Below are 230,686 nucleotides of genomic sequence, written 5' to 3'. Positions count from 1 at the left end.
GCGGCCGGCTGGGCGTTCGGCTCGTTCACCGCGGGCCTGGTGGGCGTGCTGCTCGCGCCGTTCCTCCTGCTCGACCCGTACGGGCTGCCGCTGCTCGTGATGGAGACCATGGCCGTCGCCGTCGCCGCCCGGCTGCGCAGCCTCCCGGTGGCCGTCGTGACTGGGCTCGCCCTCGGCGTCGCCCAGAGCGAACTCACCCGGCTGCGCCCGCCCGGCCGGATGCTGCCGCTCGCCGAGGCCCTGCAGGCCGACCTGTTCACCGTCGCGCTCCTGGTGGCCGCCCTGCTGCCGTGGCGCGGCGCGGTCGACGACACCGGGCTCGCGCTGTCGACCCCCGCCGCCCGCCCCGGCCCGGCGGCCGGAGCCGCCCGGGCCGCGTGCGCCCTGCTCCTGCTGCTGCCGCTGGGTTTCCGCAGCGACGACCTGCGGCACGCGGTGGCGGTGCCCGCGCTGGCCCTGGTGCTGCTGTCGGTCGTCGTGGTCACCGGGTACGGCGGGCAGGTCTCGCTCGGCCAGGCCGGCTACGCGGGTCTCGGCGCGCTCGGCACCGCGCTGCTGATGTCGGGCCGGGTGCCCGGGGTGGGGCCGCTCCCCGCGGCGGCCGCCCTGCCGCTCGCGGTGGTCGCGGTGGTGCCGCTCGGCCTGCTCACCGGGTGGCCCGCGATCCGGCGCCGCGGTCTCGCCCTGGCCCTGGTCACGTTCGCGGTCGGCACCGCGCTCAGCCGGCTGGTCTTCGACCAGCCGTACGCCACCGCGGGGATCGCCGTCGACCGGCCGCGGTTCCTGGCGGGCGACGCCGCCTTCTACACCGCCGAGCTCGTCCTGCTCGGGGCCGCCCTGCTGCTGGTGCGGGCCCTGCACCGAGGGCGGACCGGCCGGGCGCTCACCGCGATGCGCGACCACCAGGCGGGCGCGTCCGCCGCGGGCGTCGACGTGCCCCGGCTCAAGCTGCTCGTCTTCATGGCCGGCGCCGGGCTGGCCGCGCTCGGCGGCGGCCTCGCGGCGCTCGGCGGGCGGGCGTTCTCCGCGGCGGCGTTCGACCCGGTGCAGAGCCTGCTGTGGTTCGCGACGGTGGTCGTGGCGGGCGCGGACAGCGCGGTCGGCGCCGTCCTGGCGGCGGCCCTGCTGACCGGGCTGGACGCCGGTTCGGCACCCGGCACCGCGGCCGTGGTGGTCGGGGTGCTCGCCGCGGCCGTCGGCCGGATGCCCGGCGGCCTCGCGGGCGTCCTGCGGCGCACGGCCGCCCGCCCGCCCGCCGCGCCGTCCCGGCTGACCCCGCTCGGGGAGCGGGCGCGTGCCCGCCTCCGCGACCGTCCGCCGGAGCGTCCCCGGTGAGCGCCGCGCCGGAGGCGGGCCTGGCCGCGCGCGGCCTCGTCCGGCGGTTCGGCGGCATCAGCGCGGTCGACGGCGTCGACCTCGACGTGCCGCCGGGCCGCATCACGGCGCTGGTCGGCCCGAACGGCGCCGGCAAGAGCACCCTCTTCGACTGCCTCGCCGGCGCCGTCCGCCCCGACGCGGGCCGGGTGCTGCTGGCCGGACGCGACGTCACCCGCCTGCCCGACCACGCCCGGGCCCGCCTCGGCCTCGCCCGGACGTTCCAGCGGATCGCCGTCTTCCCCGGCCTGACGGTCGGTGAGAACGTCCTGCTCGGCGCCGAGCAGCGCACCGGCGGCACCGCCCGCGGCCTCCTGGGGCTGCCCGTCCCCGGCGGACCGGAGGCCCGTGCGGCCACCGACCGGGCACTGCGCCTGCTCGGCCTGCACGCCCTCCGGGACGACCCCGTCGACCGGCTGCCCACCGGCACCCTCCGCCTGCTGGAACTCGCCCGCGCCTTCGCGGCCACCCCCACCGTGCTGCTGCTCGACGAACCCGGGGCCGGACTCGACCCGGCGCAGGCCGACCGGCTCGCCGCCGCGCTGCGCGCGCTCGCCGCCGAGGGCCTGGCCCTGCTGCTCGTCGAGCACGACGTGCGGTTCGTCGCCGGGCTCGCCGACACCGCGTACGTCATGGCGGCCGGCCGGATGCTGGCGACCGGGCCCGCCGCCGAGGTGCTGGCCGGCCCCGGGGCGGCCCGTGCCCGGGGCGGGCCGTGACCGTCGAGGCCGAGCTGCGCGCCGTCCGCGTCCGGTACGGGCTGGTCGAGGCCCTGCACGGGGTCGACCTGGCGTTCCCGGCCGGGCGGGTCACCGTGCTGCTCGGCCGCAACGGCGCCGGCCGCAGCACGGTGCTGCGGGCGCTGGCGGGCGCGGTCCGGCCGGCCTCCGGGGCGGTCCTGTGGGGCGGTCGCGAGGTCACCGCGGTGCCTGCGCACCTGCGGGCCCGGGCCGGCCTCGCCCTCGTTCCCGCCGAGCGCGCGGTCTTCGGCGCGCTGACCGTCGCCGAGCACCTCGGCGCCGGGGCCGGGGCCGGGGAGGCGACCGGCCTGTTCCCCGAGCTCCTCCCGCTGCTCCGCCGCCGGGCCGGCACCCTCTCCGGCGGCGAGCAGCAGATGACGGCGCTCGGCCGGGCACTGGCCGCCCGGCCCCGTCTGCTGCTGCTCGACGAGCCGGACCGCGGGCTCGCCCCGGCGGTGGCCGCCCGGCTGCACGGCCGGCTGCTGGCCGCGGCGGCCCTCGGCGGGACGGTCGTCGTGGCCGCCCCGGCGCTGCCCGCCGGTCTCGCCGGGGCCGGGGTGGTGCACGTCCTGCACCGCGGCCGGGTGGTCTTCAGCGGTGAGCCGGGCGAGCTCCGCGCCGGGGCGCCCCTGCCGTGACCCGGCGGGCGGTGCCCCGGCGCGGCGGCCGCTACGCCGTGGCGCGGGCGGCGGTGCTCCTGACCAGGGCGATGCCGAGGCCGGCCACGCCGAGTGCCATCACCAGCAGCCCCGGGGGGAAGGTCACCGCGGGCAGCACGCCGCGCAGCGCGACGGGCGCGGCCCCGAGCACGTAGGCGGCGACGGCCGTCCGGGGCACGGTGCGGGCCTGCCACAGCGCGGCGCCGAAGAGCAGCACCCCGGTGAGGAAGACGACGGACGAGGCCGTGAACACCCGGCCGGTCAGGCCGTCCACCAGACCGGTGATCTGGTCGCCGGTCAGCTCGGGGAAGACGAGGTTCAGGATGTACTCGACGCCGAGCAGGCCCGCCAGGCCGAGGAAGTTGAGCGCGTAGCCGACGGTGGCGAGGGCGCCGCCGCGCTCGCGGACGGCCAGGAAGAGGCCGGTGACGAGGAACAGCCCGAAGCCCTCCGCCAGGGGTGCGAGCACGTGGGTGAAGGCCAGGTCGTCGGGGATCAGCCCGCCGCGGCGGGCGGCGTTGAGCAGCAGGATCGCGGCGGACGTCAGGCCGGCCCAGCCGGCGGGCCGGTCGAGGGCGAGCGGGCGCGTGGTCATGGTGCGTGCCTCCGGGGTGGTGGGGGGAGCAGTGGATAACGCTTGTCATAACGTAGGTTCGGCAGGGGGCCCGTAGCCGGGCCCGCCGGGGTCCGTCATCGTTCGGTAAGACCCGGCACAGGGGGCGGCAGGATGTTCGGCAGGGCTCGGCAGGACGTGGAAGGGACGGTCACCGCCGTGGTGGAGGGCGAGGAGCTGAGGGACCGGTTCGTCGGGGCCGCGCTGAGGGTGGTGGCGGAACACGGGCCGGCCGGTCTGACGGTCCGCCGGGTCGCCGAGGAGGCCGGGTCGTCCACGATGGGCGTCTACAGCCGGTTCGGCAGCCGTACCGGCATGCTCGAAGCCCTGTACGAGCGGGCGTTCGCGATGCTCCGCGACGCCTTCGCGCGGGTGCCCGTCACCGGTGACGCCGCCGCCGACGTCCGGGCGCTGGCCCTGGCGTACCGCGCGTTCGCGCTGGAGAGCCCGGCCCGGTACGCGTTCATGTTCGAGCGGGCGGTGCCGGGGTTCGACCCGGGCCCGCGGCTGCGGACGGAGGCGCTCGGGTCGACGTTCGGGGTGCTGGCCGCCGCGGTCGGCCGGGCGGCCGCCCCGCAGGCGGCCGCGCACGACGCGTACCTCGTCTGGGCGGTCCTGCACGGCACGGTCGGCATCGAGCTCGCCCACCGGGAGCGCACCGACCTGCCCGGCTGGTCCGCCGCCGCGGACCGGGAGGGCGTCTACCTCGACGGCCTGGCCGCGCTCTGGCGCGGCCTCGGGCTCGACGGCCCCTGACCGGCCCTGCGTCAGCCCTGCGGCGCCGCCCGGTCGCCAAGCCGCCGGTTGCGGGCCGCCCGCGCCGCGAGCCGCTGCTCGACCGGTACGGCGGCCAGCGCGCCCAGCGCCAGCGCGACCGCCTGCCCGACCCGGGCGCCGAACGGCGCGGGCTCGTCGGCGGCGTCCGGCAGCTCGGCGACCACCTCGTCGACGAGGCCGACCGCCGCCAGGTCGTACGCGCCGATGCCCTGGGTGCGGGCGAGTTCGGCGGCGTGCCCGCCGTCGCGGTGGACGATCGCCGAGGCGCCCTCGGGGGGCAGCGGGGCGAGCCAGGCGTGCTCGGCGGCGACGACCCGGTCCGCGGGCAGCAGGGCGAGCGCGCCGCCGCCGGAGCCCTGGCCGAGCAGCACGGCGAGCACGGGGGTGCGCAGCGCGGTGAGCGTGTGGAGGCAGTGGGCGATCTCCACGGCGATGCCGTCGAGTTCGGCCTGCACGGAGAGTTCGGCGCCGGCGGTGTCGACGACGGTGACCAGCGGCAGTCCGAGCTGCTGGGCGAGCCGGGCGGTGCGGCGTACGGCGCGCAGGTCGGCGGCGGTGAACGGCCGGTCGGCGCCCGCGGGGGCCCGCTGCTGGCCGACGAGCACGGCGGGCTGCCCGCCGAAGACGGCCAGGGCGCGGACGAGGGCGCCCTCGTGGCCGCCGGGTGCGCCGAGCAGCACGGCCTCGTCGGCGCCGGCGTCGAGCAGTTCGCGGGTGCCGGGCCGGTCGGTCCGGCGGGTGCGGCGCACGGAGTCCCAGGCGTCCCGGGTGCTGCCGGCGGGCCGCCCGGGCGGCGGCTCGGGCTGCCGTACGGGCTGCCGGGCGCCGAGCACGGCGAGCACGCGCCGCACGGTGCCGCGGAGGTCCTCGGGCGGCACCACGGCGTCGACGAGGCCGCGGGCGGCCAGGGTCTCGGCCCGCTGCACGCCGGGCGGCAGCCGGACGCCGCGCAGCTCCTCGTAGACCCGGGGGCCGAGGAAGCCGAGCCGGGCGCCGGGCTCGGCGAGCACGACGTGGCCGAGCGTGCCCCAGGAGGCGAACACCCCGCCCATGGTGGGGTTGCGCAGGTAGGTGAGGTACGGGAGCCCGGCGGACTGGTGGGCCTGGACGGCGGCGGTGACGCGCACCATGCAGAGGAACGCGGCGGAGCCCTCCTGCATCCGGGTGCCGCCGGAGACCGGCAGGGCCAGCACGGGGAGGCCCTCGGCGGTGGCGCGTTCCACCGCGCGGGTGATGCGTTCGGCGGTGGCGACGCCGATCGAGCCGCCGAGGAAGCCGAACTCGGAGGCGATCAGGGCGACGGGCCGGCCGTCGACGAGCCCGAGGCCGGTGGTGACGGCCTCGTCGAGGCCGGTGGCCTCCGCGGCGCGGGCCAGCGAGGCCGCGTACGCCGGGTCGGCGCCCGGGTGGGTGACGGGGTCGTCCCAGCAGGTGAAGCTGCCGTCGTCGACGACCAGGCCGATCAGCCGCCCGGCCGTCGGGCCGCGTTCCCCGCCCATGCGCACCCCCGCGGTCCGTGGGGTGCTGCACCGGCACCCGCCCGGGCCCAGGGTACGGGCCCGCGGGCGGCCCGGAGGTGGCGCCCCGCGGATGCGGCACGGGCGGCGGCCCCGGGTGTCCCGGTGGCCGCCGCCCGTGCCGGGCGGTGCCGGATCAGAAGTTGATCATGTGTCCGGCCAGGCCGTGCACGGCCTCCTTGACCGCCTCGCCGAGCGTCGGGTGGGCGTGCACGTTGCGGGCGACCTCGTGCACGGTGAGGTCCCACTGCTGGGCCAGGGTCAGCTCCGGCAGCAGCTCGGTGACCTCGGGGCCGATCAGGTGCGCGCCGAGCAGCTCGCCGTGCTTCTGATCGCTGATCAGCTTGACGAAGCCCGCCGGGTCGCCGAGGCCGTGCGCCTTGCCGTTGGCGGTGAAGGGGAACTTCACGACCTTCACGTCGTAGCCCTGCTCCCGGGCCTGCGCCTCCGTCCAGCCGAAGCTCGCGATCTGCGGCTGGCAGTAGGTGGCCCGCGGGATCATCACGAAGTCGAGCTCCATGGTCTCCGCGCCCGCGATGGTCTCCGCGGCGATGACGCCCATCGACTCGGCGGCGTGCGCGAGCATCAGCTTGGCCGTGACGTCGCCGATCGCGTAGATGTGCGGCACGTTGGTGCGGCCGCGGCCGTCCACGTCGATCGCACCGCGCTCGGTGAGCTTCACGCCGGTGCTCTCCAGGCCGTAGCCCCGGGTGCGCGGGGCGAAGCCGATGGCCTGGAGCACCTTGTCGGCCTCCAGCACCTTCTGCTCGCCCTTCTGCGTGACGGTCACCCGCACCTTGGCGTTCGGGTCGGAGTCGTCGATCGCGTCGACCCGCGTCGACGTCAGCACCTCGATGCCGAGCCGCTTGTAACGCTTGGCCAGCTCCGCGGAGACGTCGGCGTCCTCCAGCGGCACCATCCGGTCGAGGAACTCGACGACGGTCACCTGCACGCCGTAGTTGTGCAGCACGTACGCGAACTCGACGCCGATCGCCCCGGCGCCCGCGATGATGATGCTCCCCGGCAGCGTGTCGGTGAGGATCTGCTCCTCGTACGTCACGACGCGCTCGCTCAGCGCGGTGCCGGGCAGCAGCCGGGTGGTCGCGCCGGCCGCGATGACGCAGTGGTCGAACGTCACCGTCTCCGTGCCGCCCGCACTCAGCGTGACCTGCAGGGTGTGGTCGTCGACGAAGGCGCCCCAGCCGTCGTACTCGGTGATGCCGTTCTTCTTCGTCAGGTAGTGGATGCCGGCCACCCGCCCGTCCGCGACCTTGCGGCTGCGCAGGTACGCCTCGCGGTAGTCGAAGCGGACGGTGCCCTCCACCGTGATGCCGAAGGTCTTCGCCTCCTTGGTGAAGATGTGCGCCAGCTCGGCGTTCCGCAGCAGGGCCTTCGACGGGATGCACCCGACGTTCAGGCAGACCCCGCCCCAGTACTTGGTCTCGATGACCGCCGTGCGAAGCCCGAGCTGTGCGGAGCGGACCGCGGCGGTGTACCCGCCCGGGCCCGCACCCAGGACCACGACGTCGAAGTGTGAGCTCATGAGCCACACGATAGACCTCGCGGGCTCCCGGCGGGCGGGCCGCCGGGAGCCCGCTCGACCCGTCACCGTCCGCGCGCCGGTGGCATGCTGGGAGAGGCCGTGCCCCCGCCGGGAGCCGGGGTGCGAGCCGCCGCCGGAGCAGCCGAGGGCCCGCAAGGGGGTGCCCGATGAGCCCGTCCGCGAAGATCGCCGCACTGCCCTGCGGCAGACGTGCCAAGTGGTTCGTGCTGGCTTTCTGGCTGGTGCTCCTCGTGGTCGCCGTGCCGCTGGCGGGCAAGCTCGCCGACGTCGAGGACAACGAGGCGTCCAGCTGGCTGCCCGGCAACGCCGAGTCGACCCAGGTGCTGGAGGCGCAGCGCGGCTTCTTCCCCGTCGACACCGCCCAGGCCGTCGTCGTGTACGAGCGCGACGGCGGCATCACCGCGGCCGACAGGGCCGTGGCGGTGCGGGACGCCGCCGCGTTCGCGGACGCCCCGCACGTCGCCGGCGTGGTGGTCGGCCCGCAGGTGTCCGCCGACGGCGAGGCCATGCAGACCATCGTGCCGGTCGACATCGGCACGGGCGGCTGGGAGGACCTCCAGCCCGCCGTCGACTCGCTCCGCGCCACCGCGTCGGACGGCAGCCTCGGCATGGCCACGTACGTCACCGGTCCGGCCGGTATCGGCGCCGACCAGGCGGAGGCGTTCGCGGGCATCGACGGCACCCTGCTGATCGCCACCGTGATGGTGGTCATCGTGCTGCTGCTGCTCACCTACCGCAGCCCGGTGCTGTGGCTGCTGCCGCTGTTCTCGGCCGGCGCCGCGCTGATGGTCGCCGAGGCGGTCATCTACCTGCTCGCCAGGTACGCCGGGCTGACCGTCAACGCCCAGAGCGCGGGCATCCTGATCGTGCTGGTCCTGGGGGCGGGCACGGACTACGCCCTGCTGATCACCGCGCGTTACCGGGAGGAGCTGCGCAACCACCGCGACCGCCACGAGGCGATGGCGTTCGCCCTGCACCGGGCCGGTCCGGCGATCCTGGCGAGCTCGGCCACGGTGGTCGCGTCGATGCTGTGCCTGCTGCTCGCCGAGATGAACTCCACCCGCGGCCTGGGCCCGGTCTGCGCGATCGGCGTGCTGGTGGCGCTGGCGGCCATGCTCACCCTGCTGCCGGCGATCCTGGTGATCGTGGGCCGCTGGGTCTTCTGGCCGGTCCGGCCCGCGTACGGCACGCCGGAGCCGACCCGCAGCGGCCGCTGGGCGCACGTCGGCGGCTGGATCGGCCGGCGGCCGCGCAAGGTGTGGACCGGTACCGCCCTGGCGCTCGCCGTGTGCAGCCTCGGCCTGATCTCGCTCAACGCCACCGGCCTCACCGCCGCTGGGACGTTCACCGGCAAGCCCGACTCCGTCACCGGCCAGCAGGTGCTGGCCGCGCACTTCCCGGGCGGCACCGGGTCGCCGCTGACGGTCGTGTCGAACGCCGACGGCGCCGAGCGCGTCCGGGTGACGACGGCCGCCACCCAGGGGGTCGCGGGCGCGACGGACGTCGTCGTCAAGAACGGCGAGGCGATCTTCCAGGCGACCCTGGCCGATCCGCCGGACAGCGACGCCGCGAAGGCCACCGTCGACCGGGTCCGCGACGCCGTGCACGCGATCCCGGGCGCCGACGCCCAGGTGGGCGGCAACACCGCCGTCCAGCTCGACGCCGGGCGGGCCGCGGCCCACGACAACAAGGTGATCATCCCGGTGGTGCTCGTCGTGGTGATGCTGATCCTCGCCGCCCTGCTGCGGGCGGTGGTCGCGCCGCTCGTGCTGATCGGCACGGTGGTGCTCTCGTTCACGGCGGCCCTCGGTGTCAGCGCCTTCGTCTTCGCGCACGTCTTCCACTTCGAGGGGCAGGACCAGGCCTTCCCGCTGTTCGTGTTCGTCTTCCTGGTCGCGCTCGGCATCGACTACAACATCTTCCTGATGACGCGCGTCCGGGAGGAGTCCGCGCACCGCGGCACCCGGGAGGGCGCCGTCGCCGGACTCGCCGCGACCGGCGGCGTCATCACCTCCGCGGGCCTGATCCTCGCCTCCACCTTCGCCGTGCTCGGCACCCTGCCCGTCGTGGGATTCGCCGAGATCGGCTTCGCGGTCGCCCTCGGCGTCCTCCTGGACACCCTGGTCGTGCGGTCGGTGCTGGTCACCGCGCTCACCATCGACCTCGACCGCCACATGTGGTGGCCCTCCCGCCTGGGCACCCGTGCGGCCGCCGGCGAGCACCGGACGCAGGCCGCGCCACAGGCCCCCGGGCCGTAGCCGCCGCACCCGGCACGGCGGCGTGCCCGGGCCTCCCTCGCCCGGGCACGCCGCCGTTCGGTCCCGGCCGGCCGGCCGGCCGTCAGTCCAGGCAGAGCACCGATCGCAGCACGGCCTCCAGCACGGCCTCCGGCTCGCCGACGGACTCCGCCGACCGCCAGGCGACGAACCCGTCCGGCCGCACCAGCACCGCGCCCTCCGCGCCGATGCCGTACGCCTCGGCGAAGTCCGGGCCCGGCTCCGGTCCCTGCTCCAACTCCAGCCCGGGGCCGACCCGGTGGACGGTCAGCGGCACGCCCAGGCGCTTGCCGACCCGCTCGCCGGCCTCCCGCCAGGCCCGCCCGTCCGACCCGGCCAGCAGCACCGGCACGGTCTCGAACAGGTCGAGCGAGGACAGCGCCACCCCGGCCCGCCGGAGCCGCACGTGCGGGGCGCGCCCGCCGGGGGAGCCGTCCGCCGCGAACGTGTCCGGCACCGCCGGGCCGTCCGCGTCGGCACCCACCACCGCACCCAGCGGGTAGCGGTAACCGAGCGCCACGGCAAGGACGTTGCTCTGCCGCCCAGTGCCCGGCGTCACCTCGTAGCCCGGGTGCCGGTGCTCCGCGGACCGCGCCGTGGCCCGCGCGCTCGTCGACTCGGCGACCGGCCGCCGCTCACGCCCGTACGACTCCAGCAGGCTGGCCCCGGCCCAGCCGCCGAGCACGGCGGCCAGCTTCCACGCCAGGTTGTGCGCGTCCTGGATGCCCGTGTTGGAGCCGAACGCCCCGGTCGGGGACATCTCGTGCGCCGAGTCGCCGGCCAGGAACACCCGTCCGGCGGAGTACCGCTCGGCCACCCGCTGCGCCGCGTGCCACGGCGCCCGGCCGGTGATCTCCACCTCCAGGTCGGGCACCCCGGCCGCGGCCCGGATGTGCGCGATGCACCGCTCGTCCGTGAACTCTTCCAGCGCCTCGCCGTTCTCCGGGTGCCACGGCGCGTGGAACACCCACTGCTCCTGGTTGTCGACCGGCAGCAGCGCCCCGGCGCCCGCCGGGTCGGTCAGGTAGCAGGCGATGAAGCGCCGGTCGCCGACCACGTCGGCCAGCCGCTTCGCCCGGAAGGTGATGCTCACGTTGTGGAACAGGTCGCCCGGCCCGGTCTGCCCGATGCCGAGCCGCTCCCGGACGGGGCTGCGCGGCCCGTCCGCCGCCACCAGGTACGACGCCCGGACGGTCTCCTCCGCACCGGTCTCCCTGCTGCGGAGCAGCGCCGTCACCCCGTCGGCGTCCTGCTCGAACGACACCAGCTCGGTGCCGAACCGGATGTCCCCGGACAGGCGGCGGGCGTGCTCCAGCAGCACCGGCTCCAGGTCGTTCTGGCTGCACAGGCACCAGCCGGACGGGCTGAACCGCTTGAGGGCTCCGCCCGGGTCGATCTCCCGGAAGAGCCACTCCTGCTCGGCCCCGGTCAGCGTGTCGGCCTGCAGGATGCCGTGGTTCTCCGCCAGGACGGAGGCGGCCTGCCGGATCGCGGACTCCACGCCCGCGACCCGGAAGAGTTCCATCGTCCGGACGTTGTTGCCGCGTCCACGGGGGTGGTGCGAGGTACCGGCGTGCTTCTCCACCAGCAGGTGGGGCACCCCCAGCCGGCCCAGGAAGAGGGAAGTGGACAGCCCCACCAGGGAGCCGCCCACGATCAGGACGGGCAGCCGGCCGTCGGCGGTTGGTTTCATCGTCACTCCAGTCATGAGAAGGGCCCGCCCCCAGCGTCGCGGGACTCCTCCGTGTCCGCCCTGCCGACTGCGCCCATGGACCTGTCATTTCGCCCGGATGGGTTCCTGCTCTCGCACGATCCGTCACGGACGGCCACGATCGACCTCAGATCGCGTGACCGGCCCCGGTCAGGACCCGCCGCCACCAGCAGCGGGTCGTCCGCGAACCTCTGCCACCCGGGCCGCCTGCCACGGCGCCGCCGGTCGCCCCGCCCTTCCCAGCCCTGCTGCCGGCCCGCGGTGCGCCGGTCCTGCCCGCCTCCGTCTCGAGAAGAACGAGTGATGATGACGACCACCCTCACGGAAGCCGTAACCGACCCCCACCACGCCGCGATCACCGCGCCCCGGCTGCGCGTCGTCCTGATGTGCGACGTCATGGCCGGCGAGCAGGAGCGCTTCCTGCGCGCCTACGAGCAGCTGCGCCACCAGGTCGCCGCGGTGCCCGGCCACGTCAGCGACCAGCTCTGCCAGTCGATCGAGGACCCGTCCCGCTGGCTCATCACCAGCGAGTGGGAGAGCGCCCAGCCCTTCCTGTCCTGGGTGGACAGCGAGGAGCACCGGGAGATGGTGAAGCCGCTGCACGGGTGCGTCCGCGACACCCGCTCGCTGCGCTTCAGCATCATGCGGGAGACCGCCGGCGACTACGTCTACGACGGGCCCGAGCCGGTCGTCGACGGCATCGTCCGGCACGCCCTGACCTTCACCGTCAAGCCCGGCAGCGAGCCCGAGGTCGAGCGGATCCTCGCCGGCTACGCCTCGCCGCGGGCCCGGGTCGACGACCACACCCGGCTCTGCCGCACCTCGCTCTTCCTGCACGGCAACCGCGTGGTGCGGGCCGTCGAGGTCTCCGGCGACCTCGGCGCGGCCCTCCGCCACGTCGCCATGCAGCCCGAGGTGCGCGCCGTCGAGCAGGCGATCAACCCGTACCTGGAGGAGGCCCGCGACCTGGACGACCCGGAGTCGGCCCGCGGCTTCTTCATGCGCGCGGCGCTGCCGGCCGTGCACCGTGTCGCCTCCGCCGACGCGCCGGCCGCGCCGGTGTCCCGGTACGCGGTGCACTACCCGGTCCGGCCCGGACAGGGCGACCCGGTCGTCGGCCTGCTGGCCCGTCAGGACCGCCAGGCCGTCGAGGAGGGCACGCCGCTGGTCTCCAGCACGATCTTCCACCGCGGCGACGTGGTCGTCCGCCTGATCGACCTGGCCGGCCGCGCCGAGGCCGACCCGGCGCTCGCCGCCGGTGCCTCCGGACACCCCGCCGCCGAGGCCCTGGGCAAGCTGCTGGACCTCGACGAGCACCACGACCTGCGGACCGCGACCGGCGTCGCCCGCTTCCTCGCCGACCACACGATGCAGCTGGTCACCGACCGCGCGGCCGCCGACGCCTGAGCACCCGGCCCGAGGGCGTCGAACCCGACGGCCCTTCCCCGAACCGCCCTTGGAGGCATCAACCATGACCACGGATTTCCCACGCATCGTGCGCGTCGACGAGGCACCGCCGAACACCCGCCGCGGCGGCGATCTGCGCACCCTCCTCAGTCCGGCGACGGTGGGTGCCACCAGCGGCTTCATGGGGCTGGCGATCGTGCAGCCGGGTGACCGCATCGCGGAGCACTACCACCCGTACTCCGAGGAGTTCGTCTTCGTGGTCTGCGGCGAGCTGGAGGTCGACCTCGACGGGGTGCCGCTGCGGCTCGCCCCCGAGCAGGGGCTGATGATCCCGCTCAACGTCCGCCACCGGTTCCGCAACGTCGGCAGCACCGAGGCGCGGATGGTCTTCCACCTAGGCCCGCTCGCGCCGCGGCCCGAGATCGGCCACGTCGACACCGAGGACACCCCCTGGCCGGCCCCGCCGGAACCGGCCGAGGCGGTCTCGTGACCCGGCGGGTGGTGGTCACCGGGCTCGGCGTCGTCGCGCCCGGCGGAGTGGGCGTCCCCGCGTTCTGGGACCTCCTCACCGCAGGGCGTACCGCGACCCGCGGCATCACCTTCTTCGACCCGTCGGGCTTCCGCTCCCGCATCGCCGGGGAGTGCGACTTCGACCCGTACGCGGCGGGTCTCGACGCCTCGGAGATCGCCCGCTCCGACCGGTACGTGCAGTTCGCGCTGGCCGCGGCCGCCGAGGCGTGCCGCGACGCCGGGCTCGACATGGCCGCCGAGGACCCGTGGCGGGTCGGCGTCTCGCTCGGCACCGCGGTCGGCGGCACCACCCGGCTGGAGCACGACTACGTCGGAGTCAGCGCCCGCGGCGGGCGCTGGGACGTCGACCACCGGGCCGCCGAACCGCACCTGCACCGCGCGTTCACCCCCGCCACGCTCGCCTCCGCGGTCGCCGAGCAGGCCGGCGCGTACGGGCCGGTGCAGACGGTCTCCACCGGCTGCACCTCGGGCCTCGACGCCGTCGGCTACGCCCTGCAGGCCGTCGAGGACGGGCGGGTGGACGTCTGCATCGCGGGCGCCTCGGACTCGCCGATCTCCCCGATCACCGTCGCCTGCTTCGACGCGATCAAGGCGACCTCCGAGCGCAACGACGACCCGGAGCACGCCTCCCGGCCGTTCGACGCCACCCGGGACGGCTTCGTGCTCGGCGAGGGCGGCGCCGTCCTGCTGCTGGAGGAGTACGAGCACGCGCGGCGGCGCGGCGCCCGGATCCACTGCGAGATCGGCGGATTCGCCACCTTCGGCAACGCATACCACATGACCGGCCTCACCCAGGAGGGCCGGGAGATGTCGGCGGCGATCGACAGCGCCCTGGAGCACGCCGGGGTCAACGCCTCCGACCTCGACTACGTCAACGCGCACGGCTCCGGGACCAAGCAGAACGACCGGCACGAGACCGCCGCCGTCAAGCGTTCGCTCGGCGCCCACGCCTACCGGACGCCGATGAGCTCCATCAAGTCGATGGTCGGCCACTCGCTCGGTGCCATCGGTGCCATCGAGCTCGTCGCCTGCGCGCTGGCGCTGGCGAACGGGGTGGTGCCGCCGACCGCCAACTACGAGACCCCGGACCCGGAGTGCGACCTGGACTACGTGCCCAGGACCGCGCGCGAGCTGCCCCTGCGGCACGTGCTCTCCGTCGGGAGCGGCTTCGGCGGCTTCCAGTCCGCGGTCGTCCTCAGCAGAGAGGGGGCACGGACATGACCAGTGCCCGAGGCAACCGGCGGACGGTGGTGACCGGCATCGGGGTGGTCGCACCCAACGGCGTCGGCGCCGACGACTTCTGGAAGGCCACCCGGGAAGGCGCCGCCGTTCTGGGCCCGGTCACCCGCGAGGGCTGCGAGCAGCTGCCGCTGCGGGTCGCCGGCGAGGTCACCGGGTTCGACGCGGACGCCGCCGTCGAGGGCCGCTTCCTCGTCCAGACCGACCGCTTCACCCACTACGCGATGGCCGCCGCCGACCTCGCCCTGGAGGACGCGCGCCTGCACCCGGACGAGAACGCGCCGTTCGCCACCGGCGTGGTGACCGCGGCCGGTTCGGGCGGCGGCGAGTTCGGCCAGCGCGAGCTGCAGAACCTGTGGGGCCAGGGTCCCCGGTTCGTCGGCCCGTACCAGTCGATCGCGTGGTTCTACGCCGCCAGCACCGGACAGATCTCCATCCGCGGCGGATTCAAGGGGCCCTGCGCCGTCGTGGCCAGCGACGAGGCCGGCGGCCTCGACGCCCTGGCGCACGCGGCCCGGAGCATAGCGCGCGGCGCCGACGCGATCGTCGTCGGCGGCGCGGAGGCACCGCTCGCCCCGTACTCGATGGTCTGCCAGCTCGGCTACCCCGAGCTCAGCCTCGTCGAGGACCCGGCGCGGGCCTACCTGCCGTTCACCGCACAGGCGAGCGGTTTCGTCCCCGCCGAGGGCGGCGCGATGTTCGTCCTGGAGGACGAGACGGTGGCCCGCCGGCGAGGCGCCCGGATCCGGGCCGAACTCGCCGGACACGCCGCCACCTTCACCGGCGCGTCCCGCTGGGAGGAGTCCCGCGAGGGCCTCGCCCGCGCCATCCGCTCCGCCCTCGAACAGGCGCGCTGCGCGCCCGACGAGATCGACGTCGTCTTCGCCGACGCCCTCGGCGTGCCGGAGGCCGACCGCGCCGAGGCGCTCGCCATCGCCGACGCGCTCGGCGACCACGCCTGCCGGGTGCCGGTGACGGCGCCCAAGACCGGCATCGGCCGCGCCTACTGCGGCGCCCCGCTGCTGGACACCGCCGCGGCCGTGCTGGCGATGGAGCAGGGATTCGTCCCTCCCACGCCGAACGTCACCGACGTCGTGCACGACCTCGACCTGGTCTGCGGCTACGGCCGCACCGCGGAACTGCGCACCGCCCTGGTGCTCAGCCGCGGGCTGATGGGATCCAACGCCGCCCTGGTGCTGCGCGCCGGCGCCGGCGGGCCGTCCTGACCGGCCGCCCCCTCCCGAACCTAGGAGTACCCCCCATGACCCACGTCCTCACCTACGGCGAACTGGCGGTGCTGATCAAGGCCCGCGCCGGCATCACCGTCGACCAGCCGGACCTGGAGCGCCCCGGCGCGACCTTCGAGGAGTTCGGCGTCGACTCGCTCGCGCTGCTCGGCATCGTCGGCGAGCTGGAGAACCGGCACGCCTCGCCGGTGAGCCCCGGCGCCGAGATGTCCAAGACCCCGCAGGACTTCCTCGACGCCGTCAACGCGTCCGCGACGACGGGAGCCTGACACCATGCCCGGTCACACGGACAACGAGATCCTCATCAACGCGCCCGTCGAGCTCGTCTGGGACATCACCAACGACCTGGAGAACTGGCCCGGCCTCTTCAGCGAGTACGCCTCCGTCGAGGTGATCGACCGGGAGGGCCCGAAGACGACCTTCCGGCTCACCATGCACCCCGACGAGAACGGCACCGTCTGGAGCTGGGTCTCCGAGCGGGAGACCGACCGGCACGGACTGACGGTCAAGGCCCGGCGCGTCGAGCCCGGACCGTTCGAGTTCATGAACATCCGCTGGGAGTACGCCGAGCAGCCCCAGGGCACGCTGATGCGCTGGATCCAGGACTTCGCCATGAAGCCCACCGCGCCGGTCGACGACCACGGCATGACCAACCACATCAACCGCAACTCCCGGATCCAGATGGAGCTCATCCGGGAGAAGGTCGAGATGCAGGCGGGGCGGGGGTGAGCACCGTGTACCGATCGCTCATCGTCGCGCGGATGCGCCCCGGCGCGGACCGGGACATCGCGGGCATCTTCGCCGACTCCGACTGCGGTGAGCTGCCGGGTCTGATCGGCGTGACCGGACGCAGCCTCTTCCAGTTCGGCGACCTCTACATGCACCTGATCGAGGCCGACCGGCCGCCCGGCCCGGCCGTCGCCGAGCACGTGCGCCACCCGGAGTTCCGCCAGGTGAGCCAGCGGCTCACGGCGCACGTCCAGGCGTACGACCCGGAGACCTGGCGGGAGCCGGCCGACGCCATGGCACGCGAGTTCTACCGCTGGGAGCGGCCCGTCGGCTGATGCCGCAGGACCGCCCAGGGCGCCGGCCGGGATCCACCGGGCCGGCGCCCTGGCGCGTGCCCGGCGGCGGGCGCGCAGCCGACGGGCGGTGGGCGGTGGGCGGGGCGGTGGTTGCGCAGGCCGGCGGCCGGCGCGCACGGCGGGGTAGTGGAGCGGGACCGGTGGAACGCCCGTGGCCCGCCGGCAGGCTGCCGGCGGGCCACGGGCGTCACGGACGGGGCGTCAGCCCTCGACGGTGCTCTCGAAGGCGTGCAGGTAGGGGTTGACCGGGCGGACCTCGTCGACGTGCAGGCCGGCCTTGCTCATCAGCCCGAGCATGCTCTCCCGGGAGTGCTTGGCCCCGCCGACGTTCAGGAGCAGCAGCAGGTCCATCGCGGTGGTGAAGCGCATCGAGGGGCTGTCGTCGACGAGGTTCTCGACCACCACGACGCGGGCGCCGGGCCGGGCCGAGGCGACGATGTTGGCCAGGGTGCGCCGGGTGGACTCGTCGTCCCACTCCAGGATGTTCTTGATCAGGTAGAGGTCGGCCTCCACCGGGATGGACACCCGGCAGTCGCCCGGCACCAGACGGGCCCGGTCGGCGAGCGAACCGCCGGGACGCAGCCGCGGGTCGGCGTCCGCGACGACCTGCGGCAGGTCCAGCAGCGTGCCGTGCAGGCCGGGGTGCTTCTCCAGGAGCCCGGCCAGGGCCAGGCCCTGCCCGCCGCCGATGTCGACCACGCTGGAGACGCCGGTGAGGTCGAGGAAGGCCACCAGGTCGGCGGCCGACTGGCGGCTGGAGCTGCTCATCGCCTTGTCGAAGACCTTCGCGGACTCGCCCGCGTCGTCGTGCAGGTACTCGAAGAACTCCTTGCCGTACAGCTCCGGGAAGATGTTGCGGCCGGTGCGCACCGCCTCGTCGAGGCGGGGCCACACCTGCCACGTCCACGGCTCGGTGCACCAGAGGGCGATGTGGCGGAGGCTGTTGGGGGCGTCCTCGCGCAGCATCCGGGACATGTCGGTGTGGGCGAAGCGGTCGTCGTCCGCCTCGGTGAAGATGCCGTAGCTGGTGAGGGCCCGCAGCAGGCGGCGGAGCGGCTTGGGCTCGACCCCGACGGCGGAGGCGAGGTCGCGGACGGACGCGGGGGACTCGCCGAGGGCGTCGGCGACGCCGATCGACGCCGCGGCCCGGATGGCCGCGGCGCACGCGGCGCCGAAGACGAGCTCGCGCATCCGCATCGCGGCGGGCGGGGAGGTGGCGGGGGCGCCGGTGGCGGGAGGAGCGGTGGCCGTGGCGGACATCGGGCCGCCTTTCGTGGACGGGGGCGGGGTGCCCGGTGGGGAGGGGGGAGTACGGGGTGGTGCCGTGGTGCGGGCGGGCGGGGTCAGCAGTGACCGGCCGGCTCGGAGACCCCGCAGTAGTTGCCGGTGAAGGTGTTGCCGGTGCCCGTGTCGCGGTCGGCGAGGTCGGCGGGGCCGTTCGACGACAGGACGTTGCGGGTCACGGTGATCCGGTTGTTGGGGGTGCCGACCACGCTGCTGAAGAGGACGATGCCGCCGGACATCGGCGAGGCGCCCTTGTTGTCCTGCACCTGGTTGTCCGTCACGAGGGAGTCCTCGGCGCCGGTGAAGAGGATGCCCGTGCCCTGGATGAAGGCGAGGCGCGGGTTGGGCGGGCAGTACTTGTTGTTCTCCACCACCCGGTTGCGGCTCACCGTCAGCGCGCCCGCCTTGGGCACGCCCTCGTCGCCGACGACGAAGACGCCGCCGCAGTTGCCGGTGATGTCGTTGGCGTCGACGGTGAGCGTCCGGGCACGGCGGACGATCACGCCGATCCGGTTGCCGGACAGGTGGTTGGCGCGGATCACGGTGCCCTGGGTGTCGATCGCGCCGCCCTCGTTGGCGACCGAGTTGGCCAGGAAGATGCCGGCCTGGACGTTGTCGGTCGCGCTGTTGCCGGTGAGGCGGGCGCGGACGGACTTCTCCTGGCTGATGCCCTGCTGGCCGTTGCGGTGGGCGCCCACGCCGGTGACCCGGAGGCCGTCGGTGTCCGAGGCGTCGAGGCCGTTCTTCGTGAAGCCGGTGACCGTCAGCGAGGACACCTGCACGCCGGTGAGCGGCTGCGCGTCGGTGCCGTGCACGCAGATGCCGTGGCCGGCGGTGGCGCACGCGTTGCCGGTCTGGGCGGGGTCGGGGGTGAGGACGGTGGCCGGGCCGACACCGCGCAGCCGGATGTCGGAGCGCGAGATCAGCACGCTCTCGCGGTACGTGCCCGCCACCAGCTGGACGGTGTCGCCGGGGGCGGCCGCGTCCACGGCGGCCTGGATGGACCCGCCGGGGTCGACGAGGTGGACGGTGGCGGCGTGGGCGGGCGGCGCGGCCGCGAGGGCGACCAGGGCGGCGAGGCCGCCCGCGAGGTAGTGGGTCCGTCGCATGGGCATGGAACAGGAGCCTGCTTTCGGGGTGCGGGGTCGGGAAGGGCCGGGGCCGGGGCGGGCCGGGTGCGGCCCGGTACGGCGGGGGAGCGCCGGGACGGGCCCCCGGACCGGCGGGACCGGCGCGCAGGCCGGCGGGTGCGGTGCCGGGGAGGGGTCTCCGTGGCGGGCCGTCATATCCCGCGTGGCGCGGTGGTCCGGCCTGGTGCCACGCGCTCGGCCGGGCGGGCGGACTCGGTCATGGGCTCCTCCGTCGTCGGCGCGCGGGCGCGTGGATCACCTCAGCGTCACCCGGGGGCGGTGGCGCCGCAGCGGCGGAGGGCCGACCGGGGGACGCCGGCGGCGCGGCCGGGCGACAGGCCGTCAGCGGACGGGCCGTCAGGCCGGGCGGACGGACCCCTGCGGGAGCGGGCCGCCCACGGAGTGCGCCGGGTCGGCCGGCCGGTGCGGGCGGGCGGTGCGGGCGGGCGGCGGCCCGCAGCGGGGCCGGCTGGGATAAGATGGGGCAATTGCGTACAATCGCCTGATGTCACTACCGAAAGCCGAGCTGCACCTTCACATCGAAGGCACCCTGGAGCCGGAGCTGGCCTTCCGGCTGGCCGAGCGCAACGGCGTCGCCCTGCCCTTCGCGAGCGTCGAGGAGCTCCGGGCCGCCTACCGCTTCGACGACCTCCAGTCCTTCCTCGACCTGTACTACCGGCTGACGGACGTCCTCCGCACCGAGCAGGACTTCACCGACCTCGCCGAGGCCTACCTCGTGCGGGCCCGCGAGCAGGGCGTCCGGCACGCGGAGATCTTCTTCGACCCGCAGGCCCACACCGGCCGCGGCATCCCGTTCGACACCGTGATCACCGGACTCGACACGGCCCTGCGGCGCAGCGAGGAACGGCACGGCATCACCACCCGGCTGATCCTCAGCTTCCTGCGCGACCTCCCCGTCGAGGAGGCCCTCGCCACGCTGGAGGAGGCCAAACCCCACCTCGACAGCATCACCGCCGTCGGCCTGGACTCCGCCGAGGTCGGCCACCCGCCCGCCGCGTTCGCCGCCGTCTACGAGCGCGCCCGCGAACTCGGCCTGCGGGCCGTCGCCCACGCCGGCGAGGAGGGCCCCGCCGCGTACGTCCGGGAGGCCCTCGACGTGCTGCACGTCGAGCGGATCGACCACGGCATCCGCTCCCTGGAGGACCCGGAGCTCGTCGAGCGGCTCGTGCGCGAGCGGATCCCGCTCACCGTGTGCCCGTTCTCCAACGTCCGGCTGCGCTGCGTCGACACCCTGGCCGACCACCCGCTGCGCCGGATGCTCGACGCCGGCCTGGTCGTCACCGTCAACTCCGACGACCCCGCCTACTTCGGCGGCTACGTCGGCCAGAACCTCACCGACACCGCCGCCGCGCTCGGCCTCACCGAGGACGACCAGCGGACCCTCGCACGGAACTCCTTCGAGGCGTCGTTCCTGGACGCGCCCACCCGGGACCGCTACCTCGCCGAGGTCGACGCCCACCGGTTCTGAGCCGCAGCCCGCCCCGCGCCCCGCGCCCCCGCACCGCTCCGGCGGCACGGGGGCGCGGCGGCACTCAGACGCGCACCGCGCCGACCCGCCCGGACACCGCGGCGAGCAGCTCCAGAGCCGGCCCGAGGTCCGGCTCCGCCGCCACCGCACGCCGCAGCAGCACCAGCGCCGACGCGTCGTCGCCCGCCAGCACCAGGGCCAGCGCCTCGTTGTACTCGATCCGCCCGGCGTACCGCAGCCGCACCAGCGCGGCCAGGTCCTCCCGGCAGGAGGGACAGCGCAGGCTCTCCGGATCCGCCGGCACCGCGCACTGCGGGCACGGCACCTCGATCGGCGGCACCGCCGTCACCGGGGGTCCACCTCCTCCGGACGCACCGGACCGGCCTGCTCCGGCACCGTCTCGCTGCCCATCTCCCGCTGCGCCTGCGCGTACAGGGTCAGCAGCGCCGAGTTGTGCCGGTTGGCGGCCTCCATGTTGGCCGACTCCACGGCGGACTCCAGGCCGCGCAGCTCCGCCATGATCCGCTGCGACAGCGCCGCGGACACCATGTTCTGGTTCACGTAGATGTTGCACATCGTCAGCATCTGGAACGTGTGGCCCAGGGAGTCGCACAGCTCGTCCGCACGGGCGGCCGCCGCCGTCGCGCCCTCCCAGTCCGCCGCCTCGCGGCGCTGCCGCAGCTCGGCCGCCACCCCGTGCAGACGCGCCAGGTCGCTGCGGTCCAGGTGCTTCTCGCAGTACAGGATGAACAGCCCCAGGTACGCCTCCGTGCTGCGCACCCAGCGCTGCGCGTTGAGCAGCATCTCCGCCCGCTCCAGCGCCGCGTCGACCGACTCGCCCCGGGTCTGGCCGGCCGCCATGTCGTCCAGCGCGTCCATCAGCTGCTGCGTCTCGCGCATCTCCGCCGCCGTCAGCTCGGAGCCCCAGCGGTCGGTGAAGCTCTCGATCTTGCGCTGCTGCTCCTCGACCTGCACCTTCAGCTCCGGGTCGAGGGTCGCCCGCTCCAGCTTCACCGTGCGCTCGCCGCCGCCCTGGATCCGCACCGACAGGGTGATGGTGCGGTCGCGGTCCAGGCCGAACGAGACGTCCACCGGGATCCGGCCGCCGAGCCCGGTCGGCAGCCGCAGCGTCAGGTGGCCGATCAGCTCGTTCTGCTGGGCGATCTCGTGCTCGCCCTCGTAGACGGCGACCTCCAGCCGCTGGCGGCCGTTGCCGGAGACCACGAACTCCCGGCTGACCGGGGCACTCGTCGGATACCCCGTGTTCTTGGGGATGATCACGGCCAGCCGGCCGTCGTTGAGCTCGATGCCCAGGTCCTTCGGCGTGATGTCGAAGGGGTTCGTCACCTGCATCAGCTGGCCGCAGGACGGGCAGACCTCCGTGCCGGGCGGGTTCACCGTGCTGCAGCCGGCGCAGCGCAGACCGACGTCCTCGGCCGCCGTGGAACGCGGCGCGGCCTCCGCCGCACCGGCCGCGGCGAGGGACTCCCCGCAGAGGCTGCAGGCGGTCGCGCCCGGCGCCGCCGGGGTGCCGCAGCGCGCGCAGTCGCGGGTCTGCGCCACGGCGGGCGCGGGCACGGACGCGCCCGCGGCGGCCCCGGACGCCTCGATCGACTGCCCGCACTTGGGGCAGGACCCCGCGGCCGGATCCACCGGCAGGTGGCAGCCCGTGCACGAGACCCGGGCACCGCCCAGCAGGGACGCCGCACACGACCCGCACGAGGACGCCCCGAGCTCCGCGGGCGTCCGGCAGTCGGGGCACTCCACCTCGGAGACCAGCGCCGACTGCACCGCCGCGCCCAGCGCGACGCACTGCATCGGGTTGACGCCGCGCCGGATCCGCTTGGGACCGAACACCTCGCCCAGCCGCCGCGCCACCAGCGGGATCGCCGTGGAGCCGCCGACCAGCAGCACCTCGTCGATGTCGCCGACCGTCAGGTTGGCCTGCATGATCGCCTTGTGCGTCAGCTCGATGGTGCGCTCGATCCGGGCCTCGACCAGCTCCTCGAAGCGGGGCCGCTCGAAGACCGTCTCCAGCACCAGCGCCCCCGCGCCGAGGCCCGCCAGGACGACGTCCGACGCCTCCTGGTTGGACAGCTCGATCTTGACCACCTCGGCGGCCGAGGCGATCCGCGGACGGTCCCGGCGGTCGGGCCGGTAGTCGGAGCCGTACTCGTCGCGGATGTCGTCCAGCAGCGCCGTCGTGATGGCGCGGTCGAAGTCGTCGCCGCCCAGCAGGTTGTCGCCCTCGATGCCCAGCACCGACACCGAGCCCGGCACCAGCAGCAGGATGGAGATGTCGAAGGTGCCGCCACCCAGGTCGTAGACGAGCACGGTGCGCCCGTCGTCGCCCGCGTCGGCGGTCATCCCGTACGCCAGGGCGGCCGCCGTCGGCTCGTTGATGACCCGCAGCACGTGCAGGCCGGCCATCCGGCCCGCCTCCTGCGTCGCGGCGACCTGCCGCTCGCCGAAGTACGCGGGCACGGTGATCACGGCCCGGTGGAACGGCTCGCCCAGGCGCTGCTCGGCGTCCTCCTTGAGGCGGTGCAGGATGATCGCGGAGATTTCGATCGGCGTGTAGGAGCGCCCGTCGAACCAGACGTTGACGTCGCCGTCGGTGCCCGCGGTGACCTTGTAGTCCAGCTCGTCGAGCGCGGCCTGCACCTGCGGGTCGCGGAACTTGCGGCCCATGAAGCGCTTGACCGAGCGGATCACGTTCTCGCCGTCCAGGGCCAGGCGGCCGCGGGCGGACGAACCGACCAGCAGCTCCCCGCGGCGGCCGCGGCCGACCACGGACGGCGTGCCCTCCTGGTTCTGCCGGTTGAAGACGATCTCCGGCTCGCCCCGCCGCAGGTGGGCCACCACCGAGTTGGTGGTGCCCAGATCGATACCGAGAGTGCGGTACATGTCGTTCCCCTCTGTTTCCTAGCTCTTGCGTCGCCTGCGTCGGGTGCTCCGGGCGGGGCCGCCCTTCCGGGGCCGGGCCGGGACGGCGGCCTCCGGGGCCGCGGCCTCCGGGACGGCGGGGTCCGCGGCCGGCGCGTCCGGTGCCGGGGCGGCCGGGGGCCGTGCGGGTACGGAAAGCCCCTCCGGCACCGCGGGGTCGGCCGCCAGGTCGGTGCGCGGGTCGGTGCGCGGGTCGACGCGGGGGTCGGCGGGCGGGTCCGCGGCGGGCGGCGTGGCGACCACGACCTGGGCGCGGCGGAGCACCTCGTCGTTCCAGAAGAAGCCGGTCACCACGCTCTGCACGACCGTCTCCGGCTCCAGCCCGGCCCTCACCTCGGTGCCGACGATCTCGGACAGCACCGGGTCGGCCGGCAGCCCGTCCAGCCGCATCGGCCGGACCCCGGCCTTGGCGAGCTTGCCCAGCAGCCGGCGGCGGGTCGCCTCGATGCCCGAACTCCGGCCCAGCCGCACGAGGTCCGGGTCGAGGCCCAGCGCCGCGAGCGCGTCGTCGACGTCGACGAGCAGGCCCAGCAGGTCGCGCTGCCCGGACCTCGCGGCGCGCGCCTCCTCGTCCCGCAGCCGCTGCAGCAGCGACGCACGGAACAGCAGCTGGCTGAACGCCTGCGCGAGGTCGACGTCGAGGGCCCGCTGCGGCACCTCCAGCGGTGCCGCCCGCTCCGGCGGCGGCCCGGCGGTCTCCTGCGTCGTCATACGGTCACTCCGGGATCTCGATCGGCGGCAGCACCGACAGGTCGGCGGCGAAACGCACCGGGACGGGGGGTTCGGGGGCGGCGGCGATCGGGGCGGGCTCGGTGAAGTCCGCCTCCAGGTCGCCGCGCCGCAGCACCAGCAGGTCCGCCGGGGCCGGCGGCGGCCGCTCGCCGCCCAGCAGCGGCTCGGCCAGCGCCGGTGCGAGCAGGTCGGCCGCGCCGTCCACCGGGTCGGGCGGCAGCAACTGCTGGACGTCGACCTCCAGCCGGCGCTCCGGGCTGCGCAGCAGCGCCGCGGACTCCTGGATCTGCTGGCGGCTGAAACGGCCGAGCCGCATCGCCTGGCCCACGGCGAGGTTGATCTCGCGGACACCCGCGGTCGGCGGAAGTCCCAGCACCTCGTACGGCGACGGATCGTGCAGCGGCACGGCGGTGGTCCCCTCTCCTGCGGGCGGCTCCGGTGCCCCGCCGCGGATACCGCGAGGGGTACGGGTCGGGTCGGCGGTGGTGGTGCGGCGGTGTCCGGGCCGGCCGGCTCAGCGGAGGCTGTCGATCCGCCGCTTGAGCTGCCGCAGGTCCTGGTCGGACGGGCTGTGCGCGACGGCCTTCGCGACGAGCGACCGCGCCTCCCGCAGCTGGCGGGCGTTCGCCCGGCGGACGGCGTGGGCGCCGTAGACGACGCCCAGCTCGCGGCGGACGGTCGCGGTCGCCTCCGCGGAGCCCGCCATCGTCAGCGCCTGCTCCAGCAGCGAGGCCGCGTCGACGAACCGGTCGGCCTCGTAGTCGTCCGCCGCCTCGCTGCGCCACACGTTGACCATGAGCGTCCGCAGCTCGTCGGAGTCGTGGTACGTCTGCGCGGTGCGCAGCAGCGCGGCCCGCTCGCGGAACGGGCGGTCCTGGTACTCGGCCATCATGTGGTTGGCCACCACCACCGAGACGCGGCGCGGGGCCTCCGCCGCGGCGTCGCCGCCGTCCCAGTCGGCGTCGGACCGCAGGGCGGTCGCCATCAGGTCGACGGCCTCCGCGCGGCGGTCGGCCAGCGCGGCGGCCAGCGACCGGAGCTGCAGGCTGTAGGTGAGGCCCGCCCGGTACTCGGGGTCGTCGCCGAGCGTGGCGAGCTCCGCCCACAGGTCCGCCGCCTCCGCGAGGTCGCCGTCGAGCGCGGTGACCTCGTTGGCCCGGTTGCGCAGGGCCGCCTCCAGGAAGTGGCGGGCCGTCGGGTCGTCCGGGGCCAGGGCCATGGCCTTGCGCAGCAGCACGAGCGCCTCGGCGTAGTCCTGGCTCTCGTTGTTGATCTTCCGCGCCAGCTGCGCGTACGCCGCCCCGAGGTTGTCGCGCACCTCGGCGTGGTCGGGCGCCAGCGCGTGGGCCTCCTCCAGGATCTCCTTCGCCCCCGACTGGTCGTCGTCGCTCTGCTTGAGCAGGGCACGGGCCGCGCGCAGGCCGGCGTCGGCCGCCGTCGCCGTCAGCTCGGCGGGGAGCGGCCCGCCCGGCAGCGTCCGCGCCCGGGTCAGGGTGGCCAGCGCCGCGCGCCACTCCTGCTGGCGGTGGTGCTCGGCGGCCTGACCGAGGAGGGCCTCGCGCAGCAGGGCCTGCCGGGTGTCGTCGGGATCCCGCGGGGGTATCGCGTCCAGCGCGGCGACCGCCGCGCCGGGGCGCCCCTGGAGCAGGAGGTAGCGCTGCGGCCCGAGGTCGTCGAACAGCCCGAGCGCCTGCGTCAGCGGGTGCACACCGAACGGGCCGGGCTTCCGCCACGGACGGACGGCGTACTCGAACTCGCCCGCCCAGGCGGTGCCGCCGGCGCCGTCGGCGTGCTCGCGCAGGAGCCGGTCCAGGGCGGGGCCGAGGACGAGCCGGCGGCTGCCGCCGTCGGGCCGGGCGACGCGCAGCTCGTCCTGGGCGAACGCCTCGGCGCTGCGGACCTCCATGCCCAGCCGGACGGTCCACGCGTCGGCGTCGTCACCGCTGCGCCCCTGCTCCTGGTCGAGGGCGCGGAGGTCGCCGCGGAGCCGGTCGGTGAGGGCGGCGCGGGCGGCGCTGACGCGCTGCGGCTCGGCGTCCCGGCCGGTGACCCCGGCGGTGGCGTCCCAGACCTCCGGCAGGTGGAGGGAGGCGACGAGGCAGGCGACGGCCCACGCCCAGACCCGCTCCGGGTCGGGTGCCTGCGCGGGACGGTCCGCCGGCTCGCCGTCCGGCTCCGGTGCGGCCGCGGTCGCGGTGCGCTGGGCCGGCACGGTGGCGGCGAGGCGGTAGCTGACGAGGCCGAGGGCGTGCAGCAGCCGCGGGTGCGCCGGGTCGCGGAGCAGCAGGGCGCGGTAGGCGTCCCAGGCTTCCCGGTGGCGGCCCTCGGCGGCGTGGCGCCGGGCCTCGTGCTCGGCGAGGGTGCCGAGGGCGGCCGTCGCGGGGGCGTGGTCGGGCGTCAGCTTGACGGCCTCCCGCAGGTCGCCGACGGCGTCGGACGGCCGGTCGGCGAGCAGCGCGGCCGCGGCCCGGCGGACGAGTACCGCGCTGCGGGCGCGGCTTGCCGCGACGGGCATCGCGTCCAGGGCGGCGTCGAGGTCGCCCCGCTCCGCGCGCAGCAGGGCGAGGTCGCGGCGGACGCCGGTGCCGGCCGGGCCGTCGCCGAGGACCGCAGCCCAGGCGGCAAGGGTGCGTTCGCCCTCCTCCGGCAGCCCGGTGCGGAGGGCGCAGTCGAGGACGGCGGCGAGCGCCGGACCTGCGCAGTGCCCGCAGCGGGACGTGCGGGCGTCCTCGGGCCGGTGCAGGTGGTCGGCGCAGCCCTCGCGGCCGCAGCCGCCGCAGGTGTCGGTGGCGGCCGCCGTGCAGCCGGCGGTGCCTCCGGCCGCACAGGGGGCGGCCTCCGCGGGAGCGGTGCCGGGCACCGGGTTGTCGAGGAAGCGCCGGTACCAGTCCAGGGCGGCGGGGCCGTTGCCGGCGCGTTCGGCGAGCAGGGCCCGCAGCCGGGCCGTGCCGGGGTCGCCCTCGGGGTCGGGTTCGACCGGCGCCAGCAGGGCGACGGCCCGCACCGGGCGACCTGTCAGCAGGGCGGCCGCGGCGCGGTGGTGGAGCTCGCGCGGCCCGTCGGCCGGCCCGAGGAGGGCGTCGACGTCCCGGGCCGAGCCGCCGGCGAGGGCGAGGGCGGCCCGCAGGCGGCCCTCCCGGGCGGCGGTGCCGGGGCCGTCCGGGGCGGGCAGCGAGTCGGCCAGGGCGAGCGCGGTGGCGGCGGCAGCCCGGGCGTCGGGGTCGTCGCGCCGGGTGAGCAGCAGGTGGGCGGCCTCCCGCAGGGCGGCCTCGCGCAGCGCCGGGTGGTGGGCCGGACCGTCCGGGGCGTCGGCGGCGGCCTGCTCCCAGTGCGCGCGGGCGGCGGCCGGGTCGGCCGTGAGGAGGCGGCGGGCGAGCAGGTCGTGCTGGGTGGCGATCCGGTCGAGCAGGTCGGGGCCGCGCAGCGGCTCCCACCGGGCGAGGGCGCCGGCGGGGTCGCCGGCGCGCGCCCGGGCGAGCCCGAGGTGGAAGGCGGCGCTGCGGCCCCACGGGCTGTCCGCCCCGGCCTGGGCGGCGAGCAGCGGCTCGGCCTCCCCGGGCTGCCCGGCGGCGAGCAGGGCGGCGCCGAGCCGTACCTGTGCGGGCTGCCAGCCGGGCCGTGCGGCAAGGGCGGCGCGGTAGTCGGCGGCGGCCTCCGCGGGCCGTCCGGCGCGCTCGTGCAGCAGGGCGAGGCCCAGGCGGGCGGGGGCGGAGGCGGGGTCGGCGGCGAGGGCCGCGGTGAAGTGGGTGCGGGCCTCGTCGTCCGCGCCGGCGAGCAGGGCGAGCCGGCCGAGGGCGTACGGCGGGCGGGCGTCGGCGGGGGCCTCGGCGGCGGCGGCGCGCAGGTCGGCGTCGGCGGCCTCGGGCCGGCCGAGGCGCTGCCGGGCGAGGCCGCGGAAGAGCAGCGACTCGGCGCGCAGGGCCGGCCCGCGGGACCACGGGGACGGCTCGCCGGGGCCGCGGCGCAGCGCCTCGTCGAACGCGGCGACCGCCTCGTCGTGCCGGCCGGCGGTGCTGAGCCGGGCGCCCCTGCGGAACCACAGCTCGCCGCTGCCGTGCGGGGCGGCGGTCAGGAGCACGGCCTCGGCCTCCGCGGCGCGGCCCGTGTCGTGGAGCAGCGCGGCGCGGGCCAGGACGGGCCAGTCCTGGCCGGGCAGGGCGGCGAGGGCGGCCGCGGTGGCGGTGTCGCGTTCGGCAGGGGTGCCCTCGCGGCAGCGGCGCTGGAGCCAGTCGAGGAGGCGGGTGGCGCTGTCGGAGCCGCCGCCGGGCGTGCGGGCGTGGCGGAGGAGGGCGAGGACGGGGGCGAGTTCGGTGCCCCCGGCCTGGACGGCCTCGTCGGCGAGCTGTGCCAGGCACCACGGGGGCAGCTGCCGGTCGGGTTCGGCGAGCAGCGGGAAGGCTTCGCGGTAGAGGGGGAGGGAGGCCGCCGGGTCGCCGCCGGCGGCGGTGGCCCCGGCCTGGCCGAGCAGGGCGAGGCCGCGCTGGGGCCGCAGTGCGGGGGGTGCGAGGGCGAGCCGTTCGACGAGCCGGGCGTACCGGCGGCGGGCCTGCTCGTGGCGTCCGGCGGCGGTGCGGGCGGCGGCCCTGGCGAGTGCGGCGTCGGCGGCGGCCCGGTCGAGGGCGCGTCCGCGGCGGGCGAGCGCGATGCCGCCGAGTACGGCGAGTGCCGCCAGTGCGATCAGCAGCAGCGTGAGCAGCGCCATGCAGTGTCCCCCCTGCGGTGCGTGTGGAACGGTACGTGCAACAGATCTTCGTAGTGGCTGGTTTGACGTACCGTCAACCTGTTTCCAGGTTTTGTCAGGATAGGGGCTTCCTGGTCTTCGGTGCAGGAAAGGGCACTATCGTGGGGGCGGGGAGGCCGAGGCCGGCCGGCGTCAGGCGGGGGTGGAGTGGCAGAGTCACGCTGGGTGCCGGGGCTCCGGTTCGGTCCGGAGTTCGACCCCGAACAGTACGAGTTGCTGGAGTTCCACCACCGGGGCGGCGAGGCCGAGGTGTGGCGTGCCGAGCGCACGGGCCGCAGCGGCGTCAAGGAGCTCGTCGCCGCGAAGATCATGCTGGAGCGCGACCCGTCCGAGGTCCGGCGCTGGCTCGGCCGCTGGGACGACGTCTCGCACAACGCGCACCGCCTCGGGGTGACCGACCTGGTCGTGCCGAGCTTCCTGCTGGGGCCCTCCCCGCACCGGCCCGGCCGCCCGCCCGGCGACGCCCTGCTGGGCTACCAGATCTCGCCGTGGGTCGAGGGCGTGCCGCTGCACCGGTGGGCGCGGGCCAACCGGGGCGGCCTGCCCGCCGTCGCCGACGTGCTCGTGCGGCTGTGCCGGATCGTCGACGACCTCCACCGCAAGCGCTGGGTGCACCGGGACATCTCGCCCGCCAACGTGCTGGTCGACGCGGAGGGCCGGGTCAAGCTGATCGACCTCACCTTCCTGGCCCCGCTCGACCAGACGCTGACGGTCGCCGTGTTCACCCCGGGCCACGTGCCGCCGGAGGCCGAGCAGGTGGGCGGCTTCCCGACGACGGCGAAGGACCTCTTCGCGGTGGGCACGCTCGCCCGGAGCCTGCTGCTGCCGGAGCACGGCCGGCTCGACCAGCGCACCGCCGCCGAACAGGCCCGCCGTGACCTGGTCGCCGCCGGTTTCACGGAGGAGCTGGGGCTCTGGGCGGGCGAGCCGCTCCACCACGACCCGGACCGCCGCCCGGCGCCGCTCGGCCCGTGGGCGGCCCGCGGCAGCGAACTTCTGCGCGCCCACCGGAAGCTGCCGCGCACCTCCTGCCTGGCGGTGCTCACCGACACCGCGGGCCGTCCGCTGGTGGTGTCGGGCGGCGCGGACGGGGTGGCGTTCACCGGGCCGGGCCGGGTCGTGCAGGACCTGCCGGCGGGCCAGGGCCCGCAGGCCGTCCGCGAGGTGGTGGCGGGCCGGGCGGGCCGCCCGGCGGAGCTCGCGGCCTTCGCCGAGGACCGCGGCGGGGCGCTGTGGGTGGGCAACCGCTCCGGCTGGTGGGAGGTCGCGCGCGGGGTCGGCGGTGTCGCCGGCGGGGTCAACGGCTCGGGCGAGCTGGTGGTGTGGACGGCCCGGGCCGGTGTGCTGCACTCGTTCCGCTGGGCACCGGGGCTCACCCTCACCGGGCAGGAGCTGCCGAACTGCCCGGCCGACCGGGTGCTCGCCGCCGTCGAGGAGCGTGCCGGACTCTGGACGGTCCTCGTCGAGCAGCAGGACCGGCTGCAGTCCTGGCGGGTCGGGGCGGACGTCCGTCCGGAGCGGTTCGGGCCGCGAGGGCCGGCCCGGGGTGCGGCGATCGCCCGCTCCTCGTCCGGGCCGCAGGCCGTCGCGCTGGGCCCGGACGGCGCGGTGCGCCTGTACGTGCTCGGCGGCGGTGCCGCGCCCGGCGGGGGCGGCGAGATCGGCGAGGCCGAGTCGGCGCTCGGGGTGGCGATGGCCGGGCACCGCGGCGGTCCGACGATCGCGCTGGCGGGCCCGGACGGCGTACGCCTGCGGCTGCCCGCGGCCGGCGGCGCCCGGCGGGCCCGCTGGTGGCGGCCGACGCTGCGGCCGGCCACGAAGGTCGCGCTGTCGGTGGGGGAGGACTGGCGGCTGTGCCTGGCCGCCGTGGTGGAGGACGAACTCCAGTGCTGGCAGGAGGACGCCGCCTACCGCTGGCAGCCCGTCGTCCTCGACCCGGGCGCCGTCGAACCCTGACCGGCCGGGGCGCCGCCCCCCGGCCGCCGTTCAGATCCCGGGCAGCGGCGGCAGCGCGGGCTCGTGGAGCCACGCCGTGAACAGCCCGTCGAGCGGCCGGTCCGTGTAGCGGGCCGCGTGCGCCACGAAGTCCGCCGTGGTGGCGCAGCCGTGCCGGCGGACGGCCGTCCAGCCGCGCACCAGCCGGAAGAAGGCGTCGTCGCCCACCGCGAGGCGCAGCGCGTGCACGGTCAGCCCGCCGCGCTCGTACACCCGGTCGTCGAACATCAGCCGCCGGCCCGGGTCTCCCAGCCGCAGGTCCTCCGGCAGCGCGGCCACCACCGCGTACGCCGCGGCGGCGCGCCGCTGGGCGGACGGACCGCCGGACCGCTCCGACCACAGCCACTCCGCGTACTTCGCGAAGCCCTCGTTGAGCCAGATGTGGCGCCAGTCCGCGACGGTGACGCTGTTGCCGAACCACTGGTGGGCCAGCTCGTGCGCGACCAGGCGCTCCGAGCCGCGGGCGCCGTCCAGGTGGTTGGTGCCGAACGTGGCGAGGCCCTGCGCCTCCACCGGCACGTCCAGCTCCTCGTCCGTGACGACCACCGTGTACTCGCCGAACGGGTACGGGCCGAACAGCTCCTCGAACAGCCGCATCATCTCCGGCTGCCGTCCGAAGTCGTGCTCGAAGGCGGGCATCAGCCGGGTCGGCAGCCAGGCGCGCTGCGGCACCGCCCCCGGCTTGCCGTCGACCAGCAGCACCTCGCGGTACGCGCCGATCGACAGCCCGACCAGGTAGCTCGCGGTGGGGGACGCCTGCTCGTACACCCAGGTCGTGCTGGACGACCGCGTCGTGCGGGTCAGCAGCCGTCCGCCCAGCACCACCGCGTACGCCGACGGCGTCGTCACCGACACCAGGTAGCCCGCCTTGTCCGAGGGCCGGTCGTTGCACGGGAACCACGACGGCGCGCCGACCGGCTGGCTGGCCACCAGCGCCCCGTCCTCCAGCTCCTCCCAGCCGAGGCCGCCCCACGGGCTGCGCACCGGCTTCGGGTTGCCCGACCAGTGCACCTCGACGGTGAACGCCGCCCCGGCCGCCGGCGGCCGCGCCGGCCGGACCCGCAGCCGCCCGGCCCGGTGCGTGTAGTGCGCGACCCGGCCGTCCACCAGCACCCGGCCGATCTTGAAGTCGGCGAGGTCCAGGACGAACTCGCGCAGCTGCGTCCCGCCCGCTATCGCGAGGATCCGCGCGCTGCCCGCCAGCCGGTTCGGCGCCGGCCGGTAGTCGAGGTTCAGCTCGTACCGGTGCACCCGGTAGCGGACGTCCCCGTGGTCGGGGAAGTACGGATCCGTCGCAACGGCCTGCTTGGGGCTCACCGGGGAGGTCACTCTCTGCGCGCGCTCGGGGACGGGGGCCGGTGCCAGGCCTCGATCGGGTTGCCCAGCCAGCGGGTGTCGTCGGGTACGGTCTCCGCGCGCATCACCAGCGAGGCCGGGCCCAGCGTGGATCGGGCGCCGACCGTGCTGCCGGGCAGCACGATTCCGCCGGGGCCCAGCGTGGCGCCCTCTCGGAGGACCACAGTATCGAGTCGCATGATCCGGTCGTGGAAGAGGTGGGTCTGCAGCACGCAGCCGCGGTTGACCGTCGCACCGTCGCCGAGCGTGACCAGGTCGGCCTCCGGCAGCCAGTAGCTCTCGCACCACACGCCCCGGCCGACCGTCGCCCCCTGCGCGCGCAGCCACAGGTTGAGCAGCGGGGTGCCGGGCACCGCGCCGACCAGCCACGGCACCGCCAGCACCTCGACGAAGGTGTCCGCCAGCTCGTTGCGCCACACGAAGCCGCTCCACAGCGGATGCTCCACCGCCCGGTACCGGCCCACCAGCAGCCACTTCGCGGCCACCGCGACCACGCACGCCGCGAGGCCGGCGGCCAGCAGCACCGCACCCGACAGCAGCGGCGAGCCCAGCGCGCACAGCGCCGCCGCGGTCAGGACGCCCAGCGCGGCGGACGCGAACACCGGCAGCAGGCGGCCCAGCTCGACGAGCCCGCGCGCCCACAGCAGCCGGGCCGGCGGGTCGTACGTCAGGCTCAGGTCGGCGGTGTCCGCCGCGCGCGGCAGCCGCACCGGCGGCATGCCCAGGTAGGAGCTGCCGCGCTTCGCCTTCTTCGGCGCGGCCGACAGCACGCCCACCAGGCCCCGGTCGGGCACCGACCGGCCCAGCGCCGTCATGCCCGAGTTGCCGAGGAACGCCTGCCGGCCGATCTCCGCCCGCCCGACCCGCACCCAGCCGCCGCCCAGCTCGTACGGGGCGATGAGGGTGTCGTCGGCGAGGAACGCGCCCTCGCCGACCGTCGTCAGGCTCGGCAGCGCCAGCACCGTCGACACCTCCGCCCGCCGGCCGACCCGCATGCCCAGCGCACGCAGCCAGACCGGGGTGATCAGGCCCGCGTAGAGCGGGAAGAGCGTCTCCCGGGCCAGGTCCATCAGCTGGCTGACCGTCCACGCCTGCCAGCCCACCCGGCCGTGCAGCGGGTGGTAGCCGGTGTGCAGGCCGATGCTCAGCACCCGCACCGACACCAGCACCAGCACCGCGTACGTCAGCCCGTACGCCAGCGTCGCCGGGACGACCGCCACGAGCGCGCCGCGCAGTGCCGCCGCCAGGCCGTCCCCGGGGTGCACGAACCGGCCCGCGACCAGCAGCGCGGGCAGCAGCGACGCGAGGGGCAGCAGCCCCAGGCCGGCGCCCGTCAGGCCGTACACCGCCGCCCAGCGGGCGGTGCGCCGCGGCCGCTGCTTCGGCCAGCCGCGTTCGGCCTTGCCCAGCTTCACGGCCGGTGCGCCCGCCCAGCGCTGGCCGGTCGGCACCTGACCGGTGACACCCGACCCGGGCGCCACCTCGGCCCGCTTGCCGACCCGCGCACCGGGGAAGAGCGTCGACCGGGTGCCGATCACCGCACCCGAACCGACCCGCACCGGGCCGATCTCCAACCGGTCGCCGTCCAGCCAGTAGCCGGACAGGTCGACCTCGTTCTCGACCGCGCAGCCCTTGCCGAGCCGCAGCATGCCCGTCACCGGCGGCAGCGCGTGCAGGTCGACGTCCGGCCCGACCCGCGCGCCGAGCGCCCGGGCGTACCGGACCAGCCACGCCCCGGACAGCGCGGTCGCCCCGCTCGCCTCCGCCAGCCGCTCCGCCGCCCACAGCCGAAGGTGCACGCTGCCGCCGCGCGGATGGCTGCCCGGCGCGACACCGCGCAGCAGCAGCCGCGCACCGCCCGCCGCGACGGCCAGCCGCCCCGGCGGGCTGAACAGCAGCAGCGCACCCGCGCCGACCGCCCACCACGAGGCCGTCGGCGCCCACGGATAGTCGCCCGCCCACGCCAGCGCGTTGCCGAACGCCAGCAGCGCCACCCACCAGCGCAGGCCCACCAGCGTGAACAGCGTCAGCAGCGCGGCCAGCTGCACCAGACCCGCCCGCCGCGGCGTCGGGGCGATCGTCCGGGCCGCGTCGTCGGACCGCACGGAGCGCTCCAGCAGCCGGGCCAGCGCGCGCACCGTCGGCTGCTGGTAGACGTCGATCACGGACGCCGACGGGTAACGCGCCCGCAGCAGGGTCGTCAGCTGCGCGGCCGCGAGGCTGCCGCCGCCGACCGCGAAGAAGTCGTCGTCGGCGCTGCGCACCGGCACCCCGAGGATCTCGGCCCACTGCTCGGCCAGCCACGCCTCGGTGCCGTACAGCTCCTCGGCCGGCCCGCCGTCCACCGCGCCCGGCAGCGGCCAGGGCAGGGCGTCCCGGTCGACCTTGCCCGAGGTGCGGGTCGGCAGCTCGTCGACCGGTGCCAGCATCGGCACCAGGGCGGCCGGGAGCTCGGCGCGCAGCCGCTCGACGGCCGCGTCGCGGTCGAAGCCCTCCTGCACGACGAGGTAGCCGACCAGCAGCTGGTTGCCGCTGCGCGCGGTGCGCACCGCGGCGGCCGCGCCGGCCACCTTCGGCAGCGCCTGCAGGGCCGCATCGACCTCGCCGAGCTCGATCCGCCGGCCGCCGAGCTTGATCTGCTCGTCGCCGCGGCCGAGGAAGACCAGCCCCGCCGGTTCGGCGCGCACCAGGTCGCCGCTCCGGTAGGCCCGCTCCCAGCCGAGCGAGGGCAGCGGAGCGTACTTCTCGGCGTCCTTCGCCGCGTCCAGATAGCGGGCCAGGCCGACGCCGCCGATCACCAGCTGACCGCTCGCGCCCATCGGCACCGGCCGGTCCGCGTCGTCGACGACGGCGAGCTCCCAGCCGTCCAGCGGCAGACCGATCCGCACCGGGCCCTCGCCCGTCAGCAGCGCGCCGCAGGCCACCACGGTCGCCTCGGTCGGCCCGTACGTGTTCCACACCTCGCGGCCCTCGGTGACGAGCCGCTCCACGAGCTCGGGCGGGCACGCCTCGCCGCCGAAGATCAGCAGCCGCACCTCGTTCAGGGCCTCGGCCGGCCACAGCGCGGCGAGCGTCGGAACGGTCGAGATCACCGTGATCTCCTGCTCGGCGAGCCAGGGGCCGAGGTCGGCGCCGCTGCGCACCTGGGCGCGGGGCACCGGCACGAGGCAGGCGCCGTACCGCCAGGCCAGCCACATCTCCTCGCAGGAGGCGTCGAACGCCACGGACAGGCCAGCCATCACCCGGTCGCCGGGGCCGACCGGCTCGTCCTGGAGGAACATCGCGGCCTCGGCGTCGACGAACGCCGCCGCGTTGCGGTGGGTCACCGCGACGCCCTTGGGGCGGCCGGTGGAGCCGGAGGTGAAGATGATCCACGCGTCGTGCTCCGGCCCGGGCCGCCCGGCCGGGGCGCCGCCCGGGTGCTGCACGGTGATCCGGTGGCCGGCGGTCAGCACCGCCGCGACCCCGGCCTCGCCGAAGACGAGCTCGGCGCGCTCGTCCGGGTCCTCGGCGTCCACCGGGACGTACGCGGCGCCGACCGCGAGGACGGCGAGCACGGCGACGTACAGGTCGTTGGTGCCGGACGGCACCCGGACGCCCACCCGGTCGCCGAGGCCCACGCCCGCGGCGGCCAGCCGCGAGCGCAGCCGCTCGACCTCGGCGGCCAGGGCGGCGTAGGTGAGGACGGCGCGGCCGTCGTCGAGGGCGGGCTCGTGCGGGTGCGCCGCGGTCGTCGCGGCCAGCACGTCGACCAGGGTGCGGGCCGCCGGGGCGGCCCGCCCGGCGAACAGTGCGGGAGGGGCGTCGTCGGGCCGGACGCCCTCGGGGGGCGCACCGTCGGTGATCGTGACAGCCATACCGTCCTCGTCCTCGGGGCCCGCGTCGGCGGTGCCGCCGGATCGGCGGACCGCCCTGCCGTACACCGGCGTGGTGTCCGGGAGCGGCGGATCCCGGGGTGGCCGGGTTCGTGCACCGGCACCGCTCGGATCTGGGGCAAACCGGACAACTCGGTCGATACTACCGAGGCGGTGCGGGCAGGTGTGGCGCCCCGGTGTCGCGCTGTCACCCGGCGTGCCCGCGGAGTCGCCCTGGAGGGTGCCGCGCAGGAACGCAAAAATGCGAGCCATGGATCCCATGACTCGCATTTCAGGCTGGTGTCCGAGGGGGGACTTGAACCCCCACGCCCGATAAAGGGCACTAGCACCTCAAGCTAGCGCGTCTGCCATTCCGCCACCCGGACCGGGTGTCGTCCCCGCGGCTGCTCGCCGCGTTGACGTGCCCAACTGTAGCAAAGATCGGCTTGTGGTCCCAAAACCGCTCCCGGGGGCGTCGCCCGGCCCGCATCCGGACCCGGATGCCCTTGGGGCCCGGCCGGATGCTGGGGGAGGATGGGCGGACGGTGCCCGCGGTGCCCCGGCGTGTGGCCGGGGGCGGCGTCGAGGGTGCGTCGGGCGGGCCGGAGACGAGGAGTGGCCGTGAGTGAGTCCAGGGCGGAGCGGGCGACAGCGCCGCGTGTGACGGCCGAGTCGGAGGTCGCCGACATCTGCCGCGACCTGATTCGGATCGACACCAGCAACTACGGCGACGGCTCGGGGCCCGGTGAGAGGAAGGCCGCGGAGTACGTGGCCGAGCAGCTCGCCGAGTTCGGCGTCGAGCCGCAGATCTACGAGTCGGCCAAGGGGCGGGCCTCCACCGTGGTCCGGATCGAGGGCGAGGACCGCTCCCGGCCCGGCCTGCTGATCCACGGCCACACCGACGTGGTGCCGGCCAACGCCGCGGACTGGACCCACGACCCGTTCTCCGGCGAGATCGCGGACGGCTGCGTGTGGGGCCGCGGGGCCGTCGACATGAAGGACATGGACGCGATGACCCTCGCGGTCGTCCGCGACCGCCTGCGGACCGGCCGCAAGCCCCCGCGCGACCTCGTGCTCGCCTTCGTCGCCGACGAGGAGGCCGGCGGCACCTACGGCGCCCGGTACCTCGTCGACAAGCACCCCGAGCTGTTCGAGGGCGTCACCGAGGGCATCGGCGAGGTCGGCGGCTTCTCCTTCACCGTCAACGACCAGGTGCGGCTGTACCTCGTGGAGACGGCGGAGAAGGGCATGCACTGGATGCGGCTCACCGTCGAGGGCCGGGCCGGGCACGGCTCGATGACGAACGACGACAACGCCATCACCGAGCTGTGCGAGGCGGTGGCCCGGCTCGGCCGGCACCGGTTCCCGCTGCGGATCACCAAGACCGTCCGGGCCTTCCTCGACGAGCTCTCCGACGCGCTCGGCGTCGAGCTCGACCCGGAGAACATGGACGAGACGCTGCGGGTGCTCGGCGGCATCGCCAAGATGATCGGCACCACCCTGCGCAACACCGCGCAGCCGACCATGCTCGGCGCCGGCTACAAGGTCAACGTCATCCCCGGCCAGGCCACCGCGCACGTCGACGGCCGCTTCCTGCCGGGCTACGAGGAGGAGTTCCTCGCCGAGCTCGACTCGGTGCTCGGCCCGCGCGTGAAGCGCGAGAGCCTGCACTCGGACAAGGCCATCGAGACCGGCTTCGACGGCGCCCTCGTGGAGGCCATGCAGACCGCGCTGCGCGCCGAGGACCCGATCGCGCGCGCCGTGCCGTACTGCCTCTCGGGCGGCACCGACGCCAAGTCGTTCCAGGACCTCGGCATCCGCTGCTTCGGCTTCGCGCCGCTGAAGCTGCCGCCGGAGCTGGACTTCGCGGGGATGTTCCACGGCGTGGACGAGCGGGTGCCGGTGGACGGGCTCACGTTCGGCGTGCGCGTGCTGGACCGCTTCCTCGACGCCTGCTGAGGGGGCGCCCGCCGCGCCTCCGCCCGCCGCGTCGGACGGCCCGCCCGGGAGTGCCCGGGGCGGGCCGTCGGCGTTTCCGGGCGGCCCGCTCCCACGGGTGCCGGCCGCAGCCCCGCCGCATTGTCCGAGGGAATGATTGTGGGATTCCGTTTCCGGGGGCTGAAGAAACGGTTTTTCGCCTAAATCCATGGTCGATCATGCGTTCTTGTCCTCACCTCTGCGAGTGAATGCCGGGGCCGTCGCGTACCCCGTTCGCCGCAGTGTCGTTCACCCATGTGCAGCCCGGGGGAACGGGCTGCGAATCGACCAGGAGGACTCATGAAGGTCAAGAAGATCGCCGCTGTCGCCGCCGCCACCGGTGGGCTCGTGCTCGCGGGCGCCGGTGCCGCCGCGGCCCACGGCGGCGCCACCGCCCACGGTGCCGCGGTGGGCTCCCCGGGCGTGCTGTCCGGCAACCTGATCCAGGTGCCCGTGCACGTGCCGGTCAACGTCTGCGGCAACACCGTCAGCGTGATCGGTCTGCTCAACCCGGCGTTCGGCAACTCCTGCGCGAACGTCTGAGCGGCGCCGGGGGGCTGACCGAGGTCCTCTGACACGTGCCCCCGGGCGGCGACCTGCGCCCGGGGGCACGCGTGTGCCGCACACCCGTTCCGGTCATGTCGCCGGCTTTCGGGTGACCGCTCACCCGATCGGATGAAGGTCCTGCATCCGGCTCAACCTTGCGGGCCGCCGCTCGTTGGATGCGGTACGGGCCAAGCTCCCGACATGAATTCCGACCATCAGATGAATCAGGGGAGTCAATTGCGACAGGTCGCCAAGAGGGGAATCCTCACCGCCGTCGCCACCGGCAGTGTCCTGGCCTCCACCGGGGGATTCGCGTACGCCGCCGGCAGTGAGGCCCAGGGTGTCGCGGCGAACTCGCCCGGCGTCGGCTCGGGCAACTCGGTGCAGGCCCCGGTGGACATCCCCGTCAACGCCTGCGGGAACACCGTGAACGTGATCGGGCTGCTCAACCCCGCGTACGGCAACCAGTGCGGCAACGCGTCCACCGGGCACGGGCCGGTCCGCGGCGGAGCCGCCGGCCACTCCGACGGCAGCCACTCCGACGGCGGCCACGCGGGTGGCAGCCAGTCCCGCCCCGTCGTGGACAGCAGCACCGCGGGCGGCGCCACGGCCGGCGGCGGCAGCCACGGCTCGCCCGGCGTCGTCTCGGGCAACACCGTCAGCGTGCCGGTCAGCGCCCCCGTCAACGCCTGCGGCAACACCGTCGACGTGGTCGGCCTCGGCAACCCGGCGTTCGGCAACCAGTGCGGCAGCCACAGCCACCCCGCGCCGCCGGCCCCGCCGGAGGAGGAGTGCGACGAGCCGCCGCACACGCCTCCGCCGACCACCGGGGGCGAGCACCTGCCGCCGTCCAACGGCACCCCGCGATCCGGTGACGACGTCGAGCAGACGGTCGTGACCACGCCGGTCGCGGCACCTGACCACCTGGCGTCGACCGGCGCCTCCGGCCTCGGCCTGATCGGTCCGGCCGGCGCCGCGCTGCTCATCGGCGGCGGCGTGCTCTACCGCCGCTCGCGCGCCGGAGCCCGCTGACACGGCACCGCGCTCGCCCGGCCGCGCCCGGGGCCCCTCGCGGCGTATCGCCCGGGGACGGCCCCGGGCTCTGCGCTGCCGCCCCGGGACTCAGCCCGTCACCAGCTGCGCGTCTGCCGGATGATGCGGCGGCGCAGCCGCACGGTGCGGCTGCCGTCGGGGAAGAGCTTCAGGCGGTCCAGCTCCCAGTGGCCGTACTCGGCGTGCTCGGTGAGCAGCTGCCTGGCCGCGTTGCGGGTCGTGCCGCGCGGAAGGCGCAGCGACTGGTACTCGTACTCGGGTTGCCGGACCAGCTTGGGTGGGGTCAAGTTCTCCTCCTGCCTCGTGCCAATCGCCTCGACGCAAGCCTACGGCCTGCCGCCGACGCCGGACCCGGACTGCCCGCCGCCACCGGCCGCCACGCCCGGGAGCGCCGTACCGGCGGCCTGACGTGCGGTCAGGCCCGCTCTCCGGAGTGGATACCCCCACACGGTTCCGTCGATGCGGGAATCGGCCTTTCCGGGTCTCCGGACGTCGGAACAGAAGCACGCGGAACGGACATCGCGGCGGAAGTTGTCGCGAAATCGCGGGCGTAGGTGACAACCCCTGTGCGTGTCGTCACCTGGTGGGGATAGCGTCTGCACCATGTCTGATGCCGCGCAGCTCACCATCAACGAGGTACGGGCCGCCGCCGAGGCGGTCAAGGCCGCCATCGACCGCCACCTGGAGGCCGTGGCCGGCACCTCCGAGGAGGGTGATCCTGCCGTGGTCGCCGCCTACGAGGAGCTGGCGGCGGCTGCGATCACCTACGACCAGTTGCTCTACGAGGTCTACGACGAGGTGACCCCGTTCGAGGTGCCCGGCGACGGGAGCGACGGCGGCTACGAGGGCCCCGACCAGCCGGAGGCGATCAGCGTGCTGATCCGCCGCGACTACCTGGTGGCGGACCCGAAGCGGCTGCGCGCCCAGGCCGAGCGGCTGGACTCGACCCTCACCCCGGGCGGCGGCTCGGCGAGCGGTGTGAACGCGGCCATCGGCGTGGTCTTCGGCGAGTACGAGCCCGACGAGATCGCGGCCCGCTGCGAGGAGTTCGGCCTGGAGGAGGGCGACTCGACCCTGTGGGTGTCGGCCACCGAGCCGTCCGACCCGGGGGAGTGGCTCCCGGAGCCGTTCGACTCGGCCGACCCGCAGCTGCTGATCTGCCGGTTCGACGTCAGCGAGGTCTACGACGAGGACCCGGACGCCTTCGATCCGGAGCACTGAGCACGCGCACGGCGGGGCCGCCGGGACATCGTCCCGGCGGCCCCGCCGCGCGTCCGGCCGCGGCCGGTCCGCTCACTCCCCGCCGGTGTGCTCCGCGAGGATCGCCCGCAGGCGGGTCGTCCGGGGTGCGCCGGGCCGCTCGGCGACCGCCTGGGCCAGCAGCGGACCCGCCGGGTGCACCACGGAGAGGTGCCGCTCCGCCCGCCCGAACGCCGTGTACGCCCACTGCCGGGTGAGCAGGGCGCCCGCGTCGCCCGGGACGACCGCGACGACACCCGGCCACCTCCGCCCGACCGCCTGGTGCGCGGTGAGCGCCCAGCCGTGCCGCAGGCGGTCGACCTGCGCGGGGGAGAGCGTGAGCCGGGTGCCGTCGGCGAGCTCCAGGTGCAGCCCGGCGGCGTCGCCGTCCAGCACCCGGCCGGGCAGGGTGGTGCCCGGGGCGGGCGACCAGGCGACCCGGTCGCCCGGGTCGAAGCCGCCGAACGTGCCGGGCCCGGGGTTGAGCCGGGCCTTGGCGGCGGCGTTCAGTGCGCGGGTGCCGGCACTGCCCGCGTGGCCCGCGGTGAGCAGCACGACCTGCTCGGCGGGGATGCCGAGCGCCCGGGGGATGGAGTCGGCGATCAGCTGGACGGCCCGGTGCACGGCCTCGCCGGCGTCCTGGACGGCCAGCACCACGACCTCCTTCTCCGGGGCCTCGACGGGCTGCAGCTCGCCGATCGAGATGCCGGAGACGAGCTCGCCGACGGGGCCGGTGTCGGGCGTGCGGGACGCCACGACGGGGCAGAACCTCGCGGCGGCCAGATCGGCGAGGAAGCGTCCGGGACCGGCCGACCAGAGCTGGGCCGGGTCGCCGCTGAGGACGAGGCGGGTGCCGTCGGCCAGCGCCTCCAGCAGGGTGGCGGCGAGTTCGACGTCGAGCAGCTGGGCGTCCGGGACGACGAGCAGGTCGAGGCCGAGGGTGCCGTCCACGGCGCGGGCCGGGCCGTCCGCGGCGCCGCCGAGGAGCCCGGCGAGGGTGGTGACCCGGGCGGCCGCGGGGGAGCCGTCGAGCAGGGCGCCGAGGGCGGCGCTGCCGTGGTCCGTCCAGGTCGCCGCCCAGGCCTGCAGGCCGAGGCCGTCGGCGGCCGCGAGCAGGGCGGCGAGCTCCGCGCGGGAGGCCTCGCCGCCGGTGTGGACGACCAGGGCGTCGTCGGCCACCGCGCGGATCAGCGCGGCCGCGGAGGAGGAGGGCGCGGCAGCGGCGGCGGCCTCCCAGGCGGCGGGGCCGGGCCGGACCGGGACGTGCTCGGCCCCGTCCTGCGCGTCGGCGCCGGGCTCCGCGTCCTCGGTGTCCGCGTCCTCGGTGTCCGTGCCGGAGTCGGCGTCGCCGTCCTGCCCGGTCTCCGCGTCGGCCGGTGCGTCGGCCGGTGCGTCGGTGCCGGGCACGAGGGTGGACCGCAGCCGGACGAGTCCCTCGCCGAGGCTCTCCTCGGCGAGGGCGAGCCGCTCCAGCGCCAGCAGGGTGCGGGTGGGGGGCTCCTCGTCCTCGTCGGTCGGGCGGTGCCCGGGCAGCTCCTCCTGGAAGGCCATCACCCGGCCGTCCACCACTGCCTCCTGCAGGGCGGTCGCGGCGTCCGGCACCCGGTGGGCCTCCAGGCCTGCCGCGACCTCGCCGATCTCCTGCGCGGAGTGGCCGCGCAGCACCGCCTGTTCCAGCAGCCACGGCACCAGGGCGCCCGCGCGGCGCGGGTCCGACGGGTCGGCGGTGGCGCCGAGGAGGCCGCGGGCGAACCCGTCGGCCTGGTCGGGACGGACCCCGGGCAGGCCGAGGACGGCCCACGGGTCCTCGCGCAGCACCGCGCCCGCGCTCTCGCCGAGGGCGGCCACGGCCGGCCCGGCGAGCCCGGTGGGGGCGCCGCCGTCGGCCAGCACCTCGGCGGCGGCCGCGAGCGCGGCCCGGTGCTGCTCGTCCGTGCGCGGCCCGGGGGCGGCGGCGGGTTCGGGGCCGGGCCCGGACGACGCCCCCGCCGCGCGGATCGCCTCGGCGAGCGCGGCGACCGCCTCGGCCTGTCGCTCCGGGGCCGGCTGCTCCGCTTGCGTCATCGATGTCTCCTCGCGGCCGACGGTGTCACAGCTCCGTCCAGCCCTGGTCCGGGTAGCGGTGCACCGGCGCCGAGACGTCGTCGAGCGCACCGCGGATCTCACCCGGAAGCGTAAGGGCCTCCACCGACAGGGCTGCCTGCAGCTGGGCCGAGGTGCGGGCGCCGACCAGGGCGCTCGCCACGCCGGGCCGGTCGCGGACCCAGGCGAGGGCGACCTTCAGCGGACTCGTGGCGAGCCCGTCGGCGGCGGTGGCGAGCGCGTCGACGATCCGGCGCGAGCGTTCTCCGAGGTACGGCTGCACGGTGCCGGCGTGGTGGGAGGAGGCCCCGCGCGACTCGGGCGGCACCCCGTGCCGGTACTTGCCGGTGAGCACGCCCCGGCCGAGCGGCGAGGAGGCGAGCATGCCGACGCCGGCGTCCAGGGCGGCGGGCAGCACCTCGCGCTCCAGGCCGCGCTGGAGCAGGGAGTACTCGAGCTGCGCGGCGGCGGGCGGCACCCGGGCGGGGTGGCCGTGCTGCCAGGCGGCGGCCTTGGCGAGCTGCCAGCCGCTGAAGTCGCAGACGCCGGTGTAGCGGGCGCGGCCGGAGGCGACGGCGATGTCGAGGGCGTGCAGGGTCTCGTCGAGCGGGGTGGCCGGGTCGTGGCCGTCGACCTGCCAGAGGTCGACGTGGTCGGTGTTGAGCCGGCGCAGCGAGGCGTCCAGTGCGGTGAGGAGATGGCCGCGGGAGGCGTCGTGGCGGCGGCCGGGTCCGGGGCGGGCGCCGGCCTTGGTCGCGATGACCAGGTCGGAGCGCGGCACGAGGCCGTCGGTGAGCCGGGAGAGGAGGTACTCGGCGCCGCCGTCGGCGTAGGCGTCGGAGGTGTCCACGAGGGTGCCGCCGGCGTCGACGAAGGCCTTGAGCTGCTCGGCGGCCTCCTGCTCGTCGGTGTCGAGGCCCCAGGTCAGGGTGCCGAGGCCGATCCGGCTCACCGTGAGGCCCGTCCTGCCGAGGTGACGCTGCTTCATGGGGGTGCCCCTTCGTCGACGGGCTGGTACGGCAGGGTGGGGGCGGAGCCCACGAGCGCAGAGCGTAGCGGCCGCGACACGCCGAGTGGCGAAGACCCGCGCGTCCGGGTGACGCAGCCCACAGCTACCCGCCGGTAGCCCGAGGTCGGGCGGCGCGGCTACCCTCGCGGTAGGACCGACCGGAAGGCGTGGGCAGCGCAATGCGACTTGGCATCAACCTGGGGTACTGGGGACTCGGCATGGACGCCGACAACATCGCCGTCGCGCAGGAGGCGGACCGCCTCGGCTACGCGGTCTGCTGGGCCGCGGAGGCGTACGGCTCCGACGCCGCGACCGTGCTCAGCTTCGTCGCGGCGAAGACCGAGCGGATCGACGTGGGCTCGGCGATCTTCCAGATCCCGGCCCGCACGCCGGCCATGACGGCGATGACCGCGGCCACCCTGGACACCCTCTCCGGCGGCCGCTTCCGGCTCGGCCTCGGCGTGTCCGGCCCGCAGGTCTCCGAGGGCTGGTACGGCGTGAAGTTCGACAAGCCGCTGGCCCGCACCCGCGAGTACGTGGAGATCATCCGCAAGGCGATGGCCCGCGAGCGGCTGGTGCACGAGGGCGCCCACTGGACGCTGCCGCTGCCGGGAGGCCCGGGCAAGCCGCTCAAGCTGACCGTGCACCCGGTGCGCGAGCACATCCCGCTCTACATCGCGGCGATCGGCCCGAAGAACCTGGAGCAGACCGGCGAGATCGCCGACGGCTGGCTCGGCATCTTCTTCGCGCCCGAGCACGCCGCCCTCTCCCTCGACCCGCTGAAGGCCGGCCGCGCCACGGCCGGGCTGACCCTGGACGGCTTCGACCTCTGCCCGACCGTCACCATCGCGGTCGACGAGGACGTCCGGGCCGCCGCCGACGTGCAGCGCGACTACGCCGCCCTCTACATCGGCGGCATGGGCAGCAAGGACAAGAACTTCTACAACCAGCTGACCCGCCGTATGGGCTTCGAGCAGGCCGCGGACGAGATCCAGCAGCGCTACCTCGCCGGAGACAAGGCCGGCGCGGCCGCCGCCGTCCCGCACGAGCTGATCGACGCCACCTCGCTGATCGGCACCACCGAGCGGATCGCCGACCGGATGCAGGCCTACGCCGAGGCGGGCGTCACCACGCTCACCCTGGCCCCGGCCGGCTTCACCCTGGACGAGCGGATCACCGCGCTGCGCACCGGCGCCGAGGCGCTGGAGCGGGCCGGCCTGGCCTGACGGGAGCCCCGGGGCCCGTCCCCGGCCGCCGCGCACGCCGCGGAGGCCGGGGACGGAGGCGGCGGCTTCAGAGCCAGCCGGCCCGCTTGAACGACCGGTAGAGCACCGCGCAGGCCAGCGCCATCAGCCCCACCGCCGCCGGGTAGCCCCAGGGCTGCCGCAGCTCCGGCATGTGCTCGAAGTTCATCCCGTAGATGCCGGCGATCATGGTCGGCACGGCCGCCAGCGCCGCCCAGGCGGAGATCTTCCGCATGTCGTTGTTCTGCTGCACGCTGACCTGCGCGAGGTTGGCCGCCAGGATGTCGGTGAGCAGCCGGTCGAGCGCGTCTATCTGCTCGTTGACCCGGGTCAGGTGGTCCAGCACGTCCCGCAGGTAGGCCTGCAGGTCCTCCGGCACGAACGGCAGCCCGCCGCGCACCAGCCGGGCGGCGGGCTCCTGGAGCGGCGCGACCGCCCGCCGGAACGCCACCGCCTGCCGCTTGAACGAGTAGATCCGCTCGGCGACGCCCCGGGTGCGGCCGGGCGCGAAGACCTCGGCCTCCAGCTCGTCCAGATCGCCCTGGACGGTGGTGACGAGGTCGACGTAGTCGTCGACGACCCGGTCGCAGACCCCGTACAGCACGGCGGCCGGGCCCAGGGCCAGGATCTCGGGGCGCCCCTCCAGGTCCTTGCGCAGCGTGCCCAGCGGGCTGATCGCGCCGTGGCGGACGGTGATCACGAAGGCGTCGCCGACGAACATCAGCACCTCGCCGGTGACGACCGGCACGTCCGGCCGCTCGTAGGCCAGGGTCTTGACGACGGCGAAGACCGAATCAGGGTAGACCTCCAGCTTGGGGCGCTGGTGGGCGGCCGTCAGGGCGTCCTCGACGGCCAGCGGGTGCAGGTCGAACTCTGCGGCCACCAGGTCGAGTTCCTCGACGGACGGGTCGTGCAGCCCGATCCACAGGAAGCCGTCCCCGGCGGCCCGCACGGCCTCCAGCGCGTCCGAGAAGTCCTCGGGGCCCTCCACCCGGTGGCCGTCCCGGTAGGTGGCGCAGTCGACGATCATGCCGGGTATTCTCCCGTGCCGACGCCCCGCCGGTCATCACATCCCGTCACATCTGCGGAAATCACACGCGACGCACACCACCCGGCCCCGACCGCACGAAGTCCCGCCCCGCCGCCGGCACCCCGGGCCCCGGCCCGCACCCGTACCCGCCCCACCGCGCACCCGCCCCCGGGTGCAGGCCGTAGGCTGGTCCGCATGCCCACGCTGCTGCTCGTACGCCACGGCCGCTCCACCGCCAACACCGCCGGTGTGCTGGCCGGGTGGACACCCGGCGTGGACCTCGACGACACCGGCCGCGAGCAGGCCGCCGCCCTGGTCGGACGGCTCTCCGGGGTGCCGCTGGCCCAGGTCGTCAGCAGCCCGCTGGAGCGCTGCCGGCAGACGCTCGCCCCGCTGCTCGCCGCCCGTCCGGAACTCGGCGGCCCCGCCGTCGACGAGCGGTTCGGCGAATGCCGCTACGGCGACTGGACCGGCCGGCCGCTGCGCGAGCTCGCCGAGGAACCGCTCTGGCGCGTCGTGCAGGACCACGCCTCCGCCGCCGCCTTCCCGGGCGGCGAGTCGCTGCGCGAACTCTCCCACCGCACGGTCGACGCCGCCCGCGAGTGGAACGACAAGGTCGCCGCCGAGCACGGCGACGACGCGGTCTGGGCCGCCTGCACCCACGGCGACGTCGTCAAGGCGATCGTCGCCGACGCGCTCGGCCTGCACCTCGACCACTTCCAGCGGATCTCCGTCGAGCCCTGCTCGGTCACCGCGATCCGCTACACCCCCCACCGCCCCTTCCTGCTGCGCCTCGGCGACACCGGCAGCCTCGGCTCGCTCGCCCCCCGGCCGGAGCGGCCGCAGGTGCCCGGCGGCGACGCCGTGGTCGGCGGAGCCGCTTGAGCAGACCGGCCGCAGCATCCCCACGGCCCACGCCGTAGGGTGGCCGATGAGCCCCGTCCGAACCCCGATCCGGAGCGAGAGAGTGCCCCGTCAGGTCTTCTTCTACGACCAGCCCGAGCGGTTCGTGGCCGGCACCGTCGGCCAGCCCGGTTCCCGCGCGTTCTACCTGCAGGCCAGCGCCCGGGGCCGGATCACCAGCGTGCTGCTGGAAAAGGCCCAGGTGGCCGCGCTCGCCGAGCGGGTCGAGGAGGTGCTCGACGAGGCGCTGCGGCGCAGCGGCGGCTCCACCGCGATCCCGGCGGTCGCCCCCACCGAACTCCTCGACAGCGCCCCGCTCGACGTGCCGCTGGAGGAGGAGTTCCGGGTCGGCACGATGGCGCTCGCCTGGGACAGCGCCGACGAGCGCCTCGTCGTCGAGGCCCAGGCCGTCGTCGAGGACGCCGAGGACGCGGAGACGGTCCTCTTCGAGGACGACGACGAGAACGGCCCCGACATGCTGCGGGTCCGGCTCACCGGCGCGATGGCCCGGGTGTTCGCCCGGCGCGCCCTCGACCTGGTGGCCGCCGGCCGCCGGCCCTGCCCGTTCTGCAACCTCCCGCTCGACCCGGAGGGTCACCTGTGCCCGCGCGCGAACGGCTACCGGCGCTGAACGACGCCGAGCAGCCCCAGGACCCGGAGACGCCGGCCCCCCGGTCCCCGGAGCAAGGGCCGGAGCAGTCGCCCGAGCGCGAGCCCGAGCCCGGTCTCCCCGGCACCGACCCGGCCACCGGCGCCGCGCTCGCCGCCGACCTGCCCGCCGCCCTCGCCCTGCTGCGCGAGGGCCGGCTGGCCGTCCACGGCCGGCTCACCGACGCCTCCAACGCCGTCCTCTACTGCACGGTCGCCCTGGACGGCGTCACGGCCCCCTGCGTCTACAAGCCGGTCGCCGGCGAACGCCCGCTCTGGGACTTCCCCGACGGCACCCTCGCCGGCCGCGAGGCCGCCGCGTACGAGGTCTCCGCCGCCACCGGCTGGGCGCTGGTGCCGCCCACCGTGCTGCGCGACGGGCCGCACGGCCCCGGCATGGTGCAGCTGTGGGTCGAGCCCGACCCGGACGCCCCCGAACTCCTCGACCTGCAGGACCCGGACGCCCCGGCCCCCGGCTGGCTGCCGATCGTCCGCGCCGAGATCGAGGACGGGCGGACGGCGCTGCTGGTGCACCGCGACGACGACCGGCTGCGCCGGCTCGCGGTGCTCGACGCGGTGCTCAACAACGCCGACCGCAAGGGCGGCCACTGGATACCGGCCGCCGACGGCCGGATCTACGGCATCGACCACGGCGTGACCTTCAACACCGACGGCAAGCTGCGCACCCTGCTCTGGGGCTGGGCCGGGCAGCCGCTGACCGCCGAGGCCCGCGAGGTGCTCGGCCGGCTCGCCGCCGACCTCGACGGGCCGCTCGGCGGCCGCCTCGCCCCGCACCTCACCCCCGCCGAACTCGACGCGGCCCGCCACCGGACCGCCGCCCTGCTGCGCACCGGGAGCCATCCGCTGCCGTCGGCGCAGTGGCCTTCTATTCCCTGGCCGCCGCTCTGATACCGATCCGAAACCGGCGGCGGACGTAATCCGGCCGATCCCGCCGACTGGTTGGTCTTTCAAATGATCGCAAGGTTAGAGTCGGAGCCATGCATGCCTGGCCCGCCTCCGAGGTTCCCGCCCTGCCTGGTCAGGGGCTTCCCCTTCGAATCCACGACACCGCCACGAGCAGTGTCCGGGAGGTCGTGCCCCAGGGCCCGACCGCCCGTCTCTACGTCTGCGGCATCACCCCGTACGACGCGACCCACCTGGGCCACGCCGCCACCTACACCACCTTCGACCTGGTGCAGCGGGTCTGGAAGGACGCCGGTCACGACGTCCTGTACGTGCAGAACGTCACCGACGTCGACGACCCGCTCCTGGAGCGCGCCGTCGCCACCGGTCAGGACTGGACCGAGCTCGCCGAGCGCGAGACCGCCCTCTTCCGCGAGGACATGACCGCCCTGCGGATGCTCCCGCCGGCGCACTACATCGGCGCCGTCGAGTCCATCCCGTGGATCGTCCCGCTGGTCAAGAAGCTGCTGGCGAGCGGCGCCGCGTACGAGCTGGACGGCGACGTCTACTTCTCGGTCGACGCCGACCCGCGCTTCGGCGGGGTCAGCGGCCTCGACCGCGAGGCGATGCTGCCGGTCTTCGCCGAGCGGGGCGGCGACCCGCAGCGCCCCGGCAAGAAGAACCCGCTGGACGCCCTGCTGTGGCTCTCCGCCCGCCCCGGCGAGCCCGCCTGGGACACCGAGCTCGGGCACGGCCGCCCCGGCTGGCACATCGAGTGCGTGGCGATCGCCCTGGAGTTCCTCGGCATGTCGTTCGACATCCAGGGCGGCGGCAGCGACCTCTCCTTCCCGCACCACGAGATGGGTGCGGCGCACGCGCAGGTCGCCACCGGCGAGCACCCGTTCGCCCACGCCTACGTCCACGCGGGCATGGTCGCGCTGGACGGCCACAAGATGTCGAAGTCCCGCGGCAACCTCGTCTTCGTCTCGAAGCTCCGCCGCGAGGGCGTCGACCCGGCGGCGATCCGCCTCGCGCTGCTCGCGCACCACTACCGCAGCGACTGGGAGTGGACGGAGGACGACCTCACCCGGGCCCAGGAGCGCCTCGCCCGCTGGCGGGCCGCCGTCTCCCGGCCGGACGGCCCGGACGCGGCCGGCCTGCTCGCGGAGGTGCGCACCGCCCTCGCCGACGACCTGGACGCCCCGGCCGCCCTCGCGGCCGTCGACCGCTGGGCCGAGAGCCAGGCCGCGACCGGCGGCGAGGACATCGGCGCCCCCGGGCTGGTGTCGCGCACCGTGGACGCGCTGCTCGGCGTGGCGCTCTGACGACGCACCCCGGACACGCCGCAGGGGCCACCGACCGGTGGCCCCTGCGGCGTTCCACGTCCTACTCGTCGTCCTTCGGCGCCCGGTCCTCCGGCGCCCCGTCGGGACCGGTCGGTGCGTCCGTCCCGTCGGGCCCGGCCCCGGGCTCCGGCTCCGGTGCGTCCGGCTCCTCGGCGGCGGCCTCCGGGACGGCCTCCGGGGCGGCCGCCGGGGCCTCCGGCCCGTCGGTCCTGGGCTCCGGGGGAGCCTCCGTCGGGCGCTCCGCGACCGCGTGCCCGGCCACCGGCTTCTCCCCGGTCGGCCCGAGGTTGTCCCGGCGCCGCAGGTAGCGCTCGAACTCCCGGGCGATGGCGTCGCCGGACGCCTCCGGCAGCTCCGCGGTGTCCTGCGCCTCCTCCAACTGCTGCACGTACTCCGCCACCTCGCTGTCCTCCGCGGCGAGCTGGTCGACACCGAGCTGCCAGGCCCGGGAGTCGTCGGCGAGCTCGCCCGGCGGGATCCGCAGGTCGAGCAGGTCCTCCAGCTTGTTGATCAGCGCCAGCGTGGCCTTCGGGTTGGGCGGCTGCGCCACGTAGTGCGGCACCGCCGCCCAGAGCGTCACGGCCGGCACCCCGGCGTGCGCGCAGGCCTCCTGCAGCACACCGACGATCCCGGTCGGGCCCTCGTACTTGCTCTCCTCCAGGTCGAGGGAGCGGGCGAGCGCCGCGTCCGAGGTGACGCCGCTGACCGGCACCGGCCTGCTGTGCGGGGTGTCGCCGAGCAGCGCCCCGAGGATCACGACCAGCTCGACGCCCAGCTCGTGCGCGAAGCCGAGCAGCTCGTTGCAGTACGAGCGCCAGCGCATGCTGGGCTCGATGCCGCGGACGACCACCAGGTCGCGGATCTTCGGCTCGTTGACCCGCACCACCGACAGCCGGGTGGTGGGCCAGGTGATCCGGCGTACGCCGCCGTCCAGCCAGATCGTCGGACGGTTCACCTGGAAGTCGTAGTAGTCCTCGGCGTCCAGCGCGGCGAACACCTTGCCGCCCCAGGTCTCGTCGAGGTGCGCGACCGCGGCCGAGGCGGCGTCGCCGGCGTCGTTCCAGCCCTCGAAGGCGCAGATCATCACCGGGTCGATCAACTCGGGAACGTCTTCCAGCTCGATCACCCAGCGTCTCCCTCCGTCGGCCGGTGCCGCCCCCCTCCCGGCCCGCGGACCGGTGGCCGGCAGTCGGCCGGTCGAACCTCGCGTGGAACGCCGCGTTCCACGGTCCCTACCTGCCCAGCCTACGGGCTTTGATACCTGCCCAGGCCGGAGTGGGCAGCCTATCCGAGCACGGCGTCCGACACGCTCGGCAGGTAGCCGCCGGACTGCCCGGACGCCTTCGGGTGGTACGACTCCCACAACGGCAGCGTGATCGGGTGGATCCACTCGTCCGGGCCGCCGCGGCAGGCGCCGTGGCCCGTGAACCCGGCGCGGACGTCGGCGAAGCGGAACCCCTGCTTCTCCGACTGACGCCCGATCAGTTCGTCCAGCCGGTCGGTCAGCGTGTTGAAGCGCGACCGCCGCGCCGCCGTCCCGATGACGCAGGTGCTCCCGGTGCCCAGCAGGTGCGGGTAGCCGGTCACCACCACCCGGGCCGCGGGGGCCCGTGCGTCGAGCGCGCGGTAGAGGGTGTCGAGCCGGCCGGGCAGCTCCTCGGCGAGCCGCCGCTCCGACTCGTCGAGTGCCGCGTCGCACCGGGCGTCGGTGGTGAGCGGCTGGAGGCAGGCGACGGCCGCGTCCGCGAAGGCGAGGTCGTTGCCGCCGACGGTGAGGGTGACGAGGGTGGCGTCCGTCGGCACCCGGGGGACCTGGTCGCGCAGCACGTCGGCGGTGAGCGCGCCGCTGCACGCGGCGAAGAGGAAGTCCGCCGGGCCGTGCCCGTCGCGCCAGAGCGCGGGGTAGGCGCCGGCGGAGCGGTGGCACGCGCCGCTCGCCGGGTCGTAGCCACCCGCGCCGACCCCGGCGGCGAAGGAGTCGCCGAGCGCGGCGTAGCGGGCGGCGGGTGCCGCCGAGGCGGGGGCGGCGGACAGCATCAGGGGGACGGCGGTGAGGGCGGCGAGCAGCTTGGGACGCACGGTTCCTCCAGGAACGCACGGGCATGGTCGTCACGCACAGTAGCGCTACGGGTGCGTAACGCAAGCACCGTCCACTCTGCAAATCAGCGCAAGCGGTTTGCGTTTCTTGCCGTACACTCACGGCCATGACACGACGACTTGCCGAAGTGGCCAAGAAGGTCGGGGTGAGCGAGGCCACCGTCAGCCGAGTGCTGAACGAGAAGCCCGGCGTCTCCGAGGCGACCCGGGCGGCGGTGCTCACCGCGCTCGACGTGCTCGGGTACGAGCGCCCGACCCAGCTGCGGGGCGAGCGGGCCCGGCTGGTCGGACTCGTGCTCCCCGAGCTGCAGAACCCGATCTTCCCGGCGTTCGCCGAGGTGGTCAGCGGCGCCCTGGCCGGCCAGGGGTTCACCCCCGTGCTCTGCACCCAGACCGCCGGCGGCGTCTCCGAGGCCGACTACGTCGACCTCCTGCTGGAGCAGCACGTCTCCGGCATCGTCTTCTTCGGCGGCCTGTACGCGCAGGGCGACGCCCCGCACGAGCACTACGACCGGCTGGCCGACCGCAGCCTGCCGACGGTGCTGCTCAACGCCGCCATCGACGACCTCGACTTCCCCCGGGTGTCGTGCGACGACGCCGTCGCCGTGGAGCAGGCCGTGGGCCACCTGCGGCAGTTGGGGCACAGCAAGATCGGCCTGGTGGTCGGTCCGGTCGACCACGTGCCGTCGCAGCGCAAGCTGGCCGCGGCCCGTGCGGCGCTGGCCAGGGTCGGTGCGGAGCTGCCGGACATCCACGTCGAGCGGGCGCTGTTCAGCCTGGAGGGCGGGCAGGCGGCGACGACCAGGCTGCTGCGCCAGGGGGTCACCGGGATCGTCTGCGCGAGCGACCCGCTGGCGCTGGGCGCGGTGCGCGCCGTCCGCCGCGCGGGACTCTCCGTGCCCGACGACGTGTCGGTGATCGGCTACGACGACTCGTCGTTCATGATGTGCACCGACCCGCCGCTGACCACGGTGCGCCAGCCGATCGAGGCCATGGGGCGCGCGGCCGTGGAGCTGCTGGTGGGGGAGATCGCCGGGGTGAAGGTGACCCACGACGAGCTGCTCTTCGAGCCGGAGCTGGTGGTGCGGGGTTCGACCGCGCCGATGCGGCCGCGCGGCTGACGGCGGGCCGTACGCGGGGCTGCCGCGGATCGGCCGAGGGCTGATCGCAGCCGGTCAGGGCTTCCTGACGGACAGACAGACGCAGGGCGGGCACTCCGGTGCCCGCCCTTTTTTCGTGTGCACTCGGTCGGTGCGATCCGTTGACATGCCTGTAGCACCTCTGTAACTCTTGGCTGCCATCGCGCAAAACAGCTACAGACGAACGTCATTTTCTTGATTCCTTCTGCAACTTCCCCCACGAAGGCAGGAACCCCCATGGGAATCTCGTGCTGCTCGTCCTCGGCTCCCGATGCGACCGCCACCGCGGTCCGCCCGGCGCCGGCCACCCGGACCCGGACCACCGGGCCCCGCCCCACCGTCACCGCCCGGCCCGTCGGCCGGTGCGCCGGACTCCACCACCACGTCCGGTAGCTGACGCCCCGCCACAGGTTTCGGGCCGCCCCACTCGGACGGCGGTCCGATCCGGGGCCTGCGCCCCGGTGCACCCGCGAGGGTGCCGCGCGGCGGAGCCGGGGGCCGCCACGCCGCGCACCATCACGAACCGCAGAGACAGAGGGACACAATGAGATCGAAGCGCACACTGCCGCGGCTCGGCGCCGCGACGGTCGCGACCGGCCTGCTGATGATGGTGATAGGTCCGGTCGTCCCGGCCCACGCCGCCGGCGGACCGAACCTCGCGGCCGGCAAGACCGTCACCGCCAGCAGCTCCACCGGCGAGCGCGTCGTGGCCAACGTCAACGACGGCAGCCAGGACAGCTACTGGGAGTCCAGCAACAACGCCCTGCCGCAGTGGGTCCAGGTCGACCTCGGCAGCGCCACCGCCATCGACCAGGTCGTGCTGAAGCTCCCCGCCGGCTGGGGCTCCCGCAACGAGACCCTGACGCTGCAGGGCTCCACCGACGGCTCGAACTTCTCCACCATCCTGGGCTCCGCCCTGTACGCGTTCGACCCGGGTGCGGGCAACACCGCCCGGCTCAACTTCGGTGCCACCACCACGCGTTTCGTCCGCGTCAACGTCAGCGCCAACACCGGCTGGCCGGCCGCGCAGTTCTCCGAACTGGAGGTGTACGGCGCCACCAGCGCGTCCGGCAACCTCGTCCGCTCGGCGACCTCCAGCAGCGCCGTCGCGCCGTACGCGGCCGGCAACGCCGCCGACGGCAACACCGGCACCTACTGGGAGAGCAACAGCAGCTCCTTCCCCCAGTGGTTCCAGGCCGACCTCGGCTCCGCCGTGCCGGTCAACAAGGTCGTGCTGCGGCTGCCGGCCGCCTGGGAGAGCCGCAGCGAGACGCTGAAGCTCCAGGGCTCCACCGACGGCACCAACTTCACCGACCTGGTGGCCTCCGCCGCGTACGCCTTCAACCCGGCGACCGGCAACACCGTCACCATCAACGTCAGCACCGCCACCACCCGGTACGTGCGGGCGACCTTCACCGCGAACAGCCAGTGGCCCGCGGCGCAGCTGTCCGAGTTCGAGGTGTACGGCCCGAGCTCCGGCGACACCCAGGCGCCCACCGCGCCCGGCGGCCTGGCCTTCACGCAGCCCGGCTCCGGCCAGATCAAGCTGACCTGGAACGCCGCCACCGACAACACCGGCGTCACCGGTTACGACGTGTACGCCAACGGCTCGCTGCTGACCAGCGTCGCGGGGAACGTCCTCACCTACACCGACACCCGTGCGGACAGCGCCACGGTCTCGTACTACGTGAAGGCCAAGGACGCCGCCGGCAACCAGTCGGCCGCCAGCGGCACCGTCACCCGCACCGGCGCCACCGGCGACACCCAGGCGCCCAGCGCGCCCGCCAGCCTGGCGTTCACCCAGCCGGCCTCCGGGCAGATCAAGCTGACCTGGGGCGCGTCGACCGACAACACCGGCGTCACCGGTTACGACGTGTACGCCAACGGCTCGCTGCGCGCGAGCGTCGGCGGCGGTGTGCTGACCTACACCGACAGCCAGCCCGACAGCGCCACGGTCTCGTACTACGTGAAGGCCAAGGACGCCGCCGGCAACCAGTCGGACACCAGCAACACCGTGATCCGCACCGGCCAGACCGGCGGCACCGGCACCAACCTGGCCGCCGGCAAGCCGATCACCGCCAACTCCTCGGTGTTCACCTTCGTCGCGGCCAACGCCAACGACAACGACACGGCCACCTACTGGGAGGGCGCGGGCGGCAGCTACCCGAACACCCTCACCGTGGCGCTCGGCTCCAACGCCGACACCAGCTCGGTGGTCGTGAAGCTCAACCCGGCCTCCGCCTGGGGCGCCCGCACCCAGACCATCGAGGTGCTGGGCCGCGAGCAGAGCAGCTCCTCCTTCACCAGCCTGTCCGCCGCGAAGGCGTACGCCTTCGACCCGGCCTCGGGCAACACGGTGACCATCCCGGTCTCCGGCCGGGCCGCCGACGTCCAGCTGAAGATCACCTCCAACACCGGCTCCTCCGCGGGTCAGGTCGCCGAGTTCCAGGTCGTCGGCACCCCGGCGCCCAACCCGGACCTGCTGGTCACCGCGACGTCCGTCAGCCCGGCCAACCCGGTCGAGACCGACGCCCTCACCCTCGCCACCACGGTGAAGAACCAGGGCACCTCGGCCTCCGCCGCCACCTCGGTGAACCTCTACCTCGGTTCGACCAAGGTCGGCACCGCCCAGGTCGGCGCCCTCGCGGCCGGTGCCTCCAGCACCGTCAACGTGAGCGTCCCCGCGCAGAACGCGGGCAGCTACCAGCTCATCGCGAAGGTCGACGAGTCCAACGCGGTCATCGAGCAGGACGAGACCAACAACACCTACACGGCCGCCGCCAACCTGGTCGTGGCGCAGGTCGCGAGCTCCGACCTGGTGGCCTCCCCGGTCTCCTGGTCGCCCTCCAACCCGGCCGCGGGCAACGCCGTGAACTTCACGGTCGCCATCAAGAACCAGGGCACCTCGGCCGCCGCCTCCGGCAGCCACGGCGTCACCCTGACCGTCGCGGACGCCACCGGCGCCGTGGTCAGGACGCTGACCGGTTCCTACAGCGGTGCCATCGCGCCGGGAGCCACCACCTCCCCGGTGTCGCTGGGCAGTTGGACGGCCGTCAACGGCAAGTACACGGTGAAGACGGTCATCGCGACCGACGGCAACGAGCTGCCGGTCAAGCAGGCCAACAACACCACCAGCCAGGGCCTCTACATCGGCCGCGGCGCGAACATGCCGTTCGACATCTACGAGGCCGAGGACGGCGTCCTGGCGGGCGGCGCGGCCGTGGCCGGTCCGAACCGCACGATCGGCGACGTCGCCGGCGAGGCGTCCGGCCGCAAGGCCGTGACGCTCAACTCGACCGGTTCCTCCGTCGAGTTCACCACCAAGGCGCCGACCAACACCCTGGTCACCCGGTTCTCCATCCCGGATGCGGCGGGTGGCGACGGCATCAACTCGACGCTGAACGTCTACGTCGACGGCACCTTCCTGAAGGCCGTCGACCTGACCTCCAAGTACTCCTGGCTGTACGGCAGCGAGACGGCTCCGGGCAACGGCCCGAGCGCCGGCGGCCCGCGTCACATCTACGACGAGGCCAACATGCTGCTCGGCACCACCGTGCCGGCCGGTCACAAGATCAAGCTGCAGAAGGACGCGGCGAACGGCACCAACTACGCCATCGACTTCGTGAGCCTGGAGCAGGCGACCCAGGTCGCCAACCCGGACCCGGCGAAGTACGCGGTGCCGACCGGCTTCACCCACCAGGACGTGCAGAACGCCCTGGACAAGGTGCGGATGGACACCACCGGCACGCTGGTCGGCGTCTACCTGCCCGCCGGTGACTACCAGACCTCGAACAAGTTCCAGGTCTACGGCAAGGCGATCAAGGTCGTCGGCGCGGGCCCGTGGTTCACCCGCTTCTACGCCCCGACCGACCAGAGCAACACCGACGTGGGCTTCCGGGCGCAGAACACCGCGAACGGCTCGACCTTCTCGGGCTTCGCGTACTTCGGCAACTACACCTCGCGCATCGACGGTCCGGGCAAGGTGTTCGACTTCGCCAGCGTCTCGGACATCACGATCGACAACATCTGGACCGAGCACATGATCTGCATGTACTGGGGTGCCAACACCGACAACATGAAGATCACGAACTCCCGGATCCGCGACACCTTCGCCGACGGCATCAACATGACCAACGGCTCCACCGACAACCTGGTCTCCAACAACGAGGCCCGCGCCACCGGTGACGACTCCTTCGCGCTGTTCTCCGCCATCGACGCCGGCGGCGCCGACGAGAAGAACAACGTCTTCGAGAACCTCACCACCATCCTGACCTGGCGTGCGGCGGGCATCGCGGTGTACGGCGGCTACGCCAACACGTTCCGCAACATCTACATCGCGGACACCCTCTGCTACTCCGGCATCACCATCTCGTCGCTGGACTTCGGCTACGCGATGAACGGCTTCGGCGCCTCGCCGACGACCGACCTGCAGAACATCTCGATCGTGCGGTCCGGCGGCCACTTCTGGGGCTCGCAGGTCTTCCCGGCGATCTGGGTCTTCTCGGCCTCCAAGGTCTTCCAGGGCATCCGCGTGAGCGACGTCGACATCGTCGACCCGACCTACAGCGGCATCATGTTCCAGACCGGCTACACCGGCGGCCAGCCGCTGTTCCCGGTGAAGGACACCGTCTTCACCAACGTCTCGATCACCGGCGCCAAGAAGAGCGGCGACGCCTTCGACGCCAAGTCCGGCTACGGCGTCTGGGCCAACGAGATGCCCGAGGCGGGCCAGGGCCCGGCGGTGGGTGAGGTCGTCTTCAACCACCTGACGACGAGCGGCAACTTCAAGGACATCCAGAACACGACGTCCACGTTCAAGATCACCGTCAACCCGTAACGATTGCGCAAACGAAGCAGGGCGGGCGCCCCATGGCCCGCCCTGCTTCGGCGTTCCCGGGGGCGCTTGCGGCGGTCCGGAAGGGCCGGCCGGGGGCGCCCGGGGCGGGCCGGAGTCGTTCGGGACACGGTCAGGACACGGTCGGGCCACGGCCCCGCCCACAGGCCCCGGAGTCCCAACGGGCCTGCGGAGGCCGGTTGCAGGCCCCGTCGGCCGGGGCGGGCCGGATCGGTCCGGGGCGGGGTCGCGGGGCGCTCCAGGGGGCCTCTGCGGGCCCGTCCGCAGGCCAGGGCGGGAGAGTCGGCCGTCGGCGGGCGCCACGGAAGTCGCAAGGTCTACGTCAGGTTTTTGCGAAATCTCGTCGACATCTTGTGGACATCTGTCGGGACTGGTTAAGTAGTCGACACCAGCCGGCGCTGCCGCAAGCAGCGTCCGTGGCTCGGCCTTGCACGCTTCCCCGCCCCCGGACATCTCCCGGGGACGGCCCCCCACCGGAATTCCACGGGCACCCCCGCGCCCCGGCGCAGCCCACCGTGCTTGAAAGGGTCCATCCGCATGAACAGAGACCGGCTCGTCCGCAGAACCGTCGCCTTCGCCGCCGCTGCGGGCCTTGCGCTCACCGCGGCCGCCTGCTCCTCCTCGGGCAGCGGCGACTCGGGCACCTCCGGCGACTCCGGCAAGCCGGCGGCCAGCGCGACGCTCGACCCGAACACCAAGGTCACCATCAGCATCGACTGCCAGCCGCCGACCACCAAGCCCGCCGAGCGCAAGGAGTGGGCGGAGGACGTCGCGGCGTTCAACAAGCTCTACCCGAACGTCACGATCAACTCCAAGGACGCCTCGCCCTGCGAGGAGCCGGCCTCCTTCACCGCCCAGCTCAAGGGCAAGACCCAGCCGGACGTCTTCTACACCTACTTCACCGACCGCGAGCAGGTCCTCGACGCGGACGCGGCCGAGGACATCACGGCCTACGTCAACGACCAGTCGGTGCCGGCCCTCAAGGACATCGACCCCTCGGTCATGTCCACCCTGAAGTCGGAGGGCAAGCTGTACGGCCTGCCCACCACCAACTACAAGATGGGCCTGCTCTACAACCGCGCCCTCTTCAAGCAGGCCGGCCTCGACCCCGAGAAGCCGCCGACGACGTGGGCCGAGATCCGCGAGGCGGGCAAGAAGATCGCCGCGCTCGGCAACGGCGTCAACGGCTACGGCGACTACAGCGCCACCAACCAGGGCGGCTGGCACTACACCGCCGAGCTGTACGGCCTCGGCGGCTCGATGACCACCGAGGACGGCAAGAAGGCCGCCTTCAACACCCCCGAGGGCAAGCAGGTCCTGCAGAACCTGTACGACATGCGCTGGACCGACAAGACCATGGGCGAGACCCAGAGCCTCAAGTGGCCCGACCTCATGACCCAGATGTCGACCAACAAGCTCGGCATGTACATCGGCGCGCCGGACGACATCACGTACATGGTCCAGACCCTCAAGGGCAAGTACGAGGACTACGGCATGGGCCCGATGCCGGGCGGCAAGTCGGCCCTGCTCGGCGGCGCCGACTACATGTTCAAGAAGGGGTCCACCCCGGACCAGATCAAGGCCGGCATCGCCTGGGTCAACTTCAAGTTCCTGACCATGGGCAAGGGCCAGTTCGACTACGCCCGCACCAAGACCGACGGCCTGCCCGTGGGTCTGCCCCAGCCCTTCTTCTTCGGCGGATCCACGCTGGAGGAGGACAACAAGCTGAAGGCCGCGAGCGCCACCGTCCCGGTCGCCAACTACGCGCCCTACCTGGCCGTCCAGGTGCCCGGCAAGACCGAGCCCGCCAACGCCCAGCAGATCTACAAGGTCCTGGACAACGCCGTCTCGGCCGTCCTGACCGACAAGAACGCCAACGTCGACAAGCTGCTCTCGGACGCCGAGAGCCAGGTCAACCAGGTTCTGGCGAACCTCCAGTAACGGCTCGCGGGGGCCGGCCGGCGGGCCGGCCCCCGCGTCGCCCTGGCCAGACCAGCCCGACCGACCAGGAGTACATTCCATGGCAGCGATCAGCGTCTCCGCCCGGCGGAAGACCGAGCCAACGGCACCGGACACCGCGCCCGCGGGCCGCGCCGCCTTCCGTCAGCGCCTCCGCCGGAATCTCACCGGCCACGGCTTCCTCATCGGGGCACTGCTCTGCTTCGCCTACTTCTCGTGGTACCCGATGGTCCGCGAAGTCATCATGAGCTTCCAGAAGACCAAGCGCGGCAAGACCACGTGGGTCGGCATGGAGAACCTGGACCGCATCTTCCAGGACCCGGACTTCTGGCACGCCTGGCGCAACACCCTGCTCTTCACCCTGCTGGCGCTCGTCCTCGGCTTCGCCGTCCCCTTCGTGGTGGCCGTGCTGCTGAACGAGCTCCGGCACGCCAAGTCGTACCTGCGCATCCTGGTGTACCTGCCGGTGATGCTCCCGCCGGTCGCCTCGGTACTCCTCTTCAAGTACTTCTACGACCCCGGCTACGGCCTCTTCAACGCCATCCTGAGGACGCTGCACCTGCCGACCTCGGCCTGGCTCAACTCGCCGGACACCTCGATGATCTCCGTGGTCATCGCGGCGACCTGGATGAACATGGGCGGCGCGACCCTGATCTACCTGGCCGCGCTGCAGGGCATCCCCGGCGAGCTGTACGAGGCCGCGGAGCTCGACGGGGCCGGCCTGCTGCGCCGGATCTGGCACGTCACCATCCCGCAGACCCGGCTGATCCTGTCGCTGCTCCTGCTGCTCCAGGTCGTCGCGACCATGCAGGTCTTCGTCGAGCCCTACCTGCTGACCGGCGGCAACGGCCCGCAGAACTCGACGCTGACCGTCGTCAACCTCATCTACCAGTACGCCTTCAGCTTCAACAACTACGGCAGCGCCTCGGCGCTCGGCCTGGTCATGCTGCTCGTACTCGCCGGCTTCTCCGCGCTGTACGTGCGCCTGAGCCGCACCACCGACTAGGACGGGAGCCCCGCCATGGCAGACACCTCGACCCGTACCCTGATCTCCGAGACGCAGCTGAACCGCCCGCTGGGCCGGGCGATCTACTGGACCGTCCTCGTCCTGGTGGTCATCGGCTTCACGCTGGTCTTCCTCGGCCCGCTGTACTGGCTGGTCACCGGTGGACTCAAGTCCACCCAGGAGGTCATCCAGAACCCGCCGACCTTCTTCCCGAAGCAGATCCACACCGACACGTACAGTGAGGCGTGGTCCAAGCTCAACATGGGTCGGCTGCTCTTCAACACGCTGTACTACGCGTTCGGGGCGCTGGCCTTCCAACTGGTCTTCGACGTCGCCGCGGCGTACTCGCTGTCGAAGCTGCGACCGGTGCTGGGCAACGTCATCCTCGGCATGATGCTGGCCACGCTGATGATCCCGTCCGCGGTGCTGGTCGTGCCGCAGTACCTGACCGTGCTCGACCTGCCGCTGGTGCACGTCAACCTGATCAACACCCCGTGGGCGATCTGGCTGCCCACCGTGGCCAACGCCTTCAACATCTTCCTGCTGAAGCGCTTCTTCGACTCCATCCCGGAGGAGCTGATGGCCGCGGCCGCCATCGACGGTGCGTCGCCGCTGCGGGCGCTGTGGTCGATCGTGCTGCCGATGTCCCGGCCGATCCTCGGCGTGGTCTCCATCTTCGCCGTCGTGAACGTCTGGAAGGACTTCCTGTGGCCGCTGCTCGTGCAGCCGGACCCGAGGAACCAGCCGCTCAACATCGGCATCAACTCGCTCTCCATCGGTGTCCCGCAGAACGTCGTGATCGCCGCCCTGGCGATCGCCTCGGTGCCGACGGTCGTGTTCTTCCTGATCTTCCAGCGCAACATCATGGCCGGCCTGACTTCAGGCGGGCTCAAGGGCTGAGGCCCGGTCATTTCGCGAAAGGACTACCCACCGTGGTACTGCAGCCCGACCGCCCGGACTGGTGGCGAGACGCGGCGATCTACCAGGTCTACCCGCGGAGTTTCGCCGACGGCAACGGCGACGGCACCGGAGATCTGGCGGGCATCCGCGCCCGGCTCCCGTACCTCGCCGAACTCGGCTTCGACGCCGTGTGGTTCAACCCCTGGTACCCGTCCCCGCTCAAGGACGGCGGCTACGACGTGGCCGACTACCGTTCGATCGACCCGGTCTTCGGCACGCTGGAGGAGGCCGAGAAGCTGATCGCCGAGGCGCTCGACCTCGGCATCCGCACCGTCGTCGACATCGTGCCGAACCACGTGTCGAACGAGCACCCGTGGTTCCGCGCCGCCCTGGCGGCGCCGGTCGGCAGCCCCGAGCGCGAGCTGTTCCACTTCGCCGAGGGGCGCGGCGAGAACGGCGAACTCCCGCCCAACAACTGGACGTCGGAGTTCGGCGGCTGCCCCTGGACGCGCATCGCGGACGGGCAGTGGTACCTCCACCTCTTCGCCACCGAGCAGCCCGACCTCAACTGGGCGCACCCGCTGGTCCGCCAGGAGCACGAGGAGATCCTCCGCTTCTGGTTCGACCGCGGCGCGGCCGGCGTCCGGATCGACTCGGCCGGTCTGCTGACCAAGGAGCCGGGCCTGCCCAGCTTCGAACTCGGCGTGGACACCCACCCGTTCGTCGACCGCGACGACCTGCACGAGATCTACCGGTCCTGGCGCGCCATCGCCGACTCGTACGAGCAGCCGCGCGTGCTGATCGGCGAGATCTGGGTGCCGGACACCGAGCGGTTCGCCCGTTACCTGCGCCCGGACGAGCTGCACACCGCGTTCAACTTCGACTTCCTGGCCCGCCCCTGGGCGGCCGCCGAGCTGCGCGCCTCCATCGACGGCACGCTCGCCGCGCACGCCCCGGTCGGCGCCCCCGCCACCTGGGTGCTGTGCAACCACGACGTGACCCGCACGGTGACCCGGTACGGCCGCACGGACACCCGGTTCCAGTTCTCCGCCAAGGCGTTCGGCACGCCGACCGACCGCGCGCTCGGCGTCCGCCGCGCCCGCGCCGCGGCCCTGCTGTCGCTGGCCCTGCCGGGGTCGCTGTACATGTACCAGGGCGAGGAGCTCGGACTGCCGGAGGTCGAGGACCTGCCGCTGAGCACCCTGCAGGACCCGATGCACTTCCGCTCCGGCGGCACCGACCCGGGCCGTGACGGCTGCCGGGTGCCGATCCCGTGGTCCGGCGAGGCGCCGCCGTACGGCTTCGCGCCGGAGGGCGTCGAGCCGTGGCTGCCGCAGCCCGCGGACTGGGCCGCGCTCACGGTGGCGGCGCAGACCGGCGACCCCGACTCGATGCTGGAGCTCTACCGGGAGGCGCTGCGCATCCGTCGGGAGCGGATCGGCGGGGAGTTCGGCTGGCTGCCGGCCGACCCGGAGGTGCTGTCGTTCCGGCGTGCCGACGGCTTCGGCTGCCTGGTCAACCTCGGTGCGGAGCCGGTGGCGCTGCCCGGGGGTGCCGCGCTGCTGCTGGCGAGCGGTCCGCTGGCGGAGGGCGGGGCCCTGCCCTCCGACACGGCCGTCTGGTTCGAGATCCTGGACACTCGTCTATGATGACTGGACAGGTGTCCAGAAAGTAGGAGTGGTCATGCAGACGGCGGCGAGCGTCCTGGTGGGTCTGGTGGCGGCCCTGCACGCGTACATCCTGGTGCTGGAGATGTTCCTCTGGGAGCGCTCCCCCGGCCGGAAGCTCTCCGGCTTCGACGCCGGGCTCGCGCGCACGACCGCGCCGCTCGCCGCCAACCAGGGCCTCTACAACGGGTTCCTCGCGGCCGGCCTGGTCTGGGGCCTCGTCGCCGCGGACCCGGTCGGCCACGACGCGCAGGTCTTCTTCCTCTGCTGCGTCGTCGTCGCCGGCGTCTACGGCGCCGCCACGGCCAACCGCCGCATCCTGGTCGCGCAGGCGCTGCCCGGGGCGGTCGCCCTCGCCGCCGTACTGGCCGCCGGATGAGCGATCCGCGCTCCGAGCGCACCCGGGGCGCCCTGCGGGCGGCACTCCTCGCCGAGTGCGCGGAGCGGCCGCTCGCCGAGGTCAGCGTCTCCGCCGTGGTCCGCCGCGCCGGACTCGGCCGGGCCACCTTCTACCTCCACTACGTGGACCTGCGGGCGCTCGCCGTCGACGCCTGCGGCGAGGTGGCCGACCGCGCGGTGGACGCCCTCCACGCCTGGCAGGGGCCCGTCGACCCGGCCGCCCCGCCGCCCGCGCTCGGTGCGTTCCTGACGGACAGCGCCGACCGGGCCGCGCTCCACCGGGCGCTCCTCACCCCGGGCGGCGGCGGCCCGCTCGGCGACCTGCTGCACGAACGCCTGCGGGCCCGCAGCCGCGCCGAACGCGAACGGGCCGGCGCCCCGCACGCCGACACCGTGGCCTCCGCGGTCGCGGCGGCCTTCACCGGCCTCTTCGCCGACTGGCTGCACGGCCTGATCGACACCGACGCGGAGACCCTCGCCGCCCGCACGTGGCGCCTGCTGATCGCCCTGCACCGGGCGCCGCTCGACGCCCCGCCCGCCCCCGCGGACCCGCACGAGGCGTGACCCGCGTCCGGCCCGGCGGCGTGCTCACCGGCCCGCCGCCGCGGCACCGCCCGCGCACCAGCCGCTCCGGTAGGCCTCCCAGTCGGCGGGTGTCGCGGTGAAGTCGACGTACAGGGCGAGCCCGAAGGTCCGCCGGTCGTTGCGGCCGAGCGCCAGCCGGGCGCCCCGGACGGCCGCCGCCACCGTCTCCGCCGAGCCGCGGTGGCTGTAGTCGTCCTCCCAGTACGCGGGCAGTCCCATCAGCAGGTCGACGTCCGCGGGGGTGGCCTCCAGGGCGAGCGAGGTCTGCTGGGCGACGTACCCGCCGTACAGCGACTCCAGCTGCATCGAGGTGTCGTACGACATCACCGCCACCTGGTCGACCCGCCGGGCGACCTGCCCGAAGTACGCCTGCGACCACCACTTGCCGTGCCGGGTGAGCGCGAGGCCGACCCGGTGCAGGCCCGGCAGCGGGTCGATCTGCGGGGCGGCCACCGAGAACGGCACCTGCCGGGCGGTGGTCACCGCGTGCACGTCGTCGAGCAGGGCGAGGAAGCCCCCGGAGCCGGAGTGCACGGGCTCCATGTCGAAGTGCACCCCGTCGAAACCCTGGTCGAGCACCTGTCGGGCGGAGGCCGTGACGCGGTCGCGCACGTCGGCGCGGTCGAGGTGCAGGCCGTCCTTCTCCGGGGCGACGACGTCGCCGAGCCAGGCCTGCACGCGGACGCCGGGCAGCAGCCGGTGCACGTCCCGCACCAGCCCCGCGGCCCGCGGGGATCGGTCGGCGCGCAGCGAGCCGTCGTGCTCCAGCGGCCCGGCGTGCACGTAGAGGTCGTGGATGCCGGTGCCGGCCAGCCGCGCGGCGAGCGCGGTCAGGTCGGCCCCGGTCCGGCGGCCGTCGACCCAGGCGTGGCCCATCCAGAGGGCGTCCCGGCCGCGGGTCCTGGCCTCGGCGGACGGTTCGCCTGCGTACTGGAGGCGCAGCGCGGCGGCCGCCGCGGCCACCGGAAGGAGTAGCAGGCCCAGGGCCATGCAGAAGCCGACCGCCACCCGCCGCCGCCACGTCCACCTGCGCCACCGCGCCCGCGGCCCGCCCGGTTCAGCCCCGGTTCTCCGACGCACGACACCCCTTCCGTCCGGTCCGTTCGTGTGGTGAGGACGCCCAGGATGCGAAACGGGTTCCGTCGCCGGGCAGGTGTCCGGATACGCTGGCGGCGTGCGTCCCCGTTCACGGAGGGGACGCATAGCCGACAGCCGTCGCACCCAGGGAGTCGCCCCATGGCCACCGTCGTTCCCCCGTCCGCCGCAGTCTCCGTCCAGCAGGCGCGTGCGAACGCCCTGCGCGAAGCCCTCGCCACCCGGGTCGTGGTGGCGGACGGCGCGATGGGCACCATGCTGCAGGCGCAGGACCCGACCATGGAGGACTTCCAGCAGCTGGAGGGCTGCAACGAGATCCTCAACGTCACCCGCCCCGACATCGTGCGCTCGGTGCACGAGGCGTACTTCGGCGTCGGCGTCGACTGCGTGGAGACCAACACCTTCGGCGCGAACCACTCGGCGCTCGGCGAGTACGACATCCCGGAACGCGTCTTCGAGCTCTCCGAGGCCGGTGCCCGGATCGCCCGCGAGGTCGCCGACGCCCACGACGACGGCCGCACCCGCTGGGTGCTCGGTTCGATCGGTCCCGGCACCAAGCTGCCGACGCTCGGTCACGCCCCGTACGAGCTGCTGCGCGACGGCTTCGAGCGGAACGCGGCCGGCCTGATCGCCGGCGGTGCGGACGCCCTGCTGGTGGAGACCAGCCAGGACCTCCTGCAGACCAAGGCCGCGATCCTCGGCTCCAAGCGGGCGCTGGCCGCGGCCGGGCTCGACCTGCCGGTGCTGGTGCAGGTGACCGTCGAGACCACCGGCACCATGCTGCTCGGATCGGAGATCGGCGCGGCGCTGACCGCGCTGGAGCCGCTGGGCGTCGACTACATCGGCCTCAACTGCGCGACCGGCCCCGCCGAGATGAGCGAGCATCTGCGCTACCTGGCGAAGAACGCCCGGATCGGCCTGTCCTGCATGCCGAACGCGGGCCTGCCGGTGCTCGGCAAGGACGGCGCGCACTACCCGCTGAGCCCGCAGGAGCTGGCGGACGCCCACGACGTCTTCACCCGCGACTACGGCCTGTCGCTGGTCGGCGGGTGCTGCGGCACCACCCCCGAGCACCTGCGCCAGGTCGTCGAGCGGGTCCAGGGCCGGCCGGTCACGCCGCGCGACCCGCGCCCGGAGGCGGCCGCCGCCTCGCTCTACCAGTCGGTGCCGTTCCGGCAGGACCTCTCCTACCTGGCGATCGGCGAGCGCACCAACGCCAACGGCTCGAAGAAGTTCCGCGACGCCATGCTGGCCGAGGACTGGCAGGCCTGTGTCGAGATCGCCCGCGACCAGATCCGCGACGGCTCGCACCTGCTCGACCTGTGCGTCGACTACGTCGGCCGGGACGGCGTCGCCGACATGAAGGAGATCGCCGGCCGGCTGGCGACCGCCTCCACCCTGCCGATCGTGCTGGACTCCACCGAGCCGCAGGTGCTGCTGGCCGGCCTGGAGGCGCTCGGCGGCCGCGCGGTGCTCAACTCCGTGAACTACGAGGACGGCGACGGCCCGGACACCCGCTTCGGCCGGATCGCCTCGCTGGCCCGGGAACACGGCGCCGGCCTGATCGCGCTGACCATCGACGAGGAGGGCCAGGCCCGCACCGCGGAGACGAAGGTCGCGATCGCCGAGCGCCTCATCGCGCAGCTCACCACCGAGTACGGCATCGACGAGGGCTCGATCCTGGTCGACTGCCTGGCCTTCACCCTGGGCACCGGTCAGGAGGAGTCCCGCCGCGACGGCATCGAGACGATCGAGGCGATCCGCGAGCTGAAGCGGCGTCACCCGGACGTCCAGACCACGCTGGGCCTGTCCAACATCTCCTTCGGCCTCAGCCCGGCCGCCCGCGTCGTGATCAACTCGGTCTTCCTGCACGAGTGCGTCGAGGCGGGCCTGGACTCGGCCATCGTGCACGCCTCCAAGATCCTCCCGATCGCGCGCATCCCGGAGGAGCAGCGCGACGTCGCGCTCGACCTGGTCTACGACCGCCGCCGCGAGGCGGTCGGCGACGAGCCCGCCTACGACCCGCTGCAGAAGCTGCTGCAGCTCTTCGAGGGCGTCTCGATGGCCTCCACCGCCGCGTCGAAGGCGGAGGAGCTGGCGGCCCTCCCGCTCGACGAGCGCCTGCAGCGCCGGATCATCGACGGCGAGCGCAACGGCCTGGAGGCCGACCTCGACGAGGCGCTGACCGGGCGCCCGGCGCTGGAGATCGTCAACGGCACGCTGCTGGCGGGCATGAAGGTGGTCGGCGAGCTGTTCGGCTCGGGCCAGATGCAGCTGCCGTTCGTGCTGCAGTCCGCCGAGGTCATGAAGACCGCGGTGGCGCACCTGGAGCCGCACATGGAGAAGTCCGACGACGAGGGCAAGGGCACGATCGTGCTCGCCACCGTCAAGGGCGACGTCCACGACATCGGCAAGAACCTCGTCGACATCATCCTCTCCAACAACGGCTACACCGTCGTCAACCTCGGCATCAAGCAGCCGGTCTCGGCGATCCTCGACGCCGCCCAGGAGCACAAGGCCGACGTCATCGGCATGTCGGGCCTGCTGGTCAAGTCCACGGTGATCATGAAGGAGAACCTGGAGGAGCTGAACCAGCGCGGCCTGGCCGCCGACTACCCGGTCATCCTCGGCGGCGCCGCGCTCACCCGCGCCTACGTCGAGCAGGACCTCCACGAGGTCTACCGGGGCGAGGTCCGCTACGCCCGGGACGCCTTCGAGGGCCTGCGGCTGATGGACGCCCTCGTCGCGGTGAAGCGCGGCGTGCCCGGCGCGGCCCTGCCGGAGCTGCGCCAGCGCCGGCACGCCCGGGTGCAGGTGGAGGAGCCGGAGGAGGAGGTCAACCTCGGCCAGATCCGCTCCGACGTGGCCGTCGACAACCGGGTGCCCGCACCGCCGTTCTGGGGCGACCGGATCGTCAAGGGCATCCCGTTCGCCGACTACGCCTCCTGGCTCGACGAGGACGCGCTCTTCAAGGGCCAGTGGGGCCTGAAGGCCGCCCGCAACGGCGACGGCCCCTCGTACGAGGAGCTGGTGGAGACCGAGGGCCGGCCGCGGCTGCGCATGTGGCTGGACCGCCTGCAGACCGAGGGCTGGCTGGAGCCCGCCGTGATCTACGGCTACTACCCGGCCAACTCCAAGGGCGACGACCTGGTCGTCTTCCACGAGGACGGCTCCGAGCGGACCCGCTTCACCTTCCCCCGGCAGCGCCGCGGTCGCCGCCTCTGCCTGGCGGACTTCTTCCGCCCGGAGGACTCCGGTCAGCGCGACGTGCTGGGCCTGCAGGTCGTCACCATGGGCAACCGGGTGTCGGAGGCGGCCAACGAGCTGTTCGCCGGCAACGCCTACCGCGACTACCTGGAGCTGCACGGCCTGTCGGTGCAGCTCGCCGAGGCGCTCGCCGAGTTCTGGCACGCCCGGGTCCGCTTCGAGCTGGGCTTCGGCGACGAGGACCCGCAGGACGTCCGCGACATGTTCGCCCTGAAGTACCGCGGCGCCCGCTTCTCGCTGGGCTACGGCGCCTGCCCGGAGCTGGAGGACCGCGCCAAGATCGCCGACCTGCTGAAGCCGGAGCGGATCGGCGTGGTGCTCTCCGAGGAGTTCCAGCTGCACCCGGAGCAGTCCACCGACGCGATCGTCATCCACCACCCCGAGGCGAAGTACTTCAACGCGAGGTAACGCCACGGATGCGTTCCGTTCTGCGCGGAAACGGTCGCCGGGCGTATCCTGAATGATCCTGAACGGGCCGGTCCGCTCACCAGCGGGCCGGCCTGTGCCATCCCCGGATCCGTCCGGGCGCGCCCCGGCGTGCACCACCCAGGCGAAGGGATCTTCCATGACGACCATCTCGACCCTCACCGAAAGCCTCGACGGCACCGGCGGCGGCCTGCAGGCCGTCCTGCTCGACATGGACGGCACGCTGGTCGACACCGAGGACTTCTGGTGGCAGGCCGAGGCGTCGCTCTTCGCGGAGCTCGGGCACGTGCTGGACGAGGCCGACCGCGCCCACGTGGTCGGCGGCCCGATGACCCGCGTGATCGACTACCTGCTGTCGCGCACCGCGGTGACGCTCTCCCCGGCCGAACTCACCGTGCTGATCAACCAGCGCTTCGTCGACCTGCTGGCCGGCGGCGTGCCCCTGATGCCCGGCGCCGAACGGCTGCTCAACACGCTGAACGCGCACGGCGTGCCCGCCGCCCTGGTGTCGGCCTCGCACCGGCACATCATCGACATCGTGCTCGGCAGCCTCGGCGCCCACCACTTCGCCTTCTCGGTGGCCGGCGACGAGGTGCCCCGCACCAAGCCGCACCCGGACCCGTACCTGGCGGCCGCGGCCCGGCTCGGTGCCGACCCGGCGCGGTGCGTGGTGATCGAGGACGCGCCGACCGGGGTGCGGGCCGCGGAGGCGGCCGGATGCCCGGTCATCGCGGTGCCCTCGGTCGCCGCGATCGAGCCCGCGCCGGGGCGCCTGGTGGTGCCCTCGCTGGAACTCGTCGACCTGGAGCTCCTCCTCTCGGCGGTCGCCGCCCGGGTGTGAGATCGGTCTCCTTCCGGACGTACCGTGCTTTCGCGCCGCTGCCTCCCGGCAACGGTGCGTACAGGGTGCACCGGAGAAATCGGACATCGCATCACAGATCGTCGGGTTGCGGGACTCGGCGGTCGACGGCGGCCATAACGGCCGCCCGTCCGGGTGGGGGCGACGCGTGTTCGATATGGCACGCTACATCCGGTCAGTCCCCGCATACGGGGTCGAACGGACCGTCACCGACCGCGCCCCCCACCCCGGACGCACCCCACGTGACGGTTCCTCCCGGCGCCTCCCCACAAGCCCGGCCGCACGGAGAAGGAATCAAACCCGCATGTCATCCGCCAACCGCCTGGCCGTGCTGGGCTGTGCCGTCGTCGTGGCCACCGCCGCTTCCGGCTGCGCCTCCGCGACCAAGGCCGTCACCGGCAAGGACTCGCCGTCGGTGATCACCATGGGCACCACCAACGTGACCAGCGTGCTCGACCCGGCCGGCGCCTACGACGCGGGTTCCTGGCTGGTGCTGAACAACACCTTCCAGTCGCTGCTGAGCTTCCCGCCCGGCGCGACCGTGCCGCAGCCGGACGCCGCGCAGTCCTGCGGGTTCACCGGTGCCGACGCCACGACGTACGAGTGCACCGTGCGCAGCGGCCTGAAGTTCTCCAACGGCCACCCGCTGACCGCCGAGGACGTCGTCTTCTCCGTGCAGCGCATGCTGAAGATCAACGACCCGAGCGGCCCTGCCTCGCTGCTCTCGACGATCAAGTCGGTCGGGTCCGCGGACGGCGGCAAGGTGGTCTTCCACCTGAACACCCCGGACGCGGTGCTCCCGGCGAAGCTCGCCTCGGCGGCCGGCTCCATCGTCGACCACCAGGTCTTCCCGGCGGACGGCCTGCTCGCCAACGACAAGCTGGTCGGCTCCGGCCCGTACAAGATCGACTCGATCGACACGATGAGCGACGGCGAGGCGCCCGCGAAGGTCCGCCTCTCCGCGAACAGCGAGTACCGGGGCGAGAACAAGCCGCAGAACGGATCGTTCGCGCTGCGCTACTTCAACACCCCGGACGAGCTCAAGTCCGCCCTCGAACAGGGCGACGTCGACCTCGCGGACAACAGCATGGAGCCCGCCGCCGCGGCCCGGATCAAGGACGACCAGATCGCCGGCAAGGGCGACCTCAAGGTCGCCGAGGGCGAGAGCGCCGAGACCCGCTTCCTCGTCCTCAACACCAAGGACCCGGTCGCCGGCAACCCCGCCGTCCGCCAGGCCGCCGCCCAGCTCCTCGACCGCAAGGCACTCGCCCACACGGTCTACGCGGGCACCGTCCAGCCGCTGTACTCGCTCGTGCCCGCCGGCATCACCGGCCACAACACGGCCTTCTTCGACCGCTACGGCGACCCGAGCACCGAGAAGGCCAGGAGGATCCTCTCCGCGGCCAAGGTCCAGACCCCGGTCAAGCTGACCCTCACCTGGTCGCGCGCCCGTGCCGGCGTCGCCGAGATGAACCAGTTCAAGAAGGACCTGGAGGCCGGCGGCCTCTTCCAGATCACCGTGAAGCAGGAGCCGGACTGGAAGAAGTACCAGGCCGGCTGGAAGGCCGGGATCTACCAGGGCTACACCGTCGGCTGGACCCCCGACTACGTCGACCCCGACGACTTCGTCACCCCGATCGTGGTCGACGGCGGCGCCTTCCACAACGGCTGGGACGACCAGCGCGTCAGCACCAGGCTCGTGCCCGCCAGCATCAAGCTGACCGACCGCACCGCCGGCGGCGCCTACGGCCAGATCCAGAACATCGTCGCGGAGGCCGCCCCGGTCATCCCGCTGTTCCAGGCCAAGTCGTTCTACGTCTCGCGCAACGACATCACCGGCGTCGACGCGACCGTCGACACCACCGGCGTCTTCCGCCTCTGGCTGATCGGCCGCACCGAGAACGTCGGCTGACCGACCGTACGCCGACGGCCCGCCCCCTCCGCGAGGAGGAGGCGGGCCGTCGGCCTGTCCGGGGCCGCCGTCAGAGCGCGCCGGGACGCACCAGGCCGGACTCGTACGCGTACACCGCGGCCTGCACCCGGTCACGCAGGCGCAGCTTCGTCAGCACGTGGCCGACGTGGGTCTTCACCGTCGTCTCGCTGACGAACAGCTCGGCGGCGATCTCCGCGTTCGACAGCCCCCGGGCGACCAGCCGCAGCACCTCCACCTCGCGCTCGGTCAGCGCGCCCAGCGCCTGCGGCGGCGCCTCCTCGCCGGACGGCAGCCGGGTGGCGTACATGTCGAGCAGGCGGCGCGTCACCGACGGCGCCAGCATCGCCGCGCCGTCCGCGACCACCCGGATCGCCTGCACGAGCTCCTCGGCCGGCACGTCCTTCAGCAGGAAGCCGCTCGCCCCGGCGCGCAGCGCCTCGACCACGTACTCGTCGAGGTCGAACGTCGTCAGCACCAGCACCTTCGCCGGGCCGTCGCGGCCGGGCCCGGAGATCCGCCGGGTCGCCTCCACGCCGTCCATCCGCGGCATCCGGATGTCCATCAGCACCACGTCCGGCTGGAGCGCCCGCACCTGCTCCAGCGCCTGCTGGCCGTCCCCGGCCTCGCCGACCACCACCAGGTCGGGCTCGGCCTCCAGGATCATCCGGAAACCGGTGCGCAGCAGCGGCTGGTCGTCCACCAGCAGCACTCTGATCGTCACCTACGACTCCTCGCTCACCATGGGATCCCCCGGGGGATCGTCGTCGGGCCGTCGCGCCGCGGGCAGCGGCAGCGGGTACGGCGGGGGAGTGCCGCCGAACTCCGGGCAGCGGGCCTTGTGGTCGCACCAGTCGCAGAGCCGGTTGCGGGTGGCGGGGAACTCCCCGGTCTCCACCGCCCGCGAGATGGTCTCCCACAGCGCGTGCAGCTTGCGCTCCACCGCGAGCAGGTCGGTCTCGTCCGGGTCGTACGTGACCACGTCGCCGCCCCCGCCGAGGTAGACCAGCTGCAGGCGCCTGGGGATCACGCCCTTCCAGCGCCACACCACCAGGGCGTAGAACTTCATCTGGAACATCGCCTTGCCCTCGAAGTCCCGCGAGGGCGCCCGGCCGGTCTTGTAGTCGACCAGCCGCACCTCGCCGCTCGGGGCGACGTCGACGCGGTCGATGTAGCCGCGCAGCAGGAGCCCGGACCCCAGCGCCGTCTCCACGTACAGCTCGCGCTCGGCGGGGTGCAGGCGGGTCGGGTCCTCCAGGCGGAACCAGCGGTCCACCAGCTTCTCCGCGTCGCCCAGCCAGCCCGCGAGGGCGGTGCCGTCCGGGTCGTCCGGGAAGAGCTCCGCCAGCTCGGGCCGCTCGCCCAGCAGCCGCTCCCACTGGGGGCGCAGCAGCGAGCGGGCCAGGTCGGCGGTCCGCTCGGCCGGCGGGTGGTCGAACAGCCGCTCCAGCACGGCGTGCACCACCGTGCCGCGGGTCGCGGCCGGGCTCGGCGGTTCGGGCAGGCGGTCGATCACCCGCAGCCGGTACAGCAGGGGGCAGGTCATGAAGTCGCCGGCGCGCGAGGGCGAGAGTCCCGTCGGCGGGGCCGCCGGCCGGGCCGTCGGGCCGGTGTCCGTCTGGTGCATGCCCCCGACCCTATTGCCCTCCGCTCACATCCCGCTGTCGGCCCACTGACACCGCGACCGCTGCGCGGGTCACAACCGGGGTATGACCCCCTACGAGCGCCGCCCCCCGAGGGGCGCGCGCGGGATCCGGACGGAGATCACGTAGCGTGGGCGCCACGGCGCGGGCCGGTACGACGGGGACGAGAGCGAAGGGGACGCGGTGAGCGACACCAGGGGGCAGCGGACCTCCGAGCAGCCGCCGGCCGGCCGGGCCGGCGACCCGCAGCCGCGCGGCGGAATCATGGTGGGCCGCCCCTTCGGCGTCCCGGTGTACGTCACGCCGTCCTGGTTCGTCATCGCCGCCCTCATCACCTGGATCTTCGGCGGACGCCTCACCGAGGTGCTGCCCGACCTCGGCGGCACCCGCTACCTCGTCTCCTTCTCGTTCGCCGTCGCCTTCTACGCCTCCGTGCTCGTCCACGAGCTGGCGCACACCGTGATCGCCCTGCGCTACCGGCTCGGCGTGCGCAGCATCCAGCTGCAGTTCTTCGGCGGCGTCTCCGAGATCGAGAAGGAGGCCGAGACCCCGGCCCGGGAGTTCTGGCTCGCCTTCGTCGGACCGCTGCTCTCCCTCGTCCTCGGCGGCGTGTTCTACCTCGCGACGAACGCCGTCGAGCTCGACACCGTGCCCGGCGTGCTCCTCGCCGGCCTCATGGTGAGCAACCTCGTCGTCGCCGCCTTCAACCTGCTGCCCGGCCTCCCGCTGGACGGCGGCCGCATGCTGCGCGCCGTCGTGTGGGGCGCCACCGGCCGCCCGATGGCCGGCACCGTCGCCGCCGCCTGGGTCGGCCGCGGCCTCGCCCTCGCCGTGCTCATCGGCCTGCCGCTCGTCAGCGCCGCCCAGACCCCGCAGCAGTCCACCGGCGACAGCCTCGTCGACGGCGTGCTCGCGGCCATCCTTGCGATCATCATCTGGAACGGCGCCACCGGGGCCGTCCGCAACGCCCGCCTGCGCGAGGTCCTGCCCGGGCTCGACCTGCGCGAACTCGCCCGCCGCTCCGTCGACGTCACCGCCGACACCCCGCTCGGCGAGGCGCTGCGCCGCGCCCACGAGGCCCGGGCCGGCGCGATCGTCGTCGTCGACGGACGCGGCGAGCCCTCCGCCCTGGTCACCGAGGCCGCCGTCGCGAAGGTGCCCGAGCACCGCCGCCCCTGGATCGCCGTCGGCGCCGTCGCCCGCGACCTCGAACCCGGCCTGCGCCTCGACCTCGCGCTCACCGGCGAGGACCTCCTCACCGCCCTGCGCCGCACCCCGGCCGCCGAGTACCTGGTCGTCCGCCCGGACGGCAGCCCGTACGGCGTGCTCGCCCTCGCCGACCTCGAACGCCGCCTGGCCCGCGCGCTCGGCGGCCGCTGAACCGCTCCGCCGCCGCGGCCCGCCGAAACGATCTGCCGCCCGGCCGCCCGGCCCGCGCCGGGCCGCTGGTCGGGGGAGCGCCGCCGTTCCCTTAGGATTGGCCGCATGTCCGAACCGACCGGTGCCACCCGCCGACGCGGGCCCTTCCAGGTCGGGGACCAGGTACAGCTGACCGACCCCAAGGGCCGCCACTACACGTTCACGCTCCAGGCCGGGAACCAGTTCCACACCCACAAGGGTGCGTTCCCGCACGACGAGCTGATCGGCGCCCCCGAGGGCACGGTCGTACGCACGACGGGCAACGTCCCGTACCTCGCGCTGCGCCCCCTGCTCCCCGACTACGTCCTCTCCATGCCCCGCGGCGCGGCGGTGATCTACCCCAAGGACGCGGGTCAGATCCTGGCGATGGCCGACATCTTCGCGGGCGCGCGCGTCGTCGAGGCCGGCGTCGGCTCCGGCGCGCTCTCCACGTACCTGCTGCGCGCCGTCGGGGACACCGGCATGCTCGCCTCGTACGAGCGCCGCGAGGACTTCGCCGAGATCGCCAGGAACAACGTCGAGCGGTACTTCGGCGGCCCCCACCCGGCGTGGAAGCTCACCATCGGCGACCTGCAGGACAACCTCGTCGAGAACGACGTCGACCGCGTCATCCTCGACATGCTCGCCCCCTGGGAGTGCCTGGACGTCGCCTCCAAGGCGCTCGTCCCCGGCGGCCTCATCTGCTGCTACGTCGCCACCACCACGCAGATGTCGAAGACCGTCGAGGCGCTGCGCGAGCACGGCACCTACACCGAGCCGCAGGCCTGGGAGACCATGGTCCGCACCTGGCACCTGGAGGGGCTGGCCGTCCGCCCGGACCACCGGATGATCGGCCACACCGGCTTCCTCCTCACCGCCCGCCGCCTCGCCGACGGCGTCGAGCCCCCGCTGCGCCGCCGCCGCCCCGCCAAGGGCGCCTACGGCGAGGAGTACGACAACGGCAGCCCCGAGCCCTCGCTGGCCGAGCGCGCCGCCGTCCGCCGGGCCACCCGCGAGACCGCCGCCACGGACGGCGTCGAGCTGCCCTGACGCCGAGACGGCCCGTCCTCCGGGGGGCGGCGCAACCGGCCCCCGACCGGCTGCGCCGCCCCCCGCCGCATGCCCGTGACGGGCTGTCGGGGCCGATGCCCGGACGCCCCGGGCGGTGTGGGACGATGCTCGCTCACAACAGCCGCCGTGCCCGCCGGGGCACCCTCGTGGTGGAGAGGACTGCCTGGTGGAAGCAGCGGTCGAGGCGGAGAACCCCGTGACGGCGGACGGTGCCCGTACGGCACCCGGCCACGCCCGGAGCGGGATCGGACACTGGGCCCTGGTGGCGGCGGGCTGCGCCGCGGTCGTCGCCGGCGCACTGGCGGCCTCCCCGGCCGAGGGCACCCCCGCCGCGGCCCGCCCGACGGCGAAGGCTGCGCCGCCCGCGGCGGCCCCCGATCCGGCGAAGGCCGAACTTCCCCTTGACTGCGGGCCGTTCCCGGTGGCGGTCGTGCTGAAGGTGAGCGCCGATCTCGGTGACGGTTCGCCCAGCACCGTGGTCGCCGCGCACTGCGCCGCGGACAACGGCACCCCGCCGGACGGCGTCTTCGTGCTCACGGCCGGCCCCGGCGGCCGTCCGGAGGTCGCCGCGACCCTGCTGGATCCGGCCGCCGACAACCTGACCGTCACCGCCCTGACGGTGCGCAGCGACGGCGAGATCCGCGCCCGCGCCCGGGGCTACTCCTCGCCCGACGTGCCGCGGTGCTGCCCGGACCGCTCCCTCGCGATCGCCTGGAAGCGGAACGCGGGCCACTGGGTGCGGGCCGAGAGCGCCGCACCGGCCGGTCAGGTCTGACCCCGGCGGACGCGCAGGACCCGCCGGGCCGGGCCGGCCGGGCGGTCAGTCCGCGTCGGGGCCGTAGACCTCGACGCGGTCGGCGACCCGGCGCACGTGGATGCAGTCGCCCGGGCACTCCTTCGCGGAGTCCACGACGTCCTGAAGCAGCGTCAGGGGCACCGGCGCGGTCTGGCCGGGCTGCTGGCGCAACTCGTCGTCGTCGCCCTTGACGTAGGCGAGGCCGTCGATGTCGAGCTCGAAGACCTCCGGCGCGTACTGGACGCAGATGCCGTCGCCCGTGCACAGGTCCTGATCGATCCAGACTTCGAGCTCTTCGCCGGTCGCGGACATGTCCCCTGCCGTTTCTGTACCGGAATGCCCCGCTTCGTGTGGCATTTCCACTCCTCCTGCAGTGCCGACCTTACCCCTGCCCTGCTTTGAACCGTTGAGCGGTGGGCACATCCACTACCAGAGGGGAAGCAACGCAAGGGCGAAGATCGGACACGCCCGATCCATCTTTCTGATCTAGGGGTTTACAGACCCCTGGCTCCAGGTAGGTTTGGGTCGTCCAGCTCCCCCAGGAGGAGGTGAGGACCGTGGCAGCCAACGATGACGACTACAACCGCAGCGCCGGCCGGCCCGCTCGTGGTTCCGACGAGGCCGCGCAGGTCTCGTACCTCGAGCAGGAGATCGCCGCCCTGCGTCGTAAGCTCGCCGACTCGCCGCGCCACTCGAGAATCCTCGAGGAGCGCATCGTCGAGCTCCAGACCAACATGGCCGGAGTTTCCGCCCAGAACGAGCGGCTCGCCGCCACGCTCCGTGAGGCCCGCGACCAGATCGTGGCCCTCAAGGAGGAGGTGGACCGCCTCGCCCAGCCCCCCGCCGGATTCGGCACCTTCCTCAGCGCCAACGAGGACGGCACCGCGGACATCTTCACGGGTGGCCGCAAGCTGCGCGTCAACGTCAGCCCGAGCATCGAGCTGGAGGAGCTGCGCCGCGGCCAGGAGGTCATGCTCAACGAGGCGCTCAACATCGTGGACGCGATGGCCTTCGAGAGCATCGGCGACATCGTCACCCTCAAGGAGGTCCTCGAGGACGGCGAACGCGCCCTGGTGATCGGCCACACCGACGAGGAACGCGTGGTCCGGCTTGCCGAGCCGCTGCGCGACCTCACCCTGCGCTCCGGCGACGCCCTCCTTCTGGAGCCCCGCTCCGGATACGTCTACGAGGTCGTCCCCAAGTCCGAGGTCGAGGAACTGGTCCTCGAAGAGGTCCCGGACATCGACTACCGGCAGATCGGCGGCCTCGCCGGCCAGATCGAGCAGATCCGCGACGCGGTCGAGCTGCCGTACCTGCACGCCGACCTCTTCAAGGAGTACGAGCTCCGTCCGCCCAAGGGCGTCCTGCTCTACGGCCCTCCCGGCTGCGGCAAGACGCTCATCGCCAAGGCGGTCGCGAACTCGCTGGCCAAGAAGGTCGCCGAGGTGACCGGCCGGCCGCAGGGCAAGAGCTACTTCCTCAACATCAAGGGCCCGGAGCTCCTCAACAAGTACGTCGGCGAGACCGAGCGGCAGATCCGCCTGGTCTTCCAGCGTGCCCGGGAGAAGGCCAGCGAGGGCACGCCCGTCATCGTCTTCTTCGACGAGATGGAGTCGCTCTTCCGCACCCGTGGGTCCGGTGTCAGCTCGGACGTGGAGAACACCATCGTCCCGCAGCTGCTCGCCGAGATCGACGGCGTGGAGGGCCTGGAGAACGTCATCGTCATCGGCGCCTCCAACCGCGAGGACATGATCGACCCGGCGATCCTGCGGCCCGGCCGCCTGGACGTCAAGATCAAGATCGAGCGGCCGGACGCCGAGGCGGCGAAGGACATCTTCTCCAAGTACCTCAAGGACTCGCTGCCCTTCCACCCGGACGACGTCAAGGAGCACGACGGCTCGCTGGTCTCCACCGTGGCCGGGATGATCCAGGCGGTGGTCGAGCGGATGTACTCGGAGACCGAGGACAACCGCTTCCTGGAGGTCACCTACGCCAACGGTGACAAGGAGGTCCTGTACTTCAAGGACTTCAACTCCGGCGCCATGATCCAGAACATCGTCGACCGCGCCAAGAAGATGGCCATCAAGGACTTCCTCGACCACGGCCAGCGCGGCCTGCGCGTCTCCCACCTGCTCGCCGCCTGCGTGGACGAGTTCAAGGAGAACGAGGACCTGCCCAACACCACCAACCCGGACGACTGGGCCCGGATCTCGGGCAAGAAGGGCGAGCGGATCGTCTTCATCCGCACCCTGGTCACCGGCAAGCAGGGCGCGGAGTCCGGCCGCTCCATCGACACCGTCGCCAACACGGGGCAGTACCTGTAACGACGCCGAACCCCTCCGTCCGGCTGCGGTGCCACCCGCCCCGCAGCCGGACGGCGCGTCTCCGCAGGATCACCAAGGGCAAGGAGGGCCGCATGACCGTACGCCGCGTGATGGGCATCGAGACCGAGTACGGGATCTCCGTGCCCGGCCACCCCAACGCCAACGCCATGCTCACCTCGTCCCAGATCGTCAACGCGTACGCCGCGGCGATGCACCGGGCCCGCCGGGCCCGCTGGGACTTCGAGGAGGAGAACCCGCTGCGCGACGCCCGCGGCTTCGACCTCGCACGCGAGGTGGCGGACTCCAGCCAGCTGACCGACGAGGACATCGGCCTCGCCAACATCATCCTCACCAACGGTGCCCGGTTCTACGTGGACCACGCCCACCCCGAGTACAGCTCGCCCGAGGTCACCAACCCGCGCGACGCCGTGCTCTGGGACAAGGCGGGCGAGCGGATCATGGCCGAGGCGGCCGCCCGCGCCCTGGAACTGCCCAACGGGCAGACGATCCACCTGTACAAGAACAACACCGACAACAAGGGCGCCTCCTACGGCACCCACGAGAACTACCTGATGAAGCGGGCGACGCCGTTCGCCGACATCGTCCGCCACCTCACCCCGTTCTTCGTCTCCCGCCAGGTCGTGACCGGTGCCGGCCGGGTCGGCCTCGGACAGGAGGGCTCCGCCGACGGCTTCCAGCTCAGCCAGCGCGCGGACTACTTCGAGGTCGAGGTGGGCCTGGAGACCACCCTCAAGCGCCCGATCATCAACACCCGCGACGAACCGCACGCCGATGCGGAGAAGTACCGCCGGCTGCACGTGATCATCGGCGACGCCAACCTCTCCGAGATCTCCACCTACCTCAAGCTCGGCACCACCTCGCTGGTGCTGGCCATGATCGAGGACGGCTTCATCGCCGTCGACCTCGCCGTCGACCAGCCGGTGCGCACCCTGCACCGGGTCTCCCACGACCCGGGGCTCGACCAGCTGATCACGCTGCGCAGCGGGCGCAAGCTCACCGCGGTGCAGTTGCAGATGGAGTACTGCGAGCTGGCGAGCAAGTACGTCGAGGACCGCTACGGCCAGGACGCCGACGACCAGACCCGCGACGTGCTGGCCCGCTGGGAGGACGTCCTGGGCCGGCTGGAGCGCGACCCGATGAGCCTGTCGAGGCAGCTCGACTGGGTCGCGAAGAAGGAGCTCCTGGAGGGCTACCGCCAGCGCGACGGCCTGGACTGGGACAACCCCCGGCTGCACCTCGTCGACCTGCAGTACAGCGACGTGCGGCCCGACAAGGGCCTCTACAACCGCCTGGTCGCCCGCGGCCGCTTCGAGCGGCTGCTGACCGAGGAGGAGGTGCTGCGGGCCGTCGGCAAGCCGCCGGAGGACACCCGCGCCTACTTCCGCGGGCGCTGCCTGGAGCAGTACGCCGACCACGTCGCCGCGGCCTCCTGGGACTCGGTCATCTTCGACCTGCCCGGGCGGGACTCGCTGCAGCGCGTGCCCACCATGGAGCCGCTGCGCGGCACCCGTGAGCACGTCGAGAGCCTGCTCGACCGGTGCCGCACGGCCGAAGAACTGGTTCGTGTACTGTCCGGAGGGTAACTCTTCGATCACCGGGGGTGAATCCCGTCGTGAAGGGGAATCATTCCGGGGAGCGCCGGACGTTGAAGCAGAACCGGGCGCGAATGTCGTACCCGGCGGATAGGGTCTGACCACACAGAGCGAGCGGGGTGAGGGAAATGGCTAGCAAGGACACCGGCGGCGGCCAGCAGCGGGCGAACCGCTCCTCGGAGGAGGTCGAGGAGCAGTCCGTAGAGACGCAGGCCTCCGACGAGCTGAAGGAACGCCAGGAAAAGCTCAGCGACGACGTCGACGCCGTGCTCGACGAAATCGACGAGGTCCTCGAGTCGAATGCCGAGGATTTCGTCCGCGGTTTCGTGCAGAAGGGCGGCGAGTAGGAGGGGGTATTCCCCTTTCCCGAATCGCTTCCGCAGTGTCGCGCTGCAGGTGTGCACCCGCACGCCTGCAGCGCGCTCTGCTCCCACGGCAGCCCTCGGCGGCGGCTCCCGGCGGCATCCGTACGGCTTCGCCGATCCTGTGGATCACGGGCGGCCGACGCGGGTAGGGTCCGGGCATCAGGTGCTTGATCGTCAACCTGGAAGGAATCGTGTGGAAGCCAACACTGGTGGCACCGGGCGTCTACCGGCTGCCTTCCTGACCCCCGGGTCGTCGTCGTTCCTCGAGTTCCTGGGCCGGCACTCGCCCGAGCTGCTGCCCGGCAACCGCACCCTCCCCGAGGGGCTCGCCGTCGAGGCACCGCACGGCACCACCATCGTCTCGGCGGTCTTCGAAGGCGGTGTCGTCATCGCCGGCGACCGCCGCGCGACGATGGGCAACGTCATCGCCCAGCGCGACATCGAGAAGGTCTTCCCGGCCGACGAGTACAGCGCCGTCGGCATCGCCGGCACCGCGGGCCTCGCCGTCGAGATGGTCCGGCTGTTCCAGCTGGAGCTGGAGCACTACGAGAAGATCGAGGGCGCCGTCCTCTCCCTGGAGGGCAAGGCCAACCGGCTCACGACCATGATCCGGTCGAACCTCGCGATGGCCATGCAGGGCCTCGCCGTCGTGCCGATCTTCGCCGGCTACGACCTGAACCTCGGCCGCGGCCGGATCTTCACCTACGACGTCACCGGCGGCCGCTCCGAGGAGCGCGGCTTCGCCGCCACCGGCTCCGGCTCGGTCTTCGCCCGCGGCTCGCTCAAGAAGCTCTACCGCGAGGGCCTCGGCGGCGAACAGGCCGCCACCCTCGCGGTCCAGGCGCTCTACGACGCCGCGGACGACGACTCCGCCACCGGCGGCCCCGACCTCGCGCGCGGCATCTACCCCATCGTCTCGCTCATCACCGAGGACGGCTTCCGCCGGCTCACCGACGGCGAGGTGGCCGAGATCGCGGCCTCCATCACCGCCGGCCGCCGCGAGCACCCCAACGGGCCGCAGGCCCCGCTCCTCTAGTCCGCCACACTCCCAGGAAGAAGGGGAAGACCGCCGGTGTCCACACCGTTCTACGTCTCGCCTCAGCAGGCCATGGCGGACCGCGCGGAGTACGCCCGCAAGGGCATCGCCCGCGGCCGAAGCGTGGTCGTGCTCACCTACGCCGACGGCGTCGTCTTCGTCGCGGAGAACACCTCCCGGGCGCTGCACAAGGTCTCCGAGATCTACGACAAGATCGCGTTCGCCGCGGTCGGGCGCTACAACGAGTTCGAGAACCTCCGCATCGGCGGCGTGCGCTACGCCGACCTGCGCGGGTACTCCTACGACCGGGCCGACGTCACCGCCCGCGGCCTCGCCAACGTCTACGCGCAGACCCTCGGCACCATCTTCTCCTCCGTCGGCGAGAAGCCGTACGAGGTCGAGCTGGTCGTCGCCGAGGTCGGCCGCGGCGTCGACGACGACCAGATCTACCGGCTCACCCCGGACGGCTCCGTCGTCGACGAGAAGAACTACGTCGTCGTCGGCGGCAACTCCGACTCCATCGGCAACTACATCGGCCAGCACCACCAGGCCGGCATGGCCCTCACCGAGGCCCTCCGGGTGGCCGTGGACGGCCTCGCCCGCGACCCCAACGGCGGCAGCCCGCGCACGCTGACGCCGGAGCAGCTGGAGGTCGCCGTGCTGGACCGCGAGCGCGTCCAGCAGCGCAAGTTCAAGCGCATCCTGGGCGGCCAGCTCGGCCGCCTCCTCGGCGGCGACGCGTCCGCCGCGGACGAGGAGGACGAGCCGTCCGCCGCGCACAAGGACGGGCCGTCCACGGGCGGGGCGCCGGCCGACGAGTGACCCGGCCGCGTGAATCCCGTACGGCGCAGGAACCGCGCCGTGCGGGATTCACGTGCGCCTGCCGGGATATGAGGCGGTGGCATGGTCGGATTGCCGAGGACCGTTGCCCGGAACCGTCGGCAGGGCCGTTGGTCCTTTCGGCTGGGCCGAAGGGGTTTCGGAATGCTCCCGGAAGAGAAAAGATGCCTCATGGACCGCCGAATTTTCGGGCTGGAGAACGAGTACGGTGTCACGTGTACGTTTCGGGGACAACGGCGTCTGTCTCCGGACGAGGTGGCCAGGTACCTCTTCCGCCGCGTAGTTTCCTGGGGCCGCAGCAGCAATGTGTTCCTGCGCAACGGTGCACGCCTGTATCTCGACGTGGGCTCGCACCCCGAGTACGCCACTCCGGAGTGCGACGACGTCACCGAACTGGTGACGCACGACAAGGCCGGTGAGCGCATCCTGGAGGGCCTGCTCGTGGACGCCGAACGGCGCCTCCACGAGGAGGGCATCGCCGGGGACGTCTACCTCTTCAAGAACAACACCGACTCGGCCGGCAACTCCTACGGCTGCCACGAGAACTACCTCGTGGCCCGGCACGGGGAGTTCTCCCGGCTCGCCGACGTGCTCATCCCGTTCCTGGTCACCCGCCAGCTGATCTGCGGCGCCGGCAAGGTGCTGCAGACGCCTCGGGGCGCGGTCTACTGCGTCAGCCAGCGGGCCGAGCACATCTGGGAGGGCGTCAGCTCGGCGACCACCCGATCCCGTCCCATCATCAACACCCGCGACGAGCCGCACGCCGACGCCGAGCGGTTCCGCCGCCTCCACGTCATCGTCGGCGACTCCAACATGTCGGAGACCACCACCCTGCTCAAGGTCGGCGCCACCGACCTCGTGCTGCGCCTCATCGAGGCGGGCGTGGTGATGCGCGACCTCACCCTGGAGAACCCGATCCGGGCGATCCGCGAGGTCAGCCACGACCTGACCGGCACCCACCAGGTGCGGCTCGCCAACGGCCGCGAGGCCAGCGCGCTGGACATCCAGGAGGAGTACTTCACCAAGGCGCTGGAGTTCGCGGACCGCAAGGGCCTCAACACCGGCACCATCGCCCGTGTGCTCGAACTCTGGGGGCGCACCCTGGAGGCCGTCCGCACCGAGGACCTCGACCGCGTCTCGACCGAGATCGACTGGATCATGAAGTACCGGTTGATCGAGCAGTACCGCGAGAAGCACCAGATGACGATGTCGAACCCGCGGGTCGCCCAGATCGACCTCGCGTACCACGACATCCACCGCCGCCGCGGCCTGTTCTACCTGCTCCAGAACAAGGGGCGGGCCGCACGGGTCACCACCGACCTCAAGACCTTCGAAGCCAAGTCGGTGCCCCCGCAGACCACCCGGGCCCGGCTGCGCGGCGACTTCATCCGCCGGGCGCAGGAGCAGCGGCGCGACTTCACGGTCGACTGGGTGCACCTGAAGCTCAACGACCAGGCACAGCGCACCGTGCTGTGCAAGGACCCCTTCCGCTCGGTCGACGAGCGGGTGGAGAAGCTCATCGCCGGCATGTGACGGCGGCGCGGGGGCGGTGCCCGGACGGTCCGTCCGGGCACCGCCCTTTTGCCTTGCGTGAGCCTCCCCGGCGGGGGCGGACCCGGGCCATACGCTGGCGGCCATGCGTCGATTCGCCGGACTGCCGGCCGTGCCCCTAGCCGCCCTGCTCGTCGTGGTGCTGTCCGGCTGCAGCAGCGGCTCGTCCGGCTCCGCCGGCGGCTCGCCCTCGGCTTCCGCGTCCGCGACGGCGGTGCCGAGCCCGGTCGAGTCGGCCGACCCGATGCCCAAGGTCTCCGGGGAGGTCGGCTCGAAGGCCGTCATCGAGATCCCGGCGGAGAAGCCCGGCGGCGAGTTCGTCGTCGCCACCGTCCACGAGGGCGACGGGGCCACCGTCGCCAAGGGCGACTGGGTGACCGTCAACTACACCGCCAAGGACTGGACGACCGGCAAGGACGTCTCCAGCTCCTACGACTCCGGCGGCAAGCCCCAGCTCTACCAGGCCGGCAGCGGGCAGCTGGTGCCCGCCTTCGACCAGTCGGTCGTCGGCAAGAAGGCCGGCAGCCGGCTGCTCGTCGTGGCGCCGCCCGCGGCCGGTTTCGGCACCGCCGGCAACACCTCCGCCGGGGTCGGCTCGCAGGACACCGTGGTCTTCGTGCTGGACATCGTGGACGTCGTCCCGCCGGACTCGACGGTCTCCGGCGACGTCACCGCGCCGCCCGCCACGGCGCCCCAGGTGAAGGACAACGGCAAGCAGGCGCCGACGATCACCATCCCCGCCGGCCAGGCCCCGCCGACCGAGCTGCAGACCTACGTGCTGATCAAGGGCGACGGCAAGGAGGTGCAGTCCGGCCAGCAGCTGCTGGTGCAGTACACGGGCGTGCTGTGGTCCGACGGCAAGCAGTTCGACTCCTCCTTCGAGCACGGCGGCGCGCAGGCCCTGCAGGTCGGCACGGGCAGCCTCATCAAGGGCTGGGACCAGGGGCTCGTCGGCCAGACCGTCGGCAGCCGGGTCATGCTCGTGGTGCCGCCCGCCCTCGGCTACGGCAACCAGTCCAGCGGGCCGGTGCCCGCCGACGCCACCCTGGTGTTCGTGATCGACATCCTGGAGGCGGTCTGACGCCGCCCTCCCGGCGGACGGATCGTGCACCGGAGGGCCCGTCCTCATCCGGACCTGACATACTGCTGCCGTTTTCCGCACTGTGGCAGGCGGGGTCAGGTCCGGCGAGGGCATGGCACGGCGAGATGGATGGGGAGTCATGACTGAGAAAGCGTCGAGCCCGGGCGAGACCGGTACCGCCGCGGGCGACCCGGCGGCCGCACGGCCCGGCGGCCCGCTGCCCGGCGACGGCGAGTCGATCGTCGTCCCGCCCGCGATCCTGAAGCAGCAGGCCGGCTGGGGCCAGACCCCGGCCCGGCCCGCCGGGACCCCGGAGGACGACGAGCCGCAGGTCTTCGCGTCGACCGTGCGCCGCAAGGACCTCTCGGAGGCCGGCTACGACGAGGACCCGCCCGGCGTGGGCCGCCTCGGCGTCATCCTGGGCACCGTGCTGGCCGTCCTCATCGTCGGCAGCGGCATCACGCTGTACATGGTGAACAAGGACGACTCGCCGTCCGCCGCGGCCACCCCGGACTCCGTCGCGAGCGCCTCGCCGACGCCCACCGAGGCGCCGGTCCCGGCGATCAAGGACAGCGCCAAGGTGCTGCCGACGGTCGCCGGCGACTTCGGCACCAAGGCAACGATCACCCTGCCCAAGGAGGCCGCCGACGGCACCTTCGTGGTGAAGGAGATCAAGGCCGGCGACGGCGTCAAGGTCGAGAAGAACACCTGGGTCACCGCGGACTTCTCCGCCAAGAACTGGGGCACCGGCAAGGACCTGGAGGACTCGTACGCCTCCGGCAAGCCGCAGCTCTTCCAGGCCGGCCTGGGCAAGCTCATCCCGGCCCTCGACCAGGCCGTGGCCGGCCACAAGGCGGGCAGCCGCCTGCTGGTCGTCGCGCCGCCCGCCGCCGCGTTCGGCTCCGCCGGCAACACCGGGATGGGCGTCGGCCCGAAGGACACCCTGGTGTTCGTCATCGACGTCCGCGGCGCCACCGCCCCCGACGCGGTGGTCAGCGGCACCGTCACCCCGCCGCCGGCCGACATGCCGAAGGTCACCGACAACGGCAAGAAGCCGGCGACCATCACGCCCGTCAAGGGCGCGGCCGACCCGACCGAGCTGAAGTCGCACGTCCTCATCCAGGGCAAGGGCCGCAAGATCGAGTCCGGCGAGAAGGTCCTCGTCCAGTACACCGGCGCGCTGTACAAGGACGGCAAGAAGTTCGACTCCTCGCTCGACCGCGGCCAGGCCTTCTCCTTCGTCACCGGTGGCGGCGGCGTCATCGAGGGCTGGGACAAGGGCGTCACCGGCCAGACCATCGGCAGCCGGATCGAGCTCGTCATCCCCGCGTCGCTGGGCTACAAGGACCAGGCGCAGGGCGACATCCCCGCCAATTCGACACTCGTCTTCGTGATCGACATCCTGGATGCCGGCATCGGGTCCCAGGACTAGGTGCCGGCAGGCCGCCCGGCCCGGACGACACGTCGTTCCGGGCCGGATGGCCGTGACGGGAGGCGGAGCGCCGTACGGTGGACCGCAGGGGTGCCCCGCCGCCCCGTCGTGTCCGTACCGACGAACGAGATGAGTCTGTTGTGAGCCTTACCAAGCCGGAGATCGAATTCCCGGGCGGCGAGCCGCCGGTGGAGCTGCAGATCCGCGACATCGTGGTCGGCGACGGTGCCGAGGCCAAGGCCGGCGCGACCGTCCAGGTCCACTACGTGGGTGTCACCTTCGCGTCCGGCGAGGAGTTCGACGCCTCGTGGAACCGCGGCAGCACCTTCAGCTTCCCGCTCGGCGCCGGCCGAGTCATCAAGGGCTGGGACCAGGGTGTCCAGGGCATGAAGGTCGGCGGCCGCCGCGAGCTGGTCATCCCGCCGCACCTGGCCTACGGCAACCAGTCGCCGAGCCCGCTGATCCCCGCCGGCTCGACCCTGATCTTCGTGGTCGACCTGCTCGGCGTCTGACACCGCCGCACGCCGGGCCGCACCCCTCCGCGGGGTGCGGCCCGGCGCCGTTTCCGGCCCTGCCCGCCGCCGAACCCGGACTCGGCTTTCGCCGCGCGTGTCCGGACCGGTACGGTCGGGTCCGCCGGATCACGAAAGCGCCGGTCACCACGGACAGGAAGGCCAGCGATGGCGATCGCCAAGGCGGAGCGCTTGATGAACCTCGCGCTCTGTCTGATGAACACCAGACGGCCGCTCTCCAAGAAGGAGCTGCGCGAATCCGTCGAGGCCTACCGCGAGGCCTGGCAGCAGGGCAGCGAGGACGCGTTCAACCGCATGTTCGAGCGCGACAAGGACGACCTCCGCGAGCTCGGCCTCGTCATCGACGTCGACGAGAACGCGATCGACGGCGAGATCGGCTACCTCGCCCGCCGCGACCGCAACCGCCTGCCGGAGATCGCCCTCGACGCCGAGGAGGCCGCCGCCCTCACCCTGGTCGCCCGGGTGTGGCAGCAGGCCAAGATGTCGGGCGCCGCCAGCGGGGCCCTGCAGAAGCTCCGCGCGGCCGGCGTGCCCTTCGCCGAGGACGCCGAGCACAGCGCCCTCCAGCCCCGCATCCCGGCCCGCGAGGCCGCCTTCGAGCCGCTCCTCGTCGCCGCCCGCGACCGGCGCCCCGTCACCTTCGACTACCGCAAGGCCGGGGCCGCAGGCCCCGAGCAGCGCTCCGTCGAGCCGTGGGCCCTGGAGTGCTGGCGCGGCCACTGGTACCTCGCCGGCTTCGACCGCGACCGCGGCAGCGCCCGCGTCTTCCGCCTCAGCCGGATCACCGGCAAGGTGCGCTCCCGCGCGGGCGGCTTCACCGGCGACATCCCCGAGCACGTCGACGTCCGGGCCACCGTCGCCCGCTTCGCCGGCGAGGGCGCCACCACCACCGCCACCGTCCGGCTGCGCCGCGGCGCGGCCTTCCCGCTCCGCGCCAAGGCCGTCGCCAGCAGCCGCGTCGACGAGCAGTGGGACGAACTCGAGATCCCGTACGGCAACGGGCTCGGCGCCGACCTCGCCGAGTTCGGGCCCGACGTCGTCGTCCTCGGACCGGACGACCTGCGGGCGGACGTCATCGACCGGCTCCGCGCGGTGGCCGGACTCAACGAGGTGGGGGCATGAGCAACGCGATCGACCAGACCCGGCGGATGCTCTCGCTGGTCACCTACCTCCGCGAGCGGCCCGGCGCCGAGGTCGCCGAGGTGGCCCGCGCCTTCGGCATCACCGAGCGCGAACTCATCGGCGACCTCAACGTGCTGCCGATGTGCGGCACCAGCTTCCGCGGCGGCGACCTCCTCGACATCGACACCGACGGCGACCGCATCTGGTGGCACAACGTCGACGACGTCGCCCAGCCGCTGCGCCTCGCCGCCGACGAGGCCACCGCCCTGCTCGTCGCCGCCCGCGCCGTCGCCGGCCTGCCCGGCCTGCGCCGCCGCGACCGCGAGGCCCTGACCCGCGCCGTCACCAAGATCGAGGACGCCGCGGGGGAGAGCGCCGAGTCGAGCGCCCGCATCGGCGTCACCTTCGAGGCCGAGGGCCAGGTCTTCGCCGACATCGACCGCGCGCTCACCGAGGGCCGCCGCCTCTGGCTGCGCTACTGGTCGCACGGGCGCGGCGGCATGACCGAGCGCGAGGTCGACCCGATCCGCCTCGTCGCCGAGGGCCACACCTACCTCGAAGGCTGGTGCCGCACCTCCGAGGACCGCCGGATCTTCCGCCTCGACCGGGTCGCCGAACTCCGCGTGCTCGACGAGCCCGCCGACCCGCCCCGGCTGGAGCCCCGCGACCTCTCCGCCGGCCTCGTCAACCCGGCCGCGGACGACCCCGAGGTCGTCGTCGAGGTCGGCCCCGGCGGACGCTGGGTCGCCGAGTACTACACCCACGACAAGGCCGAGGAACTGCCCGACGGCGGACTGCGCATCACCCTGCGCAGCGCGGACCCGTCCGGACTGCGCCCGCTCGCCCTGCGGCTCGGCCGCGACGGCCGGATCGTCTCCCCGCCCGACCTCGCCGGCCAGGCCCGCGAGGCCGCCCTCGCCGCCCTCGGCGGCTACCCGGACGGGCGGTCCTGACCGGTGGCGCACGGCACCAGGTTCCAGGTCTACTGCTCGCAGTGCCGGGAGAAGGTCGAGGTCCCGGCGGAGGACTTCCGGCTGGCCCTCGGCCCCACCCCGGAACGCACCTTCTACGGCTTCGTCTGTCCCGAGTGCGGCGCCTCCGTGCGCAAGCCTGCCGGGGAGAAGATCGTCCAGGCGATGACCGCCGCCGGGGTCAGCACCATGCGGCTGCTGCCGGTGGAGGGCTGACCGCGGCGGGCACGGCCGGCGCGCGGACTCCGGCCGGGTAGGGTCGGCCCATGTCGTGGACCCTCACCGCCGCCGTCCTGCTGGCCACCGCCGGCCTGCTCGTCCTGGGCGTCCTCGCCTGCCGGCTCTGGGCGGACGTGCGGACGCTCGCCCGCGAGGTCGACACCGCCTCCCGCGCCCTGGCGTCGGCGGCCGGGCACCTCCCGCGCCGCTGAGCCGCCGGGTACCCTCGTGACAGGCCCCGCGGTACGGCCGGGGCCCTACCCGGACGGCGGTTGCCGGGGCGTGACGGGCAGCGGCTACCATCGCCCGGAACGGGGCCGACCGGCCCCGCGGAGGAAGGTGGTCGCAGATGCGCATCTCGCCGACGGCGATCCTGGTGGTCGTGGTCCTCGCGGTGCTGCTCTTCGGGGCGAAGCGGCTGCCCGACGCCGCGCGGGCGCTCGGCCGGACCCTGCGCATCCTGCGCAGCGAGGCCAGGGCACTGCGGACGGACGGCACGGACGGCACGGGCGCCCCGCAGGCCCGCCCGGAGGCGGCACCCGCCGCCAGGACGATCAAGGCGGCACCCGGAGCCGGCTCCGCCCGGCCGGTCGCCACCGCAGACCACGGCACGGCCCCGAAGGGCTGAGCCGGCACAGGCCACCGGGGGTCCGCCGACCGGCGGGCTCCGTCGTACGAGTTGAGGACCGGGCTTGAGCAAGTCTTCCAAGGCGCCGAAGCCGCCCAAGGACCCCGAGGGCCGGATGGCGCTCGCCGACCACCTGCGCGAGCTCCGCAACCGCGTGGTCTGGTCGGTCCTGGCCATTGTGGTCACCACGATCGCCGCGGCGTTCTTCCACCGGGAACTCACCGACTTCCTGCTCGACCCGCTGCCCGCCTGCGGCGGCGACGGCCTGAACCCCAAGGGCGAGCGCTGCGCGCTGGTCTCCACGATCGGCCTGCTCACGCCGTTCACCCTGGCGCTCAAGGTCAGCCTCACCGCCGGCGTTGTCGCCGCGCTGCCGGTCTGGCTCTACCAGCTGTGGTCGTTCGTCTCGCCCGGCCTGCACAGGCACGAGCGGAAGTACACGCTGGGCTTCCTCGCCGCGGGCATCCCGCTCTTCCTGGCGGGCGCGGCCCTGGCCTACCTGATCCTCCCGGCTACCGCCGAGATGCTGATCTCCTTCACCCCGACCGGCGCCGTGCCGATCATGCCCGCCGAGGACTACCTCGACGTCGTGACCCGGATGGTGCTGGTCTTCGGCTGCGCCTTCGAACTGCCGCTGTTCCTGGTGATGCTCAACTTCATCGGCGTGCTCAGCGGCAAGCGGCTGCTGGGCTGGTGGCGCGCCATGGTCATGGGCATCACCGTCTTCGCCGCGTTCGCCACCCCCAGCGCCGACCCGCTCAGCATGCTGGCCCTGGCCGCGCCGATCTGGGCGCTCTATTTCCTCGCCGCCGGCATCGCGATCATGAACGACCGCCGCCGGGCCCGCCGCAACCCCGACGCCGGCCTCGACGACGAGGAGGCCTCGCACGTCGACCTCACCGTCGAGGGGGTCGCGGGGGCGGAGGCCGTCGAGGCGTCCGCCGCGCCGGAGGCGCCCGCCCCGGTGCCCGCCGCCCGCCGCGAGCAGATGGACGACATCACCTGACCCGCGCCCCCTCCGTACGCCGGAGCCCCGGCCCGCCGCATTCGGCAGGCCGGGGCTCCGGCGCGTCACGGGCCCGGGCCGGGTCAGGGCCGGGGTGCCGCAGGGCTCAGGACGGCCCGGTGGCGCCGCCCGCCCGCTGCGCCAGGTGGGCCGCCCAGCCGCCCGCCGCGGTGATGTCCTCCGCACCGTCCAGGGCGGCCGGTTCGCACAGGAAGCCGGGCACCAGCCGGCCGTCGGACAGCTCGACGCTGCCGAGCGCCATCGGCCGGGGCAGGCCCGCCAGCAGGGTGCCGAGGCCGGCCGCGGGCAGCTCCCACAGCTCGCCGCGGACCGTCCGCCCGCCCTCGGCGGTGCGGACCAGCCCGGGCTTCGGCGGCACGGTGCCGAGGGCGTGGAGACGGTAGGCCTCGGCCGTGCCGACCTCGGCCAGGAACCGGCCGCCGAGCGCGGTCAGCTGCCCGTTCAGCGGCTGCCCGGTGAGGTGGGCGCCGAAGACGGCCAGCGGTACGGGCCGGTCGGCGAGCAGCCGGGCGACGGCCCCGAGGCGCTCCTCGGTGTGCGCGGGGCCGACCAGCATCACGCCGAAGGGCAGCCCGGCGACCGTGCCCGCGGGCACCGCGAGGGCGCACAGGCCGAGCAGGTTCGCCGAGTTGGTGAACCGGCCGAGCCGGGTGTTGACGCCCACCGGGTCGGCGGCGACCTCGGCGAGCGTGGGGTGGGCGGTGGTGGTGGGCAGCAGCAGGGCGTCCGCGTCGCCGAGGGCGGCCGTCGCCCGCTCGCGCAGCCGGGCCAGCTCGGCGAGGTCGTCGTACAGCCGGTGCGCGGGCACGTCGCGCGCGGCCGTGACGATGCCGCGCACCACCGGGTCGAGGCCCGGGCCGCCCTTGTCGACGAACGCGCCGACGGCCGCGTACCGCTCGGCGACGAACGCCCCCGCATACAGCATCGCCGCCGCCGCGTCGAAGGGCGCGAGGTCGACGGGGCGCAGCTCCGCCCCGGCGGCGGCGAGCCGGTCCGCGGCCGCCTCGTACGCCTCCGCCCAGCCCGCGGCGAGCTCCCCGAGCGCGCCGGGGGCCGGTACGGCGATCCGCCACGGGCCCGGGGCCCGGGCCGGTACGACGGCCGGGTCGGCGAGCAGCCGGAACGCGTCCTCGGCCTCGCCGACCGTGCGGGCGAGGACGGAGACGCAGTCGAGGCTGCGGCAGGCCGGCACGACGCCGTCGGCCGGCACCCGGCCGGGGGCGCCCTTGAGGCCCACGATGCCGTTCAGCGCGGCCGGCACCCGGCCGGAGCCCGCGGTGTCCGTGCCGAGCGCCAGGTCGGCCAGGCCGAGGGCGACCGCGACCGCCGAGCCGGAGCTCGATCCGCCGGAGATCCGGGCCGGGTCGGCCGAGCCGCGCACCGCGCCGTACGGGCTGCGGGTGCCGACCAGGCCGGTCGCGAACTGGTCGAGGTTGGTGGTGCCGAGGACCACCGTGCCGGCCGCCCGCAGGCGGGCGACGGCGGGGGCGTCGTGCTCCGGGAGGTACGCGTAGTCGGGGCAGCCGGCCGTGGTGGGGAGGCCGGCGACGTCGATGTTCCCCTTCACGGCGGTGACGGTGCCCGCCAGCGGCAGGTGCTCGCCCGCGGCGGTGCGGGCGTCGACCAGCGCGGCCTCCGCCTCCGCCTCCGCCTGCGGCCGCAGGTCGATCCACACCTCGGGGCGGTCGACGGCGGCGATCCGCGCGTACGCCCGGCGGACGCGGTCGACGGCGCTCACGCGATCGCCCCCAGCACCACGAGCGGGCTGCCCGCCTGCACCTGGTCGCCGGGGCCGACGAGCAGCTCGGCCACCACGCCGTCGCGGTCGGCCGTGACGGGTGACTCCATCTTCATCGCCTCCAGTGCCATCAACTGCTGTCCCTTGCCGACGCGTTCGCCGGGTGCGACGTCGACCTTCCACACGCAGGCGGTGAACTCGGCCTCCACGACCGCACCACCCGGCGGGGCCGTCACGGTGCGCGGTGCGACCGGCGCCGTGCCCGCGGCCAGCTCGGCGCGGTCGAACTCGCCCGCCTCCTCCCAAGCCTGGCGCTCGGCGGCGAACGCCGCCGCCTGGACGGCCCGGAACTCCTCGATCGGCCCGGCCTCGTCCGCGAGGAAGCGCAGGTGGTCGGCGAGCGCGAACTCGCCCTCCTCGATCCGGGGGTGGAACCGCCCGGCGGCCATGTCGGCCCGCAGTTCGAGGAGTTCCTCCGCACCCACCGGGTACCACTTGATCCGGTCGAAGAAGCGCAGCAGCCACGGCGCGCCCGGCTCGAACGGGCCGCGCTGCTGCCAGCCCGACCACATCTGCACGGTGCGGCCGACGAACTGGTAGCCGCCCGGGCCCTCCATGCCGTACACGCAGAGGTACGCGCCGCCGATGCCGACCGAGTTCTCGGCCGTCCAGGTGCGGGCCGGGTTGTACTTGGTGGTGACCAGCCGGTGCCGCGGGTCGAGCGGTGTGGCGACCGGCGCGCCCAGGTAGACGTCGCCCAGGCCGAGCACGAGGTACTCGGCGTCGAAGACCGTGCGGTACACGTCGTCGACCGAGGCCAGGCCGTTGATCCGGCGGATGAACTCGATGTTCCACGGGCACCACGGCGCGTCGTCCCGCACGCCCGCGATGTACCGCTCGATCGCCTCGCGGGTCGCCGGGTCGTCCCAGGAGAGCGGCAGGTGCACGGTGCGGCTGGGCACCGCCAGCCGGTCGGTGGCGGGCAGCGCCCGCTCGATCTCCTGCACCAGGGCGAGGAGTTCGCCGACCGGCAGGAGGTCCGGGTCGACGTGCACCTGCAGCGAGCGGATGCCCGGGGTCAGGTCGGTGACGCCCGCGGGCCGCTCGGCGGCGAGCCGTTCGGCGAGCGCGTGGACCCGCATCCGCAGGGCCAGGTCGAGCTGCATCGGCCCGTACTCGACGAGCAGGTTGTCGTCGCCGCTGCGCCGGTAGGTGACGCTCGGCCGGTCCGCGGTCGCCGGGAGCGCGGCCAGGATGCCGCCGTCGAGCACCGCCGGGCGCGAGGGGATCGGCACCGCGGTGGGGCTGCGGCGCAGGTCGGCGGCGGCCTGCTCGGTGACCGGCACGAACCGGACGCGGTCGCCGGGGCGCAGCTGCCCGAGCTTCCAGCGCTGCCCGGTGACGACGGTGGCGGGGCAGACGAAGCCGCCGAGCGAGGGGCCGTCCGGGCCGAGCAGCACGGGCATGTCGCCGGTGTAGTCGACGGCGCCGACGGAGTACGGGGTGTCGTGGATGTTGGACGGGTGCAGGCCGGCCTCGCCGCCGTCCGGGCGGGCCCAGACCGGCTTGGGGCCGACCAGCCGCACGCCCGTCCGGGCGCTGTTGAAGTGCACGGACCAGTCGGCGGCGTAGAACTCCTCGACGTCCTGCGGGGTGAAGAACTCCGGTGCGGCGTGCGGACCCTCGACCGCGGCGATCTCCCAGTCGGCGGTGAACGGCGGCCGGTCGGCGGCCGGACCGGCACCCTCGCCGAGCGGGCCGGTGCCGCCGTGCAGGACGTCGCCGACGCGCAGCGCCCGCCCGCCGTGCCCGCCGAAGCCGCCGAGGGTGAAGGTCGACGCGCTGCCGAGGAACTCCGGCACCTCCAGGCCGCCCGCGAGCAGCAGGTAGGTGCGCAGGCCGGGCCCGGGCGGCGCGGCGATGTCGAGCAGACCGCCGGCGGGCACCAGGACGGGCTCCCACTGCGGCACGGGCACGCCGTCGACGGTGACCGGCGCGGGCGCGCCGCTGACGCACACCCAGGCCGGCGCGGTGAAGCGCAGGGCCGGGCCCTGCAGGGTGCACTCCAGGCCGGGGGCGCCCTCCGGGTTGCCGAGCGCCCGGTTGCCGAGCCGGAAGGAGAGGTCGTCCATCGGGCCGCACGGGGGCACGCCGACGTGCCAGTAGCCGGTGCGGCCCGGCCAGTCCTGGACGGTCGTCTGGGTGCCGCCGCGGACGACCTCGATCCGCGGGGTGGGGTCGGTGACGTGGGCGAGCGTGCCGGTGTGGTGGACGGCGCCCTGCACCGCGGGGACGGCGGGGATGGCGCGCAGCAGGCCGAGGTTGGTCTCGATGCCGTGGATCCGGGTGGTGTCCAGGGCGTCGGTGAGCCGGGCGAGGGCGTCGGCGCGGTCGGTGCCGTGCACGATCACCTTGGCGAGCATCGGGTCGTAGGCGGTGGTGACCTCGGTGCCGGTCTCCACCCAGGCGTCGACGCGGACGTCCGCGGGGAAGGACACCTCGGTCAGCAGGCCGGCGCTGGGCCGGTGGTCGCGGCTCGGGTCCTCCGCGTACACCCGGGCCTCGACGGCGTGGCCGTCCGGCGGGCCGACCTCGCGGACGGCCGCGGTGTCGCCCTGGGCGAGCCGGAGCATCCACTCGACCAGGTCGACGCCGTACACGGCCTCGGTGACCGGGTGCTCGACCTGCAGGCGGGTGTTGACCTCCAGGAAGTACGCCTCCTCGCGGGCGGCGTCGTAGACGTACTCGACGGTGCCGGCCGAGCGGTACGCGACCGAGGCGCACAGGCCGCGGGCGGACTCGGCGAGCTGCTTGCGGACCCGGTCGGGCAGGCCGGGCGCCGGGGCCTCCTCCAGCACCTTCTGGTTGCGGCGCTGCAGCGAGCAGTCGCGGTCGCCGAGGGTGACGACGCGGCCGGTGCCGTCGCCGAACACCTGCACCTCGACGTGGCGGGCCCGCTCGACCAGGCGCTCCAGGAAGACGCCGGCGGTGGAGAAGCTGGCCGCCGCGACGCGCTGGACGCGCTCCCAGGCGTCGGCGAGGTCGGCGGGGCCGTGGCAGGCCTGCATGCCGATGCCGCCGCCTCCGCCGGTCGCCTTGAGCATCACCGGGTAGCCGGTCGCCCCGGCCGCGTCGAGGGCCGTCGCCAGGTCGGGCAGCAGTCCGGTGCCGGGCAGCAGCGGCACACCGGCGGCCTCGGCGGCGGCGCGGGCGGTGTGCTTGGCCCCGAACACCTCCAGCTGCGCGGGGGTGGGGCCGACGAAGGCGAGCCCGGCGGCCTCGACCCGGCGGGCGAAGGCGGCGTCCTCGGAGAGGAAGCCGTAGCCGGGGTGGACGGCTCCGGCCCCGGTGTCGAGGGCGGCCTGCAGCACGAGGTCGGTGCGCAGGTAGCTGTCCTTCGCGGCGGCCGGGCCGAGCCGCACCGCGTGGTCGGCGAGCCGGACGTGCGGGGCGGCGCGGTCCGGGTCGGAGAACACCGCGACGGTGGCGAGGCCCATCCGCCGGGCGGTGCGGATGATCCGGGCGGCGATCTCGCCGCGGTTGGCGATCAGCAGGGTGTCGAAGCTCATGGCGGCTCTGCTCTCCTGGCTCTAGGACCCGGTGACCGTCATGCGGACCGGCGTCGGGTCGAAGCCGTTGCACGGGTTGTTGATCTGCGGGCAGTTGGAGACGAGGACGAGGACGTCGGTCTCCGCCTGCAGCACGACGCGCAGGCCGGGCGCGGAGAGGCCGTCGACGATGCCGAGGGTGCCGTCCTGCTCGACGGGCACGTTCATGTACCAGTTGATGTTGGGGACGAGGTCGCGCCGGCCGAGGCCGTGGCGGGCGCCCTCGGCGAGGAAGTTCTCGACGCAGGCGTGCTGGTGCCAGGTGTGGTGGCCGTAGCGCAGGGTGTTGGACTCCTTGGAGCAGGCGCCCGCGATGGTGTCGTGGTTGCCGCAGTCGTCCTCGGCCACCGTCATCAGCGGGGTGTGCTCGGTGGACATCAGCACGCTGCCCTTGCCGAGGAAGAGCGAGCCCTGCGCCTGGAGGGTGTCGGGGGCGCTGTAGCGGATCGCGGTGTCGTGGGCGTCGTAGAGGAGGCAGTCGACGGCCTGGTTGCCGCCGAGGTCGGTGATGGTGAGGCGCTGCCCGCGGCGCACGACCGCCGACCAGGCGGCGCGGGCGGGCACGGTCTGGTCGAGCAGGACGGTCATCGGACCCCCAGGGCGGTGGTGTTGAGGTGGGCGCGGTGCTGTTCGGGGGTGGCGTCCCAGTGCGGGTCGCCGGGGCCGGTGGGTGCGCCGGGGACGGCCAGCACCTGCAGCGGGGTGCAGTGGTAGGCGGGCCGGGGGTCGAGCGGGTGGGCGGTGTTGGCGATCAGCAGGGTGACGGCCTGTTCGAGGCGCAGGGTGACGGCGGCGCCCGGCCCGGCGGAGCCGGTGGAGTGGAGGGTGCCGTCGGGGGCGGCGGTGATGCCGTGGAAGAACGAGAGGCTCGGCGGCAGGTCGCGCCGGCCCAGGCCGTGCTTGGCGGCGGCGAGGGTGAGGAGTTCGCGGCCGGCGGGGGACGGGCCCTGCGGGCTGCCGTCGCCGTAGCGGGTGGTGTTGCGGGCGGCGGTGGAGGTGCCCGCGAGGGCGTCGTGCCGGCCGGAGGTGTCGGCGGTGACGGTGGCGAGCACCCGGCCGTCGCCGGAGAGGAGCTGGCTGCCGGTGCCGAGGTAGGCGTTCCACTGGACCTTGACGGTGTCGGCGGTGTTGAGGCGCTCCCACGGCCGGGCGGTGACGTACAGCAGCAGGTGGGCGCAGGCGTCGCCGTCGCGGTCGGTGAGGGTGACGAGGGTCCCGGCGGGGAGTGCGAGGTGGGTGTAGTTGCCGCCGGCGACGGTCTCGGACCACAGGGTGCCCGGGGGCGGGGGCAGCACCGGCATGCAGTCGACGACCGTGCCCGCCTGCGACCTGGCGTGGGCGCGGGCGGCCGTGGTGGTGGCGGTGCCGGCCTCCGCGTCGTGGGTTTCTGTCATGCGACAGAAATTAGGGAGGGGCGGCTTCGGCGCCATTGCCCTTGTGTAACGCGGGAGTTACCGTCCCCTCACGGCAATCACCGGGCCGGGGTACGGCCCCCCGTGTGCGAGGATCGGCACGTGTCCGTCAGCCGCCGCCCCGACGCCGCCCGCCGCACCACCGCCCGGGTCGGCCGCCCCCGCGCCCAGGGCCCCTCCGCCAGCGGACTCGAACCCCGCGAGCAGGTGCTCGCCGCCGCCGCCGCGCTCTTCACCGAGAACGGCTACGCCGCCACCACCACCCGCGCCGTCGCCGAACGCGCCGGGCTGCGCCAGGCCTCGATGTACCACTACTTCGCGCGCAAGGAGGACATCCTCGCCACCCTGCTGGAGAGCACGGTCGAGCCCTCCCTCGCCTTCGCCCGCGCCCTGCTCGCCGACACCGCGAGCAGCCCGCAGGCCCGGCTCTGGGCCCTCGCCGCCCGCGACACCGAACTGCTCTTCGGCGGGCTCTCCAACCTCGGCGCGCTCTACCAGCTGCCCGAGGTGCGCGGTGAGCGGTTCGCCCGCTTCCGCGGCGCCCGTGCCGACCTCAGGGCCGCGTACGGCGGCCTCCTCGCCGCGTCCGGCCACGGCGGCGACGACCCGGAGCTCGCCGCCGACCTGCTCCTCGGCCTGGTCGAGGGCGGCGTCGCGGTCGCCCGTGAACCCGGGGGACGGACGGCGCCGCAGGTCGCCCGCGCCCTCGCGGACGCCGTGCTGCGCTACGCGGGCTGCTCCGCCGGACAGCGCGGAGCCGCCCGCCCCGAGGGCGAGCGGCTCCTGCGGGAGGCCGCGGTCAGCGGCGCAGCCGGCGGTACAGCGCCCCGGTCGCCAGCGCGGCCGCCAGCACCAGCAGGCTGAACCACCGCAGGTACCAGTGGCCGCCCTCCGGGTCGTACACCGAGGCCCGCGGCCAGGCGAGGTTGACCGCCATCGCCACGCCGTAGACCAGCGCCAGCACGTTGACCGGCAGCGCCCAGCGGCCGAGGGAGAACAGCGGCCGGCCGCTCTCGTCCGCCACCGTGCCGTCGCCCACCGGCAGCCCGCGCAGCCGCCGCACCAGCAGCGCGCCCACCACCAGCGCGTACGCCGCGTAGACCAGCACGATGCAGGTGGTCGACAGGGCGAGGAACGCCGCAGGGGACACCAGGTTGAGCAGCAGGAAGCCGACCGCGGGCACGCCCACGGCGAGTGCGGCCCAGCGCGGCATGCCGCTGCGCGGGTGCACGGTGGCGAGCCGCCCGGCGGCGGGCAGGGCGTTGTCGCGGGCCATCGAGAACACCATCCGGGTGCCGGCGGTCTGCATCGCCAGCGTGCCGACGCACACGGCGACCGCGACGTCGGCGAGCAGCGCCCGGCCGAGCCCGTCGCCGAGGCTGCTGGTGAGCACGTAGGAGAGGCCCTCGGTGGCGAGCCGGCCGTCCGTCAGGCTCGGTGCGGCCAGCACGCCGCCGAGCAGCAGCAGGCCGCCGCAGACGCCCGCTGCGGTCAGCGCGGTGAGGATGGTGCGCGGCGCGGTGCGGCGCGGTGCGACGGTCTCCTCGGAGAGCTCGCCGGCGCTGTCGAAGCCGATCATCACGTAGGCGGCCGTGAACGAGCCGACCAGCAGCGCCCACAGCGCGCCGCCGCCGGTGTGGCCGGTGTGCAGCACCACACCGGGCGCCTGCTCGGTGTGCGTGAACAGCGCCACGGCGATCAGCGCGATGCCGACGAGCTCGGCCGTCACGCCGATGCCGTTCACCCAGGACAGCACGCGGTTGTCGATCGCGTTGACGAGCGTGGTGAGGGCGATCAGGACGGAGCCGAGCACCACCGCGTTGGCGGCGCCGCTCGCCGTGGTCGGCGACGGGTCGCCGCCCACGACCTGGAAGCCGCTCCACAGCGTGGGCAGCACGACCTGCAGGGCGAGGGCGGCCGCGGTGACCACCACGACCTGGCCGAGCACCATCAGCCAGCCGGTGAACCAGCCGTACGCGGGCCCGGCCAGCCGGCCGGCCCACTGGTAGATCGCGCCGGAGATCGGGTGGCGGGCGGCGAGTTCGGCGAAGCAGGCGGCCACCGCCAGCTGGCCCACCAGCACGAGCGGCCAGGTCCAGACGAAGGCCGGGCCGGCGAAGCCGTAGCCGAAGGCGAAGAGCTGGAAGACGGTGGTGAGCACCGAGATGAAGGAGAAGCCGGCCGCGAAGGAGGCGAACCTGCCCATGGTGCGGTGGAGCTGCTGGGGGTAGGGGAGCGCCTCGGCGGAGGCGGGTGGTGGCGGGGTGGTGGCGGGGGCGAGGGGAGTGCTGGTGGTCATGGGGGGCACCGGCTTTCCGCGGCAGTTTCTGTCGGTTGACAGAAAGTAGGGCGGTCCGGATTCCCGGGCGTTGCCCGGCTGTTGCGGGTACGTTGCCGTGTGCTCACCGGCGGACCGCCGGGCGGTGCGGCGGAATCCGCGCCCCGGGGAGGCCCGCGCGGCACGACGGCGGCGGGCCGGACGACGTACGTCGTCCGGCCCGCCGCCGTCGTGCCGGTGCTGTGCCGGTGTTGCGTCAGACCTCCAGCTCGGCCTCGATGCGCTTCAGCTGGTGGCGGGCCATGGCCAGGTTGGCGCGCTGCTTGTCCAGGGCGAGGTAGAGGAACAGGCCCTTGCCGGAACGGCTGGTGAGCGGCCGGATCAGGTGGTACTGGGAGGACAGGCTGATCAGGATGTCCTCGATCGCCTCCTTGAGATTCAGCATCTCGATGGCGCGCACCTTGGCCCGGACCACGTCCGTGTTGCCCGCCGCGGCCACGTTCAGGTCGAGTTCCGGGCCGCCGCCGATGGTGCCGAGCGCCATGCCGCTGTTGTAGTCGACGAGGGCGACGCCGATCGATCCCTCGATCGAGCTCATCGCGTCCTTGAGGGAGTGTTCGGTGCTGGCCATGGTGGGTCCTTCCGTGACGGGGTGTCGTCTGTCGTGGATCGAACGGGTCGACATGGCGGCCCGGTGGGCCGGCCGGTGGTCTCAGGGGCGGTCCTGGCGCTCCAGCGCCGCGTCCGCCAGGGCGGCGATCCGGGAGCCCGCCCGGCGCGCCTCGAAGTGCAGCCGGCCGACGTTGGCGTCCGGCCCGGCGAAAAGGGTCAGGACGACGTGCCCCCCGGCCGCGTACGTCGCCGTGTAGCCGTCGTCGCCCCGGGTCAGCAGCTCGCGGAACCCGCCCTGGCCGCTGGCCTCGATCAGCCGGGAGCCGACCCCGAGCGCGGCCGCCGTCAGGGCCGCCAGCCCCTCCGGCTCCAGGCCGTTGGTGTCGTGGGCGACGACGAGCCCGTCGGTGGTCGCGACCAGCCCGCCGGTCAGGTGGGGCACGGAGGCCCGCAGGCCGCGCAGTTCGCTGAGCACCTCCGGTTCGGGCAGGATCGGGGACCGCTTCGCCGTGAACTGGCGCAGCGCGCGCTTCATGACGCGGCCGCGGACGGCGTACGGGCGGGTGGGACGCTCACAGTCGGGCCTCCAGAGCGGCTCGGATCCGGAGCAGCAGGGCGATCTCCGGATCGGGCGGGAAGTCGTGCGCCCCCGGCGACGGCAGGAGCACCTGCGGGCGGGCCTGCACCGCCGCGCCCGGCGGCACCGCGGGGGACACCGCCGCCCCGGCCGCCGGCGGGACGGACGACGGATCGGGTGGGGCGACCGGGACCGCTGCCGTCGCGCGGGCCGCGACGGCGGCGACGGCCGGCACCGGCCCGGCGGGCGCGGGAGTCTCGATGAGCCCGGCCGCCGCCAGGTGCCTGATGTCCAGCAGCGTGGTGTAGGCGGACCGGCCCAGCAGCCGTGCGATCTGCGAAGGGGTGCGGAAGCCGTCGGCCGCGGCCAGCACCGCCCGGCGGCGGCCGCTGCGGCTGCCGGAACGCCCGGCCCGGTGCGCCCCGCTGCCGGGCGGCAGCGCGCGGACCGCGGCCGCGTCGAGCCGGGCGTCCGGCCAGGTGCGGTCCAGCAGGGTGCGGCGCCGGGCGACGGCCAGCCGCAGCGCCCCGGCGGCGAGCGGGCGGTGCAGGGTGATGCCCGGCCGTACACCGGGCAGGAAGCCGATCGGGCCGTCGTTCTGCGGCAGCGCGAAGAAGGCGGCGTCCAGGACGGCGGTCAGCTGGCAGAGTTCGAGCTCGCCGCGGCCGATGAGGCCGGTCGCGACGAGGTGGTCCGCGGCCGGGTGCGCGCGGTTCGCGGCGAGGGCGTCGGCCCAGGTGCGGGCGGAGAGCCGGCCGGCCGAGGTCAGGAGCGTGCCGACGTCGGGGGTGGCCGGGCTCTCGGCGTGCACCACCGCGCCGTCGACCAGGTGCACGGTGCCGGCCGAGCCGTGCAGGGCCCCCGTGGCGCCGTCCGCCGACAGGTCGGTCAGGGCGGCCTCGAAGACGGTGGCCGGGGCGAAGCCGGAGCGGTGCCGGCGCGGCAGCCGCGGCATCGCGGCCCGGGGCGGCGCCGACCGGGCGGCGGGCACGGTGGGCACCGCGGTGGGCGGCAGGGCGGGGCGGGGCGGGGCGGAGGGGAGCGTCGGCTGCATCATGCGAGCACCAGCGCCTCGGCGATGCCCGCGAGGCGCAACCGGGCCATCGCCAGGTTGGCGGTGGCCCGGTCGAGCCGCAGGTAGAGGAAGACGCTGCTGTCGAACGCCGTCTCCACGAACCGGATCAGGTGGTAGGTGCCCGCCGAGGTGACGATGACGTCCTCGGCGGGTGCCGTCCTGGCGGCCGGGTCGGCGAAGGACGAGGTCTGGGTGATCGCGCGGGCGACCTCGGTGGCGTCGGCGGCCCCGGTGTCGTGGTCACCGCCCGGTCCGGCGCCGGCGGCGCCCAGGGCGAGACCGCTGGTCCAGTCGACCAGGCTGGCGCCGAGGGCTCCGGTGATGGTCATCGCCTCGGTCAGGCAGTCGTCGATGCCCGGCAATGGTTCGTACCCCTCCTAAGCGCCCCCCGCGGCGCGACCATGGCCACGCCCTCACTGGCTGTAGCCCCATCGAGGCTCAACGCTACCGCGCGGGCGGTGGCGTGGGGGAGGGTTCCGGCACATTCCTCGGGCATATGCCCGAACTCGTGGAACGTCGCCGACCGTGCGTCAGATCCCGTCCTGTTCCTGCCTGTCGGGCAGGGTGCGGAGTCCGGGGATCGGCGAGGGCAGCAGCCACAGGAACGAGGTGAGTGCGCCGACGGCGGCGACCCAGAGTGCCGGCCGGAGGCCGAGCGTGCTCCCGAGCACCCCTCCCAGAACCGAACCTAGTGGACGGATGCCGAAGTTGACCGCCTGATAGGCCCCGGTGACCCGGGATCGCAGCCGATCCGGCACAACTGCCGCGAAGAGCGAGCCCACTGTGATATCGAGAATCATCACGCCCACCCCCGACCCGAACACCGCGGCCAGCAGGACCCCGACCACCGTCCACCGACCGCCGCCCGCCGCGGGCACCAGCAGCAGCGGCGCGGGGTAGGCCACCAGCCCGAGCACCGCGGTCCGGCCGAGCCCGATCCGCCGGGTGATCCGGCCGGTGACCGCGGCGCCCAGCAGCCCGCCGAGCGCGCCGGCGCTCAGCACGGCGCCCAGCAGGCCGGCCGAGAGGCCGAGCGTGGTGGTGGCGTACAGCACGAACAGCGCCGCGATCATGAAGGTGAAGAGGTTGACCGTGGCCGTGCCCAGCAGGGAGGCGCGCATCACCGGTGTCGTCCTGATGAAGCGCAGCCCGGCCGCCAGGGCGCCGCGCTCCCGCGGCTCGGCGGGCGGCTCGGTCGGCCGGATGCGGCCCAGGGCGAACGCCGACGCGACAAAGGACAGCGCGTCGGTGACCAGCGCCAGGGGCGCGGCCAGCAGCTGCACCAGCCCGCCGCCGATCCCCGGGCCCGTCGCGGCCGACATCGCCCGGCTGCCGCTCACCAGCGAGTTGCCCTCGACGTAGCGGCCGCCCGGGACGACCGCGACGAACAGGTGGGCGTTGCAGACGTCGAAGAGCACGCTGAGCGTGCCCATCGCGAAGGCCACCGTGAACAGCTGGGTGAGCGTCAGCACGTCGAGCACGTACGCCACCGGCACGGTGAGCAGCAGCACCGCCCGTCCGAGGTCGGCGGCGATCATCACCCGGCGGCGGTTCCCCCGGCGGTCCGCCCAGGTGCCGGCGGGCAGGGCGAACAGCAGGCTGGGCAGCCAGCCGGCCGCGGTCAGCAGGCCCATCCGGCCGGCGTCGGCGTGCAGCGTGCCGACGGCGACCAGCGGCAGCACGATGGCGGTCACCTGGTCGCCGACGGAGGAGATGCTCTGGCCCGTCCAGTACCGCCGGAACTCCCGCACGCGCAGCAGGGCGGGTACCGGTATCCGCCCGGCACGGACGGGCGCGGGCGCGGTGCCGGTGGCCGGGTCGGTGCCGGGAGCGGTGGCCCGGGTGGTGGCCGGGGTGGTGCTCATGGTGCGGCCTTCGCCGGGGTGTCGGTGTCCGGGGCGGGCGGTGCCGTGTCGGAGGGCAGGGCCATCCGGACGAGCAGGACGGGCCGGCTGCCGGCCGGGCGGTCGGCCGCGCCGCCGAGGCGGCCGAGGTAGGGGCGCATCAGGGCGTCCATGCCGGCGGCGAGTTCGGCGAGTTCCCCGGCGGTCAGGTGGAGCAGGGTGTCGGAGATGCCGGCGGCGTGCCGCCAGGCGGGCTCCTCGGTGCGCTGCGCCGCCAGCCAGCGCTCGGCCAGGGCGGCGTAGCGCTCGACCACCGTGCGCTGGAGCGCACCGGCCGCCTCGGCGGTGGCCGGGTCGGCGTCGGCGGTGTCCCAGCTGGTGTAGAGGGCGGTGGCGCGCCAGGGCTTCTCGCGGCCGCGGCCGCCGCCGGCCTCCTCCACGAGGCCGTAGCGGGCGAGCTGGCGGAGGTGGAAGGAGCAGCTCGCCACGGACTCGCCGACCAGCTCGGCGGCGCGGGTCGCGGTGAGCGGGCCCTCCTGCCGGAGCAGGCCGACGAGGGCCATCCGGGTGGGGTGCGCGTAGGCGCGCAGGGCCCGCGGGTCGGTCAGCCGCACGGTGGGCGGCGGCGGGGGGTCGGGCTCGGACATGCATATAAAGCTATCTTTAGAAAGAACTCTTTACAAGCGGGGGCGCATGCGCCGGAACGCCCGTCCGGCCGGCTCGTCCGCAGGTCGGCGGGGTGTGCCGGTGTACGGACGGACCGGTTGCACCGTACCCTCCGGCCTCGGCCGGCCTGCACGAGGGGCGGCCGGGGCCGGAGGGTGCGGCGGTGATCAGTCGGACGCCCGGAGCTCGGCCAGCAGCACGCCCTGGTCCTGCAGCAGCTCGGTGAGGATCCGCCGGGCGGCGCGCAGCAGGTCGGCGACGTCCGCGCCGGCCAGGGCGTAGACGACCGTCGAGCCCTCACGGGTGGCGGTCACGAGGCCGGCCCGGCGCAGCTGCGCGAGCTGCTGCGACAGGCTGGACGGCTCGATGTCGATGTCCGCGAGCAGGTCGCGGACGGGCGTGGGGCCGGCCTGCAGCAGCTCCAGCACCCGGATGCGGACGGGGTGCCCGAGCATCCGGAAGAACTCGGCCTTCGCCTGGTACAGCGGTACGGGCACGCGTCCCCCTCTCCGTCGCGGTGCCGGGGGTGCCGGTCAGACTTCGAGGCCCGCCTCGATGCGCCGCAGCTGGTGGCGGGCCATGGCCAGGTTGGCGCGGGTGCGGCTGAGGGCGAGGTAGAGGAAGAGCCCGCGGCCGGTGGCGGTGGTGAGGGGCCTGATCAGGTGGTACTGGCTGGTCAGCGTGATCAGGATGTCCTCGATCTCGTTGTCGTGGAGGTTGAGCATCTCCATCGTCCGCATCTTGGCGCGGACGAGGTCGGTGTTGCCGGCGGCGGCGACGTTGAGGTCGAGGTCACCGCCGTCACTGAGAGCACCCAGTGCCATGCCGCTGCCGTAGTCGACGAGCGCGACGCCGATCGCACCCTCGATCGCCATGGCCTCCTTGAGCGCGGTCTCGGGGTTCGCCATCGTCTTCCTCCTGCTGTCGCCGGTGCCCCGGACGGCCGGGGCGGGTTCGGCACCGACTGTAGGGAGGCCGTCGCGAAATCTTCGGTCGATGATCGAAAGAGACCGCGAATGCCCGTTCAGGGATCGTTCGAAGGCGTTTCGATGACTGGTTGAAGACATTTGCAACTCAGGATGTGAAAGAACGGCCAGCCGACCGCCCCGTGCGGCGCGCGCGGCCGGTCCGCTCCGGTGCGCTGCCGCCGGGGTGCGCCGCGCCCGGCGCCCGAGGGCGGCCGTCGAACGCGTCTGCGACAGAAGGGGACGACTCGGTCACCCGGTGCGACGACCCGGGGCTCCGGACCCCGCGGTGTGCCCGCCCCGGACCCCGCCGGGCACCCGCCCCCGACCGGGCCCGAAAAACGGTGCTATCGATGTCGGCCACGCCGGGTAACCTCTGGGCGAGATGCTCGATCACCACAGCAACCACACCCGCTGCGGCCCTGCCCGACGCTCGTCGCGCCCGGCCCCGCAGCCGCAGGCGTCGCCGTCTGCGCACCCGTCAGGCCCGCACGGGCAGTACACCCACGGGAAGAGAAGGTGACGCCGATGAACGCCCCCCTGCCCGAGGAGCAGCTCAGTCCGGCCGAGGCCTACGCGGCCTCCCGCCGCCGGGCCGCCGAGCAGGCCACCGCGCTCCACGGCTTCCAGCAGCTCTACGACTTCCCGCTGGACCCGTTCCAGATCGAGGCCTGCCGGGCCCTGGAGGCCGGCGAGGGCGTGCTCGTCGCCGCGCCCACCGGCTCCGGCAAGACCATCGTCGGCGAGTTCGCCGTCCACCTGGCGCTGGCGAGCGGTCGCAAGTGCTTCTACACCACGCCGATCAAGGCGCTGTCGAACCAGAAGTTCGGCGACCTCGTGAAGCGCTACGGCGCCGCCAAGGTCGGCCTGCTGACCGGCGACAACAGCGTCAACGGCGACGCCCCGGTGGTCGTGATGACCACCGAGGTGCTGCGCAACATGCTGTACGCCGGCTCCCGCGCCCTCGACGGCCTCGGCTACGTGGTGATGGACGAGGTCCACTACCTCGCCGACCGCTTCCGCGGCGCGGTCTGGGAGGAGGTCATCATCCACCTCCCCGAGTCGGTCGTGCTGGCCTCGCTCTCCGCGACCGTCTCCAACGCCGAGGAGTTCGGCGACTGGCTCGACACCGTCCGCGGCGGCACCCAGGTCATCGTCTCCGAGCACCGTCCCGTGCCGCTCTGGCAGCACGTCATGGCCGGCAACCGGATGTACGACCTGTTCGCCAACCCGGACCGGGACGGGCGCCCCAAGGCGGCGCCCCGCAACCCCGCCAAGGCCGTCAACCCCGAACTCGTCCGCCTGGCCCGCTCCGAGATGGACCGCACCGGCAGCCGCGACCGCTTCGCGAAGGGCCGCGGCCGCTCCATGCCGACCGGCCGTCCCGGCCGGGTCTGGACACCCAGCCGGGTCGACGTCATCGAACGCCTCGACGCCGAGGGCCTGCTGCCCGCCATCACCTTCATCTTCAGCCGGGCGGGCTGCGAGGCCGCCGTCCAGCAGTGCCTCACCTCCGGCCTGCGGCTCAACCGCGACGCCGAGCGCGGGCAGGTCCGGGAGTTCGTCCAGCAGCGCTGCCACGACATCCCCGACGAGGACCTGCACGTCCTCGGCTACTTCGAGTGGCTGGACGGCCTGGAGCGCGGCATCGCCGCCCACCACGCCGGCATGCTGCCCCGCTTCAAGGAGGTCGTCGAGGAACTCTTCGTGAAGGGCCTCGTCAAGGCCGTCTTCGCGACCGAGACCCTCGCCCTCGGCATCAACATGCCCGCCCGCTCGGTGGTCATGGAGAAGCTCGTCAAGTGGAACGGCGAGACCCACGCCGACATCACCCCCGGCGAGTACACCCAGCTCACCGGCCGTGCCGGGCGCCGCGGCATCGACATCGAGGGCCACGCCGTGGTGCTCTGGCAGCGCGGCATCGACCCCGAGGGGCTGGCCGGCCTCGCCGGCACCCGCACCTACCCGCTGCGGTCGTCCTTCCGCCCGTCCTACAACATGGCCGTCAACCTCGTCGGCCAGTTCGGCCGGCACCGCTCGCGGGAGCTCCTGGAGACCTCCTTCGCGCAGTTCCAGGCGGACCGCTCGGTCGTCGGCATCGCCCGCCAGGTGCAGCGCAACGAGGAGGGCCTCGACGGCTACCGCGAGTCGATGACCTGCCACCTCGGCGACTTCGACGAGTACATGGCCCTGCGCCGGCAGCTGAAGGACCGTGAGAACGAGCTCGCGCGCGAGGGCACCGGCCAGCGCCGCTCCGCCGCGATCGAGGCCATCGAGCAGCTCAGACCCGGTGACGTCATCCACGTGCCGACCGGCAAGTTCGCCGGCCTCGCCCTCGTCCTCGACCCCGGGCTGCCCCCGGTGCACCGCGGCGGTCCGCGGCCCGGCCGCCACCCCGACTACGAGGACGGCCCGCGCCCGGTCGTGCTCACCGCGGAACGCCAGGTCAAGCGCCTCGCGATGATCGACTTCCCGTACCCGGTCAGCGCCGTCGACCGGCTGCGCATCCCGAAGTCGTTCAACCCGCGCAGCCCGCAGTCGCGCCGCGACCTCGCCTCCGCCCTGCGCACCAAGGCGGGCCATCTCGAACCCGAGCGCTACCGCCGCGGCCGCGCCGCCGCCGCGGACGACCCCGAGATCAGCCGGCTGCGGGCGACCCTCCGCCAGCACCCCTGCCACGGCTGCGACGAGCGCGAGGACCACGCCCGCTGGGCCGAGCGCTACCACCGCCTGCACCGGGACACCGAGCTGCTGGAACGCCGCATGCGCTCCCGCACGCACACCATCGCCCGCACCTTCGACCGGGTCTGCGGCCTGCTCACCGACCTCGGCTACCTGCAGGGCGACACCGTCACCGACAGCGGCAAGCGCCTCGGCCGGCTCTACGGCGAGCTCGACCTGCTCGCCTCCGAGTGCATCCGCGAGGGCGTCTGGAAGGGCCTCGGCGCCGCCGAGCTCGCCGCCTGCGCCTCCGCCCTCGTCTACGAGTCGCGGCAGGCCGACGACGCCACCGCGCCCCGCGTGCCCGAGGGCGGCACCAAGGAGGCCCTCGGCCGGATGATCCGCATCTGGGGCCACCTCGACGCCCTGGAGGAGCAGCACAAGATCTCCACCGCCGAAGGCGTCGGCCAGCGCGAACCCGACCTCGGCTTCGCCTGGGTCGCCTACCGGTGGGCCCTCGGCCACGACCTGGACTCGGTGCTCCGCGAGGCCGAACTCCCGGCCGGCGACTTCGTCCGCTGGACGAAGCAGCTGATCGACGTCCTCGGCCAGATCCAGGACGCCGCCGGCGAGGACGCCGACCTGCGCACCACCGCCCGCAAGGCCGTCGACGCCCTGCGCCGCGGCATCATCGCGTACTCCTCGGTCGGCTGACCTGCCGTCCACGACCGCGGGCGGCCCCGTCGACGGGGCCGCCCGCAGTCGTGCCGGGCCGACGACCCGCGCGGACCCCGTGGGCGTATGCCCCGGGATCCGCGGCGTCAGAGCGTGCCGCCGCCGAGCACGGCCAGGAGGCGCTCCAGGGAGCCGCCGAGGCCCCAGCGGGCGGCGAGGTGCTCCAGGGCCATCGGGTCGAGCGGTTCGGTGGGCAGCACGGGGTCGAACTCCGGCAGCGGCACGTCCAGGGCGACGCGGACGACGGTCGGGGCGACGTCCAGGTAGGGCGCGCCCTCCAGCAGGTTCCGGCGCCGGGCGGGGGTGAGCTTCGAGGCCGGGTCGGCGGCCGCCGCGCGCACCCCGGCAAGGTCGCCGTAGGTCTGGATCAGCTGGGCGGCGGTCTTCTCGCCGATGCCCTTCACCCCGGGCAGGCCGTCGCTGGCGTCGCCGCGCAGGGCCGCCATGTCGGCGTACGAGACGCCGTCGACGCCGTACTTCTCCAGCAGCGCGGCGTTGTCGACGGTCTGCGCCGAGCCGACGCCCTTGACCGGGTAGACGACGGTGACGCCGCGGGCGTCGTCGACGAGCTGGAAGAGGTCCCGGTCGCCGGTGACGATCTCGACGGGCCCGGCGGAGCGGGCGGTGAGGGTGCCGATGACGTCGTCGGCCTCGTAACCGGGGACGCCGACCCGGGCGATGCCGAGTGCGTCGAGCACCTGCTCGATCACCGGCACCTGCGGTGCGAGCGTGTCGGGGATCTCCTCCTCGCCGGCGACGGCGGGCTCGGCGGCGAGCCGGTGCGTCTTGTACGTGGGGATGAGGTCGACCCGCCACTGCGGCCGCCAGTCGGCGTCCATGCAGGCGACCAGGTGGTCGGGGCGGTGGTCCTGGACGAGCCGAGCGATGAAGTCGAGCAGGCCGCGGACGGCGTTCACCGGCTCGCCGTCCGGGGACTTCAGGGACTCCGGCACGCCGAAGTAGGCACGGAAGTAGAGGCTCGCGGTGTCGAGCAGCATCAGGCGCGGTGCGGTCACGCCCCGCATCATGCCGTACGGGGCCGTCAGTGCTCGTGCGGCCCGCTGCGGTGCACCGGGCCGTGCGCGTCGGCGCAGTGCTCGACCGCGGCCACGGCCGTCCGGCTGATCTGCAGCAGCTCCTGGTCGGCGTCCTCGCCGACGTGGTCGACCTGCAGGGTGGCGTGCCCGATCGCGTACTCCTCGCGGACCCGGCGCTGCAGCTCCCGCCGGACGGCGTGGCAGTCGCCGCCGCGCGCGACCAGGATGTGCGCGGAGAGGGCGGGCTCGCCCGAGGTGATCTCCCAGATGTGCAGGTCGTGGATCTCCTCGACCAGCGGCACGGCGACCAGGCGGTCGGCGACCGCGTCGGGGTCGATGCCGGCGGGCGCGGCCTCCAGGAAGATCCGCGCCGAGTCGCGCACCAGCCCGGACCCGGCCCGCACCATCAGCGCGACCACCACCAGCGACGCGATGGCGTCCGCCCGGACGAAGCCGGTGAGCAGCACGATCAGGCCGGCCAGCGCGGTCGCCACGAAGGCGTACAGGTCGGTCAGCACGTGCTGGAAGGCACCCTCGACGTTGAGCGAACTGCGGTTGGCCTTCGACAGGCACCAGGTCGCGGCGACGTTGACGACGATGCCGACCAGGGCCGTGACGAGCACGAGCCCGCCGGCGACGTCCGGCGGCGAGATCAGCCGGGTCACCGCCTCGTACGCCAGCCACGCCGACAGCACCAGCAGGGTCACGCCGTTGGCCTGGGCGGAGAGGATCTCCGCCCGCTTCAGGCCGTAGGTGTAGCCGCCCTTCGCCGGGCGGGCGGCCAGCCGCATCGCGACCAGGGCCAGGGCGATCGACGCCGCGTCGGTGAGCATGTGGGCGGCGTCCGAGATCAGGGCCAGCGACCCGGCGGCCAGGCCGAGCACGACCTCGCCCGCCATGAAGACGCTGATCAGCACCAGGGCGGCGACCAGCCAGCGGCGGTCGGCGTCGGCGGCCACCGCGTGGCTGTGCCCGCGCCCCCCGTGGCCGTCGGCGTGCCCGTGGCCGCCGTGCCCGTGCTCCCCGTGGCCGTGCCCGTGCCCGTGCCCGTCCGCGGGGCCGCGGCCGTGCCGGTGCGTGGTGCCGTGGTCGTGCTCGTCGTCGTGGCGCCCGGCCATCGGAGTCCTCTCCCGCGCGTCGTGCCCGTCCCGCTGCCCGTTCGGGCGCTCACGGCCCGCACCCGAAGTGAACCGCACATCGGAGGAAGATCCAAAGACTGCAGTGGTGACCGTTGTCGTTGCCGTACACCGTCCGTACACCTGGGGACGGTACGGTCCGCGCGGCAGCGGCAGCGGCAGCGGCCATGGTGGCGGTGGCGGTGGCGGTGACGGAAGGGAAGGGCGGGCGGTGGCGCAGCAGGACGGCCGGGTGGGGCTCGGCACGATCGCACGGGAGTGGGGCCGGATCGGCGTCCTCGGCTTCGGCGGGCCGCCCGCGCACATCCTGCTGCTGCGCCGGCTCTGCGTGGAGCGGCACCGCCGGCTCTCCGCCGAGGAGTTCGAGGACGGTGTCGCGGCCACCAACCTGCTGCCCGGCCCGGCCTCCACCCAGCTGGCGATCTTCACCGCCTGGCGGCTGCGCGGCACCCCGGGCGCGCTGACCGGCGGGTTCTTCTTCATCGCGCCGGGCCTGGTGATGATCATCGCCCTGTCGGCGCTCTTCCTGGGCGGTGACCCGCCGCGCTGGGTGCTGGGCGCCGCGGCCGGCGCGGGCGCGGCCGTTCCGGCGGTCGCGGTGCAGGCGGCGGCGGCCCTCGTCCCGGCCGGGCTGGCCCGGATCGGTGCGACCCGGGCGGCCGGCGGGGCGGCGGGGCCGCGGCTGCGCTGGGCCGGCTACGCCCTGGCCGGCGCCACGGCCGCGGTGCTCGCCGGCCCGTGGCTGGTGCTGGTGCTGCTCGCGGCGGGGCTGGCCGAGGTCGCCGTCCGCCGTGCCCGCCCGGCACCCGGGCGGCGGCGGACCGCGCCGCTGCTGCCCGTGCTCGCGGCGGCCCCGGTGGCGGGCGGGCTCGGCGCGGTCGCCTGGGTCGCGCTCAAGGTGGGTGCGCTGTCGTACGGCGGCGGGTTCGTGATCATTCCGCTCATGCAGGCGGACGCGGTGCACCGGCACCACTGGATGACGGACGGGCAGTTCCTGAACGCCGTCGCGCTCGGCCAGATCACCCCCGGTCCGGTGGTGCACACCGTCGCCGCGGTCGGCTACGCCGCGGCGGGTCCGGTCGGGGCGCTGCTCGCCGCGGCCGTCGCCTTCGCGCCGTCGTTCGCGTTCGTGGTGTTCGGTGCCGCGCACTTCGACCGGCTGCGGGCCGACGCCCGGGTGCAGGACTTCCTCACGGGGGCGGGCCCGGCGACGGTCGGCGCCATCGCCGGGTCGGCGCTGCCGCTGGCGCTCGCCCTGCACCACGGCTGGCAGTTCGCCGTGCTCGCGGCGGCGGTCGGATGGCTGCCGGTCGCGCGGCGCGGGGCGGTCGGCTGCCTGCTGGCCGCGGGCGGGCTCGGGGTGCTCGCGGCGGCTGCGGGGCTGCCGGTCGCGTGAGGGGCGGGCCGCGGGGCTCAGCCCGGCACGGCCGCGGCCCGGGCGGCCGCCGTCCGCACCAGGGCGGTCATCAGCCGCAGGTCGTCGCCCTGCTCGGGGTGCCACTGCACGCCGATCGTGAAGCCGGCGCCCTCCACCGCCTCGACGGTGCCGTCCTCCGCCCACGCCGAGACGGACAGGCCCTCGCCGAGCCGGTCGACCGCCTGGTGGTGGAAGGTCGGCACGTCGACCCAGGCCTCCGGCAGCAGCCCGCCGACCAGGGTGCCGGGCACCGGCCGCACCGGGTGGCGCCCGTAGGTGTCGGCCGCGCCGACGTGCCCGAGGTGGCCGACGACGTCCGGCAGGTGCTGCAGGAGGGTGCCGCCGCACACCACGTTGAGGAGTTGCATGCCGCGGCAGATGCCGAGCACCGGCAGCCCGGCGTCGAGGGCGGCGCGCAGCAGGGCCGTCTCCCAGGCGTCCCGCTCGGGTTCGGAGGCGACCGTCTCCGGGTGCCGGGCCGCGCCGTACCGGGCGGGGTCGATGTCCGAGCCGCCGGCGATCACCAGGGCGTCGATCCGGGCGACGGCGTCGGCGGCGTGCTCGGCCGCGTCGGGCGGCAGCAGGACGGCGAGGCCGCCCGCGGCCTGCACCACGGCCGGGTAGCGCTCGCCCAGCAGGACCGTGCGGATGGTGTCCCAGCGGCCCCAGGCCGCTTCGAGGACGTGGGTGCTGATGCCGATCACAGGCCGTGGTGTCATGGCGCGCATTCTGCCGCCTCACCTGCTGCGACGCGGTGATCTGCCGTGTCGGCACGTCCGATCCCGCCGCCGTCCGCAGTACGACGTACGGTAACCGTGTCGTGTCGGAGCGTGGTGGTGCGGGAGGTGGGCGCGTGGACGGGACGCATCCGGAGGCGGTGCCCGGGCGGCTGGCCGGGCGGGTCGCGGTGGTCACCGGAGTCAGCGGCTTCGCCGGGGAGGCGGGGGCGGCGGTCGCCCGCCGGTTCGCCGCCGAGGGCGCGCGCGTGGTCTGCGCCGATCCGGACGAGCGGGCGGGGCAGGCGGTCGCGCGGTCGGTCGGCGGCCTGTTCGTGCACACCGACCCGCTCGACGAGTCCATGGTGGAGGCGCTCTTCGACGAGGCGTACGAGACGCTGGGCGGGGTCGACACCGTGGTCAACGGCCCGTGCGGGGCACCACCGGCCGACGGCCCGGTGCTCGACGTGCCGCCCGACGCCTGGCGGGTCGTCCAGGACACCCGGCTCACCGCGGTGTTCCTGTGCTGCCGGGCGGCGCTGCCCTACCTGCGGCGGCACGGGCACGGTTCGGTGGTCAGCCTGGCGGGCCCGGCGGCCGAGGGCGGGGTGGCCGCGGCGGTGGCCGCCGCGGGCGTCGCCGAACTCACCCGGGTGCTGGCCGGGCAGTTCGGCCCGGAGGGGATCCGCTTCAACGCGCTGGGCGGCGGAGGGGACGCGACCCGGCTGGCGGCCGCCGCCGCGTACCTCGCGAGCGACGACGCGGCCGGGGTCAACGGCACCCTGATCCGATTCTCACCGTAATCTCATCGCGGAACGGGCGATTCGGGCCCCGCGCTGATATCGGGCTTATGTGCGCGCCCTTAGATTCGGTGCCGTGAGCGAGCAGATTCCCGCCGGGTGGTACCCGGACCCGAAGGACACCACGACCGACCCGCGCCCCGAGCGCTACTGGGACGGCACCGGCTGGACGGCCACCACCCGGCCCGCCCCCGGCGCGCCGGCCGCCCCCGGGCCCGACGACGCCGCGCCCGGCGACACCACCGTGCTGGAGGGCCGGATCCTGGAGGACGGCTCGACCGTCCGCTACCCCGAGCTGCCGCCGATGCCGATGGGGGTCCCGCCGAAGAAGGCCCGGCGCAAGCCGTCGCGTGCCGTGGTGGTCGCGGCGGCCGTCGCGGCGGTGGCGGGTCTCGCGATCGGCTCCGGCGTCACGTACGCGGCGATGGACGACGGCCCGGACTCCGGTCCGCGCATCGCGGACGGCCGGGGCGGTGCCCGCCCCGGAGGGGGCGACGGGTTCGCCGGGCCGGAGGGCGGCTTCCCCGGCTTCGGGCTCCCGGGCCAGGGCGGCGGCAACGGGCAGGGCGGCGGCAACGGCCAGGGCGGCGGCAACGGTCAGGGCAAGGGTGGCGGCTCGCAGGCCGCCGACACCGCCGTCGACGTCCGTAACGCCATCAGCCTGCCCGTCCCGGCCGGCTGGACGGGCGGCACCAACACCACCGGCTACGCCGCGCTCAGCATCGGCTCCTACACCTGCGCCGACGGCAAGACCCAGTGCTCGCTGGCCGGGGCGAACTCCGGCAACCTCACCGGCAGCGACGTCAAGCAGGCGGCGCTCGCCGACATCGCCGCCGCCGCCGAGGACTCGTACGGCAAGATCACCTCCCACCAGGAGGTGAAGTCGGAGGCGGTCACCGTCAACGGCAGGAGCGGCTACCTGGTGCGCTGGAAGGTCGACGCCCCGCAGGGCAACGACGGCTACGTGGAGACGGTGGTCTTCCCGGGTGCCAAGGCCGGCACGCTGATCTCCGTGCACCTCGGCTTCGACATCGCCGACAAGGCACCCGACGTCGGCGTGATGGACACCATCGTCAAGGGCATCGCCACCGCCGAGGGCACCGGCGCGGGCGTCGGCGGCACCTCGGACGGCACGAACACCTGAGCCGGGGCCCGGCCCTCCTCCGGGCGGGCGGCCCGCCCGCTCAGAGGAAGGTCAGGCCCTCGCCGCGGTAGGTCGGCACCGTGTCGACCACCTCGTCGCCCCGGACGAGGTGCAGCTCGGCGAAGCGCTCGCACAGCTCGCCCGCCTTGGCGTGCCGGAACCACACCCGGTCGCCGATCAGCAGGTCGTCGGCGGCGGCGCCGAGCAGCGGGGTCTGCACCTCGCCGGCGCCCTCCTGCGGGTCGTACCGCAGGCCGGCCGGCAGGTACGGCACGGGGGAGCGGTCAGGTCCGGCCGCGCCCGAGGCCGGGTAGCCGCCCCCGAGCACCGTCACCACGCCGACCCCGGGGCGGCGGACGACGGGCTGCGCGAAGAGCGCCGCCGGGCGTCCCCGGAAGGACGTGTAGTTGTCGAACAGCCGGGGCACGTACAGGCCCGACCCGGCGGCGACCTCGGTCACGGCCGGCTCGGCGACCGTCGACTCGACGCTGCCCGTGCCGCCGCCGTTGACGAACTCCAGGTCGGCGACCTGCCGCAGCCGCCGGACGACCGCGGCGCGGCGCTCCGCGAGCTCGGCCCGGGCCCGCGTCTGCATCAGCCGGATCGCCGCCGACCGCAGCGGCCGCCCGGCCACCCGGTCGCCGACGCCGGCGATGTGCCCCTCGTACGCCATGAGGCCGACCACCGTGAAGCCGGGCCGGGTCTGCACCAGCTCGGCGAAGGCGGCGACGGCGTCGGGGGTGCGCAGCGGCGAGCGCCGCGCGCCGATCCGCACCCGGCCGCCCAGCATCTGCAGGGCGGTGTCGAGTTCGAGGCAGACCCGGACGACCTCCGGACCGCGGCGGGCGGCGTCGACGAGGTCGAGCTGGGCGGGGTCGTCGAGCAGCACGGTGATGCGGGCGGCCGCCACGGGGTCGGCGGTGAGCTCGCCGTAGGCGGCCCGGTCGGCGGACGGGTAGGCGAGGAGGACGTCGTCGAATCCGGCGCGGGCCAGCCAGAGGGATTCGGCGAGGGTGTAGCTCATGATCCCGGCGAAGCCGTCCATGGCGAGCACGCGCTCCAGCAGGGCCCGGCAGCGCACCGACTTGCTCGCCACCCGGATCGGCTTGCCCGCGGCGCGGCGCACCAGGTCGGCGGCGTTGGCGTCGAAGGCGTCGAGGTCGACGACGGCCAGCGGGGCCTCCAGGTGCGCGGTCGCCCGGTCGTAGCGGGCGCGGTCGGAGACGGTGCCGGGCGCGGCGGCGGCGAGGTCGGTGGCCATGGCGGCAGCGTGCCACATGCCGGCTACCGCTGGGTAGTGGCTTCGGGGGCCGGTGACCCGGACGCGGCCGGGGTGCCGGTGGCCCCGGTGCCGGTGCCGGTGGCCGCGGTGAAGCCGTCGGTGGCGGCCTCGGCGACCGACTCCACGAGCGCGATGCCCGCTTCCTTGGTGGTGGAGCCGTCGGTGAGCACGGTGACGAGCAGTTCGCGGCCGTCGTGGACGACCCGGCCGATGCTGTTGATCACCCACTCGCCCTCGGCGGTGCGCGGCAGCCAGCCGTTCTTGAGGTGCACGGCGCCCGTGTCGTCGGCGGCGGAGACGCCCCAGTCCTGGTCGGTGGCGATCTTCCCCATGAGGCCCTGCAGGTAGGTGCGGGACGGCGCGTCCAGCACGCTGTCGTCCTCGAACACCGTGCGCAGCAGCTGCAGCTGGTCGGCGGCCGTGGTGGTGGTCAGCCCCCAGTAGCCCTCCGTCCCGGCGGTGGTGGCGCTCAGGCCGAACGCGGTGTTGGCGCGGTCGAGGCCCTCGTCCGCGCCGACGGCCTGCCAGAGGCGGGTCGTCGCGTCGTTGTCGCTGTTCTCGATCATCAGCACGGCGTCGGCCTTCTGCTGCGCGGTCAGCTCGCCGGAGTTCTCCCACAGCAGCGTCGCGAGCACGTCGACCTTGACGATGCTGGCGGTGACGAAGGAGTCGGTGCCGTAGTCGGCACTCGCCCCGGAGAGCGGGTCGAGGACGCCGACCGCGACATGGCCGTCGGCGTCCCGCACGGCGTCCTGCACGGCGTCGGCGAGCCGGGCGTCCAGGTCGACCGCCGGGGTGGGGGAGGCGGTGGCCGAGACCGGGGCGGAGCGGTGGCCCGCGGCGGACCCGGAGTGGTAGGCCCAGGCGCCGGCCAGGGCGAGCACCAGCACGAGGGTCAGGGCCACGCGGCGTATGCGGCGCTTTCGCCGGCGCGCGGCCGTGCGGGCCTGTCGTCGGGACGTCATGCCGGTGATCCTGGGTCGGGCGTCTGTGGCCCGGGTGAGGCGCGGGTGAGTGCCGTCTGAGAAGCACCTCAGGGGTGGCATACCCTCGACGGGTGGAGCCCAAGAACATTCCGAACCCCGGATTCGCCGACGACGACGGCACCGCCGACCCGCGCCTCGCGCGGGCCCTCACCGCCTGGGACGCCGACGCGGCCGCCGAGCCGGAGCTGCTCGCGGCACTGACCCGCAGCCGGCTGATGGTGCCGATCGTGGCGCTGCTGGGGGAGGTCGGGGTGGGGGCGGACGGGCTGCGGCACGAGAAGAGCAGCGACATGGCGGTGCCCCTCGTCGAGGCCGCGGACGGCCGGCGCGCCCTGCCGGCGTTCACCTCGCTGGCGGCCATGGCCCGCTGGCGCGCCGACGCCCGCCCGGCGCCGGTGGCGGCGCCGCAGGCGGCGATGGTGGCGTACGCGGAGCGGGCGGACACCCTGCTGGTCGATCCGGCCGGTCCGGTCGCGTACCGGCTGAGCGGGGCCCGGCTGCGGGCGCTCGCGGAGAACCGGCCGTACCTGCCGCCGGCCCGTGATCCGCAGGTGCTGGCGGCGCTGCGGGAGCTGCTGGCGGCGGAGCCGGTCGTGGACCGCGGCTACCTGCGGCCCGGCCCGGAGGTCGACGCGGTGCTCGTGCTGGTGCCGGCCGCCGGCACGGCGGCGGAGGAGCTGCGCGGGCCGGTCGACCGGCTCGTCGCGGGGCTGGCCGAGGACGCCGTCCTGCGGGTGCGCCTGGAGCACGGGCTGCAGCTGGCGCTGCTGCGGGAGGGACCGGCGGGCGAGCCGTTCTACCGGCGGGACGCGCCCGCGCAGGTCTGAGCCGCGGCGGTGCGGGTCCGGGACACGGGCCGTGGGCCCGGATGCGCGGCGGACGCGCGCCCGGGCCCGGCGGTGTCAGGAGTAGACGGGGCCGGTGAACTTCTCGCCGGGGCCCGCGCCGGGGGCGTCCGGCACCAGGGAGGCCTCGCGGAAGGCGAGCTGCAGGGACTTCAGGCCGTCGCGCAGCGGCGCGGCGTGGAAGTTGCTGATCTCCGGGGCGCCCGCGGTGATCAGGCCGGCCAGCGCGGTGATGAGCTTGCGCGCCTCGTCGAGGTCCTTGTCGGCCTCGCCGCCCTCGGCCAGGCCGCACTTGACCGCGGCCGCGCTCATGAGGTGCACGGCGACGGTGGTGATCACCTCGACGGCGGGTACCTCGGCGATGTCGCGGGTGAGGTCGTCGAATCCGATCGCCTGGTCGTCGTGCTCGTGGGGCTGGCTGGTCAAGGTGACTCACTCCGTCGGGCCGGTGGACGTACACCAGGAGCGTACAAGGCGGCGTTGCCCGGCCGGACCTGCCGTCGCCGGGGCGGAATACCGGAGGTGGCGGGAACGCTGCTATGATTCGAGACTGACCGGCCAGGAATCCGCAAGGACGCCCGGCCAGCAAGTGGAGGCTCCACCCAGGAGGCCCGAGAGGGCAACCGCGAAAGTCTCCCACCCGATCGTCCTCCGGGTCGACGGGTCCCGGTCCGCGGCAGGTGCCGACCAGCACCGGCTGCCAGTGACGCCCGTCGAGGGCGCCCCGGTTGTGTGGAGCCCCGCTTGTACCGTGCGGGGCTTTTTTCGTGCGTTCGGTGCCTTTTCGGGCAGCGAAGCATGAATGAAGCCCCGCCCAGTGGTCGAAACCACGACGTGCGACCGCCGCCCGACGGCCGCATCGGAAAAAGGTGCAACCAAGGAGGCCCCATCAGCACCGAGCCCCGCATCAACGACCGGATTCGCGTCCCCGAGGTGCGACTCGTCGGTCCCAGCGGCGAGCAGGTCGGCATCGTGCCGCTTGCCAAGGCGCTGGAGCTTGCGCAGGAGTACGACCTCGACCTGGTCGAGGTGGCGGCGACGGCACGTCCGCCGGTCTGCAAGCTCATGGACTACGGCAAGTTCAAGTACGAGTCGGCCATGAAGGCCCGTGAGGCGCGGAAGAACCAGGCGCACACGGTCATCAAGGAGATGAAGCTCCGGCCGAAGATCGACCCGCACGACTATGACACCAAGAAGGGTCACGTCGTTCGGTTCCTCAAGCAGGGCGACAAGGTCAAGATCACGATCATGTTCCGCGGTCGTGAGCAGTCCCGCCCCGAGCTGGGTTTCCGACTGCTGCAGCGGCTTGCGGACGACGTCCAGGATCTGGGCTTCGTGGAGTCCTCGGCCAAGCAGGACGGCCGAAACATGATCATGGTCCTCGGCCCGCACAAGAAGAAGACCGAGGCGATGGCCGAGGCCCGTGCCATTGCGGACGCCCGCAAGGCCGAGCGCCAGGGCCGTACCCTGACCGGCTCCGAGCAGGACGAGCCGATCGAGGACGACGAGGCGGACCTCTCCGCCGAGGACGAGTCGATCGAGGAGTCCGCGGAGCCCGCCGAGGTTGCCGAGGTCGAGCAGCCGGCCGAGGCCGCGCAGGACAGCTGAGCCCCCGGGCTCGGCCGACCGCACGGTCCGGCCAACCGGGCCGGAGCTCCCGCTCCGGCCCTGCAGAGAAATCCACTCCCGGCCCGCACAGCAGTGCGCGGGCCGGGGCGGACCGACGAGGAGAAACGGCGACATGCCGAAGCAGAAGACGCACAGCGGCGCCAGCAAGCGCTTCAAGATCACTGGCTCCGGGAAGGTGCTGCGCGAGCGTGCCGGCCGTCGCCACCTGTTGGAGCACAAGCCCTCGACGCTGACCCGCAAGCTTGCCGGCACCGTCCAGCTGGCCCCCGCCGACGCCAAGAAGATCAAGAAGCTTCTCGGCAAGTGATCGCCCACCCGCGGCCCAGGCCGCGGGAGACGGCTGATCCTTCCCGACCCGATCGATTGACGGACCGCCCGGAGCCATCCGCGGTCCAACCCAAGGAGTAATCACGTGGCACGCGTCAAGCGGGCAGTAAACGCCCACAAGAAGCGCCGGGTCATCCTCGAGCGGGCCAGCGGTTACCGCGGCCAGCGCTCCCGCCTTTACCGCAAGGCGAAGGAGCAGGTCACCCACTCGCTCGTCTACAACTTCAACGACCGCAAGAAGCGCAAGGGCGACTTCCGCCAGCTGTGGATCCAGCGCATCAACGCTGCGGCCCGCGCCAACGGCGTCACCTACAACCGCTTCGTCCAGGGCCTGAAGGCCGCGGGCGTCGAGATCGACCGCAAGATGCTGGCCGACCTGGCCGTCAACGACGCCGCCGCGTTCGCGGTGCTCGTCGAGGTCGCCCAGAAGGCTCTGCCGGAGGACGTCAACGCCCCCAAGGTCGCCGCCTGATCCAGGCGCCGGCACGGCAGTTGAGCACGTAGGGCCCGCAGGTGACCAACGCCTGCGGGCCCGAAGCGTCTTTCCCGGCGTTCCCAGCGAACGCCTTCCTCCGGAGAACGAGAGCATGCAGAGCACCGACACCCCCCTGCTCACCTCCCTGCGCTCCCCGCGCGTCGTCGCCGCCCGCAAGCTGGCGCGACGCAACCAGCGCTCCAAGGACCGCCGCTTCCTCGCCGAGGGCCCGCAGGCCGTCCGCGAGGCCGTGGCGTACGGGCGGCTGCCGGGCTCCGCGGACCACGCCGTGGTGGAGATCTACCTCACCGCGCAGGCACTGGAACGGCACGCCGACATCGTCGACGCCGCCGGGCAGGCCGGGCTGCCGCTGCTCACCGCCACCGACGAGGTGATCGCGGAGATCTGCGACACCGTCACCCCGCAGGGCATCGTCGCGCTCTGCCGCTTCATCGACACCCCCTTCGAGGAGGTGCTGGCGGCCCGTCCGCAGCTGGTCGCCGTGCTCGCGCACGTGCGCGACCCCGGCAACGCCGGCACCGTGCTGCGCACCGCAGACGCGGCCGGCGCGGACGCGGTGATCCTCACCGACGCCTCCGTCGACCCGTACAACCCGAAGGCCGTGCGGGCCTCCGTCGGCAGCCTCTTCCACCTGCCCTTCGCCACCGGCGTGCCGGTCGAGGAGGCCGTGGCCCGGCTGCGCGCGGCGGGCGTGCGCGTGCTGGCCGCCGACGGCGCCGGTGTGCGCGACCTCGACCAGGAGCTCGACGAGGGCACCCTCGGCGCGCCCGGCGCCTGGGTGTTCGGCAACGAGGCGTGGGGCCTGCCGGAGGAGACCCGCGCACTCGCCGACGAGGTGGTGCGCGTGCCCATCCACGGACACGCCGAGAGCCTCAACCTCGCCACGGCCGCCGCCGTCTGCCTCTACGCTTCGGCCCGCGCCCAGCGCTCGCCCGGAGGGTGTCGCACACGGGCGCAGGAGCGCTAGGGTCGGCCTCGTCGGGGGCGGGAACGCGGTGGGTCAGGGGAGGACGCCCATGGTCGGGGACGGGACGGGGCTCGACCCGGACGACCTGCCGGACGGCCTGGTGGTCGCCGGTGAGGACGGCCGGGTGGTCTGCTTCAACAGCGCGGCGGCCCGGCTCACCGGCCGCAGGCCCGAGGCCGTGCTGGGCGCCCTGCTGGAGGAGGCCCTCCCGCTGGAGGACCTCGACGGCCGCCGCTGGTGGAAGATCTCCGATCCGTACGGCGGCCTCGCCATCCGCACCGGCCAGCCCGAGCGCAACCTGCTGCTGCCCGGGGGCTGCGAGGTGCTCGTCTCCGCCCGGTACGTCCGGGAGCGGCCCGGCGGGCCCGTCCGGCGGGTCGTGGTGGCGCTGCGCGGCACCGAGGCCCGGCGCCGTACCGAACGCAGCCACGCCGAGCTCATCGCCACCGTCGCGCACGAGCTGCGCTCCCCGCTGACCAGCGTCAAGGGCTTCACCGCGACGCTGCTCGCCAAGTGGGAGCGGTTCAACGACGGCCAGAAGCGCGTGATGCTGGAGACCGTGGACGCCGACGCCGACCGGGTCACCCGGCTGATCGCCGAACTCCTCGACATCTCCCGGATCGACGCGGGCCGGCTGGAGGTGCGCAAGCAGGTCGTCGACCTGGCGGCCGCCGTCCGCCGGCACGTGGACGGCAAGGTCGCGGCGGGCATCCCCGCCGAGCGGTTCGACATCCGCATCACCGAACCCCTCGGCCAGCAGTGGGCCGACCCGGACAAGATCGACCAGGTGCTGGGCAACCTGCTGGAAAATGCGGTGCGGCACGGCGAGGGGACTGTCACCATCGAGGTGGCACCGGCCCGCGAGCTCGTCGAGGAGGCCGGCCGAGGGCTCCCGGGCACCCCGCCCCGGATCGTGGAAGGGACAGCGGTCACCGTGAGCGACGAAGGCGAAGGCATCCCCGAGGAGTCGATGCCGCGCGTCTTCACCCGCTTCTGGCGTGGTTCCAAGCGCGGCGGCACCGGCCTGGGCCTCTACATCGTCAAGGGCATCGTCGAAGCCCACGGCGGCGCGATCCGGATCAGCCGCGCGCCCTCCGGCGGCGCCCGGTTCCGATTCATCCTGCCCGCCGGCGTGCCCGACTTCATGCTCTAGGGCGGGTCTGACGATTCCCGGCGGGCTCACCGCGCGCACGGCCCCGGACGGGCGAACCGGCCGTCGGCGTGCTGCGACTACACTCGACCTTTGGCGTTGTGGGACGCCCTGCGCGGCCGCGCCGCGGACACCCCTCCCGTCACCGGGGCGGGGGACGCCCGTGTTCCGGCCACGCCGGGCGTAGCGCAAGGGCGAGCCATCCACTTCACGAGCAGGAGCACGGGAAAGATAGAGATGTCGGCACCCAACAAGTCGTACGACCCGGTCGAGGTCGAGGCACTCAAGCCCGAGGTGGTGGAGCAGGCCCGGGACGAGGCGATCGCCGCGTTCGCGGAGGCCGGCGACCTCGACGCGCTCAAGCAGGCCAAGGTCGCCCACACCGGCGACCGTTCGCCCCTCGCCCTCGCCAACCGGGAGATCGGCGCCCTGCCGCCGCACGCCAAGGCCGCGGCGGGCAAGCTGATCGGCCAGGCCCGCGGAGCGGTCAACCAGGCCCTGGCCCGGCGCCAGACCGAGCTGGAGGCGGAGCGCGACGCGCGCGTCCTCGTCGAGGAGGCGGTGGACGTCACGCTGCCGTACGGCCGCGCACCCCGCGGCGCCCGGCACCCGCTGACCACCCTCGCCGAGCGCATCGAGGACACCTTCGTGGCCATGGGCTACGAGGTCGCCTCCGGCCCCGAGGTCGAGGCGGAGTGGCTCAACTTCGACGCCCTCAACCTGCACGCGGACCACCCGGCCCGCTCCATGCAGGACACGTTCTTCGTGCAGGCCCCGGACGGCTCCGCCGACTCCGGCGTCGTGCTGCGCACCCAGACCTCCCCGGTGCAGATCCGCACCATGCTGGAGCGCCGGCCCCCGCTGTACGCGGTGAGCCCCGGCCGGGTCTACCGCACCGACGAGCTCGACGCCACGCACACCCCGGTGTTCCGCCAGGTCGAGGGCCTCGCGATCGACGAGGGCATCACCTTCGCCGACCTCAAGGGCACCATCGAGGTGCTCGTCGAGAAGCTCATCGGCGGCCACCTGGAGCTGCGCTGGCGGCCCTCGTACTTCCCCTTCACCGAGCCGAGCGCCGAGGTCGACCTCCAGTGCTTCGTCTGCCGCGGTGAGAGCGTCGGCAACCCGGACCGCCCCTGCCGCACCTGCTCCTCCGAGGGCTGGATCGAGCTCGGCGGCTGCGGCGTCGTCAACCCGCGGGTGCTGATCGCCGCCGGTGTCGACCCCGGCCGCTACAGCGGGTTCGCCTTCGGCCTGGGCCTGGAGCGAATCCTGATGAACCGCCACAACGTCGCCGACATGCGCGACATGGTCGAGGGTGACGTCCGCTTCACCCTCCCGTTCGGGATGGAGATCTGATGCGCGTCCCGCTTTCCTGGCTGCGCGAGTACGTCGACCTGCCCGCCGGTGAGACCGGCCGTGACGTGGCGGCCCGGCTCGTCCGCGCCGGCCTGGAGGTCGAGACCGTCGAGCAGCTCGGCGCCGACCTCAAGGGCCCGCTGGTGGTCGGCCAGGTGCTCTCCGTCGAGGTGCTGTCCGGCTTCAAGAAGCCGATCCGGCACTGCTTCGTCAACGTCGGCGACGCCAACGGCACCGGCGAGCCGCAGGAGATCGTCTGCGGCGCGACCAACTTCCAGGTCGGCGACAAGGTCGTCGTCGTGCTCCCCGGCGCGGTGCTGCCCGGCCCGTTCCCGATCGCGGCGCGCGAGACCTACGGCCACACCTCGGCCGGCATGATCTGCTCCGCCCGCGAGCTCGGCATGGGCGACGACCACGACGGCATCCTCGTGCTGCCCTCGCACCACGAGGTCGGCACCGACGCGATCGAGCTGCTCCAGCTCGTCGACGAGGTGCTCGACATCGCGGTCACGCCCGACCGCGGCTACTGCCTCTCCCTGCGCGGCGTGGCCCGCGAGGCCGCCGCCGCGTACGGCCTGCCGCTGGCCGACCCGGCGCTGCTCGACGTGCCCCCGGCCAACGCCTACGGCTACCCGGTGAAGGTCTCCGACCCGGCGGGCTGCGACCGCTTCGTCGCCCGCACGGTGACCGGCGTTGACCCAGCCGCGCCGTCGCCGTTCTGGCTGCAGCGCCGCCTGCAGAAGGCCGGCATCCGGCCGATCTCGCTGACCGTCGACATCACCAACTACGTGATGCTGGAGGTCGGCCAGCCGCTGCACGCGTACGACCGGTCCCGGCTCGACGGCCCGATCCACGTCCGCCGGGCGGAGGAGGGCGAGACCCTCACCACCCTCGACGGCGTCAAGCGCAAGCTCGTCGCCGAGGACCTGCTGATCTGCGACAACTCCGGCCCGATCGGCCTGGCCGGCGTGATGGGCGGTGCCACCACCGAGATCCTCGACACCGTCGTGGACCCGGAGACCGGCGAGGTCACCGGCTCGACCGAGATCGTCGTCGAGGCCGCGCACTTCGACCCGATCAGCGTCGCCCGCACGGCGAAGCGGCACAAGCTGCCCTCCGAGGCGTCCAAGCGCTTCGAGCGCGGCGTCGACCCGGAGGCCGCCCGCGCCGCCGCCCAGCGCGCCGTCGACCTGCTGGTGCTGATCGCCGGCGGCACCGCCGAGGCCGGGGTCACCGACATCGCCGCACCGCACCCGGTGCGCACCATCTCGATCGCGGCCGAGCTGCCCGACCGCGTCGCCGGCACCGAGTACGGCCGCGAGACCGTCACCCGGCGCCTGCAGGAGGTCGGCTGTTCGGTCTCCGGCGCGGACGTCCTGGAGGTCACCCCGCCGAGCTGGCGCCCCGACCTCACGGACCCGTACGACCTCGCGGAGGAGGTCATCCGGCTGGAGGGCTACGACAACGTGCCCGCCCGGATGCCCAACGTGCCGCCCGGCCGCGGTCTGACCGACGCCCAGCGCTTCCACCGCCGCGCGGGCGTGGCCCTCGCGGCCGCGGGCTTCGTCGAGATCAACGCCTACCCGTTCGTCGGCGACGCGGCCTTCGACGCGCTCGGCCTGGAGAAGGACGACGAGCGGCGCCGCACGGTCAAGCTCGTCAACCCGCTCAACGACGAGGAGCCGGCGCTGCGCACCACGCTGCTGCCCGGCCTCCTCGGCTCGCTGCGCCGCAACGTCGGCCGCGGCAACACCGACCTCGCGCTCTTCGAGACGGGCACGGTCTTCCTGCCCAAGGACGAGCTGAAGGTCGCCCCGCGGCTGCCCGTCGACCGGCGGCCCACCGAGGCGGAGCTCGCCGAGCTCGACGCCGCGCTGCCGGACCAGCCGCGCCGGGTCGCGGTCGCCCTCGCGGGCGAGCGGGTACCCTCCGGCTGGTGGGGCAAGGGCGCCGGCGCCTCCTGGGCCGACGCGGTGGAGGCGGCCCGTACGGTCGCCGCCGCGGCCAACCTGGAGCTGACCGTCCGCCAGGGGCAGCGCGCCCCGTGGCACCCCGGCCGCTGCGCCGAGCTCGTCGTGGACGGCCGTGTGGTCGGCCACGCGGGCGAGCTGCACCCGCGGGTGGTCAAGGCGATGCACCTGCCCGAGCGCACCGCCGCGATGGAGATCGACCTCGACGTGCTCCTGGCGGACGGCGCCCGCAGGGTGTCCGGGCCGGCGGTCTCCGCCTACCCGGTCGCCACCCAGGACGTCGCGCTGATCGTCGACTCCGCCGTGCCGGCCGCCGAGGTGGAGGCCGCGCTGCGCGACGGCGCCGGCGAACTGCTGGAGGCCGTCCGGCTGTTCGACGTGTTCACCGGCGAGCAGGCGGGTGCCGGCAAGAAGTCGCTGGCGTACACGCTGCGGTTCCGGGCCGCTGACCGCACGCTGACCGCGGACGAGGCCTCGGCCGCGCGCGAGTCGGCGGTGGCGGTCGCGGCGGCCCGCACCGGCGCGGTGCTGCGCGGCGCCTGACGCCCGATCGGCCCGAAGGGCCCCGTCCCGGACCTGAGTCCGGGGCGGGGCCCTTCGGCGTTCCAGGGCGTGGTGGGCGCCGCTGCCGGGGCTGTCCGGCCGACGGTGGGTCAGGGCCGCTGCGGGGCGGCCGGGCCCGGCGAACGTCAGCGGTGGCTTAAGGCGGCGTGCAGGTTGGTGCGCACCTCTTGCGGGTTTCATGCCATGACCGCTTCACTCTTGGTTAGGAAAGTTTCCTAACCGAAGCTCGGGCACTCCTGTGCCCGGGCGCAGTCGAGCTGACGGAGCGCCCCATGCCCGCACCGCACCGCACCGCCCGCACCAGCCCCCGCACCCACCGCGCCCGCCCCCGGGCCGGCCGGACCGCCCTCGCGATCCTGCTCGCCGCCGTCCCGCTGACCGTCGCCACCGTCGCCGTCGGCGCGCCCGGCGCCGGAGCGTCCGTCGTCACGGCCGCCGCCGTCGGCCTCGACGACGCGCACAAGAAGGACATCGCCATGCAGCTCGTCTCCAGCGCCGAGAACTCCTCGCTCGACTGGAAGGCGCAGTACCCCTACATCGAGGACATCGGCGACGGCCGCGGCTACACCGCCGGCATCATCGGCTTCTGCTCCGGCACCGGCGACATGCTCGACCTCGTCGAGCACTACACCGACCTCAAGCCCGGCAACGTCCTCGCCAAGTACCTCCCCGCCCTGCGGAAGGTCGACGGCACCGACTCGCACACCGGCCTCGGCTCCGCCTTCACCAGGGACTGGGCCACCGCCGCCAAGGACGGCACCTTCCGGCAGGCCCAGGACGACGAGCGCGACCGCGTCTACTTCGACCCGTCCGTCGCGCAGGCCAAGAAGGACGGGCTCCGCGCCCTCGGCCAGTTCGTCTACTACGACGCCATCGTCATGCACGGCCCCGGCAGCAGCTCCGACAGCTTCGGCGGCATCCGCGCCGCCGCCATGAAGAAGGCCAGGACCCCCGCCCAGGGCGGCGACGAGACCGCCTACCTCAACGCCTTCCTCGACGCCCGCAAGGTCGTCATGAAGCAGGAGGAGGCCCACGCCGACACCAGCCGCGTCGACACCGCCCAGCGGGTCTTCCTGAACGCGCGGAACTTCGACCTCAACCCGCCGCTGAAGTGGAAGGTCTACGGCGACCCGTACCAGATCAACAGCTGAGACCGCTGCCGCGCCCGGCCCGCGGCACGCGGGAGGGCCCGGAGGCGGACTGCGCCCCCGGGCCCTCCGTCACGTCACGGGCGGCCGCGTCACGGACCGTCACGTGACGGACCGTCACGTCACGGACAGATCGACGCCTGCACGATGACCGCGATCATCTGGCCCTGCTGCTCCGACAGCGTCGAGCCGGCGCCCGAGAAGTAGCCCGCCGTGTTCTTCGCGACGGTCGCCGCGTCCTTGCCCGCGTGGATGTCACCGCAGGTGCGCTGCGCCGCGGCGATCGAACGCTCCTTGTCCAGCGCCAGCTTCGGGTCGATCTGCCCCAGGCCGGCGACCATCGCCAGCTGCTTCGCGGTCTCCGCGGCCGCCGCGGTGCCGGCCGGCTTCGGCGGGGTGGTGGGCAGTGCGGTGGTGGCCGACGCCGATGCCGGGGCCTCCGGGGCGGCGGACGAGGCGCCCGCGGCGGGGGCGGACGCGGCCGGCGACACGGGCGGCGCCGCGTCGGCGGTCTTCCCGCCGTCGCTGCTGCACGCGCCGAGGGAGAGCACGGCCGCAGCGGTGAGGGTGGTGACGATCATTCGAGTTCGCATGGCACCACCGTGTCAGAGACGGCGCGGCGCGCCGAGACCCGTGACCATGCTGTGACGGCGCTGTACCGCGCCGGTGGCCCACCCCGCGCGCCACCCCGCGGACCGCCCCCGCCCACCGGCCGCGACCGGTGGGCGGGGCGGGTGGTCAGGCCGTGTAGTCGTAGAAGCCCCGGCCGGACTTCCGGCCGAGCAGCCCCGCGTCGACCATCCGCGACAACAGCGGCGGAGCGGCGTACAGCGGCTCCTTGAACTCGTCGTACATCGACTCCGCGATCGACACGATGGTGTCCAGGCCGATCAGGTCGCACAGCCGCAGCGGGCCCATCGGGTGGGCGCAGCCGGCCTCCATGCCCTTGTCGATGTCCGCGGCGGTGGCCACGCCCGTCTCGAACATCCGCACCGCGGACAGCAGGTACGGCACCAGCAGGGCGTTCACCACGAAGCCGGCCCGGTCGCGGGCCCGGATGGGCTCCTTGCCGAGCGCCTGCACGGCGAACTCCTCCGCCCGCGCCGTGGTCGCGGCGGAGGTGGTGAGCGTCGGGATGACCTCGACGAGCTTCTGCACCGGCGCCGGGTTGAAGAAGTGCAGGCCGATGACCTGCTCCGGGCGGGAGGTCGACGCGGCGAGCTTCACGATCGGGATGGACGAGGTGTTCGAGGCGAGGATCGCGTCGCGCCGCTCCACCACCCGGTCGAGGGTCTCGAAGATCTTCACCTTGATGTCCTCGCGCTCGGCGACCGCCTCGACGACGAGGTCGCGGTCGGCGAAGTCGGCGAGGTCGGTGGTGAAGGCGAGGTGGGAGAGGGCCTCGGCCCGCTGCTCCTCCGTCAGCTTGCCGCGCTTCACGGCGGTCTCCAGGGAACCCGTCAGCCGGGTGCGGCCGAGCTCCAGGGCCTCGCCGGTGGCCTCGGCGACCAGGACGTCCAGCCCCGCCCGGGCGAAGACCTCCGCGATGCCCGATCCCATGAGGCCGCAGCCGATCACTCCGACGCGCGCGATGTCACTCACTCAGTTGCCCTTCACGGTCATGCCGGGGATCGCCCGGCGAAGTGCTGTCCAGCGGGTCGGCGCCGGGCACGGTGGGCCGGACGCGTGTCCAGCTCGACCGTACTACCCCGCCGGCCCCGTCCCGCGCCGTGGGCCGTTCGGATGACCTCGGCACGTGTCCCGGGGGGCCGGTCCCGCGGCGGCGCCGGGCGGCGTCAGAATGCGGGGCAACCGAGGGAGGGAGCACGGCATGGGCACGGGATCGCTCGCGGGACAGGTCGGCCTGGTCACCGGCGCGGGCCGCGGGATCGGCCGGGAGATCGCCGTCGGGCTGGCCGCCGAGGGCATGGCGCTCGGCCTGATCGGCCGCACGCACGCCACGCTGACCGAGACCCTCCGCGCCTGCGTCCGCCACGGCGCCCGCGGGGTCGCCGTCGGCGCCGACGTCACCCGGCCCGGCTCGGTGCGGGAGGCCGTCCGCACCGTCGAGCGCGACCTCGGCCCGATCGACCTGCTGGTCAACAACGCCGGCCAGGTCGACCACGCCGAGGTGCCGCTGTGGGAGACCGACCCGAACCAGTGGTGGCAGGTCGTGGAGACCAACCTGCGCGGCCCCTACAACATGCTGCGCAGCGTGCTGCCCGGCATGGTCGAGCGGGGCCGCGGGCGGGTGGTCAACCTCAACTCCGGTTTCGCGGTGCGCCCCGACGGCCGGTACACGGCGTACGCGACCTCCAAGGGCGCCCTGCTGCGGCTCTCCGACAACATCGCGGACTCGCTCGCCGCGCACCACGTGGTGGTGCTCGACATCAGCCCCGGCGCGGTCGCCACCGACATGACCGCCCACATGCCGATGTTCGCCGACATGAAGGAGTGGGGCTCGCTGCCGTACGTGGTGGCCGTCGCGGTGGACGCCGCCCGCGGCCGCTTCGACGCGCTGCACGGCAGGTTCGTGCACGCGGGCCGGGACAACCTGGAGACGCTGGTCGCGCGGGCCGAGGAGATCGTGCGGAGCGACGCCCGGACCCTGCGGCTGCGCGCCTACGGGCCGGAGGACCCGCTCGCCTGAGCCCGGCAGCGGCAGCGGCAGCGGCAGCGGTAGTGGCAGCGGCAGCGGTAGTGGCAGTGGCGACGGCTGCGGCGGTGGTGGCGGTAACGGCGGCGGCGGTTCGCCTCAGCCTGCCGCCAGCTCCGCCAGGGCGGCGTCCGGCAGACTGCTGGGCGCCCGGCCCTCCCGGGCGAACGCGCCCGCCAGCCGCTGCAGCGCCTCGTTGACCGGGGTGGGTACGCCGTGGAGGCGGCCCAGCAGCACGACCTCGCCGTTGAGGTGGTCCGCCTCGATGTCGCCCGCGCCCCGGGCGAGGCTCTGCCAGGACGAGCCGCCGCCGCGGTGCTCCCCGTCGATCGGCCGGAGCGTCACCCGGTCGCCGCGTACGGCCCGCTGCTCCTCGTCGCCCGCGGGCGCGATGCCCGCGGCGGCGAGCACGGCCGCGCCCTCGGCGGCGGCCCGTGCGGCGACCGCCTCCCGCAGCCCGCCCTCGACCGGCCCGGCGACGGCCTCCAGCGCGTTGGCGAGGTTGCCCAGCAGTTTGGCGTACTTCCACCGCATGACGTCGTCGGTGACGGGTGCGCCGAAGCCGGACGCCTCCAGGTCGGCGGAGATCCGCCGGGCGGTCGCGTCCAGGCCGGCCGGGTAGCGGCCGAGGTGCAGGATGCCGGTGAGCGGGGCGCCGGGTGCGACGACCCGGCCGGGCTCCAGGTGGGTGGAGGGCAGCCACACGCACACCCCGTACACGTGCCGGAAGCGGCGCAGTGCGAGGCGTTCGTTCTCGACGCCGTTCTGGGCGCAGAGCAGCGGCAGCAGCTCGCCGGCCGTGCCGCCGGGCGACACCGGGCGGGCCGCCCAGCGGTCGAGCAGCGGCAGGGAGTGCTGGGTCTTCACGGCGAGCAGCAGCACGTCGCCGGGGTGGAGGTCGAGCTCCTCCGGCCCGCCGACGGCGGGCACCGGCAGGGTGCGCGGGCCGTCGGGCGTGGTGAGCCGCAGGCCGTCCCGGCGCAGGGCGTCGAGGTGGGCGCCGCGGGCGACGAGCACCACGTCGTGGCCGGATTCGTGGAGCCTGCCGCCGATGGTGCCGCCGACCGCGCCGGCGCCGATCACGATGTAGCGCATGCCCCGACCCTGCCACGGTGGTGCCGGTGCCGTCGCCGCCGGTGGGTCGGTTTCCGGCCGACTTGTCGTGTCCGGTGCAGAATCGGGCGCGGGCGGCCCGGGTGCGGGCCGCCGCCCCGATCCGCGCCGGTCAGCGCGGGCGGTGCGGTCGTCCCCCGCGGGGCGGGTGGGCCGCCTCCGGGCGTCCCGCACCCCCGGGCGGCGCGGCACCGGCGGCCGGAGGACGGGAGTCCGGATCCGGGCCCCCCGGTGGGCGTGGGGAAGACCGCGCAGGCAGGGGCCGGAAGGGACGGACGGCACAGGCGGGACGGACGGGTCCGGTGGGCCCTGCCGACGGCCCGCCGTCCGCATCGCGCCGCCCCCGCACGGCACCGGCCCGATCACGGCGGTCGCCGCCCGGCCCCGCCGCCGCCACCCTGTGGCCGCGCGCGCACGCTCGGTAGTGTCCGGGGCGCACGACCGGCAACCGGCCGGTCGTTCGTCTGCAGGAGGTTGGGGCATGGGCATCGGACGACGCGCAGGACGCACGGCCGCGGCGGTGGCGCTCGCCGTCGGCGCGAGCATCGGTGGCCTCGCCACCCCGGCCGCGGCCGTCGGCCCCTGCCAGGTGGGCTGGGTCTGCCTCTACAACGGCGAGAGCTTCCAGGGCGGCATGTGGTACCACGGCGACGCCGCGGGCACCTACAACCTCAGCGGCTTCAACGACATCGCGTCGTCCTGGATCAACAACTCCTGGTACCGCGACGCCAAGTGGTTCTGGGGCGCCAACGCCTCCGGCGGCAGTGCCTGCATGAACACCAACTCCAGCAAGATATCCGTCGGTTGGTACAACAACGACGAGGCGAGCTCGGTCGTCGTCTACACCGACGACCGCGCCTGCTGACCACCGACCGCCCGGCCGGAGGCCCCGCGGACGCAGGCCCCGGCCGGGCCCCGCACCGCCGCACCAGATGAGGAGAACCGAGTGCCCGTCGTGGAACTCGAAGGCGTCGCACGGACCTTCACGTCCGGCGACGCCGTCGTGCGCGCCCTGCACGGCGTCAGCCTGCAGGTGGGCCGCGGCGAACTGGTCGTGCTGATGGGCGCGAGCGGCTCCGGGAAGACCACCCTGCTGAGCCTCGTCGGCGGCCTCGACCGGGCCGACGCCGGCGCCGTCCGGGTGCTCGGCGAGGACCTCGGCCGCCTCCCGGAACGCCAGTTGGCCCGGCGGCGGCTGACGACCGTCGGCTTCGTGTTCCAGGAGCTCAACCTGCTGCCGGAACTCACCCTGGAGGAGAACGTCTCCCTCCCGCTGGAGGGCGCCGGAGTGCCCCGCACCGCCGCCCGGACCGCCGCCCGGCGGGCCCTGGCCGAGGTCGGACTCGACGGCACGGCCCGCCGCTACCCCGACGAGATCTCCGGCGGCCAGCAGCAGCGCGTGGCCATCGCCCGGGCCGTCGTCGGCGACCGGCGGCTCGTCCTCGCCGACGAGCCCACCGGATCGCTCGACTCGGAGACCGGCGCGGAGATCATGACGCTGCTGCGCCGCCTGTGCGACGCCGGGGCCACCGTGCTCCTCTCCACCCACAACCCGGCGAACGCCGCGTTCGCCGACCGGATCGTGCACCTCAAGGACGGCGCCCTCGTGCGGATCGAACACCGGGACACCCCCGCACGGCCCGGGGGCGCGTAGTGACCGACCCGCGCGGCGCCTCCCTCGACCGCCGCCTGGCCCGGGCGATCGTGATCGGCACCGGACGGCGCCGCGCCATGCTGCTCGCGCTGTTCGCGGTGCCCGTCCTGCTCGCCACCGCCGCCGCATCCGTCGTCGACACGCTCAACCTCTCGCCCGCGCAACTCGCCACCACGGCCATGGCGCAGGCGGACACCCAGGTCGACCGGATCGAACCGGGCCCCGCCCCCGCCGACCTGGCGGCCGTGCTCGGCCCGCTCCCGCCGGGCACCACCGCGGTCCCGTACTACCGGAGCCCGCAGTTCCCGGTCGTCGTCGGCGGCCTCACCGTGCAGGCCGCCTACCGCGAGAGCGACTGGACGGCACCGGTCACCCGCGGCTGGCTGCGCACCACGGCCGGCCGCCTGCCGGCGGGCCCGGCCGAGGCCGCGGTCTCCCGCCACCTCGCCGCCGCCCACCACCTGCGGATCGGCGACGACCTGCGCCACCGGTGGTCCGGCACCCCCGCGACGATCGTCGGCATCGTCGAGGACCCGAGCGCCTACCGCGCGGACATCGCCGTCGGCGGGCCCGGCCTCTTCGCCCGGTGGTTCAACCCGGCGCACGCCGCCGAGTCGGGCGCCGTCCGCGGCTGGCTCGTGACCGGCGGCACCGCGGCCCTCGGCCCGCCCGCGGCCCGGCAGCACCTCGCCGTCCGGACCCGCACCCAGGTCGCGGGCACCGCCCGCAGCCTGCTCGCCGCGCAGCCCGGCCTCGTCGCCGTGCCCGGCCTCCTGCTGGTCCTGTGCGCCGCGGCGGCCGTGTTCGGCCTGCGGATGCGGCGCCTGCAACGGCAGTTCGCGCTGCTCTCCGCGATCGGCTTCGACGGCGCCCGGCTCGTCCGGGTGGCCCGGACGGCGGGCCTGCTCGCCGCCGCGGCCGGCGGCACCGCCGGTGTCGTGCTGGGCACGGCGCTCGGCGCCGCCGTCCGTTCCGTCGTCCGCTCCGCCGTCGCCCGCGACCTCGCCGCGGTCGACCCGGCCACGCCCCGGCCGCTGGTGCTGCTGCTCGCCACCGTCCTGTGCGGGGCCCTGGCCGTCCGGATCCCGGCCCGGCTCGCCGCCGCCCGCACGGTGCGCAGCGGACTGAACCGTGCCCCGGGCACCCGCGGCGGCACCCGCCGCAGGCGCTGGTGCGCGGTCCTCGGCGCGGCCGGTGCCGCCGCGGTCGCGGCGGGTGCCGCCGCGGGTTCCGGCACGCCCGGCGCCGCCGGCGGCGTCGTCCTGCTGGCCGCCCTGCTGCTGGCCGTGCCCGACGTGCTGATCCTGCTCGGCCGCGCGGCCGGGCCGCTCCGGCCGGGCCCCCGCTTCGCCGTCCGCGACCTCGCCCGCGACCGCCGCCGGCCGACCGCCGCGGTGGCGTTCGGCACGGTCACCGTCGCCCTGGCGACGGCCACCGCGCTGTTCGTCGGCGGCAACAACGCCCGGGACGCCCGCGAGTACGCGGGATCCCGGCACACCGGCCAGGTCGAGGTGGTGCTGCGCGACGCCCCGCCGTCCGCCGCCGTCGAGGACGCGCTGCGCACCGCCGCCGGCACCACCCGGCCCGTGGCGGCCGTCCAGGGCGTGTACGCCTCGGACACCCCGGAGGCGGGTGCGCTCTCACGGCTGGCCCTGCCGCCGGTGGCGATCCTCGCGCCGGGCGGGGTGACGGGCAGCCGCTTCGGGCGCCTGCAGATCGTCGACACCCCGGACGACTTCCGCGCGCTGACGATGCGCGGGCCCACCGGCGCCGAGACGGCCGCGCTCACCGCCGGGCACGTCCTCGTCCTGGACCCGGCGTTCGTCCGCGACGGCGCGGTCGACCTGGCCGCCGGTCCCGAGCAGGCCGGCACGCCGCGGCGCATCCCGGCGGCCGCGGCGGAGCACCCCGTCGACAGCACCACGCTCAACCGGGCGCGGGCGGTGCTCACCGCGCGCGCCGCGCGGGCACTCGGCCTCGTCCCGGTCACCACCACGTACCTGGCCACCCTGGACGGTGCCGTGCCGCCCGACCTGGAGGCCCGGCTCGGCCGGGCGCTGGAACCGCTGGGCGTCCCCGCCACCGCCCTGCACGTCGAGCGGCCGTACAGCCCGCCGGTGCCGGTGCGCTGGAACGTCCTGATGGCCGTCGCCGGGATCATGGTGCTCGTGGTCACGCTCCTGGCGGTCTCCGCGTCCGCACAGGAACTGCGGCCCCAGCTGCGGCTGCTGCGGGTGATCGGCTTCGGCGGCCCGACCCGCCGCACCGTGTCCGCGACGCAGGCGGCGGTCATCACCGCCCTGTCCGTCGGATGCGGGGTGGCGGCCGGATTCGTCCTGGCCGGGGCGCAGTTGTGGCCCAAGGGCACCGAGATCGTGGTGCCGTGGACGGCGCTCGCCACCGCGTGCGCCGCCGTGGTCGCCGGTGCCTCCGCCGCCGGCTTCCTGCTCCATCCCGTCGGCGCCCGCCGCACCGGCCGGCGGCCCGGGCGGCGGTTCCGGTTCCGGACCGGGCGGCCGCGGGCGGCGGTACCGCGTCGGGCACACTGACGGACATGACCCGCACCGCCCCGGAGCCGGCCCCGCTGCCCGCGGAGGCCGGCGCGCTGCTGACCGAACTCGCCGCCCCGCCACGCCTGGTGGCGCACCTGCGGCTCGTCCACGACGTGGCGCTGCGGCTGGTCGACGCCCTCGGGGCGGAGCTGGGCGCCGACCGGCACGGCGTCCTGTACGGCGCGGCCACCCACGACGTCGGCAAGGTGCTGCACCCCGAGGAGCTGTCCGAACCCGGCTCGCTGCACGAGGAGGCGGGCCGGGCCCTGCTGCTGCTGGCCCGCGGCGTCCACCCGGACCGCGCCCGGTACGCGGGCACGCACGCCTCCTGGACCCTGCCCGGCATCAGCACCGAGGAACTGCTGGTCAGCCTCGCCGACAAGATCTGGAAGGGCCGGCGCCAGGCCGACCTGGAGGACCTCGTGGCCGGACGGCTCGCCGGGGCCCGCCGCCAACCGCTCTGGGAGGCGTTCCTGGCGCTCGACGACGTCCTCGGCCCGCTCGCGGAGGAGGCGGGACCGCGGCTCGCCTACCAGGCGTCGTTCCCCGTGCTGCCGCCGCGGAGCCCGACGTCCGGCTGACAGGCCCCCGGCCCGGCGGGCATGCGCGAGCGGCGGCCGTGCACGGGCGGCGGTCGCCACAGCCGTCGCGCTCCGGCGGGCGCGGCGGGCACGGCGGGCGTCACGGGACGGCGGGCGCGGCGGCGCGGGCCCGCTCCGGACCGTCCGCCTGGGCCTGGGCCTGGGCCGAGTCCTGGGCCGGGTCCGGGGCCGGTGCTGCGGTGCGCGACGGACCCCGTACGCCGAGGACGACCCCGGCGCCGACCAGCAGGGCGCCCGCCACCTCCCCGGCGCGCGGGGCGCCGGTGCCGAGCACGGCCGCGGCGAGCGCCGAGGTGATCGGCACCAGACCGGCGAACAGCCCGGCGCGTTCGGGCCCCAGCCGGCCGAGCGCGCCGTACCAGAGCAGGAACGCCACCACGGTCATCACCACCGCGAGGTAGAGCAGCGCGGCGAGTTCGGCACCGGTGGGGGCGCGCAGCGCCGCCCGGCCGTCCCGTACGGCGGCTGTCACCGCGAACATCGGCACCGCCAGCACGGTCACCCACGCCGAGACCCCGACCGGTCCCAGCCGCGGCAGCAGCGGCACCGCCAGCAGCGAGAACGCGGCCTCGCAGCCGAGCGTGCCCAGCGCGTACCAGGTGCCCGCGGCGCCGCCGCCGCCCAGGCCCTGCGCCACCGCCGCTCCCGCCGCCACCACCACCGCGGCGGCGACGGTGCGGCCGTGCGGACGGCGGCGCACCAGGGCCGGCCCGAGCACCGCGAGCAGCAGCGGGGACGCGCCCACCACGCTCCCGACGGCTGCCGGACCGGAGTGCCGCACCGCCTGCACCAGCAGCACGTTGAAGGCGAACAGGCCGGTCGCGGCGACCAGCGCCAACCGCCCGAGCTCACGGCGCGTGGGCCGTACGCCGCGCGGGCCGCTCCGCAGCGCGACCGGCACCAGCAGGACCGCCGCCAGCAGGTAGCGCACGGCCTGGCCGCCGAGCAGCGGATAACCGGCGAACGCGGCGCTCACCGCGGTGGAGCAGCCCAGCATGGTCATCGCGGTGCCCGCGCGCAGCGCGCCGGACGCGGTGTCGGAGAGTGGCATGCCCTCCACGCTAGGCAGCGGGCGGTCCGCCGGACAGGTCCACCCGGGCGGCACCGGAGTGGACCACTTCCGGCGCCGGGGCGGCGTACGATCGCGGCCGTGACCGAGCTCCTCCTCGCCTTCGACCGCACCGGCGGCGAGCTGACCGCCCGTCTCACCCGGGCGCTGCGCGACGCCGTGCGGCAGGGCCGCCCGCCCGCCGGCGGCCGGCTGCCCGCCACCCGCGTACTCGCCCGCGACCTCGGTCTGGCCCGCGGCACGGTCGTCGAGGCGTACGCCCAACTGGTCGCCGAGGGATACCTGGTGAGCATCCCGGGCTCGGGCACCCGGGTCGCGGACGGCGTCGCGCCCGCCGCCCCGCCCGCCCCGCCGCCCACCGCCGGGCACCCCGTCCGGTACGACCTCGCACCCGGCACCCCCGACCTGTCTGCCTTCCCCCGCGCCGCCTGGCAGGCCGCGCTGCGCCGTGCGCTCGCCGACACGGCGCACAGCGGCCTCGGCTACGGCGACCCGGCCGGCCGCCCCGAGCTGCGGGCCGCCCTCGCCGCCTCGCTCGGGCGGGTGCGCGGCGCGGCCGCGACCGGTCGGCAGGTGATCGTGGTCGGCGGGGTGGCGCAGGGACTCGCCCTGCTGGTGGGGCAGTTGCGGCAGCACGGCCACCACACCCTCGCGGTGGAGGACCCGTGCTCGCCGGGCACCCTCGGGCTGCTGCGCGCCCACGGCATCGAGCCCGTCGGCGTGCGCGTCGACGCGCACGGCCTGGACGTCGCCGCGCTCGCTGCCACCGGCTCCCGCGCCGTGCTCGTCACGCCCGCCCACCAGTACCCGACCGGCGTGGTGCTCGCCCCCGGGCGGCGCGCCGCCCTGATCGCCTGGGCGCGCGCCACCGGCGGCCTGGTGGTCGAGGACGACTACGACGCGGAGTTCCGCTACGACCGCGAGCCCGTCGGCTGCCTCCAGGGCCTCGCCCCCGACCACGTCGTGCACCTCGGCTCGCTCAGCAAGACGCTCGCCCCCGGGCTGCGGCTCGGCTGGGCCGTCCTGCCCGACGCGTGGGTGGACGGCTTCCGCGAGGCCAAGCGCTACACCGACCTGGGCTGCTCCGTCCTCGACCAGCTGGCCTTCGCCCGGCTGCTCGCCGACGGCGGCCACGACCGCCACCTGCGGGCCGTCCGGGCCCGGTACCGCGGCCGCCGCGACGCCCTGGCCGAGGCACTCGCCCGGTACCTGCCGGACGCCGCCGTGCGCGGCGTCGCCGCGGGCCTGCACCTCCACCTCGACCTTCCGGACGGCTGCGCCGAGGCCGAGGTCGTGGCGGCCGCCGCCGGGCTCGGCGTCCGGGTCGAGCCGGTCACGCCGATGCGGCTGGGGTCGCAGGGCGCACCGGCGGTGGTGCTCGGCTACGCGGCCCTGCCGGAGCGGGCGCTCGCCGAGGCGGCCCGGCTGCTCGGGCAGGCGGTCACGGCGTCGCGCGGCCGCCGCCCCGCCGGCGCCGGAGCGCCGCCCGGAGGCCGCCCCGCCCGCGCGGCGGGTCGACGGCGGTGAGCTCGTCCGCCAGCAGGTCCATCAGCAGGCCGTCGTGCCAGGTGCCGTCCGGCCCGCGCTCGTACCGCCGCATCACCCCCACCGGACGGAAGCCGACCTTGCGGTAGCAGGCGATGGCCGGGGCGTTGTCCGCCGCCGGGTCGATGACCAGCCGGTGGTGGCCGAGCTCCGTCGTCAGGTAGCGGGCGAGCGTGCGGACGGCGTCGGTGCCCAGCCCCCGGCCGTGCACCGACGGGTCGAGGTACACGTCGATGCCGGCGTGCCGGTAGTCCGGCTCCTCCTCCTCGTGCCACTGGATCGCGCCGACCACCCGGCCCCGGTACTCGACGGCCAGGGTCGGCGTCTGCGCGTCCGACAGGTCGGAGCGCACCTCCGCCACCATGTCGGGACCGCCCCGCCAGCGGGCCCGCACCTCGGCCGTGGACCGGATCTCCGCGAGCAGGGGCACGTCGGCGGGGCCGGCGGGTCGGAGGAGGACGGCGGCGCCGGGCAGGGTCGGCCTGGTCTGCATGCTGGCACGCTACCCGGCCCGGGCCGCCGCGACGGCCCGTCGGCCGACTTGCCGCGACCCGCCACCGCGGGGCGCCCGGCGGCGGCATACTGTCCTCCGGCCGTGCGCGGCCCCGGCCCCGGCCGTCGCCCGCCGACCCCGTCGGCCGCCTGCTCCGGTCAAGCCCCGGCCGTCCCGCCGTGCCCGCCGGAAAACGCGTGGCCGATGTCCAGGCCGTCGCCGAGAATCGCCGGGTGAGCCCCGACTTCCTCCACAAGCCCACCCTCACCGGTGACCGGGCGCTGCTGCGCCCCTTCCGTCCCGGCGCCGACCTGCCCGCCCTGGCGGCCGCGATCGCCGATCCGGAGGTGCGCCGGATGACCGGCAGCGCCCACCACCCGCCGTTCGACGAGGACCACCTGCGCCGCTGGTACGGCTCCCGCAACGAGCAGGACGACCGGCTCGACCTCGCCCTCGTCGACCGCGCCGCCGACCGCTGCGTCGGCGAGGTGGTGCTCAACGAGTGGGACGGGCCGAACCGCAGCTGCAGCCTCCGCATCCTGATCGGCCCCGGCGGCCGCGACCGGGGCCTCGGCACCGAGGCCGTCCGGCTCGTCCTCGGCCACGCCTTCGGCCACCTCGCCCTGCACCGGGTCTCGCTGCACGTGTACGCGTTCAACCCGCGCGCCCGCCGCGTCTACGAGAAGGCCGGGTTCGTCGCGGAGGGCGTGCTGCGGGAGGCGCTGCGCGACGGCGACGACCGGGTCGACGACGTCGTGATGTCCGTCCTCGCGCACGAGTGGGCCCGCCACCGCGGCCGCCCCTGACGGCGTCGCGGCCCGCAGGGGAGGGCCGTCCCGCCGCGGGACGGCCGGGCGGCGGGGCGCGGTCGGCTAGCCTGGAGCACGATGAATCGCCTGAGCACGCCCTTCGGTGAGGTCGACCTCACCCGTTATCCCGACGACCCGCGCGATCAGCTGCGTGCCTGGGACGCCTCCGACGACTACCTGCTGCAGCACCTCGCCGAGAGCGGCACCGACCTGAGCGGCACCGTCGTGATCGTCGGCGACCGCTGGGGCGCCCTCGCCACCGCGCTCGCCGCGCACCACCCGGTGCAGATCGGCGACTCCTACCTCGGCCGGCAGGCCACGGTCGCCAACCTCGACCGCAACCACCCCGGGGACGCCGCCGCCGTCCGGCTGCTGACCACGCGCGAGACCCCGCCCGAGCGGGTCGACGTGCTGCTCGTCCGGGTGCCCAAGAACCTCGCCCTGCTGGAGGACCAGCTGCACCGGCTGGCCCCGGCGGTGCACGAGGGCACGGTCGTGGTCGGCACCGGCATGACCACCGAGATCCACACCTCCACCCTGCAGCTGTTCGAGAAGGTGCTCGGCCCGACCCGCACCTCGCTCGCGGTCCGCAAGGCCCGGCTGATCCACTGCACCCCGGACCCGGCGATCGCCCGCACCGGCAGCCCGTGGCCGCGCAGCTACGACCTCCCGGGCGAGATCGGCGTGGTCTCCGGCCGGCCGGTCACCAACCACGCCGGCATCTTCTGCGCGGACCGCCTCGACGTCGGCACCCGCTTCCTGCTCCGCCACCTCCCGGAGCGCAAGGGGCCGGAGACGGTGGTCGACCTCGGCTGCGGCAACGGCGTCGTGGGGACGGCGGCCGCGCTCGCCAACCCGGACGCCGAGGTGGTCTTCGTCGACGAGTCGTACCAGGCCGTCGCCTCGGCGGAGGCGACCTTCCGTGCCAACCTCGGCGCGGACGCCCCGGCCCGGTTCGCGGCCGGCGACGCCATGGCGGACGTGCCCCCCGGCAGCGTCGACCTGGTGCTCAACAACCCGCCGTTCCACACCCACCAGGCCATCACGGACGCCACCGCCTGGCGGATGTTCAGCAGTGCCCGGACGGCGCTGCGCCAGGGCGGCGAGCTCTGGGTGGTCGGCAACCGCCACCTCGGCTACCACGTCAAGCTCCGCCGGCTGTTCGGCAACTGCCGTACGGTGGCGAGCGATCCGAAGTTCGTGCTGCTGCGCGTGGTGAAGCGCTAGCGGGTGCCGTTCAGGCGGCCTGCAGCGGCGGCAGTGCCTGCCAGCGGGCGGGCACGCCGCGCATGAGCAGGGTGCAGTCCAGCTCGGCGCTGCCGGGCGGGAAGCGCTCGGGGTCGTCGAAGAAGGACGAGGCCGCGGAGTGCGCGACGGCGGCCTCGACGTGCCAGGCGTCGGTCCGCAGCTGCATGCCGTCGAGCCGGCCGGGTTCGCGGGCGGGCGACCACCCGCGGGAGCCGGTGCGGAAGAACGCCGAGGCGGCGGCGAGGCCGTCGAAGAGCACGCTGCCGTCGAGGCGGTCGGCCGGTGCGGCGGTCACCTCGGCGTGCACCGCGCCGTCGTGCGTGGTGAAGGCCACGGACAGCTTCCCGGCGCTCTCGTCGACGCGGAAGTCGGCCAGGCCGTGCGCGCCGGGGAAGATCCGGCCGCCGGCCCAGGCGTTGATCCGGGACGCGGTGTCGCGGCGGGTGATGTAGACCCCCGCCTCGACGCCGTCCGGGCCGTCCCACTCGACGGCGATGCGGTGCGCGGCGTTCTCGCTGCGCAGGCCCGTCCAGCCCGGCGCCCGGGCGGGCCGGACGTCGCCGAGGCGCAGCAGGCACAGGCCGGCGACGGCGTGGCCGCGGACGAGCTGCGGCCGCAGCCGCGGGGGCAGCAGCCGGGCGGTGGTGTCGGGGTCGGTGCGGTAGTTCACCAGCAGCCGCCGTTCGACGGTGCTCGCGAGGTGCGGCGTTCTCATCCGGTCTCCTTCTCCCGCCACGTGGTGCGGCGCAGCACGATCTGTTCGGGGCAGACGGCGCTCAGGAAGCGTCCGACGCAGACGGCGAGCCGCTCCTCCACCAGGGTGTAGAGGATGCGGTTGCCGTCGCGCCGTTCGGTGACGAGCCCGGCGCCCTTGAGCACGCCGAGGTGCCGGGAGACCGAGGGGGCGCTGATGGTGAAGCGGGCCGCGATCTGCCCGGCCGCGAGCTCGCCCTGGCGCAGGTCCTCCAGGATCTGGCGGCGCGTCGGGTCGGCGAGGGCGCGGAAGACCCCCGAGTCGTCGTCTGCTGCTGTCATGCGTAGATATTTAGCACATGAGCTAAATACGGAACAAGACTCGCCTCAGGCGGCCTGCCGTGCGAACTCCCGGTTGGCGAGGGTGTGCCGGCGGTAGGACTCGGGGAGGTCCGGCAGGGCCAGCAGCCGGTCGCAGGCGGCCGCCGAGCCCGCCAGGTCGCCCACCCAGTACGCCGCGACGGAGTACTCGAACAGCAGCCCCCAGCGGTAGACCCAGGGCTGGGTGAAGAGCCGGTCGTCCGTACCGTCCGGCCCGGTGCCGATCTGTTCGAGGCCGGTCCGGGCGAAGGTGTACGCCGTCCGGTGGCGGTTCATCAGGCGCAGCCGGGAGACGAGTTCGTAGCAGGCCTCCAGGCGCTGCGGGCGGCTCTCCCAGGCGCGCAGCAGGGAGTCCATGGCGCCCGGCCAGTCGCCGGTGGCGGCCCGCAGCACCCCGGCCTGGAGCAGCGCGCAGTAGACCTCCTCCGGCCAGCCGTGCATGGTGGCGCGCCGCTCGTAGAGGCCGATCGCGGCCTGGGTGTCGCCCATGTCGCGCAGGGTCTGGGCGAGGTAGAAGACCGTACGGGCGTTGTCGGGGTCGCGGGCGAGGTCGTCGCGCAGCAGGCGGGCGTCGCGCCGGTACCGGTCGCCGCGCGGGGCGCCGCCGGTGAGGTGCTCGACCGACAGCGCGTCCAGGTGGGCGGTGGTGTCGGGGCCGTCGGTGGTGAGGTACTCGTGGGTGGCGCCGACGTACCGCCAGTCCAGGCCGGCGCGGACGAGCCGCTTGACCCGGTGCTCGGGGTCGGTCCGGTGCCGCAGCAGGTAGGAGTCGGCGGTGAGCGGGGGCAGGTCGCCGGAGCGGCGGACCACCATGTCGGCGTCGATCAGCAGCAGGTAGTCGGCGCGGTCGCGGGCACGGCGGATGTTGAGGGTGCGGTTGTGCCCGAAGTCCACCCAGGGGTCCTCGTGCAGCTCGCCGGGCACGCCGTCCAGGGCCCGCCTGACCAGCTCCTGCGTGCCGTCGGTGGAGCCGGTGTCGGAGATGACCCAGGTGTCGACCAGGCCGCGCACGGAGGCGAGGCAGCGTTCGACGACGGCGGCCTCGTCCTTGACGATCATGCAGAGGCAGACGGTCGGCCGGGCGGGGGAGTCGGGTCGGGTCACGGGGGCCTCGCGGTCGGACGGCGGCGTCCCGGAGGCGTCCGGGCCTCCGACAGTAGGCCGCGCCGCGGCTCCCCCGGCCGCGACACGGCGGGAGCGGGCGCTGCCGACCGGATGCCGCAGTGGCGGTCGGCGGCGGCGCCCGCGCCCGGCCCGCGGGCCGTCAGGGGGCGGCCGTGAACACCAGTGAGGCGTTGTGCCCGCCGAAGCCGAAGGCGTTGGCCAGCGCCGCCGTCACCCGGCCCTCCCGCGGCCGGCCGGTGACGACGTCGAGCTTCACGGCCGGGTCGGGGGAGTCGAGGTTGACCGTCGGCGGCACGACGCCGTCGCGGACGGCGAGGATCGCGGCGATCGCCCCCAGCGCCCCGGCCGCGCCGAAGAGGTGGCCCGTCATCGACTTGGTGGCGGTGACGGAGGGGTGCGTGCCGACGGCCTCGGTCACGGACTGCGCCTCGGTGAGGTCGCCGAGCTGCGTCGAGGTGGCGTGCGCGTGCACGTGGTCGACGGCCTGCGGGGGCAGCCCGGCGGCCGCCAGGGCCGCCCGGATCGCGCGGACCTGGCCGTCCGGGTGCGCGGCGGTGATGTGGTGCGCGTCGGAGGTGACCCCGGCCCCGGCGAGCACGGCGTGCACACGGGCGCCGCGGGCCGCGGCGAACCCGGCGCGTTCCAGCACGATCACGGCCGAGCCCTCGCCGATCACGAAGCCGTCGCGGCCGGTGTCGAAGGGCCGGGACGCCTGCCGGGGTGCGTCGTTGCGCGTGGAGTGCGCCCTGGCCTGCGCGAAACCGGCCAGCGTCAGCGGGCAGATGCAGGCCTCCGCGCCGCCCGCCACGACGACGTCCGCCCGGCCCAGGTGGATGAGGTCCAGGGCCGTCGCGATCGCCTCGGCGCCGGACGCGCAGGCGCTGACGGGGGTGTGCGCGCCGGCGCGGGCCCCGAGGTCGATGCTCACCCAGGCGGCGGGCCCGTTGGCCATCAGCATCGGCACGGTGTGCGGGGAGACCCTGCGGACGCCCGACGCCTCCAGCACGTCGTCCTGCCCGAGGATGGTCAGTGCGCCTCCGGTGCCGGTGCCGATCACGACGGCGAGCCGCTCCGGCTCGACCCCGGGCCGGCCCGCGTCGGCCCACGCCTCGCGGGCGGCGACCAGGGCGACCTGCTCGCAGCGGTCCAGCCGCCGGGCCTGCACCCGGTCGAGCACGGTGGCCGGGTCGACCGCCAGCTGCCCCGCGATGCGTACCGGGAGGTCCGCCGCCCAGTCCGCCTCGATCGGGCCGATCCCGGACCGTCCGGCGAGCATGCCCGCCCAGGTCGAGGCGGTGTCCCCGCCGAGCGGGGTGGTGGCTCCGAGGCCGGTGACGACGACCGTGCTGTCCCTGCCCATCCTTGCGCTCCTTCTGTCGAGTACGGCCAAACCCGGCCGCCGGTGGATGCTGCCCGCCGATCGGCCCGGAAGCCACTCTTCCAGGGTAGTGACGATGATTCAGGTACAGAACGGCACCGATTGCCTGGCCGGAAGGTTATGGGAAGTCAACAAATCGCCGACGCCCCGGCCTGCCGCCGGTCCGCCGCCGGCCTGCCGTCGGTCGGGCTCGCCGCGGGAGGCGGGAGGCGGGAGGCGGGAGGCGGGAGGCGGGAGGCGGGAAGGGCCGGTGATGGCCGGCCGGGGGCGAAGCCGGTTCCCGTCGGGCCGGCCGGGTCGAAGATCCGCTGCCGGTGGAGCCGGGCCGGCGGGGTGCGGCGGGGGTGCGGCGGGGTGCGGCGGGGGTGCGGCGGGGGTGCGGTGGGGTGCGATGGGGGAGGGAGCGGGCGGTGTGGGCCGAACGAGCGATCATGGAGGTGTGCCCCGGGGCCCGACCCTCCGGAGCTTCTTGCATGAATGTTCCGTGATGCGTATATTCATGCTGAATCTAGGAGGAACGCCATGGCATTGCGAGTCGCCGTCGCCGGAGCGAGCGGGTACGCGGGCGGTGAGGTGCTGCGTCTGCTGCTCGGGCACCCGGAGGTCGAGATCGGGGCGCTGACCGGCGGCTCCAACGCGGGAGCGGTGTTCGGCACCCTGCAGCCGCACCTCCTGCCGCTGGCCGACCGCATCCTGGAGCCGACCACCACCGAGGTCCTGGCCGGTCACGACATCGTCTTCCTCGGCCTGCCGCACGGGCAGTCCGCCGCCGTCGCCGAGGCGCTCGGCGACGACGTGCTGGTCGTCGACTGCGGCGCCGACTTCCGGCTCAAGGACGCGGCGACCTGGGAGCGCTTCTACGGCTCCCCGCACGCCGGCACCTGGCCGTACGGCCTGCCCGAACTGCCCGGCCACCGCGCCGCGCTGAAGGGCACCCGGCGCATCGCCGTCCCCGGCTGCTACCCCACCGCGGTCTCCCTGGCGCTCTACCCCGCCTACGCCGCCGGCCTCGTCGGCCACGAGGCGGTGATCGTCGCCGCGTCCGGCACCTCGGGCGCGGGCAAGGCCGTCAAGCCGCACCTGCTCGGCAGCGAGGTCATGGGCTCGATGAGCCCGTACGGCGTCGGTGGCGGGCACCGCCACACGCCGGAGATGGCGCAGAACCTGAGCCCGGTGGCGGGCGGGCCGGTCACCGTCTCGTTCACCCCCACCCTGGCGCCGATGCCGCGCGGCATCCTCGCCACCTGCAGCGCGGCCGCGAAGCCCGGCGTGACCGCCGCCTCGCTGCGGGCCGCCTACCAGGAGGCCTTCGCCGGCGAGCCGTTCGTCCGCCTGCTGCCCGAGGGGCAGTGGCCGCAGACGAGTTCGGTCTACGGCTCGAACGCCGCCCTCGTCCAGGTCGCCCTGGACGAGCACGCCGGACGCGTCATCGCGATCAGCGCGATCGACAACCTGGTGAAGGGCACCGCGGGCGGCGCGGTGCAGTCCATGAACATCGCCCTCGGCCTCCCCGAGGAGCTCGGCCTCCCGCTGAACGGAGTCGCACCGTGAGCCAGCCCGTGACGGACCAGCAGAACATCGGCGTGACGGCGGCGAAGGGCTTCCGCGCGTCGGGGGTCACGGCCGGCCTCAAGGCCTCCGGCAACCCCGACCTCGCCCTCGTCGTCAACGACGGCCCCTCGTACGCCGCGGCGGGTGTCTTCACCTCCAACCGGGTCAAGGCCGCGCCCGTCCTCTGGTCGCAGCAGGTCCTGACCACCGGGCAGTTGGCCGCGGTCGTGCTCAACTCCGGCGGCGCGAACGCCTGCACCGGCCCCGAGGGCTTCCAGGACACCCACGCCACCGCCGAGAAGGTCGCCGCCGAGCTCGGTGTCGGCGCGATCGAGGTCGCCGTCTGCTCCACCGGCCTGATCGGCGTGCGCCTGCCGATGGACCTCCTGCTGCCGGGCGTCGAGCAGGCCGCGAAGGCCCTCACCGCGGACGGCGGCGAGGCCGCCGCGATCGCCATCAAGACCACCGACACCGTGCACAAGACCGCCCAGGTCACCAGCCCCGAGGGCTGGACGGTCGGTGGCATGGCCAAGGGCGCGGGCATGCTCGCACCCGGCCTCGCCACCATGCTCGTCGTCGTCACCACCGACGCCGAGGTCGGCAGCGAGGACCTCGACGCGGCGCTGCGCAGCGCCACCCGCACCACCTTCGACCGGGCCGACTCCGACGGCTGCATGTCGACCAACGACACCGTGCTGCTGCTGGCCTCCGGCGCCTCCGGGGTCACGCCGGACGCGGCCGGGTTCGCCGAGGCCGTGCGCACCGTCTGCGCCGACCTCGCCCGGCAGCTGATCGGTGACGCCGAGGGCGCCTCCAAGGACATCAGGATCGACGTCACCGGCGCGGCGACCGAGGACGAGGCCGTCGACGTGGCCCGCACCGTCGCCCGCAACAACCTGCTCAAGTGCGCCCTGCACGGCGAGGACCCGAACTGGGGCCGCGTCCTGGCGGCGATCGGCACCACCACGGCCGCCTTCGACCCGGACGCGCTCGACGTCGCCATCAACGGCGTCTGGGTGTGCCGCGGCGGCAGCGTCGGCGAGGACCGCGACCTGGTCGACATGACCGGCCGCGAGGTCGTCATCACCGCCGAGCTGCACGCCGGCGAGGCGCGGGCCACGGTGTGGACCAACGACCTCACCGCGGACTACGTGCACGAGAACAGCGCCTACTCGACCTGATCCCCGGGGGACGGAACACCGTGCAGATCGCACCCAAGGGCGAACAGGCCCGCAACAACACCGCGCTGCCCAAGGCCCGGACGCTCATCGAGGCGCTGCCCTGGCTGGAGCGCTTCCACGGCAAGACGATCGTGATCAAGTTCGGCGGGAACGCCATGGTCGACGAGGACCTGAAGGCGGCCTTCGCCCAGGACGTCGTCTTCCTGCGCTACGCCGGGCTGCACCCGGTGGTCGTGCACGGCGGCGGCCCGCAGATCAGCGCGCAGCTGGAGAAGCTGGGCCTGGAGTCGTCGTTCACCGCGGGGCTGCGGGTCACCACGCCGGAGACGATGGACGTCGTGCGGATGGTGCTCTCCGGGCAGGTCCAGCGCGAGCTGGTGGGCCTGCTCAACGGCCACGGCCCGTTCGCGGTCGGCATGACCGGCGAGGACGCGCACACCATGACGGCCGTGAAGCGCTACGCCGTCGTCGACGGCGAGCAGGTCGACATCGGCCTGGTCGGCGACATCGTCAACATCGAGGCCGGCGCGGTGAAGGCGCTGATCGGCGACGGCCGCATCCCGGTCATCTCCTCGATCGCGCGCGGCACCGACGGCCACGTCTACAACATCAACGCCGACACCGCCGCCGCCGCCCTCGCCGTCGCCCTCGGCGCCGAGATGCTCGTCGTGCTCACCGACGTCGAGGGCCTGTACAAGAACTGGCCCGACTCGGACGACGTGATCAGCCAGCTGTCCGCCTCCGAGCTGGAGGAGATGCTGCCGACCCTGGCCAGCGGCATGCTGCCGAAGATGGAGGGCTGCCTGAACGCCGTCCGCTCCGGCGTCGGCACCGCCCGCGTGCTCGACGGGCGCGTGCAGCACAGCCTGCTGCTGGAGATCTTCACCGACGAGGGCATCGGCACGATGGTCGTGCCCGACGACGAGACGACCGTACTGGGGGGCCTGGCATGACCAACACCGAACTCGCGCAGCGGTGGCAGCACGCGCTGATGGACAACTACGGCACCCCGCGGATCCCGCTGGTGCGCGGCGAGGGCGCCAAGCTCTGGGACGCCGACGGCCGGGAGTACCTCGACCTGGTCGGCGGCATCGCGGTCAACGCGCTCGGCACCGGCCACCCGGCGATCGTGGAGGCGGTGACCCGGCAGATCTCCACGCTCGGGCACGTCTCCAACCTCTTCATGGCCGAGCCGACGATCGCGCTCGCCGAGAAGCTGCTGGAGCTCTTCGGCCGGCCGGGCCGGGTGTTCTTCTGCAACTCCGGCGCGGAGGCCAACGAGGCCGCCTTCAAGATCAGCCGGCTGACCGGCCGCACCCACCTGGTCTCGCTGGAGGGCGCCTTCCACGGCCGGACGATGGGCGCGCTCGCCCTCACCGCGCAGCCCGCCAAGCAGGAGCCGTTCCGGCCGCTGCCCGGCGACGTCACGCACGTGCCGTTCGGCGACATCGAGGCGCTGCGCGCCGCCGTCACCACCGAGACCGCCGCGGTCTTCCTGGAGCCGATCCAGGGCGAGAACGGCGCGATCCCGCTGCCCGAGGGCTACCTGCGGGCAGCGCGCGAGATCACCCGGGCCACCGGCACGCTGCTGGTGCTCGACGAGATCCAGACCGGCATCGGCCGGACCGGCCAGTGGTTCGCCCACCAGGCGGACGAGGGCGTCGAGCCGGACGTCGTCACGCTCGCCAAGGGCCTCGGCGGCGGTCTGCCGATCGGCGCCGCGGTCGCCTTCGGCCCGGCCGCCGACCTGCTCCACCCGGGCCACCACGGCACCACCTTCGGCGGCAACCCGGTGGTCGCCGCGGCGGGCCTCGCGGTGCTCGGCACGATCGAGCGGGACGGCCTGCTGGAGCACGTCCGGAAGACCGGCGAGAAGCTCCGGCACGGCATCGAGGCGATCGGCGACCCGCTGGTCGACCACGTGCGGGGGGCCGGCCTCCTGATCGGCATCGTGCTCACCGAGCCGGTGTCGGCGAAGGTGCAGGCCGCGGCGCAGCAGGCCGGGTTCCTGGTGAACGCGGCCGTGCCGGACGCCGTGCGGCTCGTGCCGCCGCTGGTGCTGACCGAGCAGGAGGCGGACGCCTTCCTCGCGGCGCTGCCCGGGATCCTCCGGGCCGTCCGCGGTGAAACCCCCGACGCGAACAGCTGAGCGGACTCCGGGAGAATCAGCAGCATGACCGCACCCCAGTCCGACCAACCCGCCACCGGGGCGATGCCGCAGGTGCCGCAGACCCGCACCGCGCGCCACCGGCGGATCGTGGATCTGCTGACCCGTCAGCCCGTCCGCTCGCAGAGCCAACTGGCCAAGCTGCTCGCCGACGACGGACTGGTGGTCACGCAGGCCACGCTCTCGCGGGACCTGGACGAGCTGGGCGCGGTGAAGATCCGCAACCGGGACGGCGCGCTGATCTACGCCGTCCCGGCCGAGGGCGGCGACCGCACGCCCCGCGCACCGATGGGGGAGTCCGCCAGCGAGGCGAGGATGGCCCGGCTGGCGGGCGAGCTCATGGTGTCCGCCACCGCCTCGGGCAACCTCGTGGTGCTGCGCACCCCGCCGGGTGCGGCGCAGTTCCTGGCGTCGGCGATCGACGCGGCCGAGGTGTTCGAGATCATCGGCACCATCGCGGGCGACGACACCGTGCTGCTGATCAGCCGGGATCCGGCGGGCGGCCGGGCGCTCTCCGATCACCTCATGCAGTTGGCGCAGGCCAAGGCCCAGTAGAGGGGCCGCCCCGCCACGCGTCCTGTGTTTTGAAATCCATACGCGCTAGTGCATACTTATGCCTAACGCCGTATGGGAACCCGCATACCGCACGCTCTGCCCTGTTCGCACCGTTTGTGAAGGAGAAAGCCGTGACCGAGCGCGTCGTACTCGCCTACTCGGGCGGTCTGGACACGTCCGTCTGCATCGGCTGGATCGCCGAGGAGACCGGCGCCGAGGTCATCGCCGTCGCCGTCGACGTCGGCCAGGGCGGCGAGGACCTGGACGCCATCCGCCAGCGCGCGCTGGACTGCGGCGCCGTCGAGGCCGAGGTCGCGGACGCCCGCACCGAGTTCGCCGACGAGTACTGCCTGCCCGCCATCAAGGCGAACGCCCTGTACCAGGGCCAGTACCCGCTGGTCTCCGCGCTCTCGCGCCCGGCGATCGTCAAGCACCTGGTGGCCGCCGCGCAGAAGCACGGCGCCAGCACCGTCGCCCACGGCTGCACCGGCAAGGGCAACGACCAGGTCCGCTTCGAGGTCGGCATCCAGTCGCTCGCCCCCGAGCTGAAGTGCATCGCCCCGGTCCGCGACTACGCGATGACCCGCGACAAGGCGATCGCCTTCGCCGAGGCGAAGAACCTCCCGATCGTGACCACCAAGAAGAACCCGTACTCGATCGACCAGAACGTGTTCGGTCGCGCCGTCGAGACGGGCTTCCTGGAGGACATCTGGAACGCCCCGATCGAGGACGTCTACGAGTACACCCAGGACCCGGCCGCCCCGCGCGAGGCCGACGAGGTCGTCATCACCTTCGAGGCCGGCGTGCCGGTCGCGATCGACGGCCGCAAGGTCACCGTCCTGCAGGCCGTCGAGGAGCTGAACAAGCGGGCCGGCGCCCAGGGCATCGGCCGCCTCGACATGGTCGAGGACCGCCTGGTCGGCATCAAGTCCCGCGAGATCTACGAGGCCCCCGGCGCGATCGCCCTGATCACCGCCCACCAGGCCCTGGAGAACGTCACGGTCGAGCGCGAGCTGGCCCGCTACAAGCGGCAGGTCGAGCAGCGCTGGGCCGAGCTCGTCTACGACGGCCTGTGGTTCTCCCCGCTCAAGCGGGCGCTCGACGGCTTCGTCGACGAGGCCAACCAGTCGGTCTCCGGCGACATCCGGATGGTGCTGCACGGCGGTCGCGCCGTGGTCAACGGCCGCAAGTCCGACCGGTCGCTGTACGACTTCAACCTCGCCACGTACGACACCGGCGACACCTTCGACCAGTCGATGTCCAAGGGCTTCATCGAGATCTTCGGCATGTCCTCGAAGATCGCCGCCCGCCGCGACCTCGCCTGAGCCGCACCCTCCCTGAGCCCCGGCCGCTCTCCCCGCGGCCGGGGCTCGACCTCACCCGTAAGGAGCCCACGCGATGACCGCCGACCAGAACGCCGACGTCCGACTCTGGGGCGCCCGCTTCGCCGACGGCCCGTCCGAGGCGCTGGCCAAGCTCTCCGCCTCGGTGCACTTCGACTGGCGCCTCGCGCCGTACGACATCGCGGGTTCCAAGGCGCACGCCCGGGTGCTGCACAAGGCCGGGCTGCTGAGCGACGACGAGCTCGCCGCGATGCTCGGCGGCCTGGACCAGCTGCTCGCCGACGTCGAGGCGGGCACCTTCACCGGCACCATCGCCGACGAGGACGTGCACACCGCCCTGGAGCGCGGCCTGCTGGAGCGCCTCGGCGCCGACCTCGGCGGCAAGCTGCGGGCCGGCCGGTCGCGCAACGACCAGATCGCCACGCTCTTCCGGATGTACCTCCGCGACCACGCGAGGACCATCGGCGGCCTGGTCCTCGACCTGCAGCACGCCCTGGTCGGCCTCGCCGAGGCCCACCCGGACACCGCCATGCCGGGCCGCACCCACCTCCAGCACGCGCAGCCGGTGCTCTTCGCCCACCACGTCCTCGCGCACGTGCAGGCCCTCGGCCGGGACGCCGAGCGGCTGCGCCAGTGGGACACCCGCACCGCCGTCTCCCCGTACGGCTCCGGCGCGCTCGCCGGCTCCTCGCTGGGCCTCGACCCGGAGGCCGTCGCCGCCGACCTCGGCTTCGAGCGGGGCTCGGTCGGCAACTCCATCGACGGCACGGCCTCGCGCGACTTCGTCGCCGAGTTCGCCTTCGTCACCGCCATGATCGGCATCAACCTCTCCCGCATCGCGGAGGAGGTGATCATCTGGAACACCAAGGAGTTCGGCTTCATCACGCTGCACGACGCCTTCTCCACCGGCTCCTCGATCATGCCGCAGAAGAAGAACCCGGACATCGCCGAGCTGGCCCGCGGCAAGTCCGGCCGCCTGATCGGCAACCTCACCGGCCTGCTCGCCACGCTCAAGGCCCTCCCGCTCGCGTACAACCGCGACCTGCAGGAGGACAAGGAGCCGGTCTTCGACTCCTGCGACACGCTGGAGGTCCTGCTGCCGGCCTTCACCGGCATGATGGCCACCCTCACCGTGCACCGGGAGCGCCTGGAGGAGCTGGCCCCCGCGGGCTTCTCGCTGGCCACCGACATCGCCGAGTGGCTGGTGAAGCAGGGCGTGCCGTTCCGGGTCGCGCACGAGGTCGCCGGCGCCTGCGTCAAGGCCTGCGAGCAGCAGGGCATCGAGCTCGGCGACCTGACGGACGAGCAGTTCGCCGCGATCTCCGCGCACTTGACGCCCGAGGTCCGCTCGGTGCTCAGCGTGCACGGCGCCATCGCCTCCCGCAACGGCCGCGGCGGCACCGCGCCGAGCGCCGTCGCCGTGCAGCTCGCCGAGGTCAAGGCCGACCTCGCGGTCCAGCAGGAGTGGGCGCAGGGCTGATCCGTCCCGTCCGGACGGGGGCGCGCCGGGTGACCCGGCGCGCCCCCGCGTCGTTGCCGCGGGTATGACCGACGCCCGTCCCGTCGCCGCGCACCCCGCGGCGGCCGTCCCCGCCGCCCGCCCGCTGCCCGTGGCCCTGCGGCCGGCCGTCGCCGACCTGCCCGTGGCCGAGCTGCGCCGCGACCTCGCCCCGTTCGTGGCCGCCCTCGCCGGCGACCGGCTGGACGCCCAGGAGCTCGAACAGCAGGTCTGGCTGCACGCCGTCGAGCGCGCCGCCGGGCCCGGCCTGCCGTCCGACCCGCGCGACTGGCTGCGCGGCGTCGCCGTCCGCGAGGCACGGGCCGCCCGGGGCCGGGCCGCGCTGGAGACCCCTGTGCCGCATCCCGGGCGCCCGCGGCGCGAGCCGCACGAGGAGCTGACCTCCGCCGAGCTGGGCCGGGCGGTGCGGCGGGCCCTGGCGGAGCTGCCGGGCCGCTGCCCGGAGCTGCTGCGCTGCCTCGCGGAGTCGCCCGAGCTCACCTACACCGAGCTGGCCGCCCGGATGGGTGTGCCGCGCGGCAGCATCGGCCCGACCCGGTCGCGCTGCCTGGCGGGCCTGCGCGCCCTGCTGGCGGCCCGCCGGGCCGACTGGACGGCTCTCCCGGCCCGGCCGGCGGCGGCCGACCGGGAACGTGACGCTCGCCACGTCCGGGGGGCGGAAGGTTGAGAGCGGGCGACGCCTGGGTAGAGCGCTGGCGAACGTCTCTCCCGAAGGCGGCACGGCTGCCCGGAGCACCGGCGCGAGCGCGGGTGCGGCCGCGCCGTGCGCCACGCCGCCCGACGGGTCGTTCGACCGTTCTCCCGGCCGGGCCGATCCCCGTCCGGGACCTCAGGCCGGGCACCGGTGCGCACCCTCGCACAGCACCGGGCACTAACGATGGGGAGACCCCGACATGGGCATGAGTGTGATCATCTCGCCGGCCACGCCGGACGATGCCGAGCAGATTCTCAAGCTGCAGTACCTCGGCTACCAGCAGGAGGCGGAGCTCTACTCGGACTGGTCGCTGGCACCGCTGACCCAGACCCTGGAGAGCCTCCGGGCCGAGCTCGCCGAACAGGAGTTCCTGGTGGCGCGCCTCGGTGACGAGGTCGTCGGCACCGTACGCGGCCGGGTCGATCCGGACGGCGTCGGCCGCATCGGCCGTCTGGTCGTCCATCCGCGGATGCAGCGGCACGGCCTCGGCGGCCGGCTGCTGGAGGCCGTGGAGGAACGCCTGGCCGAGCGGCAGCCGGTGTACGGCTTCGAGCTGTTCACCGGCCACCGCAGCCTCGGCAACCTGCGCCTCTACGCCCGGCTCGGCTACCGGCAGACCTCCGTCCGCGAGGTCTCCGGCCGGCTGTCCCTGGTGACCCTCGCCAAGACGGTCGCGGCCCCGCTGGCCGCCTCCGCCTGATCCGTCCCGCACGCCCGACGGCGCCCTTCCCGCACGGGGAGGGCGCCGTCGGGCTTGTGCGGCAAGCATCGTGTCCGTATTTCGGACCGCCAGTCCTGATTATTGGGATCGTGTCCGATCTTCTGCTTAACTGGATCCCATGACTGCGACCACGCCATGCACCCCCACCGGCCTCATGCCGGGCGGCGCGCGCCGCATGTGCCGTCGCACGTGTCTCCGCTGAGGGCCCTCGTCACCCTCCTCGCGCCCCGAAGCGAGCACCCGCGCCGCCCCGCCGGCGCCCCCTCCCCGCCCGTCCGTCGCTGATGACTCGTTAGGGCCACGCCCACGGGCGTCACCGCCGCCCAGCGGCCACGATCGACCTACGGCACCGACGACACCCCCCTTCCTCAGGCGTGCCCCCGTGCGCCGCCGTCCTCCACCGGCGCGCCGCGGGTCCGCCGCGCCCCCGACCAACGGAAAGCAGCCGTGATCACCACCCAGGGCCTCACGAAGGTCTACCGCTCACGCGGCCGAGAGATCACCGCCCTCGACGGCGTCGACCTCCACGTCCGCCCGGGCGAGGTCTACGGAGTCGTCGGCACCAGCGGCGCCGGCAAGTCCACCCTCATCCGCTGCGTGAACATGCTGGAGCGGCCCACCGCCGGCAGCGTCACGGTGGACGGCGTCGACCTGACCGCCCTGCCCGGCGGCGAGCACCGCGCCGGCCGCGAACTCCGCGAGGCGCGCCGCCGGATCGGCATGGTCTTCCAGCACTTCAACCTGCTCTCCTCGCGCACCGTGCAGCAGAACGTCGAGCTGCCCCTGGAGATCATCGGCCTCGACCGCACCGAGCGACGCCGCAAGGCCGCGGAACTGCTCGACCTCGTCGGCCTCGCCGACAGGGCCCGCGCCTACCCCGCCCAGCTCTCCGGCGGCCAGAAGCAGCGCGTCGGCATCGCCCGCGCCCTCGCCGGCGACCCCAAGGTGCTGCTCTCCGACGAGGCCACCAGCGCCCTCGACCCCGAGACCACCCGCTCGATCCTCGCCCTGCTGCGCGACCTCAACCGGCAGCTCGGCCTGACCGTCCTGCTGATCACGCACGAGATGGACGTCATCAAGTCGATCTGCGACTCCGCCGCCCTCATGCGCGACGGCCGGATCGTCGAACAGGGCGTGCTCACCGAGCTGCTCGCCACCGGAGGGTCGCAGCTCGCCCGCGACCTCTTCCCGCTCGGCGAGTTCGCCTCCGGCCACAGCGGCCACACCGTCGTCGAGATCACCTTCCAGGGCGACACCCCGGCGCAGCCGTTCGTCTCCCAGCTCGCCCGGACGTACCAGATCGACATCAACATCCTCGGCGCCGCCGTCGAGACCGTCTCCGGCCGGATGGTCGGCCGCATGCGCGTCGAACTCCCCGGCAGGCACGAGGACAACGTCGTACCGATCGGCTTCCTGCGCGAGCAGGGCCTCCAGGTCGACGTGCTCGACGGGGCGGGGGCCGCCGCATGACCTGGGACCAGATGCAGGAACTGCTGTGGCCCGCCACCTGGGAGACCCTCCAGATGGTCGGCGTCTCCTCGGTCGCCACCGTGCTGCTCGGCCTGCCGCTCGGCGTGCTGCTCGTCCTCACCGACAAGGGCGGACTGCTGCAGCACCCCGCCCTCAACCGGGTGCTCGGCGCCGCCGTGAACATCGGCCGCTCGCTGCCGTTCATCATCCTCATGGTGGCGCTGCAGGGCTTCACCAAGTCGATCGCCGGCACCACCATCGGCTGGCAGGCCGCGACCGTGCCGCTCACCATCGGCGCCATCCCGTTCTTCGCCCGGCTCGTCGAGACGGCCGTCCGCGAGGTCGACGGCGGGCTCGTCGAGGCCGTCCAGTCGATGGGCGGCTCCACCGCCACCATCGTGCGCAAGACCCTGCTGCCCGAGTCGCTGCCCGCCCTCGTCGCCTCCGCGACGACCACCGTCATCACCCTCATCGGCTACTCCGCGATGGCCGGTGTCGTCGGCGGCGGCGGGCTCGGCGACCTCGCCGTCCGCTACGGCTACCTGCGCTTCGAGACCGGCTTCATGTGGGTGATCATCGCCGAGCTGATCGTGATCGTCACCGCCATCCAGCTCCTCGGCGACTTCGCCGCCCGCCGCCTGGGCCACCGCGGCGCCACCGGCCGGCGGTTCCGCCCCGAGGCCGTCGACCTCCCCGGCGAGAAGGCGGCGGAACCCGTCCGCTGACCCCGCCCCACCAGCTCCGGCCGGAGCTCCCACCAGGACCCGGCCGATCCCACCGCACCACGGAGAAAGGCACTTTTCGTGCGCAACGTCCTGAAGTACACCAGCGTCCTCGTCACCGCCGGCCTCGCCCTCTCGGTCGCCGCCTGCTCCAGCAGCGGCTCCTCCACCACCGGGGCGAGCGCCGACCCCGACAAGGCCCTGGTCGTCATCGCCAGCCCCACCCCGCACGCGCAGATCCTCGACTACGTCAAGAAGAACCTCGCCGACAAGGCCGGGCTCAAGCTCGACGTCAAGGTGGTCACCGACTACGTGACCCCCAACACCGCGGTGCAGGACGGCTCGGCCGACGCCAACTACTTCCAGCACGTTCCGTACCTGGACGACTTCAACAAGAAGAACGGCACCGACATCGTCTCCGTCGAGGCCGTCCACCTGGAGCCGCTCGGCGTCTACTCCAAGAAGGTCAAGTCGGTCACCGAGCTGCAGGACGGCGCCGAGGTCGGCGTGCCCAACGACGCCACCAACGAGGGCCGCGCCCTCAAGCTGCTCGCCGACAACGGCGTCATCACCCTCAAGTCCGGCGCCGGCACCACCGCCACCGTCCAGGACATCGCGTCCAACCCCAAGAACCTGGCGTTCAAGGAGCTGGAGGCCGCCCAGCTGCCGCGCTCCCTCGGCGACCTCGACGCCGCCGTCATCAACGGCAACTACGCCCTCGACTCCGGCCTCAAGCCCGCCACCGACGCCATCGTCCTGGAGAAGGCCGAGGGCAACCCGTACGCCAACATCCTCGCCGTCAAGAAGGGCGGCGAGGACGACCCGCGCGTCCGGAAGCTCGCCGAACTCCTGCACTCCGCCGAGGTCAAGAAGTACATCGACGACACCTTCGGCGGCTCGGTGGTCCCGGCCTTCTGAGCCGCGCACCACGCCGCCCGGCCGGGCCCCGCCGCACCCCGCGGCGGGGCCCGACCGCGCAGTATGCGCCGTGCGCACCCCTCCCGGCAGCCGAACTGACGGGCTGTCGCCGGAATGCCGGTACCCTGGCACGCCCGGAGAAAGGCGGGGCGTACGGTGTGTCCACGACCCGGCGAGGAGAGACGGCATGGCAGCGAGCTTCCCCGAGACAGCCATCAGCACCGAACGGCTGTTGCTGCGCCCGCTGGACGACGGCGACACCGCGGGCCTGGTCGCCCTCGCGGCCGACGACCAGGTGCAGACCTGGACCGCCCTGCCCGTGCCGTTCACCGAGACGCACGCCCGCCACCTCGTCCGCGTCCTCGCCCCCGGCCGGCGCGCCGACGGCGGCGGCATCGTCTTCGCCGTCGCCGAACACCTCACCCAGCGCCTCGTCGGCCTCGTCGACCTGCGCGCCACCGACTGGCGGCTGCGCGCCACCGAGATCGGCTTCATCACCGCCGCCTGGGCCCGAGGCGAGGGCTACGCCCCCGAGGCCGTCCTCGGCGTCGCCCAGTGGCTCTTCGAGGACCGCGGCTTCCTCCGCCTCGAACTCCGCACCGCCGCCGGCAACATCGCCGCCCAGCAGGTCGCCCAGAAGACCGGCGCCATCAGCGAGGGCGTCCTGCGCAGCGCCGGCATAGTCCGCGGCGAGGAGACGGACCGACGCGGCGCACCCGACACCCGCACCGACCTCATCCTGTGGAGCCTCCTCCCCGAGGACCTCGACACCCCGCAGGACGAGGGCTGGGCCGAGCAGCGCTACGTGCTCCACGACTGATCGCTCCCGTGCCCGCCCGCCCGCACCACCGCGATGCCCGCCCGGCCGCCCCCACCGGGTACCCTCTGCACCGGGACGCGCGAGCCGCACGGCGCACGCCGTCCGACATCGGGGCGGACACGGGGCGTAGGGAGAACAGCCGCAGATGGCTGACCGGATCACGGTCATCGGGTGGGACGGCACGCCGCTGACCGAGGCGGCCGCATCCGCGCTCGCCGGGGCCACCCTGGTGGCAGGCGCACCCTTCCAGCTGGCCGCACTGCCGGTGCCGCCGGGCGCCGAACGCGTCGCGCTCGGGAGCGTCCGGGCCGCCGCCCGCCGCATCGTCGAACACCGCGGCACCGCCGTCGTCGTCGCCGAGGGCGACCCCGGATTCTTCGGCGTCGTCCGCACCCTGCGCCGCCCCGAGTACGGACTCGAACTCGAAGTGCTGCCGGCCGTCTCCTCCGTCGCCGCCGCCTTCGCACGCGCCGGCATGGCCTGGGAGGACGCCCAGGTCGTCTCCGCCCACGGCGGACGGCTGCGCCGCGCCGCCAACGTCTGCCGCGCCCACACCAAGGTCGCCGTGCTCACCACCGCCGACGCCGGCCCCAGCGAACTCGCCCTCATGCTCCGCGGCGTCCACCGCACCTTCGTCGTCTGCGAGGCCCTCGGCACCCCGGAGGAGGACGTCACCGTCCTCACCTCCGACCGGGTGCCCGACCACGACTGGCGCGACCCCAGCGTCGTCCTCGTCATCGGCGGCACCCCGCCCGCCGTCGACGAGGCGGCCGGCTGGCTCGCCGGCAAGCCCGTGGCCTTCCCCGGCGGCGACCGCGGCTGGGCGCTGCCCGCCGACGCCTACGCGGGCGCCGGCACCCCCGCCGACCGGGCCGACGGCGACACCGCGCTGCCCCCGCACGTCCGCGCCCTCGCCCTCGCCCGGCTCGGCCCCCTCCCCGGCGACCTCGTCTGGACCGTCGGGGCCGGCAGCGGCGCCCTCGCCGTGGAGACGGCCCGCTTCGGTGCCGCCGTCGTCGCCGTCGAGTCCGACCGCGCCGCCTGCGCCCGGATCGGCGTCAACGCGCGCCGCTACGGCGTCGAGGTCGACGTGGTGCACGGCGCCGTCCCCGACATCCTCGGCGGACTGCCCGAACCCGACGCCGTCGCCGTCGAGCGCGGGGGCGTACGGGTGGTGAGCGCCGTGCTCGCGCGCCGCCCCGAGCGCCTGGTCGCCGTCGCGCACACCCTGGCGGAGGCCGAGGCGATCCACGAGGCCGTCGCCGCCGCCGGATACCGCGTCGACGGCACGCTGCTCCAGTCCGCACCCCTGACCGCGGCACACGGGGCATCCTCCGGGCTCACCCTCGGACCGGGGGAGCACACCGCGGTGCTCTGGGGTGAACTCCCTTCCTGACGTTCCGTGTACCGGACACCGGCCCGGCCCGGCGCGGGTGATCCCCGTCCCATCCGGACACCGATTCGAGAGGCCGTCGGCGCCGAACGATAGGGTGGCGTCATGGTTGCGCACGGCGATCGGTGCACGTGCCCATCAGGCACGGACGCCCTTTCCGCCGCGCCGCAACCGCCAGGGGCGGATTCGCGGGCATTCGACGTGGCGCTCGCCGGGCCGGGAGAATGCCGAAGGGCCCGGAGCGGTCGTGCCGGATGCCCCGGCTAGTCGTTATTTCTGATGGCGTGCCACCCGGGACGGGTGGCACGCAGGGGTGGCTGCGGTCCGCGATCGCGTCGCCGAGGACGCGAAAGCGGCCTGGAAGGAGCTTTGGACATGACCGATGGTGGCCACCTCCCGAGCGATGGCTCCCTCGTACCTCCGGGCGGCCACGTCACGGGGGCACCGGAACACCTGACCGCGCCCGACCCGCTCACCGCGCCGTTCGAGGCCGTCGCGCCCGGCCTGGCCGCGGCCGCGCCCTTCACCGCCGAGCCCTGGCAGGGCGAGCAGCGTCCGGCGTACACCTTCCTCGACCAGCCCGACCCGCTGGACGAGGAGGAGGACGAGTTGCTCATGCCCGGTCCGCAGACCACCTGGGGAAACCCCCTGCACGGCGCCCTGGAGACCGTCCACGTGGACTCCGCGGAGGCGCCCGCCGCGCCCGCCGCGATGCCGCCCGTGGTCGACACCATGGCGCTGCGCACCCTCGACGAGCCCCAGGCCGCTCTGGCGGACGACGCGGAGCAGCCGCCCGGCGTGCCCGTCGAGCCGTCCTGGCCGCCGCTCACGCCGCCGCTGGCGGCCCTCGGCGCGGACGCGTCCGAGGCGGCCGCCGAGCTGCAGATCACCGAGCTGCAGGCCGCCGAGGTGCAGGCCGGACCCATCGGTCAGGTGCCCGTCCCGGAGGCTGCCCCGGCGGCGCAGGGCGCGCCCCAGCCGGTCCGCCGACCGCTCCACGCGGGTCCGCCGATCCCCGACCCGTCCCTGATGACCGGTCAGGTGCCCGTGCGCTCGCTGGCCGACCGCGGCCCGTCCGGCGCCCCCGGCCAGGGCAGCACGCCCGCGCACGGCGTCCCGATCGCGGTCGCGCCCGTCGCGGCGCCCGAGCCCGTGACGCTCCGGACGGCCGTGCCGCAGCAGGCCGCCCCCCGGGTGGCCGTCGTCGAGCCGCAGGCGGAGCAGGTCACCGTGGAGCAGGCCGTGGTGGAGCAGGTCGTCGTGGAGCAGGTCGTCGTCGGCCTGCCCGTTCCGGAGCAGCACGAGCAGCACCGGACCGTCCAGGGCGCCGCTCAGCCCGTGCAGCCGGTCGTACCGGCCGAGGCCGCACCGGCCGTCGTCGAGGTCCCCGGGGCCGAGCCGGTCCCGGCCGAGGCCGTCGCGGAGGCCGTCGCCGACCCCGTGGCGCCTGCGGAGCCCGCCGCCGAGCAGGTCCCGCAGTTCGCCGTTCCGGCCGAGGCCCCCGTGGAGGCCGTCCCGGTCGCCGTTCCCGCGCAGCCGGTCGCCCAGCCCGTCGTGCAGCCGGTCGCGCAGCCGCGCCGGATCGCCGCGTTCCTCGCCGACCCGGCCCCGCAGCACGGCCTTCCGGTCATCCCGCGGGAGGAGCCGACGACCGCCCCGGCCGAGGTGCCGGTCGTCGCCGGGCCGCCCGTGGTCGCGCCGGTGGCGGAGCCCGCCGCCGAGCAGGCCGTTGCGGACCTGGCCGTTGCCGACCAGGCCGCCGTCGCGGCGCCGGCGGCGGAGCAGCTCGCCGTCGAGGTGCCGGTCGTGGAGCCGGAGGCCGCCGCGCAGCCGGAGGCCGGGGCCGAGCCGGTGCCGGCCGCCGTCGAGCCGCCGGTCGCGGTGGCGGATGTGGCGGGTGCCGCCGAGTCCCCCGCCGTCCCGTCGATCGCCGCCCAGCCGGTTGCCGCCCAGCCGGTTGCCGCTGAGCCGGTCGCCGCTGAGCCGGTCGCCGCCGACGCGCCGTCCGCGGTGGCACTCCCCGCCGAGCCGGTCGTGGTCGAGCCGGCCGAGCAGGTCGAGCCCGTCGCCGCCGCGCAGCCCGCCGAGCCCGTCGTCGCCGAGCCGGCTGCCGCGGAGCAGCCGGCCGCGGAGCAGTCCGTCGTGGCCGGGGAAGCGGTGGCGGAGACGGCCGAGGAGCCCGTGGAGGAGCCCGTCGACCGTCCGGCCGCCGCACCCGGGTTCGACGAGGTCGGCCGGGAGGCCGTCCACCAGGTCATCCGCGAGCGCCGGGACATCCGCAACGGCTTCCGCCCCGACCCGATCCCGCACGAGGTGCTGCTCCGGGTCCTGGAGGCCGCGCACACGGCGCCGAGCGTGGGCTACTCCCAGCCGTGGGACTTCGTCGTCATCCGCTCCCGCAAGACCCGCCGCAGGATGCACGAGCTCGCCGAGCGCCAGCGCGAGGCGTACGCGGAGTCGCTGCCGAAGGGCCGCGCCAAGCAGTTCAAGGAAATCAAGATCGAGGCCATCCTCGAGACGCCGGTCAACATCGTGGTGACCGCCGACCGCACCCGCGGCGGCCGGCACACCCTGGGCCGGCACACCCAGCCGCAGATGGCGCCGTACTCGGCCGCGCTGGCCGTCGAGAACCTCTGGCTCGCCGCCCGCGCGGAGGGCCTGGGCGTCGGCTGGGTGAGCTTCTTCGACGAGGACGAGATGGTCCGCGAGCTCGGCCTGCCCGAGCACCTGGAGGTCGTCGCCTACCTGTGCGTCGGGTACGTCGACGCGTTCCCCGACGAGCCCGAGCTGCAGCAGCAGGGCTGGGCGAAGAAGCGGCCGCTCTCCTGGGTCGTCCACGAGGAGCAGTACGGCAACCGCGCGCTGCCCGGCGAGGAGCCGCACAGCCTGCTCGCCGACACGCTGCGCGGCATCCGCCCGCTCGACGCGAAGTCGCTGGGCGACGCGTGGGACCGCCAGAAGCGGATGACCAAGCCGGCCGGTTCGCTGGGCATGCTGGAGATCATCGGCGCCCAGCTCAGCGGCCTGGCCCGCAAGTGCCCGCCGCCGATCCCGGAGCCGGCCTGCGTGGCGATCTTCGCCGGCGACCACGGCGTGCACGCCCAGGGCGTCACCCCGTGGCCGCAGGAGGTCACCGGCCAGATGGTGGCGAACTTCCTCGCCGGGGGCGCGGTGGTCAACGCCTTCGCCGCGCAGGTCGGCGCGGAGGTGTGCGTGGTCGACGTCGGCGTGAAGTCCGACCTGCCGGACGCCATCCAGCAGGGCCGCACCACCGGCCTGCTGCCGCGCAAGGTCAAGCCCGGCACCGACGACATGACGCAGGGCCCGGCGATGACCCGCGAGGAGGTCGTGCAGGCCGTCGAGGTCGGCATCGAGACCGCGCGCGACCTCGTCGCTGCGGGCAACAAGGTGCTGATCACCGGCGACATGGGCATCGCGAACACCACGGCGTCCGCCGCACTGATCTCGGTCTTCACCGGCATCGACCCGGCCGAGGTCACCGGGCGCGGCACCGGCATCGACGAGGCCACGCACGCCCGAAAGGTCGAGGTCGTCCGTGCGGCCCTGGCCCTGCACCAGCCCGACCCGGCCGACCCGATCGGCGTCCTCGCCGCGGTCGGCGGTCTGGAGCACGCGGCGATCGCCGGGTTCCTGCTCGGTGCGGCCTCGCTGCGCACCCCGGTCATCCTGGACGGCGTCATCGCGGGCTCGGCGGCGCTGGCGGCGAAGGCCGTGGCCCCGGAGGCGCTGGCCGCCTGCATCGCGGGCCACCGCTCGGCCGAGCCGGGCCACCAGGCCGCGCTCGCCAAGCTCGGTCTGCGGCCGCTGATCGACCTCGACCTGCGTCTCGGCGAGGGCACCGGCGCCCTGCTGGCGCTCCCGCTGGTGCAGAGCGCGGCCCGCGCGATGCACGATGTAGCCACCTTCGACTCCGCCGGGGTCACCGAGAAGGCCTGAGTCAACCCGGCCTCTCCCGTACCGGCCCGAGGGCGCGCCGGTACGGGAGAGGCGCGCGCCGACCCTGTTCCTCCCCACCCAGGAGCTCCGCCCATGAACGCGCCCGCACCCCACCCCACCACCGAGGGGTTGACCCCGTACCCGGTCGGCCTGCTCCTCGCAGGCCGGCGTGTCGTCGTGGTCGGCGGCGGCCAGGTCGCGCAGCGCCGGCTGCCGGCGCTGATCGCCTCCGGTGCCGACATCCACCTGATATCCCCGCACACCACGCCCGCCGTGCACGCCATGGCCGACGCGGGCGAGATCACCTGGCACGAGCGCCCCTACGCCGGGGGCGACCTCGCCGACACCTGGTACGCGCTGGTGGCCACCGACTCCCCGGCCGTCAACACGGCCGTCTCCGCGGAGGCCGAGCGGCTGCGGGTGTTCTGCGCCCGCAGCGACGACGCGTCCGCGGCCACCGCCTGGACGCCCGCCAGCGGCCGTGACGGCGGTGCGACGGTGGCCGTGCTCACGGGCGACCCCCGGCACTCGGCGGGCCTGCGCAACGCCATCGTCGACGCCCTGCGGGACGGCTCCCTCACCGCCCGCCAGTACCGCGAGCGCACCCCGGGCGTGGCCCTGGTGGGCGGTGGTCCCGGCGACCCCGACCTGATCACCGTCCGCGGCCGCCGACTGCTGGCCGACGCCGACGTGGTGGTCGCCGACCGGCTCGCCCCGCGGGAGCTGCTCGCCGAGCTGCCGCCGCACGTCGAGGTGATCGACGCCTCCAAGATCCCGTACGGCCGCTACATGGCGCAGGAGGCGATCAACCGGACGCTGATCGACCACGCCAAGGCCGGCAGGTTCGTGGTCCGCCTCAAGGGCGGCGACCCGTACGTCTTCGGGCGCGGCGGCGAGGAGCTGCTGGCCTGCCTGGAGGCCGGGCTGCCGGTCACCGTCGTGCCGGGCATCTCCAGCTCGATCAGCGTCCCGGCGGCCGTGGGCATCCCGGTCACGCACCGCGGCATGACGCACGAGTTCACCGTGATCTCCGGCCACGTCGGCCCGGACGAGCGCTCCCTCACCAACTGGGACGCCGCGGCGCGGATGACCGGCACCCTGGTGCTGCTGATGGCCGTCGACAAGATCGGTGCCATCGCGGCGAAGCTGATCGAGTGCGGCCGCTCCGCGGACACCCCGGTCGCCGTCGTCCAGGAGGGCACGACCGCGGCCCAGCGCCGTGTCGACGCCACTCTCGCCACGGTCGGCGCGGTCGTGGCGGCGGAGCAGATCAAGCCCCCGGCCGTGATCGTCGTCGGCGACGTGGTGAACGTGCTCGCGCACGGCTGAGCCGCGTCGCACCGTGCGGGGGCGCCGGGCCGACCGGCCCGGCGCCCCCGGCACGTCCCGGTCCGTCCGGGTTTGGAGCCGCGGGCACCGACCGGGCAGGATCGACCCCGTGTCCGAACCGCGTACCGTCACCGACCCCGCCGACCCCCGGCTCGCCGACTACACCGGCCTGACCGACGTCGAGCTCCGCCGCCGCCGCGAGCCTGCCGAGGGGCTGTTCATCGCGGAGGGGGAGAAGGTCATCCGCCGCGCGGTCGACGCGGGCTACCGGATGCGGTCGATGCTCCTCACCCCGAAGTGGCTCGACGTGATGGGCGACGTCATCGCCGCCGCGGACGCCCCCGTGCACGTCGTCGAGCCCGCCCTCGCCGAGGAGGTCACCGGCTACCACGTGCACCGCGGCGCGCTCGCGTCGATGCAGCGCAGGCCGCTGCCCGGTGCGGCCGACCTGCTCCGGGGGAGCACGGTGCGGCGGGTCGCCGTCTTCGAGGACATCGTCGACCACGCCAACATCGGTGCCGCCTTCCGGAACGCGGCGGCCCTCGGCGTCGACGCCGTCCTCCTCACGCCCAGGTGCGCGGATCCCTTCTACCGGCGTGCGGTGAAGGTGTCGATGGGCGCCGTGTTCCAGGTGCCGTGGACCCGCATGGAGTCCTGGCCCGCCGACATCGCGACCCTTCGCGAGGCCGGGTTCACCGTCGCGGCACTGTGCCTGAGCGACCGGGCGATCACCCTCGACGCCCTGGCGGCGCGGCAGGACGAGCGGCTCGCCCTGGTCTTCGGCACCGAGGGTGACGGCCTGGCCGCGCGCACCCTGGCGGCGGCGGACGAGCACGTGCGCATTCCGATGGACGCCGGCGTCGACTCCCTCAACGTGGCGGCCGCGTCGGCCGTCGCCTTCTACGCGACCCGCCCCGGGCCTGCCTGAGCCGGTTCCCTGCGGCGGCGCCCCGGAGGGCCCGCGGCGGGCTCAGCGGCCGCCGGACACCCCGGCGCCCGGCCAGGACTCCTCCAGCCCGCCGTCGCTCCGCACCGTGTACCGGGTGGAGGAGACCGCGCCGGTCAGGGAGACCTTCTCCTCCCGGACGAGGGCGCCGCTCTCCACCCGCCAGACCGCGGCGGCCTGGGGGTCGGCGGCGGAGGCGCGCGAGGACACCGGCACGGCCGCGTCGCCGTCGAAGGCGAACAGCGAGACGAGGTCGACGGGCACGGACCCCTCGGCCCGGCGCAGCACGACGAGCGCGGCCGGTGCGCCGCGGTAGCGGACGGGCAGCACGGTGCTGAGCGCGATCCGGGCGCCGTCGGCGCCGCCCCGGCCGTCGTGCAGGCGGATCGCGGGGCCGCCCGCCGGGTCGGTGTAGCCGCGGTTCGCCCAGTCGACGGCGGGCAGCGGCCCGTCGGCCGGTGCGAAGCCGCTCGTGGCGGGGGAGGGCGCGGAGCCTGTGCCGGTGGTGGGCGCGCCGTCCAGCGAGAGGCCGGGCGCGGAGGCGGCGGGGGAGACGTGTGCGGGGGCGCGGCCGTCGGTGCTGCGGTTCTCGCAGCCCTGCGCGGCGGCGATGGCCAGCGCCACGCCCAGGGTGACGGTCACGAAGACCACCACCCGCTGGCGGAGCAGGCGCCGCCGGGGGCCGACCGCGGGGCGTCCGGGGGCGGGGGTGTGCTGGCGGTCGCGGGGGCGGCCCGGGGCAGGCGTGTGGGGGCGGTCCCGCAGGGTGTCGTGGGTGTCGGGGCGGGGCATCGCGCTGGTGGGCGGCTGCCCGGGAGCCCTCCGCGGGCGGGCGGCGGGCGGGCCGGCCGGGCGCGGCGCGTGGCCGGGCGCGGCCGGTGCCTGCGCGGGCGCGGCTGCGGCGGCGGGCCGGCCGCGGACCGGGCCGGCGCCCCGGGAGGCGAGCTCGGTCAGCCGCTCGTGCAGCGCGGCGGCGGCGGGCCGTTCGGCGGGTTCCTTGGCGAGGCAGGCCTTGATCAGCGGGGCGAGGACGGGCGGCACCGCCGAGATGTCCGGCTCCTCGTGCACGACGCGGTAGAGCATCACCTCGGACGAGGCGCCGGAGCCGAACGGCGAGTCGCCGGTGAGGGCGAAGGCGAGGGTGGCGCCGAAGGCGAAGACGTCCGTGGCCGGGGTCACCGCGGCGCCGCGCACCTGCTCGGGCGCGAGGAAGCCGGGCGAGCCGACGGCCGTGCCGACGTGGGTGAGCGTGGAGGCGCCGCGCGACCAGGCGATGCCGAAGTCGATGATCCGCGGGCCGCGGGGGGAGAGCAGGATGTTGGACGGCTTGAGGTCGCGGTGGACGACGCCGGCCTCGTGCACCTTGACGAGGCCGTCGGCGAGCGCGGCGCCGATCCGGGCGGCCTCCGGCCAGGGCAGCGAGCCCTCGTCGCTGACCCGCTTGTAGAGCGAGGGGCCGGGGACGTACGCGGTGGCGAGCCACGGCCGGTCGGCCTCCAGGTCGGAGCCGACGACCCGGGCCGTGCAGCCGCCGCGGATCTTCGAGGCGGCGGCGACCTCGCGGGCGAAGCGGGTGCGGAACTCGACGTCCTCGGCGAGCTCGGAGCGGATCAGCTTGAGGGCGACCCGCTGGCCGCGGCGGTCGGAGCCGAGGTAGACCACGCCCATGCCGCCGGCGCCCAGCCGCCGGTGGAGCCGGAACGGTCCGACGATGCGGGGGTCCTCACGCCTCAGCCGCATCAACGCCATACCCGTTCCCGTCAGCCCGTGGGGTGAGGCCCCGTCGGATGGGGCATCGTCAGATCCTGTCCGGGACAGCTTACGGACTGGCCGCAGTGGTGTGCTGACACGCAACACCTGAAGCGCCGGTCGGATTGTCCGATCTCCGTCGAATGCGCGGGCGGAGACTGCCGCAGGGCCTTCGAACGGCCGCTCCGGAGTACCCCTGGGGGGCTTTCTCAGGGTTGCCTCGGGGATGCGATCGGTTCCTTCTCCCTCTCCGGTAGTACGCGGTGCCGCGTCCTCTCATCCTCGGGGAGGCCCACCGAACGGTACGCGGGCATGACGACCGGAAGGCCGCCCGCACCTACCGTTGATCCCAGCGGCGGGCAGTACTCGTCCCCCGAGGTCACGGCCCGCCGCGCCCACCATCCGCGCGCGGCCGTCCGGCGGCCGCGCGGCACGAGCAGGAGCGGACGACCATGGCCACGCACCTCACCGGTACCCGGCGCCGCCGCAGGCCGTTTGCGGGCACGTCGCCGACCGCGGACCGGCACCCGGCGGTGGCGCTCGCCATCGCGGTGCCGTGCGCGATCATCCTGCTCGCGCTGTTCGGAGGCTGGGAACAGCTGGCGACCCAGGCCGAGGCCGTCGCCGATCTGATCGGGCGCTGACCCCAGGGGAGGGGTCCGCGCCGGCCGGGGCACGACACCGCCGACCACGTGGACGGGCGAGGCGGTACGGGACCGGCAGGAGAAGGGGCCGGGTATGCGACGTCGGTGAGGACGTCCGTACCCGGCGCCTGCTTCTCCGTGGCGAACTCCGTCGACCTGGGTCGACCTGTGTCGAACTGCGGGCGGACGCACCGAGGGCCGTGATCCTGATCGGATCACGGCCCTCGGTCTGCGGTGCGCGATACTGGGATTGAACCAGTGACCCCTACCGTGTCAAGGTAGTGCTCTCCCGCTGAGCTAATCGCGCGGGTTGTCATGCATCGGTCCCCGAAGGCCCCGAGTGCGCGATACTGGGATTGAACCAGTGACCCCTACCGTGTCAAGGTAGTGCTCTCCCACTGAGCTAATCGCGCGGGTTGTCATGCGTCAGGCCCCGAAGGCCCCGAGTGCGCGATACTGGGATTGAACCAGTGACCCCTACCGTGTCAAGGTAGTGCTCTCCCGCTGAGCTAATCGCGCGGGGAGGGCTCCTGGCGAACCAGGGGCACCTCTTGGAGGTGGAGACGGGATTTGAACCCGTGTACACGGCTTTGCAGGCCGTTGCCTCGCCTCTCGGCCACTCCACCAGGCAACTTCGAAAGACGATCTTACCCTGTCTCCCATCGAGCGGACGACGAGATTCGAACTCGCGACCCTCACCTTGGCAAGGTGATGCTCTACCACTGAGCCACGTCCGCCTGTCTCCCGGCTGCTTCCCCGCTTTTCTTCGGCTCCGCGTCCCGGCGACGTGTTGAACTCTAGCGGATTCCCGGGCCAGCTAAAAATCCGTTCCCGCAGCGTGGCGCGGGGGTGGCCGGAGGGTGCTGCTCCGCCCGCGCTCCCGCCCGGTCGCGGACGCCCCCGACCAGCGCCGCCGCAGTCCTCCCCGGCGGCCGGGCGCGGCGGCCGGGGGGTCGCGCCGACCTACACTTCTGGCACCGAGCCCGCCCCACCCGCGCCGCACCCGCGCGGCGCAGCACCTAGTCCGCGCAGGAGAACCGTGTCCGGCCGCACCACCCCCCTCCGTACCGACGAGCCGCTCGCCCGCTTCGGCGGACGGCTCGCGACCGGTCTGCGCGAGGTGTCCTCGGACCCGGCCGTGCTGGAGACCGCCGGCTTCTGGGCCGTCGCCCACGACTTCGAGGGCCGCCTCACCTGCGCCCGCTTCGACGACGTGCGGCCGGACCCGGCACCGCCGGCCACCGGCGGCTGGCGCGGACCCGACCCGGCGGCCTGGCGGAGTTCGCTCGACCGCGACGCGTACACCGCCGGCGTGCGGCGCGTCCGGGAGCACATCGCGGCGGGCGAGGTCTACCAGGCGAACCTCTGCCGGGTGCTGAGCGCGCCGCTCCCCGATCCGTCCCGGTGCGACGTCGACGCCCTCACCGGGCTGCTCGCCCACGGCAATCCCGCGCCGTACGCAGGAACGATTCGTCTTCCGGAGCACGGCGTGGAGATCGCGACGGCCTCCCCGGAGCTCTACCTGCGCCGCCGGGGACGGACGGTCTCCTCCGGCCCGATCAAGGGCACCGGCCGCACCGAGGCCGACCTGCTCGACAAGGACCACGCCGAGAACGTGATGATCGTCGACCTGGTCCGCAACGACCTCGGCCGGGTCTGCGACACCGGCACCGTCACCGTGCCCGACCTGTGCGCGGTGGAGAAGCACCCCGGCCTGGTCCACCTGGTCTCCACCGTCGAGGGCGCCCTGCGGCCCGGCGCGGGCTGGCCGGAGCTCCTCGCCGCGACCTTCCCGCCCGGCTCGGTGACCGGCGCCCCCAAGTCCAGCGCCCTGAGGATCATCGAGGCCCTGGAGACCGCCCCCCGCGGCCCCTACTGCGGGGCCGTCGGCTGGGTGGACGCCGACCGCGGCGAGGCCGAACTCGCCGTGGGCATCCGCACCTTCTGGATCGACCGGACCCCGGCCGGCCCCGAGCTGCGGTTCGGCACCGGCGCGGGCATCACCTGGGGCTCGGACCCGGACCGCGAATGGGACGAGACCGAACTCAAGGCCGCCCGCCTGATCGCGATAGCGTCGGGCCCGAGCCCCCTCTGACCGCCAGGAGCAGCCCCGATGATCTGGGTCAACGGAAACCTCGTCGACGACGCCACGGCCGCCGTCTCCGTCCTCGACCACGGCCTCACGGTCGGCGACGGCGTCTTCGAGACGGTGAAGTCCGTCGACGGACGGGCCTTCGCCCTCACCCGCCACCTCGACCGGCTCACCCGCTCCGCCCGCGGGCTCGGCCTGCCGGACCCTGACCACGATGAGGCCCGCGCCGCCTGCACGGCCGTCCTCGCGGCCAACCCGATGCCGCTCGGCCGCCTCCGCCTCACGTACACCGGCGGCATCTCGCCGCTCGGCTCCGAGCGCGGCGACGGCCGGCCGACCCTCGTCGCGGCCCTCGGCACCGCCGCGCGCCGCCCGGACACCACCGCCGTGCTGACCGTGCCGTGGCGCCGCAACGAGCACAGCGCCGTCGCGGGCCTCAAGACCACCTCGTACGCGGAGAACGTCGTCGCGCTCGCCGCCGCGCACCGGGCCGGCGCCTCCGAGGCGCTCTTCGCCAACACCGCGGGCCGGCTCTGCGAGGGCACCGGCTCCAACGTCTTCGTCGTCCTGGACGGCCGGCTGCTCACCCCGCGCCTGGAGTCCGGCTGCCTCGCGGGCATCACCCGGCAGCTGGTCGTCGACTGGAGCGGCGCCGAGGAGGCCGACCTGCCGCTCGACGCCCTGGAGCACGCCGAGGAGGTCTTCCTCACCTCCACCCTGCGCGACGTCCAGGCCGTCACCCGGGTCGACGGGCGCGACCTCGCGGGTCCGGGGCCCGTCACGCTCAAGGCCGCGCGGCAGTTCGCCGAGCGCAGCGCGGACGACCTCGACCCCTGAGCCCAGGCGTAGCCCCGGCCGCGCGGGGGCAAGGGGGCGGTATGACGACCACCCTGCGTCCCGAGAGCGCCGAGGAGGCCCTGCCAGGCGGCGGGCGCACGCGGCGGTGGCAGATCCGCGTGAACGGCCGCCCGGTCGGCGGCCTGCGCACCCTCGCGCTCCCGCGCGGCGACGAGTGGTGGGGGGAGATCTCCGAGCTGGAGGTGCGCGAGGGGCGCCGCCGCGGCCGGGCCACGGTCGGCGCCCTCGCCGCCGAGGAGGTGCTGCGCGGCTGGGGCTGCACGCGGATCGACGTCACGATCCCCGCGGAGTCGGAGGGAGGCCCGGCCCTCGCCCGGGCGCTCGGCTACACCGAGCGGATGCGCAACCTCGCCAAGCGGATCGGGGCGCCGGCCGCCCTGCCGCCCGGGCTGACGCTCCGTCCGATCGGTGCGGACGCCTACCCGGCCTGGCTGGCCGCGGCGCGGGACGGCTACCTCCGCGACCTGCGCGCCTCGGGCCTCACGCCGCGGCAGGCGGAGGCCAAGGCGGACGCCGACCACCGGCACGTCCTCGCGCAGGGCCCGGCCACCCCGGGTGTCGCGCTGCGCCGGCTCACCGACGCGGACGGCCGGGAGCTCGGCAGCTTCTGGCTGCACCTGCGGCAGGACGTCCTGCCGGACGCCAGTCCGCTCGCCTGGCTGATGGTGGTGGAGGTGGCCGAGGCGGAGCGCGGGCGCGGCCACGGCCGCACGCTGATGCACGCCGTGGAGCGGGAGTGCCTCGCCGCCGGGGTCCGCGACCTCGGCCTGAACGTGTTCAGCGGCAACACGGTGGCCGTCGCGCTGTACGCGTCGCTCGGCTACCGCGTCACGCGGCGCGTCCTCGGCAAGGCGCTGCTCTGAAGCCGAGCCGCCGCTCCGACCGCAGGGTCAGCCCCGGTGCTGCTCGATCAGCGCGACGATCCGCTCGCGCAGCCCGTCCTGGCTCTGCCCGCCGTCCAGCCGCTGCCCGGCGACGACGTAGGTCGGCGTGCCCTTGATCCCGATGGCCTTGCCCTCGGCCTGGTCGGCGTCGACCAGCAGGGTGTGCCGGCCGTCGACCAGGGCGGTGTCGATCTCGTCGGCGTCCAGCCCGAGCCCGGCCGCGACCGCGAGCAGCACCTTCTCGCCGTCCCGGGCGAGGTCGGCGGTGCGCTCCAGCAGCGCCTCGACGTACGGCCAGCCCCGGCCCTGCGCGAAGGCCTCCTCGGCGGCCTGGGCCGCCGCGTACGCGTGCTTGTTCTTCTCCAGCGGGAAGTGCCGCAGCTCGACGGTGAGCGCGTCGCCGTACTGCGCCCGCAGGGCCCGGACGTCGTCGAGGGCGGTGCGGCAGTCGGGGCACTGGAGGTCGCACCAGTACTCGAGCCGGGGGAGGGAGGCTTCGGTCATGGCCCCCAGTCTTCCATCCGCGGGCGCGTCAGCCCGCCGCCACGGCCTCCGCGGAGCGCTGGCGGGCCCGGTAGGCGGCCACGTGGAGGCGGTTGCCGCACGTCCGGCTGTCGCAGTAGCGGCGGGAGCGGTTGCGGGAGAGGTCGACGAAGACCCGGGCGCAGTCCGGTGCCTCGCAGCGGCGCAGCCGCTCGCGCTCGCCGGCCATGACGATGAACGCCAGCGCCATGCCGAGCTCGGCCGCGAGGTGGTCGCCGATCGAGGCGTGCGGGGCGAAGTAGTGGATGTGCCAGCCGTGGTGGTCGTGGTTGGTGAGCCGTGGGGTCGTGCCGGCGGCGGCCACGACGGCGTTGACGAGCTCCGCGGCCCGCTCGGTGGAGTCCGCGGAGAACACCGCGCGCAGCCGGCCGCGGAGATCCTGCACGGCGGCCAGGTCGGCGGCGGTGAGCGAGTCGATCTCGCTGATCTCCTGCCCGACGACGAAGGTGTCGAGCGCGGCCACGTCCGGCAGCTGTTCCGAGCCGCAGGCCTCGGGGGCCGTGTTGAGCAGCTCGACCAGAATGCTCAGCGCGCACTCGGTGTCATGGGTGATCAGCACGTCGGCTCCTCGCGCGGCGGGGGCGCACGATGGCCCCTCGTCGGTCGTCATCCGCGACTCTACCGGGACGGGCCGCCGTGCCGGGCGGAACGGGCGCGGTGGAACGGGCGCGGCAGAACGGCCGGCCACCCCGTGGAGCGGGTGGCCGGCCGTCCGGCCGGGCGTCGCCGCCGGCGCGCCTCACCGGCGCGGCGACGACCCCGGGACCGCCGGGCGTGCGTGGCGGTGTGTGCGACCGTGCCCCCGAGTAGGACGGACGCGGAGGGCGTGGACCGTCGTGGCGGTCCAGCCGGTGCGGGGTCAGCTTTCGGCGAGGATGTGGGACAGCTCCCGATCGAGGTCGAAGTGACGGTGCTCGGTGCCGGGAGGGACGGCGGCGTCCGTGCGCTTGAGGAACGACTCGAGCGCGCGTGCCGGGGCCTCCAGCAGGGCTTCTCCTTCCGGAGAGCTCAGGGCGATGCAGACGACTCCTTGCCCGTGACTGCGCGAGGGCCACACCCGGACGTCGCCGGTTCCGGTGGGTCGGTGCAGCCCCTCCGCGAGGAGATCACGGGCGAACACCCACTCGACGGTCTCGTCGGCGCCGGTGTGGAACGTGGCATGCACGGCATAGGGGTCCGCGGTGTCGTAGCGCAGGCCCGCGGGGACGGGCAGTGAGGACTCGCTGGACACGATGAGGCGCAGGTGCAGCTCGCAGCTGACCGTGGTGTTCATAAGCGCCAGGGCCTTTCGCTCAGTGTGCGCTCGGGGATTCGCACGTCGGCGAACGGACCATCCCACCCGATAGCCCGGTGTAAACCCGTCTGTCCCGATTCGCCGTGCAGTCGTACCCCTTCCGGCGCATTGAAGAATCGGCGCGGAGGGGGCGTCGGGGCCCGTGCGGGGCGGTATCTCCGGTACTTTTCCCGCATGGCTGTACGAAGCGACAATCCTGAGCAGGCCGAGGACGGTGCACCCATGGCGTCGGACGGTGACGAAGGCGGTCCGGGCACGCAGGGTGACGAGGGGCGCCCGCTGGGCTCGCGGGCCCCGCACTTCATCCGCCGCTCCCGCCCGCTGCACCTGAGCTGGCAGGTGGTGATCTTCCTGGCCGGTCTGGCCGTGGTCGGGCTCGGGGTGGTGCTGCTCCCGCTGCCCGGGCCGGGCTGGGTCGTCATCTTCCTGGGCATGGGCATCTGGGCGACCGAGTTCGTCTGGGCCCAGCTGGTGCTGCGGTGGACGCGGCGCAAGGTGACGGAGGCGGCCGAGCGGGCGCTCGACCCGCGGGTGCGCCGGCGCAACATCACGCTCACCGTGATCGGCCTGGCGGTGATCGGCGGCGTCGCGGCCTGGTACCTGTGGCGGTACGGACTCGTCCTGCCGTGGAACCTGAACTGACCGCGGGGGGTGGTCCGGGCGCCGCCCCGGATGGGGTAATGTTTTCCCTGCACCCGGGCGATTAGCTCAGCGGGAGAGCACTTCGTTCACACCGAAGGGGTCACTGGTTCGATCCCAGTATCGCCCACCGGAATGCATTGCAGGATATGAGGCCCGGACCATTACTGGTCCGGGCCTCATATCGTTTTTTCGGTGCATTCCTGAGGCTGACGGTCATTCACCGGGGCGGCGGGGCCGGTGATCTGGGGGGCCGTCCGGTCCCGCCGGCCGGAACGGATTAGGGCGGCCGGGCCACCTGGTGCTACTGTTCTTCTCGTTGCCCGGGCGATTAGCTCAGCGGGAGAGCACTTCGTTCACACCGAAGGGGTCACTGGTTCGATCCCAGTATCGCCCACCGAGCAGCAGGCCCCGGTCGCCAAGTGCGACCGGGGCCTCTGTCGTTGGCGGGACCTCCCGCGGGGGAGGGCCTCAGGCGGCCGCCTCGCAGCGGTGGTCGGCGGAGAGCCGCCGGCCGCAGCCGCAGCGGACGGGACGCAGCGGCCAGGAGAGATCGACCCGCTCGGCCGTGCCCTCCCGGTCGAACCAGTGCTGCAGGCCCCGGGCCTGGGCCGCGTGCCAGACGGTCTGCCGGAGGTGGAGTTCGGCGCCGGTCAGTCCGCCGAGCCGCTCCGGGTGCCGGACGCCCAGGGCCCGGACGAGGTCGAGCGCGGCGGTGGCGTCGGCCGAGGCCTCGTGCGCACCGGTGAGCCGCACCCCGTAGTGGGCGCAGAGATCGGTGAGCGTGCGGCGGCCCTTGCGGTAGCGGTCGACGTGCTTGTCGATCACGCGCGGGTCCAGCACCAGGAGTTCGGTCCCGCCGAGGGCGTCGGCGAGGGTGGTGCCCCGGTGCCGGCGCAGCTCGCGGTCGAGCAGGGTGAGGTCGTACGGGGCGTTCATGACGACCAGCGGCGTGCCGGCGCGGGCGTGTTCGGCGAGGGCGCGGGCGATCTCGCCGACCACGGTGCGCGGTGCGCGGCCGTACGCGCGGACCTGCTCGTCGCTGATGCCGTGCACCGCGCGGGCGCCGTCGGGGATGGGAACTCCCGGGTCGGCCAGCCAGGTTGTGGAGTGCGCGGCCGCGCCGGGGGCCGGCTGGAGGACGAGGGCGGCGGAGACGATCCGGTCGTGCTCCACGTCCACGCCGGTGGTCTCGGTGTCGAAGGACGCCAAGGGGCCTTCGTACCAGGGCCGGAGCTTCTCCATGACTGCCCCCCTCGTGAGCCGTCGGGCCGTTGCGCGGCGCGCCGCCGAGGACCGGGGGCGCGCCGTGCTCTGCACTGGTGATACCGCAGTTGACGGGCGCTCAACCGTGGCCGCCGCGGTGCCGTGCGGCGGGGCGCCCGGCACGGTGCCGGACGGGGCGTCCGGCGGCGGGCTCCCCGCGCCGGCGGGGCCCGCGGGACGCACGGGGCGCGGCGGTGAGCGCGGTGCGCATCCGGCCTGCCGCTCTCGGTACCATCGAGGGACGCAGCAGAGTGCCGCGGACCACAGATGTCAGGAGAGACCGGTGACCGACGTCCGGATCATCATCAACCGCGAACCCGATCGGGAAGAGCGCGTGGTGACCACGGGCACCACGGCCGCCGAGCTCTTCGCCGACGACCGCGCGATCATCGCCGCCCGTGTCGGCGGCGCCCTGAAGGACCTCGCCTACGCGGTGCAGGACGGCGACGAGGTCGAGCCGGTCGCGATCTCCAGCAAGGACGGCCTCGACATCCTGCGGCACTCCACCGCGCACGTCATGGCGCAGGCCGTGCAGGAGGTCTTCCCCGACGCGAAGCTGGGCATCGGCCCGCCGATCAAGGACGGCTTCTACTACGACTTCGACGTCGAGAAGCCGTTCCACCCCGACGACCTCAAGGCCGTCGAGAAGAAGATGCAGGAGATCATCAAGCGGGGGCAGAAGTTCTCCCGCCGCGTGGTCACCGACGAGGCCGCCCGCGAGGAGCTGGCCGCTGAGCCGTTCAAGCTGGAGCTGATCGGCCTCAAGGGCTCCGCCGCCACCGCCGGCGAGGGCGCGAGCGTCGAGGTCGGCGCCGGCGAGCTCACCATCTACGACAACCTGGACGCCAAGACCGGCGACCACTGCTGGGGCGACCTCTGTCGCGGCCCGCACCTGCCGAGCACCCGGCACATCCCGGCGTTCAAGATCATGCGCTCGGCCGCCGCGTACTGGCGCGGCAGCGAGAAGAACCCGCAGCTGCAGCGGCTCTACGGCACCGCCTGGCCGACCCGGGACGAGCTGAAGGCGCACCTGGAGTTCCTGGAGGAGGCCGCCAAGCGCGACCACCGCAAGCTCGGCAGCGAGCTCGACCTCTTCTCCATCCCCGAGGAGATCGGCTCCGGCCTCGCCGTCTTCCACCCCAAGGGCGGCATCATGCGCCGGGTCATGGAGGACTACTCGCGCAAGCGCCACGAGGAGTCGGGCTACGAGTTCGTCTACTCGCCGCACGCCACCAAGGGCACGCTCTTCGAGCTCTCCGGGCACCTCGACTGGTACGCCGACGGCATGTACCCGCCCATGAAGCTCGACGGCGAGACGGATTACTACCTCAAGCCGATGAACTGCCCCATGCACAACCTGATCTACCGCTCGCGCGGCCGGTCGTACCGCGAACTGCCCCTGCGGCTCTTCGAGTTCGGCACGGTCTACCGGTACGAGAAGTCCGGTGTGGTGCACGGCCTGACCCGCGCCCGCGGCTTCACCCAGGACGACGCGCACATCTACTGCACCCGCGAGCAGATGGCGGACGAGCTCGACTCGCTGCTCACCTTCGTGCTCGACCTGCTGCGCGACTACGGTCTGAACGACTTCTACCTGGAGCTCTCCACCAAGGACCCGGAGAAGTTCATCGGCTCCGACGAGGACTGGGAGGAGGCGACCGAGACCCTGCGCGCCGCCGCCGAGAAGCAGGGCCTGGAGCTCGTCCTCGACCCGGCCGGTGCCGCCTTCTACGGCCCGAAGATCTCCGTGCAGGCGAAGGACGCGATCGGCCGCACCTGGCAGATGTCGACCATCCAGGTCGACTTCCAGCTGCCGCAGCGCTTCGAGCTGGAGTACCAGAGCGGCGACGGCAACCGCCAGCGCCCGGTCATGATCCACCGCGCGCTGTTCGGCTCGATCGAGCGGTTCTTCGCGGTGCTGCTGGAGCACTACGCCGGCGCCATGCCGCCGTGGCTCGCCCCGGTCACCGTGGTCGGCATCCCGATCACCGACGAGCACATCCCGTACCTGCGCGAGGTCGCCGCCGAGCTGAAGAGGCACGGCATCCGCGTCGAGGTCGACTCCTCCGACGACCGCATGCAGAAGAAGATCCGCAACGCGCAGAAGCAGAAGATCCCCTTCATGCTGATCGCGGGCAACGACGACGTCGAGGCCGGCGCGGTGTCCTTCCGCTACCGCAGCGGCGAGCAGAAGAACGGCGTGCCGATCGCCGATGCGGTCGCCGAGATCGTCGACGCCGTGCAGCGCCGCATCCAGGTCTGATCCGGGGCGCGGTCGACCGGCACGGCAGGGGGCGGGCTCGGAAGAGCCCGCCCCTGGCTGCTTGGCACGCGCAGCAGGCCGAATATGCTGGCCGACATGACGAGTGAGCCCGAAGTGCAGCGGGGCGTGGGTGAGCCGGACGGCTTCCGCCGCCTGTGGACCCCCCATCGGATGGCGTACATCCAGGGCGAGAACAAGCCCACCGGCCCGGCGCCCGACGACGGCTGCCCGTTCTGCAGCATCCCCTCGCTGAGCGACGAGGACGGTCTGGTCATCGCCCGCGGCAGCGCGGTCTTCGCGGTGCTCAACCTGTACCCGTACAACGGCGGCCACCTCATGGTCGTCCCGTACCGGCACGTCGCCGACTACACCGGCCTGGACGACGCCGAGACGGCCGAGCTCGCGGTCTTCACCAAGCGGGCGATGACCGCGCTGCGGGCCGCCTCGGGCGCCCACGGCTTCAACATCGGCATGAACCAGGGTGCCGCGGCCGGTGCCGGCATCGCCGCGCACCTGCACCAGCACGTGGTGCCGCGGTGGGGCGGCGACACCAACTTCATGCCGGTCGTCGGCCACACCAAGGTGCTGCCGCAGTTGCTCGCGGACACCCGCAAGATGCTGGCGGACGCCTGGCCGCAGGGCTGACCCCGGACGACGACGAAGGGCCCGCGCCCCCGGTGGACGGGTGGCGCGGGCCCTTGCGCACGCGTCTAGCCGGCGTCGTAGGCGTCGGCCCGGAACGGGCGGACGGCCTGGTTCTCCGAACGGCTGATGTTGGACCGGTTGGTGAACCGGTCGACGTCCACGTCGTGGTCGGCGAGGAACTCGATGGTCGCCGCCTGCACCGCGTTGAAGATCGGCTGTGCGGTGTAGAGCACCGAGTCCGACATCGCGCGGCGGTTCCACGTCGGGTCCGTCCACGCCTGCCGCAGGCAGAAGGGCTCCGGCAGGGCGAGCGAGCCGCCGAGCCAGGTGAGCAGCCCGGGGATCCGCATCAGCGGCGCCCGCACCGCCTGGCGCACCACCTCGTCGTCGTCGACCAGCGGGTGGACGATCGTGCGCTCCTCCCAGAACTTGCCGGTCTTCGGGACCTTCGTCTCCCTGGGCTTCGGCTTGCCCGTGAAGAGGCCGTTGATCGGACCGAGCGCGTGCCCGTACGCGGAGACCCGCAGGTTGCGGCCCAGGATGGTGATCTTGACGGTCACGGTGGCCACGACCTGGCCGTTGTGCAGCACGAGCTGGGCGGCGACCAGGGCGTCCGTGTCGGTGCCGATGGTCTGCCGGTTCGCTATCTGCTGGATGCCGAAGTCGCGCATCCGGTAGCCGTCCATCTCCGGCGTGCCGGGCCGGCCGATCTCGTCGGCGCCCTCCGGGAGGTCCTGCACCACCCAGTGGTGGACCGAGACATGGGGCATCGTGCCGCCCGGCACCTCGCTGGCCGCGACGCCGCCGAGCCGCTCGGCGATCTTCTTGGCGAGGTCCCAGCGGTGGAACGTGCGGAAGTCGGCCTGGCCGGGGGCCGGGCGCAGGTCCTCGTTCATCTCCACGGTGACCCAGCGCACCCCCGCCCCGAGGATGCCCTTCTTGCCCGCGTAGTGCTGGATGTTGGTCTCCTGCTCGGACGTGAGCCGCTCCAGGCTCGCGCGCAGGTCGGTCGCCTTGCGGTCCAGGTCGTCCCGCGGGACGGCCTTCGGCACGGTGGCCGCGACCACGCCGCCGTCGAGCAGCCCGCCCCAGCGGGACCGCAGCTCGACGGTGCTGCGCAGGCAGATCCGCTTGGCGACGAACCAGCCCACCACCGGCGCCAGCATCATCAGCCGGAGGTACAGCGTCCACGGCCCGGCGAAGGGCGGCCGCACCACGAAGAGCACCGCGAGCGCCGCCGCGGCCAGCAGCGCGAGCGTGCCGTAGAAGCCCTCCCGTGCCGGGTGGCTCTTCTTCACCACCGCCCGTGCCTGGAACGCCGCCAGCCAGACCAGCGCACCGGGCAGGAAGAGCACGCCGCAGACCAGGGTGACCAGGGTCAGCTGCCGGTCGCGGGCGTTGCGCAGCTCCTGCGCGGCCAGGCAGTGCTCGACGACCATGCGCACGTCGGTGCCGAACGACGGGACCAGCGGATTGCGCTTCGCCGGCAGCGTCCGGTCGATGACGGCGCGGCTGAACGCCTCGCCGACGCTCGGCCGGAACAGCTCGAACTTGCCGTTCTTGAGCGTGGCGCCGAGCTTGTCGCCGAGCTCGCGGAAACTGCCGTCGCGGTAGGCGGCCGAGGACAGCGCCTGGGTGGCGGCGGTCTGCGGGCCGACGTCCGTACGGGGTATCTGCGCGCCCGGGGTCATGTCGAGCTGGGTCACGGCGGCTGCCCCTCCATCCCCTGGTCTGCCCTTGTCAGCGGCAGGTTATCGTGCCGCGGAGCACGTGCGGGCGTGATCGTCTGAACAGGCGTCAGCACCGGTCCGCCGCACGTCACGGGGGATCATGCCCACTTCGCGGCCGGTTCGATCCTCCGGCGTGCGGCAGCCGCCGGACACCCCCCGGATGAGGGAGGATTCCGGACATGGCCGACCGCACCGACCGAACCGACCTGCCCGCGCACGACCCGCTGCTCGTCTTCGACGGCGACTGCGCCTTCTGCACCACCTGCGTCGACCGGGCCGCGCGCTACCCGCGGGCGAGCCTGTCCTCGGGCGGCTGGGAGGCGGTGCCGTACCAGCACGCCGACCTCGCGGCGCTCGACCGCCGCGTCGGCGGCCGGGGCCTGGTGACCGCCGCCCGGGCCGGGCAGGAGCTGCTCTGGCTGACCCCCGGCGGGCAGGTGTACGGCGGGGCGCAGGCGGTCGCCCGGCTCCTGATGCGCTCCGGCGGCGCCTGGGCGTACGCAGGTGCGCTCCTCGCGCTGCCGCCGGTGCGGCCGCTCGCCGCGGCCGTGTACCGGGCGGTGGCCCGCCACCGGCACCGGATGCCCGGCGGCACCCCGGCCTGTGCGCTGCCCGGCCGGCGGACGCCGCCGTAGGCGGGCGCGCGGCGGCGGGTCAGGTCGCGTGCTCGTACCGGGCGGCGAGGCCGGCCGGCATCGGGGCGTGCCGCAGGTAGCTGCGGGAGAACTGCCCGGTGCCGTGCGAGATCGACCGCAACTCGACCGGATAGCGGGTGAGTTCGAGCTCCGGCACCTCGGCGCGCACCAGGCTGAGGCCGGGGCCGCCCGGTTCGGTGCCGAGCACGTGCCCGCGGCGGGCCGACAGGTCGCTCAGGACGGCGCCCTGGTACTCGTCGGGCAGCAGCACGTGGACCTCGTCGACGGGTTCGAGGAGCTGGACGCGTCCCAGCGCGGCCGCCTCGCGCAGCGCCAGCGCGCCGGCGGTCTGGAACGCCGCGTCGGAGGAGTCGACCGAGTGCGCCTTGCCGTCGGTCAGCGTCACCCGGACGTCGACCAGCGGGTAGCCGGCGAGGACGCCGTGCGCGAGCTGCGCGCGCACGCCCTTCTCGACCGACGGGATGAAGTTGCGCGGCACCGACCCGCCGACCACCTCGTCGACGAACTCGAAGCCGCCGCCGGGCAGCGGCTCCACGGTGAGGTCGCAGATCGCGTACTGTCCGTGGCCGCCCGACTGCTTGACGTGCCGGCCGTGCCCGCTGGAGCTCGCGGCGAAGGTCTCGCGCAGCGCCACCTTGTAGTCGACCGTGTCGACGTGCACGCCGTACCGGCTGCGCAGCCGGTCGAGGACGACCGCCTGGTGGGCCTCTCCGGTGCACCACAGCACGAGCTGGTGGGTGTCGGGGTTCTGCTCGACCCGCAGCGCCGGGTCCTGCGCGGAGAGCCGGGCGAGGGCCTGGGAGAGCTTGTCCTCGTCGGCCTTGCTGTGGGCCTCCACGGCCGCGGGGAGCAGCGCCTCGGGCTGCGGCCACGGCGGCAGGGCCTCCCGGCCGTTCGCGGCCAGGGTGTCGCCGGTGCGGGCGGTGGTGAGCTTGGCCAGGCAGACGAGGTCGCCGGGCAGCGCGTGCGGCACCGGTCGCTGCTGCTTGCCGAACGGGCAGCTCAGGCCGGTGACCTTCTCGTCCGCACCGCCGGGCACGTGCACGGCGGTGTCCGGGCGCAGGGTGCCGCCGAAGACGCGGGCGAGGCTGAGGCGGCCGACGTACGGGTCCTCGCCGGTGTGCACGATCTGTGCGACGAGCGGGGCGTCCGGGTCGCACGGCGGCAGGTCGTCGCGGCGGTCGAGCGGGGACGGGAAGGCCGCGGCGATGAGGTCGAGGAGCTCGGCGGCGCCCGGGGCGGTGCCGGTCGGCACGTCCGGCGGCGCGGTCGCCACGACGGGGTGGACCGTGCCCGCGAGGAACTCGCGGCGGAGCGCCTCGGCGAGCGCGGGTGCGTCGAGTTCCTCGCCGGCGACGTAGCGCTCCAGCAGGGCGTCGTCCTCGCCGGCGATGGCCTCGACGAGGTGGCCGCGGTCCGCGTCGAGCTCCGGGAGGTCGCCGGGCTCGCCGTACCGGCGGCCGGTCAGGAGCTCGACGGAGCCCAGCAGCCGCCCGTTGCTCAGCGTGGTGTCGTGCAGTCGGAGGACGGTGTCGGGGTGGCCCTCGCCGAGGGCGTCCTGGAGGGCGGCGAGCACCTCGTCCAGGCGGACGCGGACGGCGTTGACGTGGGTCAGCACGATCGCCGTCGGCAGGTCGGCCGCCCGGCACTCGCGCCACAGGGCGAGCGTGGGCGCGGAGACCGGGTCGGTGGCCGAGACCACCAGCAGGGCGGCCTCGGCGGCGCGGACGGCGGCCTGCCGCTCGCCGGCGAAGTCGGCGTAGCCGGGCGCGTCCAGCAGGTTGACCTTGCAGTCCTGCCAGGCCAGCGGGACGAGCGCCAGCTGGACGGAGCGCTGCTGCCGGTGCTCGATCTCCTCGTGGTCGGCGGCGGTGGTGCCCTCGGGCACGCTGCCGACACGGGTCAGGGCGCCGGCGGTGAGCGCCAGCGACTCGACGAGGGTGGTCTTGCCGGCTCCGGTGCCGCCGAGGAGGACGACGTTGCGGAGCCGGTCGGGTCGTTCGACGGTGGGGGCCGCGGTGTGGGTGGCTGCTCGGTCCGCCATGGCTGCTCTCCTGCGGTTCGCGGGTGGCTGCGGCGCGCTCGCGCGGGTGGCGTGCGGTGCCCGTCACGTGCGGGGCTCTCCCGTGGGGTGCGTCACGTGCGGTGCTCACGGTCCGCGGCGGTGCCGCGGGGCGGTGCGTGGTGGGCCGGCGGGGCCGGCGGGGCCGTCGGCGGGCTCCCGGGGCGCGGGGCCGGGGTGCGGGGAGGTGGCTCGGGGCGTGGGGCGGCGGAGCCCGCGATCAGCGTGGATACCATTGTCCAGCCGGGCGGGCCGATCCGCTCGGCCGCCCGGCGGCACAGGGGCCGCGGGCGGATGCCGGTGAGAGACGGAGCGGTCCGGAAGGCCATGCTCAACAAATACGCGCGTGCCTTCTTCACACGTGTCCTGACGCCGTTCGCCGCGATGCTCCTGCGCTGGGGCGTCAGCCCGGACGCGGTGACGCTGATCGGTACGGCCGGGTCGGTCGCCGGTGCCCTCGTGTTCTTCCCCCGCGGGGAGTTCTTCTGGGGCACGATCACGATCACCCTGTTCATCTTCTCCGACCTGGTCGACGGCAACATGGCCCGCCAGGCGGGACGCTCCTCGAAGTGGGGCGCGTTCCTGGACTCCACGCTGGACCGGGTCGCCGACGCGGCGATCTTCGGCGGTCTCGCGCTCTGGTACTCCGGGACGGGGAACAACGACCTGCTCTGCGCCGTTGCGGTGTTCTGCCTGGCGAGCGGCCAGGTGGTGTCGTACACGAAGGCGCGGGGCGAGAGCCTCGGATTCCCGGTGGACGTGTCGGGGCTGGTGGAGCGGGCCGAGCGGCTGGTGATCACACTCGTCGCGGCGGGCGTCGCCGGCCTGCACGGCTTCGGACTGCCGTACGTGGAGTGGCTGCTGCCGTTCGCCCTCTGGGTGGTCGCGGCGGGCAGCCTGGTGACGGTGATGCAGCGCATCCTCACGGTGCGCCGGGAGGCCCGGGAGGCCGACCGCGAGACGGCGGGAGCCGAGGGGGCGGCGTGAAGGAGCGGTTGACCGACGGGCTGTACGCGTTCGGCTGGGCGGCGGTGAAGCTGCTGCCCGAGCGGGTGGCGCAGGCGCTGTTCCGCCGGATCGCGGACCGGGTGTGGCGCAAGCGGGGCAAGGGCGTGCTGCAACTGGAGGCGAACCTGCGCCGGGTGCACCCGGAGGCGGACGAGGCGCGGCTGCGCGAGCTGTCCCGGGCGGGCATGCGGTCCTATCTGCGGTACTGGATGGAGTCGTTCCGGCTGCCCACCTGGAGCGCGGAGCGGATCGCCGACGCGATGACCCTCAAGGGCATCGAGCAGCTGAACGCGGTGATGGCCTCCGGTCGCGGCGCCGTGATGGCGCTGCCGCACATGGGCAACTGGGACCTCGCGGGCGCGTGGATCGCCTCCGCCGGCGGGTACCCGTTCACGACGGTCGCCGAGCGGCTGAAGCCGGAGTCGCTGTTCGACCGGTTCGTGGCGTACCGCGAGGGCCTGGGCATGGAGGTGCTGCCGCTGACCGGCTCCGAGGTGTCGGTGGTCGGCACGCTCGCCCGGCGGCTGCGCCACGGCGGGATGGTCTGCCTGCTCGGCGACCGCGACCTGTCGGCGGCCGGCACCCCGGTGGACTTCTTCGGCGAGCCGACCCGGATGCCGGCCGGCCCGGCGGCGCTCGCGCTGCGCACCGGGGCGGCGCTGTTCCCGGTGACGCTCTGGTACGACGGCCCCATGATGCGGGCCGAGGTCCACCCGGAGATCGTCCCGCCCGCCGGGGGCGACCGCCGCGAGCAGGGCGCCGCGATGGTGCAGGCGCTCGCCGACGTGTGGGCGCAGGGCATCCGGGAGCACGCCGAGGACTGGCACATGCTGCAGAAGCTGTGGCTGTCCGACCTGACGAACGACCGGGGGACCGCACCATGAAGATCGGCATCGTCTGCCCGTACGACTGGGACGTGCCCGGCGGGGTGCAGTTCCACATCCGCGACCTCGCCGAGGACCTGATCCGCAGGGGCCACGAGGTGTCCGTGCTGGCCCCGGCCGAGGACGAGTCGGCGCTGCCGTCCTACGTCGTCTCGGCGGGCCGCGCCGTCGCGGTGCCCTACAACGGCTCGGTGGCCCGGCTCAGCTTCGGCATCCTGTCGGCGGCCCGGGTGCGGCGCTGGCTCAACGACGGCCGCTTCGACATCCTGCACGTCCACGAGCCGAACTCGCCGAGCCTGTCGATGCTGGCCGCGTGGTCGGCGTCGGGGCCGATGGTCGGCACCTTCCACACGTCCAACCCGCGGTCGCGGGCGATGATCGCGGCCTCGCCGATCCTGCAGCCGGGCCTGGAGAAGATGTCCGCGCGGATCGCCGTCAGCGAGTACGCCCGGCGCACCCTGGTCGAGCACCTGGGCGGTGACGCGGTGGTCATTCCGAACGGCGTCGACGTGCGGTTCTTCGCCGACGCCGCGCCGGACCCGCGCTGGCAGGGCGGGGCCGCCGAGGGCGGGCCCGGGACGATCGGCTTCATCGGCCGGATCAACGAGCCGCGCAAGGGCCTGCCGACGCTGCTGGCCGCCCTGCCGCGGATCCTCGCGGAGCGCCCGGGGGTGCGGCTGCTGGTCGCCGGCAAGGGCGACGAGGAGGAGGCCGTCGAGTGCCTGGCGCCGGAGGTGCGCGCGCAGGTGGAGTTCCTCGGCATGGTCAGCGACGCCGAGAAGGCGAGCCTGCTGCGGAGCGTCGACCTCTACGCCGCGCCCAACACCGGCGGCGAGAGCTTCGGCATCATCCTCGTCGAGGCGATGTCGGCCGGTGCGCCGGTGCTGGCGAGCGACCTCGACGCGTTCCGCCAGGTGCTGGACGGCGGCGCGGCGGGCGAGCTCTTCCCGGTCGAGGACGCCGACGCGCTGGCCGCCGCCGCCGTCGAACTGCTCGGCAGCCCCGACCGGCTGCGCGAGCTCAGGGAGGCCGCCTCCCGGCACGTCCGGCGCTTCGACTGGGAGACGGTCGGCGCGGACATCCTCTCGGTGTACGAGACGGTCACGGACGGCATGCCGCCGGTGGCCGAGGACGAACGCATGGGATGGCGGGAGCGCTTCGGCCTCGCCGCCCGGGACTAGGAGGCTGTCGTGCCGCAGATTTTCGTCGACCACTCGTCCGGACTCGCCTTCGACCGGCGCGGGTTCGCCACCGAGCTGCACCCGCTGGTGGCCGCTGTGATCAACACCACGGTGGAGGCGTGCAAGACCCGGTTCCGCGGGACCGAGGAGGAGTTCCTCGGCGACGGCGGTCCGGGCCGGGCGGCGGTGTACCTGGAGCTGAAGGTGCTGGCCGGGCGCAGCCCGCAGACCCGCGCCGAGCTGAGCGAGGCCGTGCTGGGCCTGCTCAAGCGGCACGTCACCGGTGAGCGGGTGCACCTGGCCGTCAACGTGGTGGAGCTCGACCCGGCGATCTACCGGGCGGCCTCCCTGTAGCGTTTCCGCCCGTGACCACTTGGATCTGGGCCGTTGCGGCCGTCGTCGTGTCCGCCGTCTACCTGAGCTGGACGGCCGGCCGGCTGGACCGGCTGCACGCGCGGATCGACGCGGCCCGGGCCTCGCTCGACGCCCAACTCCTGCGCCGGGCCTCGGTGGCGCAGGAGTTGGCGACCTCCGCGCTGCTGGACCCGGCGGCCTCCCTGCTGCTGTACGAGGCCTCGCACGCCGCCCGGCAGACCGAGGACGAGCACCGGGAGGTCGCGGAGAGCGAGTTGAGCCTCGCCCTGCGTGCGGTGTTCGCCGAGCCGGAGCAGGTCGCCGTGCTGCTGCGGGCGCCCGGCGGCGAGGAGGCGGTGCGGGACCTGACCGCCGCCGTGCGGCGGGTGCCGATGGCGCGGCGGTTCCACAACGACGCGGTGCGCGCGGCCCGTGCGGTGCGCGAGCACCGCCTGGTGCGGTACTTCCGGCTGGCGGGGCGCGCGCCCTTCCCGATGGCGTTCGAGATGGACGACGAGCCCCCGGCGGTGTTCACCCCGGAGGGCGCCCCCGCCTGAACGGTTACTGTTTGTCGTACCCGGGCCTTCCGGCTGGACTGTATGGCGCATCGGTAAGGGGCGTCCCGGGCCTACGATTAGTCGATAGCACTGGTTCATCTTCGAGTGAGGTCTTACGTGTCCACCCTCCCCACCACCGCAGACCAGCCGCAGATCGGCACCGCCCGCGTCAAGCGCGGCATGGCCGAGCAGCTCAAGGGCGGTGTGATCATGGACGTGGTCAACGCCGAGCAGGCGAAGATCGCCGAGGACGCCGGTGCTGTCGCCGTCATGGCGCTGGAGCGGGTGCCCGCGGACATCCGCAAGGACGGCGGCGTCGCCCGGATGTCCGACCCGAACATGATCGAGGAGATCATCGCCGCGGTCTCCATCCCGGTCATGGCGAAGTCCCGCATCGGCCACTTCGTCGAGGCGCAGGTCCTGCAGTCGCTCGGCGTCGACTACATCGACGAGTCCGAGGTGCTGACCCCGGCCGACGAGGTCAACCACTCCGACAAGTTCGCGTTCACCACGCCGTTCGTCTGCGGCGCCACCAACCTCGGTGAGGCGCTGCGCCGCATCGCCGAGGGTGCGGCCATGATCCGCTCGAAGGGCGAGGCCGGCACCGGCAACGTCGTCGAGGCCGTCCGTCACCTGCGCCAGATCAAGAACGAGATCGCCAAGCTGCGCGGCTTCGACAACAACGAGCTGTACGCCGCCGCCAAGGAGCTGCGCGCGCCGTACGAGCTCGTCAAGGAGGTCGCCGAGCTCGGCAAGCTGCCGGTCGTGCTGTTCTCCGCCGGCGGTGTGGCCACTCCGGCCGACGCCGCGCTCATGCGCCAGCTCGGCGCCGAGGGCGTCTTCGTCGGCTCCGGCATCTTCAAGTCCGGTGACCCGGCCAAGCGCGCCGCCGCCATCGTGAAGGCCACCACCTTCTTCGACGACCCGAAGATCATCGCCGACGCCTCCCGCAACCTGGGCGAGGCCATGGTGGGCATCAACTGCGACACCCTGCCGGAGACCGAGCGCTACGCCAACCGCGGCTGGTAACACCCGCGCCAGGCCGGCCCGCCGCGCGGCGTGACGCGCGCGGCGGGCCGGTGCACGTCCCCCCGAGCAACGACCGAAGAGGAAAAGACCGTGTCCAGCAGCACCCCCACCATCGGCGTCCTGGCCCTCCAGGGCGACGTCCGCGAGCACCTGATAGCGCTGGCCGCCGCCGACGCGGTCGCCCGCCCGGTGCGGCGTGCCGAGGAGCTGGCCGAGGTGGACGCCCTGGTGATTCCCGGCGGCGAGTCCACCACGATGTCCAAGCTGGCACTGCTCTTCGGCGTGATGGACCCGCTGCGCGCGCGCGTCGCGGCGGGCATGCCGGTCTACGGCACGTGCGCGGGCATGATCATGCTGGCCGACAAGATCCTCGACGGCCGGGACGACCAGGAGACGGTCGGCGGCATCGACATGACCGTGCGCCGCAACGCCTTCGGCCGGCAGAACGAGTCCTTCGAGTCCGGCGTCTCCTTCCGCGGCCTGGAGGGTGCGCCGGTCAACGGCGTCTTCATCCGCGCCCCCTGGGTGGAGGCGGTCGGCGAGGGCGTCGAGGTGCTGGCCGAGGTGCCCGCCGCCGACGGTCCGGACAGCCGGATCGTGGCCGTCCGGCAGGGCCACCTGCTGGCGACCTCGTTCCACCCCGAGCTCACCGGCGACCACCGGGTGCACGAGTACTTCGTGCGCATGGTCGAGGGCGCCTGAGGCCGACCGGCCCGAATCCCGTACGGGGGCGCGCTGACCGTGTGCCACCCCCCGGTGACGACACCGGTAGGATCTCCTCTGTTCATTTCTCTTCGGCGACGTAAAGGAGCTGGCGATGTCCGGCCACTCTAAGTGGGCTACCACCAAGCACAAGAAGGCCGTGATCGACGCCAAGCGCGGCAAGCTCTTCGCCAAGATGATCAAGAACATCGAGGTGGCGGCGCGCACCGGCGGCGGCGACCCGACCGGCAACCCCACGCTCTACGACGCCATCCAGAAGGCCAAGAAGAGCTCGGTCCCGATCGACAACATCAACCGCGCCGTCAAGCGCGGCTCGGGCGCCGAGGCCGGCGGCGCCGACTACTCGACGATCATGTACGAGGGCTACGGCCCCAACGGCGTGGCCGTCCTCATCGAGTGCCTCACCGACAACCGCAACCGCGCCGCCTCCGACGTGCGCGTCGCGATGACCCGCAACGGCGGCTCGATGGCCGACCCGGGCTCGGTGTCGTACCTGTTCAACCGCAAGGGCGTCGTGATCGTCCCCAAGGCCGACGGCGTCGACGAGGACAAGGTCTTCGAGGTCGTCCTGGAGGCCGGTGCCGAGGAGGTCAACGACCTCGGCGAGTCGTTCGAGATCCTCTCCGAGGCCACGGACATGGTCGGGGTGCGCACCGCGCTGGTGGACGCCGGCATCGACTACGACTCGGCCGACGCCAACTTCGTCCCGAGCATGCAGGTCGAGCTGGACGTCGACGGCGCCCGCAAGATCTTCAAGCTCATCGACGCCCTGGAGGACAGCGACGACGTGCAGAACGTCTTCGCCAACTTCGACATCAGCGACGAGGTCGGTGCCCAGCTCGACGCCGAGTGAGCCGACGCCCCTCTCCGGCCCGGCGGTCCCTCACGGGACCGCCGGGCCGGTGTCGTCGGCGGCGCTGTCGGAGGCGACCGGTAGCCTTCGCAGGTCACCGGCCGCAGGCCGCCGGACCGGCCCGCCGCCGGCCGGCACCCGCAGGACCCCCGGCCGGGCGGCACAACACGGAGAGGCGGTGCCGTCAGGTGCGAGTGCTGGGCGTGGACCCTGGGCTGACCAGGTGCGGCGTGGGCGTGGTGGACGGCGCACCGGGCCGCCCGCTGCGCATGGTCGGCGTCGGCGTCGTCCGCACCCCGGCCGACGCCGACATCGGCCCCCGGCTGCTGCAGATCGAGCAGGGCCTGGAGCAGTGGCTGGACGAGCACCGGCCCGACCTGGTCGCCGTCGAGCGGGTCTTCGCCCAGCACAACGTCCGCACCGTGATGGGCACCGCGCAGGCCAGCGCGGTCGCCATGCTCTGCGCCACCCGGCGCGGCATCCCCGTCACCCTGCACACCCCGAGCGAGGTCAAGGCCGCCGTGACCGGCTCGGGCCGTGCCGACAAGGCGCAGGTCACCGCGATGGTGCAGCGCCTGCTGCGGCTGGACGCCCCGCCCAAGCCCGCCGACGCCGCCGACGCGCTGGCCCTCGCCATCTGCCACATCTGGCGCGGCGGCGCCCAGGACCGCATCGCCGCCGCCCTCGCCAAGGCACCCCGCGCACGTCAGGAGCACGTCCGTTGATCGCGTTCGTCCAGGGGCCGGTGGCCCACATCGCGGCCGGCACCGCCGTCGTCGAGGTCGGCGGGGTGGGCATGGCCGTCCAGTGCACCCCCGCCACGCTCGCCGGGCTCCGCGTCGGCGAGAGCGCCCGGCTCGCCACCTCCCTCGTGGTGCGCGAGGACTCGCTCACCCTGTTCGGCTTCGCGGACGACGACGAGCGGGCGCTCTTCGAGGTCCTGCAGGCCGCCCCCGGTGTCGGGCCCCGCCTGGCGCAGGCCATGCTCGGCGTGCACAGCCCGGACGCGCTGCGCGCCGCCGTCGCGGGCGGCGACGAGAAGGCGCTGATCGCGGTGCCCGGCATCGGCAAGGCCAAGGCGGCCAAGCTGCTCCTGGAGTACAAGGACAAGCTCGGGACGCCGCGCGGCTCCGTCCCCGCGCAGAAGCCCGTCGCGACCGGCCCCGCGCCGTGGCACGAGCAACTGCACGCCGCGCTCGTCGGCCTCGGCTACGCGCCGCGCGAGGCGGACGACGCGGTGGCCGCCGTCACCCCGGAGGCCGAGGCGCAGACCACCCCGGACGTCGGCGCGCTGCTCCGCTCCGCGCTGCGCGGCCTCAACCGCAACCGCTGACGCCCCACCCACCTGACGACCTGTCACTTTGTCGACATTGGAGCCCGCCCCGATGAGCCCGTACGACTCCGACCCCGCCGACCACCCGGCCGGCGACCGCCTGGTCGCGGCGGCCGCCGACGGCGAGGACCAGGCGGTCGAGGCGGCCCTGCGCCCCAAGCTGCTCGACGAGTTCATCGGCCAGGAGCGCGTCCGCGAGCAGCTCTCGCTGGTGCTGCAGGCCGCCCGCAAGCGCGGCTCCACCCCCGACCACGTGCTGCTCAGCGGCCCGCCCGGGCTCGGCAAGACCACCCTCTCCATGATCATCGCCGCCGAGCTCGGCGCCCCGATCCGCATCACCTCCGGCCCCGCCATCCAGCACGCCGGCGACCTCGCCGCCATCCTCTCCTCGCTCACCGAGGGCGAGGTGCTCTTCCTCGACGAGATCCACCGGATGTCCCGCCCCGCCGAGGAGATGCTCTACATGGCGATGGAGGACTTCCGGGTCGACGTCATCGTCGGCAAGGGCCCCGGCGCCACCGCCATCCCGCTGGAGCTGCCGCCCTTCACCCTGGTCGGCGCCACCACCCGGGCCGGCCTGCTGCCCCCGCCGCTGCGCGACCGCTTCGGCTTCACCGGCCACATGGAGTTCTACGCCGCCGCCGAACTCGAACGCGTCGTGCACCGCTCCGCCTCGCTGCTCGACGTCACCATCGACCCGGCGGGCGCCGCCGAGATCGCCGGCCGCTCCCGCGGCACCCCCCGCATCGCCAACCGCCTGCTGCGCCGCGTCCGCGACTACGCGCAGGTCAGGCACGACGGCCGGGTCTCCCAGGAGATCGCCAACCGGGCGCTCGACGTCTACGAGGTCGACGCCCGCGGGCTCGACCGGCTCGACCGGGCCGTGCTGACCGCCCTGCTGCGCCTCTTCGGCGGCGGCCCGGTGGGCCTGTCGACGCTGGCCGTCGCGGTGGGGGAGGAGTCGGAGACGGTCGAGGAGGTCGCCGAGCCCTTCCTCGTCCGGGAGGGCCTGCTCGCCCGCACCCCGCGCGGTCGGATCGCCACCGCGGCGGCGTGGCAGCACCTCGGGATGACCCCGCCCGCCGCGGGGGCCGGACCCAGGACGTCCGGACAGGCTTCTTTGTTCCCGGACGGCCGGTAGCCCGCAGCCGAAAAACGGGGGCATGCCAAGGGTCGCCACTTTCGGCGGCAGGATGCGATGCTTGGCGTTGTCCGATCAGTGCGGGTCGCCTAGACTCCGCCGGACCGCCCCTCTCGACCGACGGGCCGACGTATACCAGGCCGCCGGGCAAGGCGGCCCGCAAAGGACCCTGGCTGTGGCTAATCTCATCATCCTTCTCCTCCCGATCGTCGCGATCTTCCTGATGTTCCGCTCGCAGAAGAAGCGGCAGTCGCAGGCGCAGTCGATGCAGGCGACGCTCCAGCCCGGCGCCGGCGTGCGGACGATCGGTGGCCTGTACGCCCAGGTCAAGGCGGTCAACGAGGAGACCGTCGAGCTCGAGATCGCCCCCGGTGTGGTGACGCACTTCACCAAGGGCGCCGTCGCCGCCGTGCTGGAGCCGCTCGAGTACGACGCGATCATCAACGGCCGCCCCGTCGAGGAGCCTGCCGACGCGACGCCCGCCGATGAGACCGTCGAGGCCGAGGCCGAGGCCGAGTCGCTCAGCCTCACCAAGGACGATGCGGACAGCGTCACGGCCGACCGAGAGACCCCCGGGACCAAGTAGTACGGTCGGGCTCTGCCAGGCCGTGCGGCATCCGGCCGCCGGCCCCACATGATCTCAGGGCCGCCCAGCGCCGCCTTCCCCCTTCCCGCCGAGAGCCGGGCCGGGGTGCGGCCCGCGGCGGCATGGACAGGGAGAAACGAGCAAGGTGGCAACACCCAAGTCGCGCCAGCGCGACGGTTACCCGGGGCGGGCGCTGGCCCTGATCCTGGTGGTCACCGTCGGACTGATCGCCCTCATGTTCGGGACGGGCAGCAAGACGCCGCGTCTCGGGATCGACCTCGCCGGCGGCACCAGTGTCACCCTGACCGCGAAGTCGGATGACAAGGCCGCGATCAACAAGTCCAACATGGACATCGCGGTCGGCATCATCCAGAAGCGCGTCAACGGCATGGGCGTCTCCGAGGCGGAGGTCCAGACCCAGGGCGACAGCAACATCATCGTCAACATTCCCAACGGCGGTGACAAGCAGGCTGCGATCGCCCAGATCGGCACGACTGCCAAGCTCTACTTCCGTCCGGTGCTCGCCCTCGCGCCGACCGGGGTCAACCCGGCCGACGTGACCGGTTCGCCGAGCCCCTCCGGCAGCGCGAGCAGCAGCGCCAGCCCGTCGGCGACCGCCTCCGGTGCCGCGGCCGCCCCCGCCGGCAGCGCCTCCCCGTCCGGCAAGGCCACCGCCTCCGCGAGCGCCAGCAAGGCCGGCCGCGCGGTCAGCGACGCGCTGAAGGCCGACCCGTCGGCCTCGGCGTCGCCCTCCGCGAAGGCCTCCGGTTCCGCGTCGGCCGCCGCCGCCGCGAGCAGCAGCGCCACGCCGACCGCCGCCCCCAGCAGCATGAGCCCGGCCGAGCTGAGCGCCGCCCTCACCCAGGGCACCGTCCCGGCCGACCTCCAGGAGCAGTTCACCGCCCTGGACTGCTCGAACCAGACCAAGCGCACCGACTACCAGTCGGACGCCGCCAAGAACGCCGTCGCGTGCTCCTACGACGACGAGCAGGGCGTCTGGTACAAGTTCGCGCTCGGCCCGGTCGCCGTGAACGGCTCGGACGTCTCCAAGGCGCAGGCCGGTTACGACACCCAGCGCGCCAACGGCTGGCAGGTCGACCTGACCTTCAGCGACGCCGGCTCCAAGGCGTTCGCCACCACCACCGCCGCCCTGGCCGCGCAGGCCTCCCCGGCGAACCAGTTCGCGATCGTGCTCGACGGCAAGGTGGTCTCCCACCCCTACGTCAGCCAGTCCATCACCGGCGGCTCCGCGACGATCTCCGGCAGCTTCTCCCAGGAGGACGCCAAGAGCCTCGGCAACGTCCTGAGCTACGGCGCCCTGCCGCTGACCTTCGCCACCAGCGACGTCACGACCGTGTCGCCCCAGCTCGGCGGCGACCAGCTGCACGCCGGCCTGATCGCCGGCGCGATCGGCCTGATCCTGGTGATCATCTACTCGCTGATCTACTACCGCGGCCTCGGCCTGGTCTCCATCGCCGGTCTGCTCGTCTCCGCGATCCTGACCTACGCCATCATGTGCCTCCTCGGCAACGGCATCGGCTTCGCGCTCAACCTGCCGGCGGTCTGCGGCGCCATCGTGGCGATCGGCATCACCGCCGACTCGTTCATCGTGTACTTCGAGCGCATCCGCGACGAGGTCCGCGACGGCGCCCCGCTGCGCCCGGCGGTCCAGCGCGCCTGGCCGCGCGCCCGGCGCACCATCCTGGTGTCCGACTTCGTGTCGTTCCTCTGTGCCGCGGTGCTCTACGTCGTGTCCGTGGGCAAGGTGCAGGGCTTCGCGTTCACCCTGGGCCTGACCACGCTGCTCGACATCGTGGTGATCTTCCTCTTCACCAAGCCGCTCATCACGCTGCTGGCGCGGCGGAAGTTCTTCTCGGACGGCCACCCGATGTCCGGCCTGGACCCGAAGCGCCTCGGCGCCCGTCCGCCGATCCGTGGCAGCCGTCGCCGTCCCGCCGCCCCCGCGGCCCCCAAGGAGGCCTGACGCCATGTCCCTTCGGAACATCGGCCACCGGCTGTACCAGGGCGAGGTCAGCTTCGACTTCGTCGGCAGGCGCAAGCTCTGGTACTCCATCTCCGGCGTCATCGTCCTCGTCGCGGCGATCGGCCTCGCCATGGGCCTGCACCTGGGCATCGAGTTCAAGGGCGGCTCGGTCTACACCGTCCAGAAGCAGGGCCTGAGCATCGCGCAGGCGCAGGACGTCGCCAACGAGATCACCGGCGGCACGACCGCGCAGGTGCAGCAGCTCGGCGACGGCAAGATCCGCATCCAGGTCAGCTCCGAGGAGAAGGTCAGCGGCCCGGCGTTCGTCGAGGAGCTCTCCAAGGACCTCGGCGTCCAGGCCAAGGACATCGACGCCCAGGTCATCGGCCCCTCCTGGGGTGAGCAGATCTCCCAGAAGGCGCTCCTCGGCCTGGTGATCTTCATGGTGCTCGTCACCGTGTACCTCGCCATCGCCTTCGAGTGGCGGATGGCGCTGGCCGCCCTGGTCGCGCTCATCCACGACCTCCTGATCACCATCGGCGTCTACGCCCTGGTCGGCTTCGAGGTCACCCCGGGCACCGTGATCGGCTTCCTGACGATCCTCGGCTACTCGCTCTACGACACGGTCGTCGTCTTCGACACCGTGAAGGAGAACACCCGGGGCATCACGAAGCAGAACCGGCGCACCTACAGCGAGGCCGCCAACCACGCGCTCAACCAGACGCTGGTCCGCTCGATCAACACCACCGTGGTGGCCCTCCTCCCGGTCGCGGCGCTGCTGTTCATCGGCGGTGGCCTGCTGGGCGCGGGCACCCTGAACGACATCTCGCTCGCCCTGTTCATCGGCCTCGCGGCCGGTGCCTACTCCTCCATCTGCGTCGCCACCCCGCTGCTCGCGCAGCTGAAGGAGCAGACGCCGGAGATGAAGGCGCTCGCCAAGCGGGTCGCCCAGCGCCGGGCCGCCGACGCCAAGGCCGCCGAGGCCGCCCAGGCGGCGGGGGAGAGCCCGGAGGACGCCGAGGACGGTGAGGACGAGCCGGCGGGTATGGTCGGACAGCGTCACCAGCCGGTCAACCGGTCCCGCACCAAGGGCCGCCCGTCCGGAAAGCGCTGAGATCCGCAGACCCGAAGGAACCCACGTGACCTCCCCCGACTCCGCCCTCTCCGCGCTGCTCACCAGCCGGATCAAGGACGTACCGGACTACCCGAAGCCCGGCGTGCTGTTCAAGGACATCGCGCCGCTGCTCGCCGACGCCGAGGCCTTCGGCGCCCTCACCCGGGCGCTCGCCGACCGGGCGAAGGAGCTCGGGGCGACCAAGGTGGTCGGTCTGGAGGCACGCGGGTTCGTCCTCGCGGCGCCCGCGGCGTTCGCGGCCGGGCTCGGCTTCGTGCCGATCCGCAAGAAGGGCAAGCTGCCCGGCGACGTCTTCTCCCGGTCGTACGACCTGGAGTACGGCTCCGCCACGCTGGAGGTCCAGTGCGACGCCTTCACCCCGGGTGAGCGCGTCCTCGTCGTCGACGACGTCCTGGCCACCGGCGGCACCATCGGCGCCTCCCTGGACCTCGTCCAGGAGGCCGGTGCGAAGCTGGCCGGGGTGATCGTGCTCATGGAGCTCGGCTTCCTCGACGGCCGGGCGCGGCTCGCCCCGCACCTGGACGGGGCACCGCTGGAGACCCTCGTCACCGTCTGAGACGGACGGATCGGAGCGGCGGCCGGGGCGACCCGGCCGCCGCTCCGTCGTCTCCGCACGCCGGGCGGCCGACCGGGCGGGCCGCACTCTCGGTACCATGAAGATTCATCCCCTTCCGGTTGTGCGACCGGCGGGTGCGACCGATGGCGCGACCGCCCGTCCGTGGGGAGAAGGCCCTGCCCCCCGAGGAGTGTCCTTGCCCGACGAGGTTGTGCCCACGGCCGAGGCCGCCGGTCCCGAGAGCCGCCCGACACCCGCCGGTGCCGGCCCGGCGCGTCCGGCCCTGCCGTCCTCCGCCCACCGCCCCTCGCCGGGCGGCATGCGCGCGCGCCTGGCCCGCCTCGGCGGCCAGCGCAGCACCGCGGTCAACCCCGTCCTGGAGCCGCTCTTCCGTACGATCCGGGCGCAGGATCCGAAGGCCGACCCCGCCCTGCTCAAGGACATCGAGCGGGCGTACGCCGTCGCCGAGAAGTGGCACCGCGGGCAGAAGCGCAAGAGCGGCGACCCGTACATCACCCACCCGCTGGCGGTGGCGACGATCCTCGCCGAGCTCGGCATGGACGCGCCGACGCTGATGGCGGGCCTGCTCCACGACACTGTCGAGGACACCGACTACGGCCTGGAGACGCTCCGCCGCGACTTCGGCGACTCCGTGGCGCTGCTCGTCGACGGCGTCACCAAGCTCGACCGGGTCAAGTTCGGCGAGGCCGCGCAGGCCGAGACCGTCCGCAAGATGGTCGTCGCGATGGCCAAGGACCCGCGCGTCCTGGTGATCAAGCTCGCCGACCGGCTGCACAACATGCGCACCATGCGGTACCTCAAGCGGGAGAAGCAGGAGAAGAAGGCCCGCGAGACGCTGGAGATCTACGCCCCGCTGGCGCACCGGCTGGGCATGAACACCATCAAGTGGGAGCTGGAGGACCTCGCCTTCGCGATCCTCTACCCCAAGATGTACGACGAGATCGTGCGGCTGGTCGCCGAACGCGCGCCCAAGCGCGACGAGTACCTCGCCACCGTCATCGACCAGGTGCAGGGCGACCTGCGGGGCGCCCGGATCACCGCGCAGACCACCGGCCGGCCGAAGCACTACTACTCGGTCTACCAGAAGATGATCGTGCGCGGCCGCGACTTCGCCGAGATCTACGACCTGGTGGGCATCCGCGTCCTGGTCGACACCGTCCGCGACTGCTACGCGGCGCTGGGCACCATCCACGCACGGTGGAACCCGGTGCCGGGGCGGTTCAAGGACTACATCGCGATGCCCAAGTTCAACATGTACCAGTCGCTGCACACGACGGTCATCGGGCCCGGCGGCAAGCCGGTCGAGCTGCAGATCCGCACCTTCGACATGCACCGCCGCGCCGAGTACGGCATCGCCGCGCACTGGAAGTACAAGCAGCGCGCCGTGGCCGGCACCTCCAAGGTGCGCACCGACACCCCGGCCTCCGCCCGCAAGCACGACAAGGCCGACGCGGTCAACGAGATGGCCTGGCTACGGCAGCTCCTCGACTGGCAGAAGGAGACCGAGGACCCGAGCGAGTTCCTGGAGTCGCTGCGCTTCGACCTCTCCAGCAACGAGGTCTTCGTCTTCACCCCCAAGGGCGACGTCATAGCGCTGCCCGCGAAGGCCACCCCGGTGGACTTCGCGTTCGCCGTGCACACGGAGGTCGGCTACCGCTGCATCGGCGCCCGCGTCAACGGGCGCCTCGTGCCGCTGGAGTCGGAGCTGGAGAACGGCGACGCCGTCGAGGTGTTCACCTCCAAGGCGGAGAACGCCGGCCCCTCCCGCGACTGGCTGACCTTCGTGAAGTCGCCCCGGGCCCGCAACAAGATCCGCGCGTGGTTCTCCAAGGAACGCCGCGAGGAGGCCATCGAGCAGGGCAAGGAGGCCATCGCCCGCGCGATGCGCAAGCAGGGCCTGCCGATCCAGCGGATCCTCACCGGCGACTCCCTCGTCACCCTCGCGCACGAGATGCGCTACCCGGACATCTCCTCGCTGTACGCGGCGATCGGCGAGGGCCACGTCGCCGCGCAGTCGATCGTGCAGAAGCTCGTCCAGGCGCTGGGCGGCGAGGAGGGCGCCACCGAGGACCTCGCCGAGACGGCCACCCCGACCCACCAGAGCCGCTCGCTGCGCCGGCACGCCAAGGGCGACCCGGGCGTCATCGTGAAGGGCGTGGAGGACCTCTGGGTCAAGCTCGCCCGGTGCTGCACGCCCGTCCCGGGAGACCCGATCGTGGGCTTCGTGACCCGCGGCAACGGCGTCTCGATCCACCGGTCGGACTGCGTGAACGTCGAGGACCTCTCGCAGCAGCCCGAGCGCATGATCGAGGTGGAGTGGGCGGCGACGCAGTCGTCGGTCTTCCTGGTCGCCATCCAGGTCGAGGCGCTGGACCGCTCCCGGCTGCTCTCGGACGTCACCCGCGTGCTGTCGGACCAGCACGTCAACATCCTGTCGGCGGCGGTGCAGACCTCCCGCGACCGGGTGGCGATGAGCCGTTTCACCTTCGAGATGGGCGACCCGAAGCACCTGGGCCACGTCCTGAAGGCCGTCCGCGGCGTCGAGGGCGTGTACGACGTCTACCGGGTGACCTCCGCCAAGAAGTAGGCGGGCCAAGAAGTAGGCGGCGGCCGGAGCACGCGGAAGGGCCCCCTCACCGAGGGGGCCCTTCCGTGCGTACCGGGGGGAGAGGCGTCAGCCGCCGAACTCCTCCAGGCTCTTCTGCGCCTGGTCGAGCAGCGACTGACGGCCCGCCAGCTCGGCCTCCAGCTTGGCGACGCGGTTCGCGTTACCGGCCGCCCGCGCCTTCGCGAGGTCACCCTCCAGGCGGTCGACGGCCTGCTGCAGCAGCCCCGTCATGCCGGCCGCGCGGGCCTTGGCCTCCGGGTTGGTGCGCTGCCACTCGGCCTCCTCCGCCTCGCGGACCGCCCGCTCGACGGTGTTCAGCCGGGCGTCGAGCCCGCCGCGCGAGGTCCGCGGCACGTGGCCGACGGCCTCCCACCGCTCGTTCACGTCCCGCAGCGCGGCCTTGGCCGCCCTGAGGTCGGTGATCGGGAGGATCGCCTCGGCCTCGACGAGGAGCGCCTCCTTGAGCTTCTGGTTCTCGCCCTGCTCGGCGTCACGCTCGCTGAACGCGGCGGAACGCGCCTGGAAGAAGACGTCCTGGGCGCCGCGGAACCGCGCCCACAGCTCCTCCTCGGCGTCCCGCTGGGCACGCCCGGCGGACTTCCACTGCGTCATGAGGTCGCGGTACGCGGCCGCGGTGTCGCCCCACTCGGTGGAGCCGGACAGCGCCTCCGCCTCGGCGACGAGCTTCTCCTTGGCCGCCCGCGCGTGCTCACGCTCGCTGTCGAGCGCAGCGAAGTGCGACTTGCGGTGCTTGGAGAACACCGAGCGGGCGTGCGAGAACCGGTGCCACAGCTCGTCGTCGCTCTTGCGGTCCAGCCGCGGCAGGCCCTTCCAGGTGTCGACCAGCGCGCGCAGCCGGTCCCCGGCCTCCCGCCACTGGGTCGACTCGGCGAGCTGCTCGGCCTCGGTGACCAGCGCCTCCTTCGCGGACCTGGTCTCCTCCTGCGCCTTCGCGCGGGCGGCCCGGCGCTCGGTCTGGCGGGTCTCGATCTCCCCGCTCAGGGTTTCGAGGCGCTTGTCGAGCGCGGCCAGGTCGCCGACCGCGTGCGCCTCCGTCACCTGGGCCTTCAGGTGGTCCAGTGCGACCTGGGCCTCCTTGGCGGCCAGGTCGGTCTTCCGGACGCGGTGCTCCAGGAGGCCGATCTCGGCCTCCAGGCCCTGGTACTTGCGCTCGAAGTAGGCGAGGGCCTCCTCGGGCGAGCCCGCCTGCCAGGAACCGACGACGCGTTCGCCCTCCGCCGTCCTCACGTAGACGGTCCCCTGCTCGTCGACACGGCCCCACGGGTCGCTGCTCACAGCGCCTCCTCCACATGACGTCCCGCACCCGCCGCGGCGGGCCGGGACGTCGTCCACAGATGATTGTGCGGCGGACCGATGGAGCCCGCCGTTCTGCCGCCGTACGTTGCCGAGGGTGACGGCCGACGGTCAGGGCACCCTATACAACAGCAACATAGGCGACCAGTATCGGTGCTGTCCGCATCCGGCGAGGGTGATTTCCCGGCGGCGCCGCGGCCCGGGCCGCGGTCGGCGGCCCGGGTCACGGAAAGGGTCGGTCAACCCTTGGTCGTCGTCACCGAGTTGAGGACGATGTCGGCCACCGGGGCGCCGTCGCCGCCGCCACCCTGCACACCGCCGGCCGCGATGTTCTGGACGACGTCGAGGCCGGCCGTCACCTTGCCGAACGGCGTGTAGTTCGGCGGCAGCTGGGTGTCCTTGTAGACCAGGAAGAACTGGCTGCCGTTCGTGCCCGCACCCGCGTTGGCCATCGCGACGGTGCCCGCGGGGTACGTGGCCCCGGTCAGGTTCTCGTCCGCGAACTGGTAGCCCGGGCCGCCGGAACCGGAGCCCGTCGGGTCGCCGCACTGGAGCACGAAGATGCCCTCGGTGGTGAGGCGGTGGCACTTGGTGTGGTCGAAGTACTTCTCACCGGACAGGAAGGCGAAGGAGTTCACGGTGTGCGGCGCCTTGGCGGCGTCCAGCGCGATCGTGACCTTGCCGCAGCTGGTGTCCAGCGCCATCGTGTAGGCGGCCTTGGTGTCGATCGACATCGCCGGCTCGGCCTTGAACTGCTTGCCGCTCGGCGCGCCCGCGGCGGGCGCCGTGCAGCCCTTCACCGGAGCCGCCGCCGGGGTGGCGCTGGCCTGCGGCGAAGCCGTGTCGGCCTTCTTCGGGTCGGAGTCGAACGCGCCGCCCGTCCAGAGGCCGACGCCCGCGACCACGACGACCGCGACCGCGGCACCGACGATCGCGTTGCGGCGCTTGCGCGCCTTCCGGGACGCCTCGCGGCGCTCAATCTGCCGCTCGTACTTCTCGCGGGCGAGCTGCCGCCGCCGCTGTTCGCTGCTGACCACCGGCCGTGTCTCCTACTGCTGATGCGCGGGTTGGTGTGTTCCGGTGCGGATCATCGCATCCGCAGGCGGCCAAGTGTAAGGACCCCGTGCGTAAGTACGAGATCAAACGGTGTCGCGGCCGTGCTATCTGGTTCGCTCCCGGTGCCGTGGCGCCGGTAGGCTGCGGTGTGACCAGGCGGTGACATCACGGGCCCCGCCTCCTGAACCGACCGAAGGAATCACGTGTTCGTCGCCGGATTTCCCGCCGGAGCCTGGGGCACCAACTGCTACCTCGTCGCTCCGGCCGCCGGCGAGGAGTGCGTCATCGTCGACCCCGGCCACGAGGCCGCGCAGGGCGTCGAGGACCTGATCCGCGAGCACCGGCTGAAGCCCGTCGCCGTGCTGCTCACCCACGGCCACATCGACCACATCGCCTCGGTCGTGCCGGTCTGCGGCGCGCAGGGCGTACCGGCCTGGATCCACCCCGAGGACCGCTACATGATGGCCGACCCGGCCCGCGGCCTCGGCCGTGCGCTCGGGCAGCAGATCATGGGCTCCATCACCGTCGGCGAGCCGGACGACGTCCGCGAGCTGACGGACGGCGCCCTCCTGGAACTGGCCGGCCTGCGGCTCACCGTCGACCACGCGCCCGGCCATACCAGGGGGTCGGTGACCTTCCGGACGCCCTCCGCCGACGACATCCCGCCGGTGCTGTTCTCGGGCGACCTGCTGTTCGCCGGCTCCATCGGGCGCACGGACCTCCCCGGCGGCGACAGCACGGCGATCATGGATTCGCTGGCCAGGGTGTGCCTGCCCCTCGACGACGCCACCGTGGTCCTCTCCGGCCACGGATCCCAGACCACCATCGGCCGTGAGCGCGCCACCAACCCCTACCTCCAGCAGGCGGCGGTGGGCGCCGGCCCCGCCGGGAGCGCAGCCGCCCCGCGACGAGGAATGTGACGGAAGAGACGTTGAGCACCTTCTCCGCCCCCAAGGGCACCTACGACCTGCTGCCGCCCAGCTCCGCCACCTTCCTGGCGATCCGCGAGCGGCTCTCCGCGCCCGCCCGCCGGGCCGGCTACGGCTACATCGAGACCCCGGTCTTCGAGGACGTGAAGCTCTTCTCCCGCGGTGTCGGCGAGTCCACCGACATCGTCACCAAGGAGATGTTCTCCCTCACCCAGCGCGGCAGGGAGGAACTCGCGCTGCGCCCCGAGGGCACCGCCTCGGTCCTGCGCGCCGCCCTCCAGGCCAACCTGCACAAGCTGGGCAACCTGCCGGTCAAGCTCTGGTACTCCGGCGCCTACTACCGCTACGAGCGTCCGCAGGCCGGCCGCTACCGCCAGTTCGCGCAGGTCGGCGCCGAGGCGATCGGTGCCGAGGACCCGGCGCTGGACGCCGAACTGATCATCCTGGCCGACGACGCCTTCCGCTCGCTCGGCCTGAGCGACTACACGCTGCTGCTCAACAGCCTCGGCGACAAGCAGTGCCGCCCGGTCTACCGCGCCGCCCTGGTCGAGTTCCTGGACGGCCTCGACCTCGACGAGGACACCCGCCGCCGCGCGGGGATCAACCCGCTGCGCGTCCTCGACGACAAGCGCGAGTCCGTGCAGGCCCAGCTCACCGACGCGCCCAAGCTGCGCGACTTCCTCTGCGAGGACTGCAAGGCGTACGACGAGGCCGTCCGCTCGCTGCTGACCGCCGCCGGCGTGGCCTTCACCGACGACCCCAAGCTCGTCCGCGGCCTCGACTACTACACCCGCACCACCTTCGAGTTCGTGCACAACGGCCTCGGCGCGCAGTCCGCGGTCGGCGGCGGCGGCCGCTACGACGGCCTCTCCGAGATGATCGGCGGCCCGGCGCTGCCCTCCGTCGGCTGGGCCCTCGGAGTGGACCGCACCTACCTGGCGATGGAGGCCGAGGGCATCGTCCTCGACCTGCCCGCCGCGACCTCCGTCTACGCCGTCGCGCTCGGCGAGGAGGCCAAGAACGTGCTCTTCACCAAGGTGGTCGAGCTGCGCCGGGCCGGCGTCGCCACCGACCTCGCCTTCGGGGTGAAGGGGATCAAGAACGCCATGAAGTCCGCCGACCGCTCGGGCGCCCGCTTCGCCCTGGTCGCCGGGGACCGAGATCTCGCCGCCGGGGTCGTCCAGCTCAAGGACATGACCACCGGCGAGCAGGTCCCCGTCGCCCTGGAAGCACTCGTATCCACCCTGAAGGAGAAGCAGCTGTGATCCGCACGCACGACGCGGGCACGCTCCGCGCGGAGCACGCCGGAACGACCGTCACCCTGGCCGGCTGGGTCGCCCGCCGCCGCGACCACGGCGGTGTGGCCTTCATCGACCTGCGCGACGCCTCCGGCACCGTGCAGATCGTCGTCCGCGACACCCTCGACGCCGCCGGCGAATCAGTCCACGAGCTGCGCGCCGAGTACTGCGTCAAGGTCACCGGCGACATCCGCGTCCGCCCCGAGGGCAACGAGAACCCCGACATCGCCACCGGCGCCGTCGAGGTCGTCGTGAGCGCGATCGACGTGCTCTCCGAGGCCGCCCCCGTGCCGTTCCCGATCGCCGAGTACGAGCCCGGCACGGTCAACGAGGAGGTGCGCCTGCGCTACCGCTACCTGGACCTCCGCCGCGAGGGCCCGGCCCGCGCACTGCGCCTGCGCTCCAAGGTCAGCAACATCATCCGCCGGGTGATGGAGGAGAACGACTACCTCGACATCGAGACGCCGTACCTCACCCGCTCCACCCCCGAGGGCGCCCGCGACTTCCTCGTGCCCGTCCGCCTGCAGCCGGGCTCCTGGTACGCCCTGCCGCAGTCGCCGCAGCTCTTCAAGCAGCTGCTCATGGTCGCCGGCATGGAGCGCTACTACCAGATCGCCCGCTGCTTCCGCGACGAGGACTTCCGCGCCGACCGGCAGCCGGAGTTCACCCAGCTCGACATCGAGGCCTCGTTCGTCGACCAGGAGGACATCCTCGCCCTCGGCGAGAAGGTCATCGGCTCGATCTGGCGCGAGGTGCACGGCTACGAGGTCCCGAACCCGCTGCCGCGCATGACCTACGCGGACGCGATGTCCCGCTACGGCTCGGACAAGCCGGACGTCCGCTTCGGCCAGGAGCTGACCGACCTCACCCAGTACTTCGAGGGCACCGCGTTCCGCGTGTTCCAGGCGCCCTACGTCGGCGCGGTCGTCATGCCCGGCGGCGCCTCGCAGCCGCGCAAGCAGCTCGACGCCTGGCAGGACTGGGCCAAGGCGCGCGGCGCCCGCGGTCTCGCGTACGTCCTCGTGGACGCCGAGACCGGCGAGCTGCGCGGCCCGGTCGCCAAGAACCTCTCCGAGGAGCACCTGGCGGGTCTCGCCGCCGCGGCCGGCGCCAAGCCGGGCGACGCGGTGTTCTTCGCGGCCGGCAAGAAGGTCCCCTCGCAGGAGCTGCTCGGCGCCGCCCGCCTGGAGATCGGCCGCCGCTGCGACCTGATCGACACGTCGGCGTGGGCGTTCCTCTGGGTCGTCGACTTCCCGATGTTCGAGCCGATCGAGGACGACAAGGGCGAGTTCCAGGGCTGGCACGCGGTGCACCACCCGTTCACCGCGCCCACCGCGGAGTCGCTCGCGACCTTCGACACCGACCCGGGCGCCGCGCTCTCCAACGCGTACGACCTCGTGCTCAACGGCTCGGAGCTGGGCGGCGGTTCGATCCGTATCCACCAGCGCGACGTGCAGAAGCGGGCGTTCGACGCGATCGGCCTCTCCGAGGAGGAGGCGCAGTCGCAGTTCGGCTTCCTCCTGGACGCGTTCAACTACGGCCCGCCGCCGCACGGCGGTGTCGCCTTCGGCCTGGACCGCGTCGTGACGCTGCTCGGCGGGTACGACACCATCCGGGACGTCATCGCCTTCCCGAAGACCTCCACCGGCGGGGACCCGCTGACCGGCGCCCCCACGCCGATCACCCCGGCGCAGCGCCGCGAGGCCGGCGTGGACGCCAAGCCGAAGTCCGAGGCGAAGTCGGAGACCGAGCCCAAGGCCTGACCCCGGTCGGCTAACCTTTCACGGCCCCGGACGGTGCACCCGCACCGTCCGGGGCCGGTCCCACAACGGCGTGCGACGACAGAAGGGTCACCCTCAACCATGGCCGTGCGTACAAGAATCGAGCTGCCGTCGGATGCCCCGGCCACCAGGCGGGTCCACATGGCGGCGTTCCCCGGGCCCGACGAGGCGGACCTGGTGGACTCGCTCCGCCGCGACCCGTCCTGGCTGCCCGAGCTCTCCGTCGTCGCCGTCGAGGACGACGGGCGCGAACTCGTCCTCGCCCACGCACTCCTGACACGCCTCCAGGTCGGCGACGGCTGGGCGCTCGCGCTCGCGCCGGTCGCCGTCGCCCCCGAATGGCAGGGCAAGGGCATCGGCGCCCAGGTCGTCCGGGCCGCGCTCGCCGCCGCCGAACGGTCCGGCGAGCGGCTGGTCGTCGTCCTCGGCGACCCGGCGTACTACGGCCGCTTCGGCTTCACCCCCGCCTCCCGCCACGAGGTCACCGGCCCGTACGACGTCCCGGACGAGTGCTTCATGGTCCTGCCGCTGACCGGCTACGAGGGCGTGCCGCGCGGGCTCTGTCGCTACGCCGCGCCCTTCGACGCCATCTGAGCCCCCGGGCCCCGGCGTTCCGGGGCCCGCACCCGCCCGTCGGCCGCCACCGTCTCCCGGCAGCTGCGCACGAACGCCGCGGCCGCCGGACCGAGCGGCCGGTCGGCCCGCCAGTAGAGTCCGGCCCGGCTGGGCCCGAGGCCGCGGACCGGCCGGAAGACGACGTCGGAACGCCCCGCCAGCCCGCTCAGCGAGGCCGGGGCGAAGCCGATGCCCTGCCCGCAGGCGACGGCGGCGAGCCACTCGTCCGTGCTGTGCGCCACCAAGCCGATCCGCACCGGCGCGCCCTGCCGTCCGTCGGTGCCGAGCCAGTGGTCGCGCCAGAGCCCGGCCGCGGCGGGGACGGCCACGACCTCCTCGTCCAGCAGCTCCGCGATGTCGAGCTCCGCGCGGTCCGCGAACCGGTGGCCGGCCGGCAGCACCGCCCAGCGCTCGTCCAGGCCCAGCGGCGCGCAGCCGTAGCGGCCGTCCGGCGTCCGGTCGCCGACGTGCGGAGGGGCGTGCCAGAGGGCGAGGTCGAGCTCGCCGGAGTCCAGGCCGCCCGCGGAGTCGAACCACCGGTACTCCCGCAGCCGCACCTGCCAGCCGGGCATCCGGCGGGCGAACTCCTCCACCGTCGCCCGGCCGACGAGGTTGATGGTGCCGCCCTCGAACCCGACGTGGAGGGTGCCGGGGTCGGCGGTCGCGGCGCCCCGGACGGCCCGCAGCGCCGTCGACACGTCGGCGAGCAGCGCGGGCGCGCGGCCGGCGAGCTCCCGCCCGGCGGCGGTCGGCGCCATGCCGGCCCGGGAGCGGTCGAACAGCCGGACGCCCAGCTCGGCCTCCAACTGCCGGATGCGCTTGGTCAGCGTCGGCTGGGAGAGCGACAGCCGCGATGCCGCGGCGGTCAGCTGGCCCTCCTCCACCACCATCGTGAAGTAGCGCAGCAGCCGGGTGTCGATGTCCATGCAGAAAGGGTATGGATCGCGGAATTGGACCCGGAGGGCGGGGCTGCGGAAGAGTCGATCACTCACGGGGGAGCGGTACCGGCAGCACAGGGGAGTGCCGGTGCCGTCCCCCGTGGCCCGCCCGGCGGTCCTGCGGGCGGCGCCGATCGGCCGTAGCGTGAGGGCTCGTCGGCGATCGGAGGGCACCCGTGGTCAGACCCGCACCCCGGCACGAACGGCTCGCGAAGAAGCCGTACGAGCGCGAGCTGCTGCGGCTCCAGCACGAACTCGTCCGCCTCCAGGAGTGGGTGCGGGTCGAGGGCGTCCGGCTGGTGGTGGTGTTCGAGGGCCGGGACGCCGCCGGCAAGGGCGGGGCCATCAAGCGGGTCACCGAGTACCTCAACCCCCGGATCGCCCGGATCGCGGCCCTGCCCGCGCCGACCGAGCGCCAGCGCGGCCAGTGGTACTTCCAGCGCTACGTCGAGCAGCTCCCGGCCGCGGGCGAGATCGTGCTGTTCGACCGCAGCTGGTACAACCGCGCCGGGGTCGAGCGGGTGATGGGCTTCTGCACCGACGAGGAGTACCTGCAGTTCCTGCACCAGGCACCGCTCTTCGAACGCATGCTGTCCGAGGCGGGCATCCTGCTCCGCAAGTACTGGTTCTCGGTGAGCGACACCGAGCAGGAGGAGCGCTTCCGGGCGCGGCTGGCCGATCCGATGCGCCGGTGGAAGCTCTCGCCGATGGACGTCGAGTCGATCACCCGCTGGGAGGACTACTCCCGCGCCAAGGACGCGATGTTCACCCACACGGACACACCCGAATCGCCCTGGCACGTCGTGGAGAGCGACGACAAGCGGCGCGCCCGGATCAACATGATCGCCCACCTGCTGTCCACCGTGCCGTACCTCGCGATCGAGCCGCCCCGGGTGGAGCTGCCGCCGCGCCCGCCGTCCAGCGGCTACCGGCGGCCGCCGCGCGACCTGCAGAGGTACGTGCCGGACCACGCCGCGGGCCTGTGACCCGCGGCGCCGCCCGTCAGGTCGCGGAGCCGGCGGCCGCGCCGGTGGCGAGGTCCGGGCCCCAGCGGTCGATCGCGGCCTGCAGGTCGAGCGGGCCGGGGCGCAGGCCCGCCTCCGGGCCGGGCCAGTCGGCCCGCGGCACCCGCCACATCAGCTCGAACTCGTTGCCGTCCGGGTCCTTGGCGTAGTACGACTTCGACACCAGGTGGTCGGTGGAGCCGACCAGGGAGTCGAGCTCGACCAGCCGGGCGCCTATCCCGGCGAGCTCGCCGAGCGTGCCGACCTCCCAGGCCAGGTGGTAGAGACCGATCCGGCCCTGCTCGGGGCCGGGCGCGTCGGCGCCGACCGCGAACAGCCCGAGGTCGTGGTCGTTGCTGCTGCCGGGCGCGGACAGGAACGCCGCCCGGCCCGGGATCACGTGGTCGACCCGGAAACCGAGCGCGTCGGCGTAGAACGCGACCGAGCGGTCGACGTCGCGGATCCAGAGCACCGCGTGGTTGAGACGGCGGACGGGCATGGCGGTACTCCTCGTAGGGGCGGGCAGGCGTCCAGCGTACGCGGAAGGTTCAAATTAGAACTATCCGGCCCCGGTGTCCGTCCGCTCGCATACCCTTGCGCCCGTGGACGAACCGGACCTCTTCACCGCCGCAGCCGAGGAACGCCAGGCCAGGGAGCCCGGCCGGGCCCCGCTCGCCGTACGGATGCGCCCCCGCACCCTGGACGAGGTCGCCGGGCAGCGCCGCCTCCTGCGCGACGGCTCACCGCTGCGCCGCCTCGTCGCCGGCGCCAAGGGGCCCGCCGCCACCAGCTCGGTCATCCTCTGGGGCCCGCCCGGCACCGGCAAGACCACCCTGGCGCACGTCATCAGCCAGGCCGTGGAGGGCCGCTTCGTCGAACTCTCCGCCATCACGGCCGGCGTCAAGGAGGTCCGCGCGGTCATCGAGGGCGCCCGCCGCGCCGTCGGCATGAGCGGCCGCGAGACGGTGCTCTTCCTCGACGAGATCCACCGCTTCTCCAAGGCCCAGCAGGACTCCCTGCTGCCCGCCGTGGAGAACCGCTGGGTCACCCTCATCGCCGCCACCACCGAGAACCCGTACTTCTCGGTGATCTCCCCGCTGCTCTCCCGCTCCCTGCTGCTCACCCTGGAGTCGCTCACCGACGACGACCTGCGCTCCCTGCTGCGCCGCGCCGTCGTCGACGACCGCGGCCTGCAGGGCGCCGTCGGCCTCACCCCGGAGGCCGAGGACCACCTCGTGCGGCTGGCCGGGGGAGACGCCCGGCGGGCCCTGACGATCCTGGAGGCCGCCGCCGGTGCGGCGCTGGAGCAGGGGCACCGGGAGATCACCCCGGCCACCACCGAGACCGCCGTCGACCAGGCGGCCGTCCGCTACGACAAGGACGGCGACCAGCACTACGACGTCGCCAGCGCCCTGATCAAGTCGATCCGCGGCAGCGACGTCGACGCCACGCTGCACTACCTCGCCCGGATGATCGAGGCGGGGGAGGACCCGCGGTTCATCGCCCGGCGGCTGATGATCTCCGCGAGCGAGGACGTCGGCCTGGCCGACCAGACCGCCCTCGCCACCGCGGTCGCCGCCGCGCAGGCCGTGGCCATGATCGGCTTCCCCGAGGCCCGGATCATCCTGGCGGAGGCCGCCATCGCGCTGGCCCTCGCGCCCAAGTCCAACGCGGCCTACCTGGCGATCGACGCGGCGCTCGCCGACGTCCGGCAGGGCCTGGCCGGCGGCGTCCCCCCGCACCTGCGCGACGCCCACTACGGCGGCGCGGGCAAGCTCGGCCACGGCCAGGGCTACCAGTACCCGCACGACCTCCCCGAGGGCATCGCCGCCCAGCAGTACGCACCGGACACCGTGCACGGCCGGGAGTACTACAGGCCCACCCGGCGCGGCGGCGAGGCCCGCTACGCGGACACCGTGGAGTGGACCCGGGCCCGGCTCAGGGGCGACTGATCGGGCGGTATACTCGTCCGGAGTGCCATGTCCCGGGCACGGCGGCGGGTGAGAGCCCACCGACCGTCCGCACCAGCGGGGCACCGGCCATGAGGCACCCCTCCGGGGGTCCTCCAGGAGCGTCGCGCACCGGTTCCGGTGTCGCGGGCAGCCCACCACCCCCGCGGTCGGTGGGCCACTCGTGTGCAAGCACACAGTGCCCGGCTCGGAGAGCGGCTGACCACCCCGGTGGTTATTCTCCGGGTCGCGACGAGCGGCCTCCGTCAACACCTGGTGAAGCCGTATTCGCACACCGAAAGAGGTAATGGTTCCATGGCGAACCAGAAGCGCCCCAAGGTCAAGATCGCTCGCGCCCTGGGCATCCCGCTGACCCCGAAGTCCGTCAAGTACTTCGAGGCCCGCCCGTACCCGCCCGGCCAGCACGGCCGTGGCCGCAAGCAGAACTCTGACTACAAGGTCCGTCTGACCGAGAAGCAGCGTCTGCGCGCCCAGTACGACCTGAGCGAGAAGCAGATGGCCCGCGCCTTCGACCGCGCCAAGAAGGTCGAGGGCAAGACCGGTGAGGCGCTCATCGCCGAGCTGGAGGTCCGTCTGGACGCCCTGGTCATGCGTTCGGGCATCGCCCGCACCATCTACCAGGCCCGTCAGATGGTCGTGCACGGCCACATCGAGGTCAACGGCGGCAAGGTCAACAAGCCGTCGTTCCAGATGAAGCCGGGCTACGTCGTGACGGTCAAGGAGAAGTCGAAGGAGAAGGTCCCCTTCCAGGTGGCTCGTGAGGGCGGCAACGCCGGCGAGGGCCAGACCCCGAAGTACCTCGAGGTCAACCTGAAGGCCCTGGCCTTCCGTCTGGACCGCACGCCGCAGCGTCGCGAGGTCCCCGTGATCTGCGACGAGCAGCTCGTCGTCGAGTACTACTCGCGCTGACCCGCGAGCGGTACCACTGCACCACCCGAGCCCCCGCAGCCCCACCGGCTGCGGGGGCTCACCCCTTCTCCGGGCCCCAGCCCGCCGACACGGGGGACGGCAGCGCCGGGCACGGGTCCGGCGGCAGCCCCTCCGGACCCGCCGCCGCCTCCGCCGGGCCCCCGCCGCCGAGCGCCCGCCGCACCGCCGCGTCGAGGTCGAGGCCCGCGCCGCGCACGAACGCCTCCGCGAACTCGTCCTCCGTCAGCCCCGACCGGGCCCGCCGCTCGCCCTCCCGGTGCGGCCCCGTGAAGCTCCGGGAGCCGAAGAACGGCCGGCCCACCCCCAGCCACATCCGGTGCGCCGCGCCCTGCAGCACCCGCGCCTCCCGCAGGTCCGCCTCCGGGCCCTCCGTCTCCAGCACCGCCAGCAGCTCCATCCCCAGCACCACGCCCAGCAGGTCCCGGAACCGGTGGTTGAGCCGCACGCACTCGCGCGCGTAGGCCCGCGCCTGCCGCAGGTCGCCCGTCGTCCAGAGGACGTGCGCGTGGGCGTACAGCCCGTAGGCGTACGCCCACTGCTCGCCGTGCTCCTCGCAGATCTCCCGCACCCGGTCGATCCAGGCCGCGCCGCCGTCCGCGTCGCCCTGGAACAACTGCGCCAGACCCAGCTCGAACATCGCCATCAGCACGTTGCTGTTCAGCTCGCCCAGCGCGTTGTAATGCCAGAGCGCCTCCTCGAAGAGCTCCGCGGCCCGCACCGGGTCGTCGCCGATCAGTGCCGCGCAGCCCTGCCGGTGCACCGCGTACGCGAGCGCCCGGTCGTCGCCGGTCTCCAGCGCCTGGCGGCGGCACTCCTCCAGCGCGGGCTCGGCCCGCATCAGGTCGCCCTGGAGGGTGGCCATGTACCCGGTCACCCAGAGGGCCTTCGCGCGGGCCGCGGTCGCCTCCGGCGCGAGCGCCAGCGCCCGGTCGAGCCAGTGCCGCCCCTCGCCGAGGTGGCCGGAGCCGACCCAGTAGAACCAGAGCGTGCCCGCGAGCACCAGGGCGAGCTGCTCCTCGCCCGGCTCGGCGAGGCAGAACTCCAGCGCCGCCCGCAGGTTGGGGTGGGCGAGCCGGGTGCGCTCGGCCGTCTCGGCCTGCCGGGGACCGAACCACTCGACCTCGCCCCAGGTGGCGACGCCCAGGTACCAGTCGCGGTGGCGGCGCAGCAGCCGCTGGTCCTCGCCGGCGGAGTGCAGCCACCGCGCGCCGTACTCGCGCAGGGTGTCGAGCATCCGGAAGCGCACGGCGTCGCCGCCCTCGACGCGCAGCAGCACCGACTTGTCGACGAGCTCCCCGATCAGCTCCAGCACCGACTCCGGGTCGATGCCCTCGCCCGCGCAGACGTACTCGGCGGCCTCCAGGTCGAAGCCCCCGGCGAACACGGAGAGCCGGGCCCAGAGCAAACGTTCCTGCGGCGTGCAGAGTTCGTGGCTCCAGCCGATCGTCGTCCGGAGCGTCTGGTGGCGCGGCGGCGCCGTCCGGGCGCCCCCGGTGAGCAGCCGGAACCGGTCGTCCAGGCGCACGCCGATCTGCTCGACCGACAGCGTCCGCAGCCGGCCGGCCGCCAGCTCCACGGCCAGCGGGATGCCGTCCAGACGGCGGCAGAGCACCGTCACGTCGGCGGAGTTCGCCGCGGTCAGCTCGAAGCCGGGCACCACCGCCGCCGCGCGCGCCGCGAAAAGCCGCACCGCGTCCGGCCGGTGGCCCTCCGCCGCCTCGACCGGCAGCGGGGCCAGCGGCATCAGGTACTCGCCGTCCACCCGCAGCGACTGCCGGCTCGTGGCCAGCACCCGCAGACCCGGAGCCCCCCGCAGCAGGGTGTCGACGAGGTCGGCGCAGGCGTCGACCAGGTGCTCGCAGCCGTCGAGGACGAGCAGCATCCGGCGGTCGGCGAGCTGCTCCACCAGGACGTCCAGCGGGGGGCGCGCCGTCGAGTCGGTGAGCGCCAGCGCCTCCAGCACGGCGTGGCCCAGCAGCAGCGGATCCTGGACGGTGCCGACCTCGGCGAACCGCGCGCCGTGCGGGAAAGCCCCGCCGCCCGTGGGACCGTCCGCCGCCGCCGCCGCGGCGCGCAGCGCCAGCCGCGACTTGCCGACCCCGCCCGGCCCGGTCACCGTGACCAGCCGTGACGTGCGCAGCATCCGCGCCAGGGAGGAGAGTTCGGCGTGACGGCCGACGAAGCACGTCACCTCCGCAGGCAGCCGCCCGCCCGTCGGCCGCGCCGGGCCGACGCCCGGCCCCGGTTCGCTGGACACCCGAAGCCCCCTGTCGTCGCCGGAACATGCCGCACGGGCCGGTGCCCGCCTCCCCGCCCAACGAGGTGACCGGCCGGTAGGTCACGCGCGCCGCCGCCCGGCGCGGGCCTTATCCGGTCGGGAAACCCCCCGTGGTCACGATAGGGTTCCCTCCTGGGGAAAGCCGCAAGCGAGGGAGCGCGCAAGGTGTCCGTGGGAGAGCTGGCCGGTCTGCTCGTGGCCGTGTTCTGGGCGGTCCTGGTCACGCTGCTCGCCGTGGTGCTCGTCCGCCTCTCCGCCGTGCTCAAGGAGGCCACCGGCCTCGTGTCGGCGGTGACCGAGCAGGCCGTGCCGCTGCTGGTCGACGCGGGCGCCGCCGTGCGCAGTGCCAACGAGCAGCTGGAGCGGGTCGACGAGATCACCGCCAACGTGCAGGACGCCGCCGCCAACGCCAACGCGCTCTCCTCCACCGTCGCCGCCACCATCGGCGGGCCGCTGGTCAAGGTCGCCGCGTTCAGCTACGGCGTCCGCAAGGCCGCGGGCCGCCGGCAGGCCGGCGTCACCGTCACCGTCCCCGAGCAGGCGGCGGAGCGCGAGGCGCTCGCCCGGCTGGTCCGGGCCGAGGTACGCGCGGCGACCACGCCGCGCACCGGCGGGCTGCTGGCCCGCGTCCGGCGAGCGGTGAGGGGCTGACCGTCGTGGTTCGACGCATCTTCTGGATGGCCGTCGGCGCCGGCGCCGCCGTCTGGGCCATGGGCAAGGCGAACGAGGCCGTGCACCGGCTCACCCCCGACAGCCTCTCCGGTACGGCCGCCCGCGGCGCCCTCCACCTCGGTGACGCCGCCAAGCGCTTCGCCCTGGACGTGAAGGCGGGGATGGCCGAGCGCGAGGACCAGCTCCGCGCGGACCTCGGCCTGGACGGCACCGCCGTCGTCGAGCCGCCGCGCGCCCGCCGGGCGCTGCGCCCGGAGCCGGGCCACCGAGCTATCTCGGCGGCCCCGGGCTCCCCGGCCGCCGCCCTGCCCCCGACGCGAAGCACCACCACCCACAGCATTGCCGAGTCCCGCCAGCGCGGTGCGCTGCCGGGCAGCAACCAAACCGGAAGGACCCCTGATGGAGTCGGCTGAGATCCGCCGTCGCTGGCTGCGCTTCTTCGAGGAGCGCGGCCACGCCGTCGTACCGTCGGCCTCGCTGGTCGCCGACGACCCCACCCTGCTGCTGGTCAACGCCGGCATGGTGCCGTTCAAGCCCTACTTCCTGGGCGAGGTCAAGCCGCCGTTCTCCCGCGCCACCTCCGTCCAGAAGTGCGTCCGCACGCTGGACATCGAGGAGGTCGGCAAGACCACCCGGCACGGCTCGTTCTTCCAGATGTGCGGCAACTTCTCCTTCGGCGACTACTTCAAGGAAGGAGCCATCAAGTCCGCGTGGGAGCTGCTCACCTCGCCCGTCGCGGACGGCGGCTACGGCCTGGAGAAGGAGAAGCTCTGGATCACCGTCTACAAGGACGACGACGAGGCCGAGCAGATCTGGCGCGACGTCATCGGCGTGCCGTCCGAGCGGATCCAGCGCCTCGGCATGAAGGACAACTTCTGGTCGATGGGCGTGCCCGGCCCGTGCGGCCCGTGCTCGGAGATCAACTACGACCGCGGCCCCGCCTACGGCGAGGAGGGCGGCCCGGCGGTCAACGGCGAGCGCTACCTGGAGATCTGGAACCTGGTCTTCATGCAGTACGAGCGCGGCCACGGCGACGGCAAGGACGGCTTCGAGATCCTCGGCGACCTGCCGAGCAAGAACATCGACACCGGCCTCGGCCTGGAGCGCCTCGCCGCGATCCTCCAGGACGTCGACAACCTCTTCGAGATCGACACCAGCCGACTCATCCTCGACCGCGCCGCCGAGCTGACCGGCCACACCTACGGCGCCGACCACAAGTCGGACGTCTCGCTGCGCGTGGTCACCGACCACTTCCGCACCGCGATCATGCTGATCGGCGACGGCGTCACCCCCGGCAACGAGGGCCGCGGCTACGTGCTGCGCCGCATCCTGCGCCGCGCGATCCGCAACATGCGCCTGCTGGGTGCCACCGAGGCGGTGGCCAAGGAGCTGACGGACGTCACCATCAAGGCGATGGGCCCGCAGTACCCGGAGCTGGAGAGCGACCGCAAGCGCATCGAGACGGTCGCGGTCGCCGAGGAGACGGCCTTCCTCCAGACGCTCCGCAGCGGCACCAACCTGCTGGACACCGCCGTCACCGAGACGAAGCAGGCCGGCGGCGCCGTGCTCTCCGGCGCGCAGGCGTTCAAGCTGCACGACACCTACGGCTTCCCGATCGACCTGACCCTGGAGATGGCCGAGGAGCAGGGCGTCCAGGTCGACGAGGCGGGCTTCCGCCGCCTGATGCAGGAGCAGCGGGACCGCGCCAAGGCCGACGCCAGGGCGAAGAAGATGGGCCACGCCGACGTCGCCGCGTACCGCGAGGTCGCCGACGCGGCGGGTGCCAGCGTCTTCACCGGCTACAACGCCACCGAGGGCGAGGCCACCGTCGTCGGCCTGCTGGTCGACGGCGTGCCCGCCCCCGCCGCGACCGAGGGCGACGAGGTCGAGATCATCCTCGACCGCACCCCGTTCTACGCCGAGGGCGGTGGCCAGCTCGCCGACCACGGCCGGATCCGCCTGGACTCGGGCGCGGTCGTGGAGATCCGCGACGTCCAGCAGCCGGTGCCGGGCGTCACCGTGCACTCCGGCGGCGTGCTGTTCGGCGAGGTCGTCCTCGGCGCGTCCGCGTACGCGAGCATCGACACGGACCGCCGCCGCGCGGTCTCCCGCGCGCACTCGGCGACCCACCTGACCCACCAGGCGCTGCGCGACGCGCTCGGCCCGACGGCCGCCCAGGCCGGCTCCGAGAACGCCCCGGGCCGCTTCCGCTTCGACTTCGGCTCGCCCGCCGCCGTGCCCGGCAGCGTGCTCGCCGACGTCGAGCAGAAGATCAACGAGGTGCTGGTCCGCGAGCTCGACGTCACCGCCGAGGTCATGACGATGGACCAGGCCCGCAAGGCCGGCGCCATCGCGATGTTCGGCGAGAAGTACGGCGACTCGGTGCGGGTCGTCACCATCGGCGACTTCTCCAAGGAGCTGTGCGGCGGCACGCACGTCGGCAACACCGCCCAGCTGGGCCTGGTGAAGCTGCTCGGCGAGTCGTCGATCGGCTCCGGCGTGCGCCGGGTCGAGGCGCTGGTCGGCGTCGACGCGTACAGGTTCCTGGCCCGTGAGCACACCGTGGTGTCCCAGCTGACCGACCTGGTCAAGGGCCGCCCGGAGGAGCTGCCGGAGAAGATCTCCGGGATGCTCGCCAGGCTCAAGGACGCCGAGAAGGAGATCGAGCGCTTCCGCGCGGAGAAGGTCCTCGCGGCGGCCGCCGGGCTGGCCGAGTCCGCCGAGGACGTCCGGGGCGTGGCGCTGGTCGCGGCCCGGGTCGCCGACGGCGTCGGCGCGGACGAGCTGCGCAAGCTCGTCCTCGACGTGCGGACACGGCTCGGCTCGCGCCCGGCCGTGGTCGCGGCCTTCACCGTGGCCAACGACCGCCCGCTGACCGTCATCGCCACCAACGAGGACGCCCGCGCCCGTGGCGTCAAGGCCGGCGAGCTGGTCCGCACCGCGGCCAAGACGCTCGGCGGCGGCGGTGGCGGCAAGGACGACGTCGCGCAGGGCGGCGGGTCGAACCCGGCCGCGGTCGGCGAGGCGATCGACGCCGTGCGGGCGCTGGTCGCGGAGCGCGCGTCCTGATGCCCGGGCCGACCGAGCCCTCCGGGCTGCCGGAGCCCGCCGAGCTGCCCGGGCCCGCCGACGAGAAGGTCTTCCGCCGTGGCCGGCGGATCGCCGTCGACGTCGGTGACGCCCGGATCGGGGTCGCCTCGTGCGACCCCGACGGGCTGATCGCCACGCCGGTGGAGACCGTTCCGGCGGGCGGCCGCTCGCAGACACGGCTGAAGGCGATCGTCGAGGAGTACGACGCGATCGAGGTCGTCGTCGGCCTCCCCCGCTCGCTGAGCGGCAAGGAGGGCCCGGCGGCGGCGAAGGTCCGCGCGTACGCGGGCCGGCTGGCCGGGCTCGTGGCGCCGGTGGGCGTGCGGCTGGTCGACGAGCGGATGACGACGGTGACGGCGGCCCAGGGCCTGCGGGCCTCGGGGCGCTCCTCGAAGAAGGGCCGTTCGGTCATCGACCAGGCGGCGGCCGTGGTGATCCTGCAGTCCGCGCTGGAGACCGAACGGGTGAGCGGTCGGGCGCCCGGTGAGAGCGTCGAGCCGACGGGCTGAGCAGGTTGTATTAACGTCCCACAGGGGGTCCGCGCGGCGATGTCCGCGCGGGCCCCCTGCCGTTGACCACGCAGCCCGGCCCCCGGCCGGCTGCCGGCGGAGGGGCTGCTGTGACCGACCCGTACACCGCGCCCGGCATGGCGCCCGGCGTCACCCCCGGCCACCTCGGAGCCCCCGCGCAGGAACCCGAGGGCCGCCCGCCGGGCAGCCCCTTCGCCGTGGAGCCGCCCGACCCGGACAAGGTCCGCTCCGGCGCCGCCTGCTGCCTGAGCGTGCTGGCCCTCTTCGGCGTGGCCTGCGCGCTCGCCCTCGTCGTGTACCTGGCCTGGCCCGACCCGGCACCCAGGGCCGCCGACTACGCCGGCACCGGCACCGGCACCGTCGAGGTCTCCGTGCCCAAGGGCGCCACCCTCACCGTGATCGGCCAGGCCCTCGTCAAGAGCGGCGTCGTCGCCAGCACCAAGGCCTTCACGGACGCGGCCACCAGCCACCCCGCCGGCGACAGCATCCAGCCCGGCACCTACACCCTGCGCGAGAAGATGTCGGTCGCCGCCGCACTCGGCGTCCTGCTCGACCCGGCCAACGCCAACGCGCTCACGGTGCCCGAGGGCCGCCGCGCCGAACAGGTCTACGCGGCGATCGACGAGCGCCTGAAACTGGCCGCGGGCACCACCAAGGGCATCGCGGAGGAGCACGTCGACGAACTCGGCCTCCCCGAGGGCACCGACGGCAACCCGGAGGGCTACCTCTACCCCGCCACGTATCCCGTCACCGGGGAGACCACCCCGCTCGACCTGCTCAAGCAGATGGTCACCGAGGCCGGCCACGCCTTCGCCGACGACGGGCTGGACGGCGCCGCCACGGCATTCGCCAAAACCCCCTACGAGATCCTCACCGTCGCCAGCCTCGTCCAGGGCGAGGCCGACAACCCCGAGGACATGGCCAAGGTGGCCCGCGTCATCTACAACCGGCTCGCCAAGAACATGGCCCTGCAGCTCGACTCGTCCATCAACTACGCGCTCGGCCGCTCCACCCTCACCACCACCACCACCGACACCAAGCTGGACTCGCCGTTCAACACCTACCTGCACACCGGCCTGCCGCCCACGCCGATCTCCAACCCCGGCCGCGACGCCCTGAACGCCGCCGCCACCCCCGCCGAGGGCGACTGGCTGTACTTCGTCACCGTGCGTCCCGGTGACACCAGGTTCACCGACAGTTTCGAGCAGCAGGAGAAGAACGTCGCGGAATTCAACGCAAACCAGGCGCAGGGGAGTTCGCCGGCTGCGGAGGGTGATCACTGATCGTGCGCATGCGGGGAATCGCCATGGCTGCGGTACGGTAACGTCTCCCTCCGGATGATGCCGTAGCACGCCGGTTCGAGTTGGCGGGACGCATAAGGGGTTCGATGACCGATCCGGGTGGGGGCTACCGTCCTCAGGAAGACCAGCCGTGGCACCCGGGCGACCCCGGGTACGGCATCCCGCAGCAGCAACAGCAGCCCGTCGACCAGACCGGCGCCTGGCAGCTGCAGCAGAACGCGTACGGCCAGCAGCAGTACGGCCAGCAGGGCTACCCCCAGCAGCCGCAGGGCCAGCAGGGCTACCCGCAGCAGCCCTCGTACGGCCAGCAGGGCTACCCGCAGCAGGCCCAGCAGCAGGCGCCGATGCCGCAGCAGCAGGGTTGGCAGCAGCAGCCCGGCTACGGCCAGCAGCCGCAGCAGCAGGGCTACGCCGGTCAGCAGGCAGGCCAGCAGACCGGGTCGTGGCAGCAGGTGCCGCAGGGCGGACCGGGCTTCCCGCAGCAGGCGACTCAGCAGCAGGGTCAGCAGATGCCGCAGCAGATGCCCCAGCAGGGGTATCCGCAGCAGGCCCGGATGCCGCAGCAGGGCTTCCCGCAGCAGACGCCCCAGCAGCAGGGCGGGCAGCAGCCGTTCGGCCCGCAGGCCGGACAGCCGACGGGGCAGCAGCCCGGCCGGCCGTACCCGCCGCAGGCCCGGACGCCGCAGGCCGGCACCCCCGTGCCGCCGCCGCGCCGCGCCCAGCCGCGGCCCGCCGGCCCCGGACCGGACGGCATCGACTGGGAGGCCGAAGCCGCCGCCCTCGACGGCCCTGCCGTGACCGAGCCCGAGGACGACTGGGCCGACGACTGGACGGACGACGCCGACGACGCCCGCGCCGGTGACGACCCGAAGGGGGACGGCTTCTTCGCCGACGAGGCGGACCCCTCCCGTGATGCCGAGCGCAAGCGCAAGGAGAAGGGCAAGAAGGCCGGCCGCCGCAACCGCGGTGCCTGCCTGGTCGTCGCCCTCGTACTCCTCGGCGGCATGGGCGGCGCAGGCTGGTGGGGCTACGGCGTCTACCAGACCCACTTCGGCCCGCCGCCGGACTACGTCGGCACGGGCACCGGCTCCGTGCACGTGGAGATCACGGCCGGCTCCAGCGGCGCCGCGATGGGCAGCACCCTGGTCAAGTCCGGCGTGGTGAAGAGCGTGGACGCCTTCGTGACGGCCTTCAACAAGAACGCGAAGGCCGGCACCATCCAGCCGGGCTTCTACACGATGGCCCGGCAGATGTCCGGCACGGAGGCCGTGAAGTTCCTGGTCGACTCGGCCGGCGGCAACTTCCTGATCCTGCCGGAGGGGCTCAGGGCGACCGACATCTACACCAGGATCGACGCCAAGCTGAAGCTGGCCTCGGGCGCCACGGCCACCGTCGCCAAGGACCAGCTCGGCAGCCTCGGCCTGCCCGCCTGGGCCAACGGCAACATCGAGGGCTTCCTCTTCCCGACCCGCTACCCGATCAGCAACGGGATGAAGCCCGAGGACCTGCTCAAGCAGATGGTCTCCACCGCCGTGAAGCGGTACGACGACCTCGGGCTGGAGGAGGGCGCGAAGAAGCTCAACCTCAAGAGCGCTTACGAGGTCATCACCGAGGCCAGCATCCTGCAGGCCGAGGGCAACAACGGCGAGGACTTCGGCAAGATGGCGCGGGCGATGTACAACCGCCTCAACACGAACGCCACCCAGCACCGGCTCGGCCTGGACACCACGCTGCAGTACCAGTTGGGCCGCAAGCAGCTGTCCGAGAAGGAGATCCGGGACGGCTCGCTGAAGTACAACTCGTACATCAACCCCGGCCTGCCGCCGACCCCGATCGGCAACCCGGGCGAGGGTGCGATCCGGGCCGTCCTGGACCCGACCCCGGGCGACTGGGTCTTCTGGCTGGCGATCTCGCCCGAGGAGACCAAGTTCGCGGCCACCGGCGCCGAGCACGCGGAGAACACCAAGGAGTGGTGCATCTCGCGCGGGCTGGCGTTCAACGCCGCGAACGTCACCTGCAAGTAGCACCACCCCGCGCCCGGTCGGCCCGCCCCTGTCCGGGGCGGCGCGGACCGGGCGCGGCCGTGATCCGTCCCGCGGGTTCGGCGGTTCGGCGGGTTGGGCGGAGCGTGCGGTTCGGCGAGGCGTGCGGCTTCGGTGGGTTGGCAGGTCCGGTGGTTCGGCGGGTTCGCGCCGCGGGGCGGGCGGCCGTACCGCGGACGCCGCGGCGGGCCGGCCGCGGCGTGCGTACGATGCGGGCACCGGCGCGCCCTTGGGGGCGGTGGGACCGGACCTCCGGTCCCGGCGTCCCCCGCCCCACGGCGTGGCCCGGCCTGTCTGGTGGACGACTCGGATGGTGGGACTCACGTGACGACCCAACTGCGTGCGGCCGTGCTCGGCTCGCCGATCGCGCACTCGCTCTCGCCGGTGCTGCACCGCGCCGCCTACACGGCGCTCGGCATGACGGAACGGCGCTACGACCGCTTCGACGTGGACGAGGCGGGGCTGCCGGAGTTCATCGAAAAGATCGATCCCGCCGAGTGGGCCGGCCTGTCGCTGACGATGCCGCTGAAGCGCGCGATCATCCCGCTGGTGGACGAGGTGAGCGAGACCGCGCTCGCCGTCGACGCCGTCAACACCGTGGTCTTCCGGGCGGACGGGCATCGCAGCGGTGACAACACGGACGTCCCCGGGCTCGTCAACGCCCTGCGCGAGCGCGGGATCGGGCGGGTTCCGGCCGCGTCCGTGCTCGGCGCGGGGGCGACGGCCTCGTCCGCGCTCGCCGCGCTCGCCCAGGTCTGCGACGGCGACGTCACGGTGTACGTGCGCAGCGCCGAGCGGGCGGCGGAGATGCGGACGCTCGGTGAGCGGCTGGGGCTGCGGCTTCGCACCGCGGCGTGGGACCGGGGGGCGGAGGCGCTGGCCGCGCCGTTGACGATCTCGACCACCCCGGTCGGTGCCACGGACGGCTTCGCCGGTGCCCTGCCCGCCACGCCGGGGGCGCTCTTCGACGTGCTGTACCACCCGTGGCCGACGAAGCTCGCCGAGGCGTGTGCCGAGCGCGGCGCGACGGTGCTGGGCGGGCTCGACCTGCTGCTGCACCAGGCGGTGCTGCAGTTCGAGGCGTTCACCGGCGCGGAGACCGCGCCGCTCGCGGCGATGCGCGAGGCGGGCGAGGCGGCGCTGGCCGGGAGCTGAGCAGGTTACCCGTGAAGCCCTCCGGCAAAACATCGGCCCTTCCCGAACATGTCCATCAGATGTCCGGTCGGCGGACCCCGCTCCGGCCGGTGCCCTCGGCATGAAAGGATCGGGAGCAGAGCGGGCCCCAGGGCCTGTCGCCCGAGGGCGGGTCCGCCGGACGAGAATCCCGGCCGGTCCGCCGCGCGGGCCGGGCCGCTGACGAAGGAGCTCCGTTGGGTACGTTGCGCTGGCTGACGGCGGGGGAGTCCCACGGCCCCGCACTGGTCGCGACGCTGGAGGGCCTGCCGGCCGGTGTGCCGGTCACCACCGCGATGGTGGCCGACGCGCTGGCCCGGCGCCGGCTGGGCTACGGCCGCGGGGCCCGGATGAAGTTCGAGCAGGACGAGGTCACGTTCCTCGGCGGGATCCGGCACGGCCTGTCGATGGGCAGCCCGGTCGCGGTCATGGTGGGGAACACCGAGTGGCCGAAGTGGGAACAGGTCATGTCGGCCGACCCGATCGACGAGGACATCCTCGCGGGTCTCGCCCGCAACGAGCCGCTGACCCGGCCCCGCCCCGGCCACGCCGACCTCGCCGGCATGCAGAAGTACTCCATCGAGGAGGCCCGTCCGATCCTGGAGCGCGCCTCCGCCCGTGAGACGGCCGCCCGCGTGGCGATCGGCACGGTCGCGCGCTCCTACCTGAAGGAGACCTGCGGCATCGAGCTGGTCTCGCACGTCATCGAGCTGGGCGCCGCCAAGGCCCCGCTCGGCGTGTACCCGCTGCCCGCCGACGAGGCGCGCCTCGACGAGGACCCGGTGCGCTGCCTGGACGCCGACGCCTCGAAGCGCATGGTCGCCGAGATCGACCAGGCCCACAAGGACGGCGACACGCTCGGCGGCGTCGTCGAGGTGCTGGCGTACGGCGCGCCCGTCGGCCTCGGCTCGCACGTGCACTGGGACCGCCGGCTGGACGCCCGCCTGGCCGCCGCCCTCATGGGCATCCAGGCGATCAAGGGCGTCGAGCTCGGCGACGGCTTCGACCTGGCCCGGGTGCCCGGTTCGCAGGCCCACGACGAGATCGTGCCGACCGCCGACGGCGTGAAGCGCACCTCCGGCCGCTCCGGCGGCACCGAGGGCGGCCTCTCCACCGGCGAGGTGCTGCGGGTGCGGGCCGCGATGAAGCCGATCGCGACCGTGCCGCGGGCGCTGCAGACGCTCGACGTGCGTACCGGCGAGCCGGCCAAGGCGCACCACCAGCGCTCCGACGTCTGCGCCGTGCCGGCCGCCGGCATCGTCGCCGAGGCGATGGTGGCGCTGGTGCTGGCGGACGCGGTGGCGGAGAAGTTCGGCGGCGACCACGTCGCGGAGACCCGCCGCAACGTGCAGTCCTACCTCGATCACCTGATCGTCCGATGAGCGACCGCAACGGGTCGGCCGTCCGGGGGCGCGCGGTGCGGTCGGTCCCGACGGACACGGCGAGGAGGGCCGCATGAGCGCGCCGGTCGTCGTGCTCGTGGGCCCGCCCGGGGCCGGAAAGTCCACGGTCGGCCGGCTCCTCGCCGAGCGGCTCGGCGTCTCCTTCCGGGACACCGACGCCGACATCGAGGAGCAGGCAGGCAAGCCGATCCCGGAGATCTTCATCGACGAGGGCGAGCCGCACTTCCGCGCCCTGGAGGTGCGGGCCGTCCGCGCGGCCGCCGAGAACCACACCGGCGTGCTCGCCCTCGGCGGCGGCGCCGTCATGGCCGCGGACACCCGGGCCGTGCTCGCCGGCCTGCCCGTGGTGTTCCTGGAGGTCGCCCTCGGCGACGCGGTGAAGCGGGTCGGCCTGGACGCGCCCCGCCCGCTGCTCGCCGTCAACCCGCGCGCCCGCTGGCGCGAGCTGATGGACGCGCGCCGCCCCCTCTACCTTGAGGTGGCCAAGGCCGTCGTCGACACCGAGGGACGCGCCCCCGAGCAGGTCGCGGACGCCGTACTGGAAGCACTGGAGCTGAAGCAGGCATGACCGACACCGTCACCATCCACGTCGGCGGCAGCGCCGGCCACGACCCGTACGACGTGCTGATCGGGCACCGCCTGCTCGGCGAACTCGCACCGCTCATCGGCCCGAAGGCCAAGCGGGTGGCGATCATCCACCCCGAGGCTCTCTCCGCGACCGGCGACGCCGTCCGCGAGGACCTCGCCGCCGAAGGCTACGAGGCGATCGCCCTCCAGGTGCCCAACGCCGAGGACGCCAAGAGCGCCGAGGTCGCGGCCTACTGCTGGTCGGTGCTCGGCCAGACCGGCTTCACCCGCAGCGACGTCGTCATCGGACTCGGCGGCGGCGCCACCACCGACCTCGCCGGCTTCGTCGCGGCCACCTGGCTGCGCGGCGTGCGCTGGATCTCCATGCCCACCACGCTCCTCGGCATGGTCGACGCGGCGGTCGGCGGCAAGACCGGCATCAACATCGCCGAGGGCAAGAACATGGTCGGCGCCTTCCACCCGCCGGTCGGCGTGCTCGCCGACCTCGCGACGCTGGAGACCGTGCCGAAGCACGACTACATCTCCGGCCTGGCCGAGGTGATCAAGGCCGGATTCATCGCCGACCCCGTCATCCTCGACCTCATCGAGTCCGACCCCGAGGGCGCGGCGACCCCCGCGGGACCGCACACCCTGGAACTCATCCGACGGGCCATCCAGGTCAAGGCCGACGTCGTCTCCGGTGACCTCAAGGAAGCCGGCCGCCGCGAGATCCTCAACTACGGCCACACCCTCGGCCACGCCATCGAGCGCAACGAGCGCTACAAGTGGCGGCACGGCGCGGCGATCTCCATCGGCATGGTCTTCGCCGCCGAACTCGGCCGCCTCGCCGGTAGGCTGGACGACGAGACGGCCGACCGCCACCGCTCGGTGCTGGCCTCGGTGGGCCTCCCGCTGACGTACCGCGCCGACGCCTGGCCCAAGCTGCTCGACGCCATGAAGATCGACAAGAAGTCCCGCGGCGACCTGCTGCGCTTCGTCGTCCTGGACGGCCTCGCCAAGACCGCCATCCTGGAAGGACCCGACCCGTCCCTGCTGGTCGCCGCCTACGCGGAGGTGTCCGGATGACCACCAGGGTGCTCGTCCTCAACGGGCCCAACCTCGGACGGCTCGGCAGCCGCGAGCCCGATGTCTACGGCGCCACCTCCTACACGGGCCTCGTCGACCGCTGCACCAAGCTCGGCGCCGAACTCGGCCTCGACGTCGAGGTGCGGGAGACCAACTCCGAGCTGCAGATGGTCGAATGGCTCCACCAGGCAGCCGACGCGAAGACGCCGATCGTCATCAACCCCGGCGCCTTCACGCACTACTCGTACGCGATGCGGGACGCCGCGGCCCAGCGCACCGCACCGCTCATCGAGGTGCACATCTCCAACCCGTACGCGCGCGAGACGTTCCGGCACAACTCGGTGATCGCCGCGATCGCCTCCGGCACCATCGCGGGCTTCGGCCTCGGCTCGTACGAGCTCGCGCTGCGCGCCCTCGCGGAGCAGCTCACCTCGCGCTGACGCGTGATCACCAGGTGATCACCAGGCCCGGTGGCGGACTGTGCCCGCCACCGGGCCTGCGTGTAGTGTCCCGGTCGGGAGGTGGCGATGTCGCAGTACACAGGGGGAGGACCAGTGCCTCAGCGACCCCTGCCGCCCCGTCCCGCCGCGCCGCCGCACCCGATGCGGCCCGGTGGCGTGCAGCAGCCCCCGTACCCGCAGCCGCCCTCCAGGCAGCCGCATCCGCAGCCCGCCGCGCCGGGGCCGCAGCCGACGATGCCCGGCTCGCCTCCGACCCGGCCCGGTCCGGCGGGTGCGCCGGGCGGGCCCGGGGCTCCCGGGGTTCCCGGTGTGCCGCCGCGACCGGGTCAGCCCGGTCAGCCCGGTCATCCTGCGGGTCAGGGCGGCCAGCCCGGTCAGCACGCCATGGCGGTGCCGCCCGGTGCCACCGGCCACTTCGTCCTGCCGGTCGGAGCGCCCGTCCAGTTGCCGGCGCACCCTCCGCAGCAGCAGGTGCCCAGTGGGCCGATAGCCGTGCTGCTGATCGGCCCGGCGGGTGCGGGGAAGACCACGGTCGCCCGCCACTGGGCCGAGAGGCAGCCCATGCCGACCGCCCACATCAGCCTCGACGACGTCCGTGAATGGGTGCAGTCCGGGTTCGCCAACCCGCAGTCCGGCTGGAACAACGCCTCCGAGGCGCAGTACCGGCTCGCCCGCCGCACCTGCGGATTCGCGTGCCGCAACTACCTTGCCAACGGCATCTCCTGCATCATCGACGACGCCGTCTTTCCCGACCGGCCCGCCATCGGCCTCGGCGGCTGGAAGCGTCACATCGGCCCCGGCATGATCCCCGTCGTCCTGCTGCCCGGGCTCGACTCGGTGCTTGCCCGCAACGCCCGGCGCAACGGCAACCGCCGTCTCAGCGACGAAGAGGTCGCCCGCATCCACGGCCGGATGGCCGGGTGGCGGACGTCCGGACTGCCGATCATCGACAACTCCCAGCTCGATGTCGACGCCACCGCCGCCGCGCTCGACCGGGCGATCATGTCCCGTCTCGCAGGTCGCCAGTAACAGCCCGGCCCGTCTGACGGATCACGCAGGACGATCCGTGGGCCGTGATGGCCCGGTGTTCGTGAGCCCGGTGTTCGCGACGCCGGTGTTCGCCACTCGGCGTTCGGTGTGTGGTTCCCGGTGCCGCCGGGCTGTGCTCGGTGCGCTGGGCCTTGAGTGTGTTGCTTCTCGGGTGGCCGGCGGGACGGGTCTGCGGCTCGTATCGGACGGCGTCAGGCCGCTGCTGCACGAACACCCAGAGCGATCAGGATCAGCCCGGTGGCGCGGTCGAGAGCGGCTCGTACCCCGGCTGCCCGGAGGGCTCGGGAAGCCGGGCCCAGCAGTGCCGTCCAGACCGCGAGCCAGCTCGTGACCAGGACCGCGTGGGCTCCGGCGAGGATCGCGATCTGTGGGACGACCGAGCGGTGCGGGTCGATGAACTGGGGAAGGACGGTCAGGTAGATCGAGGCGGCCTTCGGGTTGAGGAGGTTGCCCAGGAACGCCTGTCCGTAGGCGCTCCGGCCGAGCCGGCGTGGGTGACCGGGCCGTGTGCGGCAGCGGTCGGGGCGGAGGCACCACAGGCCGAGCCCCACCAGGTAGAGGGCCCCGGCGAGCCGGACGGCGGTGAAGGCCTCGGCGGAGTGCATCACGACGGCCGAGAGACCGGCGACCGCGAGGGTGGCGTGGGCGGCGAGGCCGCTCGCCGTGCCGAGCATCACGGCGGCCGCCCGCCGCCGCCCGCCGACTGCGACGTGCCGTACGAGCAGGGCCAGGCTGGCTCCGGGCGTGGCCACCAGGGGAAGGACGGCGGCCAGGAATCCGAGGACGGAGGTGGTCATGGCACGACGCGGAAGTGCGTGGTGAGCGCACCGTCCTCGACGACGTGGAAGGCGAGGCCGGGCGGCTGGCTCCGGTCGATCAGCTCCGTTCCCTGCCAGGGCAGTTGCAGTGTCCAGGTGGTGGCCGGCGCCACCACGAGCGGACGGCCGGCGAAGGCCGAGGCTGCCGCGGTGTGGGCATGGCCGGTGAGGACGGCGATCACCTCGGGGTGGTTCCGCAGCAGTTCGTCGAGCCGCTCGGTCTGCCGGAGGCGGCTCGCGTCCGGCAGCGGGTGATGCACGGCGACCGGTGGCTGGTGGAAGGCGATGAGCGCGTGCGTACCGTCCGGCAGGCCGGTCAGGCGGTCGGCGATCCAGTGCAGTGTCTCGTCGTCGAGAAGGCCTTCGTCCTGCCCCGGAATGGTGGCGTCACACATGAGGACGGCGAGCCCGTCGAGCAGGTGGAAGCTGTTGATCGGGCCGTCCGTGGGCGGCTCGCCGAGCAGGGCCTTGCGGTAGGCGGCGCGCACGTCGTGGTTGCCGGGGCAGGTGAGCACCGGGAAGGTGGCCGCCAGGATCCGCGCGGCCTCCTCGTACTCGGCGACGCTGCCGTGGTCGGCGATGTCACCGGTGACCAGCAGGGCATCGACAGGAGTGGGCAGGGCGCGAAGGTGGTCCATCACGCGGGTGGCGCGTTCCGCGGTGCGGTCGCTGCCGTCGAGGTGGAGGTCGCTGATGTGTGCGAGCAGAGGCATGGTGGGGACTGTCCTAACGGTTGTAACCAGTTTTGACGTTAGAAAGGTAGACTGTGTTCGGCCGGGTGATCAAGAGCCCGGACCGGCACACGGGGAGGAGACGGTCGGCGTGGAGCATCTGCTCGCCCTTGAGTTCGCCAGCACGATTCGTCACGACGGGCACGGCGGAGTCGCAGACGACCTGACGACCCCGCAGGAGTTGTCCGTCTGGGTCGCGGAGCGGTGCGGACCGACGGGGGTCGACGGCTTCGCCGCCGACCGGGCGGCCCTCGACGAGGTCCTGGCGCTGCGGGCCGCCGTCCGCGCGCTGTTCGCGCGAGCCGTCCGCCCCGGTCCGCCGAGCCCCGCCGACGCCCACCGCCTGCTTCCGGACGCCGAAGCCCTGTCCCGCATCAACCGTGCGGCCGCCCGACACCCGGTGGCCGACCTGCTCGACTGGCCCGCCGGCGGTGATCCTTCGACCCATCCCCTGAGTACCGACGCCGACCCGCTCGTCCGGCTGACGGCCACTCTCGCCAGGGCGACCGTCGACTTCCTCACGGGCCCGCACCGGGAGCAGC

General features: G+C 74.1%; 198 protein-coding genes, 8 tRNA genes and 2 pseudogenes (2 of these 208 running past the window's edge). 137 read left to right on the top strand and 71 right to left on the bottom strand.

From position 1 onward, the window contains the following. The 3 genes in view from OG335_RS09315 to OG335_RS09305 are tightly spaced (each overlapping or abutting the next) and all read left to right on the top strand, a layout consistent with a single transcriptional unit that may run on beyond the window. Positions 1 to 1,335, top strand: partial view of an ABC transporter permease subunit gene (locus tag OG335_RS09315; protein ID WP_405010569.1) — the 3' portion only. Its footprint begins 594 nt before the window's first position; only the last 1,335 of its 1,929 coding nucleotides appear in the window; its start codon lies off the left edge, out of view; the stop codon is at positions 1,333 to 1,335. Then, complete coding sequence (locus OG335_RS09310) at positions 1,332 to 2,093, top strand: ABC transporter ATP-binding protein (protein WP_405010568.1); 762 nt, start codon at positions 1,332 to 1,334, stop codon at positions 2,091 to 2,093. The genes OG335_RS09315 and OG335_RS09310 overlap by 4 nt, the downstream gene beginning before the upstream one ends. Further along, the gene (locus tag OG335_RS09305; RefSeq protein ID WP_405010567.1) at positions 2,090 to 2,752 is read left to right on the top strand and encodes an ATP-binding cassette domain-containing protein; all 663 of its coding nucleotides are present in this window, start codon (positions 2,090 to 2,092) and stop codon (positions 2,750 to 2,752) included. Before OG335_RS09310 ends, OG335_RS09305 begins: the two co-directional genes overlap by 4 nt. A gap of 31 nt (positions 2,753 to 2,783) precedes the next feature. On the opposite strand, the gene OG335_RS09300 is transcribed toward OG335_RS09305, so the two are convergent. After that, a complete protein-coding gene (locus OG335_RS09300) occupies positions 2,784 to 3,368 on the bottom strand; it encodes a hypothetical protein (RefSeq protein WP_405010566.1) in 585 nt (194 codons plus the stop codon). A 132-nt stretch (positions 3,369 to 3,500) separates the two neighbouring features. Between OG335_RS09300 and OG335_RS09295 the strand changes: the two genes are divergently transcribed. Further along, on the top strand, positions 3,501 to 4,142 hold the full coding sequence (locus OG335_RS09295) for a TetR/AcrR family transcriptional regulator (protein ID WP_405010565.1): 642 nt from the start codon (positions 3,501 to 3,503) through the stop codon (positions 4,140 to 4,142). 11 nt (positions 4,143 to 4,153) lie between these two features. Here the strand turns inward: OG335_RS09295 and OG335_RS09290 are convergent, their stop codons facing one another. Next, the gene (locus OG335_RS09290; protein ID WP_405010564.1) at positions 4,154 to 5,662 is read right to left on the bottom strand and encodes a carboxyl transferase domain-containing protein; all 1,509 of its coding nucleotides are present in this window, start codon (positions 5,660 to 5,662) and stop codon (positions 4,154 to 4,156) included. A 154-nt stretch (positions 5,663 to 5,816) separates the two neighbouring features. Then, on the bottom strand, positions 5,817 to 7,223 hold the full coding sequence (gene lpdA, locus OG335_RS09285) for a dihydrolipoyl dehydrogenase (protein WP_405010563.1): 1,407 nt from the start codon (positions 7,221 to 7,223) through the stop codon (positions 5,817 to 5,819). A 167-nt stretch (positions 7,224 to 7,390) separates the two neighbouring features. On the opposite strand from lpdA, the gene OG335_RS09280 reads away from it, so the two are divergent. Continuing rightward, entirely contained in the window at positions 7,391 to 9,502 is a 2,112-nt protein-coding gene (locus tag OG335_RS09280) for an MMPL family transporter (RefSeq protein WP_405010562.1), read from the top strand. Between the two features lie 82 nt (positions 9,503 to 9,584). Here the strand turns inward: OG335_RS09280 and OG335_RS09275 are convergent, their stop codons facing one another. Further along, positions 9,585 to 11,213 carry an FAD-dependent oxidoreductase gene (locus OG335_RS09275; protein WP_405015343.1) on the bottom strand — a complete coding sequence of 543 codons (1,629 nt, stop codon included), beginning with the start codon at positions 11,211 to 11,213 and terminating at the stop codon, positions 9,585 to 9,587. Between the two features lie 324 nt (positions 11,214 to 11,537). Here OG335_RS09275 and OG335_RS09270 point away from each other — a divergent pair, with 324 nt between their 5' ends. From OG335_RS09270 to OG335_RS09240, 7 genes are all read left to right on the top strand, one after another. Next, positions 11,538 to 12,638 carry a SchA/CurD-like domain-containing protein gene (locus tag OG335_RS09270; protein WP_405010561.1) on the top strand — a complete coding sequence of 367 codons (1,101 nt, stop codon included), beginning with the start codon at positions 11,538 to 11,540 and terminating at the stop codon, positions 12,636 to 12,638. A gap of 64 nt (positions 12,639 to 12,702) precedes the next feature. Next, a complete protein-coding gene (locus OG335_RS09265) occupies positions 12,703 to 13,128 on the top strand; it encodes a cupin domain-containing protein (RefSeq protein WP_405010560.1) in 426 nt (141 codons plus the stop codon). Then, the gene (locus OG335_RS09260; protein WP_405010559.1) at positions 13,125 to 14,390 is read left to right on the top strand and encodes a beta-ketoacyl-[acyl-carrier-protein] synthase family protein; all 1,266 of its coding nucleotides are present in this window, start codon (positions 13,125 to 13,127) and stop codon (positions 14,388 to 14,390) included. The genes OG335_RS09265 and OG335_RS09260 overlap by 4 nt, the downstream gene beginning before the upstream one ends. Beyond that, on the top strand, positions 14,387 to 15,634 hold the full coding sequence (locus OG335_RS09255; RefSeq protein ID WP_405010558.1) for a beta-ketoacyl synthase N-terminal-like domain-containing protein: 1,248 nt from the start codon (positions 14,387 to 14,389) through the stop codon (positions 15,632 to 15,634). The genes OG335_RS09260 and OG335_RS09255 overlap by 4 nt, the downstream gene beginning before the upstream one ends. Positions 15,635 to 15,669: 35 nt before the next feature. Then, entirely contained in the window at positions 15,670 to 15,924 is a 255-nt protein-coding gene (locus OG335_RS09250) for an acyl carrier protein (protein WP_405010557.1), read from the top strand. Positions 15,925 to 15,928: 4 nt separating this feature from the next. Further along, entirely contained in the window at positions 15,929 to 16,384 is a 456-nt protein-coding gene (locus OG335_RS09245) for an SRPBCC family protein (protein WP_405010556.1), read from the top strand. A gap of 5 nt (positions 16,385 to 16,389) precedes the next feature. Further along, on the top strand, positions 16,390 to 16,719 hold the full coding sequence (locus OG335_RS09240; protein ID WP_405010555.1) for a TcmI family type II polyketide cyclase: 330 nt from the start codon (positions 16,390 to 16,392) through the stop codon (positions 16,717 to 16,719). Between the two features lie 222 nt (positions 16,720 to 16,941). On the opposite strand, the gene OG335_RS09235 is transcribed toward OG335_RS09240, so the two are convergent. Then, a complete protein-coding gene (locus OG335_RS09235) occupies positions 16,942 to 18,000 on the bottom strand; it encodes a methyltransferase (protein WP_405010554.1) in 1,059 nt (352 codons plus the stop codon). An 83-nt stretch (positions 18,001 to 18,083) separates the two neighbouring features. Then, the gene (locus OG335_RS09230; RefSeq protein ID WP_405010553.1) at positions 18,084 to 19,139 is read right to left on the bottom strand and encodes a nitrous oxide reductase family maturation protein NosD; all 1,056 of its coding nucleotides are present in this window, start codon (positions 19,137 to 19,139) and stop codon (positions 18,084 to 18,086) included. Between the two features lie 520 nt (positions 19,140 to 19,659). Between OG335_RS09230 and OG335_RS09225 the strand changes: the two genes are divergently transcribed. Next, a complete protein-coding gene (locus OG335_RS09225; protein WP_405010552.1) occupies positions 19,660 to 20,643 on the top strand; it encodes an adenosine deaminase in 984 nt (327 codons plus the stop codon). Positions 20,644 to 20,707: 64 nt separating this feature from the next. Here OG335_RS09225 and OG335_RS09220 read toward each other — a convergent pair whose 3' ends face one another. The 5 genes from OG335_RS09220 to OG335_RS09200 form a co-directional block, all read right to left on the bottom strand. Then, complete coding sequence (locus tag OG335_RS09220) at positions 20,708 to 20,992, bottom strand: hypothetical protein (protein ID WP_405010551.1); 285 nt, start codon at positions 20,990 to 20,992, stop codon at positions 20,708 to 20,710. After that, entirely contained in the window at positions 20,989 to 23,550 is a 2,562-nt protein-coding gene (locus OG335_RS09215) for an Hsp70 family protein (RefSeq protein ID WP_405010550.1), read from the bottom strand. The genes OG335_RS09220 and OG335_RS09215 overlap by 4 nt, the downstream gene beginning before the upstream one ends. Positions 23,551 to 23,568: 18 nt before the next feature. Next, the gene (locus OG335_RS09210; RefSeq protein WP_405010549.1) at positions 23,569 to 24,300 is read right to left on the bottom strand and encodes a nucleotide exchange factor GrpE; all 732 of its coding nucleotides are present in this window, start codon (positions 24,298 to 24,300) and stop codon (positions 23,569 to 23,571) included. Between the two features lie 4 nt (positions 24,301 to 24,304). Continuing rightward, on the bottom strand, positions 24,305 to 24,727 hold the full coding sequence (locus OG335_RS09205) for a hypothetical protein (protein WP_405010548.1): 423 nt from the start codon (positions 24,725 to 24,727) through the stop codon (positions 24,305 to 24,307). Between the two features lie 108 nt (positions 24,728 to 24,835). Further along, the gene (locus OG335_RS09200; protein WP_405010547.1) at positions 24,836 to 29,023 is read right to left on the bottom strand and encodes a hypothetical protein; all 4,188 of its coding nucleotides are present in this window, start codon (positions 29,021 to 29,023) and stop codon (positions 24,836 to 24,838) included. 186 nt (positions 29,024 to 29,209) lie between these two features. Between OG335_RS09200 and OG335_RS09195 the strand changes: the two genes are divergently transcribed. Next, entirely contained in the window at positions 29,210 to 31,018 is a 1,809-nt protein-coding gene (locus tag OG335_RS09195; RefSeq protein WP_405010546.1) for a protein kinase domain-containing protein, read from the top strand. A 30-nt stretch (positions 31,019 to 31,048) separates the two neighbouring features. Here the strand turns inward: OG335_RS09195 and OG335_RS09190 are convergent, their stop codons facing one another. The 3 genes from OG335_RS09190 to OG335_RS09180 form a co-directional block, all read right to left on the bottom strand. Then, the gene (locus OG335_RS09190) at positions 31,049 to 32,374 is read right to left on the bottom strand and encodes a M1 family metallopeptidase (RefSeq protein ID WP_405010545.1); all 1,326 of its coding nucleotides are present in this window, start codon (positions 32,372 to 32,374) and stop codon (positions 31,049 to 31,051) included. Between the two features lie 8 nt (positions 32,375 to 32,382). Further along, positions 32,383 to 36,270 (bottom strand): Pls/PosA family non-ribosomal peptide synthetase, encoded by a 3,888-nt coding sequence (locus tag OG335_RS09185; RefSeq protein ID WP_405010544.1) that lies wholly within the window; start codon positions 36,268 to 36,270, stop codon positions 32,383 to 32,385. Between the two features lie 295 nt (positions 36,271 to 36,565). Then, positions 36,566 to 36,653 (bottom strand) — tRNA-Leu (locus OG335_RS09180). Between the two features lie 235 nt (positions 36,654 to 36,888). Between OG335_RS09180 and OG335_RS09175 the strand changes: the two genes are divergently transcribed. From OG335_RS09175 to OG335_RS09165, 3 genes are all read left to right on the top strand, one after another. Then, complete coding sequence (locus OG335_RS09175; protein WP_405010543.1) at positions 36,889 to 38,226, top strand: M20/M25/M40 family metallo-hydrolase; 1,338 nt, start codon at positions 36,889 to 36,891, stop codon at positions 38,224 to 38,226. A 318-nt stretch (positions 38,227 to 38,544) separates the two neighbouring features. After that, entirely contained in the window at positions 38,545 to 38,787 is a 243-nt protein-coding gene (locus tag OG335_RS09170; RefSeq protein ID WP_405010542.1) for a chaplin, read from the top strand. 240 nt (positions 38,788 to 39,027) lie between these two features. Continuing rightward, on the top strand, positions 39,028 to 39,822 hold the full coding sequence (locus OG335_RS09165; RefSeq protein WP_405015342.1) for a chaplin family protein: 795 nt from the start codon (positions 39,028 to 39,030) through the stop codon (positions 39,820 to 39,822). 98 nt (positions 39,823 to 39,920) lie between these two features. Here OG335_RS09165 and OG335_RS09160 read toward each other — a convergent pair whose 3' ends face one another. Continuing rightward, positions 39,921 to 40,130: a DUF5703 family protein gene (locus tag OG335_RS09160; RefSeq protein ID WP_405010541.1), complete on the bottom strand. Its 210-nt coding sequence runs from the start codon at positions 40,128 to 40,130 to the stop codon at positions 39,921 to 39,923. Between the two features lie 316 nt (positions 40,131 to 40,446). Between OG335_RS09160 and OG335_RS09155 the strand changes: the two genes are divergently transcribed. Further along, positions 40,447 to 41,064, top strand: a complete 618-nt coding sequence (locus OG335_RS09155) for a hypothetical protein (RefSeq protein WP_405010540.1) — start codon at positions 40,447 to 40,449, stop codon at positions 41,062 to 41,064. 72 nt (positions 41,065 to 41,136) lie between these two features. On the opposite strand, the gene OG335_RS09150 is transcribed toward OG335_RS09155, so the two are convergent. Together OG335_RS09150 and OG335_RS09145 are read right to left on the bottom strand one after the other, a co-directional pair. Beyond that, positions 41,137 to 43,146 carry a helix-hairpin-helix domain-containing protein gene (locus OG335_RS09150; RefSeq protein ID WP_405010539.1) on the bottom strand — a complete coding sequence of 670 codons (2,010 nt, stop codon included), beginning with the start codon at positions 43,144 to 43,146 and terminating at the stop codon, positions 41,137 to 41,139. A 25-nt stretch (positions 43,147 to 43,171) separates the two neighbouring features. Then, positions 43,172 to 44,152, bottom strand: coding sequence for an aldo/keto reductase (locus tag OG335_RS09145; RefSeq protein WP_405010538.1), 981 nt, complete (start codon positions 44,150 to 44,152; stop codon positions 43,172 to 43,174). A gap of 200 nt (positions 44,153 to 44,352) precedes the next feature. Here OG335_RS09145 and OG335_RS09140 point away from each other — a divergent pair, with 200 nt between their 5' ends. Further along, positions 44,353 to 45,399, top strand: coding sequence for an LLM class F420-dependent oxidoreductase (locus OG335_RS09140; RefSeq protein ID WP_405010537.1), 1,047 nt, complete (start codon positions 44,353 to 44,355; stop codon positions 45,397 to 45,399). Positions 45,400 to 45,466: 67 nt separating this feature from the next. Here the strand turns inward: OG335_RS09140 and OG335_RS09135 are convergent, their stop codons facing one another. After that, positions 45,467 to 46,456: a magnesium and cobalt transport protein CorA gene (locus tag OG335_RS09135; protein WP_405015341.1), complete on the bottom strand. Its 990-nt coding sequence runs from the start codon at positions 46,454 to 46,456 to the stop codon at positions 45,467 to 45,469. Positions 46,457 to 46,642: 186 nt separating this feature from the next. Between OG335_RS09135 and OG335_RS09130 the strand changes: the two genes are divergently transcribed. From OG335_RS09130 to mshC, 4 genes are all read left to right on the top strand, one after another. Next, positions 46,643 to 47,332 carry a histidine phosphatase family protein gene (locus tag OG335_RS09130; RefSeq protein ID WP_405010536.1) on the top strand — a complete coding sequence of 230 codons (690 nt, stop codon included), beginning with the start codon at positions 46,643 to 46,645 and terminating at the stop codon, positions 47,330 to 47,332. Between the two features lie 82 nt (positions 47,333 to 47,414). Beyond that, complete coding sequence (locus tag OG335_RS09125) at positions 47,415 to 47,981, top strand: DUF3090 domain-containing protein (RefSeq protein WP_405010535.1); 567 nt, start codon at positions 47,415 to 47,417, stop codon at positions 47,979 to 47,981. A gap of 140 nt (positions 47,982 to 48,121) precedes the next feature. Then, complete coding sequence (locus OG335_RS09120; protein ID WP_405015340.1) at positions 48,122 to 48,907, top strand: SCO1664 family protein; 786 nt, start codon at positions 48,122 to 48,124, stop codon at positions 48,905 to 48,907. 89 nt (positions 48,908 to 48,996) lie between these two features. Beyond that, positions 48,997 to 50,226, top strand: coding sequence for a cysteine--1-D-myo-inosityl 2-amino-2-deoxy-alpha-D-glucopyranoside ligase (gene mshC / locus OG335_RS09115; protein ID WP_405010534.1), 1,230 nt, complete (start codon positions 48,997 to 48,999; stop codon positions 50,224 to 50,226). 61 nt (positions 50,227 to 50,287) lie between these two features. Here the strand turns inward: mshC and OG335_RS09110 are convergent, their stop codons facing one another. Together OG335_RS09110 and OG335_RS09105 are read right to left on the bottom strand one after the other, a co-directional pair. Further along, a complete protein-coding gene (locus OG335_RS09110) occupies positions 50,288 to 51,373 on the bottom strand; it encodes a PAC2 family protein (RefSeq protein ID WP_405010533.1) in 1,086 nt (361 codons plus the stop codon). A 158-nt stretch (positions 51,374 to 51,531) separates the two neighbouring features. Then, positions 51,532 to 52,326: an SGNH/GDSL hydrolase family protein gene (locus tag OG335_RS09105; RefSeq protein ID WP_405010532.1), complete on the bottom strand. Its 795-nt coding sequence runs from the start codon at positions 52,324 to 52,326 to the stop codon at positions 51,532 to 51,534. Between the two features lie 125 nt (positions 52,327 to 52,451). On the opposite strand from OG335_RS09105, the gene OG335_RS09100 reads away from it, so the two are divergent. The 8 genes from OG335_RS09100 (at position 52,452) to OG335_RS09065 (ending at position 64,833) form a co-directional block, all read left to right on the top strand. After that, a complete protein-coding gene (locus tag OG335_RS09100) occupies positions 52,452 to 53,465 on the top strand; it encodes a LacI family DNA-binding transcriptional regulator (protein WP_405010531.1) in 1,014 nt (337 codons plus the stop codon). A gap of 562 nt (positions 53,466 to 54,027) precedes the next feature. Then, complete coding sequence (locus OG335_RS09095; RefSeq protein WP_405010530.1) at positions 54,028 to 58,320, top strand: discoidin domain-containing protein; 4,293 nt, start codon at positions 54,028 to 54,030, stop codon at positions 58,318 to 58,320. Positions 58,321 to 58,875: 555 nt separating this feature from the next. Then, positions 58,876 to 60,279 carry an extracellular solute-binding protein gene (locus OG335_RS09090; RefSeq protein WP_405010529.1) on the top strand — a complete coding sequence of 468 codons (1,404 nt, stop codon included), beginning with the start codon at positions 58,876 to 58,878 and terminating at the stop codon, positions 60,277 to 60,279. A gap of 79 nt (positions 60,280 to 60,358) precedes the next feature. After that, positions 60,359 to 61,303, top strand: a complete 945-nt coding sequence (locus tag OG335_RS09085) for a carbohydrate ABC transporter permease (RefSeq protein ID WP_405010528.1) — start codon at positions 60,359 to 60,361, stop codon at positions 61,301 to 61,303. A gap of 15 nt (positions 61,304 to 61,318) precedes the next feature. Beyond that, the gene (locus OG335_RS09080) at positions 61,319 to 62,203 is read left to right on the top strand and encodes a carbohydrate ABC transporter permease (protein ID WP_405010527.1); all 885 of its coding nucleotides are present in this window, start codon (positions 61,319 to 61,321) and stop codon (positions 62,201 to 62,203) included. Positions 62,204 to 62,235: 32 nt separating this feature from the next. Then, on the top strand, positions 62,236 to 63,852 hold the full coding sequence (locus OG335_RS09075; protein WP_405010526.1) for a glycoside hydrolase family 13 protein: 1,617 nt from the start codon (positions 62,236 to 62,238) through the stop codon (positions 63,850 to 63,852). Positions 63,853 to 63,886: 34 nt separating this feature from the next. Beyond that, positions 63,887 to 64,249, top strand: coding sequence for a DUF1304 domain-containing protein (locus OG335_RS09070; RefSeq protein WP_405010525.1), 363 nt, complete (start codon positions 63,887 to 63,889; stop codon positions 64,247 to 64,249). Then, the gene (locus OG335_RS09065; RefSeq protein WP_405010524.1) at positions 64,246 to 64,833 is read left to right on the top strand and encodes a TetR/AcrR family transcriptional regulator; all 588 of its coding nucleotides are present in this window, start codon (positions 64,246 to 64,248) and stop codon (positions 64,831 to 64,833) included. The genes OG335_RS09070 and OG335_RS09065 overlap by 4 nt, the downstream gene beginning before the upstream one ends. Before the next feature lie 24 nt (positions 64,834 to 64,857). Here OG335_RS09065 and OG335_RS09060 read toward each other — a convergent pair whose 3' ends face one another. Then, entirely contained in the window at positions 64,858 to 66,057 is a 1,200-nt protein-coding gene (locus OG335_RS09060) for a hypothetical protein (protein ID WP_405010523.1), read from the bottom strand. A 33-nt stretch (positions 66,058 to 66,090) separates the two neighbouring features. Here OG335_RS09060 and metH point away from each other — a divergent pair, with 33 nt between their 5' ends. The 3 genes from metH (at position 66,091) to OG335_RS09045 (ending at position 72,413) form a co-directional block, all read left to right on the top strand. Further along, positions 66,091 to 69,624, top strand: a complete 3,534-nt coding sequence (gene metH / locus OG335_RS09055) for a methionine synthase (RefSeq protein WP_405010522.1) — start codon at positions 66,091 to 66,093, stop codon at positions 69,622 to 69,624. Positions 69,625 to 69,781: 157 nt separating this feature from the next. After that, positions 69,782 to 70,483, top strand: a complete 702-nt coding sequence (locus tag OG335_RS09050; protein ID WP_405010521.1) for an HAD family hydrolase — start codon at positions 69,782 to 69,784, stop codon at positions 70,481 to 70,483. Positions 70,484 to 70,805: 322 nt separating this feature from the next. Further along, the gene (locus tag OG335_RS09045; protein WP_405010520.1) at positions 70,806 to 72,413 is read left to right on the top strand and encodes an ABC transporter substrate-binding protein; all 1,608 of its coding nucleotides are present in this window, start codon (positions 70,806 to 70,808) and stop codon (positions 72,411 to 72,413) included. A gap of 70 nt (positions 72,414 to 72,483) precedes the next feature. On the opposite strand, the gene OG335_RS09040 is transcribed toward OG335_RS09045, so the two are convergent. Beyond that, on the bottom strand, positions 72,484 to 73,155 hold the full coding sequence (locus tag OG335_RS09040; RefSeq protein ID WP_405010519.1) for a response regulator: 672 nt from the start codon (positions 73,153 to 73,155) through the stop codon (positions 72,484 to 72,486). Beyond that, the gene (locus OG335_RS09035; protein ID WP_405010518.1) at positions 73,156 to 74,058 is read right to left on the bottom strand and encodes a RecB family exonuclease; all 903 of its coding nucleotides are present in this window, start codon (positions 74,056 to 74,058) and stop codon (positions 73,156 to 73,158) included. Positions 74,059 to 74,257: 199 nt separating this feature from the next. Between OG335_RS09035 and OG335_RS09030 the strand changes: the two genes are divergently transcribed. From OG335_RS09030 to OG335_RS09020, 3 genes are all read left to right on the top strand, one after another. Continuing rightward, positions 74,258 to 75,454, top strand: coding sequence for a site-2 protease family protein (locus OG335_RS09030; RefSeq protein ID WP_405010517.1), 1,197 nt, complete (start codon positions 74,258 to 74,260; stop codon positions 75,452 to 75,454). Positions 75,455 to 75,559: 105 nt separating this feature from the next. Further along, positions 75,560 to 76,522, top strand: coding sequence for a tRNA (adenine-N1)-methyltransferase (locus OG335_RS09025; RefSeq protein WP_405010516.1), 963 nt, complete (start codon positions 75,560 to 75,562; stop codon positions 76,520 to 76,522). A gap of 187 nt (positions 76,523 to 76,709) precedes the next feature. Beyond that, positions 76,710 to 77,318 carry a hypothetical protein gene (locus tag OG335_RS09020; protein WP_405010515.1) on the top strand — a complete coding sequence of 203 codons (609 nt, stop codon included), beginning with the start codon at positions 76,710 to 76,712 and terminating at the stop codon, positions 77,316 to 77,318. Between the two features lie 45 nt (positions 77,319 to 77,363). On the opposite strand, the gene OG335_RS09015 is transcribed toward OG335_RS09020, so the two are convergent. Continuing rightward, positions 77,364 to 77,651 carry a ferredoxin gene (locus tag OG335_RS09015; RefSeq protein WP_405010514.1) on the bottom strand — a complete coding sequence of 96 codons (288 nt, stop codon included), beginning with the start codon at positions 77,649 to 77,651 and terminating at the stop codon, positions 77,364 to 77,366. Between the two features lie 245 nt (positions 77,652 to 77,896). Between OG335_RS09015 and arc the strand changes: the two genes are divergently transcribed. The 15 genes from arc to tatC all read left to right on the top strand — a co-directional run bounded on the left by arc (position 77,897) and on the right by tatC (position 92,060). Then, entirely contained in the window at positions 77,897 to 79,663 is a 1,767-nt protein-coding gene (gene arc / locus OG335_RS09010; RefSeq protein WP_405010513.1) for a proteasome ATPase, read from the top strand. Positions 79,664 to 79,755: 92 nt separating this feature from the next. Continuing rightward, positions 79,756 to 81,267 carry a depupylase/deamidase Dop gene (gene dop / locus OG335_RS09005; protein WP_405010512.1) on the top strand — a complete coding sequence of 504 codons (1,512 nt, stop codon included), beginning with the start codon at positions 79,756 to 79,758 and terminating at the stop codon, positions 81,265 to 81,267. Positions 81,268 to 81,404: 137 nt separating this feature from the next. Next, positions 81,405 to 81,623 carry a ubiquitin-like protein Pup gene (locus OG335_RS09000; protein WP_405010511.1) on the top strand — a complete coding sequence of 73 codons (219 nt, stop codon included), beginning with the start codon at positions 81,405 to 81,407 and terminating at the stop codon, positions 81,621 to 81,623. A 211-nt stretch (positions 81,624 to 81,834) separates the two neighbouring features. After that, positions 81,835 to 82,677 carry a proteasome subunit beta gene (gene prcB / locus OG335_RS08995; RefSeq protein ID WP_405010510.1) on the top strand — a complete coding sequence of 281 codons (843 nt, stop codon included), beginning with the start codon at positions 81,835 to 81,837 and terminating at the stop codon, positions 82,675 to 82,677. 36 nt (positions 82,678 to 82,713) lie between these two features. Beyond that, positions 82,714 to 83,499 carry a proteasome subunit alpha gene (gene prcA, locus OG335_RS08990; RefSeq protein ID WP_405010509.1) on the top strand — a complete coding sequence of 262 codons (786 nt, stop codon included), beginning with the start codon at positions 82,714 to 82,716 and terminating at the stop codon, positions 83,497 to 83,499. Between the two features lie 189 nt (positions 83,500 to 83,688). Beyond that, positions 83,689 to 85,050 (top strand): Pup--protein ligase, encoded by a 1,362-nt coding sequence (gene pafA / locus OG335_RS08985; protein WP_405010508.1) that lies wholly within the window; start codon positions 83,689 to 83,691, stop codon positions 85,048 to 85,050. Between the two features lie 103 nt (positions 85,051 to 85,153). Beyond that, a complete protein-coding gene (locus OG335_RS08980; RefSeq protein WP_405010507.1) occupies positions 85,154 to 86,149 on the top strand; it encodes an FKBP-type peptidyl-prolyl cis-trans isomerase in 996 nt (331 codons plus the stop codon). Between the two features lie 139 nt (positions 86,150 to 86,288). Beyond that, the gene (locus OG335_RS08975; RefSeq protein WP_405010506.1) at positions 86,289 to 87,581 is read left to right on the top strand and encodes an FKBP-type peptidyl-prolyl cis-trans isomerase; all 1,293 of its coding nucleotides are present in this window, start codon (positions 86,289 to 86,291) and stop codon (positions 87,579 to 87,581) included. A gap of 140 nt (positions 87,582 to 87,721) precedes the next feature. Continuing rightward, positions 87,722 to 88,093, top strand: coding sequence for an FKBP-type peptidyl-prolyl cis-trans isomerase (locus tag OG335_RS08970; RefSeq protein ID WP_405010505.1), 372 nt, complete (start codon positions 87,722 to 87,724; stop codon positions 88,091 to 88,093). 168 nt (positions 88,094 to 88,261) lie between these two features. Beyond that, on the top strand, positions 88,262 to 89,236 hold the full coding sequence (locus tag OG335_RS08965; protein ID WP_405010504.1) for a helix-turn-helix transcriptional regulator: 975 nt from the start codon (positions 88,262 to 88,264) through the stop codon (positions 89,234 to 89,236). Beyond that, a complete protein-coding gene (locus OG335_RS08960) occupies positions 89,233 to 90,189 on the top strand; it encodes a helix-turn-helix transcriptional regulator (RefSeq protein WP_405010503.1) in 957 nt (318 codons plus the stop codon). The genes OG335_RS08965 and OG335_RS08960 overlap by 4 nt, the downstream gene beginning before the upstream one ends. Positions 90,190 to 90,192: 3 nt before the next feature. After that, the gene (locus tag OG335_RS08955) at positions 90,193 to 90,423 is read left to right on the top strand and encodes a hypothetical protein (RefSeq protein ID WP_405010502.1); all 231 of its coding nucleotides are present in this window, start codon (positions 90,193 to 90,195) and stop codon (positions 90,421 to 90,423) included. Positions 90,424 to 90,473: 50 nt separating this feature from the next. Continuing rightward, on the top strand, positions 90,474 to 90,638 hold the full coding sequence (locus OG335_RS08950) for a hypothetical protein (RefSeq protein ID WP_405010501.1): 165 nt from the start codon (positions 90,474 to 90,476) through the stop codon (positions 90,636 to 90,638). Between the two features lie 137 nt (positions 90,639 to 90,775). Beyond that, the gene (gene tatA, locus OG335_RS08945; RefSeq protein ID WP_405010500.1) at positions 90,776 to 91,054 is read left to right on the top strand and encodes a Sec-independent protein translocase subunit TatA; all 279 of its coding nucleotides are present in this window, start codon (positions 90,776 to 90,778) and stop codon (positions 91,052 to 91,054) included. Between the two features lie 115 nt (positions 91,055 to 91,169). After that, entirely contained in the window at positions 91,170 to 92,060 is an 891-nt protein-coding gene (gene tatC / locus OG335_RS08940) for a twin-arginine translocase subunit TatC (protein WP_405015339.1), read from the top strand. 106 nt (positions 92,061 to 92,166) lie between these two features. Here tatC and OG335_RS08935 read toward each other — a convergent pair whose 3' ends face one another. Genes OG335_RS08935 through OG335_RS08920 form a run of 4 tightly spaced genes read right to left on the bottom strand, consistent with a single transcriptional unit; the run spans position 92,167 to position 98,821 of the window. After that, on the bottom strand, positions 92,167 to 93,819 hold the full coding sequence (locus OG335_RS08935; RefSeq protein WP_405010499.1) for an allophanate hydrolase: 1,653 nt from the start codon (positions 93,817 to 93,819) through the stop codon (positions 92,167 to 92,169). Then, positions 93,816 to 97,388 (bottom strand): urea carboxylase, encoded by a 3,573-nt coding sequence (uca, locus tag OG335_RS08930; RefSeq protein ID WP_405010498.1) that lies wholly within the window; start codon positions 97,386 to 97,388, stop codon positions 93,816 to 93,818. Before uca ends, OG335_RS08935 begins: the two co-directional genes overlap by 4 nt. A 21-nt stretch (positions 97,389 to 97,409) precedes the next feature. Next, positions 97,410 to 98,015 carry an urea amidolyase associated protein UAAP2 gene (locus OG335_RS08925; RefSeq protein ID WP_405010497.1) on the bottom strand — a complete coding sequence of 202 codons (606 nt, stop codon included), beginning with the start codon at positions 98,013 to 98,015 and terminating at the stop codon, positions 97,410 to 97,412. After that, a complete protein-coding gene (locus tag OG335_RS08920; protein ID WP_405010496.1) occupies positions 98,012 to 98,821 on the bottom strand; it encodes an urea amidolyase associated protein UAAP1 in 810 nt (269 codons plus the stop codon). The genes OG335_RS08925 and OG335_RS08920 overlap by 4 nt, the downstream gene beginning before the upstream one ends. Before the next feature lie 120 nt (positions 98,822 to 98,941). Here OG335_RS08920 and OG335_RS08915 point away from each other — a divergent pair, with 120 nt between their 5' ends. Continuing rightward, positions 98,942 to 99,703: a TetR/AcrR family transcriptional regulator gene (locus OG335_RS08915; RefSeq protein ID WP_405010495.1), complete on the top strand. Its 762-nt coding sequence runs from the start codon at positions 98,942 to 98,944 to the stop codon at positions 99,701 to 99,703. On the opposite strand, the gene OG335_RS08910 is transcribed toward OG335_RS08915, so the two are convergent. The 9 genes from OG335_RS08910 to OG335_RS08870 form a co-directional block, all read right to left on the bottom strand. Beyond that, on the bottom strand, positions 99,639 to 101,138 hold the full coding sequence (locus tag OG335_RS08910) for an amino acid permease (RefSeq protein WP_405010494.1): 1,500 nt from the start codon (positions 101,136 to 101,138) through the stop codon (positions 99,639 to 99,641). The genes OG335_RS08915 and OG335_RS08910 overlap by 65 nt on opposite strands. A gap of 235 nt (positions 101,139 to 101,373) precedes the next feature. Next, a complete protein-coding gene (locus OG335_RS08905; protein WP_405010493.1) occupies positions 101,374 to 101,748 on the bottom strand; it encodes a hypothetical protein in 375 nt (124 codons plus the stop codon). Between the two features lie 81 nt (positions 101,749 to 101,829). Then, positions 101,830 to 102,264, bottom strand: coding sequence for a roadblock/LC7 domain-containing protein (locus OG335_RS08900; RefSeq protein ID WP_405010492.1), 435 nt, complete (start codon positions 102,262 to 102,264; stop codon positions 101,830 to 101,832). Positions 102,265 to 102,301: 37 nt separating this feature from the next. Then, positions 102,302 to 103,363, bottom strand: a complete 1,062-nt coding sequence (locus tag OG335_RS08895) for a transcriptional regulator (RefSeq protein ID WP_405010491.1) — start codon at positions 103,361 to 103,363, stop codon at positions 102,302 to 102,304. Beyond that, entirely contained in the window at positions 103,360 to 103,743 is a 384-nt protein-coding gene (locus tag OG335_RS08890; protein ID WP_405010490.1) for a hypothetical protein, read from the bottom strand. Before OG335_RS08890 ends, OG335_RS08895 begins: the two co-directional genes overlap by 4 nt. Positions 103,744 to 103,911: 168 nt before the next feature. Further along, positions 103,912 to 105,246: an MFS transporter gene (locus tag OG335_RS08885; RefSeq protein WP_405010489.1), complete on the bottom strand. Its 1,335-nt coding sequence runs from the start codon at positions 105,244 to 105,246 to the stop codon at positions 103,912 to 103,914. Beyond that, entirely contained in the window at positions 105,243 to 105,872 is a 630-nt protein-coding gene (locus OG335_RS08880; protein WP_405010488.1) for a helix-turn-helix domain-containing protein, read from the bottom strand. The genes OG335_RS08885 and OG335_RS08880 overlap by 4 nt, the downstream gene beginning before the upstream one ends. Positions 105,873 to 106,058: 186 nt before the next feature. Beyond that, a complete protein-coding gene (locus OG335_RS08875; RefSeq protein ID WP_405010487.1) occupies positions 106,059 to 106,388 on the bottom strand; it encodes an ArsR/SmtB family transcription factor in 330 nt (109 codons plus the stop codon). 36 nt (positions 106,389 to 106,424) lie between these two features. After that, on the bottom strand, positions 106,425 to 106,799 hold the full coding sequence (locus OG335_RS08870; RefSeq protein ID WP_405010486.1) for a hypothetical protein: 375 nt from the start codon (positions 106,797 to 106,799) through the stop codon (positions 106,425 to 106,427). Between the two features lie 585 nt (positions 106,800 to 107,384). On the opposite strand from OG335_RS08870, the gene OG335_RS08865 reads away from it, so the two are divergent. Then, positions 107,385 to 110,231, top strand: coding sequence for a DEAD/DEAH box helicase (locus tag OG335_RS08865; RefSeq protein WP_405010485.1), 2,847 nt, complete (start codon positions 107,385 to 107,387; stop codon positions 110,229 to 110,231). A 107-nt stretch (positions 110,232 to 110,338) separates the two neighbouring features. Here OG335_RS08865 and OG335_RS08860 read toward each other — a convergent pair whose 3' ends face one another. Together OG335_RS08860 and OG335_RS08855 are read right to left on the bottom strand one after the other, a co-directional pair. Further along, positions 110,339 to 111,250: a 5'-3' exonuclease H3TH domain-containing protein gene (locus OG335_RS08860; RefSeq protein ID WP_405015338.1), complete on the bottom strand. Its 912-nt coding sequence runs from the start codon at positions 111,248 to 111,250 to the stop codon at positions 110,339 to 110,341. Positions 111,251 to 111,294: 44 nt separating this feature from the next. Next, entirely contained in the window at positions 111,295 to 112,407 is a 1,113-nt protein-coding gene (locus OG335_RS08855; RefSeq protein ID WP_405010484.1) for a cation diffusion facilitator family transporter, read from the bottom strand. Between the two features lie 229 nt (positions 112,408 to 112,636). Between OG335_RS08855 and chrA the strand changes: the two genes are divergently transcribed. Further along, complete coding sequence (gene chrA / locus OG335_RS08850) at positions 112,637 to 113,821, top strand: chromate efflux transporter (RefSeq protein WP_405010483.1); 1,185 nt, start codon at positions 112,637 to 112,639, stop codon at positions 113,819 to 113,821. A 17-nt stretch (positions 113,822 to 113,838) separates the two neighbouring features. Here the strand turns inward: chrA and OG335_RS08845 are convergent, their stop codons facing one another. After that, positions 113,839 to 114,561, bottom strand: a complete 723-nt coding sequence (locus tag OG335_RS08845) for a gamma-glutamyl-gamma-aminobutyrate hydrolase family protein (protein WP_405010482.1) — start codon at positions 114,559 to 114,561, stop codon at positions 113,839 to 113,841. A gap of 134 nt (positions 114,562 to 114,695) precedes the next feature. Here OG335_RS08845 and OG335_RS08840 point away from each other — a divergent pair, with 134 nt between their 5' ends. Together OG335_RS08840 and OG335_RS08835 are read left to right on the top strand one after the other, a co-directional pair. Beyond that, complete coding sequence (locus OG335_RS08840; RefSeq protein WP_405010481.1) at positions 114,696 to 115,361, top strand: SDR family oxidoreductase; 666 nt, start codon at positions 114,696 to 114,698, stop codon at positions 115,359 to 115,361. Positions 115,362 to 115,434: 73 nt separating this feature from the next. After that, positions 115,435 to 116,502, top strand: coding sequence for a DUF2510 domain-containing protein (locus OG335_RS08835; RefSeq protein ID WP_405010480.1), 1,068 nt, complete (start codon positions 115,435 to 115,437; stop codon positions 116,500 to 116,502). A gap of 40 nt (positions 116,503 to 116,542) precedes the next feature. On the opposite strand, the gene OG335_RS08830 is transcribed toward OG335_RS08835, so the two are convergent. Next, entirely contained in the window at positions 116,543 to 117,763 is a 1,221-nt protein-coding gene (locus tag OG335_RS08830; protein WP_405010479.1) for an amino acid deaminase/aldolase, read from the bottom strand. A gap of 23 nt (positions 117,764 to 117,786) precedes the next feature. Further along, positions 117,787 to 118,749 (bottom strand): serine hydrolase, encoded by a 963-nt coding sequence (locus OG335_RS08825; RefSeq protein ID WP_405010478.1) that lies wholly within the window; start codon positions 118,747 to 118,749, stop codon positions 117,787 to 117,789. A 92-nt stretch (positions 118,750 to 118,841) separates the two neighbouring features. Here OG335_RS08825 and OG335_RS08820 point away from each other — a divergent pair, with 92 nt between their 5' ends. Beyond that, positions 118,842 to 119,597 carry an SseB family protein gene (locus OG335_RS08820; RefSeq protein WP_405010477.1) on the top strand — a complete coding sequence of 252 codons (756 nt, stop codon included), beginning with the start codon at positions 118,842 to 118,844 and terminating at the stop codon, positions 119,595 to 119,597. Between the two features lie 75 nt (positions 119,598 to 119,672). Here OG335_RS08820 and OG335_RS08815 read toward each other — a convergent pair whose 3' ends face one another. Continuing rightward, a complete protein-coding gene (locus OG335_RS08815) occupies positions 119,673 to 120,041 on the bottom strand; it encodes a DUF1844 domain-containing protein (protein ID WP_405010476.1) in 369 nt (122 codons plus the stop codon). 432 nt (positions 120,042 to 120,473) lie between these two features. Here OG335_RS08815 and infC point away from each other — a divergent pair, with 432 nt between their 5' ends. From infC to OG335_RS08775, 8 genes are all read left to right on the top strand, one after another. After that, positions 120,474 to 121,223, top strand: a complete 750-nt coding sequence (gene infC, locus OG335_RS08810) for a translation initiation factor IF-3 (protein WP_405015337.1) — start codon at positions 120,474 to 120,476, stop codon at positions 121,221 to 121,223. Positions 121,224 to 121,356: 133 nt separating this feature from the next. Next, positions 121,357 to 121,551: a 50S ribosomal protein L35 gene (rpmI, locus tag OG335_RS08805; RefSeq protein WP_405010475.1), complete on the top strand. Its 195-nt coding sequence runs from the start codon at positions 121,357 to 121,359 to the stop codon at positions 121,549 to 121,551. Between the two features lie 105 nt (positions 121,552 to 121,656). Beyond that, a complete protein-coding gene (rplT, locus tag OG335_RS08800; protein ID WP_405010474.1) occupies positions 121,657 to 122,043 on the top strand; it encodes a 50S ribosomal protein L20 in 387 nt (128 codons plus the stop codon). 115 nt (positions 122,044 to 122,158) lie between these two features. Then, positions 122,159 to 123,034: a TrmH family RNA methyltransferase gene (locus OG335_RS08795; RefSeq protein ID WP_405010473.1), complete on the top strand. Its 876-nt coding sequence runs from the start codon at positions 122,159 to 122,161 to the stop codon at positions 123,032 to 123,034. Between the two features lie 49 nt (positions 123,035 to 123,083). Beyond that, on the top strand, positions 123,084 to 124,187 hold the full coding sequence (locus OG335_RS08790) for an ATP-binding protein (protein WP_405010472.1): 1,104 nt from the start codon (positions 123,084 to 123,086) through the stop codon (positions 124,185 to 124,187). A 234-nt stretch (positions 124,188 to 124,421) separates the two neighbouring features. Further along, positions 124,422 to 125,543: a phenylalanine--tRNA ligase subunit alpha gene (gene pheS, locus OG335_RS08785; protein WP_405010471.1), complete on the top strand. Its 1,122-nt coding sequence runs from the start codon at positions 124,422 to 124,424 to the stop codon at positions 125,541 to 125,543. Next, positions 125,543 to 128,056, top strand: coding sequence for a phenylalanine--tRNA ligase subunit beta (gene pheT, locus OG335_RS08780; protein WP_405010470.1), 2,514 nt, complete (start codon positions 125,543 to 125,545; stop codon positions 128,054 to 128,056). Before pheS ends, pheT begins: the two co-directional genes overlap by 1 nt. Positions 128,057 to 128,349: 293 nt before the next feature. Continuing rightward, positions 128,350 to 129,228, top strand: coding sequence for a chitosanase (locus tag OG335_RS08775; protein ID WP_405010469.1), 879 nt, complete (start codon positions 128,350 to 128,352; stop codon positions 129,226 to 129,228). Between the two features lie 119 nt (positions 129,229 to 129,347). On the opposite strand, the gene OG335_RS08770 is transcribed toward OG335_RS08775, so the two are convergent. Both OG335_RS08770 and OG335_RS08765 read right to left on the bottom strand, forming a co-directional pair. Beyond that, positions 129,348 to 129,818 (bottom strand): DUF732 domain-containing protein, encoded by a 471-nt coding sequence (locus OG335_RS08770; protein WP_405010468.1) that lies wholly within the window; start codon positions 129,816 to 129,818, stop codon positions 129,348 to 129,350. A gap of 145 nt (positions 129,819 to 129,963) precedes the next feature. Beyond that, positions 129,964 to 130,827: a 3-hydroxybutyryl-CoA dehydrogenase gene (locus tag OG335_RS08765; protein ID WP_405010467.1), complete on the bottom strand. Its 864-nt coding sequence runs from the start codon at positions 130,825 to 130,827 to the stop codon at positions 129,964 to 129,966. Between the two features lie 229 nt (positions 130,828 to 131,056). Here OG335_RS08765 and OG335_RS08760 point away from each other — a divergent pair, with 229 nt between their 5' ends. Further along, positions 131,057 to 131,875: an SDR family NAD(P)-dependent oxidoreductase gene (locus OG335_RS08760; RefSeq protein ID WP_405010466.1), complete on the top strand. Its 819-nt coding sequence runs from the start codon at positions 131,057 to 131,059 to the stop codon at positions 131,873 to 131,875. A gap of 105 nt (positions 131,876 to 131,980) precedes the next feature. Here the strand turns inward: OG335_RS08760 and OG335_RS08755 are convergent, their stop codons facing one another. Continuing rightward, complete coding sequence (locus OG335_RS08755; RefSeq protein ID WP_405010465.1) at positions 131,981 to 132,976, bottom strand: ketopantoate reductase family protein; 996 nt, start codon at positions 132,974 to 132,976, stop codon at positions 131,981 to 131,983. A 499-nt stretch (positions 132,977 to 133,475) separates the two neighbouring features. Here OG335_RS08755 and OG335_RS08750 point away from each other — a divergent pair, with 499 nt between their 5' ends. The 4 genes from OG335_RS08750 to OG335_RS08735 all read left to right on the top strand — a co-directional run bounded on the left by OG335_RS08750 (position 133,476) and on the right by OG335_RS08735 (position 137,781). Then, positions 133,476 to 133,859 carry a peptidase inhibitor family I36 protein gene (locus tag OG335_RS08750; protein WP_405010464.1) on the top strand — a complete coding sequence of 128 codons (384 nt, stop codon included), beginning with the start codon at positions 133,476 to 133,478 and terminating at the stop codon, positions 133,857 to 133,859. An 81-nt stretch (positions 133,860 to 133,940) separates the two neighbouring features. Beyond that, the gene (locus OG335_RS08745) at positions 133,941 to 134,648 is read left to right on the top strand and encodes an ABC transporter ATP-binding protein (protein WP_405010463.1); all 708 of its coding nucleotides are present in this window, start codon (positions 133,941 to 133,943) and stop codon (positions 134,646 to 134,648) included. Then, positions 134,648 to 137,197, top strand: coding sequence for a hypothetical protein (locus OG335_RS08740; protein ID WP_405010462.1), 2,550 nt, complete (start codon positions 134,648 to 134,650; stop codon positions 137,195 to 137,197). Before OG335_RS08745 ends, OG335_RS08740 begins: the two co-directional genes overlap by 1 nt. Positions 137,198 to 137,202: 5 nt before the next feature. Continuing rightward, complete coding sequence (locus tag OG335_RS08735) at positions 137,203 to 137,781, top strand: HD domain-containing protein (protein ID WP_405010461.1); 579 nt, start codon at positions 137,203 to 137,205, stop codon at positions 137,779 to 137,781. A 100-nt stretch (positions 137,782 to 137,881) separates the two neighbouring features. On the opposite strand, the gene OG335_RS08730 is transcribed toward OG335_RS08735, so the two are convergent. Beyond that, positions 137,882 to 138,853 carry a DMT family transporter gene (locus OG335_RS08730; protein WP_405010460.1) on the bottom strand — a complete coding sequence of 324 codons (972 nt, stop codon included), beginning with the start codon at positions 138,851 to 138,853 and terminating at the stop codon, positions 137,882 to 137,884. Between the two features lie 99 nt (positions 138,854 to 138,952). On the opposite strand from OG335_RS08730, the gene OG335_RS08725 reads away from it, so the two are divergent. Next, positions 138,953 to 140,398, top strand: a complete 1,446-nt coding sequence (locus OG335_RS08725; protein ID WP_405010459.1) for a PLP-dependent aminotransferase family protein — start codon at positions 138,953 to 138,955, stop codon at positions 140,396 to 140,398. Here OG335_RS08725 and OG335_RS08720 read toward each other — a convergent pair. Continuing rightward, positions 140,394 to 140,909 (bottom strand): annotated as a pseudogene (locus tag OG335_RS08720) (GNAT family N-acetyltransferase); the annotation flags it as partial. The gene OG335_RS08725 and the pseudogene OG335_RS08720 sit on opposite strands and share 5 nt — an antisense overlap. Positions 140,910 to 141,106: 197 nt before the next feature. Here OG335_RS08720 and OG335_RS08715 point away from each other — a divergent pair. Together OG335_RS08715 and OG335_RS08710 are read left to right on the top strand one after the other, a co-directional pair. Beyond that, positions 141,107 to 141,715, top strand: coding sequence for a GNAT family N-acetyltransferase (locus OG335_RS08715; RefSeq protein WP_405010458.1), 609 nt, complete (start codon positions 141,107 to 141,109; stop codon positions 141,713 to 141,715). An 81-nt stretch (positions 141,716 to 141,796) separates the two neighbouring features. Further along, positions 141,797 to 142,945, top strand: coding sequence for a methyltransferase (locus OG335_RS08710; RefSeq protein WP_405010457.1), 1,149 nt, complete (start codon positions 141,797 to 141,799; stop codon positions 142,943 to 142,945). A 10-nt stretch (positions 142,946 to 142,955) separates the two neighbouring features. On the opposite strand, the gene OG335_RS08705 is transcribed toward OG335_RS08710, so the two are convergent. The 4 genes from OG335_RS08705 to OG335_RS08690 all read right to left on the bottom strand — a co-directional run bounded on the left by OG335_RS08705 (position 142,956) and on the right by OG335_RS08690 (position 146,525). Next, entirely contained in the window at positions 142,956 to 143,681 is a 726-nt protein-coding gene (locus tag OG335_RS08705; RefSeq protein WP_405010456.1) for a DUF2071 domain-containing protein, read from the bottom strand. Then, positions 143,678 to 144,001 carry a metalloregulator ArsR/SmtB family transcription factor gene (locus OG335_RS08700; RefSeq protein WP_405010455.1) on the bottom strand — a complete coding sequence of 108 codons (324 nt, stop codon included), beginning with the start codon at positions 143,999 to 144,001 and terminating at the stop codon, positions 143,678 to 143,680. The genes OG335_RS08705 and OG335_RS08700 overlap by 4 nt, the downstream gene beginning before the upstream one ends. A gap of 45 nt (positions 144,002 to 144,046) precedes the next feature. After that, complete coding sequence (locus OG335_RS08695; protein WP_405010454.1) at positions 144,047 to 145,144, bottom strand: glycosyltransferase; 1,098 nt, start codon at positions 145,142 to 145,144, stop codon at positions 144,047 to 144,049. Positions 145,145 to 145,304: 160 nt separating this feature from the next. Further along, entirely contained in the window at positions 145,305 to 146,525 is a 1,221-nt protein-coding gene (locus OG335_RS08690) for a beta-ketoacyl-[acyl-carrier-protein] synthase family protein (protein WP_405010453.1), read from the bottom strand. A gap of 540 nt (positions 146,526 to 147,065) precedes the next feature. On the opposite strand from OG335_RS08690, the gene argC reads away from it, so the two are divergent. The 17 genes from argC (at position 147,066) to OG335_RS08605 (ending at position 167,811) form a co-directional block, all read left to right on the top strand. Beyond that, positions 147,066 to 148,094: an N-acetyl-gamma-glutamyl-phosphate reductase gene (argC, locus tag OG335_RS08685; protein ID WP_405010452.1), complete on the top strand. Its 1,029-nt coding sequence runs from the start codon at positions 147,066 to 147,068 to the stop codon at positions 148,092 to 148,094. Between the two features lie 26 nt (positions 148,095 to 148,120). Continuing rightward, complete coding sequence (gene argJ / locus OG335_RS08680) at positions 148,121 to 149,275, top strand: bifunctional glutamate N-acetyltransferase/amino-acid acetyltransferase ArgJ (RefSeq protein WP_405015336.1); 1,155 nt, start codon at positions 148,121 to 148,123, stop codon at positions 149,273 to 149,275. 20 nt (positions 149,276 to 149,295) lie between these two features. Continuing rightward, on the top strand, positions 149,296 to 150,228 hold the full coding sequence (gene argB, locus OG335_RS08675; RefSeq protein ID WP_405010451.1) for an acetylglutamate kinase: 933 nt from the start codon (positions 149,296 to 149,298) through the stop codon (positions 150,226 to 150,228). Next, on the top strand, positions 150,225 to 151,424 hold the full coding sequence (locus OG335_RS08670; protein ID WP_405010450.1) for an acetylornithine transaminase: 1,200 nt from the start codon (positions 150,225 to 150,227) through the stop codon (positions 151,422 to 151,424). The genes argB and OG335_RS08670 overlap by 4 nt, the downstream gene beginning before the upstream one ends. Positions 151,425 to 151,448: 24 nt before the next feature. After that, positions 151,449 to 151,997: an arginine repressor gene (locus OG335_RS08665; RefSeq protein WP_405010449.1), complete on the top strand. Its 549-nt coding sequence runs from the start codon at positions 151,449 to 151,451 to the stop codon at positions 151,995 to 151,997. Between the two features lie 131 nt (positions 151,998 to 152,128). Next, a complete protein-coding gene (locus tag OG335_RS08660) occupies positions 152,129 to 153,322 on the top strand; it encodes an argininosuccinate synthase (RefSeq protein WP_405010448.1) in 1,194 nt (397 codons plus the stop codon). Positions 153,323 to 153,395: 73 nt separating this feature from the next. Beyond that, the gene (gene argH / locus OG335_RS08655; RefSeq protein ID WP_405010447.1) at positions 153,396 to 154,820 is read left to right on the top strand and encodes an argininosuccinate lyase; all 1,425 of its coding nucleotides are present in this window, start codon (positions 153,396 to 153,398) and stop codon (positions 154,818 to 154,820) included. 64 nt (positions 154,821 to 154,884) lie between these two features. Then, positions 154,885 to 155,526, top strand: coding sequence for an RNA polymerase sigma factor (locus OG335_RS08650; protein ID WP_405010446.1), 642 nt, complete (start codon positions 154,885 to 154,887; stop codon positions 155,524 to 155,526). A 226-nt stretch (positions 155,527 to 155,752) separates the two neighbouring features. Further along, entirely contained in the window at positions 155,753 to 156,253 is a 501-nt protein-coding gene (locus OG335_RS08645) for a GNAT family N-acetyltransferase (RefSeq protein ID WP_405010445.1), read from the top strand. Between the two features lie 468 nt (positions 156,254 to 156,721). Beyond that, positions 156,722 to 157,744 carry a methionine ABC transporter ATP-binding protein gene (locus OG335_RS08640; protein WP_405010444.1) on the top strand — a complete coding sequence of 341 codons (1,023 nt, stop codon included), beginning with the start codon at positions 156,722 to 156,724 and terminating at the stop codon, positions 157,742 to 157,744. Next, positions 157,741 to 158,469 carry a methionine ABC transporter permease gene (locus OG335_RS08635; protein ID WP_405010443.1) on the top strand — a complete coding sequence of 243 codons (729 nt, stop codon included), beginning with the start codon at positions 157,741 to 157,743 and terminating at the stop codon, positions 158,467 to 158,469. The genes OG335_RS08640 and OG335_RS08635 overlap by 4 nt, the downstream gene beginning before the upstream one ends. A 78-nt stretch (positions 158,470 to 158,547) precedes the next feature. Then, positions 158,548 to 159,384 (top strand): MetQ/NlpA family ABC transporter substrate-binding protein, encoded by an 837-nt coding sequence (locus OG335_RS08630; RefSeq protein ID WP_405010442.1) that lies wholly within the window; start codon positions 158,548 to 158,550, stop codon positions 159,382 to 159,384. Between the two features lie 187 nt (positions 159,385 to 159,571). Continuing rightward, entirely contained in the window at positions 159,572 to 160,204 is a 633-nt protein-coding gene (locus tag OG335_RS08625; protein ID WP_405010441.1) for a GNAT family N-acetyltransferase, read from the top strand. Between the two features lie 145 nt (positions 160,205 to 160,349). Further along, positions 160,350 to 161,600 carry a precorrin-6y C5,15-methyltransferase (decarboxylating) subunit CbiE gene (gene cbiE / locus OG335_RS08620; protein ID WP_405010440.1) on the top strand — a complete coding sequence of 417 codons (1,251 nt, stop codon included), beginning with the start codon at positions 160,350 to 160,352 and terminating at the stop codon, positions 161,598 to 161,600. A 372-nt stretch (positions 161,601 to 161,972) separates the two neighbouring features. Next, the gene (gene cobT, locus OG335_RS08615) at positions 161,973 to 165,554 is read left to right on the top strand and encodes a nicotinate-nucleotide--dimethylbenzimidazole phosphoribosyltransferase (RefSeq protein WP_405010439.1); all 3,582 of its coding nucleotides are present in this window, start codon (positions 161,973 to 161,975) and stop codon (positions 165,552 to 165,554) included. A gap of 93 nt (positions 165,555 to 165,647) precedes the next feature. Beyond that, the gene (gene cobA, locus OG335_RS08610; protein WP_405010438.1) at positions 165,648 to 166,883 is read left to right on the top strand and encodes a uroporphyrinogen-III C-methyltransferase; all 1,236 of its coding nucleotides are present in this window, start codon (positions 165,648 to 165,650) and stop codon (positions 166,881 to 166,883) included. A 109-nt stretch (positions 166,884 to 166,992) separates the two neighbouring features. Continuing rightward, on the top strand, positions 166,993 to 167,811 hold the full coding sequence (locus OG335_RS08605; RefSeq protein ID WP_405010437.1) for a TrmH family RNA methyltransferase: 819 nt from the start codon (positions 166,993 to 166,995) through the stop codon (positions 167,809 to 167,811). 528 nt (positions 167,812 to 168,339) lie between these two features. Here OG335_RS08605 and OG335_RS08600 read toward each other — a convergent pair. After that, positions 168,340 to 169,578, bottom strand: a pseudogene (locus tag OG335_RS08600) (serine/threonine-protein kinase); the annotation flags it as partial. A 452-nt stretch (positions 169,579 to 170,030) separates the two neighbouring features. On the opposite strand from OG335_RS08600, the gene OG335_RS08595 reads away from it, so the two are divergent. Beyond that, on the top strand, positions 170,031 to 170,222 hold the full coding sequence (locus OG335_RS08595) for a hypothetical protein (protein ID WP_405010436.1): 192 nt from the start codon (positions 170,031 to 170,033) through the stop codon (positions 170,220 to 170,222). A 235-nt stretch (positions 170,223 to 170,457) separates the two neighbouring features. Here the strand turns inward: OG335_RS08595 and OG335_RS08590 are convergent. From OG335_RS08590 to OG335_RS08570, 5 genes are all read right to left on the bottom strand, one after another. Continuing rightward, positions 170,458 to 170,529 (bottom strand) — tRNA-Val (locus tag OG335_RS08590). 34 nt (positions 170,530 to 170,563) lie between these two features. Continuing rightward, a tRNA-Val gene (locus tag OG335_RS08585) sits at positions 170,564 to 170,635 on the bottom strand. Between the two features lie 34 nt (positions 170,636 to 170,669). After that, positions 170,670 to 170,741, bottom strand: a tRNA-Val gene (locus OG335_RS08580). 33 nt (positions 170,742 to 170,774) lie between these two features. Continuing rightward, positions 170,775 to 170,848, bottom strand: a tRNA-Cys gene (locus tag OG335_RS08575). 39 nt (positions 170,849 to 170,887) lie between these two features. Next, a tRNA-Gly gene (locus OG335_RS08570) sits at positions 170,888 to 170,959 on the bottom strand. A gap of 302 nt (positions 170,960 to 171,261) precedes the next feature. Between OG335_RS08570 and OG335_RS08565 the strand changes: the two genes are divergently transcribed. The 3 genes from OG335_RS08565 to OG335_RS08555 are packed head-to-tail and all read left to right on the top strand — an operon-like array spanning position 171,262 to position 174,035. Beyond that, positions 171,262 to 172,317 carry a chorismate-binding protein gene (locus OG335_RS08565; protein WP_405010435.1) on the top strand — a complete coding sequence of 352 codons (1,056 nt, stop codon included), beginning with the start codon at positions 171,262 to 171,264 and terminating at the stop codon, positions 172,315 to 172,317. A gap of 18 nt (positions 172,318 to 172,335) precedes the next feature. Next, positions 172,336 to 173,151, top strand: coding sequence for an aminotransferase class IV (locus OG335_RS08560; protein WP_405010434.1), 816 nt, complete (start codon positions 172,336 to 172,338; stop codon positions 173,149 to 173,151). 41 nt (positions 173,152 to 173,192) lie between these two features. Further along, complete coding sequence (locus OG335_RS08555) at positions 173,193 to 174,035, top strand: GNAT family N-acetyltransferase (protein ID WP_405010433.1); 843 nt, start codon at positions 173,193 to 173,195, stop codon at positions 174,033 to 174,035. Between the two features lie 27 nt (positions 174,036 to 174,062). On the opposite strand, the gene OG335_RS08550 is transcribed toward OG335_RS08555, so the two are convergent. The 3 genes from OG335_RS08550 to OG335_RS08540 all read right to left on the bottom strand — a co-directional run bounded on the left by OG335_RS08550 (position 174,063) and on the right by OG335_RS08540 (position 175,872). After that, positions 174,063 to 174,560: a DsbA family protein gene (locus OG335_RS08550; protein ID WP_405010432.1), complete on the bottom strand. Its 498-nt coding sequence runs from the start codon at positions 174,558 to 174,560 to the stop codon at positions 174,063 to 174,065. A gap of 28 nt (positions 174,561 to 174,588) precedes the next feature. Beyond that, positions 174,589 to 175,158, bottom strand: coding sequence for a CGNR zinc finger domain-containing protein (locus OG335_RS08545; protein WP_405010431.1), 570 nt, complete (start codon positions 175,156 to 175,158; stop codon positions 174,589 to 174,591). Between the two features lie 300 nt (positions 175,159 to 175,458). Further along, entirely contained in the window at positions 175,459 to 175,872 is a 414-nt protein-coding gene (locus tag OG335_RS08540) for an SsgA family sporulation/cell division regulator (protein WP_030056266.1), read from the bottom strand. Positions 175,873 to 176,067: 195 nt separating this feature from the next. Between OG335_RS08540 and OG335_RS08535 the strand changes: the two genes are divergently transcribed. The 3 genes from OG335_RS08535 (at position 176,068) to OG335_RS08525 (ending at position 176,929) form a co-directional block, all read left to right on the top strand. Continuing rightward, positions 176,068 to 176,535, top strand: a complete 468-nt coding sequence (locus OG335_RS08535; RefSeq protein WP_405010430.1) for a TIGR02611 family protein — start codon at positions 176,068 to 176,070, stop codon at positions 176,533 to 176,535. Between the two features lie 55 nt (positions 176,536 to 176,590). After that, positions 176,591 to 176,662, top strand: a tRNA-Val gene (locus tag OG335_RS08530). A 195-nt stretch (positions 176,663 to 176,857) separates the two neighbouring features. Next, a tRNA-Val gene (locus OG335_RS08525) sits at positions 176,858 to 176,929 on the top strand. Between the two features lie 74 nt (positions 176,930 to 177,003). On the opposite strand, the gene OG335_RS08520 is transcribed toward OG335_RS08525, so the two are convergent. Beyond that, positions 177,004 to 177,777 (bottom strand): 3'-5' exonuclease, encoded by a 774-nt coding sequence (locus tag OG335_RS08520; protein ID WP_405010429.1) that lies wholly within the window; start codon positions 177,775 to 177,777, stop codon positions 177,004 to 177,006. Between the two features lie 304 nt (positions 177,778 to 178,081). Here OG335_RS08520 and thrS point away from each other — a divergent pair, with 304 nt between their 5' ends. Continuing rightward, complete coding sequence (gene thrS / locus OG335_RS08515) at positions 178,082 to 180,061, top strand: threonine--tRNA ligase (RefSeq protein ID WP_405010428.1); 1,980 nt, start codon at positions 178,082 to 178,084, stop codon at positions 180,059 to 180,061. Positions 180,062 to 180,145: 84 nt separating this feature from the next. Continuing rightward, positions 180,146 to 180,706 carry an HIT family protein gene (locus OG335_RS08510; RefSeq protein WP_405010427.1) on the top strand — a complete coding sequence of 187 codons (561 nt, stop codon included), beginning with the start codon at positions 180,146 to 180,148 and terminating at the stop codon, positions 180,704 to 180,706. Between the two features lie 65 nt (positions 180,707 to 180,771). Here OG335_RS08510 and OG335_RS08505 read toward each other — a convergent pair whose 3' ends face one another. Next, positions 180,772 to 182,412: a hypothetical protein gene (locus OG335_RS08505; protein WP_405010426.1), complete on the bottom strand. Its 1,641-nt coding sequence runs from the start codon at positions 182,410 to 182,412 to the stop codon at positions 180,772 to 180,774. A gap of 203 nt (positions 182,413 to 182,615) precedes the next feature. On the opposite strand from OG335_RS08505, the gene OG335_RS08500 reads away from it, so the two are divergent. Then, complete coding sequence (locus OG335_RS08500; RefSeq protein WP_405010425.1) at positions 182,616 to 183,071, top strand: thiol-disulfide oxidoreductase DCC family protein; 456 nt, start codon at positions 182,616 to 182,618, stop codon at positions 183,069 to 183,071. A gap of 19 nt (positions 183,072 to 183,090) precedes the next feature. Here the strand turns inward: OG335_RS08500 and OG335_RS08495 are convergent, their stop codons facing one another. Further along, on the bottom strand, positions 183,091 to 185,136 hold the full coding sequence (locus tag OG335_RS08495; RefSeq protein ID WP_405010424.1) for an elongation factor G: 2,046 nt from the start codon (positions 185,134 to 185,136) through the stop codon (positions 183,091 to 183,093). A 345-nt stretch (positions 185,137 to 185,481) separates the two neighbouring features. Here OG335_RS08495 and pgsA point away from each other — a divergent pair, with 345 nt between their 5' ends. From pgsA to OG335_RS08415, 16 genes are all read left to right on the top strand, one after another. Continuing rightward, entirely contained in the window at positions 185,482 to 186,141 is a 660-nt protein-coding gene (gene pgsA, locus OG335_RS08490; RefSeq protein ID WP_405010423.1) for a phosphatidylinositol phosphate synthase, read from the top strand. After that, positions 186,138 to 187,046 (top strand): phosphatidylinositol mannoside acyltransferase, encoded by a 909-nt coding sequence (locus tag OG335_RS08485; RefSeq protein ID WP_405010422.1) that lies wholly within the window; start codon positions 186,138 to 186,140, stop codon positions 187,044 to 187,046. Before pgsA ends, OG335_RS08485 begins: the two co-directional genes overlap by 4 nt. Beyond that, positions 187,043 to 188,227, top strand: a complete 1,185-nt coding sequence (locus OG335_RS08480) for a glycosyltransferase family 4 protein (protein WP_405010421.1) — start codon at positions 187,043 to 187,045, stop codon at positions 188,225 to 188,227. The genes OG335_RS08485 and OG335_RS08480 overlap by 4 nt, the downstream gene beginning before the upstream one ends. A gap of 9 nt (positions 188,228 to 188,236) precedes the next feature. Continuing rightward, positions 188,237 to 188,581 (top strand): 5-carboxymethyl-2-hydroxymuconate Delta-isomerase, encoded by a 345-nt coding sequence (locus OG335_RS08475; protein WP_405010420.1) that lies wholly within the window; start codon positions 188,237 to 188,239, stop codon positions 188,579 to 188,581. Positions 188,582 to 188,592: 11 nt separating this feature from the next. Further along, a complete protein-coding gene (locus OG335_RS08470) occupies positions 188,593 to 189,138 on the top strand; it encodes a hypothetical protein (protein WP_405010419.1) in 546 nt (181 codons plus the stop codon). A gap of 117 nt (positions 189,139 to 189,255) precedes the next feature. After that, a complete protein-coding gene (gene pdxS / locus OG335_RS08465) occupies positions 189,256 to 190,167 on the top strand; it encodes a pyridoxal 5'-phosphate synthase lyase subunit PdxS (protein ID WP_405010418.1) in 912 nt (303 codons plus the stop codon). A 90-nt stretch (positions 190,168 to 190,257) separates the two neighbouring features. Next, the gene (pdxT, locus tag OG335_RS08460; protein WP_405010417.1) at positions 190,258 to 190,869 is read left to right on the top strand and encodes a pyridoxal 5'-phosphate synthase glutaminase subunit PdxT; all 612 of its coding nucleotides are present in this window, start codon (positions 190,258 to 190,260) and stop codon (positions 190,867 to 190,869) included. A gap of 115 nt (positions 190,870 to 190,984) precedes the next feature. Next, positions 190,985 to 191,743, top strand: coding sequence for a YebC/PmpR family DNA-binding transcriptional regulator (locus tag OG335_RS08455; protein ID WP_405010416.1), 759 nt, complete (start codon positions 190,985 to 190,987; stop codon positions 191,741 to 191,743). 188 nt (positions 191,744 to 191,931) lie between these two features. Further along, complete coding sequence (gene ruvC / locus OG335_RS08450) at positions 191,932 to 192,468, top strand: crossover junction endodeoxyribonuclease RuvC (RefSeq protein ID WP_405010415.1); 537 nt, start codon at positions 191,932 to 191,934, stop codon at positions 192,466 to 192,468. Further along, positions 192,465 to 193,076: a Holliday junction branch migration protein RuvA gene (ruvA, locus tag OG335_RS08445; protein WP_405010414.1), complete on the top strand. Its 612-nt coding sequence runs from the start codon at positions 192,465 to 192,467 to the stop codon at positions 193,074 to 193,076. Before ruvC ends, ruvA begins: the two co-directional genes overlap by 4 nt. 52 nt (positions 193,077 to 193,128) lie before the next feature. Then, complete coding sequence (ruvB, locus tag OG335_RS08440) at positions 193,129 to 194,217, top strand: Holliday junction branch migration DNA helicase RuvB (RefSeq protein WP_405010413.1); 1,089 nt, start codon at positions 193,129 to 193,131, stop codon at positions 194,215 to 194,217. Positions 194,218 to 194,392: 175 nt separating this feature from the next. Continuing rightward, positions 194,393 to 194,803 (top strand): preprotein translocase subunit YajC, encoded by a 411-nt coding sequence (gene yajC, locus OG335_RS08435; protein WP_405010412.1) that lies wholly within the window; start codon positions 194,393 to 194,395, stop codon positions 194,801 to 194,803. Positions 194,804 to 194,948: 145 nt separating this feature from the next. Beyond that, the gene (gene secD, locus OG335_RS08430; RefSeq protein WP_405010411.1) at positions 194,949 to 196,787 is read left to right on the top strand and encodes a protein translocase subunit SecD; all 1,839 of its coding nucleotides are present in this window, start codon (positions 194,949 to 194,951) and stop codon (positions 196,785 to 196,787) included. 4 nt (positions 196,788 to 196,791) lie between these two features. After that, positions 196,792 to 197,901 (top strand): protein translocase subunit SecF, encoded by a 1,110-nt coding sequence (secF, locus tag OG335_RS08425; protein ID WP_405010410.1) that lies wholly within the window; start codon positions 196,792 to 196,794, stop codon positions 197,899 to 197,901. A gap of 25 nt (positions 197,902 to 197,926) precedes the next feature. Next, a complete protein-coding gene (locus tag OG335_RS08420) occupies positions 197,927 to 198,478 on the top strand; it encodes an adenine phosphoribosyltransferase (RefSeq protein WP_405010409.1) in 552 nt (183 codons plus the stop codon). Between the two features lie 97 nt (positions 198,479 to 198,575). Further along, positions 198,576 to 201,086 carry a RelA/SpoT family protein gene (locus OG335_RS08415; protein WP_405010408.1) on the top strand — a complete coding sequence of 837 codons (2,511 nt, stop codon included), beginning with the start codon at positions 198,576 to 198,578 and terminating at the stop codon, positions 201,084 to 201,086. An 87-nt stretch (positions 201,087 to 201,173) separates the two neighbouring features. Here the strand turns inward: OG335_RS08415 and OG335_RS08410 are convergent, their stop codons facing one another. Both OG335_RS08410 and OG335_RS08405 read right to left on the bottom strand, forming a co-directional pair. Further along, complete coding sequence (locus tag OG335_RS08410; RefSeq protein ID WP_405010407.1) at positions 201,174 to 202,403, bottom strand: DUF349 domain-containing protein; 1,230 nt, start codon at positions 202,401 to 202,403, stop codon at positions 201,174 to 201,176. 257 nt (positions 202,404 to 202,660) lie between these two features. Then, entirely contained in the window at positions 202,661 to 203,458 is a 798-nt protein-coding gene (locus OG335_RS08405) for a peptidylprolyl isomerase (protein ID WP_405010406.1), read from the bottom strand. Between the two features lie 222 nt (positions 203,459 to 203,680). On the opposite strand from OG335_RS08405, the gene OG335_RS08400 reads away from it, so the two are divergent. From OG335_RS08400 to OG335_RS08385, 4 genes are all read left to right on the top strand, one after another. Continuing rightward, the gene (locus OG335_RS08400) at positions 203,681 to 204,397 is read left to right on the top strand and encodes an MBL fold metallo-hydrolase (RefSeq protein WP_405010405.1); all 717 of its coding nucleotides are present in this window, start codon (positions 203,681 to 203,683) and stop codon (positions 204,395 to 204,397) included. Between the two features lie 11 nt (positions 204,398 to 204,408). Further along, on the top strand, positions 204,409 to 205,671 hold the full coding sequence (hisS, locus tag OG335_RS08395; protein WP_405010404.1) for a histidine--tRNA ligase: 1,263 nt from the start codon (positions 204,409 to 204,411) through the stop codon (positions 205,669 to 205,671). Beyond that, positions 205,668 to 207,467, top strand: coding sequence for an aspartate--tRNA ligase (aspS, locus tag OG335_RS08390; RefSeq protein ID WP_405010403.1), 1,800 nt, complete (start codon positions 205,668 to 205,670; stop codon positions 207,465 to 207,467). The genes hisS and aspS overlap by 4 nt, the downstream gene beginning before the upstream one ends. A gap of 99 nt (positions 207,468 to 207,566) precedes the next feature. Continuing rightward, positions 207,567 to 208,079, top strand: coding sequence for a GNAT family N-acetyltransferase (locus OG335_RS08385; RefSeq protein ID WP_405010402.1), 513 nt, complete (start codon positions 207,567 to 207,569; stop codon positions 208,077 to 208,079). Here the strand turns inward: OG335_RS08385 and OG335_RS08380 are convergent. Then, positions 208,052 to 209,026, bottom strand: coding sequence for a LysR family transcriptional regulator (locus OG335_RS08380; RefSeq protein WP_405010401.1), 975 nt, complete (start codon positions 209,024 to 209,026; stop codon positions 208,052 to 208,054). The genes OG335_RS08385 and OG335_RS08380 overlap by 28 nt on opposite strands. A 188-nt stretch (positions 209,027 to 209,214) precedes the next feature. Here OG335_RS08380 and ppk2 point away from each other — a divergent pair, with 188 nt between their 5' ends. After that, positions 209,215 to 210,024 (top strand): polyphosphate kinase 2, encoded by an 810-nt coding sequence (gene ppk2 / locus OG335_RS08375; RefSeq protein ID WP_405010400.1) that lies wholly within the window; start codon positions 209,215 to 209,217, stop codon positions 210,022 to 210,024. Positions 210,025 to 210,040: 16 nt separating this feature from the next. Here ppk2 and OG335_RS08370 read toward each other — a convergent pair whose 3' ends face one another. Next, positions 210,041 to 210,541, bottom strand: coding sequence for a VOC family protein (locus OG335_RS08370; RefSeq protein WP_405010399.1), 501 nt, complete (start codon positions 210,539 to 210,541; stop codon positions 210,041 to 210,043). A 103-nt stretch (positions 210,542 to 210,644) separates the two neighbouring features. On the opposite strand from OG335_RS08370, the gene OG335_RS08365 reads away from it, so the two are divergent. Both OG335_RS08365 and rpsD read left to right on the top strand, forming a co-directional pair. After that, on the top strand, positions 210,645 to 211,994 hold the full coding sequence (locus OG335_RS08365) for a replication-associated recombination protein A (RefSeq protein WP_405010398.1): 1,350 nt from the start codon (positions 210,645 to 210,647) through the stop codon (positions 211,992 to 211,994). A gap of 312 nt (positions 211,995 to 212,306) precedes the next feature. Beyond that, positions 212,307 to 212,921, top strand: a complete 615-nt coding sequence (gene rpsD / locus OG335_RS08360; RefSeq protein ID WP_405010397.1) for a 30S ribosomal protein S4 — start codon at positions 212,307 to 212,309, stop codon at positions 212,919 to 212,921. A gap of 58 nt (positions 212,922 to 212,979) precedes the next feature. On the opposite strand, the gene OG335_RS08355 is transcribed toward rpsD, so the two are convergent. Continuing rightward, positions 212,980 to 215,199: an ATP-binding protein gene (locus OG335_RS08355; RefSeq protein ID WP_405010396.1), complete on the bottom strand. Its 2,220-nt coding sequence runs from the start codon at positions 215,197 to 215,199 to the stop codon at positions 212,980 to 212,982. A 186-nt stretch (positions 215,200 to 215,385) separates the two neighbouring features. On the opposite strand from OG335_RS08355, the gene OG335_RS08350 reads away from it, so the two are divergent. The 12 genes from OG335_RS08350 to OG335_RS08295 all read left to right on the top strand — a co-directional run bounded on the left by OG335_RS08350 (position 215,386) and on the right by OG335_RS08295 (position 228,574). Beyond that, positions 215,386 to 215,871, top strand: coding sequence for a DUF948 domain-containing protein (locus OG335_RS08350; RefSeq protein ID WP_405010395.1), 486 nt, complete (start codon positions 215,386 to 215,388; stop codon positions 215,869 to 215,871). Positions 215,872 to 215,876: 5 nt separating this feature from the next. Next, a complete protein-coding gene (locus OG335_RS08345; protein ID WP_405010394.1) occupies positions 215,877 to 216,305 on the top strand; it encodes a DUF6167 family protein in 429 nt (142 codons plus the stop codon). Continuing rightward, on the top strand, positions 216,292 to 218,961 hold the full coding sequence (alaS, locus tag OG335_RS08340) for an alanine--tRNA ligase (RefSeq protein WP_405010393.1): 2,670 nt from the start codon (positions 216,292 to 216,294) through the stop codon (positions 218,959 to 218,961). Before OG335_RS08345 ends, alaS begins: the two co-directional genes overlap by 14 nt. After that, on the top strand, positions 218,961 to 219,491 hold the full coding sequence (gene ruvX / locus OG335_RS08335; RefSeq protein WP_405010392.1) for a Holliday junction resolvase RuvX: 531 nt from the start codon (positions 218,961 to 218,963) through the stop codon (positions 219,489 to 219,491). The genes alaS and ruvX overlap by 1 nt, the downstream gene beginning before the upstream one ends. Positions 219,492 to 219,601: 110 nt before the next feature. Then, positions 219,602 to 220,795, top strand: a complete 1,194-nt coding sequence (gene mltG / locus OG335_RS08330; protein ID WP_405010391.1) for an endolytic transglycosylase MltG — start codon at positions 219,602 to 219,604, stop codon at positions 220,793 to 220,795. 104 nt (positions 220,796 to 220,899) lie between these two features. Continuing rightward, positions 220,900 to 222,837 carry an endolytic transglycosylase MltG gene (mltG, locus tag OG335_RS08325; RefSeq protein WP_405010390.1) on the top strand — a complete coding sequence of 646 codons (1,938 nt, stop codon included), beginning with the start codon at positions 220,900 to 220,902 and terminating at the stop codon, positions 222,835 to 222,837. Between the two features lie 342 nt (positions 222,838 to 223,179). After that, a complete protein-coding gene (locus OG335_RS08320; protein WP_405010389.1) occupies positions 223,180 to 224,010 on the top strand; it encodes a shikimate dehydrogenase in 831 nt (276 codons plus the stop codon). 215 nt (positions 224,011 to 224,225) lie between these two features. Further along, positions 224,226 to 225,410, top strand: a complete 1,185-nt coding sequence (aroC, locus tag OG335_RS08315; protein ID WP_405010388.1) for a chorismate synthase — start codon at positions 224,226 to 224,228, stop codon at positions 225,408 to 225,410. A gap of 73 nt (positions 225,411 to 225,483) precedes the next feature. Further along, positions 225,484 to 225,999, top strand: coding sequence for a shikimate kinase (locus OG335_RS08310; RefSeq protein ID WP_405010387.1), 516 nt, complete (start codon positions 225,484 to 225,486; stop codon positions 225,997 to 225,999). Beyond that, positions 225,996 to 227,084: a 3-dehydroquinate synthase gene (gene aroB, locus OG335_RS08305; protein WP_405010386.1), complete on the top strand. Its 1,089-nt coding sequence runs from the start codon at positions 225,996 to 225,998 to the stop codon at positions 227,082 to 227,084. Before OG335_RS08310 ends, aroB begins: the two co-directional genes overlap by 4 nt. Continuing rightward, positions 227,081 to 227,524, top strand: coding sequence for a type II 3-dehydroquinate dehydratase (aroQ, locus tag OG335_RS08300; RefSeq protein WP_405010385.1), 444 nt, complete (start codon positions 227,081 to 227,083; stop codon positions 227,522 to 227,524). The genes aroB and aroQ overlap by 4 nt, the downstream gene beginning before the upstream one ends. A gap of 87 nt (positions 227,525 to 227,611) precedes the next feature. After that, positions 227,612 to 228,574: an AAA family ATPase gene (locus tag OG335_RS08295; RefSeq protein WP_405010384.1), complete on the top strand. Its 963-nt coding sequence runs from the start codon at positions 227,612 to 227,614 to the stop codon at positions 228,572 to 228,574. A gap of 212 nt (positions 228,575 to 228,786) precedes the next feature. Here the strand turns inward: OG335_RS08295 and OG335_RS08290 are convergent, their stop codons facing one another. Both OG335_RS08290 and OG335_RS08285 read right to left on the bottom strand, forming a co-directional pair. Continuing rightward, positions 228,787 to 229,392, bottom strand: coding sequence for a LysE family translocator (locus OG335_RS08290; RefSeq protein WP_405010383.1), 606 nt, complete (start codon positions 229,390 to 229,392; stop codon positions 228,787 to 228,789). Continuing rightward, positions 229,389 to 230,126, bottom strand: a complete 738-nt coding sequence (locus OG335_RS08285; RefSeq protein ID WP_405010382.1) for a metallophosphoesterase — start codon at positions 230,124 to 230,126, stop codon at positions 229,389 to 229,391. Before OG335_RS08285 ends, OG335_RS08290 begins: the two co-directional genes overlap by 4 nt. A gap of 109 nt (positions 230,127 to 230,235) precedes the next feature. Here OG335_RS08285 and OG335_RS08280 point away from each other — a divergent pair, with 109 nt between their 5' ends. Further along, positions 230,236 to 230,686: the 5' portion of a CGNR zinc finger domain-containing protein gene (locus OG335_RS08280; RefSeq protein WP_405010381.1), read on the top strand. Its footprint extends 200 nt past the window's final position; only the first 451 of its 651 coding nucleotides appear in the window; it begins with the start codon at positions 230,236 to 230,238; its stop codon lies beyond the right edge, outside the window.

The organism is Kitasatospora sp. NBC_01539, assembly GCF_045040525.1.
Taxonomy (GTDB): Bacteria; Actinomycetota; Actinomycetes; order Streptomycetales; family Streptomycetaceae; genus Kitasatospora.
The sequence above is the reverse complement of the archived record's forward strand: the minus strand, read 5'-3'. Positions and strand labels throughout refer to the sequence as shown.

Coding starts and splice junctions, on each gene's coding strand:
- OG335_RS09300 (WP_405010566.1), bottom strand. CDS start 3,368: ATGACCACGCGCCCGCTCGCCCTCGACCGGCCCGCCGGCTGGGCCGGC.
- OG335_RS09295 (WP_405010565.1), top strand. CDS start 3,501: ATGTTCGGCAGGGCTCGGCAGGACGTGGAAGGGACGGTCACCGCCGTG.
- OG335_RS09290 (WP_405010564.1), bottom strand. CDS start 5,662: ATGGGCGGGGAACGCGGCCCGACGGCCGGGCGGCTGATCGGCCTGGTC.
- lpdA (WP_405010563.1), bottom strand. CDS start 7,223: ATGAGCTCACACTTCGACGTCGTGGTCCTGGGTGCGGGCCCGGGCGGG.
- OG335_RS09280 (WP_405010562.1), top strand. CDS start 7,391: ATGAGCCCGTCCGCGAAGATCGCCGCACTGCCCTGCGGCAGACGTGCC.
- OG335_RS09275 (WP_405015343.1), bottom strand. CDS start 11,213: ATGAAACCAACCGCCGACGGCCGGCTGCCCGTCCTGATCGTGGGCGGC.
- OG335_RS09270 (WP_405010561.1), top strand. CDS start 11,538: ATGACGACCACCCTCACGGAAGCCGTAACCGACCCCCACCACGCCGCG.
- OG335_RS09265 (WP_405010560.1), top strand. CDS start 12,703: ATGACCACGGATTTCCCACGCATCGTGCGCGTCGACGAGGCACCGCCG.
- OG335_RS09255 (WP_405010558.1), top strand. CDS start 14,387: ATGACCAGTGCCCGAGGCAACCGGCGGACGGTGGTGACCGGCATCGGG.
- OG335_RS09250 (WP_405010557.1), top strand. CDS start 15,670: ATGACCCACGTCCTCACCTACGGCGAACTGGCGGTGCTGATCAAGGCC.
- OG335_RS09245 (WP_405010556.1), top strand. CDS start 15,929: ATGCCCGGTCACACGGACAACGAGATCCTCATCAACGCGCCCGTCGAG.
- OG335_RS09235 (WP_405010554.1), bottom strand. CDS start 18,000: ATGTCCGCCACGGCCACCGCTCCTCCCGCCACCGGCGCCCCCGCCACC.
- OG335_RS09230 (WP_405010553.1), bottom strand. CDS start 19,139: ATGCCCATGCGACGGACCCACTACCTCGCGGGCGGCCTCGCCGCCCTG.
- OG335_RS09225 (WP_405010552.1), top strand. CDS start 19,660: ATGTCACTACCGAAAGCCGAGCTGCACCTTCACATCGAAGGCACCCTG.
- OG335_RS09215 (WP_405010550.1), bottom strand. CDS start 23,550: ATGTACCGCACTCTCGGTATCGATCTGGGCACCACCAACTCGGTGGTG.
- OG335_RS09210 (WP_405010549.1), bottom strand. CDS start 24,300: ATGACGACGCAGGAGACCGCCGGGCCGCCGCCGGAGCGGGCGGCACCG.
- OG335_RS09200 (WP_405010547.1), bottom strand. CDS start 29,023: ATGGCGCTGCTCACGCTGCTGCTGATCGCACTGGCGGCACTCGCCGTA.
- OG335_RS09185 (WP_405010544.1), bottom strand. CDS start 36,270: ATGGCTGTCACGATCACCGACGGTGCGCCCCCCGAGGGCGTCCGGCCC.
- OG335_RS09170 (WP_405010542.1), top strand. CDS start 38,545: ATGAAGGTCAAGAAGATCGCCGCTGTCGCCGCCGCCACCGGTGGGCTC.
- OG335_RS09155 (WP_405010540.1), top strand. CDS start 40,447: ATGTCTGATGCCGCGCAGCTCACCATCAACGAGGTACGGGCCGCCGCC.
- OG335_RS09150 (WP_405010539.1), bottom strand. CDS start 43,146: ATGACGCAAGCGGAGCAGCCGGCCCCGGAGCGACAGGCCGAGGCGGTC.
- OG335_RS09145 (WP_405010538.1), bottom strand. CDS start 44,152: ATGAAGCAGCGTCACCTCGGCAGGACGGGCCTCACGGTGAGCCGGATC.
- OG335_RS09140 (WP_405010537.1), top strand. CDS start 44,353: ATGCGACTTGGCATCAACCTGGGGTACTGGGGACTCGGCATGGACGCC.
- OG335_RS09130 (WP_405010536.1), top strand. CDS start 46,643: ATGCCCACGCTGCTGCTCGTACGCCACGGCCGCTCCACCGCCAACACC.
- mshC (WP_405010534.1), top strand. CDS start 48,997: ATGCATGCCTGGCCCGCCTCCGAGGTTCCCGCCCTGCCTGGTCAGGGG.
- OG335_RS09100 (WP_405010531.1), top strand. CDS start 52,452: ATGACACGACGACTTGCCGAAGTGGCCAAGAAGGTCGGGGTGAGCGAG.
- OG335_RS09095 (WP_405010530.1), top strand. CDS start 54,028: ATGAGATCGAAGCGCACACTGCCGCGGCTCGGCGCCGCGACGGTCGCG.
- OG335_RS09090 (WP_405010529.1), top strand. CDS start 58,876: ATGAACAGAGACCGGCTCGTCCGCAGAACCGTCGCCTTCGCCGCCGCT.
- OG335_RS09085 (WP_405010528.1), top strand. CDS start 60,359: ATGGCAGCGATCAGCGTCTCCGCCCGGCGGAAGACCGAGCCAACGGCA.
- OG335_RS09080 (WP_405010527.1), top strand. CDS start 61,319: ATGGCAGACACCTCGACCCGTACCCTGATCTCCGAGACGCAGCTGAAC.
- OG335_RS09070 (WP_405010525.1), top strand. CDS start 63,887: ATGCAGACGGCGGCGAGCGTCCTGGTGGGTCTGGTGGCGGCCCTGCAC.
- OG335_RS09065 (WP_405010524.1), top strand. CDS start 64,246: ATGAGCGATCCGCGCTCCGAGCGCACCCGGGGCGCCCTGCGGGCGGCA.
- OG335_RS09060 (WP_405010523.1), bottom strand. CDS start 66,057: ATGCGTCCCCTCCGTGAACGGGGACGCACGCCGCCAGCGTATCCGGAC.
- metH (WP_405010522.1), top strand. CDS start 66,091: ATGGCCACCGTCGTTCCCCCGTCCGCCGCAGTCTCCGTCCAGCAGGCG.
- OG335_RS09050 (WP_405010521.1), top strand. CDS start 69,782: ATGACGACCATCTCGACCCTCACCGAAAGCCTCGACGGCACCGGCGGC.
- OG335_RS09045 (WP_405010520.1), top strand. CDS start 70,806: ATGTCATCCGCCAACCGCCTGGCCGTGCTGGGCTGTGCCGTCGTCGTG.
- OG335_RS09035 (WP_405010518.1), bottom strand. CDS start 74,058: ATGCACCAGACGGACACCGGCCCGACGGCCCGGCCGGCGGCCCCGCCG.
- OG335_RS09025 (WP_405010516.1), top strand. CDS start 75,560: ATGTCCGAACCGACCGGTGCCACCCGCCGACGCGGGCCCTTCCAGGTC.
- OG335_RS09015 (WP_405010514.1), bottom strand. CDS start 77,651: ATGTCCGCGACCGGCGAAGAGCTCGAAGTCTGGATCGATCAGGACCTG.
- dop (WP_405010512.1), top strand. CDS start 79,756: ATGACCGTACGCCGCGTGATGGGCATCGAGACCGAGTACGGGATCTCC.
- OG335_RS09000 (WP_405010511.1), top strand. CDS start 81,405: ATGGCTAGCAAGGACACCGGCGGCGGCCAGCAGCGGGCGAACCGCTCC.
- pafA (WP_405010508.1), top strand. CDS start 83,689: ATGGACCGCCGAATTTTCGGGCTGGAGAACGAGTACGGTGTCACGTGT.
- OG335_RS08980 (WP_405010507.1), top strand. CDS start 85,154: ATGCGTCGATTCGCCGGACTGCCGGCCGTGCCCCTAGCCGCCCTGCTC.
- OG335_RS08975 (WP_405010506.1), top strand. CDS start 86,289: ATGACTGAGAAAGCGTCGAGCCCGGGCGAGACCGGTACCGCCGCGGGC.
- OG335_RS08965 (WP_405010504.1), top strand. CDS start 88,262: ATGGCGATCGCCAAGGCGGAGCGCTTGATGAACCTCGCGCTCTGTCTG.
- OG335_RS08960 (WP_405010503.1), top strand. CDS start 89,233: ATGAGCAACGCGATCGACCAGACCCGGCGGATGCTCTCGCTGGTCACC.
- OG335_RS08950 (WP_405010501.1), top strand. CDS start 90,474: ATGTCGTGGACCCTCACCGCCGCCGTCCTGCTGGCCACCGCCGGCCTG.
- tatA (WP_405010500.1), top strand. CDS start 90,776: ATGCGCATCTCGCCGACGGCGATCCTGGTGGTCGTGGTCCTCGCGGTG.
- tatC (WP_405015339.1), top strand. CDS start 91,170: ATGGCGCTCGCCGACCACCTGCGCGAGCTCCGCAACCGCGTGGTCTGG.
- uca (WP_405010498.1), bottom strand. CDS start 97,388: ATGAGCTTCGACACCCTGCTGATCGCCAACCGCGGCGAGATCGCCGCC.
- OG335_RS08925 (WP_405010497.1), bottom strand. CDS start 98,015: ATGACCGTCCTGCTCGACCAGACCGTGCCCGCCCGCGCCGCCTGGTCG.
- OG335_RS08920 (WP_405010496.1), bottom strand. CDS start 98,821: ATGACAGAAACCCACGACGCGGAGGCCGGCACCGCCACCACCACGGCC.
- OG335_RS08910 (WP_405010494.1), bottom strand. CDS start 101,138: ATGACCACCAGCACTCCCCTCGCCCCCGCCACCACCCCGCCACCACCC.
- OG335_RS08905 (WP_405010493.1), bottom strand. CDS start 101,748: ATGGCCAGCACCGAACACTCCCTCAAGGACGCGATGAGCTCGATCGAG.
- OG335_RS08900 (WP_405010492.1), bottom strand. CDS start 102,264: ATGAAGCGCGCGCTGCGCCAGTTCACGGCGAAGCGGTCCCCGATCCTG.
- OG335_RS08895 (WP_405010491.1), bottom strand. CDS start 103,363: ATGATGCAGCCGACGCTCCCCTCCGCCCCGCCCCGCCCCGCCCTGCCG.
- OG335_RS08885 (WP_405010489.1), bottom strand. CDS start 105,246: ATGAGCACCACCCCGGCCACCACCCGGGCCACCGCTCCCGGCACCGAC.
- OG335_RS08880 (WP_405010488.1), bottom strand. CDS start 105,872: ATGTCCGAGCCCGACCCCCCGCCGCCGCCCACCGTGCGGCTGACCGAC.
- OG335_RS08870 (WP_405010486.1), bottom strand. CDS start 106,799: ATGGCGAACCCCGAGACCGCGCTCAAGGAGGCCATGGCGATCGAGGGT.
- OG335_RS08865 (WP_405010485.1), top strand. CDS start 107,385: ATGAACGCCCCCCTGCCCGAGGAGCAGCTCAGTCCGGCCGAGGCCTAC.
- OG335_RS08860 (WP_405015338.1), bottom strand. CDS start 111,250: ATGCTGCTCGACACCGCGAGCCTCTACTTCCGTGCCTACTTCGGCGTG.
- OG335_RS08855 (WP_405010484.1), bottom strand. CDS start 112,407: ATGGCCGGGCGCCACGACGACGAGCACGACCACGGCACCACGCACCGG.
- OG335_RS08845 (WP_405010482.1), bottom strand. CDS start 114,561: ATGACACCACGGCCTGTGATCGGCATCAGCACCCACGTCCTCGAAGCG.
- OG335_RS08830 (WP_405010479.1), bottom strand. CDS start 117,763: ATGGCCACCGACCTCGCCGCCGCCGCGCCCGGCACCGTCTCCGACCGC.
- OG335_RS08825 (WP_405010478.1), bottom strand. CDS start 118,749: ATGACGTCCCGACGACAGGCCCGCACGGCCGCGCGCCGGCGAAAGCGC.
- rpmI (WP_405010475.1), top strand. CDS start 121,357: ATGCCGAAGCAGAAGACGCACAGCGGCGCCAGCAAGCGCTTCAAGATC.
- OG335_RS08795 (WP_405010473.1), top strand. CDS start 122,159: ATGCAGAGCACCGACACCCCCCTGCTCACCTCCCTGCGCTCCCCGCGC.
- OG335_RS08790 (WP_405010472.1), top strand. CDS start 123,084: ATGGTCGGGGACGGGACGGGGCTCGACCCGGACGACCTGCCGGACGGC.
- pheS (WP_405010471.1), top strand. CDS start 124,422: ATGTCGGCACCCAACAAGTCGTACGACCCGGTCGAGGTCGAGGCACTC.
- pheT (WP_405010470.1), top strand. CDS start 125,543: ATGCGCGTCCCGCTTTCCTGGCTGCGCGAGTACGTCGACCTGCCCGCC.
- OG335_RS08775 (WP_405010469.1), top strand. CDS start 128,350: ATGCCCGCACCGCACCGCACCGCCCGCACCAGCCCCCGCACCCACCGC.
- OG335_RS08770 (WP_405010468.1), bottom strand. CDS start 129,818: ATGCGAACTCGAATGATCGTCACCACCCTCACCGCTGCGGCCGTGCTC.
- OG335_RS08760 (WP_405010466.1), top strand. CDS start 131,057: ATGGGCACGGGATCGCTCGCGGGACAGGTCGGCCTGGTCACCGGCGCG.
- OG335_RS08755 (WP_405010465.1), bottom strand. CDS start 132,976: ATGCGCTACATCGTGATCGGCGCCGGCGCGGTCGGCGGCACCATCGGC.
- OG335_RS08750 (WP_405010464.1), top strand. CDS start 133,476: ATGGGCATCGGACGACGCGCAGGACGCACGGCCGCGGCGGTGGCGCTC.
- OG335_RS08735 (WP_405010461.1), top strand. CDS start 137,203: ATGACCCGCACCGCCCCGGAGCCGGCCCCGCTGCCCGCGGAGGCCGGC.
- OG335_RS08730 (WP_405010460.1), bottom strand. CDS start 138,853: ATGCCACTCTCCGACACCGCGTCCGGCGCGCTGCGCGCGGGCACCGCG.
- OG335_RS08710 (WP_405010457.1), top strand. CDS start 141,797: ATGAATCGCCTGAGCACGCCCTTCGGTGAGGTCGACCTCACCCGTTAT.
- OG335_RS08705 (WP_405010456.1), bottom strand. CDS start 143,681: ATGAGAACGCCGCACCTCGCGAGCACCGTCGAACGGCGGCTGCTGGTG.
- OG335_RS08700 (WP_405010455.1), bottom strand. CDS start 144,001: ATGACAGCAGCAGACGACGACTCGGGGGTCTTCCGCGCCCTCGCCGAC.
- OG335_RS08690 (WP_405010453.1), bottom strand. CDS start 146,525: ATGGGCAGGGACAGCACGGTCGTCGTCACCGGCCTCGGAGCCACCACC.
- argC (WP_405010452.1), top strand. CDS start 147,066: ATGGCATTGCGAGTCGCCGTCGCCGGAGCGAGCGGGTACGCGGGCGGT.
- OG335_RS08670 (WP_405010450.1), top strand. CDS start 150,225: ATGACCAACACCGAACTCGCGCAGCGGTGGCAGCACGCGCTGATGGAC.
- OG335_RS08665 (WP_405010449.1), top strand. CDS start 151,449: ATGACCGCACCCCAGTCCGACCAACCCGCCACCGGGGCGATGCCGCAG.
- argH (WP_405010447.1), top strand. CDS start 153,396: ATGACCGCCGACCAGAACGCCGACGTCCGACTCTGGGGCGCCCGCTTC.
- OG335_RS08650 (WP_405010446.1), top strand. CDS start 154,885: ATGACCGACGCCCGTCCCGTCGCCGCGCACCCCGCGGCGGCCGTCCCC.
- OG335_RS08645 (WP_405010445.1), top strand. CDS start 155,753: ATGGGCATGAGTGTGATCATCTCGCCGGCCACGCCGGACGATGCCGAG.
- OG335_RS08635 (WP_405010443.1), top strand. CDS start 157,741: ATGACCTGGGACCAGATGCAGGAACTGCTGTGGCCCGCCACCTGGGAG.
- OG335_RS08625 (WP_405010441.1), top strand. CDS start 159,572: ATGGCAGCGAGCTTCCCCGAGACAGCCATCAGCACCGAACGGCTGTTG.
- cbiE (WP_405010440.1), top strand. CDS start 160,350: ATGGCTGACCGGATCACGGTCATCGGGTGGGACGGCACGCCGCTGACC.
- cobT (WP_405010439.1), top strand. CDS start 161,973: ATGACCGATGGTGGCCACCTCCCGAGCGATGGCTCCCTCGTACCTCCG.
- cobA (WP_405010438.1), top strand. CDS start 165,648: ATGAACGCGCCCGCACCCCACCCCACCACCGAGGGGTTGACCCCGTAC.
- OG335_RS08595 (WP_405010436.1), top strand. CDS start 170,031: ATGGCCACGCACCTCACCGGTACCCGGCGCCGCCGCAGGCCGTTTGCG.
- OG335_RS08560 (WP_405010434.1), top strand. CDS start 172,336: ATGATCTGGGTCAACGGAAACCTCGTCGACGACGCCACGGCCGCCGTC.
- OG335_RS08555 (WP_405010433.1), top strand. CDS start 173,193: ATGACGACCACCCTGCGTCCCGAGAGCGCCGAGGAGGCCCTGCCAGGC.
- OG335_RS08550 (WP_405010432.1), bottom strand. CDS start 174,560: ATGACCGAAGCCTCCCTCCCCCGGCTCGAGTACTGGTGCGACCTCCAG.
- OG335_RS08540 (WP_030056266.1), bottom strand. CDS start 175,872: ATGAACACCACGGTCAGCTGCGAGCTGCACCTGCGCCTCATCGTGTCC.
- OG335_RS08535 (WP_405010430.1), top strand. CDS start 176,068: ATGGCTGTACGAAGCGACAATCCTGAGCAGGCCGAGGACGGTGCACCC.
- OG335_RS08520 (WP_405010429.1), bottom strand. CDS start 177,777: ATGGAGAAGCTCCGGCCCTGGTACGAAGGCCCCTTGGCGTCCTTCGAC.
- OG335_RS08510 (WP_405010427.1), top strand. CDS start 180,146: ATGCTGGCCGACATGACGAGTGAGCCCGAAGTGCAGCGGGGCGTGGGT.
- OG335_RS08500 (WP_405010425.1), top strand. CDS start 182,616: ATGGCCGACCGCACCGACCGAACCGACCTGCCCGCGCACGACCCGCTG.
- OG335_RS08495 (WP_405010424.1), bottom strand. CDS start 185,136: ATGGCGGACCGAGCAGCCACCCACACCGCGGCCCCCACCGTCGAACGA.
- pgsA (WP_405010423.1), top strand. CDS start 185,482: ATGCTCAACAAATACGCGCGTGCCTTCTTCACACGTGTCCTGACGCCG.
- OG335_RS08480 (WP_405010421.1), top strand. CDS start 187,043: ATGAAGATCGGCATCGTCTGCCCGTACGACTGGGACGTGCCCGGCGGG.
- OG335_RS08455 (WP_405010416.1), top strand. CDS start 190,985: ATGTCCGGCCACTCTAAGTGGGCTACCACCAAGCACAAGAAGGCCGTG.
- ruvB (WP_405010413.1), top strand. CDS start 193,129: ATGAGCCCGTACGACTCCGACCCCGCCGACCACCCGGCCGGCGACCGC.
- secF (WP_405010410.1), top strand. CDS start 196,792: ATGTCCCTTCGGAACATCGGCCACCGGCTGTACCAGGGCGAGGTCAGC.
- OG335_RS08415 (WP_405010408.1), top strand. CDS start 198,576: ATGAAGATTCATCCCCTTCCGGTTGTGCGACCGGCGGGTGCGACCGAT.
- OG335_RS08385 (WP_405010402.1), top strand. CDS start 207,567: ATGGCCGTGCGTACAAGAATCGAGCTGCCGTCGGATGCCCCGGCCACC.
- OG335_RS08380 (WP_405010401.1), bottom strand. CDS start 209,026: ATGGACATCGACACCCGGCTGCTGCGCTACTTCACGATGGTGGTGGAG.
- OG335_RS08370 (WP_405010399.1), bottom strand. CDS start 210,541: ATGCCCGTCCGCCGTCTCAACCACGCGGTGCTCTGGATCCGCGACGTC.
- rpsD (WP_405010397.1), top strand. CDS start 212,307: ATGGCGAACCAGAAGCGCCCCAAGGTCAAGATCGCTCGCGCCCTGGGC.
- alaS (WP_405010393.1), top strand. CDS start 216,292: ATGGAGTCGGCTGAGATCCGCCGTCGCTGGCTGCGCTTCTTCGAGGAG.
- ruvX (WP_405010392.1), top strand. CDS start 218,961: ATGCCCGGGCCGACCGAGCCCTCCGGGCTGCCGGAGCCCGCCGAGCTG.
- mltG (WP_405010390.1), top strand. CDS start 220,900: ATGACCGATCCGGGTGGGGGCTACCGTCCTCAGGAAGACCAGCCGTGG.
- OG335_RS08310 (WP_405010387.1), top strand. CDS start 225,484: ATGAGCGCGCCGGTCGTCGTGCTCGTGGGCCCGCCCGGGGCCGGAAAG.
- aroB (WP_405010386.1), top strand. CDS start 225,996: ATGACCGACACCGTCACCATCCACGTCGGCGGCAGCGCCGGCCACGAC.
- aroQ (WP_405010385.1), top strand. CDS start 227,081: ATGACCACCAGGGTGCTCGTCCTCAACGGGCCCAACCTCGGACGGCTC.
- OG335_RS08295 (WP_405010384.1), top strand. CDS start 227,612: ATGTCGCAGTACACAGGGGGAGGACCAGTGCCTCAGCGACCCCTGCCG.
- OG335_RS08290 (WP_405010383.1), bottom strand. CDS start 229,392: ATGACCACCTCCGTCCTCGGATTCCTGGCCGCCGTCCTTCCCCTGGTG.
- OG335_RS08285 (WP_405010382.1), bottom strand. CDS start 230,126: ATGCCTCTGCTCGCACACATCAGCGACCTCCACCTCGACGGCAGCGAC.